Source organism: Mucilaginibacter flavidus, assembly GCF_024055575.1.
Taxonomy (GTDB): Bacteria; Bacteroidota; Bacteroidia; order Sphingobacteriales; family Sphingobacteriaceae; genus Mucilaginibacter; species Mucilaginibacter flavidus.
The window spans coordinates 461,372-692,057 of sequence record NZ_JAMXOE010000002.1 but is presented as its reverse complement, the minus strand read 5'-3'; the positions used below and the strand labels follow the sequence as shown (position 1 = coordinate 692,057).

Here is a 230,686-nt window from a genome sequence, read left to right as displayed (position 1 = left end):
TCGTGCATTATGGGCTTGTAGGTGCTACATTAACAGGGCTGGCTTTCATATTGCCATCGTTTATAATGGTGGTATTATTAGGTATGGCCTACCAGTTGTACGGCGGGCTGGCCTGGATGCAGGCGGTATTCTACGGTGTGGGTGCCGCTGTTATTGGTATTATCGGGATGAGCGCTTATAAGCTAACTATTAAATCTATCAGCAAGTTTGAGCCGTCAGCCATGAGGTCGAAGTGGTTGTTGTGGTTGTTCTACTCCGTTGGTATTGCCATTACTGTGATTACGCAAAAAGAAGAAATACTGTTATTTCTCACTTGCGGCATTCTGTATATGCTGATAAAAGCTCCGCCCCAGTGGTTGAAAAGACCGGCTGTGCTTCCAGTAAGCGTGCTTATCAGCACGGGGTTTTGGAAATATGATGGTAAAACTTTGCAGGAAATGGGGCTGTTCTTTTTAAAGGCAGGCGCATTTGTATTTGGCAGTGGATTGGCTATTGTGCCGTTCCTGCATGGCGGTGTGGTTAAGGAGTTTGGCTGGCTGAACGAACACCAGTTTGTCGATTCTGTAGCTGTAGCCATGATCACTCCGGGGCCGGTGGTGATTACCGTCGGTTTTATCGGCTATTTGGTTGCTGGTTTCCCTGGGGCTTGTGTAGCAGCGTTGGCTACTTTTCTGCCCTGCTATTTATTTACTGTTGCCCTGGCGCCGTCTTTTAAAAAGATTGCTAAGAATGTCAGCATTAAAGCTTTTGTGGAGGGCATTACTGCGTCGGTTATCGGGGCTTTGGTGGGTTCTGTTATTATTATCGGGCTGCGTTCCATTACCGATATACCAACTGCTTTAATCGCGATTGCAGCCGTATTGGGATTGGTTTATATCAAAAAACTACAGGAACCCTATATCATTGGCATTGCTGCAGTTATTGGTTTGCTTATAAAAGCCATTTAACCTAAGCGGCAAAAAACTATAAAAGAATAAAAGAGCAACAAGCGGCGGGTGCATTTCAGGATTCGAACCTGTATTCATGCATTGCTGCATGTTTTCAACCAGCGAAGTATCACCTGCCTACGGCATCTTTCATTAATAAAGGGCAAAAAACAACCGGTGAGAGATAATACTGAACTACTTGTAAAATTAATTACTGGCCGGATTTGAACCGACGTCCTTCCGCGTAACGGATGTTCTAACCGAAGTATCACCGGTTTACGGCACCTTTTAGTTTATGAATAAAAGAAGAGCAAAAGCGACCAGCGTTCGTTATTTGCTTAACAGGCGAAGTAACGCTAACCTACTGCATCTTCTTAGGCCCCCAAGCCCCCTAAAGGGGGAGCGGGAAGACTTTTAATTCCCCCTTTAGGGGGTTAGGGGGAAAAGAGGGTAAAAAGCAACAAGTGACTATAACCCTGTGCTCTACCGGGTTGAGCTACAAGCTGACGTTGGTCGGCAAGGCCGGACTCGAACCGGCAACCCCAGGATCCCGAAGTAACACTTATTTACGACACCTCTGGCCCCCCAGCCCCCTAAAGGGGGAGCGGAGAACTTTTTTTAATTTTATATTCCCCCTTTAGAGGGTTAGGGGGTAAATAGAAGGGCAACAAGCAACAAGTGACCTGCACCTTTCGGTGCCCCTGCTCTAACCAAACTGAGCTACTTTAGCTGTTGCTAAAGGCCGGACTCGAACCGGCGACCTGGGGGTTATCAATCGAAGTAACACTCGTTTACGACACCTTCAACTTATATCGTCCCCGCGTTCCGTTTTACCGAAGGCGCGGTTGGGATATCTTGATAATTTCTTTAAAAAAGGGTAACAGGTAATAAGTGCAATTTTCTCTGCGTTTTAACCATCTCAACTACCCTTTTACGGGGCCGGACTCGAACCGGCGACCTCAGTCTTGGAATCGAAGTAACACTTATTTACGACACCTTTTTATTTTTAAGGAGCAACTGGCGACGCAGGTTCGGGGGGTTGCCATAGGGACTCGAACCCTCAGCACAGCTTGCGCCGCACTGCCCTCCCCCTTAATGGTAGCGAAGTAACCCGTTTCTACGGCATCCTTAAATTTTTGCCCCCCGGCCCCCTGAAGGGGGAGTTTAAATTCCCGACTTCAGGTAGCTTCCATTCCCCCTTTAGGGGGTTAGGGGGCTATAACACTATTTTATTTATTTCGCTGAGCGCGGTTTCACCGTTTTCTAATGCAGCTAACATATCGAAAACTTTGTCGCTCCAGCCGGATACCAGGTACACGTCGTTTTGCAATAACTGCAATGGCGCTTTACCATAGCCTTTCAGGTCGAACAGGAGGCGTCGCGCAATTTTATGGCACCATCGCGGTTGTACTTGGCAAACTGGTACTCATCAAACCGGTTAAACGCGGTTGTTAAACCTTTTTGCAACTGCTTCGATAAGCGGTTCAGCGTTTTAGTGCCGGTACGCTTGTTCATCAGCTCGTAGCAGGCCAATAGCTCAGTTATTTCGTCGGCACGGTTTACCACCCCGGCTGTAACCCGGGCGACCAAATTGTCGCCCGAGTGCAGCTTAGCCAATTCAGCAACCAAAACCAATGGCACCGAACGCATATACATTTTGGTGCGGGCATAAACCGCCAGCTTACCAACAAATTCAGCATCGCATTTGGCAATTAGGCCACGCAGGCGGTTTAAGCGGTCCTCGTTTTTTTCGTAAAACGAATCGTTCAGGCTCCAGGTAACCACTGTTGAGTAGAGCTCCATTTCGGCGCTCATGGTAAATGCCTTCGCACCTTCGTAGTTGGTGACCTGTGTTTTTGCCTTGCTTAGTAAGTTAAATTTCATTGTGGGAACCTCCCTTCTTATTTTGTTTGTTGATACAAAGGTTGAGGGCAACTGCGCAGTGTATTTGCGCAGTGAAAAATAATTTCATTTTTTTTGAGATAATTATAAAAACGGATGAAAAAGCCTTAGGAAAGCAAATTACATTATTGCATGTTGTAGCTTATTCTATCCGACCGATGGAGTGTCCCGCTTGAGCCGGCGGAAAAACAATAGCAAATAAAAGCGCCTCCCGGAAATCCCGGGAGGCGCTTCATCAATAAATCGAAATATTTTATTTCCTTAATGCACGGGCCGCTTAAACGGGCGTGGGTGGCATAAAATTAAAACCCATACATGCCACCCGAAACCGAAATTTGCTTACCCCCCGCTGCCGCAAGCGTCCTCGCTTGTGGCCCGCGTTTAGGTAGCACGTAAGCTATTCGGGATAATGCAGGGTAAATCCAGATGTATATTTATGCAATTCAATCGCAAATACAAAGTTTGTTACCTGTCAGCGTACCACAAGCGAGGACGCTTGCGGTAGCGCAGCCTGAAATAGGAATAGCCATCAACAGCATTGTAATATGCACCACGATTTATCAAATCTTTCGGCCGCCAAATCTTGTTTTCTTATCCAAAAATATAAGCGCCCGGAATCGCCCCACATCATAGCCGTTTTTTCGTCTTCTGATCCAATTTGAAGTAACAGTAGCCAATCTTTTGCCCCTTCTTTTAGTTTACCGGCCCTCGGGTCTGTGTAACCCGTCGAATCGCCACAGTATAAACCATTCGTAACCAACTGACACTCCGGTTCCATCTCACCCTGTATCTGCCCGGCGTAACCGAAAACCTGGTTCTCACCGCCTGCGGCCAGGTCATAGTAGCTGTCGCTGTCTTTGTCCGCAAGGAGCTCCGCAACTGCCTCATTTCCCCCATCAGGAAAACTTAGCGCGTTACTAAAGGCTACCGAATTAGCGATGTATATGCCTTCTTCAGGAAGTTCCGCAGGGAAATTTTCCCGGCGGAAGCCGGAGACACTGTTGTTATACAGCACGCAAAATTTATCGCGGTCCTTAGGGTCGAAACCCCAGGCGTCCTGGTCTGCCGAGTAGAAAAAAGATAATTGCCCGCTTTTTGGCAGCAACCCTGAATCATCAAATTTTGATATTTCTTCGCAATTCAGTTGGGCAATAAATGACAAAGGAATTTCCTCATTAGTTTTTGGCCAGTTTATGCCTGGCGACAGATCAGGCCTGCCACCAACTTTGCTGCTGCCGATAGCAATGTCTTTCTCTTCTATTGGGGTTAATTCAATATCTATTTTTGGGCGGACAGATGGTTTGATGCTTTCAAAATACTGGAATAATCCGAATGCTTTAAAATACTTTTCTGCGTCATCAAAAGTTGCAATCCTGTCGGGCGTTGCAGGATTTATACGTTGCTCATTTATTGCTTTGGTGTCGGAGTTGAAAAAAGCGAACAGTTTTTGTAAGATCCCCATGGTTTAAAGATAGTTTTTTCCTAAATTATTTTGCGCCCGATTTATCCCCGCTGTGGTAGTTCCCAAACCACAGATTACCTATGCCGGTAGTTTATAAAGCCGTCCTTCCTCCATTTGGCTAACTTCGCCAACCTAGCCTTCATCCTCTATAAGTCCCAACACAACCTTATACGCCGTTTTTTTCTCCCAGCGTGCTATCAGCCAGGCAATAAAGCTCAAAGTGAAGATATCGTTATTTTCTACCCCGCCGGCCAGGTTTAAAACCGACTTTCGGTACGCCGGTTCAAAAGCCAGATCGGGATTTACCAGGTATTTTTCAACCAGCTTCAGAAACACCAGCACGCGTTCTTCTGAAGTTTTCAGCAGGTATTTTTTATACCGGCGCCTGAAGCTGGTTAGCCGCGACATGGCAAGTTCGATGTTGGAGAACTGCGCATAAACCAAAATTTCCGCGAGGTTTTTCCGAATGGTCCATAACATGCCCATTTTTTTTTCATACCAGGCATCCGTGCGCGTTAGTAAGGTCAGCTGTTTCAAACTTCCGCGGTCATCGCACAGCGCTAAAAACATGGCCAGGCAAATTCGCAGATCTTCAATATCTTCTGGTTTGGCCCTGTGCTTTGTATTGGCGAGCGATTCCTGTAACAGCGCAATGGCATCGTCGGCAAAGCCTGTAAAGAACAGGTTGAGCGCAGCAAGTAACTGGTGACGTAAATAAAACACTGTGTAATAGCGGCTATCCGTTAACATTAAACCCATCATTTCCTTAAGCCAGGAAGCGCTGCCTGCGAAATTCTTTCGCCTCAAATGAAAGTTCGCCAAAAAATACAGGATGGAAATATGGTAAAAAAGGTAGGACTGTTTTTTATGCGACTGGCCCTGCATAAATTGATTCGTCAGGTTGATATAACGTTCTATCAATCCGTAATTCTGCTGTATCGCTGCGTACTCATTCGCGATGAAAAGAATTTGGTAAACGGATTTATAGGTCATCAGGTCCGGCGCGGAAATTTTGTATTTCCGAATCGTTGCTATCACCAGGGCCGTCAGATTAACGATTTTACGTTCCAGGTGTATCTGCTGCAATTCCTGCCTCAAAAAGGCATAGGCCATATTAAGCTTAGCCTCCCGTTGCATATCAGCCTGGTTCTGCAGGAAGCGCAGGGTCAAAGCTTCGAGGTCTTCTGCTCCCGGCAGATGGGCATACTGCAGCTTCAGCAGCAAGAGCTCATTCAGCAAATTAAACTGTTCTAACTCTTCAGCCAGCCGTTCTGCCTTGTCCAAACATTTGAACGCTATTTTAACCACATCATTCTCTAACAAAAAACGCCCCACCACAACCAGGCGCAGCGCATCGTAGGTGTCGGAATGGCTGCTTTCAAAGGTTTTCTGCGATAAAAATAGCAGCAAATTATCCTGCAGCCTTTTCCGCAGCGCATGGTATGCATCATTATTTTTTTTAGGATTGTATAGCTTTTCTAAACCATTAATATCGTCAGTTTCTATTAAATCGAGCAAAGCTAAATTTTTTACATCGCTCCTTTTGTTCTTCCGCTGCAAAAACTGTTTAAAGAGGATTTTATCAGTACTACTGAGCAGGTTGGTCAACTCCAGGATTGGGTCCATATTAGCAATATTAACGCAATAAAGGTACGAGAATTACAAGTTTATATCGTCAGTAATATTCGTATTCTGCCTTTTGCAGGTGTGTTTTACAACCGACATTTGATTCCATATTAATCACAAAAACAAAATAAAAATGGAACCGCTACAACACACAACAGAAGTTACTTCACCCGTTACAAAATTTGGGGAGAAAGTTAGAAACCCGTTTAAACCCACTGCCGCCTTTATTGGAGCGTCGTGGTTTGCCCTTTTAATTGGATTTGCCGGATATTGCATTGGCCTATCGAATGCAACTATGGCATTGAACGAAAAAGGTTATTATTTCACCATTTTATTGTTCGGCCTATTCGCAGTAATCTCGGTACAAAAAAGCGTAAGGGACAGGGCCGAAGGACTTTCAGTTACCGACCTTTACTACGGACTGAGCTGGTTTGCCGCCATTGCGGCAATGATCCTGTTGACGATTGGCCTGTGGAATGCCGACCTGGCCCGAAGCGAAAAAGGGTTTTACGCCATGGCCTTTTGCCTGAGCATGTTTTCGGCAATTGCCGTACAAAAAAACACCCGCGACGCAAAGATGTTTGCCGATAAAGAGCTGTAACGTAGCGGTTGCCACCCCGCAGCGCCTTGCCCAGCAAGCCTGCGGGTTTTTTACTTTTATATTCGATCCTGTAAAATTAAACACACTGAATATCAGTTATTTACAATTCATCAAAAATGAATCATATTGATAATCAGCGTGTTTCACAGCGTTCCACGTGTTCCGCGTGTAAAAATGGAACGCTTTGTTGCCGTGCTAAATTTACCCGTTATAATTTGGGTCAAAGTCCACAATCCATTCAATACCATATTTGTCTCTAAACATGCCTGCGTATGAACCCCAGGGACTGTCGCCAATGGGCCCTTCAATATCTCCGCCTGCTGATAACCCGTTAAATAACCTTTCAGCCTCTTCACGGCTTTCTGCACTGATTGCTATTTTAGACCTGTTTTCGTTTTCGCTTACCCGTCCCATAAATTCAGGAACATCATTGGCAATTAACACATTGTTTTGGCCGATAGGTAGCGCGATGTGCATTAATTTATCTGCTTCATTTTCCGGTATCTGAAATTCATCACTTGCCAGTTCCTTGAAACGAACGATCTTTGCGAATTCTCCGCCAAAAACTGATTTGTAAAAGGTGAATGCTTCTTCGGCATTCCCATTGAAGTTAATCCAGGGATTGATTGCTCTCATAATTTCTATTTCTAAATTGTTATTTTTTTACTTGCTCTTTTCTGTTTTTAGCACCCACATTGTCAGGGCGATTGTGAATTTTCTTTTTATTGTTTTTGCGATAATGTTAACAGCAGTTCGTCCAGCTGTTGCAAGCCCAAAGTAAATCCCTCCCTAAAGCCATCAGCTATCCGCTCGAAGCGCTCGCGCGACTCATTTGTAATAGTAATATTAACTTTAGTGGTTCCGTTTTTTTCGCTGAAACTCAAATCCCAATCAGAACCCGGCAATTCAGGATTTTCATCTTTGTCGGCAAAAGTATTGTATGTTTTAAAATTGGTTTTGGGGCTAATGGAAGTAAATTTCTGGAGAAACCAGCGTTCTTGTCCGTCGGGGCTTATCATAGCAAAAAAACGTCGTCCGTCAACTTCAAAATTCATAACTTTTGTTTTCGCAACCATTGGTTTGGGCCCCCACCATAGGTCGAGTAATTCGGGTGTTGTCCAGGCGTCCCAAACCAGGTCAATACGGGCGTTAAATTCACGTAAAATCTGAACAGTTTTGTTTTCCCTGTTTACCGAAAAGTCAAATAAGAGGTCACTGTTCATTTTTCTGTTTTTTTAATTGTTGCTAATAAGTCGTCAAGTTGGCTGAGACGGGTTTCCCAAATTTTGCGGTACTGCTCAACCCATTTGTCTACTTCTTTAATTTTGTCTATTTCCAGCTGGTAATATATTTCTCTGCCCTTGTGATCCGGTTTCACCAACTCACACTCGGTTAAAATTTTCATGTGTTTTGATATTGCCTGCCGGGTCATATTAAAATGGTCGGCTATTGCATTTGGGGTCATCGCATGTAAAGCTATTAAAGCTATAATTGCCCGCCTGGTCGGATCGGCTATGGCCTGGAAAACATCTCTTCTCACTGGCTGTTAATTTGATTGTTAAATAATTTTGGTTATTCGCTGATCATCGGCAGGTACTTGCGCCAGTTTTCAACTATCACCCAAGCAATAATAGCAATTATTACGGCTGCAATTGGTAAGGCAAAAGTCGCCATACTGATATTAGCAAGCACAATGCCCGTTAATACAGGCAATATTACAATAGCCCCAAGTCCCCTTGTCTTTTTAAAGATCAGCAATAAACCGCCAATAATTTCAGCAAAACCTGTTAATGGCAGTATCCAGCCAATTGTCATAAATGCCATTCCTGCTTTAACTGCTTTTTTAGGCATTTCCTTTGGCACAGGCATGTAGTGAAAAAATTTGTCGAACCCCGAATTGATAAACAACAAGCCGGTTAACAAGCATAAAACAAATAGAATTTTACTTTTCATAATTGACAATTTTTTTAAACAGTAAACCGATTGGTTGCAAATATATAATAAACCAAACGTTTGCGCAATTTTTTTTTCAAAAAAATTATGTGGAGTTGATTTTAAGTAACTTTATCCGGGCAGGAGGGCTATGGAATCGACTCCGGAAATGTCCCGCTGTTTGTTTAGCGAACCCGCGTTGTTAACGAAGCAGCTTTTACAGCAATTTGAATTTTTTTTAAAGGTATTGGTTGATTGGATGGTTTGTTGCTTTAAAGGCGATTTTCCTGGGTTTAAACGCCCGTCGCTTAAACTTACATTGTCAGTTCTGTCCCTCTTATTTGAAAATTATTTATCGCCTCTAACTTTACCAAGGCGAAGCCCCTTAATTTCCTTTGCCCCGGTGGCAGTATCCACCGGGATCATCCCGAACCCGGAAGATGATACAGATAATCTTACGTAGTAAGTCTTTCCGGGTTCCACCTCCATCCGTAGCTTTTCGTACTGCGTTTTTTGTACATTTGTTAATGAATCGAAGCGGGTATTTACATATTGGTCAGTTCTGTGAATTATGTAAAAAACAACTTTGCCTTGTGCTGCTTCGTATGGCGCATAGCCCCCGCCCCGTAATATTGTAAGAAAGTTACTGTTGACGAAAACGCGGCCGTATTCGGCAGCGCCGATATTACTGTATTTCCTGTAAACATAAACCAGGGCACTACCGGGCTTTGGCGGAGGCGCGGCTATGTATTTCGGCCCGGTAGAACAACCGGAAAGTACCAATGAAGCGAGCATGTAAAAGTTGACAAGTATTTTCTGTGTTATGCTGTTGTTTGGTTTCATGGCGCTTATGTGTAACGATGAAATGTCGGACAAAAACCGCGAATAGTACTGCGTGAAATATTACACAAATAACGATAGCGGCAACTCTAAAACAATCGACTTACTGCTGCCAAAATTTGGATTAAGAAGTTTTTGATTATAGTGTTAACTAAAATAAATATAGGAAATATTTTCAAACAGGCAAATGAAAAAATATTTATTTGCCTATTTTACAATAAGTTAACGCTATCGCTGACTCAAGGCAACTCGCTTTACCATTCACCTGATAACCCAATGGTGGCGTTGACATTTAAGGCATCTGTATCTCCTGAGCTCGAGCCAGAATAAAAAGACCTTCATCAAAAAATTACGCGGTATTCGTTGAAATTCTGAACTGGGCGTACCGCAGCGACAAAGCGACATAGGGGGATTAAAAGAGTAAGACGCTTTTTTCATGTTGTTAGTTTAATTGTATCCGAGAGGGATGTTGCCGCAAATGTATCCTTATATTAATATTTAACTGTAATTAAAATATTAATATTTAACTGTAATTAAAATATTAAATAACTAATTATAAAATACGCAAAATATATCGTTCCGCGAAAATCAAATCAACACAACGAACTGGAGTGCTAGCGCCCAGCGTCTTAGGTAGCCGCATTTTTAACGAAGCAGGCTTTTTCTTTACGATAGAATTTATTATTTTATGGTACCCGAACCCCGTTCGAAGAGAAAACTGCGCAAGAATCGGGTTCAATGGCACTGCGCAAGCTGGTACTTTTGATTCGATTATTAAAGAAGATGAGAATTACCATACTGCTCCTATTATTTGCCCTGCAGACAAGTTCAACGGGGAATCAACCTGCCGGAATATTGTTTATGCCACCTGAAATAACCAAACTACATTTAAATTGCAATGGTGTTTTAGCTCGCATATATGTACACAAAGGCAGCAGGTTTAAAAAAGGCGCCCTGCTGGCCAGTTTAAAATATGAAGATGTTAATGCACCTACAATAAGCGCCGCGTTTTACAGGAATAAAGCCCGGGAGGCCTGGGTAACGCCCAACACCCATAATAAACAGAACTCACATCCCGGCAGTACAGAGCTAAATTATGAAAAGGCCATAGCGACCGACCAATGCTATTATCTCAGGGCAGATCGCAACGGAGTGGTTGTAAAGGAGGTCCTAAAGGAAGGCGATACAGTGAGCGCGGGGGAAACAATATTGATTGTAAGATAAGCACCCTATCGGCGCGAGTATCTACAAATTATAAGTAAATCTCACCTTCGCTAAATCGCCGGCACCATTTTTCTTATAAAAGCGGATAGCCGGCTCATTAAAGTCGGGTGTTTGCCATTGTATATTTATGCAGCCTTTTTCCCGGGCAATTTGTTGTAGTTTTGTTAATATCGTCCTCCCTAAACCCCGTCCCCTTGCTTCTTCGCGCAAAAAAAGGCAGTCCATGTGCATAAACTCACCAGCATCCCAGGTCGAAAAATCATAGGTATAGGAAACAAAACCTATTAACTCACCCTGCCGTTCGGCAACTTCGCAGTAAAGCCGTACGGGTGTTTCAAAAATGGCCTTAAGCAGCCGCTCCGCTTTCCCATCCGGGTGGAAGATTGCTTTTTCGTAGGCGGCGTGTTCTGCCATTAGTACCAGTAACGTGGGCATATCCGCAGACATCAGCGGTCTTATTATATATTCCATCCTATTTTAGTAACTCCTCCTTTAAATTCTCAATAAAATCTTTTAAGTGTTTTTTGGCGGAATCCTCGTGCCTTATCGCCACATAATGCGTCCGTATTAATCCTTTGGGCCCAATGGGCACCAGTTTCAGTAAAGACGATGAGGCGAACGGCTTTAGGGCCCATTTCGGCATAGTCATTATCCCCATGCCAGCTTTCACCATCTCCAGGGCAACTTCAGTCAACGGAATTGCAATTATCTCCTGTGGCTGGATTTTGCTTTCCTTCAAAAAATGCTTGTGAACGGTTACCGTCTCCAAAGGATACGAATGAATAATAAGCGGCTGGTTTGCAAAATCTTCGGCTGTAAGATATTTCCTGCCTGCTAACGGGTGCCCGGTGGGCACCACCGCCATTACCTCGTCTTTAAACAGTTCGATATACCTGATACTTTTGTCGGCCATTGGGTCCGAGGTAATACCAATGTCCAATTCACTGTTCAGTAGTTTCTGGAGCGGTTTATGTGTAGCTTCCATCACTATTTTAACTTCGATATTAGGATAAAGCACTTTCATTTTCACCATGAAAGCGGGCAGCCAGTGATAGTTTGTGTAGCATTCTGTACTGATGCGGATGATGCCCGCGTGCCCCAGGCGCAGTTCGTTTATCTGTTCATTTGCCTTGTTAATTTCGGTTAACACAGTATTGGCGGTTTGGTATAATATTTTGCCCTCTTTGGTAAGCGCCCATTGGCTTTTGGTCCTGTAAAATATTTTTACGCCAAGCCGCTCTTCAATGTCTTTCAATTGGTGGCTCACTGCCGACTGGGTCAGGAATAACTTATCAAGCGATTTAGTTATCCCCTTTTCATCGGCAATTGTTTTTATTAACCGTAGGTGTCTTATCTCCATTTAATTTGATAATAGCAGCCGTCGGGCGGTGGTTAAAGCACGCTTAAGACGGCGAATTTTATTTCGAAAATTAACAAATCCAAAGCAGATTATCCCGTATTATAATTAGTTGTACATACGCTGAAAGTCATTTTTTTAGCTGCAGGTTAACCTAACACGCGCATTGAAACTGCAATCCGGCCGTTTGGTGGGAACCTTTAGTTTGATAACCGTCAAACTTCCACCATTCTATTCCGCCCATCAGTTCCTTAACTTTGAACCCCAGCCTGGCCATGTTTAATGCGCCTTTTGTCGACGCATTGCAGCCAATGCCGTCGCAGTAAACCACATAAATTACCGACTTGTCGAAATTGGCTGTTGTGTCTTCGTTCATGTCCCGGTGGGGCAGGTTTATTGCTTCGGGAATATGTTCCTTTTGGAAAGCGAAATCTTTCCTGGCGTCTATCACAACAACGTTTTCCTTCGCCTCCAATGCGGAGAAAAGATCAGAAGGGTCCATTTCAAATAAAAGTTTGTGTTCGTAATGTTCAATTGCAGTTTTCATTTGTTTTTTATTTTTTCAAATTTAGCTGCCGAGCGCGGTGATTTTGCATGAAATTTAGCGCATGTGGTTATGAATGTTGGGCATGAGTGCCAATTTGATAATATAGTAGAACTTGTTATTTACGTTGAATTTCCCAGCTCCAGCCTTGCGGCCCGCCTTTAGGTAGCATGCAATCCACAACAATGCCGCATCTTCCTTTACCTCACATTAGTATAGTTTAATCTCATTCGAGATAAAAATCAGGGGTTAAATAAAAAATTGTATGTATAAAAAACTACACCATTATTTGAAAGCACGTTTTCGTCGTGAAGCTCCTCGAAAATTAAGCCGGGTGCTATCAGCCGTAAAACCAAGAGTTGCCATACCAACAGGGCAGATCTAAAGCAATGCTATGAATGGTCGATAAAGCAGAAACCATGAGGCAGCAAACAGCAAAACCCTTCCACGGCTGGTAATTCACCCGGAAAAACACCCTCGGTATTTTCATTCAAACAAAACCAAAAACTCAGCCTTTCCCGAAAATACAACTATCTTTGTACGCCCGTTACCCCACGGAGAAAGCTTTATCAATTGCATACAAAATGATCAATAAATATTTATTAATCCCGGTATTTTTATTCTTCGTCCATACTGCCTGCGCGCAAATTTTTGCGCCCAACAAATATGGGTATGTAACTGATCCTAAGTTTCGTCAGCTCATTAAAACACGGGGATACGAGTTGGTGGGTAGTTTCGATACCCTGCAGGTGAGCCCCCTGATTGTTATTGCGCCCTTTCAAAAAAACGGCAAATGGGGCAGTATTGATAATCATGGCAAAGTGTTTGTAAAGCCAGCGGATGCCGACCTTAACGCCCGCTTCATTAAAGGCGACGTGATGCGCGACGACGATGAAGTAAGGTTAACTCCCAACAAAACAGGCAATCGTCCTGTTGCCCCGCGGGTCAGCTTTACCAAATATTCCAAAACCGGCAAGTATGGCACGCGCGATGTTTCAGGCAGGGAGGGGGTCCCGGCAGTTTACGATATGGTGAACCCTTTTAACGACAGCATATCCTACGTGCGTTCCGGAAAACTGTACGGCGTGTTTTACTCTGATGGCCGCCCCATCATACCGGTTGACTATGACCAGGTGAGCTTCTCGTACAATAAGCAACAGCTTTTTACAGTAAAAAAGGACAAGTTCTATGGCGTTATCGCGCTTGATGGCAAGCTGGTAATCCCAATTAAGTATGATAAAATCCTTTTCGACTTTACTTTTAAGGACCTGGTGAAGGTAACCCTTAATAATAAGACCGCGCTTTTTAATGCCGTTGGCAAACAGCTTACAGACTTTACTTTTGATAATTTGGGCCAATTCGGCAAAGGCGGTATTGCGATGGTTAGCGTAGGGATAGGGCAAGACAAAAAAATGGGCGCTATTGATACGCTTGGCAAACAGTTGCTGCCGGCGGAGTTTCAGGAGGCATCGTACTACAGCCCCAAATTATTTTTGGTAAGTACCGGCAAGTACCCCGCCCGTCTTTCGGGATTGGTGGATGTGCACGGCAAACCGGTATCGGCACAGGATTATACCCAGATCGAGGCGCCGGGAAAAGACGGCCTGGCTAAAGTAAGCCGTGGCAGCTACCCGGATAGAAAATCGGGCTTTATCGATTCTACCGGAAACGAGGTAATAAAGGTGAAATATACTTCGTTGGAAAATTTTAGCCTGGCCGGCTTTGCCATAGTAAAAACGGACGACAAAATGGGGCTGATAAACCGCAAGGATGTGATGGTGGTGCCACCGGTGTATGATGTTATAATGTACAACTTCGCAAAAAAGGATTATTACATAAAATTAGGTGGCAAGCAGGGTTTGATGGATGCAACAGGTAAAGTGCTGTTGCCGCCAACTTACGACGTTCTGCGCAGCATGAGAGACTATGGCTACATTGCCGGCCTCGACCAAAAGCAAGGTGTGCTGAACGACGAACTCAAGGTAATTGTGCCCCTTAAGTATGATAAAATTGAAACGTCAACCTATAACAAAGCCGTGCAGCATGGCATTGTTTACGCCACGCTTAGCGGTAAAAAATGCGCGGTTGACTTGTACGGTAATGAATATTTTGAACCCGCCCCAGTTGAAAAAATCTATGATTTTAAACCAGACGCCAACGGATATGTAACAGGGCCTGCATTTCAGCAATTTATAAAGGAACGGGGCTTTCAACTGGTGTCAGCATTTGATACGCTACAGAAAAAGCCGCTGGTACTTGCCGTCAAAGTAATGTTGAACGGCGCGTGGAAAATAATGGATACCAAAGGCGTTTATTATGGCGATGCGGAGCCAACAACATCAATGTATCACAATGATGTTAAAGTAACCGAAGAGATGAGTTCTGGTGTTACCATTGACATGCCGTTAGACGAAAACAGTTCCGTTTTCGGGCCGGTAGTAATCAACGGTAAGTATGGCACGGCCAATAACAAAACCAACGCGGTAGGTCTGCCTGCTATTTACGACAATCTTACTTTTATGGGCCATGGCTGGGTAATAACCAGGCTTGCCGGCAAGTACGGCGTTGCCATGGATAACGGTAAGGAAATAATAACGCCGAAATACGAATCGATAACTCCTGATAACAGGAACGGCAAATTTGATTTTACTCAATTTTTTGTACGCGATGGCGGCAAATACGGCTTGATTTCGGCTGATGGCAAACAGGCTATTCCGCTTAACTATGACCAACTGCAAAACCTTTATGGGGTTGATAAATCCAATATTTTATTAAAGTTTTCTGTCGATGAAAAATGGGGCCTCATTACCAGGAGTGGCAAGGTGCTGTTACCGGCCAGCTACGATGAGCTGAATTATTTTAACCGGGGATTGTTAAAAACTGTTGTAAAGTCGGGCTACACCAAGCTATATGGGTTGGTGGATAGCACCGGCAAGGTACTATTAGCGCCGCAATACGGCGCCATCGAACTTGATTACAATAATAACAAAGTCCTCAATTTAACTACCGCCCCCGACAAGCCCGAAAAGCACGGCGAAATGAGCATAGATGGCAAGATGTTGCTCAAGCCTATTTACGATCAAATAGTCGATTTAAAAAACGGCCTCATCCGCGTTAAGCTGAATGGCAAATACGGCCTCATTACTAAAAGCGAAAAATTTGTTGTACAACCTCTTTACGATCAATTGTACATAGGACGCTCAGACCATATTGCAATTATTGAGCAGGGCCGCAAAAAGGGAGTGATTGACCTTAGCGGCAACAAGATAATTGCACCCGTTTACGATGAACTTTACCCCAACAAAGAGAATTATGTTTTTGAGCGCGATGGCAAATGGGGCATCATGAATTCAAAGGAAAAAGTCTTGACCGCTCTTGCCTATCAATCCATAACGCCCGGGTACAATTGCTTCATAGTGGAGCTCAATGGTAAATCGGGCTTAATGGATACTGATGGAAAATTGATAACAGCAATAAAATACGACCGTTTTCCAAGCGGCAGCTCCACCATGAAACAGGGCCTTGCAGAAGTACGGCTTGATAGCCGCCGCGGCACAATTGACTATTACGGTAACGAATATTTTGAGCGTTAGAACCGTCCGTTATCCCGGCATTTTTTTATACATACAGCCTAGCATAACCAGCACCAAACATATAACATTTGCAGCTGTACGTATGTTGTAATAAACCAACCAGGGCTTCTCAAAGGCGTTCCGTTGTTCAGCGACCTGTGCCGATGAAAGTGACGGTAAATCTATATGGGCCAGCGCGTCGTTTAGCGGTACGTTCCCAAAAATAGTGATGCTGTTAAAATTCAACAATGCGCTTAAGGGCAGCAACACCAATGTCCTCATAAAGGTTGCACTACTTGTTTTACATGCAATTTGTTGAAATTGTGCGGATGCAGCACTCCGATACCCAGCTGGTACAGCTGCAGTAAACCTAATTCCCCATCGTAAAACTAATAGGCACCTGGTACTCAACGGCAACCTGCTTACCGTTTAAAATAGCGGGAAGCCAATAACCACCGGCCCGTTTAATCGCTTTCAGGGCTTCCTGATCGCAGTCGGCCCCAATGGAGTGCTTGATGTGGTAATCGCTACTTTCGCCCCGCTCGTTTATTGTAAATGCGACAATTACCTTGCCTTGTACAGCGTTTGTCCTGGCGCTTATGGGATATCTCATGCCGGTAATCATCACAGCCCAAAAGCGTTCAACTCCATCCAAATAAATTGGCGGCCTGTCTACATACACCTTTGTGGTATCTGCGCCGTTTATCACCCTAAATTTGCCGGTGTCTCTCGTGGATGGTTGAAAATACATTAGGGTATTATTTGTAAAATCGTATTCAACATTTAACGTTCCATCGGCATTCACGCCTTTCCATATCCCGGTCTTTTCACCATCTTTATAAAGCCCGGTTTCTATCTGCTTTTCTCTGAGGGAGTAGAAAGTCCATAAGCTATCTTTTAGGTTGTTTTTATAGTAGCCCTCGCAAATCAGGTGGTCGCCAAAAAGACTGAATGCCTGATACTTGCCCTGCTTAATTTGCTTATCGGTTTTTAAAACATAATATTTTTCCCTGATGTTCAAGTCTTCGTTGTCAACTACTTTCCGGGTGGTTTGTGCCGAAACACAGAAGGCATTAAGTAAGCCCATGCAGAGTAAAATTGTCTTCATGGCTTAAATATAGTTTTTTACTATTAATTTTAAGATCGCCAAAAAACGCGTAAATGTTTTCGAAGAGCATCCTTGCCCCTCCCACTAAAAAATATTTTGTAAAACTAAATATACCAGCTACCTTAACATACGCTAAAACCCAATCGCATGCTTAAAAAACACACCATCCTGCTTGGGATAATTATTGCATTGTCATTGTTGTATGTTGCCACGTTGTATTACCCCGGCGGATCGCAGCATAGCCTAACCTCAGTTGGGTACGATTGGCGGAACAATTACCTGTGTAACCTCTTTAACGCAAAAGCAGTTAACGGCGCCGGCAATACATCGCGGCCCTGGGCTATTACCGGCATGCTGTTTCTAAGTGTAAGTTTTGGTTTATTCTTTTTCGGTTTTTCAAACAAGATACCGGCGGCTGGCGCGGCCAAAATAGTAAGGTATTGCGGGGTTGGTGCAATGGTATTTGCCTTCCTGGTGGCAACCCCTTATCACGATCCTATGGTTACTGCGGCGGGCACGCTGGCGCTAATCAGCATGTTTTATATTACCGTGTTTATATTCAAATCGCGGTTGCATTTGTTTAAGGTCTTTTCTGTTATTTGCCTGCTGGTTTTTTATTGCTGCAATTACATTTACTATACCCGCAGCTACCTGGATATTTTGCCCATTTTGCAGAAAGTGCTTTTTGCGCTGGCAATTACCTGGGTTTTATGCCTGCAATATTTTACTACCGCAGCGGATTTTAAGTCGATAAAGATTGCTGTAATAAAGGATTTACAATAGATAATCCAAAGCCATCAAGCGCGGCCTTAAGTTTTGAAATAAATTTAGCCGGCCATTGCAGGTAATTGGGACTTACTCTGTTCAAGGTCATCTACAAACGCATCAATTTGTTCCTTTTGCATGCCAGGCATGCAAATGATATGGGCCCAGCCTTTTCCGGAAGCTAATTGCCATTTTTTGACAACGGCAGCCGCTGGCTTAGGAATATTTACGGTAATTGTGGATGGATTTCTCCAAACCCCTGGTTCAATTTGCTTTAATACTGCCTCCGCATAAGCGGCTAAGTCGAGGCAGCGTTGCGCCCTTAGCTTTAGCCCCTCAATACCCAGTTTGGTGATAGTATACCACAAAAACAATGGCGTGTGTCCGTTCCTTGAACCCGAAATAGTAGTGTCGAGCGATCCGATGTAGTCAATTGAGCTGGCAATACGGTCGCGGTGACTCTTTTTCGCAATAACCATTCCGCATGGGATCGGCGATCCAAAAAATTTGTGCCCGCTGATAGCGATACTATCCGCGCCGTCCGCAAAATCAAAGGAGGGGCGTGGTTCAATAAAAGCGGCGTAACTGCCTGACAATGCTCCATCCACATGAATATAGTGATGTTGAATAGCCAGGTTTTTAAATATTCTTTTCATTTTCCCAACATCATCCCTCGCCTCAGTCATGGTGGTGCCTATATTTGCCAAAATAATTACCGGCATTTGCCTGTTAATACTGATGGTTTTTTCAAGATCCTCATAATCAATCTCGCCGGTTGCCTGCGCTCTTATGGCAATATTTGGCATATTCAGCAGGTGCAGGTTCTTCTGTACGCTATAGTGAGTTGCCTCAGAATAATAGACAATAGCTTTGGGATAAAGCTCGCGGGCCAGGTACAAGCCATACAAATTACCTTCCGAACCGCCATTGGTAACATATCCCCACCAGTTGTCTTCATCGGCCCTGAATAACCTCGAAAAAAAGGCTATCACTTCTTTTTCCAATTCCCTCGAGCCTACAGTATAGGTTGATGGTATAAAAGGATCGCCCACATTGTTCAATGGATATTAAAGGAAAGGTAATAACTCGCTGTAATCAAAGTCTTTTGATACCGGGTAACCCATGGTCATTGCCGAGCTGACGCTAATCTCCTGTAGCAGGTCCTTTAATATTCCGGTAGTGTTATCTGCAATTAATTTTTTTTCCATCCCGATGAATTTAACTTTTTACACCAGCCGGGTTGCGGCTTCAATGCTGAATTTATAACATCCATTCCCTAGTTATTACTCTTGAGATTAGCAGAAGCGCGGGGGAATTCATGTTATAATACAAGGGTAAAAGTAATTAGCCTCACAAGGCAAAACCCTGCGTGTCATCATTAATGTAAATGATTTTCATCACTTGTCGGCACGGGCATCGCAGGCTTGTTGGGCATCAGCAAGGTTTATGCTTGTTTTGCAATAGCGTCAGAAAAAGTTTATAAGGCGCATGATGCTGTCAGTTTTGACATACTGTATTTGGCGACTTATGGATGTGTATGAAGGCGGTGACGTAGTGGGTGCCAACTAATCGCATACTTATTTCCCCTGTGCCATTGCCGATTTATCTGTTATATTTTTGATAACATCATCCAGTTCATACGCCGAGGTCAGCAGGTAGTTGAGCACCTGGTCTTTTTCTGCGCCTTCCATTTTTAAATCTTTTATAAGCTGTATCAGGCCCATAATGCGGGTAAGCGGTGCACGGATAACATGCGATTGCATCCACGATATTTCTATCAGTTTTTCGTTTAGCGATTTCAGCATCTGTTCTTTCTGATGCTGTTTGGTGATGTCCTGCATAGCCCCAACCATGCGGGTAGCCTTGCCGGCCGCATCCCTTATAAGAATTCCTTTATCAATAACATAAGCATACGTCCCATCCTGCTTAATATACCGGTATTCGTCCTGCCAGTTGGTTTGTGTGCTGGTTATGGCTTTGTCCAGCCCGGCTAAAACCCGGTCGATATCATCCGGGTGAATATGGGCTGCTATAGTTTGTTTGTCTTCGGTAACCAGGCCCTCGTCATAACCAAAAATAGTTTTATAGCCCTGCCCCCATGAGATCTTTTCGGCAAGCAAGTCCCAATCCCAGATAGCATCTGAAGTGGCCTCGGTTGCGTAAAAATATTTTTCGTTGCTTTCTTTAAGGGATTGTTCGCGCTGGAAGCTTTCCAGGATAACCTGTAATATGCGGCCGGCTCTTTTTATGGTGTTTTCTTCGTGTTCGGTGGGTGTTCGTACCTCGTGAAAATAGTTGGCAAAGGTTGCCATAACATTACCTCCCCTGTCAAAAAGCGGCGCCGACCAGCAGGCCTTCAGGTTAAAACGAGCGGCCAGGTCTTTATAGTTTTCCCAGCGTGGGTCGTTGGCTATATCTGCCACTATTACTTTCTGGCGGGTAAAAGCAGCCGTACCGCACGAGCCTGCATTCGCCCCAATCATGGCGCCATCAATAGCATCCAAAAACTCTTTTGGCAAACTGGGCGAGGCCATGCTGAATAAGTATGAATTTTTTACCCGCTGCATCGAACATAACATCCCCGGGTGCATCTCTTCAATGCCTGTTAAATAATTCATCAGCACCTCGTGCAGGTTTGAGTCTTCTTTAACGTTTATTTGCAATATCCTGGTCTCCAACTTATCCAGTTGCTGGTAATACAGGCTGTCGGTTACGTCGTTTGCTACCACCATCAGGCTATTAGTATCCTGAAACGAAAGCCTGGCCGCCCATATCTCAACCTTCAACCTGGTTTTATCTTTACGCTGATGGATAAATGTCCCTGGGTATACGGTCCCAATACTCGAGGCTAATCCTTTTTGGGCGGCTAATAATTGGGGGATCTCTTCCTCCGGGCGCAGGTCCATCACTGTCAATTTCAGAAACTCGTTGCGGGTATAACCATAACGCTTTAGTGCAACCTCATTAACATCCAGTATCTTCAGCGTATCCAAATCATACACCCATTTAGGCAACGGGCTCGATGTAAAAAGTATCTGGTATATTTCTTCGGAGTTTTTTAGTTCCTCCTTTGCTTTTATTTTGGCCACCAGGTCGGTGGTTTCATTACATATTACCAGCACGCCCGCAGGCTCGCCCGATTCACCGTTTACAGGGCTATAGCTAAAAGTCCAGTACACATCCTCCATTTTTCCATTGCGAAAAATGGGGATCAACTGGTCGACACTCCAGGTTGCCTCGCCGCCATCCATTACCTGGTCTATCAAGGGCTTGATAACCGGCCACACCTCAGGCCAGCAGTCTTCCCCTCTTTGGCCCAAAGCTGCGGGGTGCCTGCCATCCTTACCCAAACTGGGCCTGAAGGCATCGTTATAAAACTGGATAAGCTCGGGCCCCCACCATAAAAACATCGGAAATTTAGAGTGAAGAATAATACCCAGGGTAGTGAGCAAACTTTGCGGCCAATCGTCGGGATTGCCCAAAACAGTATCCTCCCAATTGAAGGCGCGTGTTAGCTCCCCCATCTCGCCGCCGTCTTTTATATAACGATGAAGTGACTGATATCCGATGTCGTTTTTTTGCATTTAACAGGCGGTTTAAACTGTTGCAGAAATCAACATCTAATTTAAACATAAAATCCGGCTTTAATAATTTATGCTATTCGTATAAGTTTTAAAAAAACGTTCAGGGTTTTTCCTCTACGTACCTTTTAAACCCATCAAGCACCGCCTGGCAAAACTGTTGTTGCATGGCTGCAGGCTGGTTATCATCCGCCTCAAAAATTTCAACCAGCTTAACCGGGTTACCCGCAGTAAAATGGATAGTGCTCTTGCGGCCATCGTTAAGTGTGTAGGCAATAAGCCGGTTAGCTATTACTTCGTCATAGGTGCCTGTAAAATCAAAGTTCAGGCTGCCGTCCTTTAGTGCCATAGCAAACAGGAATTGCCCGCCGGGGCGCAGGTTATTTTCTGCATGGGGGGTGTGCCAGGTGGCATCGGGGGTATTCCATTGCATAATATCTTCGGGGGTGCTCCATAATGCCCAAACCTTTTCAATTGGGGCGTTTATTTCGATTTCGGCGCTCAGGGTAGTTTTTTCGATGTTGTTCATGATAATTTGTTAACAGCACAAACATAGGGTTTGGTGGTACTAATGGAAAAGTGCAGTAGTGACAATGTGAGGGGGTGTTTGTGCCATAGCAATATTGTAAGTGCTACTAAAATCACCTACTCCATTTATTTTCAATTACTTATAAATAATAAAAAAATACTTTTATAAATTTATACAGCCATAGCGATCATCTGTCTTCCATACGATCTTAAAATTAGTTTATAAACCTAAATTATATTATTATGATCTGTTTTCAAACATTAGCAGCCGTCACAGTTCCCCCCGTTTTAGGCCCGGTAAGCATTGTAGTGGGCGTTATTATTATTGGCGGTTATAGTGGGAATAATTTATTACAGCCACAAAGCCAATGAAACCGTAGACCTAACTGCGGCCGACCATTGCCATGTTAAAATGACCCCGGTGAGCGGCGTTGAGTACAATACCGTTGACTGCGAGGGCATCTGCAAAACTACTACCTGCATGTTGTAATCCCGCCCTAAGAACTCCGGGGCAAAGTGGCAAAGAACAACGCCGGGCCACCAGGAAGATACCACCCGCGAATACCGCTGCTTTTGCCACGACCCTAACCGGAAAGAAGGGGATTTTTAATTAGCTCAGCAGCTAGGTTTGGAAGCGGCTTTACCCCAATTGGAACTATCAAACCAACCTTCAACGCTACATTCCTCTTTTGCATCGCCGCCTTCGAAAGTATATTCGCCCGATTCCGGATCATGGATGTAGTCTTTTCCCCACTCCCGGAAACGGACTGCGGTTAACTCAATCGCGTCCATAATAAACCAAATTTCGGCATCGGTCATGGTTGGATGTACGGACAACCTGATCCAACCGGGTTTGGATAACATATCTCCTGAATGGAGAGAAGTCAATATTTGATACGACCAGGCCTCGTCAACACCCAGCAGATGGTGTCCATAAGTTCCTGTGCATGAGCAGCCGCCCCTGGTCTGGATGCCAAACCTGTCGTTCAGGATTTTGGCGATCAAATTATGATGGGCACCATTTACAATAAACGAAACTACACCCAATCTTTTTTTAATATGCCCTTCAAGAATTTCGACGTTTTTGATTTTTGAGAACCGCTCAAAAATGATGTGCAATAACTCGTCTTCCCGCTTTAGTATATTTGCAACACCCATTTCCTCCTTCAATCTAATACACATCGCCACTTTTATACCTTGCAGAAAAGGAGGGGTGCCGCCATCTTCGCGGTGTTCAATATTTGCGATATATTCATGTACCTTCCACGGGTTGCTGTACAATATGGTACCGCCGCCAGGCTGGTCAGGCACATCGTTTTTATAAATTTTTTTGTTGAAAATCAAAACACCACACGTACCCACACCGCCCAAAAACTTATGGGGCGAAAAATAAATTGCATCTAAATGGGCGCCTTTTTTACCCGGATGCATATCAATATCAACATAAGGGGCCGAACAGGCAAAGTCAACGAAGCACAACCCGCCATATTCATGAATTATTTTTGCAATTTCATGGCATGGGGTCTCAATGCCAGTCACATTGGAGCAAGCGGTAATGGCCGCTATCTTGTTTTTTCGATGCTTAAATTGTTCTAATAAGCTAACGAAATGTTCCAGGCTAACATTTCCGCTTTCATCAGCCTTAATTATTTCAACATCTGCTATGGTTTCGAGCCAGCTAACCTGGTTACTATGGTGCTCCATGTGGGTCACAAAAACAATGGGCCTCAACACCTCATCCAATTGCAGGCTTCCTTTTTGCGCGTAGTCCATAACCCGCTCCGGCATCCTCAACCCTAAAATCCTTTGCAGTTTATTTACGGCGCCCGTCATTCCACTGCCGCAAAAAATCAACGCATCATCGTTATTAGTATTAACATGCTGCTTCACAATAACTTTTGCCTGTTCGTATGCTTTTGACATCAATCCCCCGGTGATGGTGGTTGCCGTATGTGTGTTCCCAACGAAGGGCAATACCTGTCGCTGAATGCATTCTTCAATGGGGCGATAGGCCCTGCCGCTGGCGGTCCAGTCGGCATAAATTATTTCTTTTTCTCCGAATGGCGACTCAAAAGTTTGCCCATTGCCGACGACATTCTCGCGGAATTTGGAGAAATAGTTTTCCAGTGCATTTTTTGGGGGCATAAGCATGGTTCGGTCGTCGTATGTAGTGTACATCTTGGTTTAAAATATCTTTTATTTTGATTTCTCAGTGCCAAAAATCCCAAACAGGTCGTATGGTTTTTTACTTAGCTGGTCATTAAATAAAACAGCCGTAAGTGTAATGTATGCTATAAACCCAAGTATAATAAGCAACTGGGCCGGCGATGTTTTTTGAATATCCTGCCTCGCCTTTACGTCGCAAACTTCGCCGGGGCAGTACTGGGCTTTTTCCTGGTAAACTATTTTGTAAACCTTGCAGGCCAAACAAATACCAAACGCCGACTCAAAAAACAGGAAAATAAGGCACAGCAGGCAAATAATACCCGTTATCGGGCTGTACGAATTAACCAGCACCATAAAAATGAACATCGTGCCAGACAAGCCCACCCCAACCATCCATGTAAACTTTTTTTGTTTTGCGCCAACATATTCCGGCACCTGGTTCCTCACGATGAGGCGCCCGATGATTAAAGTGGGCGAAAACCTGGGGCTAACAAATACCCGCACAATAAAATCGGTAAGGAATATGGTAATGGAATATTTTGCAAGTAAAAAATCATTTTTAAACATGATGAGTATTAAAGCAAAAAATATAACCAGGAACAATATCCCGGCCGCCGCCCGTATTTCGCGTTCGTTTAGAACCGGGATGTTATATCCTTCGACAGTTTCTCCGAATTGTATATTTTTTTTCATTGCTTTAGATTTTACCGATTGGTTATAATTGGATGATTTACAGATGCTTTTGTTACGTTGTTTATGATGAAGGTATCTTTTCCATAAAATTACATGAGCCGTTCGGCCCAAGGAAATTTATATGATAGCGGTACAGGTATTCTACGCAATTGGCCGTTTTTGCGTGAAATTGGCGGATGAGATTTTGTAACGGTAAATGCGGAACTTTTTTGCACAGGATACCGGTTCAAAGGCGAAGAAGCACGTTAAGTACGTCCTGGTATAATGGTTGATTTTTTCGGGACTAAAAAAATCTTTATGACAGTATGCGCCGTTAACGTGATAACTACACAATTTTCCGTGATAAGCGGCAGGCTGCTCAAAGTAGTATTTCGGGTTTCCAGTTCAATAAGATATATTTATTCTGTTAAAGGCTAAAGCAGCGCCATGTATTTAAAACGATACACCTATTATTTGCTCTTTTTTGCTGCGTATATCGGGGCCCTCGTCATCGAAAAGCCGGTTTACTCGGTAAAAACTGTGCAGGCCTGTTTCTCCTACATGTTTACGGTCATCGTGCATTTCTCCATTTTTACATTACTGATAAGGGTAAATAATTTGTTTTTAATACCCAACCTGCTCGAAAAGAGATTATTCAGTGCATACATTGCCGGCCTGATTGGCTTAGTTTTGTTGTATACATTCCTCACCGGCCACTATAACATGTTTATACATGGCGTCCTTTTCCACGATAAGCCCATTGGCACAAGTTCGGGCTTCTGGGCTAATTTTGTGTACGGATTGTGTTGTACCGTTATCACGGCGATGTTATACATCACTCAAAAATGGTCGGAACGCGAGGAGCAGGTTAAAAACATCCAGATCAACCAGCTGCAAACAGAATTGAAGTACCTGCGCTCACAAATAAACCCGCACTTCCTGTTTAATGGCCTCAATACTATTTATGGTTCTATCAGCATGAGTAACACTGAGGCGAGGGACATGATGGTGCAATTTTCAGATTTGCTGCGATATAATTTGTATGAGGCGGATGTGGATATGATTGAACTGGAAAAGGAAATAAAATACATGAAAAACTACGTAGCCCTGCAAAAGGCCCGAAGTAACGAAAATATGGAGGTAACATTGAATGTAGACTACAAGGATGGGGGAGTTAAAATTGCCCCGTTAATTTTCATGGCTTTTGTAGAAAATGCGTTTAAATATGTCTCCAGGGGCGACAGTATTAACAGTATTATCATCACATTAAATGAAAAGAACGGCCAGATCGATTTCACCTGTGATAATTCATATGACGAATCGGAAGCTATCCCGGGGGGCATCGGACTTAACAATGCAGAAAGAAGACTGGAACTTTTATATAAAGAGCGTTACACACTCGATATAAAAAAAGAACAGAACATTTATCATGTACATTTAACGCTTGTGGCATGAAAAAACTCAGCTGTATTATTGTAGATGATGAGCCCGTCGCCCGTAAAATACTACATGAATTTGTAGAGCAGGTACCTTTTATGGATTTGCACGGCAAATTTGAAAATGCAATGAAGGCGGAAGCATTTTTGAAGAACAACGAAATCGATATTGTTTTCCTCGATATTGAAATGCCAAAGGTATCGGGCCTGCAGTTCTTGCAAAAAATGCACATCGACTCCATCGTGATACTAACAACGGCATTTCCTCAATATGCACTGGAGGGGTATGAGCTGGATATCATCGATTACCTGTTAAAACCCGTTGCTTTTAGCCGGTTTCTTAAAGCTGTGCAAAAGGCTAAGGATTACCATCAAATGAAGTATATGGCAGCTGCTATCCCCCAGCCGTCCTATATCTTTATTAAAAGTGATAAAAGAATCGAAAAAATTGAGTTGACAGATATGCTGTATGCCGAAAGTCTCGGCAATTATGTGAGTGTTTACACCGAGAGCAAAAAGATCATTGCTTATCTCACCATGAAAAGCCTGGAATCCCAGTTGCCCTCAAATGAGTTTATCAAAATACACCAATCGTACCTTGTAAACTGTTCAAAAATCGAAGCGATAGAAGGCAACGAGATCAGGATTGGAAACAAGTCGCTGCCAATAAGCCGTAATTACCGCGATGTGGTGATGAAGTTAATAGGGCAGAGGCTGTTAAAGAGATGAAACCAGGGCATAAATTTTATGATATAAGGTTAGCGGTTCGCTTATGGATAAACTATATTCTCCAGCGTAAATTTAAACGAGGTTGAAGTTCTACCACCGCCGCCTCTCATAATAATATTTGCCTTTTGCATGCCAGGCAGCGATATCAAACTCATAACTTGCTAATTACTTTTACAAGTCGCTCATCACTTGGCCGTGGCGCGTTCCAATCAACAACCTGACCTTTATTATTTATCAATAAATACCGCGGAACTGAAAGCTGTCCATTTTTATAAACCAATTTTACAATATCTGCTTTTAGCCTGCTGTTGGCCAAAATATGTGCCCCTTCCAGGTTATTCATCAACACCAGTTTTTTCCAGCTGGCTTTGGCTGCGGGGGCGTCAATCGAAATAAAAACCGGTTGTATATTTTTTTGCTTCATCATTGGCATTAACGATTTATAATACCCAAACTCCGCGCGGCAGGGTATGCACCAGGTTGCCCAAAGATCGATGTACACAGCTTTACCTTTAAAGTGCTTTTTTATATCATCAATACTATTGTAGGTGGTAACCGTATCTAACAAGATATTAATGCCGGCCGTCCCTGCCGGCTTGTTTAATTGGTTAATCAATGTGATATAAGCGCTTTTCGAAAATTCCTTTTTATACTGATTAAAAGCTTTTTTAAAATCGTATTCCTCAGTACCCGTAACCTGTTGAAACAGCAGGATATCGCCAATCAAAAATTGCCTCAGCGTGTTCGGGGCATACTGGTAACCTGTGTAGGGCCCCATGTGATACACTTCCTCTTTGTTGCTGTTAGATACTGTATAAAGCGAGTCTGAATAGTAATTTCCCAAAGACATTTTTCCGAAATAACTGCGTGTGTTTAGTAAATCTTCAGGGCCGGCCAGGCGGTTTAGCACCCTTACAATGTTTTTGTATTTGGTAATCAGTTTTTTGTCGCTTATTCTATCTTCCAGGTATGTTATTCGCCTTATCATGTTAAGTACATGCATCGAGCGGAGGTCGGTTTTAGCCAGCGTCCAAAAAACTTTGTCAACTTGTCGCGTCCTGTATAGCGAATCGAGCGGCAGGCCTTCCTTGTAAACGTAAAGGCCCAATGCGTGCAATGATTGGTTCAAACTACCTGTGGATATAGCATCCAGCAACTGCCCATTGCCTATAAAGTTGTTAAGTGGCTGGTAGGTGTAAACATTATACCAACGCTGGCCGGGGGCATTGCTTCCGTTAAATTTTATGATGTTATCTATACTGCCGCTGTCGAAGTACTTAAACCGTATGTCATCGCCCGGTTTAACCAGGAAATAAATTTTACGGGCACCAATCAATATCTTAACAAAAATTGGTTGCTTAATATCGAGGTCGATGCTGAACTTGTGGTTTACAACAGGATAGCGGGTTTCCATTTGGTCGTTTGTGTAAATATCAACCGGCAAAAAAATGGCTATTTCGGTTACAGTTGTCCGCTCGGTTAAATCGCCGGTAATTTTTGCATTGCCAAAAACGTTGATAAACAAAAACATCGAAACGGCAAGCAGGCCCAGCCTTAGGTGGGTGACTTTATTTTCTGTGAATTTATACCGCATAATTTCAAACTAAGGTTTTAGTAATGCAATATACTGTAAATGTTACGAGAAACTTACTGTTTAATTTTTGCCGCGAAAATAAATATATTTCATTTGCGACTGGCCCTCATCTTTTCGATCATCGCTATCAAATCAACCGGGGCGCAATCGGCAATCAATTCTTTAACAATCGATAAGGGCATCGCATCGGCAGTTTTAAAATTTATGCAGCCTTTTTGAAATTTGGCCTTATCCAGCAACTTGATGTACTTGCCATATATAACCGGCGAACCATACATCGGCATTAAATGTAAACTCATATAATCCTTTACGCTTGCCAACCCGTATTTAAACACCTTCCGGTCTTTATACAATATCATTTGTTTACTCATCATTGTGCCAACTTCAGCCACAATTGATTCGTCGGTATTTATGATAATATCATGGATACTTGCCAATATGGCCTGTCTCTCGTCGGGTTGCGCTGAAATGTATGCTTCGGGTGTCATAGCTATATGTTTATTGGTTTGGGATATCGTACCGCCACTTTCCTATTATTTTAAACATTTCAGGGTATTTAACCGAGTACCTGATTTCATACTTGTCGCCGGTCAAAAAATCGCCTTTATCTTCATAACGGGGATGATCTATCACCTTACCACCCACTTTATATTCAAAGATAGCATAATAGCTGGTGCTGCTTCGCCCATGGCGGACCTGTATCCCGGCAATAGTTGCCGTGGTGGTGTCGGTCGGTTGGGTTTTCAATATCATCTCACGCCGTTCGGTGGCCAGGTTCGAAACCAGGTAGAACCCCCCAAGCATAACAGCCAATAACAATCCAATAGAGAGCAGCCTTGTAAGTCGTACTTTTAGGGGCTCGGAATTTTGTGTTTTAAATTCCCCCGTCTGCTCATCTAGCGGCGTACCTTTGATTGCCCTGATAAAAAGCACTATCCAGCCTCCCAAAACCGTAATGTATGCAATGGTTGATACCAGGTAGTTATTTTTATAATCTTCAAAATAAATTGCAAGCGAGCCTGCAATAATCAATGAAGGGCCGGCAATCAAGGGGTTTATTTTGTTGGGGTCCATTTACCCTCTAAGATAATTATAAATATAAATCAAAGTAATCGTTCCTTTTGCGTGGCTAAATTCTCCGCCCGACGATGTCCAGTTGGAATAAATTATACCTTTCTCATAATCATGCACCTGGCTAACGGAGGTGCCGTTTTGCTCCTGCCAGGTAACCATATACAACTACGGCCTTAGTTCGGTTAGCTGTATGGCTACTGTCTCAACTAGATTTACTTTTTCACCGCCTTTTTCGGTGATGGTGAAGGTCAAACGAGTATCACTTTCAATATTGAGTATGGCTTTTGCCATTCCAAAATCAAGCTGGTATTCTTTTCCTGTTATGCTCATGGTGTCGATGGTTTATAATACAATACAAATTTGAGCACAAGGGTTTAAAAACATAGCACGTGTTAGTGCCTTTGCGGGGGGGCAATCAGGCCGCCGTCCGGACGATCAATGTCCCTTTCCGCCGGCATAATTCTTCTCTCCAGCCTCAATAGCAACGTCAAGCCGGTTTTCATCAGGTGGCTTTGGGCACGAATAACCTGCAGCAAAGGCACAATAGGGGTTGTAGGCTTTGTTGAAATCAACAACTGCGGTATTGCCATTTATGTCGCCGGTGCGCATGTCAATGTATCTGCCGCCGCCATAGGTCGTGGTTCCGTTGGTTTCATCAGCAAAAGGCAAAAACAAATAATCTTTATATTGTGGCAATTTTGCCAGCGACACGCTCCTGTATAACGACAATTGCGTGGGCTTACCTTTAAGTGTAAATTTCAGCACGGCATATTTTACATATTCGCTACCGGTGCCACTAAAAACCGGCATTATAAAGCCCGGCTGGTTCAGCAAAACCTCAACTGTTGCTGTTACGCGGTAACTACTGTCGGCATCGTAAAAGCGCAGCAGGGCCAGGTCGTCTTTTTTTAAGGGTGAATTATTATCAGTTAAAAAGTCGTCTTTGTATTGCTGGCGGAATTTGGCAATTTGGGCGCTGTAGTCCTGCGCGGAGCAGGAAAGGCCGGTAATTAAAAGCAGGAAAAATAAGTATTTCATATATTCAATATTGCCCTGGTTGGCGATGCAATATACAACACCTACCCTTTTTTACAAAGGTCGCCTGCCTCCCGAAAACTAATGTAACATTGCAGAGAAAAATAAATGCGCCATGGGGTAGCGCCTCTAATCGCACGTCACCTTTTCGGGGCGATTTAAATCGGCCCCTATTGCTTCGTTCTTAAACCACCATATTTATAATTAAATATACACCAATTTCAAACGGTATCTTTCAAACAAATCAGCCGCTAAATTCTTTCATGCATGTAAAACTTGAAGTATATGTCGATAAAAATTAAGGATCAGCCATTTTATATACAAAGTACTGCCGTGTTGTTTGGCATCATATTATTGGTTTATGTAATGTCGCAACTTGCCGATATATTGGTGCCACTGGCATTTGCCGCGTTTTTAGCCATATTGCTCAATCCGCTTTGCAACTGGCTGCAGCGGCATAAATTTGGCAGGGGCCTTTCAATAGCGACCGCAATGCTGGCGGCACTTATTGTTGTTACCGCAGTATTTTATTTCTTGTCGACCCAAATAATGCAATTTGGCGACGCCCTGCCCACCCTCGAAAAAAAGTTTTCGACGATTACCCTCCACCTTAAAGAATGGATATCGCAAAATTTTAATGTTCCCGTAGCTAAACAGGACGAATTGGTGAAAGAAACGTTAAACAACAGTCGGACTATGGTTGGCAAAACGCTAAATGGGCTTATAGGAACACTCGGCGTCATTGTGCTGTTGCCGGTTTATATATTTTTTATGCTGCTGTATAAAACACTAATTCTTAATTTCCTGTACGAGGTATTCTCCGAAGAAAACTCAAAAAAAGTGGGCGAAATTTTGAGCGAAACGAAAGGTGCAATTCAAAGCTATATTATAGGCCTGCTTATTGAAACAACTATTGTTGCCATTTTAAATTCGACTGCCTTGCTTTTGCTGGGCATAAAATATGGTATCCTAATCGGCTGCATTGGTGCAATACTTAATCTTATACCATACTTGGGCGGCATAGTGGCTATTGCGCTACCTGTACTGATGGCCACTGTTACCAAGGATGGTTATTCAACCCAGCTTGGTGTTATTATAGCCTATATTGTTATACAGTTTATTGACAATAATATATTGGTGCCTCGTATAGTATCCTCAAAAGTTCAAATCAATGCGTTAATGTCAATTATCGTGGTATTGCTGGGCAACCAATTATGGGGGCTATCGGGCATGTTTTTATCTATCCCCTTTGTGGCGGTGTTAAAAATTATCTTCGACCGGATTGACGAGCTTAAACCATGGGGCAAATTACTTGGCGACAACATCCCGACCAAAAACATTGGCGAACGATGGAAAAGCAGGCAGCGTAAAAAAGCAGTTTTACCCAGCTAAATTGCGCAAAAGACAGCTGACCCTGCTATTTATTTTATTATAAAATAATGCCATTAAATATATTTGCATTAATGGAGCAAATAGTATTAAAACGCACCAACAGCGCCGACCCTCACTTCCAATCGTTAATAAAACATTTAGACGCCGACCTGCGGCTGCGCAATGGCGATGAAATGGACGAATACGACCAGCACAACGTCATCGCCCCTATTGATACCGTTGTAATTGCTTACCTCGATAACGAGCCTGCCGCATGCGGCTGCTTTAAAAAATACAATGAAACTACGGTAGAGATTAAACGGATGTTTGTTGCACCAGAGGCCCGCGGCAAAGGTATCAGTCGTAAAATTTTGGGTGAACTGGAAACATGGGCGCATACTTTAGGGTTCGGGTATGTTATTTTGGAAACCGGCGGCAGGCAGGTGGAAGCGCTGGGGCTTTACCAGCGGGCTGGCTATACGCGTATTGCAAATTATCCACCATACGAGGAAATGGCCGACAGCTTTTGTTTCAGGAAAGAGCTGTAAAAAATGGTATAAAAATTAAAATGTTTTTATCCGGCAATCGTCTTAAATGGCATAGGCTTATCTCATGTACCAAATACTCCTTCCGCTGCATTCTGTAACCCGCTGGCTGGTCTTATTATCGTTGCTATTTGCTATTTATCGCGGCTACCGGGGTTGGCTGGGCAACAAGCCCTACACCACAGTTGATAATGCTGCAAGATTATTTGCCGTAAACATTGCCCATATCCAGCTGGTAATAGGCCTTTGGCTGTATTTTATCAGCCCAATAGTAAATTATTTTCTGCATAATTTTAAAGAGGCGGTACACGAACGGCAGATACGTTTTTTCGGGATGGAGCACATCACCATGATGGCTATTGCCATTGTTTTTATCACCATAGGCTCGGCAAAAGCAAAACGTAAGCCTACCGACAAGGATAAATTTAAAACCATGGCAATTTGGTTTAGCATTAGCCTGCTATTAATTTTTACGTCGATACCATGGTCGTTTTCGCCGCTGATAAGCCGGCCCTTATGGAGGTGGTTTTAGAATAGATGACCTAAAAATACGCAACCGGCAATCCCTAAAACAATTGCCCAATATTTAATTTCGATCCAAAATAAAGTATTTTTGCTTTTGGGGGCTTCTCTTATACCCTCCCTGATAACAGCCGGGCCGCCATCATAAAACCATATTATAAATGATGAAAGCAATAAAGATATCGGCAAGATAAAACGGTCATCCCAATTCAACCCATCAAATAAAATAAACAGGACGCAACCGCATATTAACGGAATAGCAGGAACAAAAAGCCCCTTGCCATTATGGGGAATAAAGTGTGCTAACATTTGTTAAATATAAAACAAAGACTTTGATGCGCAAAGTATTGCGTATCTGCGCGAAAACTACATAAAATCCGCCCTAATATAATTACCTTAGCTATCCATAATCCCCACCTCCATGCAACGACGATCATTTGTAAAATCATCTATCATAGGCGGCGCTGCTGCCACCATTGCACCAGCCATAAGCAGCGCTATGGCAAAAAGCAATCCACCCACCACACAGGAGTATTACGAACTGCGGGTTTATACTTTAAAAGATTTAACCCAGCAAAAGCTGGTTGAAGACTATTTAAAGAATGCCGCTATACCCGCCTTAAACCGACTGGGCGTAAAACACATTGGTGTGTTTACCGAACTGAAACCGACCGGGCAGACAAAATTATACGCCATTGCGCCATACCATGGGCTCGACCATTATGCAAGTGTAACCGATAGCCTGGGGAAAGATGAGGACCTTAAACGCAAAGGGACGGCCTACTTAAACGCCCCGGCTACAGCCCCGGCGTATGAGCGCATTGAAAGCTCGCTGTTAAAAGCGTTTAAGCATTTCCCAACTCTTACAGCCCCGCCAAAAAAATCGAGAATATTTGAGCTGCGTCAGTACCAAAGCGCAAGCGATGCCGCCGGCAAAAAGAAGATAGAAATGTTTAACGACAAAGGCGAAATTGACATTTTTAAACGCCTCGGCTTTAACCCCGTTTTCTGGGGTGAAACCATCATCGGTCCGCTGCGCCCAAACCTAACCTACATGGTTACGTTTGACGACCTTGCCGATAAAGATGCCCATTGGAAAGACTTTGTTGATGATACCCAATGGCACGAAATAAGCGCCGTGCCTGAATATGCCGATGCGCTGCTGGTAAATAAAATAACTTCGATATTATTGGTGCCGACGGAATTTTCGCAGATATAATACACGCGGAATATCACAATGAAACTTAACCTCTTTATAATCGCAATTGTCTTAATCAGCTGTAAACTAAAGCCATCGCCCGGGTACATCATTACACCAGGCGGCGAAAGTTTTACACCAACCGATACATCAGGTGTTCTGGTGGGTAATATCAAATTTGAGTTAAAGGCAACTAAAGAGGAAAAAGAAATTTTTGATGATGGCATTGTCCCTTGGGTTAATATCGCCAACCCGAAAAAACAACTGGATAGCCTGATAAGCGCCGACGAAATAGTTTTATCATCGCCCAAGGCGACGCTAATAATCGACTACCCTTTAACCAGCAAGGCCATATTCGTTATCGAAAGCCCGAATGGTTTTTCGCGAAAGCAACTCATCCTGTTAATCAGCGAGAAATATCATCAAATTTATAAAGAGGAAGAAGATGGAGCTACCACCAAGGCCATCCCAGTTGACCAACGGGGCAACGAACTGAACCGTAATCAAACCAACGGCAAATATGGCATTTGGGGCCACGATATTACCGACCTCGATTTGGGCTCAATTGATGTGCGTAAAAGCCCAGATGGCGAAATATTCCTGGAGCTGGACATTGAGTCGTAATACACGGCAAAAAATTTAACAACTTTTTAAAAGTTGTTAAATCTAAAACCGCAATTACCTGCTTCCCCACACTTTGCTGCAAATGTGCGGGGTACCATGCCCCCTTTTATCTTTATTTTGACGAAACTTAAGCCGCTTTTGCCTAATGTTTTTAAATATTGTTTACCCGTTATATTCCTCGTCGGTTACCCTTTCCAGCCAATTCACCATTCCGTTTTGCGTGTTGGGATTAATAGCCAGGTGAGTCATTTCACTATTAGCCGAGGCACCGTGCCAATGTAATAAGTCAGGCGCAATAGTGATAACATCTCCTTTACGAATTACCTGTATCGGCTTTCCTTTTTCCTGGTAATAACCTGTACCATCGGTCACAAGCAGTATTTGCCCGCCCGGGTGGGTATGCCAGTTATTTCTTGAGCCTGGTTGAAATATAACGCTGGCCACTACGGTGTTAAGCGTGGTATCTTTAGGCACCAGCGTGTTTACCCATGTTGTACCGGTAAAGTAATCAACGGGAGCCGCGTCGCCCTTGGGGAATATAGCGGCGTGATTTTCTGTGTTTTCCATAACTAAATGCATTTGTTTTTCTAAGCATTACAAAGATAGCTCCACAAAATAGCCAGCCGGTTACAACAATCAAACAAAAGGTTATGGAATTCAAATAAATAGAAGCGTATAGCACGGGAGTTTAATACGGCAAAAGGCAAATCAGCCATCAACTGATTCAGGTTGATAAAAAAGATAACGCTGCATGTAAATTGTTTGAAATTTGTAATTTTTTGTTTGATTGTTGTTAGCCATTATTAAAAATTACCCCGATATTTATACTGGTTATTATTGAAACTTACTTAACCACACCATCGCTTATGATTACCCTTAATGTAAACGGGCAGCGGCACAACGTTGATGCCGACCCTAACATGCCCTTGTTGTGGGCCATCCGTGATATACTTGGCCTAACCGGCACCAAATATGGTTGTGGCGCTGCACAGTGCGGGGCCTGCACCGTGCACCTCAATGGCGAAGCGGTACGGTCTTGCGTTACCAAGGTTAGCCGCGCGGCAGGTCAGCAGATAGTCACCATCGAAGGCCTTTCTGTAGCTAATGACCATCCGCTGCAACTGGCCTGGAATGAGCTGAATGTTCCGCAATGCGGTTATTGCCAGTCGGGCCAATTGATGTCGGCGGCGGTACTGTTGCGCGAAAATCCCAACCCAACGGACCAGGACATTGACGATGCTATGTCGGGCAATATTTGCCGTTGCGGTACTTACCAGCGCGTTAGGGCGGCGATACACAAAGCAGCAGCAATGCAGCGGGAAGGGGCCAAAATATGAAAAAACTGGCAGCAATAACTGTTATACTCCTGATAGGCAGCGCTATCATTTTATCGTTCAAAACCGAAACGGCAAAAGTTAATACCACTGCCACGTTGCCCAAAGACAGCGTTGGCTCTGTAAAAGCTTTCATATCGGTATACAAAGTGTTGATGAGCGCACGCTGCATGAATTGCCACCCATCCGGCGATGTACCCTTGCAGGGCGATGATAGCCATTTACATACAATGAATGTAAAGCGTGGTGCAGACGGACACGGTATGTATTCCGTACGTTGCAGCAACTGCCACCAGGCCGAAAATACGCGTGGGTTACACATGCCACCGGGCAACCCAAAATGGGGGTTGCCACCTGCCAATATGCGGATGGTATTCCAGGGGCGCACACCACGCGAACTGGCTTTGCAACTGCTCGATCCCAAACAAAACGGCGGCCGGACTAAAGCACAGCTGATTGATCACATGGCTAACGACGCTCTGGTAGGCTGGGCCTGGCACCCCGGCGATGGCCGCACCTTGCCACCTTTGACCAGGCCTGCTTTTGCGGCACAGGTTCGTGCATGGATAGCAAAAGGTGCTTATGCACCCGGCGCAGATGCAAAATAGAATAACAGAAATCAATAACCGGAAGCCTTAAAAACAGGCTAAGATATTTAATACATTAAAACGTATTTGAACATGGAAACCAAAGAGGTATCACGCAGAAATTTTCTAAGGGTAACAGGCATAGCCGGCACAGCGCTTTGCCTAGGCTTCTATTTCCCGGCAAACGCCAAACAGGAAGAGTTAGTTACAGCATCCGGCGCCGCCGATTCGGAGATTGAGATGAATGCCTGGATACGTATTGATGCCAATGGCAAGGTTACACTTACCGACCATCGCGCCGAAATGGGCCAGGGCTCGTACCAATCGGTACCGCAAATTATTGCAGAGGAACTGGAAGTTGACCTGAAAGACATCAACGTGGTTTTTGCGCAGGGCGACCAGGCGAAATACGGCAGCCAGATAACCGGCGGCAGCTCGACTATCAGGGGGATCTATAAAAAACTGCTGAAACTGAGCGCCACCGCACGCGAAATGCTTATAACCGCCGCAGCAACTAAATGGAATGTTCCGGGCGGCGAATGTTATGCCGAATCGGGCCACGTTATTCATAAACCTTCCGGCAAGAAATTTAATTATGGCGAGTTGGTTGCTGTTGCGTCAAAGCTTCCCGCGCCTAAGGAGGTTAAGCTCAAAAAAATATCGGAATATAAACTCATCCGCAAGCCCCTTCAAAAACTTGATACGCCACTAAAAACCAATGGCGGTGCTATTTTCGGGCTGGATAAAAAGCTGCCGGGCATGTTGTATGCCGTAGTAGAACGCAATCCACGCCAGCGCGGTAAAGTGAAAAGCTTTAGTGACGCGGCTGCCCTAAAGGTGCCGGGAGTTAAGCATGTGTTTAAGGTGCAGATGAAAGTATTCAATACCATTCGTGAGGGCGTTGCTGTAGTGGCCGACTCAACCTGGGCGGCTATGCAGGGCAGGAAAGTTTTACATGTTGAATGGGACGACAGCGGGTTTGAGCATGTGAACAGTGCGGACTTATTTAAACGGCAGGAAGAATTGCTCCGGAAAGAGGAAGGCCTCTTCGCCAAAAAACAGGGCGACCCGGATAAAGCAATTGAGCAGGCGGCTAAAAAGATAGATGTTATTTATCAAACACCTTACCAGGCACACAGCGCTATGGAACCGCTGAATTGCGTTGCATATTATCAAAGCGATAAGGTAGAGGTTTGGGGCCCTATACAAGCGCCCGACTGGGTACAGGGCGGTATCAGTACCGAATTTAAAATCCCTAAAGAGAAAATAATAGTTAATATGACTTTTTTGGGTGGCGGGTTCGGCAGAAAAGCCTTCCTGGATTACCCGCTCGAAGCTGTTACCATATCTAAAGAAATAGGCAAACCGGTGCAGGTTGTTTGGACAAGGGAAGATGACATGACCCAGGGGCCGTTCCGCGCCGGAATATCATACCGCGGGCAAGGGGCTATAGAGAATGGTGAAATTAGTGCGCTGAAATTCAAAATGGCCGGGCAGAATATCGACCACTGGAACAGCCCGAAACGCGACCATGCAAATGGCAGCACAACCGAAGGCTTTTTAAACCCTTATTTCGAGAGTATTAAAAACATAAGCTTTGCAGATGTACCGTTCGAAATGCCGCTGCCCAATATGTGGTGGCGCTCGGTTTATGCCTCCACCAACGGGTTTGCCTATGAGAGCTTTATGAACGAAATGGCCGTTTTAGCCGGGCAGGACCAGCTTGATTTTCGCAGGCGCTATTTAAAGGATGAGCGTTGCCAGCGGCTGATAGATAAAATGGAAGAAGTATCGGGTTGGAAATCAAGAAAAAAAGGTGATGGGTTCGGCGTAGCAATCACAGAATGTTTTACCAGCACTGTTGGGCAGGTTGTCAAAGTTTCAAGACGCGCCGATGGAAAAGTCAAAATCGACCATGTTTGGGCAGTGATGGATTGCGGTTGGTATGTAAACCCGGATATCATCAGCGCCCAGGTAGAGGGCTCAATAGTGATGGCGCTTGGCGCAGCAACAACCCACGAAATAACCTTTAAAGATGGCCTAACCGAGCAGCAAAATTTTTATAATTACCAAATGCCGCGAATGAGCGACATGCCACTGGTTGAGGTACACGTTATGGACAATGACGCAGATGCCGGCGGCGTAGGAGAACCTGGTCTGCCGCCGTTTTCGCCTGCTTTAACCGATGCCATTTTTGATTTAACCGGCAAGCGGATAAGGAAGCTGCCTTTTGACATGAATGCGGTTTAGTTTTTTCAGGCGTTCAGCTTTGATTGGATAACCCGGATCAAACCCCGGTGCTGCCGTTGCACCACGGGAAATTTTTGAGGCCGGTACAAGATTCGAACTTGTGCAATTTCCTTTTGCAGAGGAACCCCTTACCATTCGGGCAACCGGCCGTTTTTAAAGTGGAGAACCCGGGTAACGATCCCGGATGTCCGGATTTTCGGTCCGGCGCATACATCCTATTTGCTAATTCTCCATTAGTGGAAATAAAAGGACTTGAACCTTTAACCGACACCGTATAAGGGTGCTGCTCTAACCAATTGAGCTATATTTCCTTCAGTAGGGTAACCCGGACTCGAACCGGGAACCTCTCCGTTCCAAACGGAGTAATCTGAACCAATTGATATACTACCCTGAAATGTGCCTAAAACAAAAAATCCCCTTAGGTTTATCTAAGAGGATTCGCGTATTTATAATATTTTAAGTCAATACATAGCTATCCCCTCCGATAAATCGGCTGCGGTATAAAGCATTGTATTGATGTTGTATTCATGGCGCAATGATACGAAGAATTTTTAATTTCCAAATAATATTTTTTTATTTAGCAGTCATACTATTCATTTAACCTGAATTTTTGCCTGAATTCCATCATTGATTTGTTGCTCGCCTTTAGGTACAAACCTGTAAATAATCGCGAAAACTGCAAAATCAACCGGGCAATGCGCGGGAATAAAATCACTTCCTTATTAGCGGCCACCCCTTTTAAAATATAATCTACTGCCTTAGCTACCGGCAATCCCGGCTCAAATTTTTTAATAGCCTCGCGGTTCCAGCCGGGCTTTGAATTAACGGCCGGCAGGGCATCAATAATTGGCGTATCAATATAACCCGGGCACACCGTATTTGCTTTTATATTAAATGCCCGCGCCTCGTTTCGCAACACCCTGGTATAATTTAAAACCGCATGTTTGGATGCGCTATATGGCCCAATCAGCGGAATCATAGCAAGTAACCCGGCCAGCGATGAGGTATTCACAATTTGCCCCGAGCCTTGTTTCAGCATTTGCTGATAAGCCGTATGCGAGCCATGCAGCACCCCATAAAAATTTACATCCATCACTTTTTTCCATTGGCTGATGGATATATCACGCAACTCGCCGCTAATGCCCATGCCGGCGTTATTGAAAATCAAGTCTATCCGGCCATGCGCAGCCACCATTTCACCTATCACCTCTTCAAAATCATGGATTTGGGTAACGTCCAGCTTGTGGGCAACGGCGGTACTGTCGCCAATTAGCTTAACGGTTTCTTCGGCGTTTGCAACATTTACATCGGTACAATAAACAATGGCGCCACATTCGGCAAGCTTTTGGCAAAGGCCGCGGCCCATGCCCGAGCCGCCGCCGGTAACTAAAGCCGTTTTATTGAGGTAGTAGTTATTGTACATAGTTGGTTGCCAGGTTGATAAATAGTGATTCCGTTGGTTTTGTTGTGATAAAATTAAGCGAATATTATAACGAGCCGTCCTCGTTTAAAAAAAATATCTCGAAAAATATTACGTGGGCTTATTCCGTATCCTCCAACCCCATTCCATTAAATTTTTTAACCTGTACATTATTTCCCCGATATTTGGCGGGTGTGTTAAACCTGTGCCCGTGGTTTGTGTCTGAGCTATTATATGAAAAAACTTAAACTTATCTATGCCCTTTTGCCTTTGCTGGCATTCACATCCTGTAAAAAAGATAGCCCGGTAAAACTGGTAACACCAACCAAGCCTGTAATAGCTGCCGTGAGCGATTCGGTTGCTTACACGATAGATGGCGTAACGTATACAGCCAGTGATATGTCCCTGAGTAGTATATCCTCGGGCACCGAAGATGCGAACCGGAAACTGGTTTACCCGGACAGCACTAACAAATACATGTATGCGCTTGTCGGCAAGCCGGACTCTGTGCTATTTTTTGAAAAACATACCATTTATTCTAAAAGTGCAAACATCAACATCTTCTTCGTAAAGAAATTTTTCAGGCAGCAAACGCCGCTTAACTTTCCCGGCCTAAAAAGCGTGCTTACCCTGTTTACTGTTGGCAAACATCCGCTTGCTGAGGATTTTGAATGGCAAAATTCGCAAAATGGCATTGCTATAGATGCAGCGGTTAGTGATAATAAAGGCTATTCATCGTACAATTCGTATGATGGCCCCTCTACTGTGGTGATCCCGCCGGGATTTCAAAAGAATTCGAGCTTCGAGATCACCAGCTTTGTTCACGCAACAGACGGCAATGGCGGCTACAACCTGGAAGCAAAGTTTACCGCGCTGTTATTTAATCGCAACGGCGAACAAAAGAAACTGGAAAACGGTTACTTACGCCTCCATATCGATCCGATGTATGCTGCTAATGGTATATAAGCATTAATGATTCCCTTGCGAATCACCAGGCCGCTTTACGTAAGTAAGTCGGCTTTTTTTTATATGCGCGAAGCTTTCGCTGCCGCTTGCGGTTTGTCGGGCTGATATGCTGACAGGTAACAAACCTGGTATTTGCGATTGATTGTATAAATAGACATCATTGGGGTCTGACATTCAATATACCGACCTACCTAAACGCGGGCCACAAGCGAGGATGCTCATACCTTTTTATGACAGTACCTTACGGAAGCGGAGAAAAGCCTGACCTGGCAGGACAATACTAACAATGAAAATAAATTTGCTTTGTACGGTAATGTTCCGTACATTTGTAGTGCTGGTACGAAATAGACAATGGGCTTTTTAGATGAAGCCGCTATCGGAATCTTTTATGAATAGTAAAAGAGCTTAAATTAAAAATTACAAAAAATCATCAACTGCAAGCAAATCAAACAAAGGCATTACAACGAAAGCAATTAAAATCAAGCGTCAAAAAAATTAAGATCAATTAGCACAGAAAATCATTTAGATTAAAGCATAACAAGATCACTACGACAACTCACACGCATCAAATCAAGCAAGCAAAAACAAGCCAAATTCAAATCAAATTCAAATCAAAGCAAATTTAAAAATAATCGATAAACCACAGATAAAAGTAACAAATCAACTATAAACACCAAGAAAAGAAGTAAGTTAAAGCATAATAGAAAAGAAGATAGAAAAGAGATAAATCACATTATGGCAACTACAGTTAACGATAGAATCGATGTTCGTATTAGCAAAGAACAGAAAGAGTTGTTTAAGTATGCGTCAGAACTGCGTGGTTTTAAAAGTTTAACAGAGTTTGTTGTTTTTTGTATCAAATCCGAGACAAATAAAATTATTAATGACAACAACACGATGTTGAAAAGTATGGAAGATAAAAAGATCTTTGTTAATGCACTATTAAATCCTCCTGTTCCTAACGACAAACTTAAAAAGGCTCAGTTAACCTATAATAAGTTTGCTAAAAATGGAATTAACATTAGAAATACTTGATAAAACGCATATCAGAAGTGATTTCGATTGCGGACATCCTGCATTGGATAATTATATAAAAGCGCAGGCCAGTCAGGACGTAAAAAGGGATATTTCGGTTTGTTACGTATTGAGTGATAACCCGAAAAAAGTAGTAGCAGGTTTCTACACACTCTCCAGCCATTCGATACCATTGGCTGATTTGCCGGAGGAACTGGGTAAAAAACTGCCTAAGTCTTACAAAGATATACCAACTGCCTTATTAGGTAGGCTGGCGGTAAGTAATGAGTATAAGGGTAATCGATTGGGTGAAATGTTGTTGTTGGACGCGCTTAACCGGTGTGCTGATTTATCGGACAGCATAGGTACGCTGGCAGTTATAGTTGACCCAATTGATGAAAAGGCGGTTAGTTTTTACGAAGCCTACGGTTTCATAAACCTACCTGATAGTGAACGAATGTTCATTACGATAAAAACCATAAAAGCCTCAAAGGCTACATAATTAAAAAATAATACAAAAAAGGAAGCCAAAAGCTTCCTTTTTTATTTAAGAGCCTAAGTAAAGTACACTACAATCAGTGCTTCGCTCAGTCATGTTTTTGTTCCGAATTGACCCGTAGTTGGAAACTCAGGCATAGCGGTTCGTAGAAATCAGACAGCGGACTATTATTGTTCAAGGACGGTAGTTAGAAACTACCAGCATAGCTAATCCGTAGACGCAGGTTACGGACAGCGGCTTTTTTTATACGTGCAAAGCTTTCGCTACCGCAGTATGACGCTTGCGCTAGCGAAAGAAAATGAAAAACGCGGCAGCAAGGGCAGGCGGGCAGGTGCCATTGTCGCTTAAATAATAATATATTATCTTTGGTAATCGGTAAAATGCGGGATATAAAACATGAATTACAAAATATCATTCTCGGAAATGGACCGGTTGGCCAACCAGGCAAACTCAAAAAAGTCCAGGCTTTCCTTAGAGCAAATGCGGGAACAGGTATCCCAGTTGAAAAACAGCAGTACTTCAAAAGTGAAGAAGCAGCAGCGTTAGTAATATTCGCCGGGCTGGAAAAGCTATTTTACGAACCGGCGATTAACGAAAATGACTTTATTAGCGAAGGTGCCGAACAAAGAGTTTACCGCCTTGATGATTTACACGTTATTAAAACTAACGGCGGCATTTTTTATGAAAGCTGGCTCGACTATTTTAACAGCTTGCTCATCCACAATCATTTTTTTCCTGCCACAGCCTACCAATTTCTTGGATTCAAAATTATTGATAACGAACTGCATGCAGTTGTGAAGCAGCAATTCATAGTAACTTCGGAACCGACAGACCTTTCCGCTGTGAAGCAATTCCTCACTTACAACGGGTTTTGGAACAACCGAAATAACGATTATGTTCATAAAGGGCTTGGCTTGATTTTCGAGGACCTTCACGACGAAAACGTGCTTTCAAACAATGGCGTGCTTTTCTTTATCGATACAATTTTTTATTTAAAACCTGATTTTTATCTCGAATAGGCATTATTTCATATTGATGCCATGCAAATAACCCCCTAATGTCACAAGCGGGGCTGTTATTGTTTAAGGACGGTTTTATAAACTACCTGCATAGCTAATCCGTAGATGTAATCTACGGACAGCGGCGGCTACAACCTGGAAGCAAAGTTTACCGCAATGTTATTTAATCGCAACGGCGAACAAAAGAAACTGGAAAACGGTTACTTACGCCTGCATATTGACCCGATGTACGCTGCTAATGGTATATAAGTATTGATGATCCGCAAGCGGATCATCAGGCCGCTTTACGTAAGTAAGGCGGCTTTTTTTATGCATGCAAAGCTTTTGCTGCCGCAAGTTGGGGTGGTGGGGCTATTATTGTTCAAGGACGGTAGTTACAAACTACCAGCATAGCTAACCGCAGATGTACCTACGGACAGCAGCAATTATCAATCAACGCTAACTATTTTCTACGACGAAAGTATTCTTTGCCAAAGTAAGACCTCCTTATCCCGTTTTACTTCAACCGTGCTGGTGCCTTGACGTTCGTAATAGTGTTCGCCAAATTTAACAGGTTCTTTGTCCATTTGAATTTTTAAAATCAAAATAGTCTTGTCATAATAATTAAAATAGTCAATGTTACGGAGTAATTGATCTATATATTTGGATGGGGTGATTTTGCTCATCCGTATCTTATTTTCGATCTTTGACCGATAATCTTCGTCAGATTTATAATTTTTGACCTCATTTTGGACACCTGTTACAAAAAATTTTTTGTATGGTATTGATTTAGTCTTATAAAATTTTTCATGCCAATCGCTGTCATTTTTATTATCGGCAACTCCAATGACAACGTATCCAATACTCTCTTTTCCGCCGTTAGCAATTGCAGTCAATGTCTTTAAAACTTTTTCAAAGGCATTTTCATCGAACTCATTTTTTCCTTGTAACCTATGAAAGCCTATTTTAAAATCATAACTGGTATTTTCAGTATTAGAACCGCCTAATAGATTTTCTAATTTAATAACGCCATTATTTAGGGCAGGATCATTTTGCGTACGTTTTGAGAAGTGCTTCCTAATAAAACCCTTGACAACTTCTATACCTTGTTCTCTTTGTTTTGATAAGTTGTAGTCGTCGGCATTCGGAGTTAGGTATTTATCGCCAAATCCAACTAATTCAGTAGCTAGTTTTTGATGATTTATGATTTTCAATTGTTCTTTGACCAAAAGATCATAAAAAGCTAAGAAAAAAACAGGGAACGATCTATTTACGTAATGTGTTTCTTTTTGAAATAAAATTTTAAAGAAAGAACTGCTAGTTGATTCAAATGTATTTCTTAGCTCTTCAAATACAGCTTCGAACATTGTTACAAGATAAGTGTCACCCAATTTTTTGATTTTTTGTTCAATTGGATTGTTGGGTTTATAGAATTCGTCTAGATTTTTAGATATCCCTGCTGGACGTGGTTCAATTAAAATTGCGCTAAGTAGATTTGCAACTATTTCTTCATCCCTTGACTCTCGTATATTTTCTGCGGTAATTATATTGTGTTTTCGCCAAAATATTCCGCCTAAATTAATTCCATAATCAAGTTTCCTACTATTTATAGAAATTTTCTTCATTTTGTTTAAGCTTAATCTATCGGTATGAGAAACGTCTCCTCTTATGCTTTCTGACAATATTCTAACAAGTTTGCCGAACGAATTTGTCGAACCGGCTTGCCTTATTTCTTGACTTGAAAGATGCTTACCGCTAGAATTTATTCTTTTAAAGATATCGTCGATAGCTGATTCTTGCTTAAAAATAGATACTGACAAGGGTAATTGGTAGCTTGCAATCGCTTTACAGATATCTCGATTTAGTTTAGGAACACTTTGCTTAAGTAACTTTTTGTCTAAAAGAAGCTTGGTTCCTGATATTGCCTCCAAATCGAAAAATTGTCCATTGTAAGAAAACTCGCCTTCTATAAATGTTATTATGGCATTCAGACGCTGCATTCCGTCAATGATTTCGAGTACTGTGTCACCCTTATATTGAATTTCGGCAACCAAAAATAAAGGCACAGGGTAGTTTAAAGATATTGAGTCTATAAAACTTTCTTTTTCCTCAATTGTCCAAACTAATTTTCGTTGATATCTTCTGTTTACCAAAAGCATATCTTTTGAATAATAATCAAAGATTGTTTCTACAGTTTCGGGTCGAATAATGAGTTTTTTTGTTACGTCCATGACAAGATAGGTTTAAGTCGACAATATGCATGATAAATCCATTAATACAAAATTATTTGGAAGAATAATCCTTTCGCTACCGCATACGTCCTCGGTTGTGACACGCTTACAAGAAACAAACCGTGCATTTGCGATTGGTTGCATAAATATACTTCATTGGAGTTTACCCTGCATTATCTCGAATAGCTTACGGGCTACCTAAACGCGGGCCGCAAGTGGGGACGCTACAGCAGCGAGGGGATTTTGCCTGCGCCGATACTGGCGCCAGAAGAGGAAAGAAATTAAAAGAGTTATTATATACCTTTGATAGTAATGGATTTAGAAGAAGATACAAAAACGGCAGAGCATCTTGAAAATCTCATGGTTGAGGTAGGCGAATTGGTTAAAAAGAAAATTTCCTCTGGTAATGTTATGCACGGCGTGGATGAATCATATGGTTGGAAAATAAACAACTTTTTTTATACCCAAAATGGAGTAGAGATTGACCACGCATCACGCATTATTCATAAAAAGAAGAATTGGACGAAAGCAAGCTTTGATCTAAGTTCCGATATTTATCGACTTTCGACATTTCTTGCAGCAGAAAAATACTTGCGTGAAAGAAATGCGGATCAGTATGCCATTATCCCAATCCAAAGTTTTATCTATAAAATTCTTCCTGTATATTTTGAAGGGAATGGGAGCCCGGATAAGAGTACCTTACAAGCAATAAAAAACAAAGTAATTTCAGAATTAAATGGTGATCCTGTCCATGGAACTGCAACTGTACATTTGTCAGGTGTAATTTTAGATTTTCCAGAATTTAGGATAGATGAACATGCTATTTTAAGACAAACAAAACAATCTGATTTTGAACAATCGGAATACCAGGATTTACCTATTCAACATATTTTCCCATTTAATACTGCTATTCTTGAAATTACCTATATTTCAAAAGATCGAAATGGCGCTTTGCTTCAACAAAAAGTTGAAGAATATATGGCCCTTCTAAAACTGTATTTTCCGGGTAGTATTCAATACAGGTCATATGAAATTAAATTCGATATAATAACTCCGCTTTCTAATGGCGGTAACATGGGCATACCCGCAAAGCAAATTCTTCCTTGGCAAAAAAGTGTTTTCAAAAAGGAAATGGAATCGTCATTTATAAACTTCATTAAAACGTTAGTTATTCCAAAAAACTTTTATGCTTTTGAAAAAAAGGTAGACTACATATCTACAGCCTTTGATAGATATAATGAGGCTTTAACTGAAAACGTTCCTACTGAAAGAAGGATCGCTAATGCCATGATGGGAATTGAAGCGCTTCTATCAAATGATACCCAAGAGTTATCATTTAAGATGCAAACCAGAACAAGCAAAATACTGGGTGTTTTAGGATTTAAGCCATTAGAAGTTAGGAGCCATCTTAGTAAGGCATACGGCATTAGAAGCAAGTTTGCACATGGTGGCTATTTAACTGATGGTGATAAATCAAAATTTATAACCGAATTTATTAACATCGATAATTTTGCATTGATAATTATCAATTACGTAAGAATAGTATTGGTTACCACTATAGCTATTGATCTGAGCAAGAATACATTGATTTCTCTTCTCGATGATTCCTTTATAGATGATAATAAGGTTGCCGAACTTAAAAATAAACTTGAAAATATAAAGGAACTTGTAATCTGATACGAGTAAGAAATTCTTCCCCACCGCTCTTCCCCCGTTCTCGCAAGCGTTTTTGTTCTTTCGCTACCGCAAGCGTCCTCGCTTTTGGTACGCTGACAGGTAACAAACTGTGTATTTGCGATTGATTGCATAAATGGACACATCGGGGCCTGCCATCCAATATACCGACCTACATGTCGGCTACCTAAACTCGGGCCACAAGCGAGTACCTTGCGGCAGCAGGGGAGCTTTAACTAAACGCAATTATATAGTTTACAATTGCTATTTTTACATGATAAACCTTGAAGATGAAAAAGTTTTCCCCGGCTGCAATCACCGCTTTAAAAGAAGCGCTAATTAATATTTATTGGAAGAAGCAAGACTTAAAAAACTTTATCAACCTTACAATAAAAAACACAACTATTTTAATCACAATAGATTGGGAATCTAATAGAAAGTATGAGAGTGTAAATAATCTTATAGATCGAATGATCGAGAGAAAAGATATTTATGAGAACGATCTTTTGGAACTAATACTAGAAACTGCGAACATGGATGACTTTTCCCACCTAAGACAGTGGGATGATCCGGATTTAAAGATAAAAAAGGCCACCGAGGCAGTGGCAAACCTTAGGCAATACGCAAATGGTTTTTTCAAAATTGAACAGGAAAAAAAAGAATCGGAAATAAGGAAAAGGAAATTGGAAGAAAAAGCCTCGGTAATCCAAGGCAAAGTACTGCAAATTGAAGCACTAAAAAGCAAGTTTATGCTTTTGGCTACCGAACCGAACGTGCAGAAAAGAGGACGAGAATTGGAAGGGTTTTTAAATGAATTATTTACATTGTTTGATTTGGAACCAAAACGATCCTTTGCTCTTAATGACGAACAAATTGATGGTGCTTTTACGTTTGAAAATTCTGACTATTTGTTAGAAGCGAAATGGCAAAAGAGGCCAATTGAAACGGGTGATCTTAAGAAGTTTGCAGGAACATTAGCAAGTAAATTGAAAAACACATTAGGGTTATATGTGTCAATCGACGGGTTTACTCAGGGTGCAAGAGAACTATCCGGCCAGAATGCTGCCGGAATGATTCTTATGGATGGAATGGACCTAAATGCGGTATTAGAAGACAGGATCGATTTACATCAACTTCTATTTCGGAAAAGAAGGCACGCTGCGGAAACTGGGGAGATATATTTCTCTGTTACTAAAATTTTAGAAGGCAAATAATATACCAAAGATATTTTCTTGTATTATGAGCTTAATTTCAGTTCTGGCACTCCATTGAAATCCACAAGGATTCACGCCAAACTGTTACATAGTCTTGGATTTTAAATAGATCCCAATCCTTATCCAAAATATCCAAACCCTGAAATATTGCCGCTTCATCTAAATAAATTACGTCTTTATAATTCAATTTAAAACCATCTAAAATAGTCGTAGTTCCTTGAAGTAACTTTTCGTCTTTATGCTTAGCATAATTAGCAAGAGTTGTAATTAGTTCAATTGTTGTGAACGCATAGCCATCAATGGCTCGGTCTTTTTTAAAGAAAGCATGTTTGTTTTGGGATGTGCCATCGATGTCCGCAATACTTCCAATAATGTAATTCTGAAACGCGATAAAAGCTAAACCATAAATAGGCTCGGTTTCTTGCATCAACCAATCTGCATCATACCAATGAATCTCTGTTAAATTTTTTTCAAGTTCTTTTATTGACTTTTGTAGTCCATCTACAATCATGAACAGACTTTTTAATCTGAAATCATTTCTTCGCCAATGTGTCTTTTTATTTTCTTCCATTTGAAGTTTAATTATAATGCACCGTTACATAAATGCTATATTTCTATACAAACTCGCCCCGTTTAATAATTACAATTTACCAATCTTGATTTAATTCTTGGTAGAATAGGTAATCTGAAATGCTTTCTAAGTTCTTTCTGATTTCTTCAAATCTTAGAACGAAGTTTTCCAAGTCAACTTCCACATTTCCTACCGCATCAACGTAGAAATGATTGTCATATTTTTTATCGAATGGATAACGGGAAAAATCCATATTGTCATTCTGCGGGGTCGAATTTAATTTATCAAACAGTTCTGTGATATACGCATCTAGGCCCCTTGTTGCATCATTGAAATTCTTTAATTTAATGTTGCCCTTGTATAACTTTATTTTTGATTTTACAGTTTCAAAGATTTGCTTAATGTTATGACTTCCTTCGATCCGTTGATTCGACCCTAATAATATATTTAGCGTCCAGGTAATTGATTTTAAATACAATTCAATTCCATGATTAACATTAGTTAAAATCGGAAAAATTAAGACATCGGCTCTTTTATGACGATTGTCGATTAAGCATAGTTTAGATAGTTCTATCGCTGACATCATAAAGTCATCGGCTAAATTTTTCATATTTCTTATGTCATCCTCTTTCGAGATACGCCAATTAAGAAAAGCAATTTTATCAATGTCGTGATTCCTTGAAAATATCGGCTGCATAGTTGCTCTATTTAAATCATCAAGTTAATGTTATTTTTCATTTGGTATTCTACATAATATTACCGCATCCCCGCGTTAGCGATGGCAGCGGATACCGGCCTCGCGCCTAACGCCTGTGCCGTATGATCCGCTAGTTAGCGGAGCGGCCCGCTTCTATCAGCGGGAAACGCCCGTTTAATCTGTTGGCAGTTAAAAGTTGGCAGTTTGCAGTTTTTATTACGGGTCCAACTTGATTAACTTATTGAGCGTATACCTAACTCTCGCAATACCTTTCGCTTGTATAAGATCCCTCGCTGTCGCTCGGGATGACAAATGGGGTGGGAGGGAACAATAATAACTGCCACTCCCCACCCCTACTGTCACTTTTTTAAACCACTCTCCACTCACAACTCACCACTCACCAATCAATCCTCCGGCTTCTCCTTCGGGTCTGCCATTTTTACAATCCGCGGTTCAAACTTGGCCAGTACTTCTACCAGGTTGCTTTGGGCGGCCATTACGGCGTGGATGTCTTTGTAAGCCATGGGGGCTTCGTCAACGTCGCTGCCCATAAGGGTGATGCGTTTGTCGGCGAGGTTGGCGGCAATGGCGACTTTGTCGAGCGTTTTGAAGGCTGCGCTGCGGCTCATCAGTCGGCCTGCACCGTGACTGGCGGAGTTGATGCTGGCCGCGTCGCCTTTACCGCGCACCACGAAACCGGGGGTGCTCATGCTGCCGGGGATAATACCCAGCACACCGGGACCAGCCGGCGTGGCCCCTTTGCGGTGCACCATTACGGGGGTACCGTCGGCCAGCTGCTCCTGCCAGGCAAAATTGTGGTGGTTCTCAATCCGCATCAGCGGGTTAAGGTTTAGCGCACGGGCAATTTTGTTGTGTATTTCGTGGTGGTTGGCGCTGGCGTATTCGCCGGCCAGGTTCATGGCAATCCAGTATTCCTGCCCTTCGTCGTTATCTAAATTTAGCCAGGCCAAATGCTTGGCTTCAGGCGGCAGTTTGGTTTTGCTCATGGCTATTTTTGAGTAATGGTCGGCCACGCAGCCGCCAAACCCGCGCGAGCCGGAGTGCGAAAGCAGGGCCAAATAATTACCTGCGGGGATGCCATCCAATGCGCCTTCGGCGAGGGTAAGCTCGCCCCATTCCACAAAGTGGTTGCCGGTGCCGCTGGTACCCAGCTGGGCGTAGGCTTTGTCCTTCAGGTTACGTATCACCTTGGTTTCGCCCCACGTTTTGCTATCGAACAGCGAGCTGTCGTGGTACGATTTGGTGGTGCAGCCAATGCCAAAATAGGTATGGTCCATCAGCATGCCTTTCAGCATATCGGCTTCGGTGTCAACCGTGGCGGCGGGCAAATCGAAAATGCTGAGGCACATGCGGCAGGCAATATCAACCCCAACGGCAAAGGGGATAATGGTGTTTGCCGTGGTGGCCAGCACGCCGCCAATGGGCAGGCCGTAGCCCTGGTGCGCATCGGGCATCAGCGCGCCGGCGACAGCTATCGGCAATTTAACAGCTGTTTTCATCTGTGCCAGCGCGCCCACCTCAATGTGTTCCAAACCCCAAACGGGGAAGTCGGCAATTTCCTCTTTAAGCGCAAACGTGCTGCGCTGCTGCTTTAAAAACTTGCCCTCTTTGCGCAGGTTGATGACGCTTTCGGCCAGGTTTTTAAACTTGCCGCCTTTTTTAAGCGCGTAGGGCATAGGGTCGTCAATTAAAGCTTCGAGGTTGGCGAGGATTTCGGGCTTGTCCATTACGGCATGTTTTAACAGTCCGTTGGCCACGCGGCTAAAGTTTTCGAGTATTTTAACGTCGTTAATGCCGAGGGCTTTGAGTTCGTTGTTTGACACCTTGAGGCCCCCCGGCCCCCGCTGGTTAGCGGGGGAGGTGTTTTCGGGTGCGGGTGTATTTTCTTTTTTCATTGTGTTAGTGTTTTAGCCCCCTCTAAATCTCCCCCGGTAGGGGAGACTTTGAACTTCGCGCTTTGTTATTTTTTTTCCTTCTTTTTAAGCCCTCCCTACCGGGGAGGGTTTGGGTGGGGCTTTTTGCTGGTACAAAATAACACCCTTACTGCGCAATGTATTTGCGCAGTAAAAAATAAATCAATAAATTTCAAAAATTATTTTAGTTAACTGTAGAAGGTTAAACACAAGCCTCATCTTCGCCTCACCTAAATCCTCTCCAAAGGAGAGGACTTAAGCTTCGACCGGGGAGACTTGTTAAACCAATTCCGCAATCGAACTTCCGCAATCCGCAATTAAATAAATCCGAAATCGAACATCCGAAATCCGAAATCAAAACATGCCCGTAAACCGCAATGCCCTCATCCGCTACCGCACCCTCGACCATTGCCTGCAAAACCGCTATAAAAAGTGGACCCTGGAGGATTTAATTGATGCCTGTTCCGACGCCTTATACGAATACCAGGGTATTGATACCGGCGTTAGCCGCCGCACCATACAGGCGGATATGGAGATGATGCGCAGCAATAAGCTGGGTTATGAAGCCCCGATAGTGGTGGTGGACAGGAAGTATTATACCTATTCGGATAAAAACTACAGCATTACCAATATACCGCTTAATAACCACGATATGCAGGTGCTGGGCGAGGTGGCGGGTCTGCTGCAGCAGTTTAAGGGCTTCAGCCATTTTGCTGATGTGAACGAGATGGTGAGTAAACTGGAGGATAAAATCTACACCCAAAAAACGCACAGCGCCCCGGTTATTGATTTTGAGAAGAACGATAATTTGAAGGGTTTGGAGTGGATTGAGGTTATCCGCCGGGCCATTGTGGCTAAAAGAACCATGTGTGTTACCTACCAGAGCTTTAAGGCCAGGGTGCCCAATACGTTTTGCTTCAGCGGTTATTTGCTGAAGGAGTACCGCAACCGGTGGTTTGTGCTGGGGCAGTCGCACGCCCGGAACGGGCCGCTGCTTACCCTGGCGCTCGACAGGATAAAGACCATTGAAGAACACGAAGAGGAATACCGCGAAAACAAAAGCATTAACCTGGCGACTTATTATGACGATGTGCTGGGCGTTACCAAAAGCCCCAACCAGCGCGATGTGGAGGTGGTGTTTTGGATAGATGATGCCAATGCACCATACATTATTACCAAACCCATCCACCACACCCAAAAGCTACTGAGCGAAGATGCCGATGGCAAGATCTTCAGCATCCGCGTGATCATGAACTTTGAGCTGGAACGCGAACTGCTCGGCTTTGGCCCGAAGATACGCGTGCTGGGTCCGCGGCTTTTGGTGAAACAGATACGGGAGCAACTACAGAAGACGCTGGGGAGGTATGAGAGTCAAGAACCAAGAACAAAGAGTCAAGAGTCAAGAACCAGGAGTCAGGAACCGGAAGTCAAGAACCAGGAAGAAAAATAGCACGATTTTACTGACACTAATTTGTCAGTACTTTTTGCGTTTTTTTGGGGCGAAGGCAGGGTAAAAAGCGCATTTATGATGCAGAAATAAGGTTTTTTGTGCTTTGGTCTAACCTGTTCCTGTTCCACCCTGTTCCTTATGTTCCACTGTGAACAGGAACAGTTTTAGCGCACCCGTCCAATGCTAAATTGGTCGCCGGCGGTGACAACTTTACCGTTTTTTTAAGTCACCCAATCGGAAGCCAGGCTATCGAAATCAAGAACGGGATTTATTGATTTTTAGCCCTCCGCCGCTTCACCAGTTTTACTGCTTCAAACCATATTGCCGATATAAAGCCTGCTGATACGCTTATGAGCAAAGGCCGAATTGCTAAAGTGCTAAACCCGAAAAACGTTGCCAATGGGCGTACGTAAATCAGCATGGCCAACATAATAATAGTAATACCAATAATAAGCCAAACCAAATTGTTCTTGTATCGCATGGTGGTAAAAACGCTGTAGAAAAACGAGCGGTTCACCATGGTTAAGGTAATGTTAGCGACTATTAAGGCGGTAAATACCATTGCCCTGGTTGTGGGTTCGTTATACGCACTGTGAACTGCATACTGATAAACAAATAAGGCACCCGCTGTAATGGCCAATCCTTGTAAAATGCTGGTGATCAATTCCCGGGCGCTAAAGAAGGTATGGCTAAAGGGGCGGGGGTTTTGCAGCATTATATTTTTCTCCGCAGGCTCGTTTTCGTAAATTATAGAACAGGTGGGCCCCATAATCAACTCCAGGAATATGATATGCACCGGCGAAAAAATGTTAGGAAATTTCCAGCCTAATGCCAGCGGCACAAATACTGTGAGTACTATGGGTATGTGAATTGATATGATGTATTGTATCGCCTTTTTTAAGTTCGAATAAATTCTGCGGCCCATGGCTACAGCCAGCGCCATTTTCGACAGGTCATCATGGACCAAAACCATCGAAGCTGCCTGTTTTGCAATTTCAGAACCTTTATTGCCCATGGCAATGCCAATGTGGGCAGCCTTTAATGCTGGGCCGTCATTAACACCGTCGCCAATCATTGCAACTATTTCACCCTGCTTTTTTAACGCGTTAATGAGCCTTAATTTGGCGTCCGGGAACATCCTGCTAAAAATATTCGTGTTTTTAACCTTTTGTTCAGCTTCTCGCTCAGTTAGTTTCAGCAGTTCGTCGCCGGTTACGGAGTGTTCACAATCCATTAATCCTACCTGGTTTGCAATTGCCATAGTGGTAGCAGTGTAATCGCCGGTAACTATTTTTACTTTAATGCCTGCATTATAAAACGTTTGTAATACCGACGTGATATTCTTCTTCGGAGGGTCGTAAAAGGCAACGAGGCCTTTAAATGTGAATTTAAATTCCTGCTGGTTTTCGGGGAAGTTGTTTCCTGCAAAGTGCGCTTCACCAACGCCCAGCACCCGATAACCCTTAGCCGCAAAGTTGTTAATAGCGTCGTTAACGAGCTTTTTTTCGTGTAAATTTAAGTCCGACACGGCCACCAACGCTTCCGGGGCGCCTTTGGCGGCTATAATACGTGTGCCTTTCTTGTCCTCAAAAATATGGGTCATCATGGGCGGGTGCCCGGCCAAAGGGTACTCGTGGGCCATTTTATAGCCGGGGCGTTCATCAACCGAAAAAGCTTGCGCGTATGAATTGTGCAGCGCTTTCTCCATTGGATCAAAAGGAATGGGCTCACTGGCCCACATGGCTGTATTTATCAATTCCTTCTCTTCGGCGCCTAACTCGTCATCGGCATTTACAATTTTTTTGCTCAACGGCAGGTAAAGCATTGCCAGCGACATCCTGTTTTCGGTGATGGTGCCGGTTTTATCGGTGCAAATTACCGTGGCGCTTCCCAAGGTTTCGACCGTTTTTGTATGTTTTACCAGTACGCCCATTTGCATAAGGCGCCAGGCGCCAAGCGCCATAAATGTGGCAAATGCAACAGGTATCTCTTCGGGCAGTATGCTCATGGCAAGCGTAAGTGCCTTAAGTAAGCTATCCAATAAGTTTAATGTGTGAAAAAAATTGATAGCCCAAACTGTCAAAAAAACTGCTGCACCCAGCACTACCATTTTTTTAACAAAATTGTTTATCTGTTTTTCAAGCGGTGTTTTTTCTTCGGCTATGTTTTCGAGGGCGGCACCTATATGGCCAAGCCTGGTTTGGTTGCCAATAGCGGTTACTTTGGCAACCACTAACCCTGTTGCTACTGTACACCCCTGGTAAACCTGGTTATCTTCCTTCGTATTTTTGCCTACAGGTAGCGATTCCCCGGTTAAAACCGACTCATTTACCGTAAAGTCGTTCGCCCTTAACACCAATCCGTCGGCCGCTATTGAATTCCCTTCTTCTGCAACCAAAACATCACCAATAACCAAATCCGCCGAATTAATTTCCTGGTACCGGCCATCGCGAATAACTTTGCATAGCGGGCTGGTCAATACCTTTAATTTTTCAAGTGCCGAATTGCTCCTGGCATCCTGGTACAGTGAAATTCCGGCAACCAGCACTATCGCAACTGACAAGAAAATAGCATCAGGTGTGTTCCCGCTTATGTAATAAATAACAGATGCCACCAAAAGCAATACCACCATCGGCTCCTTTGCCAGGCTTATAATTGCTGCTACAACCGCATTTTGGGTTTTATTGATAACTATATTAGCACCAAATTTTATTCTCGATTCGGCAACTTCTGCTGCCGTTAAACCTTTTATACCGAATGTTTCATCTGCCATTACCAGCTTTTTAGTTTTTGATGTTTGATGGAATTACCAGCAATGGCACATGTTGATTAGTAAGGATTTTTTTCGATGTGCTGTTCCGAATGAGACGCATTAAAAACGAATCCTGGTGATGCGTAAGTGCAAGCACATCGGCTTTGGTTTCATTGCAATAGGTATTAAGCCTGTTTACCACATCCTTTCCCCTTATTTCGCTATAACTTATACCCGGGTATTTTTGCTTGTGGATTTCGGTTAAAAAAGTTTTTAACTGGTTATTTGAAGCAATGTCCCCATCGCCGGCGGTTTGCACGTGAACAACTTCCATCTTACAATTCAGTTGTTTTGCCAGCTTAATAAGATATGGCAGGGCGGTAATATCGTCATCTTCAAAATCTGTAGCAAAAACCATCTTTTTAAACCGCTTAGGCTCGTTGCCCGGCGGTACAATTAGTACAGGGCGCGTTGATTTGTCAATAATAGCATACGTATCGCTCCCGCCAACTAAGTGGTCAATAGTGCTGCCGTTACGCGAGCCTGTTATAATCATTTCTATTTTTCTCTGATGCGTAATTTCGTCAACATTACCGGTTAAACTGCCTGCACCTGCCCTTATATGAATTATCGGCTGCGCCGGCTCGGTACCTTTTACCGATAAATAACCCTCAAGTAAATTACGTTGTTTCTCAAGTTTTTCAATACACATGTGCTCCCGTTCTGCTATTTCGTCCATAATCCATGGGCCGCCCGCATACTGGGGTATTATAGGTGCTGTTACGTAAGCATTAAATAACAGCAGGTCGGCTTGAAGCTGCGCTGCCAGCAAAGCGCCGGTACGGGTAGCATTGGCGGCGTTCTCCGAAAGGTCTGTTAAAACTAATATTGTTTTCATGTCCAGTTATTTAAAACAAATCTTGGGTTTATTTTCTTTGTAAAGAATGACAACGGTCACCTTGATAAATGACTTAAATAGTGTCATTTAGCCGGCCATAGCTTGAAATTATGCGTGCTTTTCTTATAAACGCCCTTTGTATCATGAAAAGTGACCTGCATCACTAACCATATGCTACCCCGTCATTTTTGGGGCAATCAATACTGCCGACCTTAGCATCAGAACATAATAACATCATTTTATAAAGAAGGATGGATAAACAACCGAAGTTTATATTGACGATAAATGTTGGCTCATCGAGCCTGAAGTTTGGCCTTTATAATTATGAAACGCTCGAAGCACGATATATTGGTACCGTTGAAATTGGCGGCACCGGCAACGATGCCTTCACCGTAAAAAATGCTGCAGGCGCTGTCGTTTTTCAAAAAAGAGGCCTGTATAATAATACCGTCGTTGCTTTTGATGAATTATTACAATGGCTGGAAAAAAATAACCTTGTAGAATTTATTGTGGCTGCGGGGCACCGGGTAGTGCAGGGTGGCCCTGAGGGTAAACATCCGGCGCTGCTGACAGACTACATGTTGCACAACCTTGGCAAACTGGTTTACCTGGCCCCTAATCACCTGCCTGCCGAACTTGAAGTAATAAATATTTTCAGAGATACTTTCCCGGAAATTCCACAAATAGCCTGCTTTGATAACTCCTTTCACCTGCATATGCCTGATTGTGCTAAGTATTACGCCTTGCCGGAAAAATATAAAAACATGGGACTCCAGCGATACGGGTTTCACGGCCTGTCGTACGAGTATATTATTCAAAAACTTGCCGGCAAAACAGCTGCACTTGGGCGTAAGCGCATTATAATAGCACACTTGGGCAATGGTGCAAGTATGGCTGCCATAAAAAACAACATCGGTGTCGACACCACGATGGGTATGAGCCCGATGGGCGGTTTGGTGATGGGCACCCGGCCAGGCGACCTTGACCCCGGCGTTTCATTGTTCCTGCTAAAACATGAACAGTTAACCGCCGACGAGTTAGACACCTTATTCAGTAAGGAATCGGGATTAAAGGCCATTGGCGGGTTTAGCGATGTACGCAAACTATTGAATATTGAGATGCATAACCCGGACGCCAGGGCTGCTGTTGAATTATTTTGCTACCAGGCGAAAAAAATGATAGGCTCGCTTGCTGCAGCTATCGGCGGGGTCGATATATTGGTTTTTACCGGGGGCATTGGCGCTAATTCAGCTGTTATTCGCGAGCGAATTTGCAAGGATATGGATTTTATGGGCATCGAAATAAACCCAAAATCAAACAGGAACGGGCTGGAATTTATATCATCGGCAGATAGCCGGGTGGAAGTTAAGGTGATGCAAACTGATGAGGAATGGATGATAGCATCACACACACAAAATTTGGTAAACAATTAAAATAATAAGGTTATGAGTACGCTAACAGAAGCTGAATTAGTAAAAATAAATGATTACTGGAACGCCGCGAACTACCTTGCAGCCGGTCAGATCTATTTGCAGGAAAATGCGTTGCTGAAAGAGCCTTTAAAGCCTGAACATATTAAGCCAAGGTTGCTGGGCCACTGGGGGACGTCGCCAGGTCTAAACCTTGTTTATGTACACCTCAATAAGCTGATTAACGACACCGATGCCGATGTATTGTACATTTGCGGGCCTGGGCATGGCGCACCGGCTATTATAGCCCATACCTACCTGGAGGGTACATATTCAGAAATTTACCCGGCTGTGCCCGAAAATGAGGAGGGTATGAGGCAGCTTTTCAGGCAGTTTTCAACACCGGGCGGTATACCAAGCCATGTTAGTGCACACACGCCAGGTTCAATACACGAAGGCGGGGAGCTGGGTTATGCCCTTTCGCACGCATTTGGCGCCGCGTTTGATAACCCGGATTTGCTGGTGGCCTGCGTAGTAGGCGATGGCGAGGCCGAAACCTGCCCGCTTGAAGGCAGCTGGAAATCAATTGAATTTTTGAACCCGGCAAGAGATGGCGCGGTGTTGCCAATATTACATCTTAATGGTTATAAGATATCGGGCCCGACTGTGCTTGCCCGAATGAGCGATGAAACCTTGCGGCAATTGTTTACAGGTTATGGCTACGATGTGTTTTTTGTTGAGGGTGATAACCCCAGATCGGTGCATTGCCAAATGGCAGGAGTTATGGCCGCGGCGTACCGCAGGATAAAAAATATTCAAACTGACGCCAGGCACGGTAACCCGGCTAAACCTGCCCAATGGCCGGTAATTATCATGCGGACGCCAAAAGGATGGACTGGCCCTAAAGAATGGGACGGCGTACCAATTGAAGGCACTTTCCGCTCGCACCAGGTTCCGTTAACCGGGGTAAGGGAAAATTTAGACAAGCTTAAATACGTCGAGAAATGGATGCGGAGCTACCACCCCGAACTGCTGTTTGATGAAAATGGCAAACTTGTTCCTGAACTTGCTACGCTGGCGCCGAAAAAGGAAAAAAGGATGAGCGCATTGGCCTATGGCAACGGCGGGCTTTTGTTGAAAGAGCTGCAATTGCCCGATTTTAAAAAATATGAGCTGGATGTACCCGAGCCGGGAGTTATTGAGGCCGAAAGCACCCGTAACCTTGGTAAATACCTGCGCGACGTATTCTCACTAAACAAGCAAAATAAAAACTTCAGGCTGTTTTGCCCCGATGAAACTACGTCGAACAGGCTGGAGGCTGTTTTTGAAGTAACGAACCGTTGTTTTATGGAAAGAACATTTGCAAACGACGATAAACTTGCAAAAGACGGGCGTGTAATGGAGGTTTTAAGCGAGCACCTTTGCGAGGGCTGGCTCGAAGGCTATTTGCTAACGGGCAGGCATGGCGTTTTCCCGTGCTACGAGGCGTTCATCACCATTATCGATTCCATGTTTAGCCAGTATGCCAAGTGGGTAAAAACTGCAAATGAACTGCCATGGCGCAAGCCCATTGCATCGCTTAATTATTTGCTGACTTCGCACGTGTGGCGACAGGACAATAATGGCTACAGCCACCAGGGCCCGGGTTTTATTGATACTGTTGTAAATAAAAAAAGTTCGGTAGTGCGTATTTATTTACCGCCCGATGCAAATACATTAACATCAGTGATGCATCATTGTCTGCTAAGCAAAGATTATGTAAATGTAATTGTTGCCGGCAAACAGCCCGAGCTGCAATGGCTTAATATGGATGACGCCGTTGCCCACTGCGCGGCCGGGGCGTCAGTATGGGAATGGGCTGGCAATAGTAAAGGTTTTGAGCCAGAGATCATTATGGCATGTGCCGGCGATGTACCTACACTCGAAACAGTTGCCGCCGCAGAGTTGCTGCAGCAACACTTTACGGGATTAAAAGTTCGCGTGGTTAATGTGGTCGACTTGATGTCGCTGTCCCCAAAGGCATACCATCCGCATGGAATGAGCGATGAACTATTCAAGACATTGTTTACCGACCGTACCGATGTGATTTTTGCTTTTCACGGTTATGTGCGCATTGTACATGACCTGGTACACGGTCGCCCCGACCCTGCACGTTTCCACGTAAGGGGATATATGGAAGAAGGCACTACCACCACACCTTTTGATATGGTAGTGCTCAACAAAATGAGCAGGTACCACCTGGCGATGGAAGCAGTAAGAAGGGTTCCGCGATTGCGCAAGCAAGCTGATGCTTTTATAGCTTTTTGTGAAGGAAAATTACAAGAGCACCACGATTACATTTGTGCTAATCTTGACGATATGCCCGAAATAAAAAACTGGAAATGGACAGCAGCACATGAACTTGCTGAGTAATAGCAATATTTTTGGAGCCTTGTAACTCATATCCATGTCAAAATAAATAGTTTGTTTTAAAAAGAGAAACCTTAAAGTGCAAATCGGGTTAACTATTCGATGATCGACAAAAATGAAATATTCGGCTACGAGCCCGATAAAAAATATAGCAAGGCAGTAGCCTATTTTTCGATGGAGTTTGCCATTGACCAGGCGCTGAAAATATACAGCGGTGGCCTGGGTTTCCTTGCGGGTTCACACCTGCGTAGCGCTTATCAGTTAAAGCAAAACTTGCTGGGTATCGGCATGCTTTGGAAATATGGATACTATGACCAGGGCAGGGATAGGGAAGCGCTGATGAAGCCCGAATTTATTGAAAAGCAATATTCTTTTTTGCAGGATACAGGGATAGTTTTTACTGTCCAGGTACACGATGCTCCTGTGCATGTTAAGGCCTGGCTTTTAAAACCAGAAACGTTTGGCTCGGCACCGTTGTTTTTGTTAAGCACCGATGTGCCCGAAAACGACGAGGAGTCGCGGTCGATAACACGCTACTTATACGATGCCAATGAAGCTACCCGTATAGCCCAAAGCATAGTTTTGGGTATAGGCGGCGCTATGCTGCTGGATATATTGAAAATGGAGCCTGAAGTTTACCACATGAACGAGGGACACTCGATACCGCTTGCATTTTACCTGTATGCCAAATTCAATAACCTCGATGAAGTGAAAAAAAGGGTGGTGTTTACAACCCATACACCCGAGATGGCCGGTAACGAAGAACACAGCTTCGGTATGTTAAAAGATATGTCGCTGTTTTACCACATGCAGGAGCACGAGGTGAAATCAATCCTCGGGCTGGAGGGTGAAAGGTTTAATTATACCCTGGGCGCATTAAAATTTGCCCGCAAGGCAAATGGTGTATCAAAAATCCATGGCGAAGTAGCGCGGCATATGTGGGGCAATAATACCGGTATTTGCGAGATTATATCCATTACCAATGCCCAGAATAAAACCTACTGGGCCGATGCAATACTGGATGAAGCAATAACAGCCAACAAGGATGAGGTCATTATCAGCAGGAAGAAGGAGCTCAAGCAATTGTTATTCAAAATCGTTGCCAACCAGTGTGGTAAATTATTTAATGAAGATGTTTTAACTATTGTTTGGGCAAGGCGCTTCGCCGGTTATAAACGGGCCGATTTGCTGATGTATGATTGGGACAGGTTTTTAAAACTGTTGGAAAATACAAACTACCCGGTGCAAATTATTTGGGCCGGCAAACCTTATCCCGGCGACCAGCCTTCAATTGATCTCTTTAATTCAATTATTACGCGCGCCAGACCTTTTGCCAATTGTGCCGTGCTTACCGGCTACGAACTGGAACTGTCTGCCTTGCTGAAAAAAGGGTCGGATGTTTGGCTAAACAATCCACGGATGTACCGCGAAGCATCAGGCACCAGTGGTATGGCGGCGGCAATGAACGGCTCAATTAATCTTTCGTTACCCGACGGGTGGGTTCCTGAATTTGCCAACGATCAAAAGAACAGCTTTATTATAAAACCTGCTCCCGACGAATTATCGCAGGAAGAACGTGACAGGCAGGAAGCGTTAACCCTGTTAGAAACCCTCGAAAATATTGTTTTGCCGACGTACTATAGTGATCCCCAAAAATGGCTGTCAATACTAAAAAAAGCCGCGGCCGATGTCGTTCCGCAATTTGAGGCCGGGCGTTTGGCTAACGAGTACTATGAGAAAATGTACAACGCATAAGGAAGTAAACTTTCGGTTAAAGGGTTGATTTATAGTTTTTTTGTTGGTCGGTATTTGGTAGATTTGGGTAGGCGCACTCCGGCCAGTTTAAAATACCCCTAAATAAATACAAATTGAAAAATCAACCGGGCAACTCACAATCATTTTGGCAGTTAACAACTACCGATGCTCTTAAACAATTATCTGCCACAGAAAGCGGTCTGGCACCAAATGAAGCGGCCGCAAGGCTGAAGCAATATGGCCCCAACTCAATAAAAGCCAAAGCCAATACTTCGGGTTTAATGCTGCTTTTGGCCCAGTTTAAAAGCCCGGTTACCTTACTGCTTATAGTAGCAGCGTTGCTATCAGCAGGTTTGCGCGACGTTGCAGATACCGTAATTATACTCGCAATAGTTTTAATAAGCAGTATTTTAGGCTTTTGGCAGGAAAAAGGCGCTGCACGTGCCGTTAGCGAACTTTTAAAAATGGTGCAGCTGCACTGCACAGTTTTGCGTTCGGGCAAAAAAACGGAGGTGCCGCTTGAAGTTGTTGTAGCCGGCGATATCATAAGTTTAACAGCCGGCGATATTATCCCTGCCGACGCGCTGATACTTGAAGCGCAGGCTTTGTTTATTGACGAAGCTGCTTTTACCGGCGAGACCTACCCGGTTGAAAAAAGCGTTTGCGTGTTGCCCGAAAACACGCCGCTGGCAAAACGTAAGAATACCTTGTTTATGGGGTCGCACGTTATTAGCGGCAAAGCAACGGCACTTGTCGTTAAAACCGGGATTAATACCGAGTTTGGTAAAATATCGGCACAGCTGCAGCAAAAAACACCCGAAACAGATTTTGAAAGGGGCATACGCAGGTTTGGTTACCTGTTGATGGAAATAACGCTTTTGCTGGTGATAATAATTTTTGCGGCAAACGTTTACCTGCACAAGCCGGTGCTGGATTCGTTTTTGTTTTCGCTTGCGCTGGCGGTTGGGTTAACGCCGCAATTATTACCGGCTATTATCAGCGTTAACCTTTCAACGGGGGCCAGGCGCATGGCTAAGCAGCAGGTAATTGTCAAGAAGCTGTCCTCAATAGAAAACTTTGGCAGCATGAATATCCTTTGTTCCGACAAAACCGGCACCATTACCGATGGCAAGGTTAATTTAAAAGATACCCTGGATATTGACGGCACACACAGTGAAAAAGTGCTGCAGTACGCATGGCTTAATGCATCGATGCAGCAGGGCTTTCATAATCCTATTGATGAGGCCATTTGCCTGGGATATAAAGACACCGCCGTTGATTTCACAGCGCAGGCCGAGGTGCCTTATGATTTTATAAGGAAAAGGCTCACCGTACAGGTAAAAAATAAAACGCAAAACATTGCCATTACCAAGGGTGCACTAAATGCTATTTTATCAATATGCACCAGGGCCGAAAATGCCGATGGAAAGTTGATAGCTATTGCTGATTGCCATAAAAAGATTGATGAGCAATACGTACAATTTAGCAACGCCGGCTATCGCACATTAGGGGTGGCCTATAAACCCACGGATGCCGGCCACGATTTTACAAAGGATGATGAAAAGGAAATGATATTTTTAGGGTTCGTCACCTTGTTTGATCCGCCAAAAGCCGATGTAATTAAAACGATAAACAACCTTAACCAACTGGGCGTTCAGCTAAAAATAATTACTGGCGATAATGCACTGGTTGCCCGCAGCCTTGCTTTGCAAATTGGTTTCAGCGATCCTAAAATTCTTACCGGCGCCCAATTGATGAAGATGAGCAACGCCGCCCTTATTCACCAGGCCCCCCTTACACATATTTTTGCCGAAGTTGAACCAAATCAAAAGGAGCGGATAATAACCATACTTAAAAAAGCAGGCAACGTAGTGGGCTTTATGGGCGATGGCATTAACGATGCGCCTGCCCTGCACACTGCTGATGTGGGTATATCAGTAAACACTGCGGTTGATGTGGCCAGGGAAGCTGCCGATATTGTGCTTTTAAGCCGCAACCTTGATGTGTTAATAAATGGCATTATTGAAGGCCGGAAAACCTTTACCAATACCATGAAATATGTTTTTATGGCTACCAGCGCCAATTTTGGCAATATGTTCAGCATGGCGGGTGCCTCGCTGTTCCTGCCGTTTTTGCCCCTGTTGCCCAAACAAATATTATTAACCAATTTACTCACCGATTTCCCGGAGATGACCATTGCTGCCGACCGGGTGGATGATATCAACATCCAATCGCCGCAACGATGGGACCTCGGGTTTATCAAACGTTTCATGATAACCTTTGGCTTGCTGAGCTCTGTATTTGATTACCTCACCTTTGGCGTTTTAATCCTGGTATTTCACGTTAACGAAAAAACGTTTCAAACCGGGTGGTTTACCGAGTCGGTTATTTCGGCTACACTGATTGTGCTTGTTGTACGTACTCGGCTACCGTTTTTTAAAAGCCTGCCCGGCAAGCTGCTTTCAATAGCCACAGTAGCCATTTTAATATTTACCCTGGCCATCCCTTTTACACCATTTGCCGGGTGGTTCGGGTTTGCGAGGCTGCCGGCTGTTTTGTATGTGTGGATGCTGGTAATAGTGCTTTTTTATATAGCCTCCGCCGAACTGTTAAAGCGGATTTTCTACAAAAAAATGAACGCAAAATTGTTAAAATCAAGCAATTGAACCACCGCAATTGTGCGTCAAGTCAATGCTAAATATGACCATCGTCATTATTTAGGCAAGCGTTTATAGCCAACTTTAAATTATTAATTAAAGTGGTCATGAAAGCATTATATGTCTCATTTTTTAAGGTAAAAAGGCACCTTGCCGGGGTAGCGACAGCGTTGCTGGTTGTCCTGTTTTTTACCAGTATGAAAACGGTGAGTTATAAAGCCCACGTAATATTACCGGCCGTTCAGGATACTTCTGTTTCAGTATCAATAAAGGAATTATTGGCAAATGGGGCAGGCTACTATTACCCGGCTTCACTCAAACGCTTTTATAGCCAAAATGGCTACACCCTGGCTTGGGTAAAACCCGAAACAATAATGGCGCACTCATGGGAGGCCATGCTGCTGCTCGATTGCGTGATGCAGTTTGGTTTAAACCACGCCGACTATCACCCGCAGGAATTACAATACGACAAACTGCACTTTTTAACCGAACATTTTGATAAGGCTAACAATATGGAAAAGGCAGCATATGATATTATGTTAACCGATGCTATGCTGGCTTTTATAAATAACCTGCACTACGGAAAGCTTAATCCAAACTATGTTGCCGGTAAGGTTGATGAGGGGATTAAAGGTAACATGCTTGCCGATAGTGTATTGGCCGCAGCCTTTATTGATAAAGACTTTATGAGCGCTGCTATTAACGTGCAGCCCAAATCTGCCGCTTACATAAGCCTTCAATATCATATGCATTTGTTGACCGGTTTATACACAGGCGACTGTTATGAAACACCGGAGGGCGACCTCAGGAAAATGGCCGTTAATATGGAACGCCTGCGCTGGATAAGTAATGATGAGCCTTATAATATCACCATTAATATCCCATCATACACACTAACTGTGCAAAAGCCGGATACTACTTACCGCTTTAAGGTGATAGTAGGAAAGCCCGAGACCCCGACCCCTACATTGGAGAGCGCAATTAGCCATTTTACTACAGCCCCCGAATGGAAGGTGCCGCAAAAAATATTTGCTAAGGAAACATTACCCAAGGCGCTTAAGAATATCGATTACCTCGAAAACAGTCACTATGCTATTTATAGCAACAGCGGAAAGTATATTGAACCAACTCGGAGCAATATTTTGGCGGCGTTGCGTAACCCGTCGGGCTATTACGCCAGGCAGTCATCCGGTTGCGACAACAGCCTGGGTGCTATAGTCTTCAGGTTTCCGAATGTTTATGACGTTTACCTGCACGACACACCCGAGCAAAAGCTGTTTGCAAAAACCGACCGCGCATTTAGCCACGGTTGCATAAGGGTTGAAAATGCCGGAAAGCTGGCCGGGCTGATTTTACAGGAAGATGGCGGCGGCAATAAGGTGCCGGAGGTATATCGTGCGATGAAGAATTATCAAACCAAAACATTTACCCTTAAAAAGGCGGTGCCAATAAAAGTAACCTATTTAACCAGCGAAGTTGTTGATGGCTACGTGGTGATGTATAACGATATCTACAACCTTGACAAACGTTTGGAAATGGCGCTTTACAATGTTGAGCAGCCCCTTACAATGCAATAAAACTTAAAAAAACTTCAATATCATGAAAACGATAGTTGTAGCAACAGATTTCTCGCCGGCATCAGAAAATGCGGCCCGGTATGCTTTGCACTTTGCAAAAAATATAAAAGTGGGTATAAAGTTATGCCATGCTTTTAAAGTGCCGGCCGAAGCGCCAATGGCAGCACAGGTGGCCTGGCCCCTGGAAGATTATGAAACAGTAAAAGAAGACGTAACTACAGATTTAAGCTCACTTGCCGACAAGCTGGCAAACGAGGAAAAAGCTGTATCGGAGCCATCATCATTTCATCCCGAAATTACCTACGGCAGCGAAGTTGGCGCCGTTACAGATGTTGCACGCAATTTTGTTGCCGGGGAAAAATCGGGGCTGCTGGTGATGGGAACCTGGGGGAACGGCGAACTAAGCCGGGCTTTTTTGGGCAGTAACAGCAATGCGATGATTGATAAGGCGGGATTCCCCGTTTTGCTGGTACCGACTGATGCCACCTACAATGGGGTGAATAAAATAGCCTTTGCTACTGATCTCTCAAAATCTGATGTGGAAATAATCCATTCGCTCGGCATTCTTGCGTATCCGTTTAACGCGGAAATTTTGATAGCACACGTTACCGATGAGAAATACGACGACCCGAAACATCAGCAAAAAGTTGATGCGTTTTTAAACGAGATTACCTGCAAGGCCGATTATCCAAAGGTTTATTATCGTCATATAAAAAGCCGCAACGTAAACAACGGGCTGGAATGGCTTGCCGAACACGGGCAGGTTGATATATTGGCCATGGTGCACCGGCCACATAGCTTTTTTCAGAAGATTTTTATAGGCAGCCATACACATCAGATAGCCAGGCAGGTTGAAGTGCCATTGTTGGTGTTTCCTGAAGGGTACAAAGCGCTTATTTAAATCATGGTTTTACATCCTGTCGTTTTTTAATTTAAATGGATATACCAACCTTAATGAATGCCATGGTGTTTGAACGCGCCGGCGAACCGTTAGTTTACAATAAACTGCCTGTTCCGCGCCCTGCTGCAAACCAGGTATTAATTAAGATTATAGCATGCGGCATTTGCCGAACCGACCTGCATGTTGTCGACGGAGAACTGACCCGGCCTAAACTACCGTTGGTTCCCGGCCACGAGATTATTGGGAAGGTAGTAGGCCGCGGCAGCGATGTTAACAGTATTATTATTAATGATATTGTTGGCGTGCCCTGGTTAGGGTATACCTGTGGAAAATGTAAATTCTGCCTTGCAGGGAAGGAGAACTTATGCGATAACCCAGGATTTACCGGCTACACTATTGACGGTGGATACGCGGAGTACACAGTTGCTGATGCCCGGTTTTGTTTTTTGCTGGATGAACAGCATAGTTCGGCAAACTCGGCCCCGTTATTATGCGCAGGGTTAATTGGCTTTCGTTCGTACAAAATGATAAACCCCACGGCCAAAAATATCGGGCTTTACGGGTTTGGGGCTGCAGCCCATATATTAATCCAACTGGCAATAGCCCAGGGCAAAACCATATTTTCATTTACAAAGGATGGGGACATTGCAGGACAAAGTTTTGCTGAGAAACTCGGTTCAGCTTGGGTTGGCGGCAGTTCTGACAGCCCGCCGGTAAAGTTGGACGCAGCTATAATTTTTGCCCCGGCCGGCGAACTGATCCCCGCTGCTTTGAGAAATTTGGATAAAGGCGGGCAAGTAATTTGCGGCGGTATATATATGAGCCAAATTCCGGCGTTTTCATACGATTTGCTGTGGGGGGAGCGGTCGGTGCAATCTGTGGCAAACCTTACACGCGCAGATGGTGTAGACTTTTTTGATATTTTGAAAACTGCGCACGTTGAAACGCAAACCGAATTTTTTAAACTGCACCAGGCTAATGACGCACTAAACCTGTTACGAAGCGGCAAGATAAAAGGTGCAGCGGTACTTGTAATGGAGTAAAAGATGCGCGCTCGCCGCTACACTTCAAACACCTCTTCGTAGAAAAAAGTCCTTCCATCATGCTCCCATTCAATGCAGGCTTTCCACCTGCCTACAGGCAGCCCGTCCACAGATATATTGGCCGAATCGTCCGCAATGGTAGTTAACGGCATTGCGCGGCTTTGACCTGGATTTACTAAATTCAGTAGCTTTACAATGCCGTTAACCGGGTGGCTGAAATTGAATTTTAGTGATTTCATAATAATAAACTCTTCCTATTCTTTTTCCATCTTCGGCGGGAATATCAGCAAAGGCAACTCGTTATTTACCAGCGCTTGCTTGCTGGCGCTTTGGTTAAAAATTCGCGCAAAAAAAGAGTTGTGATAATGTACCATTGCAAGCAAGTCGGCGCCTGTTTCTTTGCAATAGGCATTCAGTCTCTTCACCGCATCCTTTCCGCCAATTTCTTTGTAGCTAATCCTGTCGTATTTTATTTGCTGCAGGCTCAAAAATACTTTCTCTTTATAAGCAGCGGGTGTTTTATCTTCTCCGGGTAACGAAACATGTACAACTTCCAAATGAAAATTAAATAACCTCCCCATTTTTACCAGGTAATGCAGCGCCTTTATGTCGGCATCGTTATAGTCGGTTGCAAACACAACCCGTTTAATGCGCTTAAGTTCATAACCTGCGGGCACAACCAGCACCGGCCGGGTAACATTATTAATAACAGCCGCAGTATCACTTCCAGTTAAAAAATGATCAAATCTGCTGCTATGCGGGGCGCCCATAGCTATCAGCTCAACGTTTTTAGTTTCAATAAGTGTAACGGCACTGTCGGCCAATGTTCCATCTGCGTATTCGCAGTGTACCGAAGGCTTTCTTTTAGATGGATCTAACTTTGCTATATAAGGCTCCAGCGACGAAGCGTGTTCCAGCAAGTCGGCGTTTCGCTCCTTGTCCCACTCCATAAAGTCATCAACCAGCCATGGGCCGCCGGGCATGTCAGAATAGCCGGCCTGCAAGGGTATGTCGGCACAAGTATTAAGTAACACCAGGTTTGTGTTCATCACTCCGCTAAGCATGCAGGCTGCTTTTGCCGCAGGTAAGGCATTGGCGCTTAAATCGGTTAAAACCAGTATTGTTTTCATAATCCAAATTTTTAAGCATTGTTAAAAACCGGCAGGATCACCATCCCCCGCCGGCCAACTGCGTGATTGTTTTATTTATCAGGCAATAACTAATTGGTCATCAATTGCAACCACGCCCGGGGCCGACCAAACCGCAGTTTCAACCGCGCGTCTTTCTTTCCACGAGTGGGCGGTTCCTTTTAAAATAACCTTATTTCCCATGGTTTCAACTTTAATATTGGCCGCCTCCAGGTCGGCGTTGCGTTCAAGCGCTTTGCGTATATTATCTTTAACTAAAGTTGTGTCAACCTTTGGTTTTACAACAATGTAGTTGCTTACTCCCTTTACGCCGCTAAGCGTGCGGATTGCGTTAAATACCGACTCTTTTTGAAAGTTCCAGTGTACTTCACCTTCCAGTGTTACCCATCCGTCGGTAACTTTTATTTTTATATTTTCATCGGGTATAACTGTGTGCCATTTAACGGTGTGCGCAACTTTTTCCGCCACTTCTACATCAGTAAGGCGGGCGTCGAACGGCAGCCGTACTTCCAGTTCTTCTGCTACGGCTGTTACGCCCTTTACGCGCCATGCAGCGTTTTCGGCAGCTGATTTTTTATGAAAAGTATCTACATAACCGCTTAAAGTAACTACGCCGTTGCTAACTGCTACGCCAATTTCGGTTGCGTTAAGTATGGGCTCCCACTTGAGCTCATCCATTACGTCTTTTTGAATTTCAGCATCGGTTTTCATATAGGCATTTAATTAAATTGTATAGACAAATTTTCGAATTATTTAATAAGTAAAAAATGATAGCTGTCACTTAAAAAAACATTAAAAAATGATTTTAGTACGCTTTTAAAAGTGAGTTTGGTCATTTATTGACATGGTATTAATCCTAATATTTGTAATTATAAACACCTAATTAAATAGCCTTTATGATGTCGGCAAAAGGGCAGTCTTTGGGAATTTTTGAGGATAAAAATCTCACGCACATTAACAACGCTGTTATGTACGACGAAGCACTATTGAAAGCCATTATTGAAAACGCTATTGATGGTATAATAGTTATAGACAGCGAAGGTGAAATATTGTCTGCAAATCCATCCTGCTGCGCCTTGTTTGGATACACTGCGGATGAAATGTGTTGCCAGAATGTTAAAATAATCATTCCATCATCTGATGGTGCAAATCATAATAATTATATTAACAGGTACGAAATAACCGGTGAGAGCAATATTATAGGGATTGGTCGCGAAGTAACCGCATTAAAAAAAAGCGGCAAAACGTTTCCGGCCGGGCTGGCGGTTAGCGAAGTGCCGGACGGTGGCAAACGTATTTATGTTGGTATTATTCATGATCTGACTGCCGAGAAACTGGCTGTAGAACAGCTGAAAGATCATAACATCAAACTTGAAAAAGAAGTAGCCGAAAGAACCGAATCGCTGGAAAATATTGTACAGGAACTTGAACAGGCAAAAGACGAGGTCAGCCAATCGCTTTTAAAGGAGCAGGAAATAAACCAAATGAAAACCCGCTTTGTCTCCATGGCATCCCATGAGTTTCGTACCCCGCTCAGCAGTATTCAGCTTTCTGCATCGCTTATCGAACATTATTACGACAAGATTGATAAATTAAAGATATTTGGGCACCTGGCCAAGATAAAATCGGCAGTGGGCAGCCTCACTGATATCCTGAACGATTTTCTATCCGTCGAGCGGATTGAATCCGGAAAAGTTGTCCCTTCGGCTGGCGAGTTCGATATAAAGGCGCTTTGCGATGATATTATTGAAGGAATAAAACTGCAGGCAAAACCCAATCAGCGGATAAAATACATACACAAGGGCAGCGTAAATGTTATATCAGACAATGCCATGCTACAGCATTGTATAATCAATTTATTGTCGAATGCCGTAAAATATTCTGGTGAAGGCGCTTTAATTACATTGACGACCGTCAGAACTGCTCAAAAACTTAACATTAGGGTAACTGATAATGGCATTGGAATTCCGGAGGATGAACAACAGTATTTATTCGAAGCATTTTTCCGGGCCAGCAATGTTAGCGATGTTTCGGGCACGGGTCTTGGTTTAAATATAGTAAAACGCTATACAGAGCTGATGAACGGAGCCATAACAGTGAAAAGTATCCCAAAAAAGGGAACTGCATTTGTTCTCGAATTTCCTGTACACGAGTAATCATTGCCTGGCATCTAAGACTCAGGTAAAATAAGAAAAGATGCCTTGTTATGCTGCGATAAAACTTTCGACTGAACCTGGTTAAACAAGCGCCAGTACAGGTAATGTTTTTTATGGACTATGGCAATTACGCTGGTTTTTACCGGTTGTTTAACAGTTATTAGCTCCTGCGAAAAATTATCGCCCTGCAAATTTGCTAAACATACAGCATCACCGTTCAACTTTGATACGTTGCCGGTAAAGCAGGCCGGTTCATCAGCCTCCAGTAAATCCATTACCATTACCTGGTCTGTTACCGGGCTTATCAATATGTCGAATTTTAAAATTTTTGCAAGCTTTGCCAGGTATTCCGCAGCGTTTAAATCGGTTGTTGGCATGTCGGTTAAAAACACCAGGTTGTGGATAACAAATTGATGCTGGCTATCCGGTATCACCAGCACAGGGCAGGTTGCTTTATTAATAACCGCATAAATATCGCTGCCATAAAACGAGTTGCTGTTAATTTTGCTGCGGCTTCCCATAATGACCATTAAAACTGCATTACCGCGCAGCACCATTTCAACATTTGCCGATAACATTCCCTGTTCCTGCATTATTTTTAAACCGGGCTTAAAACTGCCGGCGCCATGCCGGTTAATAAGGTGCGTTAACCTCCCAGCTTCGTTATGCAACGCATCAGACCTGTTTACTGCACACTTTAAAACGCCGCCGGGTTCCGGAGTAGTTAAATAGGTATTCAGTAAAATGATGTTTGCCTCCAGTTTTATGGCAAGGCCCACCGCCGCGTTTGCGGCCATGGCTGCACTGTGCGAAAAATCGGTCAATACTAAAATGTTTTCCATGTCAATCAGCGTAAATTGCTATTTTGTCAATTATGGTATTCACCCGGTGCCTGTTCACGATGCCTGTGTAGGGCATCAGGATGTTGTTGTATTGTAATATGGTTAATTATATCTTTTATCCCCCGCAGGTGGCTAATGGCGTTGATCGCCGTTTCCAGTTGGTATGGCTCATCCGCTTCGCCTGTCAATGTAACAATGCCATGTTTCACGGTTGCTGTTATTTTATCCGAAGGCACTATTCCATGCCAGTGTAATGCATTAGTTATTTCTATGTTTATTATTCTGTCGTCAAGGCAATCATAAACAGGCAGGCAAACTTCTATTTTATCAACGATGATTTTTACGCCTTTTACCCGCCCGGCGGCCTGTGTAGCTGCCCGTCTCGCCCGGTAACCGCTGGTTTTGCCCGACAGCGTTACGATCCCGTTTTTAACCGCTACAGCAATACAGAGATCGTGCAGCAATGGCTCCCATTTTAACTCCTCCCTGATGTACTTCAGAATTTTATCATCAGCTCTCATAACTACTCCATTTATTTAAATGTGAATTTGGAGAAATCCCGGCGCCATTAAAATGACAGTCATCACCCGGTTAGATGAGGGGCATCATTTTAGCCGGTTACTACGGGCGTTAAATTTGTGTTATTCAGTGCTTAAATAAAAAAACCAATTTATCAAGTCATGTTAGGAGAATTGCGTGAATACCAGGTAGAGGAACTATTAAAGTCGGCAGCTGTAGGGCGTATTGGCTGCCATTCTGAAGGGATTACTTATATAGTGCCGGTAAATTTCGTGTACGAAAATTCAGCCGTTTACGCCCACTCGGCCGCAGGCATGAAAATAGATATGATGCGCCAGGATCCGGAGGTGTGTTTCCAGGTTGATAATATCAGGAACATGGGCAACTGGCAAAGCGTTATAGCCTGGGGCAGGTTCGAGGAAATAACCGATTTGGATGAAAAACAATGCATTATGCAAAAGCTGATCGATAGGATAATGAACCTGATGAATATTGAAACCAATCATCCGTCGCATGGCATTACCGAGCTTGAAAGCGATATCGGTACCCGGGTTGAACTTATTGTTTACAAAATAGTTTTAACCAAAAAAACCGGTCGGTACGAAAAGCGCGAACCCAAAAGGAACTCGTTGCTATGAAAAAACTACAGGGAACGGTAAAAAAATTATTGCCGCTATTGTTTTTAATTGCAGGGTGCACCCCACCCAGGTTGATCACACAATGGAAGGCAAACGATTTTAATTCCCTTGGGGGTAAAAAAATATTGGTACTCGCGTTATTACCCCGGGAACAGTTCCAGGCGGAAGCGAAGCTTGAAAAACAATTAGTTACTCAATTAAATGCTATTGGTTGTAATGCAACCGCATCGAAAAAGGTGTACGCAAGTGATGTAGCGGATGTGGATGAGCAAACTGCGATTGAGAAACTACAAGGCAGCGGGTTTGATGCTGTATTAACAGTTACATTAACCGGTAAGTCCAGCGAACGTAAGTACCTTCCCGACAATATTTACTATCCGCCCTATGGCGATTATTACAACCGTTTTGACATCTACCGTAACGATTTATTTAACCAGGTATACAAACCCGGTTACTATATTATCGATACGGATTTTGCCTGGAAAACGGATCTGTTTGATTTAAAATCCAAAAAACTGTTATGCTCTATCCAAATACAATCGGCTACTGATTTGAACACCGAAAAGCTGGCCGCCGGTTATGCTGTCATAGTAGTTAGTAGTTTACAACCAAACCCCAGGTAAAAAAACAGCGGGACATGCTTTATGCATACGCCGCTGTGTTATTAAACCTCCAACAAAACTAACCACTGCTACATCCATTTAGCCGCAAAGCGGTTAAACTCATGACGCAGGTCATTAAAAAGCTTTTCTTCTGTTAAATAATCTTTATATATCTCCTGATGCTCGTTGGCTGTATCTTCGGTAACAAAAACACCGGTACCTAAAAGTTGCCTTTCCATAGTTTTATCATTTACATGAAGAAGATGTTTTAACTCAGTGATATAGTTACGGTGGATGATGAAATTGTTCTGGAAATGCTCAATCTCCTCAGCAACCTCTTTGCCGGTATTGTCTGTGGCAATTTCTTCCAGGCGCTTTTCCATGAAACCAAGCTCGTGCTGGTAAAACTCAAGACCTCTCAAACACTCGTTATTGAGGTTGGCAAAATGTTTTATGTTTATCTGACTCATGACACAAATTTGCATCGTTTACTAAACCCCGTGAATGACCGGCAGCAGAAAGAATAATGATTTGTATCACGTATTGAAGATACTAAAACCCGGTGCTTTTCCGGCTAAATGCCCGGCAAAAACATCCAGCATAGCCCAATAGGTTAAATACAGGGATGATAGATGTCCTTAAAAATGTTAATAAGTGTTAAAATTACACGGTTTGTTGTAGCCAGCCTTGAATTTCATCCTAACTTCAGATTCATGTTGTAACATTGATAGAAGAAAATAATTGGGGTAATCATTAATCAACCCGTTCTGTTTATTATATGGCTGTTAAGCAGGTTTTTAAAAAAGGGTGCAAGCTGATGGGGAACCAATTTGAGTTCAGCGTTGTGGCTGATGATGAAAATTGGGCAAACGAACGGATTGAAATGGCCATTGAGGAGGTAAAGCGCATTGAAAAATTGCTTACTACCTATAACAACGACAGCGAAACCAACCTGGTAAACAATAACGCCGGTATACAACCGGTCGCGGTTAGCAGGGAAACGTTTGAACTGGTAAAACGCTCGATTGTGATATCAAAAGTTACTCAGGGGGCATTTGATATTACTTATGGCTCCATTGATAAAAAACTTTGGAACTTTGATCAAAACATGACGGCCCTGCCTGATAAAGACACCGCAAAAAAAATGGTAAGGCTTATTAACTACCGTAATATTACCCTCGACGATAAAAACTGCACTATTTTTTTGCGAGAAAGGGGCATGCGGATAGGTTTTGGCGGGATAGGCAAAGGTTACGCTGCCGAGCGCGCAAAGCTGATTATGCAGCAAACAGGTGTTGAAAGCGGGGTTGTAAACGCAGCGGGGGATCTTAATGTATGGGGAACGCAGCCCGACGGAAGGAAATGGACAATTGGCATTGCCAACCCGGATTCCTCCCGCCAGGTTTTTTCGGAGTTAAGCCTTACAGATGCCGCAGTTGCTACATCGGGCAATTACGAAAAGTTTGTGATGATAGATGGTAAAAAATACTCGCATACCATAAACCCACGTACAGGCTTGCCGGTGACAGGTATAAAAAGCGTGACTATCATTAGCACCAATGCCGAAATTGCCGATGCCATGGCCACCCCGGTAACTATTATGGGCGTTTATGCCGGGCTTGATATGATTAACCAGATGAAAGATATAGAAGCAATAATTATTGATGACGATGATAAGCTGTATACTTCAAAAAATATTAACATTACTTGATACCCCTAAAAATGATAAATCAAACTATTAAACTAATGGCGGCTGTTGTGCTGATGGCCGCTACCACATCATGTGTGCACTTAAAAGAATACCAAAAAAGCAGGATCAACGATTCTGAAATGGCCTTAAGTAACCGTAAGGTGGAGAAAAATGAAATGAACTTCCAGTCGTACCGCGAAAGCGCATCAGGCGCCAACGCCGGCAAAACAGGCGGCGGCTGCGGCTGCAATTAATTTCAATCATTTTTATCCCCTAATTAATCATGAAAAAAGTATTTCTGACTGCATTCGGCTTTTCTATGATTTGCCGGTTTAGCACCTTTGCACAAACCAAAACCGACACCGTCCACACTAATAAGCCATTTAGTTTATACCAACCCTTGCCGGCCAACGCCCAGCCCGATGACTACAATCCAAGGGCGCTGCATGTTGATGAAATTAACATAGTTTCCAGCTATTATAAGCAGAATGGCTTCCATTCGGCAATTACAGGCGGCATCGGTACCGAAAAAGTTTCGGATATTTCAAATGGGTTGGATTTGAAGCTGGTATGGACGGGCGACAACGAAAAGAAAAATACCATTTCGCTTGGCCTCGGGTATGACCATCATACTTCGGCATCATCAGCTTATGTAACCACCACCGGCCAGGGTAAACAGGGCGGCACTAGAATTTATCCTTCGGTTGACTGGACTGTTGAAAACCCAACTACCGGTAATACTTTCGGCATAGGCGCTTATTATTCGGGCGAGTACAATTATAAGTCGCGCGGCGCTGATGTGCATTTTTCGAAAAAGACGAACGATAAAAACGGCGAGTTCAGCGCCAAATTCCAGGTTTACCAGGACAAGGTCACGATGATTTATCCTTCGGAGTTTATACCTGTAATTACACCGGTTTCAACCGGGGCTACTTACATTACTACTGCAAGCGGTAACTTGGTTTTAAGCAATGGCGGCTCATCCTATTCAAAACCAAGCCTGCCAACAAAGCCAAGGGGAACTTACACTGCATCGTTTGGCTACTCACAAATCATCAATTCAAGGCTACAGGTAATGTTCCTTGCCGATTTGGTTGCCCAAAGCGGCTATTTGAGCCTGCCGTTTCACCGGGTATATTTTACCAATCAAAAAGACACCATCGAAAAATTGCCTTCATCGCGCTTTAAACTGCCGATTGGTTTCAGGGCCAATTACTTTTTAGGCGATAATATAATATTACGATCTTATTATCGCTACTACCTCGATAATTGGGGCAGCCGTTCCAATACCGCTAATCTCGAGGTGGCATTTAAAATAACGCCTTTCTTTTCACTCTCGCCGTTTTACCGGTATTACACACAAACAGCGGCCAAATATTTTGCGCCTTTTGAAGGTCATAGCGCAAGTGAAGAGTTTTATACCAGCAACTATGAATATGCGAAGTTTAACAGCCAGTTTTATGGCGCAGGTATAAGGCTGGCACCACCAAAAGGTGTTTTCGGCTGGGACAAGCTGCACGACCTGGAACTAAGATATGGGCACTATCAACAATCCACCCAGTTAACATCAAACGTTATTTCGCTCAACCTGGGCTTTAAATAGCCTGGCTAATGCATCGGGCGAAGGATAAAACGATGCAAATTTTGTGGAATGTTTGATAATTTGGGAAATGCTGCCCACTTTTATATCGTGTTATTTAAAAGCTAAATAACACGATATAAATTAAATATTCTGTGAAAGCCACCGTACTCATATCCCGCATCGTCCTCGGATTCCTATACATGGTATTCGGGCTTGATTATTTCCTGCGTTTTATTCCGTATCAGCCTTTGCATACCGGTGTAACCGGGGCGTTTGTTGCCGGCCTTAAAGGGGTAGGGTACTTTTATCCCATGATAAAAACTATCCAGATATTGGGTGGGATTTCGTTGCTTATTAACCGGTATGCGCCGTTTTCTGCGGTGGCGCTTTTTCCTATTAGTTTAAATGTGCTGCTTTTTCATACCATCCCGGTACCATCCGGCTGGTGGATGGGAGTGTTGCTGATTGGCCCCAACCTGCTTTTAGGCTGGGGGTACAGGAAATATTATAGCGGGATGTTTGTGATGAAGCCGGTGGTGTAATCATCCTCACTTTTAGCGCAGGCCTGCGACCTGCGCTGGGGAAATGAGCCCCGTTGGGGCTTCGGAGATTTCTCTCCGTTTAAAAAATACCGACCCCCAAAAATTCAAATGAACCTCAAATCTTTTTGATGGAATCTGAAACACTTAGCCCCAAAGGGGCGACCTCCGTCAGCGCAGGTCGCAGGCCTGCGCTAACAGGTAGTTTTATTCGTGCTTAATATACCTCTCAAAAAACTCATAAATTCTTAACATCTGGTCTATGCGTTGCCTTACATTTCCCGAGCGTACCAATTCGTGTGTGGCGCCGGGATGCTGTACATATTCAACCGGGCGGTTCAAAACCTTTAGTGCTTTATACATCATTTCGCCCTGTACAATGCCGGTACGCAAATCGGTTTCGCCATGCAATATCAGGTAAGGTGTTGTTATCTGATCTACATAAGTAAATGGCGATTCCCTTGCCAATATTGGTTTTGTTTTTTCTTCCCAGGGGTAACCGCCAAAATAGATAGGTGTTAGCTGCCAGGCATTGCCCTCGCCAAAAAACGTGGTTAAGTCATACACCCCGCGTTGCGACGAAATTGCGGCAAAGCGCTTGGTGTGACCGGCCAGCCAACCGGTTAAATAGCCTGCGTACGAGCCGCCGGTGGCCACCGTTTTATCCTTATCGCCCCACCCTTCGGCTAATGCGCCATCGAGGGCTGCCAGCACATCCTCGGTTGGGCCGGTGCCCCAGTCCTGGTAGTTTGCTTTTATAAAATCGATACCGTAACCGCCTGAACCGCGCGGGTTGGAGTAAACAACCCCATAGCCCTGCGCGCAAAAATATTGAAACTCGTGCCACATGGTGTTTTCGCCAGGGCCCCACATGGCGGTTGGGCCGCCGTGTATTTGCAGCATCACCGGGTACTTTTTAGCCGGGTCGAAATTGGTGGGTTTCATCACCCAGTATTCAACCTTGAGGCCTTTGCTGTTGGTATAATATTTTTTTTCGGGGATGCTCAGCTTTTTGTCTTTCAGCCACTCGGAATTAAACGTGGTAAGCGGCCTGGCAGTTTTATTGTTTAGATCGGCAACGTATAGCTCGTAAGGATCTGTAACAGCCGTTTTAACATAAATCATTTGTTTTTTGCCGACATCAAGGCTGCCCAAACCTTCGTCGTAGCCGCTCAGCTGTTCGGGTTTAAGCGTGGCCATATCAACCTTATAAACAGGTGCGCCACCGTTTGATTGTGCGGTAAAGTACAAAGATTTACTATCGGTCGACCATACCGTCCGCCCAACATTGCGGTCGATGGGCACAACCATTTTTTTACCTGCTGCCTGTAAATCATAGATAACCAGGTGCCCAAAATCCATCGTCATTGGCACAGATGAAAAGCCCACCAGGTACCTTCCGTCCGGCGAAACCTGGCCGTTGTTTAACGACACCCCGTCTTCGGCAATCAGCCGCTTTAACGGGCCGCCGGTTGATGGCATCGTGTATATGGCTGATATTAGCGCCCTGTCGGGGTTGAGCAAAGTGTCTGCATTTGTGGTCAGTATGAGTTGTTTGCCATCGGGCGTAAAAACTGCGCCGTTATAATTATGAAAGCCGAATGTCAGCGGTTTTGCCACAGCGCCCGGTTTGGCATCGATAATAAAATAATGGTTAAAGCTAAAGTTGGGTTCGGTAGTGGCCTCGCCCTCAAAATTAAGCTTGTTAAATACCTTTACCTTGTTGTCGGCTTCGTCCTGCGTTAAATATGCGCGGATGGCATCCATGTTGCCATCGGGGTTTGCTTTGGTTTTTGATTGAGGAAGGTTGGTTTTAAAACCGGGCCGCTCCATTGTCCAGTTCGGAACAGCCGCGTGTGGATTTAATACCGAATCCTTCAGCATTTCGGGATAGGATAAGCCCACCGAATACAATATCCTTGCGCCATCAGGCGACCATTGCGGACTACTTGCTCCCCGCGACTCATTGGTAAGCTGCGCAGGCTCACCGCCGTTAAGCGATAGTAAAAATATCTGCGATTTGCTTTTCACTGACCGTACAAATGCAATCTGCTCATCATTTGCCGACCATGCCGGCTGCGAACTGCTGGTACTTGAAGATGTTAAAGCCCGTGCCGGCGCACTGCCATCCGCAGGCACAATCCATATTTGCGTACGGTAAACATATTCCCCTTTAGTCGCTTCGTCGGATTCGACAGACAATACCGTAAAAACAACCTGTTTGCCATTATGCGACAGGCTGGCCGTGCCGGCCTGCTTAATGCGGGTCATATCAGTTACTGTAACAGGCTGGGTGCCATTTTGGGCCCTCGCCGTATATAAACCACAAATAATAAACAGTAAGAGTAGCGTTTTTTTCATGATGTCGTTTGGATTTTTAAATATAAGGGATTATAGGTTAGGGTTGATGAGGTGGATGTGTTATTTTACCGTACCACACGTTATTTCCCAATTTAGATATGTGCCCGGCGTATCCAATACCCCTGACTCCGACGAGGCCATGTATATAAAAGGCGATATGCATTTCGTGGGAGATAAGAAAGTCTTCTATAATGGCAGTACATTTTTTGCACTAAACCTGATAGATCACCTAAAGCAGCGGTGGTTATCAAGTTTCCAAAAATAGAGCGGGTTATAAAAGACTCTTACTTGTCAACGGGCCACAAGTGCTGGAGACTTGCGATAGCGGAGATTCACATGGAATCGGCGGGGCTTTATTAACTAAGTCCGCGCTGCACTATAAATGCCCCTTAGATATTCGGGCCCTTACTCGTTGCTCCTAATTTTTCTCAATTGTTCGATGTCTTCTATATCTTTCTTTCGGGCGGTTGTGTTTTTATCTTCAATTAAGTCTTTATAGCTCATGAAGTAAATTTTAGTTGCTTCTAATTCCACCGTTTCTTTTCTTTGGTTTGATTCGGCGAATTTGATATCAGCCTTAATTTCGGGAAGGGCATCTAAAGTAAACCCGTCAAAGTCTAATTTAAAAAATGACTTACGCGGATTTGGATCATGTTCGTTTTTAAATTCACTAATGTCATGTCCCAACTCTTCTATAACTTTCAAAAAGTTAAAGTGGTTTTCGTAAGTTGGGTTATACCAAACGTCAATGTCAGGTTTATCGGTTAGTTCTCCGGCCGCATTAATCGAATGTCTATAATAGCCATTAAGAGCCACGGCTGTTCCACCAATCAGCATATATTGAACATTATACTTTTCAAGTAACCTGCACACAGTCAGTAAACTATTCTTTAGTTTATCTTCTAATGACATTATTTGAATTGCTTACTATCATTTGAACGAACTTTAGATGAATAAATTTCCTTTATAACTTTTTCGAAGTCGTTGTGTTTTTTAAGACTCAATTTATCATCCGAAGTTTGGCTTTCGCTGGATTTCAGATCTTCAAATGATGTAAATTTCTTAACCGTTTTCATGATTGGTGAGCCTGTATTTGCTTTATTACTGTCACTTATATAAATATAAACATTGGTATTAAACCGACTAATATAAAATAAAGATACATATAGTTCTGCTTAAAGTAATCAAAGTTGGGCTGGTAGCGCATAACATGGATTCAAGCCCCGGCGGGATTAAGATTGCTGTTTGGACGGGCGGGATACTTTTTAGCCTAAAATTCAATTCAGCACCGCCTTGTTCAAATGTTCGTGGTACTCCACAAGTTTCAGCATCACATTGATGGCGTTTTCGTAGTTTTTGGCGCCAACTGCTTTCTTGTACTCATGTTCAAGTTCTGTCATTTGCTTTTTAATATGCTCATAAAAGCGTACACCGCTATCTGTTAAATATAACATCATCGAACGCCCGTCAGTAGTGCATTTTTCACTCATTACCAGGTTCAGTTCTTCCAGCTCTTTGATCACCTTGCTAGCAGCCTGTTTGGTTATACTTAAATTTGCCGCAAGTTTACTATTGGAAATACCTGTGGTGCCTATACTCATAAACAACGGGATATGCGAGTTATTAAAGCCTTCAAGGTTAGCATGGCACAGCTTTGTGCAATACCATTCATCCGAAAGTCGTTTCAAAAGGTATAATAACCTGCTCGTCATCCTGGTTGCTTCCTCGTTTAACATGATCTTTAATATTAATGTTTAAGTAGGTATTAACAATAGGCCTTTACAGTAATTTTAGTTTATCAATTAAAGTAAACCGGCTGACCAATAAAGTCAACCAAGTTTACAAGTTTAACGATTTTTATACAATTAAATTGCTTATAATTTAGGCTGATTAGAATTGGAACCTAACAAAAGCCCTTACGCCCCATTTTGGTGCGTCAGGGTGATCCAGGTAAGTAAGTCTTCTAACCAGGTCCAGCCGCAATAGCTTAAAAATATTCTCGATACCGGCACTGGCTTCCATATAAGGGCCGTTGTTTAGCGTATAAGTTATTGGCTTGCCACTGCCGCCAATAGGGTATTGCAATAAGGCGGGATCGTTGGCAGGGTTGTTTTCCTGCCTTACGCCACCCCATACTGATTTGAATGACACTACTTCCCTTAACTTCAACGATTGCAACAGCGGCACCTTGTTAAAGAAGAACCCGTTAAAATGCTGATCAATATTTATACTGGCATAGTGGTCGCTAACAAATTCCAGGTAGTTCATCAGGTTGTACGATTGCAGCTGCAAAGCATAGCTCTGGTTGGCATGCTGGATATCGAGTAACGGATAAGGCAGCTTATTAAAGATATATCCCCCCTCTGCCGAAACATCTGCAAAACCCAGTTGCGAAAGGTAAAAGCGTTTGGTGATGTTACCTGTAACATTCTGGTAATTGTAATCACCTTTAAAAAGTCCTTTAATACCTTCCTGGTACCGCAGGGTAAAAATAGGGTACTTGTCAGGTATCGGGGTGCGGTATAATTTACCCTGGTAAAATTTTTCGTGAGGTGCGTACCGCAGTTCCATTGATAGTTCAGTGGTTTGCAGGCTATTTACAGAATTTGGCTGCCCCCCGATAATATTCTGAAAATATAATGATCCTGTTGGCGCCTGGTTCCATGCCTTTAGCTCAAACTTGTACGAGAAATGGTTCAGGTATTCATGCACATAATCAAGCCTGAAGATATCGTTGTAAGTATAGATGCCGTGGTCGCCGCGTTTAAATGACAGCAAGAAGTTATCCTCCTGTACAAACTGAAGTTCCTGGCCCGGTATCTTGGTATCGCGCTGTACGCTGGCTCTTATATAGTCCTGCGGAAAAGAATAGATCGATTTATTATTCAGCGAATAAGTGCCGCTGAAAAAATATTTAAATTTTTCGTCCTTAAAACCATATGCGCCATAGGTCTCGAAATAATACCGTTTGCTCAGCTCGGTGGTTGTACGTCCGCCCAATCGCAGCCTGAAACCTTCTACCGGGTTAAAATTGTAAAAGGTATTTACCGGTCCTATTTCAAAAGGGCCTAAATTATCGTACCCTGCAACAAAAAGGGTGATCAATTTCATTGTCCGTTTAAACGAAGGGAGGGTTTGCAGGCTGTCGATATTCTTATAAATATCTGCTTGCCCCTTTTTCAGGGTATCAGGGCGATTAGCTTTCCAGAATTCATCCCCCTTTTCCGTTGCATTGAAGGCTATCATTTGCGCCGGACCGGCATAAGTCTCGTTAGGGCGTGGTTTGTTGACTGCAAAGTTGTTGATGATCACCACACGCTCGCCATACACACCGCCGCCTTTGTTTTTGTTAAGCCCAAAGTCCATCTTCAAATCGCTCTGGCTCAACCGGTAGCGCCCGCCTTCTGTTTTTTCAAAAGAAAGGGTGGTTTGCATTTGACGCACAAAGTTGAGGTTGATGTGTTTATTTACCGACAATACAGCTTTTTGAACTGCGTAGTTGCCATCCATAGTGATGTATATTTTACCGGTGAAAAGCATGTCGGTAGTGTTACGCGGGGTAAAGCTCAACTCAATCAATTGCGGGCTCACATCTTTAATGGTATCGGTAATAAAGAATTTGTAGAACGATGGAGCACCATTAGCGATCGGGCTCAGCAACTGGTTACCCAATAGCGGGATATTATTATCGTAGATCTCAATATCCATGTACATACGGTTAAAGTATGCTTTAAGCCCTTCGTTATCTATAAAGTTCTCATCGTACTTAACCTGCTTATTGGCCTCAATCACTTGCTTTTTAACATAGGGCGATTTGCGGAAGTAGTTATCAGAAAGTTTTTCTTCCATGTACATCGGCAGCAGATTTTTTCCGCCGATTGCATTGGAGTCCTGCTCCATAAACAAGAATTGGTAATTCTTAAATATCCGTTTCTGTTTAAACTTTTCAGAAAGATCACTCAGTGAGAATATCATTCTTTCGTATTGCTGATATTCGGCATAATCGAAATTTTCCAGCCGGTTTTCATCCTTGTGGGCAATCACCTTGCGGATCAGTTCCACAGCGGGATTGTTCTTATTGGTATACCTGTTTTTTTTGCCGCTTTTTATAACTACCTCACTCAATGTTCGTCTGTCTTCAGTTAAAGCGATGTTTATAGTTTGCGTAGTGCCAGGGGTAATGTCCTTATAAAAGGTTTTATAACCTATAAAGGAAACCTTGATGCGGTTATAATTTCCGTCGGTACTAATTTTGTAATTACCCTTAATGTCTGTACTGCCGCCTATAGTGGTGCCATCAAATGAAACGCTTACAGCCGGCATAGTTTCCTGGGTGCGGATATCTGTAACTACTCCCTTAATGATTGTTTGTTGCGCCATCAAGCTGGTTGATAACGTTAAGAATAAAAGCATCACTGTGCTTTTAATTATGTTGTAAAAATGGTCCGTTTTCATGATATTAAAATATAATTGAGGTCTCAGGCAGCCTGTGGATGATTGTAAATTATTTCAGACGCTGATACCGCAATGTTTTTTTGGCTGCTTTTAGATTTTTTGAACAGGTTACTGAAAGCATTATTCCTGATGGTATTATTGGCAGATAAAAAATAGTCTTTAAGGAAAATCAGCAGTATCCCTATCTCCATATCTGCACCCATGAAATTGTCTTTGATAATTTGTTTAACCAGCGGAAGCAGGTAGTACCCCAACTTGCCGGTTGAAAAATTAGACGCTAAAAAAAGCTTATTCAATTTAAAGCTCCTTGCACTGGTGATTACCGCACTGGTGATGCCTGATATTTGGTCGAAGTGGATGAACTGCGTTTTCATGACTACTGATTTGATGACACAAAGGTAAACTAAGTTGACTAAATTAGTCAACTTAGTTTACCAAAAAAAGTACTTTTTACCGTTTTGTGACGCTACATTGATGCAGTGACTTTAAGATGAGATTAGGACGGGGGAAGCCCTAATATACGAGCGATCCTGCCGTTGGTCAGCAGGATCGTTAAGTTATGTAATGTTAAAAACTGAAACGTTTCTGATTAGTTTTTTACAAATGCAAAGACGGTGTTTTTGTAATCGCGCTTTGTGAGTTGTACTTTCAGGCTCTTAAAAATTTTCATTGGCGCATCTGTGGCAAAAATATTAACCAGCCATGCAGGCAGAGCACCTCCCGGGTCTACGTGAATCGAATATTCAACATGTATCTGGTTTTGTCCCAGGGGGGTAATGACCCATTTGCCGATAGAATTGTCGATCCTTACGATGCCTTTTTTTACCGGAACAACGCCGGGTACTGCCGGGCCATCAATCGTTACTACTTTTGTGCCCGGATCCTGAGTGACTGTTAAATGGGCCACAAAATCCCGGTTTGCCACGGGCCAGGGTAAACTAACTTCCGAATAATAGTAAAGCTCTGTAGGCGACACCTGCTTAACCAGTTTGGCCGACTTTACATGGTATACCCAATCCGGGGCAGTGTTAACGTCCATAACAAGAGCTACAAGTTGTGATGGTGTTGCATCGAAGTTACCTTCCACTTTAATAGCTTTGACCTTCGAATCGGGCAATATGCTGGTGTATATTTTTATACCGTCCTTTTCGGTACTCAGTTTCCAATCAGTTTGTGCTGATGCAGATTTCAGTCCCAGCACAAGTAGCAGTAACATAAAAAATAGTTTATGTACTAAATTGATAGTTTGATTTGTTTTTTTCATTTTTACAGATTTAACGCCGTAAAGGTAAACCAAGTTGACTAAAATAGTCAACTGAATTTACTAAAAAAATAATTTATGACGGTGGCGTGATGCTTCCGCCCGGCAAAGCAGGAATGTGTTTTGCAAAATGTAATTACATTTGGTTAAGTGTTACCTTGATGGTTAGGTGAACGGCTTTTTTACAATTAAGTTAAATGGAAAAAATCCCGGTAAGGCATATCAGCACATTCCAAAAAGAGCCGGATTTTTCTGAAAGCTTCAGCATTCGCGATCTTCATGATCTGCTTGCCGGCAAAGACATGGTACAGGAACTTCACCGGCATGATTTCTTTTATGTTCTTGCTTTAAAAAAAGGGGCCGGCAGTCATGATATAGATTTTATCTCCTACACAGTTGGCGACAATTCTGTTTTCTTCATGCGCCCGGGCCAAGTACATCAGCTTGTGTTAAAAGCGGGAAGTACCGGTTATTTGCTGCAGTTTAGAGAGGAGTTTTATTTCCCGCGCGAGAAAGTATCGAACCAGTTATTGCGCCAGGCCGGTAATATCAATCATTACGAGCTTAATGCTGACGCGTTTCAAAAGCTGCTTAACACGCTTACTTCCATCTTCAATGAATATACAGGCAAACAGGAAAGATACGAAGACGTTATCAGAGCAAATATGGGTATTTTGTTTATCGAACTTGTACGGCAGCATAGCCGTGCCACGCCGGATAACGTAAACCTTTATACACAGGAACGGCTTGAAGCATTTTTATCACTGTTGGAGACACATGTTAACCAAAAGCAAGTTGCTGAATATGCTGCCATGCTGAACCTGTCCACTTACCAGCTTAATGCTATTACGAAGTCCACGCTGGGCAAAACCTGTTCAGAATTGATTAATGAACATATTGTACTGGAGGCTAAAAGGTATCTCCTGGCAACATCAAACCAAATAAACCAAATAGCATATTACCTGGGGTACGAAGATGTTTCCTATTTTATCAGGTTCTTTAAAAAGCATATGGGCCACTCGCCGGAGGCTTTCCGACATAATTTTAAATAAGTCCTGTACAACCATATTTTTGTCCTATCCATCAGTTTACCTCCGAAATTACCTTTGTACCAGGCAAAATGATTTGCTGAAAAGATAATTTTCCGGGCATGAAGACAAAGGGCAAGTTAATAGCATCTTTAAAAATATGGGTAGTAATCTACCCGTCTATCACATTATTTCTTTACCTGTTTGGTAAGCAATTATCTGTACTACCTTTATATCAACGGACGCTGTTATTGACCATCCCATTAGTCCCCTGGATAGTATTTGCCGGTGTGCCTTTGGTGAATTTTTTTATCAATATGATTTCATCTAAAAATGATAATAAGTAGGATTTCTCATTGCTATAAACACAATTTTAAAAACATACTAAAATGACAGACCGAAAAAATTTTGACGTTATAATTATTGGCGGGAGTTACTCGGGCCTTGCCGCTGCTATGGCCTTAGGCAGGGCGCTAAGACAAGTTTTAATTATTGATAGTGGCGAACCCTGTAATAAGCAAACGCCACATTCGCATAATTTCCTCACCCAGGACGGGAAAACTCCAAAAGAGATTGCAGCCCTTGCAAGACAGCAAGTGGAAAAATATAATACCGTAAAGTTCTTTAGCGGTTTGGCGACAAACGGAGTGAAAACCGAAAGCGGCTTTGAAATCCGGGTTGCATCAGGTGAAATATTTAGTGCAAAGAAGTTGATTTTTGCGACAGGGATCAGGGACATTATGCCTGGCATTGACGGGTTTGCAGCATGTTGGGGAATTTCGGTTCTACACTGCCCGTATTGCCACGGATATGAAGTTAGAAGTGAAAAAACCGGCATTTTAGGCAATGGCGAATACGGCTTCGAATTCTCAAAGCTTATTTCGAACTGGACAAATGATTTAACGTTGTTTACCAACGGAAAATCAACTTTAACGGATGAACAAACAGCAATACTTGAAAAGCACCATATCAAAATAACTGAAAAAGAAATTGAAAGACTAGAGCATACCGATGGACATCTTCAAAATATCATTTTCAAAGACGGTACAACATCTTCCATTAAAGCGGTATATGCACATAGTCCGTTTGAACAGCATTGCCAAATTCCGTCCGCTTTGGGATGCGAATTTACTGATGAAGGATACATTAAAACAGACTCCTTTCAAGCGACGACTATAGCCGGAATTTTTGCTTGTGGTGATAATACAACAAAAATACGTACTGTGGCCAACGCGGTGGCAATGGGAACAACAGCCGGGATAATGACCAACAAAGAAATTGTTTCGGAAAAATTTGAACAGGCAGATCTGAACCAGTCATGGGATGAACAGTACAGGAACATGTGGGATGATCGCTATAAAGGTGAGGCGTATGCTTACGGAACAAGTCCCAACGTGTTTTTTAAGGAATGGATTCAAAAATTTGAACCCGGATCAATATTAATGCCGGCTGATGGTGAGGGGCGTAATGGGGTATTTGCGGCACAATTAGGGTGGGAAGTAACCTCATTTGATTTGAGCGTTGAAGGAAAGTTAAAGGCGCTGGAACTTGCAAAAGAAGCCGATGTTACCATAGATTATATTGTAGGAGACCTGGAGCAACTCGAGTTTGAAAAAGAGTCGTTTGATGCAATTGCACTTATCTATGCACACTTTGCAGCCGCCAAGAAATCTTCATTCCATCAAAAATTGAACACCTATCTAAAACCCGGAGGGGTAGTTATTTTGGAGGCATTCAGCAAAGAACACATACACCTAAACAACGGCGGACCAACAGACATCGATATGTTGTTTTCCGTAGATGAAATAAGAGCTGACTTTGCAAATCATGACCTGTTAATACTGGAGGAGAAAGAAATTCTTTTTGATGAAGGCATGTATCACGTTGGGAAAGGTTCTGTTGTGAGGTTTGTAGGGAAAAAAAACCTGGTAAATGCGTATTAGCAATGTAAGCGAGTCTCTCTTATCACATCAAATTATTTATAAAAACTAAAATTCAAAGAAATGAAAATCATCATAGTAGGTGCAACGGGCACCATGGGAAAACACTTAGCAAGCGTATTAGAAAAAGACCATGAAGTTATAAGAGTTGGCTCCAAAAGCGGAGACATACAGGCAGATATTACCTCGCCTGAATCAATAGAAAATATGTTCAGGCAGGCAGGGCCGTTTGATGCGCTGATATGCACGGCAGGGCCATCGTATGTTGGTCCATGGAAAAGCATGACAGATAAGGAGTTCAGGAAAGGGCTGGATGGCAAACTGATGGGGCAGGTTAATTTAGTGCTCATTGGCCAACACTACATCAACCCAAAAGGTTCATTTACATTAATTACCGGCGCTTTGACAAATGAACCGGTTTTGAATTTCGCCAACGCATCTGCCGCCAATGGAGCCGTTGAGGCATTTGTGCGCGCAGCAGCAATTGAATTGGAAAATGGTGTCCGCATTAATGCGGTGAGTCCTACTGTTCTGGAAGATTCGCCGCAATATTTTCGTTTTTTTCACGGGGATATCCCGGTAACTATGAAACAACTGGAATTTGGTTTTCGAAAAAGTGTGTTTGGCGCTAACACCGGGCAGGTAATAAAACCATACTGATTAATATCCGGAAGTGCGATCGGGCCTTCATCCATGAACAAAAACATCCGGTTACTGCTGAAAAATCTCAGGGTATTTCCTGATAAAATACACCGGCGTGCAGCTCCAGGCGTGGCAGTAACTGTTCACCGGGAAAAAGTTGTATGGCGATTTTAGTTCATCGTTAGGGTCATATACTTCCCAAAAGGTGTCGGCGCCTTTTTTTACCATGCCGCCCCAATAGGATGTCAGTGCCTCCTTGGCTTCGGCTTTCAGGCCGCTTTCAATCAAAGCGGCAATTTAGTAATGGTACATGTATGGTGCGCCGGGATGCACAGCGTCGGAAACGCCTGGCAATGCTCTTAAAGCCCTCTGTGATTCGGCTTTTGATGCCACGCTGCTTAATATCATCCACGCCTGTCCGCCGTAGGACACCTGTTTGTTTGGCCCGCTTATAAATAGCCCGGTTGTCTTGTCGTAAAGGTTTTTATGAGCCGCTTCTTTTAGTTTTTTTGCCATGGCGGGAAGTTCGGCCACTTCGTTTTCCTTGCCAAGCAGTTCGGCCAATGCGTAGGTTTGATTAAGGGTGTAAATGGTGATGCCCTGCAACGGTGCCTGTTTATCCAGCCCGTCTTGCCAGTCGAAAAATACCCACCATTCTTTGCCGGCTTTTACGTAGTCCATCATGCCATCTTTGCCGGCATACATTTTGGCTATATCAAGTTGTTTTTTGGCGACGGGCCAAAGGTCGAGCCCGGTTTGCTTGTCGCCGGTTGCCGCAACATATTCTTTGAGGGCCACATTGTACAGGAAACAATAATCCAGCAGGCGGCTTTTTTGCGGATGTGGTTCGGGCAGTTCAAATACGTTCGCGTTCAGAATGCCGTCTTTGTTCGACAGGCCGGCCAGCAAGTAAAGACACCGCTTCGTCAGCGCGTCGTTTTTAAAGGAATAGAGGTTAGCCAGCGATTCCAGGTAGGTATCGCCGATCCATAGGCGGCGATCGCGTTTGGGGCCGTCCTCGTAAACGGTTTGCATACACTCTTTAAGTGTAGCAAGGCCGACGCGGTCGATAGCTTTTATGATGGGCGATGTTGTTGCTGCCAGCTCCGGCGGTGTTACGGTAACCGAGGTGGATGACTTAAATTGGATATCCGAAAACCCAAACTCAAAACCTGAAGACGAACCCAGCCATTCAACCTTAACATACCTGAACGCCACCCTGCGCGGGATAGTAACAGCTGCAGGTAATACCGAAACGGTAACGGTTTCGTCCTGCAGCCAGGCGCGGCTCAAGCCACCGGGATAAGGATCAAACGGCGTGGCCAGTTCGGCGGGCACCTCGCCGAAGGTAAGTTTTAAGCGCAATGGTGCATCCATATCACCCCGGAGGGTCTTTAATGTGAATGTGCAATAGCCCGTCATATGTTCGCCGAAATCAACTACAAGGCCGCTGCTTCTTTGGTTAAAGGGTTTGTTGTAAAGTTGCTCAATTCCCCCGGCGTTTACTGCATTCCAGCCCTGGAACGCTGCGGCATCTTTTTCAAGCTTAACAACACCGACCGGGTGTTTGATAGTTTCTGTTAGTGTGGGTTTGTATTCTTCCGCTTTTTTTAGCCAGGCTTGGCGGAAGGGAAGGTAGAGGTCCTGGGCAGTTATTTGAGTGTTTGTAAAGGTTATAATGCTAAATAATAAAAGGGATGTGTAAATACGGGCGAGTATTGATGTCATGGTTTATATACGCTTGGTTAGGCAATATACGCATATTTGAGCTTGAAGGGTAAGCTGAGATAATAGCATTTGTTAATTGGGGCGGAGTGATTAAGTTGTTGTTTATTAGGTTTTTACGTTGCTTTTGAAATGCTGCCGTTTTCTTTATATTTGATCATGAAGAAAATTTTACGCGCAGCGCTTGTTGTACTGCTTATGCTCGTTATTAAAACTGGTGTAACGGCACAAGTTAAAATCGACGAAACCAATTTGATCACCCGCCTTTCCGGCCTGAGTACCCTGGCGGTTGCCGATGCCGAAAAGTACTTTACCGACCACGACTATTCCCTGTTCAGCAAGCAAACTATTCAGCAGCCTACCTATTCCATGGATTTGTATAAGTATAAGATAAAAGACCAAACCGGCAGCTATTTACTAACTGCAATTGGCGGCCAGGTTGCAAGTTCGGGCTGTATTACCTACAAGGAAGAGGAATACCAGCAGGCGGTGAAAATTATAACGGATATGGGCTATGTGCCTGGCGAATCCGCCGGAAAAACCATATATTCAAAAGGTAACATGAGTTTTCTGACACAAAAGAAAACCGCCGCAAATGGTAGCATATTTTATGTAATGACCCTAAGCGATTTGGTAAGGGTGGCGCAGTTGGCAGGAATTAAAAAATAGGGGCGATATTGCAACCGTTCGTCCCGTCGATATCTTTTGGATTGTTATCTGCCCTAAAGAAACATAGTCCCTGGTATACTTTGAATGTTAATGAGGGTGTACGAGGGACGCTATTGATGGTACTGATGCTTTTGAGTATTCTTTGTTTTCATCAATATTAAAATATTCAGTAACCTTAAACGTTATTTGCACTTTTAGGGTATGAAATACTGGTGTTTGCGAATGGGGGTAGCTGCACTGTTACTGACAGTAGCGGCTGGCTGTGGTACGGTAAAGTCATTGGGGAAAAACCCGGAGGGCGAAGAGCTTGCAAAGTTGGAGGCTTTACCTAATTACAAAAATGGCGCTTTCCAAAATTTGACTAAACGCCCTGATTCGACAGTAAAGCACCGCAACCGGTTGCTTTTTATGCTCCGCCGACGCCCTGAAACCATCAGGCCTTCGCGCGCGCTGCCGTGGGTTAAAACTGATTTGATGACACTCGCTGCTCCTGCACCTACCGTCGTTTGGTTCGGACATTCGTCCTTGCTGATCAAGACAGGACAGGGTAATATACTCATCGATCCTATTTTTAGTAACCATGCCGGGCCGGTACCCGGATTGGTTAAGGCATTTAAAGGTACCAGGCATTACCACGCCAGGGATATGCCGCCAATTGATGTGCTGATCATTTCGCACGACAACTACGATCATCTGGACTATCGTACCCTTAAGAAACTGAAAGACCATATTAAAATGGCGGTAGTACCGATGGGGGTAGGTTCACATTTGATTTACTGGGGATTTGATCCTAAAAAGATCACCGAACTCAATTGGAACCAATCGGTCACGCTGCCGGGTGGTCTCCGCGTCACCGCTACACCGGCACAGCACCGCAGCGGCCGCACCTATAGTAAAGTAAATAAAACACTTTGGGCATCTTACGTAATACAGGCCGGGCAATACCGATTGTTTTACAGCGGCGATGGCGGTTATGGACCACACTTTAAACAAATAGGTCAACAATATGGCCCATTTGACCTGGCACTGCTGGAATGCGGACAGTATAGCCCGAATTGGCCATGGACACACCTGCTCTTTGGGCAAACCGCACAGGCTGCCATCGACTTACACGCTCGTTTGCTGCAGCCTATCCATTGGGGCAAGTTTGCGGAAGCCGATCATCCCTGGAACGAACCTATTGAAAAGCTCCTGCCCGCTGCCGAAAAGCTGGGTATCCAGGTAAACGCCCCGCGTATCGGGGAGCCTTATACTTTGGGTGATCCGCCTAAGAAAGCAGTATGGTGGAATTTTGAATAATTACCCTGTTTCCAGTTTTAGGGTTACTAATCTGTGCTGTTCCACCGGACCAGTGTGTACAGTTTGGTGAAAATGTGGAACAGTATCTATATTGCTTCTGGAAAAAGAGCCTGTGCAAAACTCCAACCATTATCACATACCTGCTTGTATTCCGGCATATTCCCTTAACTTTACCCGCATGTCAGTATCTCCTGTGAAAGTACTTTTCTTTTCGGCAAAGCCTTATGATATCGCCTCGTTTAACCAGCATAATGCCAATTACGCCTTTGAGCTGGAGTACCTCGAAACACACCTCGGCCCGCACATTGTTAATGCAGTCGACCAGGGTACATTTGCAGTTTGCGTATTTGTAAACGACAAGCTGACAGCCGAAGTAATAGCCATATTGGCTGCCAAAGGCGTAAAGGTAATTGCATTGCGCTGCGCTGGGTTTAATAATGTACAGTTGGAAGCGGCAAAAAAACACGGCATAACGGTATGCCGCGTGCCGGCGTATTCGCCCGAAGCGGTGGCAGAACACGCGGTAGCTATGCTGTTAACGCTCGTCCGCAAAACACACAAAGCTTATAACCGGGTAAGGGAACAGAATTTTTCGTTAAACGGGTTGTTAGGTTTTAACCTGCATGGAAAAACGGTGGGGGTGATAGGTACTGGCCGAATTGGAAAATCCTTCTGTAAAATAATGCTGGGCTTTGGGTGCAGGGTACTGGCTTTCGACCTGTTTAAAGATGAGGATATGGTTGCCGCCGGTGTACAATATTGCCCATTCGATGACGTGCTGCAGCAGGCTGATATCATATCACTGCATTGCCCGCTTACGCCCGATAACCGTTATCTGATTAACCAGGATAGCCTCAGCAAAATGAAACAAGGGGCCACGCTTATTAACACCAGCCGCGGCGCGCTCATTGACACGCACGCGGTTATAGGGGCGCTAAAAACGGGGCGGTTGGCCAACCTTGGTATCGACGTTTATGAGCAGGAAGAACGCTTGTTTTTTAAAGACCTTTCGGGCACTATCATTGAAGACGATACCATACAGCGGCTGCTGAGTTTCCCAAATGTGCTGGTTACTGGCCACCAGGCTTTTTTTACTGAAGATGCGTTGTCGCAAATTGCCGAAACAACGTTGGCCAGCATCCATACGTTAAGCAGGGGAGTAGCACCCGACCACGCACTGGTTGTTCAAATATAAAAGGGTTTTTGTAGAACGAATGATCGTTTTTTATGGAGTCCGGCGACGGAAGCTCCTGGAGTTGGAAATATTTGTAGCGTCAATGAAAACATAAACCCATTTAAAAGCTTATTATATCAAGGCGTAAATAACCTTCAAGATACGTTATGGAAGCTGAAAAGTATAAACTGTGCCTGTATGTCGCCGGGAAAACCCAAAAATCCAACAACGCGATTGAAAATTTAAAAAAATATTGCGAAAACGAACTAAAAGACCAATATACGATAGAGATCATCGATCTGCTGGAGCATCCCCATCTGGCAGAAGGCGAACAAATTGTCGCCGTGCCTACGCTGATCAAGAAACTGCCGGCCCCTATGCGTGTATTGGTGGGCGATCTGTCTGATAAAACTAAAGTACTTGTAGGCCTTAACCTCATAACTGATAAATAGCCGGCAACTAACCAGCTTGTAATTCCAGGAAACCGTTTAATTGTTCTTCAAGAAGATCGGTGTTGTAATCAGCGCCGGAAGCATGGTTGGTAACAACCAGTTCATCATCAGTTACAGTTATCGTCAGGGCCGGGCCTTCTATCACTTCGGGGAACAAAACATTGATCACATCATATACATGTGCATAATCAATCGCCAGGTTCGACCCTAATTTTTCATTAACATATTCCGCAAACCCGGTCTTTAACAGGTCAAACAGCTTTTCTGCGCTGAGTGGTTTAACATTTTTTATTGTAGCCATAGGCATACATAAGCGTTGGCAACCAATTAAGTTTCATATTGTGGCAATTATATCTTTCTGCTGTTGTTCGATGAAAATGGTAGAACGGAGCCCAAGGGGTAAAATATAAGAAAGGGCCCAAATAAATTCGCTTTACACCGGCCCGAAAAAGAATTAAAAGTTGACATAACATAAAAGGACTATCTTTGCAAAAAACGGGACTGTGAAGAAGAAAGTGTTGATTATTGAAAATGACCAGGATATCCGCCATATTATAGAATTTATTTTACAGGAACACGGCCTTGATACGCTGAGCGTCCCCGAACCAGAAAACCTTTCGGAAATCATCCCCTTCGCGCCTGATGTGATCCTGCTAGACGAATTTATCAATAACCGGCCCGGGCATCGCTTATGCAAGCAGATAAAACAGGTTGCCGGGTTGAAAGATGTGCCCGTTATCATTCTTTCCACCGCCAATGATATTGAGCTCATCGCCGCCGAATGCGAAGCCAACGACCATATCAGCAAACCTTTTGATATAAATGACATCGTGGGTAAAGTTGTCAGGATGATCAACCACTCACTTATTGCTTATTAGTCTGTTTTGTAAGGAAATAACGGCGGCACATAGTAATAGGCAGCTTTCCCTCTTTTAGCCGGTGATATTGTAGCGGGCTTTTGTCCTGCATTCGCCCGGCTAAACATACCCGGGCGCTTTCAAAGCCATATTTATTTTACCGTGAGTTCGGTGTACGTATATTAACTTTAATTATAACGGCCTATTTGTAAACAACTGATTGTCAAAGCTGAATTTTAAGCTTAGTAGTTTTTATGGGTTTCCCGTCAGCAGATAAGCTTCGGGCGAAAGCCGAAACAACTGCTGGCCTGCGCGCTGGGCAGGGCATAGGAACTTTTTGCGTTGCAGGGTAGTAAAGCGATAGGGTCATAAAGCAAAAAAATTCCAGCCCGCAGTTGTTGCGGCTTTGTGCGTGAAAGGCCCTGTGCGCGAAGAAGCATTTCTGCTGACTTGATTTTTTTGGTTACTTTTTGTATCAAGACAAAAAGTAACAGCCTCCGCGGCAATTGAGCGGGGTGAATTCTAAGTTCTAAATAGGAATAAAACTTCGGTCCCCCCACTTCAATTCACATCTTTCCAGGATAAACCCTCACTGGAATTCAAAAAATCCATTCCGCCTCCCTGCCTTACTATTTCTGCTTAGCTATCTTATACAATTTCCCACCATCAGTTGCAGCGTAAATAGCACCGTCTTTTCCGGTAGCCATGCAGCGCCAGCGCTCGTTTTTATCAGCAAGCAAACGTTCTTCGCCTACAACTTTGTTGTTTTTAATCACCAGGCGGGCTATGTGTTGCCCGCTCAAGCCGCCAACAAACAGGTTGTTTTTCCATTCGGCAATATTGCCGGTATAAAACATCATGCAGCCGGGCGAAATAACCGGGTCCCAATAGTAAACCGGTTGTATCGTACCTGCTTTTTGTTGTATCCCATCATAAACTTTTTCGCCGCTGTATTCAATACCATAAGTAACATAAGGCCAACCATAGTTGCCGCCCGGTTTTATCAGGTTGATCTCATCCCCGCCGCGCGGACCAAACTCTGCTTCCCACAGACCGCCGGTAACCGGGTTAAACGAAAACCCGTCCGGGTTACGAAAACCGTAGGCATAAATCTCGGGTTTGGCGTTGGCTTTGCCAATAAACGGGTTGCCGGCAACCGGCTTTCCCTCTTTGGTGATGTGTATAATCTTGCCAGTGGTTGCGTTCAGGTCCTGTGCCTTTACGCGGATATCATTCGCCTGGCGGTCGCCCGATGTAACGAACAGGTTGCCCTGTTTGTCGAACAATAAACGCGAACCGAACTGGCCGTCGCCTTTATAACGCGGGAAGGCTTCCCATATCACCTTAACATTTTCCAGCTTTGTTTCATCGGCCGAAAGCTTGCCTTTAGCCACCGCAAGCGTAGCGCCCTCGCCCGGTTGGGCAAATGTCCAGTAGATCATCCGGTTGGTGGTAAAATTCGGGTCGATGTTTATATCGAGCAAACCACCCTGACCGCCATACTGCACGGCCGGAAATCCGGTAATGGTTTTCACGATCTTACCGTCGGTTGTCAGTATTTGCATAGTCCCCGGCTTACTGCTGATGAGCAAACGGCCGTCGGGCAGCGTATGCATCCCCCATGCGCCTTTCAGATCGCTGCTGATAACCGTAACCGTGTACGGGGTTTTGGTTTTAACACTGCCGATACGCGTTTGCCCCGCAAAGGCAGGTTTATAATTGCTGTTGGCTTTATTTTTTTCAACAGGCTCGCCGGTTTGCGCCATAACGGTTGCAGTAACCGATAAAAGCGCGGCACCCAACATTAGGGGCTTATAAATTTTTGAAAACATACTATCTGTTTTGGTTTGATTCGGTTAAGATACAACTTTAATGATTTTATGTTTAATTGTAGTATATTTTTTACGGGTGGAGGGTTGAAATGTGCGAGGTTTGAAGAGACGATATTGGCTTGCAGGTCACGAGTAGCCATTGCGCTATTGGCCCTTTCGTCATATCGCACCAGAAGAAAGGAAAAACAGCTTGCCAATATCCCGCCAGAAGGCGAGATATTGAAGTTATTGTTTAATGATTAGACAAAAACTATTTACGTCACATTGTTTATTCAATCTCAATACTAATCCTTTAACCATTTACTTACAGGGACATCAATTGTATAATTACGTTTTTGGGTTACAATTCCTCTTTCCAAACCGTAGACGTTGTTCAAATGAACCCCTCTATAATCATAAACTTCTAATAGGCCATTTTCAGTATCAACTGAAAAAAAAATAGTGTTATTTGCCTTGCTTATTCCTGCTTGAAAAACATCGTTTACTTGTTCTTTTTTCTTATTGAAGGTTGTCAACCCTTTATTAAACTTAGCTCCATTTAATACAGCCATGATGTGGCCCCACTTTAATAAGTAAGTATCCTCTTTGTTTGTTGTATGATATTTTTTCAAGCATTGTATAACTTTGTGGGCTGGTGCGGGATCTAACGACGGAACCCAGGTGCTCCAATCAAATTTTTTGTAAAATTTCAAGTATTCGGTATGGAAATTAGAATATTCTTGAGTGTCTGTAATCTCATTTTTGAGATAATGCTCAAAAAAAACCTCTAAAAATAGAAAGTCTACCAGAACAGCGGCAATGGACGATAAAATAGGGTTTTTATTAACGTATTTGTGGATTTTGATAATTGATTGTGAATGTTCCGTTCGAGATATTAACCTAATGCTGCCGCTTTCTAAGACTTGTTTTTCGAAAGCTTCAATAGTCGCAAGACATGAAATTTTTTTGAAAGGTTCAGAATCTACTTGGGTTACTTTATAATAGTCGTCTTTTGAAGGGATTGTATCTACTTGGAGGCAATATGATGCCCCATCCGTGAAATTACTTATGACAGATTTTAGGCCATATAAATCAAGCTCCTGATACTGTAAAAGTTCGGAAATGTCCATAAATATTTCCGCTTGCAATCCGTTTTTGTGTTGAAGTAATGTGAAATGAAATTCTTCAAACTTCATAAAAAAGGCATCAAGTTTATTACTGACAAATAGCTCTTCAAGTAATTGCGACCCTAGGAAAATTTTAATTTTTGACATTTTGATTAACAAATAACTGCTTGTAATCCTCATCAATTTGGTCAAAGAAACCAGTTATACCTTTTACCTTTAACAGTTTTAAAGGCATTTTTCCATTGGGTTCGATTAGTATCTCTTCAATAGTAGTAGAAAGCGATTCTAATTCCTTAAAAAAATAAAAAACCTTAATCTCGTTATGTGAAATTAAAGGCGGTTTATATGATGTGGCGAGTCGGATGCCGTTTAAGACATGATCACTATGTGTTTCGACAATAATTTGTATTCCCGCATTTGCGCACCTAGCTATAAGTTCACCAATTTTAGACTGCGCCCTGGGATGCAGATCACTTTCTGGATTTTCAATGATTACTATATCTCCAGGCTGAGCAATCAATAATGATGTAATTATTGGAAGAGCCGTGGTTTACCCTTTTTATCCATCAAAAGAGCACTTTTGCAAACCGGCCCAAAACAAAAATGATTTTATCGACTGCGTGAACCTTGATGGCTGGACCGTTGATTTCCTTGCAGGGAGAAGACAGGGTTTTGCAGAAGGATTTAACAGCCGGATGGGCGTTGGCCCGATAGAAACCCTTGGCCGCTATGGTAACGAGGTGGGTTTAAAGGAAATGATGCATGCTACCGCGATCCATTTTGATAATGGTTACGAACTTAACGGCTTCGGCTGGGTAACCAATTGCTGGGAACTTTCCCTGCCTTTTGATCCGGCTTTGCTGAAGGACTGGTTAGCCGCGATCAGGAAACGCTGGCCCGGTGTTAAGCTGATTACCCAGGGCGAATTTGGCCTGCTTTGGCGGGCGCACTATAAAAGCAACAGTTTCAACTACCGATTTGTAGAACGTGGCTCAGGCATAGGCGGCTCGGATGCCAATAACGAAATCAGTTGGTTTATGAACAAGGATTTCCGCCTGGCTTTGCTGAAGGATTGGAAAAAGAACACCCCCGAAAAAGTTATAGATTTTACCCGCTACAATGTCCCGGCGAAGGAGCCAGCAGAGATGACCCGCAAATGGAGCCTGTTGGGGGAGATCAATCAAAAACAATCGCGCCCGCAGGATAAACCGGTGCCGCTTGACTCGCTTTCGGCAAAAGGACGTTCGCTGATAGGAAGGCATTACAAGTATTTAATTAAAAGCAAGTAACCGCCGGGAATATGAAAACCGAAATTATTAATAAGGAACTAAAACTGGCTGTGTCCGGCTTTTCGGGCATTGCTGCAAATAAAAATTATGCAGGAACCGCTTTTGCACAAATGGATAAAATGTGGACGGTGATTAAAGCAAAAGCGTTGAAACATAAAGGGCTAAACATTTGGATATATGAAGCCAATGAAAAAGTTTTTGCCGGAGTTGAGTTGGAGGATACTTCTTTAAAGGATACAGGACTGGAACAAAAAATAATTTTGTTTCCCAGGTATGCGTACTACAAACATATTGGGCCCTATAGCCAGCTAAAGCAAGCCGGCATTAATATGCGAAACGAAATACAAAAAATGGGGTTAAAGCCCTGCCTTCCGTACATTGAAATTTACGGGCATTGGACAAACGATGAAAGCAAGCTGGAAACGGAACTGTTTATGGCGGTTGACTAAGCTTGTTCTATTGCAGCGCATCCCGGGAGTGATCACCATTTTTCAATAACAATGTCTTCGATCTCATGAAATGTTTATCGCGGGTAACTAGTATTAGGCCATGTTGTTTGACGGTCGCTGCAATCCATATATCGTTTGATGGTTTTGGTTTGCATTTCTTAAAAAGCGCGGCGGTGATTTATCCGTAGTTCTTCCACGTTATCTGGTCTATTTCGATAACTGTGCATAAATTAAGAAAATTTTCAAGTTTCTTTGAGTGCTTAGGTTTGTTTGAAACTCTTATTGGGTCAACACACTGCCAGGTATTCGGGGTGTTATAGTAACGCGCTATAGATACCAGGGCTGTCGCTTGTCTAACAGCTCGCTTTGAAAAAAATAAGCGCAACCATGACAGTAGATGACGGTTGAAAGAAAAAACGTATTTAACTTGCCGTCGCTTAAACTGGTGCAGCCAATTTTAACTTTTATAAAACATAAATCGATTAATACAATGTCTATAGTTTCCACACAATTCAAACACGTAAGCTATTTATGGGACGATGCCGCCGCTGCAAAACTTGCTGGCGATGAAGTGGCCCTGCTGATATACCGCTCCAATTTACTTGGCGCCGACCTGAGGTTAACCAACTACGGCGGTGGTAACACCTCATGCAAAGTGATGGATAAAGACCCGTTGACCGGCAAAGAAGTTGAAGTGATGTGGATTAAAGGCTCGGGCGGAGACATTGGGACTTTGAAAAAGAGTGGCCTGGCTGCTTTGTATGTCGACAGGCTGCGCAGTCTGAAGAATGTTTACCGTGGCATTGAGCACGAAGATGAAATGGTTGAACTTTTTAACCACAGCATTTTCGACCTTAACTCAAAAGCGCCTTCTATCGATACGCCGCTGCATGGCTTTTTACCCTTCAAACATATCGACCATTTGCACCCCGATGCAGCTATAGCCATAGCAGCAGCAGCAGATGGCGAAAAAATAACCCGTGAGCTTTTTAACGGTACCATAGGTTGGGTTAACTGGCAGCGCCCCGGTTTTGATTTGGGCCTGCAACTAAAGGAATGCCTTGACAGCAACCCCGGCATCCGTGGGATAATGCTGGGCTCGCATGGTTTGTTTACCTGGGGCGATACTGCCTACGAAAGCTATATCAACACGCTTGAGGTAATAGAAAAGTGCGCCGAATACCTGGAAGCAAACTACGGTAAAAAAGACCCCGTTTTTGGCGGGCAAAAACTGCAAAGTCTTGATGCTGATAATCGAAAAAAACAAGCAGTTGCGATAGCGCCCGTGCTGCGTGGTTTCTGTTCATCGCAAACCAAAATGATAGGCCATTTTACCGACGATGCGCGCGTATTGGAATATATCAACTCAAACGATTTGGAGCGCCTGGCCCCGATGGGCACCAGTTGCCCCGACCATTTTTTAAGAACTAAAATTAGCCCGCTGGTGCTGGATTTGGGTGCGGCAGATGATTTGGCGGATGTAAAAGCATTAAAGGAAAAGCTGGCCCCGGCATTTGAAGCATACCGTAAAATGTATGCGGATTACTATAACACCTGCAAGCACCCAAACAGTCCTGCCATTCGCGATGCCAACCCGGTAGTTATTTTATTCCCAGGTGTAGGCATGTTCACTTTTGCAAAGGATAAACAAACCGCGCGCGTTGCTGCGGAGTTTTATATTAACGCCATCAATGTGATGAAAGGCGCTGAGGCCATATCAACCTATACCTCGCTGCCACGGCAGGAAGCTTTTGATATTGAGTACTGGCTGCTCGAAGAGGCTAAGCTGCAGCGTATGCCAAAACCAAAGGCGCTTTCAGGGCGTATTGCCTTAATAACCGGCAGTGCCGGCGGTATTGGTAAAGCCATCGCCAAAAAACTGGTGCAGGAGGGCGCCGTTGTGGTCTTGAATGATATGAATGCAGAACGCCTGCAGGGTGCCGGTGAAGAATTTGGAAAACTCTTTGGCAAAGACAGTTTTACAACGATTACGCTTGATGTTACCAAAGCCGATGAAATTGCAAACGCTATGGCTGCCGCCATTTTAGCCTTTGGCGGAGTAGACCTGGTGGTGAATAACGCAGGCTTGTCAATTTCAAAAACTATAGCCGACCATACTGAAAAAGACTGGGACCTGCTATATGACGTTTTGGTAAAAGGGCAGTTTATGGTTACACAGGCGGCAGTTGCAGTAATGAAAAAACAAAACATAGGTGGCGACATTATCAATATTGTAAGTAAAAATGCTTTGGTGAGCGGCCCTAATAATGCAGGGTACGGCAGCGCAAAAGCAGCCCAGCTTCATTTGAGCAGACTTAATGCTGCCGAATTGGGTGTGGACAAAATACGCGTAAATGTAATTAACCCCGATGCCGTGATAAGCGACAGCAACATTTGGGCCGGCGGATGGGCCGAAGGCCGTGCGAAAGCTTATGGCATAACGGTTGAAGAATTGCCTGCTTATTACGCCGGAAGAACGTTGCTGAATGAAATTATCCTGCCGGAGGATATTGCCAACGCCTGCTTTGCTTTAACAGGCGGCTTGCTCAGCAAATCTACCGGGAATGTTATAAATGTTGATGGCGGGGTGGCTGCCGGTTTTGTGCGATAAATATTATAGAGAAGACAACCAATTATAGACAGATTATGCAAGTTGAAAAATATAAAATAGAAGAGCTTAATCACCAGGAACTGGCCGAACACAAGCGTAAGCTTGATTTTGTGAGCCATAACTTACCTTGGCTGGATGATGTGATGAGCAAACTGCAGGCATTTAATGTGGCCATCCCGAGCTGGGCATTGGGCACTGGTGGCACGCGTTTTGGCAGGTTTTCGGGCGGCGGAGAGCCGCGCAGCCTGGAGGAAAAGATAGAAGATGTGGGCGTAATCAATGCGCTGAATAAATCGAGCAATTCAATATCCTTGCATATACCCTGGGATATTCCTGATAATGCACCAGCCATAAAAGCACTTGCTGCGCAACTCGGACTACATTTTGATGCGGTAAACTCAAATACATTCCAGGATCAGCCCAATCAAAAACACAGCTACAAATTTGGCTCACTGCACCTCGTTGATAATGCGGTGCGCAAGCAGGCCATTGAACATAACATCGAAGTAATAAAATACGGCGTTCAGCTCGATTCAAAGGCGTTGTCGGTTTGGCTTTCGGACGGTTCTAACTTTCCCGGTCAGTTGAATTTTCGGCAGGCCTTTCAGAACACGCTCGAAAGTTTGCAGGAAATTTATACCACGCTGCCCGATGACTGGAAAATGTGGATTGAGTACAAGCCCTTTGAACCCAATTTTTATTCAACAACCATCGGCGATTGGGGGCAATCATTACTACTGGCCAATAAACTCGGCGCCAAGGCATCAACATTGGTAGACCTGGGTCATCACCTGCCGAATACCAATATTGAGCAGATTGTATCGTTACTGCTGATGGAAGGCAAATTAGCCGGCTTTCACTTTAACGATTCGAAATACGGCGATGATGATTTAACAGTAGGTAGTATAAACCCATACCAACTGTTCCTGATATTTAATGAATTGGTTGAGGGGATGGATGCACGCGGGATGACCCATGCAACCGATATCGGCTGGATGATAGATGCATCGCACAACGTAAAAGATCCTATTGAAGACCTTTTACAATCTGTACAGGCAATTAAAATAGCCTACGCACAGGCGTTAATTGTTGATAAATCAGCCCTTAAATCAGCCCAGCAAAATAATGACGTGACCCTTGCGCAGGAAATATTGCAGCAAGCTTACCGCACGGATGTTAGGCCACTGGTTGCCCAGGCAAGCCTGTTATCGGGCGGCGCTTTGAGCCCTGTAAACGCTTATAGAAATTTACAGGTGAGAGAGAATTTGATAAAGGAACGCGGTTTAAAAACCGTTGCGACAGGGCTTTAATAAATATCAAACTAACAGATGAGCGCAATACCTGTAATTGCCGTTTTCGACGTTGGCAAAACCAACAAGAAACTGTTTTTATTCGACGAGAATTATAAGATAGTTTTTGAAAAATCGGCACGGTTTATTGAGACGGTTGATGAAGATGGATTTCCCTGCGAAAACGTGGAGAGCCTGCGGCTTTCGGTATTTGATTCTTTGAGCGAAGTGTTTAGGTTGAAAGAGTTCCAGGTAAAAGCGGTAAATTTTTCAACGTACGGGGCAAGCTTTGTTTATGTTGACGAAACCGGTAAAACCGTTTGCCCGCTATACAATTATTTGAAAACCTATCCCGAAGAATTAAGCAAGGAGTTTTACTGTAAATATGGGGGCGAGGAGCGGTTTAGTTTAGCTACCGCTTCGCCGGTTTTAGGCTCATTAAACTCAGGGTTACAGGTGTATCGTGTAAAAAAGGAAAATCCTGAAATTTTCAACAAGATTAAATATGCCTTGCACCTGCCGCAGTACATGAGCTTTTTACTCACCGGCGAAGCGTATTCAGATCTTACCAGCATTGGCTGCCATACCGGGATGTGGGATTTTGAAAATAACCGTTATCATGAATGGATACAGCGCGAAGGTATCACCATGAAATTGCCGCCCGTTGTTGCCGCAAATAAGGTGTTGCCAGCATTGTTCCCCGGTAATAAATACAAAGTAGGGGTGGGCCTGCATGATAGTTCGGCGGCGCTTATTCCATACCTGATGAATTTTCACGAGCCTTTTGTGCTCATATCCACGGGTACCTGGTGCATTAGTTTAAATCCGTTTAACCACCTGCCATTGACGGTGGAAGAACTTAAAGAAGATTGCTTAAGCTATTTGCAATACCAGGGCAAGCCCGTAAAGGCCTCGAGGTTGTTTGCCGGGATGGAACACGAGCAACAAGTAAAACGGATTGCAGACCACTTTAATAAAAATATTATCAGTTTCAGGACCGTGTCTTTCGAGCCGGAATTAATTGCCAGGCTTAAAAATAAAACGGACGATAAAGGGGATGCCGCTAACCTCAATAAAAAATCCCATTTTGCGGATCGGGAAATTTCGGAATTTAAAGACGAAATTGAAGCCTATCATCAATTAATGATGGATATAATGCAGTTACAGATTGAATCGGTGCAGCTTGTGCTTAAGGGCACAAAGGTTACCCGGATATTTGTCGATGGCGGGTTCAGTAAAAACAGCGTTTACATGCACCTGCTCTCGCTTGCTTTTCCTCATATCGAAGTTTATGCTGCTTCAATGGCGCAGGCTTCGGCTGTCGGCGCTGCCCTGGTTATTCATAAAGAATGGAACCGCAAGGCGATCCCGAACGACATTATTAATTTAACTTATTACTCTGCCAATCAAACGTTAGCTTTATGAAAGTTGGCTTGTTTATCCCCTGTTACGTCGATCAATTTTATCCGGGCGCTGCAATAGCAACCCTGCAATTATTAGAAAAGCTGGGTGTCGATGTAACCTATCCGCCCAATCAAACCTGTTGCGGCCAGCCAATGGCCAACTCGGGCTTTGAGCATTTAACCGGCAGCTGCAACGACCTTTTTATTAAGAATTTTGCCGGATTTGACTACATCGTTGCGCCATCCGGCAGCTGTGTTTTGCACATAAAAGAACATTTGCACGGCGATGCTGATCCGCAGGCAACAATTAATCATAAAGTGTACGAGCTGACTGAATTTTTAACCGATGTGTTGAAAGTAAAAAGTCTTCAGGCAAAGTTTCCGCATAAGGTGGGTATGCACCAAAGTTGTCACGGACAGCGCGGTCTGCACCTTTCGCAAATGACCGAGCTGGTAGCCCCCGAATACTCAAAACCCGGTAGCCTGCTCAATATGGTGGAAGGTATTGAACTTATCCCCTTAAACCGAAAAGACGAGTGCTGCGGTTTTGGCGGTACGTTTTGTGTGGCGGAAGAAGCGGTGTCGGTTAAAATGGGGAAGGACAGGGTAGCAGATCATTTAGAACACGGTGCAGAATATATTACCGGGGTTGACATGTCGTGCCTGATGCACATGGAAGGAATTTTAAACCGGCAGGGTAGCAAAGTAAAAGTGCTGCATATAGCCGAAATATTAAACGCGGGATAAGATGGAGAGCGGAGTAAAAGATCATGCTGAATTAGCAGCCATTTTTAACAAAGATGAAAACCGGGTCGACTGGCACGATGAAACGCTTTGGTGGGTACGGCAAAAGCGCGATAAAATGGCTCATGGCCTGCCCGGATGGGAAGCTTTGCGCGAGGCTGCATCACAGATAAAAGACAACGTACTATCCAACCTTAGCGAATACCTGCAGCAGTTTGAGACAAACGCACAAGCCAACGGAATTATAGTTCACTGGGCAGCCGATGCAAAGGAGCATAACGAAATAGTCCTGGAGCTACTGCTGAAAAACGGTATCCGGAAAATGGTAAAAAGCAAATCGATGCTTACTGAAGAGTGCCATTTGAACGAATACCTGGAGCAGCAGGGCATTGATGTAATAGACTCCGACCTCGGCGAACGAATTGTGCAACTGGCCAAAGAGCCACCAAGCCATATTGTGTTGCCCTGCATCCACAAAAAGAAAGAAGAAATAGGCGACCTTTTTCATATCCATTTGGGCACACCAGCCGGTAATGCTGATCCGCAGCTTTTAACCGAAGCAGCCCGGCACCACCTGCGCGAGGTGTTTTTAACCCGCAAAGCTGCCCTTACAGGTGTAAACTTTGCTGTTGCCGAAACAGGCGAATTTGTGGTATGCACCAACGAAGGAAATGCCGATATGGGCGCTCACCTGGCCGATATACATATTGCCAGTATGGGCATTGAAAAGATCATACCGGAACGGAAACATCTTGGCGTTTTTTTACGCCTGCTGGCCCGCAGCGCAACAGGGCAGCCTATTACCACTTACTCGAGCCATTTTGTTAAGCCACGTGAGGGGCAGCAACTACACATTATTATTGTAGACAATGGCCGGAGCATCCAGCTTGGTCGGGAGGACTTCAGGAACTCGCTGAAATGTATCCGCTGCGGGGCCTGTATGAACACCTGCCCGGTTTACCGCCGAAGCGGCGGACATAGTTATCATACAGCCATAGCCGGCCCTATCGGGGCTATTTTAGCGCCTAACCTGGATATGGAGAAATACGCCGACCTGCCATTTGCTTCAACCCTTTGTGGATCCTGCTCTAATGTTTGCCCGGTTAAAATAGATATTCATCAGCAATTGTATAAATGGAGGCAGGTTATCGTGCAAAAAGGCTATACCACAACGGCCAAAAAGGCATCGATGAAATTGATGGCTTTCACGCTGTCGTCGCCAGCAGCCTACCATACGGGAGGCAAGGTTGGACGCTGGGTTTTAAAACACGCCCCCTTTGCGGTTAACAACAAGTTTAACCCCTGGTTTAAGCAACGCGACATGCCGGAGCCACCGGAACAGTCATTTGGCGAATGGTATAATGAAAATCGTAAGAAATGAGCAGCAGGGACAAAATACTTTCGGCGGTTGCAGCTAATCAACCGCGCTTATCGCTCTTGCCCGATCTTGATATTTTAAAAGGCGGCGACATAAATGTGGTCGAAAAATTTACAGAGGTACTTACGGCAATAGGCGGAAAGGTGATAAACATAGCCAGGCTCGACGAAGTAACTGCATATATTGAAATGAACACCGCCGCTGGCCAAAGGGTAGTAAACTTGCTATCCGAACCACTTGGCATGCGGGCAGCACTGACAGATATTAAAGATTTACCGCACACACTGAACAATATTGAACTGGCAGTTTTGCATGCTGATATGGGCATTGCCGAAAATGGGGCAATTTGGCTGAACGAAAATCGACTAGGTCAAAGGGTAACCCCATTTATTTGCCAACACCTGGTTGTAATCCTGGACAAAAGTAACATCGTACCAACCATGCACCATGCCTATGAAAAAATAGGGGATGAAAAATACGGATTTGCAACATTTATTGCCGGCCCGTCTAAAACTGCAGACATTGAGCAGTCACTGGTGCTGGGTGCGCATGGATCACGTAGTATGACGGTTTTTTTGAGGGATATTTAAGCAGTCCGAATTTGTTAAATTATTGCGAAAATGTTTGCCTAAAACAAAAGTCGCTATTAAACTTACCTTAGTTTACATGCCCGTTTTCTGCTAAAACCTCCTTTTGATAATTTAAAGGGCTTTTTCCGTTAATTAGCTTGAAAAACTTATGAAAGCTCGCGAAATTGTTAAAGCCGCTTTCATAACAAATTTGCTTAACGTTAATTTTATTTTCGATAAGCAGTTTACAGGCGTTGCCTATCCGGATCTCATTTATAAACTGTGTATAGGTTTTTCGTGTTTTTGCTTTAAAGAACCGGCAAAATGAACTTGGGCTGATATTTGCCACTTCAGCAATCTCTTCGAGTGTTATGGCATTTTTAAAGTGAGCTAATGAATAGTCGTAAATGGCGCTGATCCGGTCTTTATCCAAATCGTCGACATTGTGATGAAATGCGATGGATGATAACTGGTCATCTTTGCATCGGCTCGCTGCCATTAAAGCTTCCATTAAGAAGATGATTTTGCCGGGCCCTTCCGTATTTAAATGGGTGTTGAACAAATCAGCTATGTGTTGTTTCGCCTTCCCTTTAATCTGAATTCCTCTTTTTGCACATTCCAGGGTTGTTTTTATTACCCTGTTTTCGGGTAAATTTAGAAAACTATCCCCCCAAAAAAGTTCGTTGAAGTGTACGACTTTTACGTCTGCGCAGGTTTTAACGCCATTATTAAAATAGGCATCGTCAAATCTCCAGTAATGTGGTAAATACGAGCCAACCAGCACCACGTCGCCCGACTGAAAACGCTTAATACTATCACCGATGAATTGAGTCCCATTGCCCTTTTTAAAATAAATTAACTCGACCTCCGGGTGGTAGTGCCAGTGATTATTAATGCAAGGAACTGTATCGCGCCTCACGCTAAACGAATGGACAATATCATTAGTGACTCTAAGCAGTTGGGGCTTCATGGCAAATTAATCGGTAAAACGAATATAATCGCATTCAGCATAATTTACAACAGAATCGACTCTGAAAAGCCAATAATGCCAATTACGCTTAATGATTTGATAATTAAAGAAATTACTGTAGATGATCACTAGCAGAAAAACCTTCAAGAGTTTAATGGGGCGCTTTACGATGGTGCGTTATGATAAGCGTAAAGGCGCGGTTTAAACGGCCAATTGACCTACCCAAAACAGATAAAATTAGTTAATACTGTGCTTATTAAACACAATTACCTTTTAAGAATAATGGCTTTTTTAGTGATCCAATTAAAAAACGATAGCGCTGAATGATTATTAAAGGAAAATGATATGAAAGTTGGTTTGTTTGTGCCTTGTTATGTTGATCAGTTTTATCCGGGTGCAGCTATTGCAACCTTAGAGTTGCTGGAGAAATTAGGTGTCGACGTACAATATCCATCAAGGCAAACCTGCTGCGGTCAGCCCATGGCCAATTCCGGCTTTGAACACCTCACCGGCGGTTGCAATGAGTTGTTTATAGAGAATTTTTCTGCTTTTGATTACATAGTTTGTCCTTCCGGGAGTTGTGTTCTGCATATAAAACATCATTTGCAATCCGATAAAAATGAAGCAAAAGCTGCCGCAATTAGAAACAAGGTTTATGAATTAGTGGAGTTTTTGACAGATGTGCTAAAAATAACAAACCTGAAAGGGAGCTTTCCGCATAAAGTTGGTATACACCAAAGTTGCCATGGACAGCGGGGGCTGCAACTTTCACAAATGACAGAATTAGTTGCCCCTTCATTTTCGAAGCCCCGCTATTTGCTCGATATGATTGCCGGCCTTGAAATAATGCCGCTTGACAGGGCTGATGAATGCTGTGGCTTCGGCGGGACTTTTTGTGTAGCCGAGGAAGCTGTTTCAGTAAAAATGGGTAAGGATAGGGTTGCAGACCATATTAGGAATGGGGTTGAGTACATCACCGCAGCCGATCTTTCCTGTTTAATGCATATGGAGGGGATTTTGCGCAGACAAGGCAGTCCGCTTAAAGTGATTCATATTGCCGAGATTTTGAATGGAGAATGCACCGTTTAAGCAATTGTTAGAAAAAATTAATGAAAACTACTGATAAGGATCACGCGGCTTTAGCTAATGAATTTAACAAAGATGCTCCGAGGGTTGACTGGCATGATGAAACATTGTGGTGGGTAAGGCAAAAAAGAGATAATGCTGTTAAAAAAATACCCGGATGGGAGGAATTAAGAGAGGCTGGGTCGCAAATAAAAAATAATGTGCTGGCCAATCTTTCCGGTTATTTGAAGCAATTTGAGGCTAATGCTCAGGCAAATGGGGTTCACGTTCACTGGGCAATTGATGCCAAGGAGCACAATGAAATAGTCCTTGAATTATTGCAGTCAAATGGCGTAAAAAAGATCGTGAAAAGTAAATCGATGCTCACGGAAGAGTGTAATTTAAACGAGTATCTTAATCTTAACGGGGTTGACGTGATTGACACAGACCTGGGCGAGTTTATCGTTCAACTGGCCAATGAACATCCCAGCCATATTGTATTGCCCTGTATCCACAAAAAAAAGGAAGAAATTGGTGAATTGTTTCATCAGCACCTGGGTACACCGGCAGGTAATGCTGATCCTGTTTTTTTAACCGAAACCGCGAGGCGACACTTGCGGGAAACCTTTTTAACAAGAAAAGCTGCTCTTACAGGTGTCAATTTTGCAGTAGCGGAGACCGGCGAATTTGTGGTTTGCACAAATGAAGGGAATGCTGATATGGGTGCACATCTGGCCGATATACATATTGCAAGTATGGGTATTGAAAAAATTATACCCAAAAGAAAGCACCTGGGGGTGTTTTTAAGGGTACTCGCCCGGAGTGCTACCGGCCAGCCGGTTACAACCTATTCCAGTCATTTTAAGACACCGCGCCCCGGCGCCAGTACACATATTGTTATTGTTGATAATGGACGCAGCAAACAACTTGGCCGGGAAGATTTTCGCAATTCATTAAAATGCATACGTTGTGGTGCATGTATGAATACATGCCCGGTTTACAGGCGCAGCGGCGGGCATAGCTATAACAATGCCATAGCCGGACCTATCGGGTCCATACTGGCCCCAAACCTTGATATGAAGAAACACGCAGATCTTCCGTTTGCTTCAACGTTATGTGGATCCTGCACAAATGTGTGCCCGGTTAAAATTGATATACACGACCAATTATACAAATGGCGCCAGGTAATTGTGAAAAGCGGGCATGCCCCCGTACCCAAAAAAGCAGCAATGGGTGCGATGACAAGAGTGCTTTCTTCGCCTGTATCATATAAAGTTGCCGGCAAGCTCGGCAGGCTAATGATGAAGCGGGCTCCCTTTGCTGTTAACAATCAATTTAACCCGTGGTACAAACAGCGTGAGTTGCCCGTAGTCCCGGAAAACTCATTCGGAGAATGGTATAAAAAGAACAGAAATAATAAACCTAAAGATATATGAGCAGCAGGAATAAAATATTAACCGTAGTTGCTGAAAATCAACCACGAACCGCTCCATTTCCGGAGTTTGAATTTCTAGATGCAGAGTGCATTTATTCATCGGAAACATTTATTAATGTTTTAACCGGTATCGGCGGTACTGTTATCCCGGTTGAAACCATGATAGAAATACAAAATTATATCTTTCAAAACTTTAATCAGGGGCCACGCACCGTAACTAACATTCCTGCCCTTAGCAATGTGGCCGAATTGATGCACCAATCTTCAACTTCGCCACACGCCCTTAGCGATGTCGATTACGCAGTAATTGATACCCGGTTAGCGGTAGCCGAAAACGGTGCTGTTTGGGTTACTGAGAAGGGATTAAGCGATCGGGTCTTGCCATTTATCTGCCAGCATTTGGCTGTTGTGCTCAACGCCGGTGATATAGTTTCTAATATGCATGCCGCCTATGAGGTGATAAACGCTGATGATTATGGCTACGGGACATTTATTGCGGGCCCTTCTAAAACGGCTGATATTGAACAGTCACTTGTTTTAGGGGCTCATGGCCCAAAAAGCATGACAGTTTTTTTAATGATGTAATGAGGCGAATAATGAGGATTTATATCATTAAATTATTAAGACAAAATTAATCATAGTGAGATCATGATTAAGTTGATTAGTTGATTGACTGAAGCACCCTTAACCGGGTGCTTTTTTGGCTGCGATTCGCGTGATATCGGTTCAAACAATAAATTAACACGCAGTTTTAGCAATTCCGTGGTGATTTAATTGTGGAGTTATGCCAATTTTACTGAATAGTTAGATAATAAAACAAAACTAAGAGCGCTAAAAATAAACTTTTTTTGTCCTACCCAATATTTGAACAGCTCATTATTTACCAAATAACACTTTTTTAATTTACCAGGCATTAGATGAAAATTTAAATGTCGGGGCGACCAACATAAACCCAGATATATGCCCAAAAACAAATATTTATTCCCTTTAATCCTGGTTATTTCCCTTTTTTTCCTGTGGGCGTTTTTACATAATATTAATCCAATTCTTATTCCCCATTTGAAAAAGGCATGCCAGTTAAGCGATACCCAATCCTCCTTTATTGACGCGTCGGTATACCTTGCGTACTTTGTAATCGCAATTCCTGCCGGGTTGTTCATGCATAAATATGGTTATAAGCGCGGAATCATACTTGGGTTGATACTTTATGCAATTGGCGCCATTTTATTTGTCCCGGCGGCAAGCGAACGCAACTACACCTTTTTTCTGGTAGCACTTTTTGTAATAGCAAGCGGGGCCACATTTTTAGAGGCCATCGCCAATCCATATATTGCCGGTCTGGGCGATAAAGATACATCAGCAAGGAGGCTAAATTTTGCGCAGTCGTTCAACGGGGTTGGGTCCTTCATAGCACCGATCATTGGTGGTCAGGTTATCCTTTCGGGTATTGAGCATACGCCCGGAGAACTAAAAAAAATGTCGGCCACCGGGCTGGCTTCCTACCTCCAGTCAGAAGCAAATACTGTTAAAATTCCTTACTTAATAATTGCAGGTGGCGTAATTGTTTTAATAATATTATTTCTGTTTACCCATATTCCCGAAGTGAAAGAGGATGATAGTGCAGTAGATACACATACGCCCGGCACAGACTTTTCTATTAAGGTATTAAAACACCGGCATTTATCTATGGCCGTTTTAGCCCAGTTTTTTTACGTTGGCGCGCAGGTGGGTGTAGGTAGCTTTTTCATTCGCTACGCCAAATACGTTGCCGGCACAAGTGAGAAAAATGCGGCGTTTATGTGGGGTTCAATAGCAATGGTTGGATTTATGGTTGGGCGATTTGTCGGCACTTTTTTGATGAAATACATTAACCCTGCCCGTTTACTAAGTTTTTATGCGGCGATGAATATTTTACTGATTCTTGGGGCACTAAATACCAAAGGGGATGTTGCATTATACTCAATTCTGACAGTTCCATTTTTTATGTCCATAATGTATCCCACAATTTTTGCATTAGGAATAAAAGGCCTTGGAAAAGAAACAAAAATTGCATCTTCATTTTTGGTTATGTCAATTATTGGCGGTGGTGTTGCCCCGCTGTTGATGGGTTTAATATCTGATTGGACAGGCAGTATTCAAAATGCTTATGTGATACCCTGTATTTGTTTTGTTGTCGTGTTGTATTTTGGGTTAAAGGGGCACAAAATAATACATTTATAATACTACAGGTTAGGCCCGGGATCAATCCGGCGACATTAATACCAAAGACTATAAATACTAAAATATTCCCAATGGCTGATTCTATAAATAAATTTTTACAAATTCATCACCGCGACAACGTATTGGTAGCGTTACAGGATATGCCCCGGGGAACCCCTATTCAATTTCGCGGTCATTCATTTAGCTTAAAAACAGATGTAACTTCAAAACACAAGTTTACTCTGGCGACTGTTAATGCCGGGCATGAGATATTTATGTACGGAGTATTAGTAGGTAAAGCAACAGAAAACATAGAGATGGGGAGTGCAATTACCGTTACTAACGTACATCATGCAACGGAAGACTTCAAATTAGGGGAACGCAAAACCGAATGGCGCAAACCCGATGTATCAAACTTTTCTGATAAAATATTTATGGGGTATCACCGCAACGACGGTTCTGTTGGTACTGCCAATTACTGGATTGTTGTGCCCCTGGTTTTTTGTGAGAACCGCAATATAGAGGTACTGAAGGAGGCCTTAACAGGAAAGCTTGGGTTTAAAAAAGCTAAAAGTTATGAGACCGAAGTTGAGAACCTTATTAATTTATACCATGCCGGAAAATCGGTGGAGGAAATCCTCCAGGTAGATCTTCAATCGGGAATCGAAGAGGCAGCGTCAAAAAAGGTATTTAAGAATATTGACGGAATTAAGTTCTTGAGTCATGATATGGGTTGCGGCGGTACCCGGACAGACTCGGATGCATTATGCGGGTTAATTGCAGGCTATGTTACCCATCCAAACGTAGCCGGTGCAACCATATTAAGTTTAGGTTGCCAGCACGCTCAGGCCGACATTCTTGTTAGCGAGATCAGGAAAAGAGATCCGGCTTTTAATAAGCCGCTGACCGTTCTCGAACAACAAAAAATAGGTACAGAAAGTAAATTGTTGCAGGCTGCATTAAAAGAAACATTTGCTGGCCTAATGGAAGCCAACAAACTGGAGCGCCAACCCGCGCCTTTATCAAAACTTTGTATCGGGATGGAATGTGGCGGTTCAGACGGCTTTTCAGGTATTTCTGCAAATCCGGCTTTAGGATATGTTTCAGATATATTGGTTTCGTTGGGTGGAAGTGTAATACTGGCTGAATTTCCTGAATTATGCGGTGTTGAACAGGAGTTGAGCGACAGGTGTGTTGATGATGATACTGCATTAAAGTTTATTGGGTTGATGCGGACGTATAATGCCCGTGCAGTAGAAGATGGTTCGGGATTTCATGCCAATCCATCGCCGGGAAATATTAAAGACGGTTTAATTACAGACGGAATAAAATCGGCCGGGGCTGCTAAAAAGGGTGGTACTTCGCCGGTAACTGACGTTCTTGATTACCCGCAAAAGGTTACAAAAAGCGGACTGAATCTTTTATGCACGCCCGGGAGCGATGTGGAAAGTACAACGGCAGAAGTTGGTTCGGGAGCAAACGTGGTGTTGTTTACTACTGGTTTGGGTACACCCACGGGTAATCCCGTGGCTCCGGTTATTAAAATTTCCACTAACACGAACGTTTACAAACGAATGCCGGATATTATTGACATTAATTGTGGTACCGTAGTAGAAGGCGTGGAAACAATACCACAGGCCGGCGAACGCATTTTGGATTTTGTGATAGAAGTGGCCAGTGGAAACATTCAACCAAAGGCAGTTTTGCTGGGGCAGGACGATTTTATACCATGGAAAAGAGGGGTTTCATTATAATTTATAAACGATGTTCAGTTTAAATGGGAAAATAGCGATAATTACCGGCGGGGGTAGTGGAATAGGGAAGGCCATGTCATTGCTTTTTGCACAACAGGGAGCACAGGTGCATATTATTGAATTAGATAAAAAAAGCGCGATCGATACAGTTGACGAGATCGAAGCTAATGGAGGAAAAGCCTTTCAACACGCATGTGATGTTAGTAAACAGGAACAAGTTATAGCTGTTTTCAAAAAAATCGGCGCAGTGAATATCCTCATTAATAACGCGGGTATTGCGCATATTGGCCAGGCGGATACAACTAACGAAGAGGATTTTGACAGAGTTTACAACGTAAACGTAAAAGGCGTTTACAATTGCTTATATGCTGCAATTCCGTTAATGAAATCAAACGGCGGCGGTGTCATCCTGAATACCGCGTCAATTGCTGCACACGTAGGTATTGTTGATCGTTTTGCCTATTCAACCAGCAAGGGGGCTATTTATGCTATGACCTTGTCGGTAGCGAGGGACTATTTGCATGATAACATCAGGTGCAACAGTATATCACCAGCAAGGGTCCATACCCCATTTGTGGACGGGTTTATTGCCAAAAATTACCAGGGCCGCGAAGAAGAGATGTTCGATAAGCTATCTAAATCGCAGCCTATTGGGCGTATGGGTAAACCTGGAGAAGTTGCTACCCTTGCCTTGTATCTAAGTTCGGACGAGGCGGGATTTATAACTGGTACGGACTATCCTATCGACGGTGGTTTTATAACTTTAAACAACTAAAATTATGATAAAAAGACTCACCCTTTTTGCATTGCTGCTATACTGCTTTAGCGCAAACGCCCAGACAAAGTACAGCCCCACCGCCGACAACCTGGCGGCCCGCGAAAATTTTCAGGATATGAAATTCGGTATGTTCATCCATTGGGGTATATACAGCCAGTTAGGCGCCGGAGAATGGGTAATGCACGACAAAAATATTCCTTACAATAACTACAAACGCCTGGCCGACTTTTTTAACCCGCAAGCCTTTAATGCCAAAGAGTGGGTTGCATTTGCAAAACGGGCAGGTATGAAATACATTACTATTACTTCGCGCCACCACGATGGTTTTAGCATGTTTGCAACAAAGTTTTCTCCTTATAACATTGTTGACGCGACGCCTTACCATAAAGATCCATTGATGGAACTTGCACAGGAATGCCAGAAAGAAGGCATCGAACTGCACTTTTACTATTCACTGCTAGATTGGGGACGGCCGGATTATAATTTCGGAAGCCCAATTGTAAACGGAAAGCCCGTAAACGGCGATTGGGATAGCTATATCAAGTTTATGAAAGACCAGCTTACCGAACTGATCACTAAATACCCCGCGGTAAAAGGAATTTGGTTCGACGGGGAATGGGAACGGCATTCGGTAAACTGGCACTTTGACGAGATTTACGGCTTGATTCATAAGCTCAATCCCGCAATAATGATTGGCAACAATCACCACCTTGCACCAATTGACGGCGAAGATTTCCAGATGTTTGAAAAAGATTTACCCGGTAATAATACAACCGGCTTTAATAATGAACAATCAATTGGAGCGCTGCCATTAGAAACCTGCGAAACCATTAATGGAAGCTGGGGCTTTAATATAAACGACCGGAATTATAAATCTGTAAAACAGATCATCCATTACCTCGTAAATGCCGCAAGCAGAAACGCTAATTTTTTATTAAATATCGGCCCGATGCCAAACGGGAAAATTCAACCGGAATTTACGGATACGCTCACTGCAGTTGGCGCGTGGATGCAAAAGAATGGCCAAAGCATTTATGGAACAAGGGGTAATATCATACCTGCGCAGCAGTGGGGAGTTGTTACCGGCAAAAGTAAAACGCTGTATGTGCATATATTGGATATGCCGGAGCAACCCTATATTTTTCTGCCCTTGTTTAAAGGAAAGATTGAAAAAGTACGCGCATTTGCTGACGGTAGCAGCATAAAATACAAACAGGTGCCTGAAGGTGTTTTTGTGTACACCAATAACCTGAAGACCGACCCCAATGATACTATTATACAGATAACAACAGATTAATATAACAAATGAAGCTGATTAGATTTGGAGAACCTGGCAAAGAAAAAACAGGTGTGATCATCGACGGAAAAAAATACGATACCTCAACATTTGGTGAAGACTATAACGAACGTTTTCTTGAAACAAACGGGATAGCACGCCTGGCCGATTTTATTGATAATAATATGCTAACCGAGATAGCAGATGATGAGCGTTTGGGCTGTCCGCTGGCACGGCCATCTAAAATCGTGTGTATCGGCTTAAATTATGTGGATCATGCCAGGGAAACCAATGCCACGCCACCTACTGAACCGGTAATTTTCATGAAAGCCACAACTGCGATTGTTGGTCCGTTTGATAATATCATCATTCCCAAAAATTCGAAAAAGACCGATTGGGAAGTTGAACTTGCAGTTGTTATCGGCAAAAAAGCGAGTTACGTAGCCGAAGCTGATTCAATGGATTATGTAGCAGGCTATGTATTACATAACGATGTATCAGAACGTGAGTTCCAGATAGAACGCGGTGGAACCTGGGACAAGGGAAAAGGATGTGACACATTTGCACCTATTGGTCCTTTCTTCGCCACCAAAGATGAGATACCTGATCCGCAAAACCTTCGGTTATGGCTCAAGGTTAATGGTGAAATAATGCAGGATGGCAATACGAATAACTTCATCTTTAATATTCCTTTTCTAATTGCTTACACAAGCCAATTTATGACGTTGTTACCGGGCGATATTATATCAACAGGAACGCCCGCGGGCGTAGGCCTCGGAATGAAACCACCTTTTTATCTTAAACCGGGTGATATAGTTGAGTTAGGGATTGACGGATTAGGAACTTCAAGACAGGCTGTAAGATCTTATGCCTAAACTAGGCACACCTGTGAACTGTACAAAATGGCGCTTTTTTGAAATGATAGCGCGGCCCGGTTTATAAATTAAAACAAGAACGATTAAATGGATCTCCAGTTTAAAGATAAAATTATAATAGTAACCGGCGGCGCTAAAGGGATAGGAGCTGCAATTGTTAAATTGCTCGCCGAGGAGGGAGCTGTTCCCGTTATAGTAGGCCGGGATGAGAGCGACAATATGAAATTGGTAAACGAAATCCAAAATATTGGCGGCAACTGTTTCCAGGTTACAGCTGAATTAACGGTGCCTGAAAACTGCGCAATTGTTATCGAGAAGGTGGTTAACAAATACGGGCGAATTGACGGCCTGGTAAACAATGCCGGCGTAAATGATGGTGTGGGCCTCGAAACCGGTGACTACGCACACTTTATGCTGAGCCTTCATAAAAACGTTGTTCACTATTACTTAGTGGCACATTTTGCTTTGCCGTATTTAAAATTATCGCAGGGCGTAATCTTGAACATAGGTTCAAAAACTGCCGAAACAGGGCAGGGTGGGACATCAGCCTATGCGGCCTCAAATGGTGCCCGGAATGCATTGACAAGGGAGTGGGCTGTGGAGCTTTTACCTTATAAAATTCGTGTCAATTCAATAATTGTTGCTGAATGTTGGACCCCGCTGTACGAAAGCTGGATAAACACGGTACCTGATCCAACACAAAAACTATTTGAGATAAAAGCTAAGATCCCATTAGAGAACCGGATGACAACCACTGAAGAGATCGCCAACACGGCTGTATTCCTGCTTTCGGCACGGTCAAGCCACACTACCGGGCAATTGATCCATGTGGATGGTGGCTACGTGCACCTTGACAGGGCCCTGGGCAAATAAATATACCTTGACAATATACACCCCCTGGGTTATTGCCCCGAAGGTGATGTGATTGCCGATGTTTGTGTTTTCCTTATTTCAGACAAGGCGCGGTTCATTACCGGTACAATTTTACCAGTCAGCGGTGGGGCAGAACTGGGGTATAGATCAATAAGATAATTGTTGTCAGCTATTTTGTCTGTTAATCTAATAAATGGTAAAGTTTATGGCCGTATAGTATTAACGCGAGCTTTCTACTGTATAAACAAAACTATCTCCTTTGTAATAACCCAGGTTGTATTCAATTTGTCGGTCCGCCTGGTCAAATACCAATCGTTTTCTGAACAGAACAGGGTTGCCAAATTCCATTTTAAGTTTATCCGCGATAAATTCATCAGCAGGTATAGCGGATATTTCTTCCTTTGATAGCGTTGCAATTATAGAGCAGTCGTGTTCCAATATTTCGTATAAAGGTCTTTTAAAATCCTCATCACCGGTTAAACCCACGCGTGGATGGAAGTAAGAAACGAAATATACGAATGGCTCGTGCGGTTTTCCTCTTACCCGTTCCATCTTTAATATTTTGCGATCAGACTTTATTTCAAAGAAATTTGCCAGCATTTCGTCAGGATAAACCCATGTTACATGAAGTTCGAAATTTTTAATAGGAATGCCCCTTAATTTCATTTCCTGTGAAAAGCTTAGCCAGTTATTTGATCGGGAACTAACCGACCCGTTGGCAACTTTAGTCCCGAACCTTTTTTTACGGATCAAAAGCCCTTCAAAAACCAATTTGTTAATGGCCTGCCTTAAGGTGGTGCGTGATATGGCTAATTGCTTTGCCAGGTCTACCTCATTAGGAATAGTCTTTCCATTTTGATATTCCTCAGCTTCAATTAATTCCCGTAATAGCGTTTCAGCCTGTATGTGTAGCGGAATCGGACTTTTGTGGTCGATTGAGTATTTCATTTCTATAATTATATGCAATTATAGAAAAAACAAAATCAATTATTTGTACATACATAATTATAAGTTAATTAGCTATTTATATAGTATAAAAATAATTTTGTAAAACTATTTTTATACTATATAAATGTTTATATGTTTGTACATAAATAGAAAATTCAAGATTAATACTATGAAGCTGAGGCATTTTCCCTGAGGGGCTTCGGATATAAAAACCATGTGAACCAAAAATATTTCAAGGATGAGATCTTGAGATTTAGTTGATAGGTACTCCCGGCATTGCCGGGATACTTTTTTTAAAAATTGCCAAACCGATTAATTGTAAACCAGGAAGTAAATACATATGAGAAAAAAAGTCAAAATTTTGTTTTTTCTTGTGTTGATATTGTCGACAGGAACGTATGCACAACAACGGAAAGCAAATAGCGCCGTAGTACTAAAAGTAACCGATATATGGGTAGTATTTAAAACACACTTTGACCTGGGTTTTACCGATTTACCGGAAAATGTATTTGCCCGGTATAGGGGAGAAATGATGGATAATGCGTTAAATGTTATTGAGAAAAATTCAGCATTACCGAAGGATGAGCATTTTGTATGGACTGTACCCGGCTGGCCGCTGTATGCTCAAATATTAGGGCCTTTGCAAGCGCCGGAACGCAAAGCTAGAATAGAAAAAGCAATCAGAGATGGTTCAATAGTGGCCCACGGGCTGCCATTTACAATGCATACGGAGTCGTTGGACTATGAAGATTTGGTTCGTGGACTTGATTACTCGTCAAATATTTCCCGTACTTATGGGCAACCATTAACAATAAGCGCTAAAATGACCGATGTGCCGAGTCATTCATGGGTTCTTCCAACTTTATTAGGAAATGCTGGTATAAAATTTTTGCAATTAGGTTGTAATCCGGCAAGTCAATATCCGCGCGTCCCTCCGCTTTTTTGGTGGGAAGGTGCCGATGGCTCTAAAATCTTATGTCAATATACCCCATTGTATGGTTCGGAAATGAAACCGCCAGCAAATTGGCCGAGTAAAAACTACCTGGCTATGATTATGACAGGCGATAATCACGGCCCCCCAAATCAAAAAGAAATTGCAAACCTGCTGGCAAAAATAAAGAAAGATATGCCTGGTGTAAAAGTGCATTTTGGCATCCTTGACGATTTTGCAAAAGCGGTATTTGCGGAGAAACCTGTTTTGCCAACTATTACGGGAGATACACCGGACACCTGGATTCACGGCTTGCTTTCAAACCCGCAGGAAACAAAACTTGCGCGAAACATTCGCCCGTTAGAATCGGTACTTGATGAGCTGAATACACAAATGGGAATTTGGAATATGCCGGCCGGATCTGTTTCGGCAAAACTGGCAAAAGCTTATGAGCAAAGCCTTTTGTATGCCGAACATACATGGGGTATGAATGCCGAATACGGTCCGCGTTTCAGCTATGGTGAGGATTGGAAGAAATGGATGGCAGAAGCTGAAGCCGAACCGATCCCTGAAAATGGCGATTATTCAAAACTTAAAAACAGTGATGCAATCAACACAAAATCAGGTAGTAAAAGAAAATGGCTGCATTCATATGATGTAAAACGCCAATACATTCGTAACACCGACAGCATAGTTACCGATGGGCTAAAAACACATCTTCATCTTTTAGCGAAATCTGTAAATGTAGCCGGAAAACGTTTGGTAGTATATAATCCGTTACCATGGAAAAGGTCAGGAATAGTTGAAAATTCCCTGAAAAAGGGCGAATCCTTTTATGCTAAAGAAATCCCCGCATCGGGCTATGTTGCTTATTCTCAAAATGATATCATAGAGTCAGTTATTACTACTGATGAACAACCGGTTTTCAGTACGTCTAATTTTAAAGTTGTTTTTGATTTAAGCAGGGGAGGAATAGCTTCATTAACAGAAAAAACAACAGGTCGCGAATTGGTTGATAAATCCTCTAAATACGTTATCGGTCAGTTTTTGCACGAGCGGTTCAGCACCAATGAGGTTGATAAATGGTGGAATGCCTATAGCCGAATAAAGGAAGGTTGGGGGCTAAATGATTTGGGAAAACCCGGGATGCTTAATGCTGAAAAAGCACCGTATTTGGCGTTTACTCCAAATGAATGGAAAATTTCCGTTTCTCATTCACCAATTGCCGATATAGCTACTTTGACCTCGGTTGCAACACAGGGTTTTGCAAAGAAATATACGCTGACTTTTACATTCCCGCGGAACGATGCTTATGTTGATGTTGCATGGTTTGTAGACGATAAAACAGCAGACAAACAGCCTGAAGGAGGGTGGCTTTGTTTCCCCTTCGCAGTTAGGGATCCTCATTTTACTGTTGGTCGTTTGGGTGGTCCGATAAACCCGGTAACAGATATTATTTCGGGTAGCAACAGGTATTTGATGGCTGTAAATTCTGGCGTTTCAATTACGCAGGCAGATAAATCAGGAATGGGGCTAACACCAATGGATTCGCCATTGATCAGTTTAGGTGAACCTGGATTATGGAAGTTTTCCCTGGAGCACACACCGACAATTCCGTCGGTATTCGTCAATATCTATAATAACATGTGGAATACTAATTTCCCGTTATGGCAGGATGGATCATGGAGCGAAAGGGTTCGGATATGGCCTATCGATAAACAAGCACCAACCGCTCTCAACCTGATCGAAAACTCGTGGGAAGCGCGGGTGCCTTTGTTAACTGGAATTGCAGAAGGTGCCGCGGGAAATGCGCCGGCAAAAAATACCGGTATCTCTCTTTCAAGAAAAGGAGTTCTGATAACTGCTTTTGGTGAAAACCCCGATGGTAAGGGAACCGTTTTACGTTTGTGGGAGCAAGGTGGTGTTTCGAGTAATATTACGGTTACCCTGCCTAAGGGCTCAGCTTATACCAAAGTGATCCCGGTAAATCTTCGGGGTGAAAAAATCGGGAAACAGGTAAGCGCCGCAGGAGGCAGGTTTTTCTTTAGGCTTAAAGCGTATGCTCCGGCCAGCTTTGTTTTGGATACAGGGGCGCTTTCAGGGACTAAAATACACAAGTCGAAAAGCGGTGCTAAAGCTAATAGCTAGTGCAGTACGGGAAGTTATTTCATCGTCGCTGCCGAGTTGTTTGAAAAAGTCCTTTGGCAGTCGGCGGGCGTTCCAGAAGTACGGACGATAAATAAGGGATAGATAATAAGATTTTGCCACAAAAAAAGCGTTCCGGATCTCACCCCGGAACGCGATCAACTAAATCGGGATCATCTCATGTTTAAAAATCCCTTGCTTATCATCTTTCTCAAGGATGTAAGGTTTTCTAAATTAATATATAATAATGTGCTTTTATACTTTTAAATAATCTGATATAAAAATAATCAAGTATGGCGATTTGATATTAAATACACATCGCACAAACGTTTGATATACAGTGGTATTCTTTTTAATTGTCGGTTCTGCAGCTGTTTTTAATAATGTATGGTTTAGGATATAAACACCTTATATTCTATTGATATTAATATAATATTAATAATGTGTGATTGATGTAAACATTTAGCTATCCTATGGTTTGAGACTGTAATGTGAGACATCTTAAAATCGTGACGTAGATCCCCGCAGGGATACTGATACAGTTCGCTGTTTTGTTAAACACGCTTTATATTCGTTAAATTTCCTTTAGGCGGGGCAGTTATGACGATCACCGGTTTTTTACGACGGCTGCACATGAAATTAAGTAACATGGAAGTTCTATAACGTAAATTGCAGGGTTAAGTCAAACGATTGCGTGATATTTTGAACATCATAATATTATATATGGTACTACGATAATTAAATTGCGGCTATAATAAAAAAACAATGATTTCTAATTTAATAAAAAAAATATTACAGGCTTTATTCATTTTGTCGGTCCTAAATGCTGATGCCCAGGTACAATTTAGTACCGGTAGTTTGAGACTTGGACTTGATAAAAAAGGATTTCTTACAGAGTTAAGTAATCCGCAATCTGGCAAGAACTATTTATACACCGATACGCTTTCTGCATTGCTTACCGTAGTGAGTAACAATAAAAAATATCTTCCTGCAAGGATGGCCTATAATAGTTCAGCCAAAACAATTAGTTTAAAATACCAACCCATAGATGTTACTGTTGAAATAAAAGTAACCCCAAAAAACACACACCTTACACTGGAAATTGTAAAAGCAACACCAGGAAAAAACATCGATGCTGTTATTTGGGGGCCCTTCAAAACTACCATTCATAAAACAGTGGGCGAAGTAATCGGCGTGGTACGCGATGGGGAGGTAGCAGTGGGTGTGCAGGTGCTCAATGTAAAAACATTGGGTGGAGACTTTCCCAACAGCGAGGGAAGCAACTGGGGACGGGGTAATGCGGCCACGGCCTACGTATGGGGTAGTACTTTACAGGCATACACCATCAATCGGGATAGAGAGCGACTGGTTGATGCCTGGGGCGGGCAATTTAAAAACATGCCTGTTCAGGCAATAAAAGGAGAAACTGTGGTGGGGAGTAAAATCGCTTTGTTCACATGCGCCGAGTCTAAAACTCTTGATGTTATAGAAACAATTACTGTTGATGAAAAATTGCCATATCCAACCGTTAATAAAACCTGGTTTAAAAAATCAACTGAGTATGGCCGATCTTACCTTATTTCTTCTTTTAGCGAGCAGGATGTGGATGAAATGATAGCTTACACTAAAAAAGCAGGCCTGATATCTCTTTACCATGAAGGACCATTTAAAAGTTGGGGACATTATACACTTAACCCCGAATTTTTTCCAAATGGAAAAGATGGTTTAAAAAAAAGCGTGGAAAAGGCACACGCTGCAGGTTTGCATTTTGGCGTACACACACTGACCAATTTTATCAATACCAATGATTCATACGTTACGCCTGTACCAGATGACAGGCTTAGTTTAACAGGTACTGCGCTGCTACTGCACGAAATAGATCAACAGCAAAAAGAAATTGAGGTATCATCTCCCGAATATTTTAACCAGGAAACAAATAATAACCTGCATACTGTAAAAATCGGGAAGGAGCTCATCCGCTATAAATCTGTAACCAATACTTCTCCTTACAAATTACTTGATTGTCAGCGCGGGGCTTTTGGTACTGTTACTTCGGCTCATAAAAAGGGCGAAACCGTGGGCAAGTTGTTTGATCATCCTTACCAGGTATTTTTCCCAAACCTGGATTTACAGCGTGAAATTGCCCGAAACATGGCTAACCTGTTTAATGAAACCGGGGTTGACCATTTTGATTTTGATGGACATGAAGGTTGCATTGCATCAGGAGAAGGTGATTATGCCATTGAGCTTTTCGCAAAAGATGTTTATGATAACATGAAACATGAATTTATTTGCGGAACCAGCAATAGTAAAACCTTTTTCTGGAACATTGGCTCATATTATAATTGGGGCGAACCCTGGTATGGTGGCTTCAATGAAAGTATGCAACAGTCGCGCATTGATAACCAGGGATTGTTCGACAGAAACTTAATGCCGCACATGCTGGGCTGGTATTTGTTGACCGAAAATACTACAATGGTTGAAATGGAATCGATGCTGGCCCGGGCAGCGGGTTATAATGCTGGGTTCGCTATGGTTGCCCGCCCTAAGGCATTGAGGACAAACCCCATTACGTCGCAATTGCTTGATGCCATCCGGGAATGGGAGACCGCCCGTACCGGCAATGCATTTAATGCTAAACAGCGGGAGGACCTGAAAAATCTCCGGAATGATTTTCATTTAGAGAAAGTAAAAGATGGAAAATGGAACTTGTATCAATATACGTTATCGCAGGTATTTGTTAGGGAAAAATTTGAGCGTCAGCCGGGCGAACCTACAACTACTACGTGGACATATATCCAGGAGTACAAAGAGCAACCCCTGCAATTTCGTATAAAGGCTGCGGGGAAATCAGGAATCGTGAGCAATATTAAACTGCAACTCGACAATTATGCTGAAATAAATGTGGCTGTTGAGCTAAAGGCGAATGAAAGCATTGTTTGCGATGGCACGGAGTATCTTCAGCTGTACAACGAACGCGGTAAGCTTAAGGGAACTTATAAAATGTCCTCGCTTCCGCCGTTTGTTTCATCCGGCGCCCACACGATTATTATCGACAACTCTTTTGGAGGGGAAGAGCCGCCGAAAATAGAAATGCAGTTTAAGGGTTTGAATAAAAAAGAAGCCGTAGAAATAATAAAATAAGCCGGAACGAAAAAAGTGTTCACGCTTTTCTGGGGCCCTGGCAGTCAAAAAAAATGTCGGCCAGGGGGTTCCTGATATTTTCAGGCGGCAGCTTTTTCCCATGTACAGTTTTAAGTTGGGTGAGGTAGTTTACAGTAAACCTATCCCTGAATTTTCCGCCATCAAATAGTTGCAGTGAATGTGACAATGAAGTCACCCGCCGTCTGGAAAGTAAAAACAAACGTTTGCATCAAGCTTTCTGGTAGAACTCCTTGTATTTATTTAATTATCAATTATTTAAGGGTTGATTTTAACATGCTAAACGTTGGTTTTAGCTGGTGGGCCTGTTTTTTATGAACCACTGCGCAAACGTTTGTGTAAAAAAAATATTACGAATATGTTTTTTTTCAATAATTTCAGCTTTTAAAACTTATCCCAAATTTAATATTGTTTTTGTGCGATATTGCAAAATGGCCAAACAGGTAATTAAAAAGTGCCTCGGGACAAATAACTACTGTGATCATTTTAATTATCTCACACCTTATACACTTTGCGGATAGCTGAATTGATAGAAACTTTTTAAAAAAATATAAGAAGTATCGGGAGATATGTTAAGTTTATATAAATTTATACACAATTTTTAAAGCTATTGAAAAAGTTTCAGTTAATGAATGATGATGAATTGATCTGTCTTTTAAAGAAGGGGGATGAATTATCTTTTACTGAAATTTACGATCGCTATTGGGACAAATTATACTTTATTGCTTATAAATTGCTTAAGGAGACCTGCGTTGCAGAAGAAATTGTGCAGGAAGTATTTCTTACTTTATGGAAAAAAAGGGAGTCATTATCTATCAAATCGATAGTCCCTTACCTTGCCGCTATGACCCGTTATGCAGTTTACCGCCACGCTGCTCAAATAAAAAAATCTAAACGACAGGAAAATTTATTGGGCATTCTAAATGTCGAAGCAATTTTAGAAATAGATATTAATCAAAAAATTTTATTGGAAATCATCACGAACATGTCCAATAAACTACCTGAAAAATGCCGCATGGTTTTTCAGTATAACAAATTACAGGACATGCCATTAGCTGAAGTAGCTGAAAACTTGAATATTTCCCCAAAAACTGCTGAAGGACACCTGACCAAGGCCCTGCGTGTAATCAGGGCAAATTTTGATGGCCCCATGAGCGACCTTTTATTTTTTATACTGGTGATGCGGTTATTTATTAAATAAATCCGGCTATCCCTTTTCCCTGTTAAACAAGTTATTTTATTGTAGGAAAAAAAACGCAGAAATTTTCAATTCCGGGCAAGGGTATTTATCTCTTTTTTGACTCTATAGTTGTAAAAGCGGCATACTTAGCCAGATGAATAAGAAAGAACTACAACAATTAGCAGCAAAATACCTGGGCGGTGAGGCATCGGCGGAGGAGAAGAACTTGCTTGAGCAATGGTATAATACAGTCCATGATGATGATCAGGTTATAAATGTTTCCATTGAACACCCGGAATCAGAAGCGGATATTAAACAACGGATATTCAAGAATCTCCAGCTAAAAATAAACGAGGCTCCCCCCATAAATAAGCATCCCGCCTTTGTAAGACGGATGGTTGTTTATATTGTTTCTGTTGCCGCTACCGTCATTTTTATCGCCTCGAGCCTTGCCTGGTATTTCAACTGGTCGAATCAGGCAGGTGATAAAATGAGTACACATATTGCTAAGATAATTGCACCCCGGATTATGGAGGTGATATTGCCTGATGGCTCAAAAGTTTGGCTTAGTGCCCACTCAATATTTAAATACCCCAAAGTTTTTTTAGGGAAAATCCGCCAGGTTGAATTAGTAGAGGGCCGTGCTTTTTTTGATGTAAAGCACCAAAGTGAGCATCCATTTATTGTAAAAACCGAAAGCCTGAATATAACGGTACTCGGAACATCGTTCGATGTAAACGCTAATCAAAAAGAAGGAACAACTAAAGTTAGTGTAGTTAGCGGTAAGGTAGGTGTTACTTTGAACGGCAAACGCAGTCAACATGCTATTATGTTGTTACCAAAACAACAAGTTATTTTATCTAATTCTAACAATCAAATAAAAAAAGAGTCAGTCCACGAATCGGTTGTGAATTTATGGTGCAAAAGCCCGCTTGTTTTTGAGCAGGAGAATTTGAACAACATATTCAAGGCATTAGAAAAGCAATACAATACACACATTACGGTAGATAATAAACAATTGCTGGATGAGCGTATATCTATAACACTAAGCAATCAACGCTTAGATACCATTATGGAAATTTTAAGTTTCACCAAACACTTTAAATACCAGATAGCCAATGATAGCACCGTAGTTATTAAATAAAATGATCCGGACTTAGCAGCTAAGAAAAGGAAGAAACCGGGAACACTTCGAATGTCCCCGGAAAGAAGAGCAGCCACTGCATATATGCTTGAGACCCATATACAGACGGCTTTAGTTTAACAGAATATTAAACCAAACAAATATGATGAATTTTTACGGCAAAGTACTGCCCTTACTCCGAAAATGCATGCGCATTTCTACAATTATCATCAGCATACAAATATGCTGTTCGACCCTCCTGATGGCTAGCGGTACACGGGCCCAGGAGATGAATTTCAACGTTGAGAAGGTAAGTGTTAAAAAAGTTTTTAAACTTATAGAACGCCAGGCGAAAGTGACGTTTGTTTATGACGAACAGATATTCAGCCAGTTGCCGCCGCTTACCCTTCACATAAAAAATCTGCAATTGACGGATGTATTGGGGCTGTTGCACGATAAAACACAATTGCAATTTAAAGCAATTGGTAATTACATCGGTGTAGTACAAAATACAGGTGATATTTCGCAGCTTAATGAAGCTTCCATTCGTGACAATAACGCTTCTAAAATACAGGGCGTGGTAAAGGATTCTAAAGGCGAACCTATTATTGGCGTGAGTATTTTGGTTAAAGGCACCTCGCGCGGCACACAAACCGACGTAAATGGTAACTTTTCAATTGACGCTAATGTTGGCGAAGTACTGGTTTTTGGTTATTTAGGTTATATTAAACAAGAGGTGACCATTTCATCACAGACCCAATTAAACATTGTTCTTGTTGAAAATCCCAATCAATTAACAGAAGTTGTAGTAACAGCTTTGGGTGTTAAAAGAGAAAAGAAATCCTTAACCTATGCTTCTCAGCAGATAGGAGGTGATGAATTGAGAACAGCAGCTAACACCAATTTTGTGGATGCCCTTAGCGGCAAGGCGGCAGGCCTTGATATCAAGATCAGCAACTCGGGTGCGGGTGGCTCTACTAAGGCGGTTCTAAGAGGGAATAAATCTTTGCTGGGGTACAGCGAGGCCCTTTATGTAATAGATGGTATTCCAATGGTAAACAACAAAACGCCGCAGCCCGGTTCTTATGGTGGAACAGATGGCGGGGATGGACTTTCAACAATCAATCCTGCCGATATTGAAAGTATCAGCATTTTAAGAGGGGCCAGCGCTTCCATTCTTTATGGCAGCCAGGGCGCCAATGGCGTAATATTAATTACCACTAAAAAAGGAAAAGCCGGTAAAGTATCCATCGACTTTAACTCCAGTTCTATTTTCGATAAGGTATCGGGGCTTCCTGATTTTCAATATCGTTATGGCACAACAGGTGGCGATTACAGCTGGACACCTACCGGACAAACTGTTGTTAAATCTGATAGTTATCAAAAAAATTATATTAAAGACTTCTTCCAAACAGGTTCTACTATTACCAATTCAGTAGCAATACATGGAGGTACAGACAAAACAACCGTCTATTTTTCTTACGCAAATACGTCAGCAAAAGGTATCGTTCCAACAAATACTTATGATAAAAACAATTTTTCGTTCAACCAGAGTACTAAATTGTTAAATGACAAGCTTACTATAAGTTCCAATGTCATGATCTCTGCCGAAAAGTCTAAAAATCGCCCTGGGGCCGGTTACTATAACAACCCGCTCACCGGTTTGTATTTGTTTGCAAGGGACCGGAACTTTGACACCTATAAACAAAACTACCAGGTATTTGACACCAACAGGAATTTGTATAAAATGAACTGGTATTCCACTGAAGAAAAACAAAATAACCCTTTCTGGGAAATTAATAACGATTCTAAACTGGAAACATCCAAACGGGCGATTGCCAATGTGAAACTCGCCTATGAAATTGCGAAGAATCTTAAGTTTGAAGTAAGAGGCAATGTTGATTACAATAATGTTCTGAGAGATTTTCGCTATGCTGCAGCCGGCAACTCAGTAAGTGTTAGCCCGAATGGAACCTGGAATTATACAAAATACACAGATCAGGCGCTGTATACAGACGGTATCCTTACGTATAACAAAACATTTGGAAAATTTAGTTTAAATGCATTGGCTGGTGTTAGCTACCAGAAAAATACATTTAACGATGGTATGAATGTAAACAATGGTACGGTATCATTACAATACCCTAACTTTTTCACTTTTGCCAATATTCCTTATAACATAATGTTCAACAGTACCATCAATCAAACGTTGAAACAGGGTGCTTTTGCAAACGCAACAATAGGGTATAAAAACTTTTTATTCGCTGATATTGCTGTACGTAATGACTGGGCCTCCACCCTCGCTCTTACCGGAAACGAGTCTTATCTATATCCTTCCTTTGGCCTTACTGCTATTATTAGCCAAATGGTGCAATTGCCACAAGCCATTTCATTCTTTAAAGTGAGAGCAGCGTTGTCTCAAACTGCAAATGAAGTGCCGTTTAACGTGGTAAATCCATTGAATAGTATTGGTGGTACAGGCGACCCAAGTGGTATTGGAGGTATAAACAGGAATACCCAGGTACCTTTTACTAGCCTAAAACCAGAGAAGATTGTAAGTCATGAATATGGTACCGAAATCAAATTTTTCAATGATAGACTCGGACTGGATTTCACTTATTACAAAGATATTAGTACCAATCAGTTCCTTACCCTGGCGGCGCCTTCTGGTTCGGGTTATACAACTTACTTTGTTAATGCCGGAAAGATTGACAACCATGGATTTGAATTTACGCTGACTGCGGATCCTATTCGCTCAGGCACTTTTAGCTGGAAAACTGCAATCAACGGTTCGCAGAACAAAAATAAAATTGTTGAATTAATTGCGTCCAATCCAAACTACCAGGTAGGTGGCGATGATGAAGGTTTTGCCTCAATTATTAAAGCAGGTGGTTCTTTCAACGATGTGTATATCTACAAATTTGCAAGAAACGATGCTGGTCAAATTATATTGGATGCCAGCGGGGTTCCAACCAAAGCAGCAACACAGACAAAAGTAGGAAATGTTAACCCTGACTACTTGCTTGGATGGAACAACAGTTTTACCTACAATAATTTCTTTGCCAGCTTTCTTATCAATGGGAAATTTGGGGGCGTTGCATTCTCTAAAACAGAGGCATTCCTTGACTCTTATGGTGTAAGTGAAAGAACAGCAGTAGCAAGAGATAAAGGTAGTGTGCCCATCAATGCCGTTAGTTCTACAGGAACAGCTGTTACATCAATTGATCCATATACTTATTACTCAGCGGTTGGTGACAGGAATAAAATCATGGAGCCTTATATATTTTCCAGAACAAATGTAAGATTGGCTCAATTGGTATTGGGCTATACTTTCAAGTCGAAAGGCGAAAACCCCATTTTCAAAGATGCTTCAGTGTCTTTAGTAGGAAGGAATTTATTCTTCTTATATAAAAAGGCCCCTTACGATCCTGAACAATCCATGAGCACAAGCAATTCCATGCAGTCCAATGATGTATTTGGCTTGCCTTCTACAAGATCGTTTGGATTTAACGTGAAGTTTACATTTTAAAAAAAATTGATATGAAACAGATAACTATTGCGATATTATGTTTGATTATACTCGGGTCGTGCACAAAGGATTTTGTTAAAACAAACCAGGACCCCAATCAAATTTCCGATGAGTTGCTTAAACAGGATTTTAACCTCGTAGGGTCTCCGTTTTCGGGTATGATATTTAACTTGAACGGTCACCAGATTGAAGAGGATTTATGTTATGATTCATGGATGGGATATATGGCTACGCCCACCGATTTTGTGGGTAATGTAAACAACACTACCTATTACATGCGTTGGAACGTATATTGGGGCCGCGTATATGGTAGTGTAATGTCCCCGGCAAAACAAGTCATCACATTGGCCAAAGACAATAAATTGCCCCTTTTTGCCACTTGGGCTAAGCTTGTAAGTGTTTTGGCCACTTCTAAACTAACGGCTATCCACGGGCCTATTATTTATTCCAATTATGGCAGCACGGCTAACTCTATTTTGTATGATAAAGAATCTGATTTGTACACCCTTTACTTTAAACAACTCGATTCCATTCAAACAGATTTTGCTGCAAATAAAACATACGCAGGTTTTGCAAAATTTGATCCAACCGCCTATAAAGGGAGTATCCCTCAATGGATGAAAGTGGTAAATTCATTGAGATTGAGACTGGCGATGCGTTTGTCAAAAGTTGACCCGGCAACCGCCAAAACCCAGGGTGAAAAAGCATTGTCTGATCCGGCTGGATTAATAACCACCAATGCGGACAATTTTACCAATTCCTTAGTAGGAAATATTATGCCCGTTGCCCAGATTTGTTACCAGTGGGATGATACCCGTATGGGTGCACCAATGGAATCATTTATGGTTGGCTTAAAAGATGGCAGGATTTCGAAATATTTTGCTCCCTTAGATAACCCAGCTTTGGCCGCTGATCATCCAGCTACTCCCTATAAAGGCATCCGTAACGGAGCTTACATTAAAGCAAAAGCCGATCATGTTCCTTTCTCCAAGGTATCTAACGATTTTAACAGTGTAACAACCAGAAGGGATTTTACTGCAGCGGAAGTGTCATTTCTTAAGGCTGAGGCGGGACTTAGAGGCTGGGCCGGAGCAGGTGATCCGAAGACTAATTATGAAGATGGCGTAAGATTATCTTTTGCAGACTGGGGAGCTCCTGGTGTAGACGCGTATCTGGCTGACAATACAAGTAAGCCTGTTAGCTATACAGATCCTGTTGACGCACGGAATAATTTTACTGCACTTTCTACGATTACCGTAGCATGGAATGATGCTGATAATAATGAATTGAAACTGGAGAAGATTCTTACCCAGAAATACCTCGCTGCGTTTACGCAAACGCTGGAAGCCTGGGTAGACTTCAGAAGAACTGGCTATCCTAAAATTCCGCATGTAGCCAAGAATGACAGCAGCCCTGATTGGGGTGTTATCCCAGCTGATCAGTGGATCAAAAGAATGCCTTTTGTGAATGGTGAAAGAACGGGTAATACAGCGGCTGTTGCAGATGCCGTATCAAAAATGGGCGCCGGTGCAAAAGATGATATTGCAACCCGCCTGTGGTGGGACACTGGTAATCCTTCAAATTTCTAGTGCACCATATTCAAATAATTTTTTATTGATTGTTCGGGGTGGTTAAACAGCCACTCCGAATTTTTTTCCCCATATTAAGGCAAACAGATCGGTAGAAATGCTATCACCAAAATTGAAAAAGCAGGCGTCTTGCCTCATACAAATTGATTTGTATTTGCTATTCCGACACCCGGTTTGGGCATTGGATTGTTTGTCAACAAAAAAGTATTTTTAACGATAGCAGGAGCTCATAGGCTAAGGCTAAATTCTGATTTTTACAAAGCATAACCTTTAACCTTTTCAATGGAGGCTGTTTCATATTATTGGAACAGCCTCTTTTTTCTTTAGTTTATTTAGAACTATAGGATTGTCGTCCGTTGAATGCCACTTCAGTCGGCGCGAAATAATTTGTCGCTAAAGCCAGTACTTGATGATTGGTATAAAACCAAAAATCACACTAGTCGAAAATCATGGACGTCCGGGCGGCATTGACGGGGTTATGATTGCTCCCAAGCACATTGATTGGAATAATCGGGTATCGTAGAATGCCCGGGTTCAAGGCAGGATATAAAAACAAAAGGGCTGTCCTTGTGAGACAGCCCCCTTTGTAATCATTTTTAATAAAGCCTATTTTACGTCCCAAAACACCTTGGTAGTAAAACTATCTTTAGCCTTTACTGCCTGGTAGTTTGCAGTATTGTATGTTTGCTCGCTGGTAGGATAAATCCACCTCGTTGGGGGCTGAGGAAGCACACTGCTTGACGGATCATTTACAAATGAAAATGCCGGCAGTTTTGTTCTTCTGTATTCAGCCCAACTTTCAAGCGGTTGTAAAATGCTATAGTTTGTCCATTTTTGAATGGCAATCAACTTTAATTTATCAGCTGTGGTTGCAGCATTTAACCAGTTTATACCGTTACTTGTAATATAGGTATTCTTCTCAGACGTAGAAGTTGGTGCTAAAGGGCCTGCCGAGCTGTCATTACTTAACGTACGCAACCAGTAGTAGAAATCAACTGATTGGGAAATGCCATTTTCATAAGCCGTCCGTGCCGCTGCGTCATTCCCGGCATTCAAATAATATTCGGCCAGCAAAAAGCTCACTTCAGCAGAAGTTATCAATATGCCAGGTAAAAATCTGTTTTTACTGAGTGTAGAAAAATTATACCTCGACAAAGTGCCTCCGGCTATCAAAGGCTGTTGGTCTGAACCAATTAAAGACTGATCTAATCCGGCATACGTATTTCCCGCTTTAGCACCAGGTTGAAACATTGCCCTTAATCTTGGGTCGCCATTGGTGTTCATTATGTCGATCATTTTTTTGCTTGCAACGTCATTATCGCCCCAACCAATTATGCCACTATAAAAGTCGCTCGAAATAGGCGTATTCAAATCGTACACCTTAACTAAAATGTTATCATCATTTGAAGATACAATAGGATAGGTGGCGGGAGTTGATGCTATCTGAGCAATTTCTGTACTTACCCTTGACTGAAAACTTGATACGCCGGATACCCTTGTCAATAATTTTATACGCAGCGAATTGCAATACTTTTTCCACTTTGTCAAGTCGCCATTATTGATAAAATCCTGTGTTGCTATTACCGATGACACAGCAGGAGATATGCTGATGGTATTTAACTCATCTGCATAGCCTTTCAAATCATCCAGCATTTTAGTATATATGGAAGCTGCATCATCATATTTAGCATATGATTTTGAGTAATTTCCTCCATTTGTACTTAACAAGCCGGCCTCAGACCATGGAATATCGCCGTGTAAATCCACTACTTTTTGGGTTTGGTCATAAAAATGAATCGTGGCGGTAATCAAATAGACCCTTTTGTTTTTTTGTTCTGTAGCAGTTAACTGTGAATACACGTGCAGAAACTCCTTGTATTGAGCAAGAAAAGTATAGAAATTGTTCCACCTGTCAGTGATGGAAGCAGCACCTGGAATATACTGGCCTGGAGCATTTTGCCAGCCAACTGCTTGTGTGTAATGCAGCGCAGTGCTTTGTAATATAACAAAATAGTTCCAGTAACGATACATTACATAATCCAGGTCGGATGATAAAAATCCTGCATACTGTTTCTCTAATGTTGTGCTATGAGCAGTTGCCGGATTCACATATGCGTCGGCAAGTTGACTTTTTTTACAGGATGTTATACCCGTAGCTATTAGCAGTGCCGCAATTAAAAATATTTTTTTCATGATTATTATTTTTCTCTTGTTAATAATTAAAAACTAGCCCTTAGCATCATACCATATGTCCTGGTAGATGGATTGGTGCCTAAATTAGTGGTCTGTTGATTCCACATTGCACCGGCAGTAAGTTGTTCTGCATCCATGCCTTTGATTGTTCTGTACAGATAAAATAGGTTACGTCCAAATACCGAAAGTTTTATGTTTTTGGCCATTAGTTTTCCGGCAATATTTGTTGGTAATGAATAACCAAAAGAAATTTCCCTCATCTTTATATAAGAATTCTTTTGCACGTATAAAGAATACTCCGATTCGCTGTACTGAGGTCCGCCCCAGTTGTATACGTTCCAATAATAATAAGCTTGAGAAATTACGTTGGTGTTAGCCGATCCGTTCGCTGTTACCCCTGGCATCAGCATACCATCGTTATACACTGTTTGTCCAGCAGGGCCCTGGGCTGCACTTGTTTGAATTCCTTTGCCACTTGCGTCCATATAATAGCTAAGTCCACCGTGAGCTTTATCCATATGGTTTAGGCTCTCTTTGGTAAGGCCTCGGCTTGTCAGCCAGGCAAGACCTGATGGCATTACAGATCCTCCAAAACGGAAGTCAGCATATAATTCTAAAGTAAAAGATTTGTAATTGAACGTGTTGTAATAACCACCAACTGCTTTTGGCATGGCATTGCCATATTTTTGCATTTTATTGGCATCTAATACATATACGCCGTCATCACCTACTATCTTTTGTCCTTTGCTGTCAGTAGCAATCGGGTGCGCGTAAAAATCACCCATAGGTTGGCCTACAACAGACTTCAGCACAGCAGCGTTACCATCAAAATCCTGGTGAATTAATTCAGAAGCGCCGGTAGATAATTTCACAACCTTATTCTGGTTTGACGCAAAGTTTAAGCCTGTTTCCCAGCTGAATTTTGGGGTTAGTATCGGGGTGCCGCTAATAGCCAATTCAAATCCCTTATTACTCAACTCACCAATATTGGTTAGTACCGCAGATGCACCGGCAGATTGAGGAAGAGCAAGATTTAAAAGTTGATCTACAATTCTTGCATTATAGTAGGTCACATCCAGGTTTATTCGATTTTGGAAAAACTTGGTTTCTATCCCAAATTCATACTCATGCTTTTTCTCAGGCCTGATAGCATCGTTACCAAAGGGATCCCTGGTGGTAGTGGTAAGCAGGGCTCCTGTGCCAGGGCGTTGAACACCCAAAGTGCCTTGATTATAGGCAATGTTGGCCTGGTAAGAGATTGGGTAGCTACCCACAATACCCCATGACGCACGAAGTTTGCCATAGCTGATAAAAGAAGGCAGATGAAATGCATCTGAAAAAACAAAACCTGAATTTACGGAAGGATAGACAAACGTATTTTGACTAGGATTCATCGTTGAAGTCCTGTCTTGTCTTAGCGTTCCCTGAACATATAAATATTTTTTAAAGTTTGCGTTAACGGTACCAAATAAGGCATCTTTCGACAGGAAAGTTTGAGAACCCGAGCCGGTAGGTGTTAAATAAGATGCAGCTATATCGAAATTATTGTCTGCGGTAAGCCCGCCATTTGTACTAATACTTGTATTGTAGGCAAAATCTCTTTCTGCATTATAGCCGCCCATCAGGCTCATACCTATATCTGACGTGATTTTCCTATCATAAGTCAACAACACTTCACCGTATAAAATATTAAATGTGTTTGATAAAAGCCCAAATGAGCCGGATTGATTAGCATCATAACCAAATATTGTAGGTACAGCAGTTGAATTTTTGTTAATGGTGTTGCCGCCTGTCAGATCTGCAGAAAGCCTGGCGCGCAAGTTTAAATCCTTAACAATTTGCCAGTTATTAGTAACGCTGCCGATAAGCCGGTTGCTGATTTCCTGGGTTTTATTTTCCTTAACATTCCATACAAAATCCAATATGTCAGTTCTTACATTCGGATATATTAAATTTTCATTCGGCGTTAAACTCTGGTTGGTATTGGTCACATATTTATAGCCAAGGCTTGTTTTATATTTATTCAAATACCATTGCCCGTTATCAAAGCGGGGCATCATGCCGGTAAACCCTTGCGTTAAATTGTTTACTGAGTATGGACGATTATTAATGTCCTGGTGTATGAAATTTATTAAAACATCTACCGAATAATTCTTACTCAATTTAAAGTTGCTGTTTAAATTAGCAGTGACTTTTTGATTGTGCGAACCAAGACTAACGCCCTCGGTATTTATATTTGAAAGTGAAAACCTTGTGCTCGAATTTTCGGTAGCATGTGAAAATGCAACGTTCACATTTGAATTGTGTGCAGTTTGAAATAAGCCGTCGTAGTTATTCTTTTGGGCAGAATAAGGTCGTACCACGCCGTCCCAGCTAAGTATGGGCTTACCGTCAAATAGCGGCCCAAAGTTTAATGAGCCTTGTACAGTAGCTCTCATAGGCACCCCGTTAATGGGATAAGTTTTGGAGTTAAAGCCATTAGCATCTTCTCCGTATACTCCAAGTTGTACCGGCATTCCAGCACCCCTTACATTTTGATAATCTGGCAAATAGGCAACCTTATCTTGTGTGTAATTGGCGTTAAAATCAACTCTCACGCCTTTTGAGCCCTTTCCATTTTTGGTAGTAATTAATATTACTCCATTGTTCGCCTCTGAGCCATAAAGGGCAGCGGCTGAAGCGCCTTTCAGTATCGAAACACTTTCTATATCCTCTGCATTCAGATCAACCAACCCGTTGCTTCCTATACGATTTCCATTAAGAAAGCTGGGATTATTCCTGTCCACATCATGAATCGGCACACCATCCATAATAATTAATGGTGTACTAGTATTTAAAATGGAGTTTACCCCGCGTAGCTGAATAGATACCCCGCTGGTTGCTCCACCAGGTGCAGAAGCAATCCTCATTCCGGGAACCTTACCATATAACGCGGTTGCGAAATTTGTAGCAGCTGTTTTAGTAAGTTCTTCCGCTTTAACGGTAGTAGAAGCATAGCCCAATGACCGCTTTTCTTTATTGATACCTAAAGCAGTTACTACCACTTCATTAAGTCGGGCATTATTTGGTGCAAGTTTAACATTAATAACACTCTGGTCTCCCACTTTTACTTCTTTGGTGAAATAACCAATAAATGAGAATTTTAAAATGGATCCCTTTGACGCTGTTACGGAATATTTACCATTGGAAAGTGTTTGCGTTCCTGTGCCGTTAACAGAAATAGTTACCCCTGGAAGGGGGCCCGAATCATCAGTTACTGTACCGGTAATTGTAGTTTGGGCGAAGGCGCTGTTTGCCACTACAATTAGCATTAGCAATAACGACCCCTTCAAATAGTTGTAGAGTTTTTGCATAATAATTTAAGTTGTTTTGAAATTTGATTTGTGTATATAATTAATTGTTAATTACCAGTTAATCGGCTTTCGTTTCATGCTTAAAAAATGAAAGATTGCTGATGTTTTCTGACTCTGCACAATCAGCATAAATGCGTATGAAGAATTATTAATAAATGCAGGTGTTTGCTATTTATTAATAATGTCATTCATCGTTATTGTCATTTTTATAAAGCTGGTGCGATGCCTCGATGTCCTCTGAAATAAAGTAATAATCTTGCTTTATCCCTTCATGTTCCTGTCTGCCATTATTATCATCATAATTACTTTTTTTGTGTTTTTTGGCCTTTTTAAATAAATACAGGCACATTACATAAGTAATTGCCTGTATTTGAGGCTTAAAGTAATGCTGTTTTTGGGCATAAGCTTTGGTCTTCAGCCAAGCTTATCCCCGATATAATTGGTCCACAAATAAAGGAGTAGCGAAAGGTTTAAAGTTTTATGTTTTTACCCAATTATTAAGCGATATTGGAATTTTCGACGAGAGAATATGTAAATAATATGGTCATACAGTATATTTAATATTTCTGTTAATCCTGTCTTTAGGCGCGGAATCTCTCAACTATTAATTAATTTCTTATTGCGCACACGCAAGCGGTTTGAATTTTAAACGGGATTGATATAAATGGCTTATTAGTGATTAACACGCTAGTAAATAATGCTTTGGGAGGGTATTAGTTGAGCACGATTTAAAAGGTCATAGAGAAAAAAATGCAAATGCAGCCGGAGTAATTTTCTCCGCATCAATAGTAAATTATTTGTTTGCAGAAACCCTTTCCCTGGTTAGGCTCCCGGCCCGAGATCAGTTAATTGAACCGGGTATTGAGATACAGAATAAATGAAAATTCAATTCAATAAACACATTTATGAACATTTTGCCTGATAAATCCCAATAGCGCTTAATAACAAGATAAAAACACAAAACTTTCGCCTTTTACCAAAGCCTTTATTTGTATACCGATTATATTTTGGAAAGCTGGATTGAAACATCCAGGGTTTAAACCCGAAGTGTACCCACATAGAGCGTTATGAATTTATCTTGAACTTTTATTATGATTAAAAAACACCTTTCACTGCACATTTTAATGGTTGCCAGCCTCTTCTTTTATTCTGCAACCGTGTATGCCCAGCAAAAAACCAACCCTGATTCTATCAGGAAAAAAATGCAGTGGTTTGCCGATGCAAAACTGGGCATCTTTATTCATTGGGGCATTTACTCGGTAAATGGAATTGATGAAAGCTGGAGTTTTCACAATAAAAAAATCAGCTATGAAAATTACATGAAGCAAATAAAAGGATTCACGGCCTCCAGGTATAATCCGGAAGAATGGGCTGACTTAATTAAAGAAACCGGGGCACGATATGCAGTTATTACTACCAAACATCATGATGGGGTAGCATTGTGGCCCACAAAACAGCATCATTTTAATGTAGTTGACAATTCGCCTGCAAAAAGAGATGTGTTAAAACCCTTTTATGAGGCTTTAGATAAAAGAGGGATCAAACGCGGGGCCTACTTTTCATTGATAGATTGGAGCCATCCCGATTACCCGGGGTTTTTAAAAGACAGCAGCAGGTACAAGGTTGCTGATAATCCGAAAAAGTGGCAGCGTTTTCAACAATTTTTTCAGGCACAAATTGATGAGGTAAATAAAGCATATAAACCTGACCTTTGGTGGTTTGATGGCGACTGGGAACACAGCGCCGACGAATGGCAGGCAGAAAAAGTGCGGAAACAAATTTTAAATATCAAGCCAGAAGCTATTATTAATGGCAGGTTGCAAGGGTATGGTGATTACGATACACCCGAACAAAACTTCCCGATTAGCCGCCCCAAATTTAATTGGTGGGAATTGTGTATGACAACCAATAACAACTGGGGCTATCATCCTGATGATGACAATTATAAAACACCGTTTGAAGTAATTAGCCTTTTTGTCGACGCGGTTAGCAATGGCGGGAACCTTTTATTGGATATTGGCCCCAAAGAAGACGGAACTATCCCTGCAGAACAAGTAAATATTTTAAAGGAACTGGGAAAGTGGAACAAGAAAAATGGAGAAGGAATTTTCGGGACGCTGCCTGGCTTGCCCCAGGGCCATTTTTATGGGCCTACCACCCTATCAAAAGATTCAACCGTTATTTATCTTTTTTTACCGGGGCAAACCGCTGGAAATATTATGCTGAAAGGCTTGGTAAACACCATTAAAGATGTTCAGGTGGTTGGGACAGATGTTCACCTAAAACCAAAAGTTGTGGGGAAAATATCATGGAGCTCAGTACCCGGCATTGTTTTTATAAACGTGCCGGAAAAAGATAAAGACCCTTATATTACAGTTGTTAAATTGCAATTGGATAAACCGGTACAATTGTATCATGGGCAGGGAGGTTTAAATTAGAAAGAATGAATTCCATCAATCGTTTGTATTTCATCAAAGCAGTTAACCTGATTGTAATGGGGCTGTTGCTAGTTACCAATTCATTTTCACAAAGTAAACCCATTATCAGGATGGGGGCTGCTGATACCCGCTCATTTGATGATGGCTGGTTGTTTGGCCGGTATGGGTTACAAGCTGATGCTTCGAGGATTGAAGAACCCAAGAATTTGGAAAGCGTCAAGTTCAATGATAACGATTGGAAAAAACTTAGCCTGCCTCATGACTGGGCCATTACGGGCCCGTTCAGGATTGAATTGGAAGGAGCAACGGGCAAATTACCCTGGAAAGGAATAGGCTGGTACAGGAAACATTTTACGCTTCCGGCTACGGATGCAGGCAAACAGGTATTTGTAGATTTTGACGGAGCCATGGCCAATGCGAAAATTTGGCTCAACGGCAAATATGTGGGCACGTGGCCTTATGGGTATAATTCTTTCCGGATGGATTTAACGCCTTACATTAAAGCCGGACAAGAGAATATATTAGCTGTCCGGCTCGATACCGAAAACTGGGATTCGCGCTGGTATCCGGGCGCAGGCATTTACCGTCATGTTTGGCTGGTTAAAACAAAGCAGGTGCATGTTGCTAATTGGGGTACTTACATTACTACTCCTGACGTTTCAAAAACTTCGGCAAAGGTTAAAATGGACGTAACTATCGATAATCAAGGTAAATCGGTAGTTAATGCAAGTATTCAAACAGATGTATTTGAATTAGACAGGAATAATAAACAAGGTGCAAAGGTTACTTCTTTCAATAAATCCGTTGTTGAAATTGAACCCGGAAAAAGTACTGTAATAGCAACGCGGGCTTTAATTAAGAATCCAAAACGCTGGGATCTTCTTTCGCCTAATCGTTATATTGCCCAAACTACTGTAACTGTAAATGGTGAATTAATGGATACTTACGATACGCCGTTCGGTATCCGCACCATTGAATTTACCGCCCGAAATGGCTTTTTGCTGAATGGCCGAAGGGTTGAAATCCAGGGAACTTGCAACCATCATGATTTAGGGGCTCTGGGCGCTGCTATCAATACAACTGCGTTGCGGAGGCAATTAACAATTTTGAAAACTATGGGCTGTAATGCATTGCGTACTTCACACAACCCTCCCGCGCCTGAATTGCTCGAACTGGCTGACCAGATGGGGTTCCTGGTTTGGGACGAAGCGTTCGACTGCTGGAAAAATGGCAAACGTAAATTGGATTATAACAAGCTTTATGAAGAATGGCATGAAAGGGATTTGAAAGCCATGGTCCATCATGATCGTAACCATCCCTCAGTATTTATCTGGTCAATTGGAAATGAAGTGATGGATCAGCGTAATGTTGTAATGACAAAGCATTTGGCCGACATTGTCCGGGCTGAGGACCCCACGCGTCCTGTTTCCAACGGATATAATGATCCCGATGGTGGCCGTGAAGTTGGAGCAGTAGAAGGTTTAGATATTATGGGTGTGAATTATTTTTTCAGCCAGCAGCCTAAATGGGATGCTGACCCGCGTTATAAGAACAAACCAACCATTGGTAGCGAAACCTCCTCATGTGTATCATCGCGTGGTGAATACTTTTTTGGAAACGAATATCAAAACTGGCAAATATCTTCTTATGACAACGCCTATCCGGGTTGGGGCTGCTCTCCGGACGAGCAGTTTCGTACCAATGCCAGGTATCCGCATCTGCTAGGTGAATTTGTTTGGACCGGCTTTGATTATATCGGCGAACCAACACCATATAATTCAGATGAAACTAATTTGCAGAATTTTCGCAACGATCCTGAAAAGAAGAAAGAACTGGAGGCGAAGCTCGATGAGGTCCGCAAAAAGAACCCACCTTCGCGAAGTAGCTATTTCGGCATCGTAGATTTAGCAGGGTTTCCAAAAGATCGTTTTTATCTTTATCAGTCACATTGGAGACCTGACTATCCCATGGCGCATATTTTACCACATTGGAACTGGGCAGAAAGGATTGGACAGGTAACACCTGTTAACGTTTACACTTCCGGTGATGAAGCGGAGCTGTTTTTGAATGGAAAGAGCCTGGGACGGAAAACAAAAACACCGGGAAAAGATTTTCGGTTGATTTGGGACTCTGTAAAATATACTACAGGCGAACTGAAAGTAGTTTGTTATAAAAATGGAAAGCAATGGGCTACCGACGTGGTTAAAACCACCGGTGAAGCGGCTAATCTTACCCTTTCTGCCGACCGTTCGGTGATCAAATCCGGGGGCGATGACTTATCTTACATTACGGTTAAAGTAACTGATACAGATGGCTTGTTAGTGCCCCGTTCGCATCCGCTGATTAAATTCTCTGTGGAAGGACCAGGGGAAATTGTAGCTACTGACAACGGTGATGCCACCAGTTTTGTTCCTTTTCAAGGTCATGAGCGGCCAGCTTTTAATGGAATGGCGCTGGTGATTGTAAAGGCAAAGAAAGGGCATAAAGGCAAATTTTATGTAAAGGCCCAAAGTGCTGGATTGGGTAGTAAGGATTTGGTGATGGAGAGCAAATAAGAAAACCTGATAGGGCGATACTTCATAAATACAAATAAATATTAAATGAAAAAGAGTTTTGTTTTTGTTTGCATGCTGTTGGTATGCCAAACTGTTTTTTCTCAATCATTACTTCCGTACAAGAACGCTAAACTGCCTGTTGAGGATAGGGTGAAAGACCTAATTGCAAGAATGAACCCAGAGGAGAAATTCTGGCAACTCTTTATGATACCGGGTGATCTGAAGGATGGGAAAGAGAAATATAAGAACGGAATTTTTGGTTTCCAGGTAAGCGCCGAAGGAAGCACTGATGCCGCTGGGCAATTGCTGAGCTACAAAGCGGCGGCTAATGCAAAAGAAACCGCAAAACTTATCAATTCAATGCAGAAATATTTTGTTGAGGAAACCAGGTTGGGCATTCCCATTATCGCTTTTGATGAAGCCTTGCATGGTTTGGTGAGAGATGGTGCTACGGCGTTTCCGCAAGCTATTGGCTTGTCATCAACATGGGATATTCCATTAATGAACAGGGTAGCAACTGCCATTGCGAGAGAAACAAAGAGCCGGGGAATACGGCAGATACTATCGCCGGTAGTAAATGTTGCCAGCGACGTGCGCTGGGGACGGGTGGAGGAAACTTATGGTGAAGATCCTTTTCTATCATCAGAAATGGGGGTGGCATTTGTTTCGCCATTTGAAAAGATGGGCGTGGTTACAACACCCAAGCATTTTTTAGCCAATAGTGGAGACGGCGGCAGGGATAGTTACCCAATAGATATTGATGAGCGGTTGCTGGAAGAGGTTTATCTAGCTCCTTTCGAAGCCTGTTTTAAAAGAGGCGGCAGTCGTAGCGTAATGACGTCGTATAATTCATTAAACGGAAGCTCAAGTACAGCCAATAACTGGCTGCTTAACGAAAAGCTGAAGAAGCAGATGAATTTTTCGGGCTTCATAATTTCAGATGCATCGGCAGTGGGTGGTGCTACCGTACTTCACTATACCGCCAATGACTACCCCGATGCTTCTGCCAAAGCCATAAATAATGGGCTGGATGTGATATTTCAAACAGCATATGAACATCATAAATTGTTTATGCCGCCTTTTTTAGACGGCCGGATAAACTCAAAAACAATTGATGAAGCACTGGCAAGGGTACTTAGAATAAAATTTGAACTGGGGCTTTTTGAAAATCCCTATACCAATGAAGCAGAAGTAAGCAAGTGGAATGGCAATCCTGCCCATAAAGTGATCGCAAAAGAAGCCGCGCTGAAATCAATGGTGTTGCTTAAAAATGAGAGTAACACATTGCCTTTGCACAAAACAATTAAGTCTGTAGCGGTTATCGGTTCAGATGCTGTTGAAGCAAGGCTGGGTGGGTACAGTGGGCCGGGTAATGGCAAAGTGAGCATACTTGACGGCATTAAAAATAAAATTGGTGAATCAGTTAATATACAATATGCAGCCGGTTGTGGCCGTAACAACCCGGAGTGGGTGAGTGTTCCCTCTGCTAATTTATTTACTACGGTAAATGGTAAAACGCAAAACGGTTTATTAGGCGAATATTTTAATAATATACAGCTAAACGGCAAACCAGTTGTTACCAGAGTTGATAATGAAATGCATTTCGGCTGGACGTTATATTCGCCGCACCCTGATATTAATTATGACTTTTATTCAGTGAAGTGGACCGGGAAAATAAAATCGCCAGTCGACGGGGTATTTAAAATCGGGATCGATGGTAATGACGGGTACAGGCTTTATCTGAATGGCAAATTAATTATTGATAATTGGAAAAGCCAGACCTATACCACAAAACTAGCCAGTTATCATTTCGAAAAAGATAAAGAATATGATATTCGGGTAGAGTTTTTTGAGTCGCAGGGCTATGCGAGGTTCAACTTGGTTTGGAATGTAGGTGTACCCAATAACTGGCAAACAAAGATAAGTGACGCAGTAGCGGCAGTAAAAAAAGCTGATGTAGCTGTTGTTGTTGTTGGAATAGATGAAGGTGAATCGCAAGACAGAGCATACTTAAATTTGCCGGGTCATCAGGAGGAAATGATAAACCAAATTGCGGCAACAGGGAAACCTGTAGTGGTAGTTTTAATTGGCGGCAGCGCTATTACCATGTCAAATTGGATTCAAAATGTTCCTTCAATACTGGATGCGTGGTATCCTGGTGAAGAAGGCGGTAATGCGGTAGCCGATGTTTTATTTGGCGACTATAATCCTGCCGGTCGTTTACCAATTACATTCCCTGTATTTGAAGGGCAATTGCCTTTGGTGTATAACCATAAACCCACTGGCCGCACCGATGATTATGTTAACCTCAACGGACAACCGTTATTCCCATTTGGCTTTGGGTTAAGTTACTCGAATTTTGAATATAGCAACCTGCGGTTTGAGAAGAAAAGCTTTGCAAAAACAGGTTCCACAACGGTTTATTGTACCATTAAAAATACAGGCAGCCGTGATGGCGACGAAGTAGCGCAATTGTATATCCGTGATTTGCTTTCATCAGTGGCTCAACCGGTGAAAGCTTTAAAAGGTTTTCAACGCCTGTTTTTAAAAGTAGGGGAGGCAAAGGAAATAGCGTTCCGGATTACACCGGATATGCTTAAAATGCTTAACAATAACATGCAATGGGTAGTAGAGCCCGGCGAGTTCAGAATAATGATTGGCGCCTCATCTAAAGACATCAGGTTGAGAGATTTGATTTCTGTGGTTGAATAGTTACCCTAACTTAATAAAAAACAAGCATTATAAACTCAAGTTTAAAACAGATCCTATAATGATAAACAATAAAAAATATTTTGTCTTTTTTGCTTTGATGCTCACCGCTTTGGTTGGCAAGGGACAAACAGGTAATGAAAAGCAAACAAGTGATTGGCTTATCAACAGTAAGCCATACGTAGCGTCTGTTAAAAAATCAGAAAACGGGAAAGACATTATCCTGTCAAACGGGTTGTTGAAAAGAGTTTTTCGCTTACAACCCAATGTAGCATGTATCAGTTATCAAAACTTGAGCAGCAACCAGCAATTACTAAGGGATGTAAAACCCGAAGCAACATTAGTTATCGATGGCAAAAATTTTAACATAGGAGGTTTATACGGGCAAAAAGAACATGCCTATTTACTGCCTGAATGGATTGACTCTTTTACTGCAAATGAAAATGACTTTCAGTTTAAATCTTATTCGGTATCCGAAATTCAGCCATTTATAAACTGGAAGCAAGCATTTTGGGCGGGTAATATTAAGAAATCCAATGGAAAGGTTCTTACGCTTAATTTTCAGTCGAACACACTAAAAGGTATCGACGTGGCTGTTCATTACGAATTGTACGATGGCATCCCTTTAATTGTAAAGTGGTTATCAATAAGCAACAGCAGTAATCATTCAATAGTTATAAATAAGACCATTAATGAAATACTAGGTTTGGTTGAAGAGGAAAGCGCTGTTCTTGGAACGCCCGAACAAATGCAAAAACAACACGGCATTTACATAGAAACAAACTATGCTTTTAACAATTCCATGCGTTATGATCTGAGCGATCAGACCACTCATTGGAAAACGGATCCGGCTTATACATCGCAGGTAAATTACAGTTACCAAACCCCCTCTATATTGGAGGTATACCCCGAAAAAGTTACTGAAGTTGAGTTACAACCAAACGGAGTTTTTAATTCTGTTCGTACCCATGAGCTATTGCTTGATAGTTATGATAGGGAAAGACGTGGGCTTGCCATCAGGAAAATGTACGCAACCGTTGCTCCGTGGACTACTGAGAACCCAATATTTATGCACCTGCTAAGCAGGAATGATGAGCAGGTAAAAAATGCGGTTGAACAGTGCGTTTCAACTGGTTACGAAGCACTGATACTCAGCTTTGGCAGCCACTGTAATATGGAGGATACAACGGCCGCAAATATTAGGAAATGGAAGCAACTGGCGCAATTGGCACATCAAAAAGGAATAAAAATTGGCAGTTATTCATTGTTTAGTTCGCGCCAAATTAGCGATGAAGATGATGTGATAGACCCTGTTAGCGGTAAGCCGGATGCTGCGGCCATGTTTGGGCATGCGCCATGCATGGGAAGCAAGTGGGGGCTTGCTTATATCAGCAAGCTGAAATATTTTATGGAGAATACGGGTTTCGATATTTTCGAAAACGATGGTCCATACCCGGGCGATGTTTGTGCCTCAACCTCACACCCGGGTCATTCAGGTTTAGGTGACTCGCAGTGGAAACAAATTGAATTACAAAAAGGATTATATCATTGGTGCAGCGAGCATGGCATTTATGTAAATGCCCCTGATTGGTATTTACTTGACGGAACGAACAAAATTGCATTGGGATACCGCGAGGTGAATTTTTCGTTACCGCGTGAACAGCAAAAGATATTGAACCGTCAGAATATTTTTGATGCAACCTGGGAAGAAATGCCCTCAATGGTTTGGGGATTTGTTCCGCTCACTCGCTACCAGGGTGGTGGTGAAGAAGCTGTATTAGAGCCCCTCGGAAATCATTCGAAAGATTACGAACAATTAATGATGCAATACTATGGCGCCGGGGTGCAAGCCTGTTACAGGGGCCCGCGTTTGTATGATACCGATAAAACAAAACAACTGGTAGTAAAAACCATAGGATGGTACAAGAAATACAGGGATATCCTTAATTCCGACATTATCCACCTTAGGCGCGCGGACGGGCGGGATTGGGACGGGTTCATTCATGTAAACCCTCATTTAAAACAAAAAGGACTGGTAATGTTGTTCAACCCAACCAAACAAAAAATCACAAGGAAGATAAAGTTGCCATTGTATTATACTGGGTTATCCACTACCGCTGCTGTGAAAGAAAAGGATAATATAATAAGGAAATATAACCTTAACAGGGATTATGAAATTGAATTAGCAGTAACAATTGAACCCGAAAATTATACTTGGTTAGTAGTAGAGTAATGAAAAAAATAAATAAGTATGAAACTATTCAGATTTTCACTTTTCATTTTTTTGCTTTTTGTGGTAGCAATATTGCATGCGCAAAAAACCGCTCCCAAACCATATGGCGCATTACCCAGCGAGCGCCAATTGAAATGGCATGAAATGGAACGTTATTGTTTCCTCCATTTTACTGTGAACACCTTTACAGACCGGGAATGGGGCCTGGGTGGCGAAAAGGAGAGTGTGTTCAACCCGACGGATTTTAATGCTGATCAAATAGTGTCGACCATTGCCAAACATGGCTTTAAAGGAGCTATTTTAACCTGTAAGCACCACGATGGTTTTTGCCTGTGGCCGTCAAAATATACGGAACACTCGGTGAAAAATAGTCCCTGGAAAAATGGGAAAGGGGATGTGGTTAGGGAGATTTCTGAGGCCTGCAAAAAGTACGGAATAAAGTTTGGCGTTTATCTTTCGCCATGGGACAGGAACAGCGCTTTGTATGGCAAACCCGAATACATTACCTACTACCGCAATCAACTTAAAGAATTGCTGACCAATTATGGAAACATTTCAGAAGTATGGTTGGATGGAGCTAATGGGGGCGACGGTTATTACGGAGGTGCAAACGAAAAAAGAGAAATTGATAGAAAGACCTATTATGATTGGGATAATACTTTTTCAATCATTAGGAAATTACAACCCAATGCATGCATTTTTAGTGATATCGGCCCGGATGCCCGGTGGTGTGGAAACGAAAGTGGTTTTGTAAAAGATTCATGCTGGGCGGCATATACAGCACATGGCCCCAATGGCGACAAACCGGGCATTGGATACACACAATCTGATGAAGGTGAAACAGGTACATTAAATGGGCAGTCATGGATTCCTGCTGAAGTAGATGTTTCTATTCGTCCGGGCTGGTTTTATCACCAAAGTGAAGATACGAAGGTGAGAAGCCTGGAAAGCTTGAAAGAGATCTACTTTAAATCGGTCGGTAATGGCGCTTGTTGGAACCTGAACCTTCCACCTGATCGCACAGGTCAGATTAATGCCAATGATATCAAGGTTTTGGATGCATTCCAGGACTATTTGACAAAATCATTCTCAAAAAATTTATTACAGGGAGCAAAAGTATCAGCGTCCGAGACGCGCGGAAATACTAAGCAATTTGCAGCTTTCAATGTATTGGACAGTAACAAAAAAACGTTTTGGGCGGTGAATGATGCTACCAGAACAGCTTCACTCACTTTTATCCTTCCAAAAGAAAATACTTTCAACTGTTTCGAGATTAAGGAGTACATAAGATTGGGGCAACGCATTAAGTCGTTCACTGTCGAAGTGGAAAAAGGTGGAAAATGGGAACAGGTATTCAAAGGCAGTACCATAGGTAGTAAAAAACTCGCAAAGTTTGATACTGTTTCGGCTTCGAAGGTGAGAATAACATTTTTAGATGCATTGGCTTGTCCTGTGATTGAATCTGTAAAGCTTTTCAAGGTTTTATAAGTTATGCCAAAACCTATTATGATAAAAATCAGGGTAAGTTTTTTCTTGCTTCTGAGTTGCGCAAGCGTTTCGGCTCAACCCGGGGCATTTAAAAATAACTGGACAAAGCCACCGCAGCATATTCCAAATAATGTTTCGATCGATGCCCCTTTAATGGGCAATGGCGATGTAACAATGAGTGTAGAGTATAAGGATGATTGTTTGCGCTATTACTTATCCAAAAATGATTTTTGGCGCCTGAGGTCGCAGGCCGATGGCTTATCAGGCCCAAGAGCGGCGGGTTTTGTAGATGTAAAAATTGAAGGTTTTAACAACGTTGGTTTTACGGCAGAACAACGGATCTGCAACGGTATAACTACTTGCTTATTAAATAAAAATAGCCAAAGAATAGAAGCAAAGTCTTGGGTGTCAGCAACCGATAACCTGGTCTTTATTGAATTGAAGGCAATAGACCATGCAACAAAAGTTTCCATAAACTTAACTGCACCTGAAAATAAACAGGCAAAATCAGAAACCGGCATCATTCGTAATATTCATTGGCTCACCCGTGCCTTTGCTGATAGCGTTGATATTAAAACAGAGGTCGCCATAGCTTTAAAAACTATTAATTATCCAAGCAATACCATTGTAATACAACCCGGCAAAAAATTGATTATTGCCCTTGCTGTTGAAAGCAATTTTAAAAAAGCAAAACCGCTGCAATACGTGCTCGGCCGGATAGAAAAACTTAATAAGAACGGATTGGCAATCCGTAATCAGCAGCACAATAAATGGTGGGGTGCTTATTGGGATAAATCATCAATAAATGTCGAGGACTCTGTTTTGATGAAAGCCTACTATCAGGGGCTTTATACGATGGCAGCTTGCAGCCGGGATAAAAAGTTTCCTCCGGGGATATTTGGTTGGACAACTAACGATACCCCGGCATGGAATGGCGATTACCATTTGAATTATAATTTTCAGGCTCCTTTTTATGGACTGTATGCAGCCAACCGTTTGGAACAGGGAAAGCCGCACGATGCGCCACTGCTTGATTTTATGCCAAGGGGCGAATGGTACGCAAAAAATGTAACCCATACGCGGGGGATTTTATATCCTGTAGGCATTGGTCCGATGGGAATTGAAGTGACCAGGAACTTTGCCGTAGGCGGTTATCAAAAGCCTGGAGATATTGAACAGGGAGGCTTGTTTTATGGGCAACGTTCAAATGCAGCTTATGGGCTGATAAACATGGCCCAATGCTGGCGTTGTACGTATGATGAGGGGTATGGAAAAAAGATTTATCCTTATGCACTGGCAATAGCGAATTTTTGGGAAGATTATTTAAAGTTTGAAAATGGCCGGTATGTTATTTATGGAGATGCAATTCATGAAGGTTCAGGAAATGATAAGAACCCGGTTTTATCGTTAGGCCTTATTCGTAACGCATTTGAACTGATTATTGATTTAAGCTCGACCTTAAAAATAGATGAAAACAGGCAGGCAAAGTGGCGGGACATTTTAAGCAAACTCAGTGATTTCCCGGTTCAAATTCGAAACGGCAAAAATGTATTTCGTTACACCGAAGAAGGCGTTGCCTGGTGGGATGGAAATGGCCTGGGCATTCAACAAATTTATCCGGCTAATGCCATTACGCTCGACAGCAAGGAAGAATTGCTAACAGTTGCCCGCAATACCATTGACGAAATGCAACGTTGGCAGGATATGAACACCAGCAATAGTTTTTTTGCTGCGGCCATCAGGGTTGGGTATGATCCGTTAGTTATCCTTAACGAGTTGCATAAATATGCTGTGCATACCAACCCTAACGGCTTTCAATTAAATAATCCGCATGGTATTGAGAATAGCTGCACCGTCGCTAATGCACTAAACGAAATGCTTTGCACGAGTGCCGGTAATGTTATTCGCTTATTCAGTGTTTTTCCAAAAAATCAAAGTGCAAGTTTTAACGACATCAGAGCTTGGGGAGCTTTCCTAATTTCAGCAAGATCAACAAATGGACTTATCTCTGATGTTAAAATTGTAAGTGAAAAAGGGATGCCCTGTACAATTGTCAACCCTTGGCCCGGCAAGACTGTCCACGTGATTCGTAACGGTAAAAATGCTGAATTTGTAAGCGGTTCGCGTTTTACGCTCAAAACCGTGATAAATGAAACGATCGGATTCAAATTGTGATTCCTAACCAATAGAATAATACCCAAAGCAAATGAGAAAACTGTTTTTTATTGTCGTTGTTTTAATAGCCCTTCCTTATGCAGTTGTTAATGCGAAACTATTATCAACAAACTATACTGCTGATAACAAGGCCGGGTTTTCAGAAAGCCGGTACAGTATTAGTAATTCTTTTATAACGGTTGTTTTCAACCCCAATACTAAGACCCTGGAGGTAAGAAGCACATCGGCAAAGAAAATATTTCTGAAAAATGTGGTGCCAAATGGCGCAACGGGAACGATCAGAAAGGGTGAAGTAACCAGCGCTGTTTTTGGAAAAGGGAGAGTTTTAACTATCACAACTGCCAATGGCGGTTCAATATCATTCACGCTTTACCCCCTGCAACCCTTTTTGTTTGTAACCCAAACAATTAAAAATGAAAGTAATAACGACGTTGATTTAGAGAAACTTAATCCGGTTTCTTTTTTGGTCGATCTTGGAAAACCGGCTACAATATTAAAAACATTAGGTACAGGTGGTTTACTTGATCCGGACAAAAATTCAGGTAGCTATGTGTTTCTTACAACAGTTGACCCCACTACCAGGAATGGGGTTGTAACAGGTTGGTTAACTAATGAAAAAGGGAGTGGTGTAGTATTTTCTGGTGTCGATAATAATTTGGTTGAAATAAAAGCCCAAATTGATTATGGACATTTTCGTTTGCCGGCCGGAAAAAGTGAAGCTACTGAAACCCTGGTTATTGGCTATTTTGATGATGCACGCTTAGGTGAAGAGCAATTTGCTGATGCTATAGCAAAGCAACAAAACATTAAATTAAAAGCCCGCTCTGCCGTTTACTGTACATGGTATTCAGAAAAAAACGGCGGCGCCGGTAGCGAACCATCTACTATTGAGCTGGCTAAATTTATAAAAAACACCTTGCAGCCCTTTGGCCTTGGCGTTGTCCAGATAGATGATCAATGGCAGGATGGCGGGCAGTACAATGGTCCTCATCGCCGGTTCGATCGTGTTGACCCCAAAGGAGGTTACCCAAACGGAATGACACCTACTGCAATTGCCGTAAAAAAAGAAGGACTGACAGCCGGGATATGGTGGATGCCATTCGCCCGTAACCACCAGGACCCCGAATACAAAGACCGGCAGAATTGGTTTGCCTACCGTAAGAACGGGAAGCCTTTCGAAACCCAATGGGGTGGCACATCACTTGATCTTACTAACCCTGAGGTTCAAAGTCATATTGCTTACGTTGCCAAAAAAATGCATAACTGGGGCTATAATTATTTCAAGATGGATGGCCTATATACCGGAACGGTTACAGAGCAGGTTTACATTAATGACGGATACAAGAACGATAGCATTGGTAATAATAGGCCTTTATTTAACCCGCTTAAGACACAGATTGAAGCATTTAGGGATGGGTTAAAGATATTGCGAAATGCAGTTGGCGGTGATGTTTTCTTTTCGGGTTGTTGTGTAAGCCAGAATATGCGATCATTCGGTGCTTCCATAGGCTTGGTTAATTCAATGCGGATTGGCCCTGATTTTAATCACGATGGGCAGACTATTCGTACGGGCGCTATCCGTGCATCACGTTTATACTTTTTGAACGGGAGAGTTTGGTGGAACGATCCAGATCCGTCCATGATAAGGGAAAACGGCACGTCAAGTGCAGATGGGGGCAGTGCGGGGATAGGCAGTTTGACCAGGGCCCGGATGCTGCCTTCGTTCGTTGCAGTTTCCGGCCAGTTTTTTCTCAGCAGCGACTGGCTGCCCAGCCTCCCAGCCGACCGTATAGAAATTATGAAGCGCTGCATGGCTTCACACAGAGGCATTGCCCGACCGGTGGATGCTTTTGATAAAACACTTCCATCTATTTGGATTGCTAATGATCAGAGGTCTGGCACGCAGCGTATTGTAATTGGTTTATTCAATTGGGACACGGTAACTCAAAATATAGGAAGCACCTTACGCCGGGCAGGCTTGAATGACAAAACCAGCTATCATGCTTTTGATTTTTGGGAAAACAAACCACTACCAGATATTTCAGGTTCATATGCAGGTGATCTGCCTGCTGAGTCGTGCAAGATAATTGCTGTTCGTGCTAAGTTAAATCACCCGGTTGTTGTTTCAACGTCACAGCATGTAACACAAGGAATGATTGATTTACTTAAAGAAGAATGGAAGAACCAGGCGCTTTCGGGAATAAGTAAACTGATTGCCGGTGATAATTATGAATTGCGTATAGCAGGACTGAATGATGGCGGCTCATGGAAAATTAACGAAGCGACAATTATTGGAAACAAGGACGGAGTTTCCATTGAAGTTTTACCCCAAACAGAAAATGGATGGTTGAGAATAGCTATTAAAAGCCAAAAGAGCCAGCCAATAAAATGGCAACTAAGGTTTAACAAAGGTAACACCCAGAACCAGTAATACCGCTTCCTGGGCTAAACCTTTTACCTGCTATTTATCGCTTCCCAAAAAGCTTTTTTGATAGCTTAAAGGAGTTTTACCCTTTATCTGTTTAAAATGCTTATGAAAACTCGAAAAATTGTTAAAACCACTCTCATCACATATCTCTTTTATGTTTAATTTGTTATCAATAAGAAGCTTACACGCCTGACCTACACGTATTTCGTTTATAAACTGGGAGTAAGTTTTTCGGCTCCTTGATTTAAAGAACTTGCAAAATGAATTAGGGCTAATATTAGCTATCTCGGCTATCTCTTCCAATGTTATTTGCTTTTTAAAATTGGCTATGGAGTAATTATAAATGGCGTTAATACGGTCTTTTTCTGATTCCTGGAAATTGTTTTGAAATCCAATGGAGGCCAGCAAGCTGCTTTTCCCGCATTCGCAGATAGCAATTAATACTTCCATTAGCAAAATAATCTTACGGGTGCCCTCTGCAGTGATGATTTTTTCTATCAGGCATCCTATGTCTTTACCAAATGGACTGCGGATATGAAGACCTCTTTTTGATCTTTCGAGCGTTGTCCTGATGGAGATGTTTTCAGGCAGGTTTAGAAATAGATTTCCCCAAAAGTTTTCATTGAAATGTACAACGCTTACATCAGTAGCTATGTCGGCATGCTTTTGAAAAAAAATGTTGTCAAACTGCCAGTAATGAGGCAGGTTGGATCCTACCAGTACAATATCACCCATTTGGAACGGGCTGATACTATCTCCAATAAATTGTGTGCCTTTACCTTTTTTAAAATAAACCAGCTCAACTTCCGGATGATAGTGCCAGCGATTGTTAACATCAGGTAAGGTATCCTGCCTTGCGCTGAATGAATCTACCACATCTTTGGATACTTTTAATAATTGAGGTTTCATAATGAAATAATGGCAGGTTGAAAATAGCGAAAGTTCAACTTAATAATCCGGAACTGTATTTTTTTTACTGATAAATTCCAATATCGCTTAATAATAGGGTAAAAACGTAAAATTTTAAGTTTTTATCAATGCCTTTATTTGTATACCAATTGTATCATGACTAACCTGGGTTTAAAAACTAAAGGTTAAATAAATTGAGCCTGCCGGGCAGGTGTTTCGAAATTGTTGATTTAGAAGATAAATAAAAAATATATCTACGCGTTCGGTGAGCATTTCTCGAATTTATTTGGCAAGTAATGGAAATTTATTAATTGCAGGCGCCTTTTTTCTGCCATCAATTAACTGATTTAGCGAGCTTTTACTTGTTCTGTATTTTTTAATTTTTAGTCAGATACTCTTGTTTGTTTGAAAAATGAAAGATTTTAGCTCATATACGGATCGGGACCTGCTATCTCTGCTTAAGGAGAGTAACCATACCGCCTATACTGAAATCTACAAAAGATACAGCGGTATTCTTTATCTCCATGCCTATAATAAATTGAGAAACCGCGAAGAAGCTAAAGATATTTTACAGGAATTATTCACGAACATCTGGAATAAAAGGGAAGAACTGAGAATTGAGACAAGCCTGTCGGGGTATCTTTATACAGCAATCAGGAACCGGATCCTTAAACAAATGGCCGGTAAAGATGTGGAAGCACAATATATCACCTCTATTACGAAATATGCAAATCAATGGGAGTGCATAACTGATCATTTGACCCGGCAGAACCAACTAGCGACCATCATTGAAAATGAAATTGAATCTCTGCCTGCGAAAATGAAAGAGGTCTTCCTTTTAAGCCGTAAAACACATTTATCGCACAGGCAAATTGCTTTGCGGCTTGGCATCTCAGAAGCTACCGCCAAGAAACAGGTTAATAATGCGTTAAAAATACTCCGGGCCAGGCTGGGATTATTTGCATGGCTATTGCTTTTTATTAAATTTTAATTGCTTGATTTTTTTTTAAAATCATCTACGCCCTTCAATGTTCTTAACGGTCTTTACTGTATATATGGACAAAGAAGAAATAAAGCGATTATTTGATAAGTATAACAGCGGGCAGGCAACCGAAGAAGAAAAAGCCTCGCTCGAAAGCTGGTATGTAAAAAATATTAATGAAAAGCCACTTGATTTATCAGCTGAAGAAATTGAGGACGATATACAGGAGGTATTCGGCTTCTTGCCTAAGCCCCGGCACATTATGGCTATGTGGTTTCGTATTGCCGCTGCCGCATCTATTATCTTATGTGTTTCTATCGGGGGCTATTTCCTTATACACAAAAACAAGTCAACACAGCAAACAGCTCAAATCCATGATATAGCCCCCGGCGGTAATAGAGCCATATTAACCTTATCAAACGGGCGTACTATTGATTTAAGCGCAGCAAAGAACGGCAAGCTTGCAAATCAGGGCAGTACGGTAATTAGCAAAAATGCCAACGGCCAAATTGTTTATGCCGATTCCGAAGATAATTCACCTTCACAAAATAATGGGTTCAATATAGCCGCCACTCCACGTGGCGGGCAATATCAGCTGGTTTTAGCGGACGGAACAAAAGTTTGGTTAAATGCCGCTTCATCAATCAAATATCCGGTTGTGTTTAATGGGAGTGAGCGCAGGGTGGAGCTTACTGGCGAGGCTTATTTTGAAGTAGCGCACAATAGAGAAAAACCATTCAAGATAATTTCAAACGGGCAGGAAGTTGAAGTTTTAGGAACACACTTTAATATTAACGCCTACGGCGATGAAAACGCTGTTAAAACCACCCTACTGGAAGGAAGTGTAAAAGTTTCGTCAGCGGTTAAAGATAAAATACTTAAGCCAGGTGAACAGGCACAATTGGAGGGAGGAAATATCCGGATAGCCGAGGTAGATGTAGATGAAGTAGTGGCATGGAAAAATGGTTTTATCACTTTTAATAATGCTGATATAAAAAGTATCATGCGCCAGCTTGGCCGTTGGTACAATGTTGATGTAAGGTTTACCGGGGATATTTCGGAGTTGAGATCCTTTAGCGGAGATATGCCCAGGAGTGCGCCTCTTTCTGAAGTTCTGAAAGCGCTTGAGTTAAGCAAGATTAATTTTAAAATAGATGGCAATAAAGTTATTGTATCGCCTTAAAAGATATTAACCAATTAAATAATTAACCATTAAATAATAAAATATGGAGAAATAATACACCTTAACCCTAAAACCAAAATCGCAATTCAAAAAAAATGCCGGAAGTGCTACAACACGGCCGGCATAGTCTGCTCACGCAGAAGGTTTTGAATTGAGATTTTTAGAAATGTGACTCAATTCATCGAATTTATCAACCCAAAACAGTTTAAATGTATGAAATTTTATTTACATGATAAAAAATGTCATGACCCTGTGTTTTTGTATCGCAAATATCTCCGCATTATGAAGATTATTTTATTGTTAATTATAGCCACCTCACTGCAGGTAAATGCTACAGTTTATGCTCAAAAAATAACCTTGTCCGAAAAAAATGCCCCGCTTGAGAAAGTCCTGAAAAAAATAAGGAAGCAAAGCGGCTACACTTTCTTTTATGAAAGTGCGCTTTTAAAACATACACACGCAATCACTATTGATGTAAAGGATGGAGAACTAAAACCGCTTCTTGACCAGATTTTAAATAATCAATCATTAACCTACAGTTTTGCCGGAAAAATAATTGTTATAAAAAGTGCAGTTCAACCTCAATTGGTCATTCCTCCTCCCGAACAGCCGAAACCGCCAATTAACATAAAAGGTACAGTTGTTGATGACAAGGGGAAATTTTTGCCTGGTGCTTCTGTAAAAGTTAAAGGTACCAACCTGGGGGTTATAACAAATGCCCAAGGTGAATTTGAAATTAAGAATGTGCCGGATGATGCCATTTTAATGGTTTCATTCGTAGGCTATGTTACCCGTGAGATTTCTGTAAAAGAGGATATTGGTGTCATAAAGTTGGTAGCCGCGCCTTCGGTTCTCACCGAAATTGTAGTGGTAGGATATGGTACCCAAAAGAAAGAAAACCTTACCGGTGCCGTAGGAGTAATTAAATCCGAATCGTTAAGCGACCGGCCTACAACATCACCGGCAAACTTACTACAGGGCCTGGCGGCAGGCATGACTGTAACTACACAGGGTAACTATCCCGGTGCTAGCGCTAACATTAAAATCAGAGAAACTTCAACCTGGCAGGGAGGATCGGACCCATTGTATGTAATTGATGGCTTTGTAAGAAATGCTGCTACGTTTTCCCAAATTAATCCGGCTGATATTGATAATATCAGCATATTAAAAGATGCTGCGTCAACGGCAATCTACGGGGTAAGAGGCGGTAATGGCGTTATCCTGGTAACAACTAAACATGGTGTAGCTAACCAAACTTATATTTCTTACAATGGTTCGTACACCCGAAACACGCGTGAAATAACGCCGCGAAGGATGAATGCATTTGATGCATATACTTTTGCAAACCAGGTGTTTGAACAAAAAGGCTTGCCGGCAACAGATCCGAGTTATTACACCCCGGATGAATTAACATATTTTAAAACACATTCATACGACTGGTTAAAAGATACCTGGAGAAATCCATGGAACACTTCGCATAATTTAGCGGTAAGCGGGGGGACAAATACAACTAAATACTATGTATCAGCCGGCTATATCAAACAGGAAGGAGCTACATCTAATTCTTTTAATAAATACAATTTATCAGCAAAATTAGATGGCCAGATTTCAAACCGTATAAGCTTTAACTTGAACATCCTGACGGAATGGGATAACGGGGATCGTCCTTTTTGGGCTTATGATTATGGAGACTTTAATTTGTCAAATATCTATAACAGGCTTCTAATGGTAACTCCCGGGAGGCCATCGTTTATTAATGGCCTTCCTGTTGGTAATTTTGATAACACAAATACCGCCAATCTTGCAAAAGGAAATGGAGGCTATACAAGGCCAACCAATAATAACATTAGCCCATCTTTTCAATTAAAATATCAGATCCCGGGGATAGAAGGACTATCTGCCAAAGGTACGTTTGCCTATAATACAACAAACAGTTATACAAAGGCATGGCGTAATGCTCCTTCTATTTATTATTTTCAAACAGCCGGAACTAATAACCATATTGTTACCGATAAATTGGATTTTAACAGGTCGGGCGGATATAAAATATTGGACCAGGCCCAGATTTCGGGAATTGGAGCACCCACAGAATTACAGGAATCCTACGGTCAATCCTCCAATTATCAACTTGATTTAATGCTTAACTATGAGCGTTCATTTGGGCTGCACAATATTTCTGCCTTTGCCGGATATGAGCAATCAGCGTTCCGGGGGCATTATTCAACTATCTGGGATGATAATTACAGTAATCCCGATTATCAGCAAATTAACGGTGGATCGTCACAAAGCACTGACTGGTACATCAGGGGAGACGAAAATCAACCAACAGGATTTGCCTCTTATCTTGGAAGGGTAGATTATAATTATGCTTCAAAATATATGATAGGTTTTACTTTTAGAGCTGATGGTTCATATGTTTTTCCGTCCAATAAAAGATGGGGGTATTTCCCGGCTGTTTCAGCGGCATGGAATATCTCCAAAGAATCTTTCTTTGCTAATTACGCACGCTATGTTGATTTCCTGAAACTGCGCTTCTCATTTGGTATAACAGGTACAGACAACACGGCCCCATGGCAATGGCAACAAACTTATAATTTTAATTCAAGTTCAGGGGTGTACCTTGGGTCATCCTTACCTATATCTACAACATTGGGTTCTACAATTAACCCCAATATTACCTGGGAAAAGAATAAGAACTATAACCTAGGGTTGGATTTTGGAATACTCAAGAAATTACTTAGTGGCTCGGTAGATGTATGGTATAAAAAAACGAGTGATATACTCGGGCAACGTAATGCCTCAGTTCCAAGTACGGTTGGAGCCAGCCTGCCCGCTGTTAATTATGGTATTGCATCGGCAAAAGGTGTGGAATTATCATTAAGCCATGAAAACCATGTCGGAGACTTTTTTTACCGTGTAGCTGCAAATTGGGCGGTATCATCTAACCAGTATTTAAAATATGACCAGGCCGCTTCGGTTCGTGATTACCAGAATGTAATTGGCAAACCTATAAATGGTGTAATATATGGCTATGTGTCTGAAGGGATTATAAGAACACAGGCCGACGTCAATAATATTTTACAAACGCATGGGGCTAATTTTACCATTTTTGGTAATAAGCCGCAACCCGGGATGTTAATGTACCAGGACATACGGGGCGCATTGGGTGCTGACGGCCCTGATGGGAAAATTGACGGAAACGATCAGCAGCGTATTTCATTAAATGGAACACCGAGGATCAACTACGGGTTTAACTTAACTTTTGGCTGGCACGGAGTTAATGTTACAGGCATATTCTCAGGCCTTGCAAAATATCAAATTATGCCTACTGATGTTTATTACAGGCGGCCATTGCCCGGCAACGATAATTTAACAATTTGGAAAAACGCATGGACGCCTCAAACAGCAGCCACGGCCACAATGCCAAGTGCAATTATGAATGATTGGCAAGGTACAGACAACAGCCAGGAAAGCTCGACTTTTTGGTTGAAAAATGGTGCCTTCCTGAGGTTGAAATCCCTTATTGTCGATTATAATTTACCATCTAAATGGTTAAAGAACTCAACCGTTAAGGCTGTTAAATTCTATTTCAGCGGCGAGAATCTGTATGAATGGAACCATACTAAAGACTGGGATCCTGAGCTGGGTGGCGATTTTAGAACGTATCCCATATTAAAGGGATTCACTTTTGGATTAAATGCGACATTTTAAAAAAAATAAAATATTACAGTATGAAAATTAAATTCAATAAATCATTGGTTTTATTGGGATTGATTGTGCTTTCAATGTCTTGTAAAAAAGTATTTGATGTTAATCATCCCGGAGGCCCGATTACCCCCGAACAGGAGTGGGGAAATCCTGATTTTATAAAAGGATACGTAACGAATTTTTATAACACCCTCCCTTCATGGAACCGGAATGAGGAGATCTCCGCCGAGGCTTTCTCTGGCGGGTCGGGAGGAAATGCACTTAATTTCTTTCTTACAGGCAAATATACAACTCAAACCGGTTACCCTGACAGGGTTTGGGATTGGAGTTCAGTACGTTCTATTAATAACTTTTTTGCCAATATCGATAAAAGCAAATCGGTTTTATCCGCTACTGACTACCAAAGTCTGAAAGGACAAGCATACTTTTTTCGGGCTTATCTGTATTATAGAATGGTGAAAGTATTAGGCGGCGTTCCTATTATTACAACCGTTCAGGATCCAACGGCTGATATTAACACTTTACTGGTGAAGAGAAATAGCTCTCTTGAATGCTTTGAGTTTATCAACAAACAACTAGACAGCGCCATTAATTTACTGCCGGTTTCTTATGATGCAGATAACACCGGTCGGGTTACCAAAGGTGCTGCAATGGCAGTTAAGGGCGAAGCGCTGTTACTAAAAGCGAGCCCATTATTTTGCAAAACACCAAACGCCGGCTATTGGAACGATGCATACAGCGCGCTGGCTTCCGCTAAAACCGAATTGGATGCCGATGGATTCGGTTTATACACCGATAATACATTAAAAACCAATGAAAATATGTGGTATGATAAAGCCGGTGCTGCTAAGGAAATGATTTTAAGCTTACGCTATCATTATCCCGAAAAAACCAACGGTTTTCAACAAGGGCAGCGACCTCTGACAGAAACCTCAGGTGCGGCCGGTTCGTGCGACCCTACCTGGGAAATGGTGAAAGAATATCCTATGAAAAACGGAATGGATATCTCAGATCCAAATTCAGGGTACGATCCCACAGAATTTTGGAAGAATAGGGATCCGCGTTTTTATACCGCAATTGTTTACAACGGAGCCAGGTACGATTTTGCAGACATTACACCCCGGGTTCAATGGATATTTAACGGAATTGCAGGTGACGATGCGTACAAGGCTACCGCTAATTATAATATTACCGGATTTTATTGCAGAAAAGGTATAGATACTACGTTGGGGGCAGTAGGGTGGAACCATCAGGCTTTCGATTGGCCTATTATCAGGTACGCTGAAGTGCTGCTGAACCTGGCTGAGGCTGCAAACGAGACAGGTCATTCAGGGGAGGCCAAAAACTACATCATTCAAATTCGCAAAAGGGCGCATATAGATATTGGTTCGGGTAATTACGGATTGGCAGCATCTGTCGGTACAGATTACCAAAGCACGTTGAATGCCGTTATGAAAGAAAGAGAAATAGAATTCGCCTTTGAAGGGAAACGATTCTGGGATTTGCGGAGAAGGCGAATGTTTAGTGTCCTGAATAGTCTTGGTACGCTGCATGCTTACGGCCCTTACTTAAACAAGGCAGTTGCATCCACCCAATATGGCGTTGATATTACTCAAAGCAATAGCGCAATAGCATTCCAGCTTTCTAATATTATCGTAACCTCACCCGCTTCTTTTGATCGCGATGGCTTTCTAAAAGCAATAACTAAATATGTATATGAACCTATAGACTTGAGTTCAACCAATCAGATTCAAATTCCTGATTCTTATTACTTTGGTCCTATTGATCCTCAATACATATTACAAAATAAAAATCTACAACAAAATCAAGGTTGGGACAATGGATCTTTTAACCCTGTAATTCAATAGATTTATAATAAATTTAATATATCCCAAAATGCTAATAAACAATTAAAAAGAATACCCGGAGCAGCTTATAATTAGGTAAGATCTGTTCCGGGTTATTTCATCTTTTATTGTGTTAAAGAGTATTTTAAATACTGGTTATTTGATATCTAAAAAGACATATTGATTCAGTAGCGATTCATCAGCCTTGCTTAATTTATATAAAAGAAAAGTTACACGTTTTATTTCACTTATTCTTTCGCCTTTTAAGAGTTTTAAAAATTCTAACACCAATTATTTTAAACGCCAAATTTTGATATGCAATCCAAAATCATTACTCAATTAAAAATAGTTGTTACCCAGTTTTTCTGCATTATAGGTTTAGCACCAGGGCTATGCTATGGTCAATTAGATTTATCAACAAACTATTTCAAAATTCATATTGATAAAAAGGGATTTATCACCAGTATGAAAAAAGGTGGAATAACGCCAGGCAGGGAATTTAGTCCAACCGATAAACCCTCGCCACTGCTTTGTTTATATAGTTCTAAAAAAGATAAATATTATTTGCCTCAATCGGCCCGATATAATTTTGCTAAAAGAGAATTGTTGCTTACATACAGTAATGGCTCTAAAGCAAGTGTTTTGATTAAAGCTGTAAATAAAAAATACATTACATTAACTTTAAAATCACTTTCTCCGCGCAACGATATTGACGATATTCAATGGGGGCCATTTCATACTAATATCACCAATCTTTTTGGCGATATAATCGGAGTAGCCCGTGATACAAGCGAAGCCGTAAACTTTTCAATAGGCGCTTTGGCACTAAATGATGCCACTACAGGCGGTAAAGCAAATGTAGCCGGCGATTTTTCGCCATGTCAATATATCATTCATTCACCTGACGTTTCCAGGTTCCCGTTACCTGCTGGTTTGCACGAAGGGGAGATGTTCACTTTAGGTGGTAATGGTATCAATGATGTTGCTTTTTTTTCGCACCCCGAAGAATACTATAGAATCTTAAACGGTAATACTGCCTTTATTGATAGTAAAGGGCAAATTAGTTTAGCGTATCATGCCGTGGACAGGCGGGTAGAAAAAATGATTTATTTTTCTTTAATGCCGTTGATGCCGGCAAACTATCCCGTTCATCAAAAAGTGCAGGCCATTCCTGATTTAGATTTGATAGGCTCTTCCATTGCTTTGTGGGGAGCCCCTGATGATTTGGCATTGAATGTTTTAGAAAATATTGTTGTGAATGAAAAATTGCCTTACCCTAAAGTGAATGGAAAATGGATAAAAAAACCTGCAAGATACATTCCTGATGTAGCATGGTATGGTAATTACGACAGTTGCTTAGTTTATACAAAGCGCCTCGGTTTTAAAGCCATACAGGCAGAAGGCCTGGGCGAGTTCTACCCTAATCGTGCCAATCATGGAAACATTGATTGGAAGATTCCATTTTCTACTGGAAAAACTACTATAAAAGAGTTTACAGATCAAACTAACAAACGTGGAATTTTATTTGGCTTGCATACCCTCAATAATTTTTTGCAAAGCAATGTTAGCAGCGATGTAAGCCCCGTGCCTAATGATAGCTTATGTGTTTTGTTGAAAACAAAGCTTAGCAATAACATTACTGCTAATGATACTAACATTATTGTTGATAATGAGCAATACCTGAATGAATACGGTGGCTGGGAAGGGCACCCCACCAATATAATAAAAATAGGAAACGAATTAATTTACTATAAAGGAATTACTGCTACAAAACCCTACACACTTCAAAATGTAAAGAGAGGTTTTTGGAAAACAAATGCAATAGCGCACAACAGCGGCGATGCGTTGTATAAATTGCAAACCAATTGCTATGGCGGTTTAGTGCCTGATATTTTTTTGCAGGATAAATTGGCTGATTATTATGCACAGCTTTCTAAGGTGAACGGCATGGATTATATTGATTTGGATGGCGAAGAAGGGTTTCTTTATCAAGGGCATGGCAACTATGCTTTCAAGAGATTTTTCAAAAGATTTTTTGAGCAATCTGCAAAACTTGGCGTTTCCTATCAACGGGTAATGGGAGCAACAATAGCAGAAGGCGGATGGCACTACCAAAGCGTATTGAATGTAGGGGGCGGAGAAAATATGTATTTGATAAAAGACAGAAAATGGGCTATTGAAGGAAAGGATATTAGAAATATTTGTTTTTCAAATTTTTTACCCGCCACTTTTGGAATTACCGCGCCGCTTCGCCCAAACTCTACAGTACAGGAATGGGAAAATTTGCAGGCAATTTCAGTAGGAGTGGGAGTAACATACATGATGAATCTATCTGAAAAATCAGTAGAAAGTTGTTTGCAAAAAAATCTAATTTTTCGGGCGATTAAAATCTGGGAAAATGCAAGAGCAGCCAATAGCTTTACTTATACTGTTAAAAAAATATTAGCAGATAGCGCCCGTCAGTTTCACTTAGAAGAAATAGATACCAATACCTGGAAATTGTTCGAATTAAAAAACGGGAAAAATATTTATTTGAAAACCTTGCATCGTGACATCCAAAATGGATATTGAGTGAAAACGTTAAACGGAAACAGGTTAGTTAATTTCCGGTATAAGGTTAGTGTGTGACTAAAAACTTTGACGGAATCCACCACTGACTTTATCAAATAATAAATCTCAAATCCAGGTTAGTGCATTACATAGTGGTAATGACACGATAAAGTTTGAATTGGTTGTTTCTGTGATTGGAAAAGGAGAAAAAATTTAAAATGATCGGGATTAAAATAAAATGTGCTTTGGCATTTGTTATTTGCGCCTCTGCCCTGCAACAGGTAAATGCACAGGTAAGTGAAACTGCATTAGCGCAAACGCTGTTAAAACAGTTGCATGGTTGTATGCATATAAGTGCAATACAGTACAAGGGTACCAGGCAAATCAAAAAATATGAATTTAAACAAAACCATTTGCAAACGGACGGCGCACAATGGCAAATACTATTAAATGAGCGCCCGGTGGTAAATCATGAAGTAGTAGATATTACTGCAGAATTTAAACTGAAAGAAGGGAGATCTTATTCTACTGCGCCGGCAGTTTCGTTTGATTTCAGTGAATGGAGCAGAAAGAACTATGTTATGGTGCCTGCAAGTATGTATAATGGTAACAGGTACCGTTCCATCGGAGACGGCTATAATCCAGCATATACCAGGGACATGTACTACAACCCTCGTGTACCTCTAACCATTTCTAACAATCCACGGCTGTCAGTTGAAACGGATAAGGCATCATTGGTTGAGTTACAGACGGGGAATGCTGCTACACCTGCGATGTGTTTTTTTTCACCTGCCGAAAACAAGGGCTTTATAGTGCTTGCCACACAACAAACAAAGTTTGGCAACAGCGGATTCACTATTGCTGAAAACCCGAAACAGGATAGCTGCAGCTTTAAAATTTCAGCGCCCGCTGTCCGGAAGTTAGCGGCGGGATTTGGAGACTTCCACGATAGTGGTGACCAGGCGCCAAACTGGAAGGCTGGAGATAAAATGACCTTGCACTTGAGATTGTATGTGTTTGATGCTAAAAGTATTCCTGACCTGCTAAAAAAATTTATGCGGATACGTAAGGATTTATCAGGGTCCAATCATCCCCGCAATCAGCTACCCATGAGTCAATTGCTAGCCGCAGGAACTTCTATTTGCAGTAATAATTTTATAAAAGTTCCGGCAGGTAGCTATTACAAACCTGAAAACAATGACGATTTTCAGTTAGGGTGGGTTAGCGGTATGATGAATAGCTACCCCATGCTTGCCCTTAACAACGAAACCGAACGTAACCGGGTGGCCGCAGAACTCGATTTTGTAGTGAGTAAGCTACAGGGGAAAAGCGGGTATTTTTACGGTGGTATAAAGGCTGACGGCGAACTGCGCCCGGAAAAAATGCATTCTGATTTTCCCGTAGTGCAGGCTATGGTTCGCAAAAATTGTGATGCGTTGCTTTTGATGATGAAGCACTTAATGCTTTTTAAGGCACAGGGATATGGCAATATGATAAAACCCGAATGGGAAACTGCGGCAAAACGGTTGGCGGAAGCTTTTGCGCATACATGGAAAGCACATGGAGAGTTTGGCCAATACATAGCACCTGAAACCGGCGAGATCGCTGTATTTAATTCTACGGCAGGCGCTATCGCACCAGCCGGATTAGCCATTGCTTCCGATTATTTCAAACAGCCGGAATGGTTGCAGGTTGCCAAAGATGCTGCCAATTTCTACTATAGCCGGGACGTGGTCGGGCAGGGGCTTACGGGTGGCGATTGTGGCGATATATCGATGGATGCTAATTCAGAATCGGCTTTTGGTTTTCTGGAATCATTGATGGCATTGTATTATTATACGGCTGATAAGGCATGGTTGCAAAAGGCGGAAGTACAGGCTGCTCTTTGTGCCACCTGGACCCTTTCGTACGATCCTGTATTTCCCCCAAACAGCCAGATTGGAAAACTGGGGTGTAATATGGCGGGAGCTGTGTGGGCGAGTATTCAGAATAAACATGCCGCTCCCGGTATTTGCACTTCGTCAGGAGATTACCTCTTTAAGCTCTATCGGGCTACCGGAAATACGCCTTATGCCGCTTTGATACGGGATATTCAGCACGCGCAGGCCGAAGCAGTCAATATGCCTCCGGATCATATTACCACAAACAATTTAGTAGGGTCCTCTATGGAAAGGATTCAGCCCAGTGATGCAGAGGGTAAGGGTAGCGTTGGCAATTTTATTAATACCCGGAATTCCTGGACGGAAACCAATGGCATATTAATGGCGATGGAGATCCCTGGCGTATATCTGCAAACAGACAGGGATGAAATTTATGTCTTCGACGCTGTTGAATCCAGGATAGTAAAGCGAACCAGAGAGGGGCTTGTTATCTCCATCACAAACCCGACGAGGTATGATGCGAATATTTCAATTTTTGCAGAAACTACAGCAGATTCTAAAAAGCAACTGGGTTACACAGCATTCCTGAAATGGCCAAAAGTGGAAGTAAAAGCGAGTGCAACCCGCCTATTTCTGGTTAGCAATAATGGGAAGGCTGTAACTCAGTATTGACATTTGTCGCAGCGGCGACAAAAAACAATTGCATGCTCGTGCATTATTATATACATGTTAAATATGTTAAGATTTGATATTCGCAGTAAAATAAATTAGCAACCAGGGGGCGTCTTAATTGGATCAAAAAAAGGTCCAACAATCCGGATATTGAGCTCAAAACAAACGTTTGCGCGGAGTTTGATAAAATTAAATTATGGAATGGTGGTAAATTACCTAACCAATTATTTGAAAATGAAACCTCAACTGCTAAAATTAAATAACGATAGTGCGAATTCATTTAGCGTGCGGCGTGATGTTGTTCCTTCTGTAAACAATCGTTGGCATTATCATTCAGAAATCGAATTAATTTATTTTAAGAACGGGAATGGAACCCAATTTGTTGGCGACAGCATAAAGCGGTTTCAATCGGGCGATGTTGTATTAATTGGTCCATTTTTACCTCATTATTGGAGGTTTGATGATGCGTATTTTAAAGATGAAACAAAGGCCGTTGCCGATGTGCAGGTTGTTCATTTCAACGAAAACTTTTGGGGTAAGGATTTCATCAATTTACCTGAAAATAAATTGATCAAATCGATTATTGATAGTTCAAAAAGGGGAGTGTCGGTAAAAGTAAACAAAACCCAGGATTTAGGAACCGTTTTTGATGCGCTGGTAAGTGAGGACAGATACAATAAAATTATTTTATTGATAGAAGCCTTAATGCTTGTTGGGCAGAGTCAGTATGAACAACTATCGTCAATTGTATTTAATCATAATTTTGAAGATTCGGATAAAGACCGTATAAATGCAATTTATGATTATTCGCTAAGGAATTTTAAAAATCAAATAAAGCTGGAAGAAATTGCAGAAATTGCTAATATCAGCCCCAATTCTTTTTGCCGGTATTTTAAATCCAGGACAAGAAAAACCTACACCCAGTTTATAAACGAAATAAGAATTGGCAATGCCTGTAAACTACTTATCGAAGACAATATAAACGTTAAGCAAATTTGTTACGAATGCGGCTACAATAACTTTGCAAGTTTTCATAAATTCTTCAAATCAATTACAAAAAAGAGCCCTTTAAATTATCAAAAAGAATTTTTAGCCAAGAACAAGCAAACTTAATTGACGTACCAATAGCAGAATATCATTTCTTTTTATCGGCTAATATCATTTTTACATTACTAATATCAGTTGAAAGCTCTTTTTTACCCATGTTTTCGATTTGTGCCGATAGATCATCAAAGCCTTCAACCGTATTATCTTTTATTTCCACTTTCCGGCAGTCAGTCAGACTAAACTGGGGACGTTTGTCGCCCTGCTTCATAAATTCTGTACGGATAATTTTATTGTTTTTGAAGATGAGAAATTCGGTGTTATGTGCGGTCAAAACTGGGAAATCATATATCTTAAAAAGATTGTCTTCGATACGAATATTCCGGTGAACTATGTTTTCAGATCCGTGGGACTCCGGAGCAATGGCGATAACATAATTGCCTGGCGTAGAGTTGTAGCCACAGTTTTCAAAAATATTATTTCGGATAGTTACATCTTTTACTTCTCCCGATTCATACCAACTTGATGCGTCATTAGCGATAAGAATTGCATGCATACCAATTCCAATGAATTCATTATTTTCTATCAAAACTTTTTTCCTGGTTGTAATAAGAAGACCACGGGTATTAACCCTTTCAAACCTGCAATTGCGTATAGTGACAGAAGGTATCCACGTAATATTTTCCAGGCAGTCGTTAACAACCATGTCACGGGGAACGGGGGCAGCAAATTCCACCTCCATCTCTCTTTCTGAGATGAGTTTTGCCGAGGTTAATACACCGGTACTAAAAACCTGGAGTTTTGATGAGTGTACAAATGCAACAGTGTCTCCCGCAAAGAAAGCCTCAAAACCATAGGTCTGTGGGTGCATAAACCGGATCTTAAGCCGGGTGGGTGAAATAATCCCGGTGACTTCAAGATGTGTGCCATGTACATTAATCGGGTCGTCGTGCGTGCCTTTGAACCGGCAATTTTCGATTGTTATCTGACCTTTGCAGCCCGAAAAGTGTATACAATCAGCAAAGGATGCAATCATCCGCCCGGTTTCCGGTCGAGGCATAACAAACACACTGTCGTAATTCAGGTTTTCCGAAAACTGATTAACAATACCAAGCCCGTGCATGTAATGCATCGAAACATTTTTAACAGTAATATTTTTCGAACGATTAATAAAACCGCCAACCTGATCACGAATAGGATCGCGTATGGTAAGTACTTCTCTGGGTTGAAAATTGTATTTTTTGAAATCACCGGTAAAGCGGACCTGACTTGCAGCTATTATAGCTACTGTTGCTTTTTGAAATGGCGCCCACGAACTATAAACCTCTGTTCCTTTGGCAGGATTTACCAATATTGCATGGAAGTTCGTCATACCCCAACCTTCGCCATACCATTGCAAATGTCCATTTACAATGGTGTACCGCGAATCGGGATGAATGTCGGCTACTATAACACTGTCTGAAACCGTTCGGAAAGTCATTTCCGACATAGTTGGCCGCTCAAAATCAATTTTAATGTTTTGTAGATGTATATTTTCGCAGTGGGTCAATGCAAACGTGGTCATCTTGCCATGAAACACAAATAACGACCCATTACCTTCGAGGGTTAGATTTTTCATTTTTTCGAAGAGAAGCCCTACTGTTTTCAATTTCGAAGGACATTCTGTCTCCGACGATGTATTCGAAATGAAGTAATTTCGCTTTTCGGCATGTTCCGGCCAAAAATCATAGCGGCCTTCTGCAAATACCAACTTTATTGCCTCATTCTTTTTACAGGCTTCGATAGCCTTTTTTAATGCAGGCACCGCATCTTCAAAACTTCCCGGTTTTGCGCCGTAGTCAGTTACATTAATTAAATTATTGTGAGGTAGCGTTTCTTCCCCTGTCGCAGTAAAAGATATTCGCTGCCCGCCTTGTTTGGGATTTCCTTTGCTTGCATGTGCAAAACCAGAAAAGGTTAGAGCCGATATAAAAACAAAAATGGTTAACCTTTTCATATTTATAATATTACTACTTGGTTTTTAGATTTTGATGTAAAATATTGAAGCTGTTTTCTGAGAAAAATTCTCCTCCTATCACCGAAGTGATTTTCCACATCAATTGCAAATCATTTTTTATTTGTGCAGCACTTAACTGCAATTTAATTATGCTTTGCCCACTCCTTCAATTCATCTATTGCTATTGCCAAAACACCCGCTGAACCTTTAAAAGCTGCAGAACCGTTCGGCTTACCATCAACGCCGTACCATTCGTAAAAGCCTTTGTCTTTTATTGTTCTGTCGAGCATGGGCTGCAATTCTTTATACGCTTCTTTAATAAAACCATGTTTTGTAAGTTGCTGAATCATTCTTGCGCCAAACCAGGTCCAGTCTCCGCCGTTTTGATATATGTATGGTTTTGACGCTGAGGAATTTTTATAAATACCTTCGGGGTAGACTGGGTAAAGTGTTAAACCAATAGAAGGAGCGCCGGAAAGTTTAACATTACGAACCATGTCCTGATAAGCAAGTTTAATTTCATTTTTTGATAAAATGCCTGCTTCAATAGCAATGGCTGTTCCGCCATGAAAGTAGATTTTGTTCTCATCAAAACTTGCGGGGAACGGTGATTTACCAAGATACAAATGAGGAATAAATTTATGCTTTTTTGCATCCCAAAGATGTTTTCTGATCGAGTTGATAGTGGTGGTTTTTAGCTGGCGCCATTTTTTTTGGTCTGTGTCTGTTTTATAAAAACCGGCCATATTATTGAGCGCTATAACAAACATGGCATTGTCGTATATGTCAATAGCCCAGTGGGTATTTTCATCAATATCAACTACGGCACCACCTTCAATCTGTACGTCTCCCCAATCTTGCGTTGTAGCCCCTGTCAAAAGGTGATATTTATTTGAATAACGGTTCTTTAATAAATAGGTAATGGATGTCTCCATGCGTTGTAAGGCGGTTTTCCCGGCTATCATTTCCTGCAAAATTGATTTGTCGCCGGTTATACGAATGTATTTGGCTATGGCCTGTATCAGCGAAGTTTCCTGGTCTGTTTCAACCGTATTCTTGAAACCTACATGGGATGCGTCATTTGGAGAGGTGTAAATATTAGGGTCGTTCCACGTTACATGGCCTTTTAATACATAGCCGTCCACAATTTCGCCGTTTGTTTGCTGAAGCTTGAGAAAAGTAAGCAAATTTACCCTAATGCTGTCCCGGCTGTAAACTTTACATGAAGTTTCGATGAAAGTATTAAAATCGCGTATCCAAACCTGGGGGTAACCATCGCCTGCATTAAAGCCTTTGCTTAAAAGAGTTGTGGCTTTTGAGTACACAGTATCCAGTTGTTTGTCTGTCTTAATTTGCGTAGCCAATTCATGCCCCGGCTGAGCTAGTCCTTTTATGAAAACGCTGATTATTAAAACCGTAGTTAAAAAGATATTTTTCATGTTTGTTCTTAATATCGAGGAGGCGATATTTTTAAAATCAAAAAAATTTATAACGGTCCGTAAAAATGATAAACGTTTAGTGATTATAATTTCTCGAATTTGTCATAAGACTAAGCAAAATTGGCAATATGGTTGTGGCCTATGTCAATCTTATTCAGTAAAGAAATTAGGGAAAGGTATAATGTAGGACCTTTGGAGTCCCTGGGTTAAATATTTATAAAGAAATGTATTGTAAGCATGCTTTTTTGCTTTCGATTGGTCCTATTTACTTATCTTGAACTTTCAACAGTATACACAAAACTGTCTGCTTTATAATAACCCAGGTTAAACTCTATTGGCCTCTCTCCCTGGTCGAACACAAACCGTTTACGAAACAGTACCGGGCTGCCGACCGCTACTTTCAGTTTAGCTGCAATAAATGTATCAGCCGATTTTGCACTGATCTCTTCTTTTGATAAGGTGGCAATAACAGAGTGTTCGTGTTCCAACATTTCGTACAATGGTTTTTTAAAATCTTCGTCACCGGTTAATCCAACGCGGGGATGAAAGTACGAAGCAAAATACACGAACGGTTCGTTTGGTTTACCTCTCACTCTTTCCATCTTCAATATTTTACGATCGGTCTTTATTTCAAAGAAATTAGCAAGAACCTCATCCGGAAACACCCAAGTCACGTGCAACTCAAAATTCTTGATCAGTATGCCCCTTAGTTTCATTTCCTGCGAAAAGCTTAACCAGTTATTTGATTTGGAGCTTACTGCGGCTTGTGAAACTTTGGTCCCGGTTCTTTTTTTACGTATTAAAAGCCCTTCAAAAACTAATTTATTAATGGCCTGCCTCAACGTGGTACGTGATATCGCCAGTTGCTTTGCCAGCTCAACTTCATTTGGTAAAGTTTTGCCATTTTTATATTCTTCTTCTGCAATAATGTCCCTTAATAGCATTTCAGTTTGTATATGCAGGGGAATAGGACTCTTGTGGTCGATAGAATATTTCATTTATCTAAAAATATTTGCAATAATAAGCATTTTGAAAATTAGTTAATTTGTTTGTACATAAAACATGTGTACAATATTATTATGTATCCCCCCAAAAAAATTCGGATAATCGTTTTTAATTTATATGTTTGTACATTATAACATATATCTTATTGTTTGAAATGATACAAATTTGAATAATGCAAAGCTTTTGCTTATTAAACACCTTGATACGTTACAATAAATTATGAATTCTAACTACCCCAACAAGCAAACATTTTACACTGAATATATGGAATTGCAACTGCGCAAATCTTCACAGTTTTTAATGCCCGTTAAACTAAATCGGAGCGCAACAATTGAAGGTAATTATAATATTTACCCGGCGCAACCAATTGGTGAAAATAAGATTTTTAACGGATACGAGTCGCTTACAAGATGGATCATTGAACAAAAAACTGTCATCATAGACGGGTACACAGGGGTATTTTGGGATCGGGTTAAATTGATACTTCAAAAACAAATAGAAGCTGAAGGCTTAAAGGTAAATTGGATTGAGACTGCAGCTTTTTTGAAACCCGTTTCAGAAATTGAAACCCTGGTGCAGCCCTATCTCGGTGCTGAGGATTCTGTATGGGGAACCAAATGTTTACTTGAAATTAAAGATCTGTATGTATTTGAGGACCTGGCCGCTCAACTACCGGACGATGGATGCGATATTAATATCGTAATTGGCACGGCCGCGTCACTAGTAAATTGGGATTCCCCCATAATTTATATAGATATTCCAAAAAACGAACTGCAATACCGGATGCGGGGCAATTCGGTTACCAATTTGGGTAACGACCAGATACAGGAGCCATTTCTCATGTATAAACGATTTTATTTTGTTGATTGGGTTTTATTAAATCAGCATAAGAAAGCAATACTTGATAAAATAACTGTATTAGCAGACGGACAGTGGCCAACAGATATTAACTGGATGCTGGCTACAGATTTTAAGGATGGGTTAAACAAGATCAGTCAATCCACAATCCGTGTACGGCCCTGGTTTGAGCCGGGAGCCTGGGGTGGCCAATGGATAAAACAACATATTCTGAATGTAAATGAGGACGTGGTTAATTACGCATGGTCGTTCGAATTGATTGTGCCTGAGAATGGGCTGGTTTTTGAAAGTGACGGATACTTACTGGAAGCATCGTTTGATTTTTTGATGTTTTACAATCAAAAAAAGGTGCTTGGCAAGCATGCTGAAAAATTTGGTGATGAGTTCCCGATAAGGTTTGATTTTTTAGATACCTATGATGGCGGCAATTTATCAATCCAATGCCATCCAAAACTAAAGTACATACAGGAAATATTTGGAGAAACCATTACCCAGGATGAAACCTATTATATATTGGATTGCGAAAAGGATGCCCATGTATATTTAGGCTTCCAGGAAAATATCGATCCTGAAATTTTCAGGAATGAATTGGAAAAAAGCCAGGATGAAGGAATAGAAGTAAACATTACAGATTATATACAATCGCATTCCGCAAAAAAACACGACCTGTTTTTAATCCCTAATGGTACCGTTCATAGCGCTGGCGCCGGCAACCTTGTACTTGAGATAAGCGCCACCCCATACATCTTTACCTTTAAAATGTACGATTGGCTCAGGCTTGACCTTGATGGCAATCCAAGGCCAATTAACATTGATCATGCCTTTAATAATTTAAATTTTGAACGCAAAGGAAACCGTGTACAGGAAGAGTTGATTTCGACTCCCAAAGTTTTAGAAACAGGTAAAGACTGGGAACTTATCCATTTACCAACACATGCCGACCATTTTTATGATGTTCATCGCATTGATTTTGATAGTGAAGTAAGGATAGAAACTGATAGCTGCTGCCATGTGATGATGCTGGTTGAAGGTGAATCAATACGGATAGAAACAGCGGATGGGTCAAACCAAATATTCGCTTATGCCGAAACATTTGTAGTTCCGGCAGCGGCAAACAGCTATAAGATTACCAATCTTGGTAAAAGCAAGGCAAAGGTTGTTAAAGCATTTTTAAAATAACCCGATGAATACAGTAACAATAAATACTCCAACAAAAAAGAGCAATACTTACCTGTACCTGGTTTGCCTGGTAGCCGCCCTTGGCGGGTTTTTATTCGGGTTTGACACGGCCGTAATTTCCGGCACGGTTAGCCTGGTAAAACACGATTTTAACCTTAATGCAAATTATGAAGGCTGGTTTGTAAGCTGCGCATTACTTGGCTGTATTATAAGTGTAAGCATTTCTGGTAAATTAAGCGATAAATACGGCCGCAAGATTGTCCTTATCATATCCGCAGTTTTGTTTCTTGCTTCGGCATTGGGCTGTATGTTTTCCGGTTCATTCTCCGTATTGGTAATATTCAGGCTGATAGGCGGTTTGGGGATAGGCGTGGCTTCAATGGTATCACCTTTATACATCTCCGAATTTTCACCTTCGCGTTTTCGCGGAATGATGGTTTCGTTATACCAATTAGCTTTAACTATAGGAATTGTACTTGCTTATTTCTCAAATGCCTACCTGCTTAATCACTCGGGTGGTTCGTTTGGTAGTGATAGTATGATCAGGGTTTTTTCTACCGAAGTATGGCGGGCTATGCTTGGTATTGGTGCTTTGCCTGCTGTGGTATTCCTTGTTTCACTAATGATGGTGCCTGAGTCGCCAAGATGGTTGCTGTTAAAGGGCGAAGAACAAAAAGCAAAGGATATTTTAACCAAGATTGACGGCGTCGATGCTGCAAAAAATGAAATAGAGGCCTTTAAAGCCACGGGAGATGGGGATTCGCAAACGTCACTGAAGGAGTTATTCAAGCCGGTTTACCGCAAAGCCCTTTTGATTGGTTTGCTGCTGCCATTTATGTCGCAGGTATGTGGTATCAATGCGGTTATTTATTACGGGCCAAAAATATTGGAACAGGCGGGTTTTACACTTAATAATGCGTTGGGCGGCCAGGTAACTATAGGGCTGGTTAATGTTGTATTCACTTTTGTAGCCATTTTTACGATCGATAAATGGGGGCGCCGACCATTGTTGTTTACCGGCATTGGCGGAGCCATAATTGCATTGTTCGTTATCGGAGCGCTGTTTGCGTTGGGCATAACTTCCGGTCCGTGGATATTGATCTTTATAATAACATTTATTTCCTGTTTCGCATTCTCATTCGGGCCGGTTTGCTGGGTGGTAGTGGGCGAAATTTTTCCAAATGCCATCAGGGGAAAGGCTATGGCTCTTGCCACACTTTCGTTATGGGTAGGTAATTTCCTGGTTGGTCAATTAACCCCGCTAATGCTGGAGGGACTTGGATCCTCGTGGACATTTTGGCTGTTTGGGCTGTGTTGTTCACCAGCGTTGTGGGTAACCTGGAAATTGATACCCGAAACCAAAGGTAAATCGTTGGAAATGATCGAAACTTTCTGGAAGACAGCGTATATCGATAAGGAAATAAATAAGCTCTAGCTTCAGCTGGCGCGCATGTTATTACAGATTCATCTCCGCCCATTTTTGGGCGAACTGCGTAGTATTCATTTTAGCGGTAAGGGATTTACGCTCGATGTGGGGCGCTAATGTGTTAAGGTAATTTCAGAACATTGAACAATTAGAAATGAAAAAGTTAACTATTGCCATACCAATCAGTTTAGTCCTTTTGCTTATTAGCTTTGGTTGTTTAGCACAAAATGCAACATTCAAAATAATTAAGAATATTCGGGCAGGCGAAATAACTTCGTTGGCGTCGGATACTTTCGGTCCCGACCAAAGCGTCAACCATTTAACCGACGGTTCAGGTATTCACAACAACCTGCATGATAGTAACGATGGTGCATTCACAATGTGGCATACAGCGGAGAATCCTGTTGCCAGCATCCCCGCAAAAGGATTGCCTTCGTATAAGGCCTGGGTGAGATTTGATTTTTCAACCCCGAAATCTTTTAACAAAATATTGGTATGGAACCATAATCAGCAGAATTTGACTAATCGGGGGTTTCGCTCAATAAAAGTCTATGGATCAACTAACGAAATTGATTGGATCGAGTTAACTGCGTTGGAATTACCGGATGCTAAAGACATGAAAGGAAAAGCATCGGAAATAGTTATTAATGAAAAAAATGCATTGAAATCCGTAATTATTGCTGCGGCATCTAACTGGGGTGGCAATGTTTATGGCCTGAGCGAAGTGAAATTTATATCAGAGCTTGAAGTTGCTGAGTCGGCATTGCCATTTCCTAATGATATTGATTGCACATCAACAAGCGTGTACCGCTATTGTAAAGATGGCAAGCCGGGAAGGGAAGTCATGCTCGTTTTTAAGGGGGATAATTTATATCAACCTTCGGAAATTGAGGTTACGGCAGATGACCGCACGGTAACCACCTCTGTCCCATTTAGAAAAGAGGGGTTAGAAACGGCAGCGATCACGCTTCCGTCCGGTGTAGGTATCGAGAAGGAAATACAAATATTTGTTTCGTTAAAAGCGGGGAGCAAAATCATAAGAAAATCATTTGTATTGCCGAAGCAAAGACAATGGACAGTGTATATTTATCCGCATGCACATGTGGATATAGGGTATACAAACACCCAGGCAAATGTCGAAATTATTCATAAGCGCAACCTGGTTAATGGGATGAAGTTGGCAAAGGAAACGGCAAATTATCCGGAGGGGGCACGTTATGTTTGGAATCCTGAAGTGATGTGGCCTGTTGAGCGTTATTTGAAAAATGCTACACCAACTGAGCGGGAACAATTATTGGAGGCAATTAGAAAAGGATATATACATCTTGATGCAGGGTATATAAATGATAATACAAGTGTGACGGCCGATGAAGAATTTCCCAGGTTTTTTGGAGATGCAAAGCGCTTGGAAAAATTAACAGGTGTCCCTGTTAGTACAATTGATCAGACAGATGTTCCCGGTATGTCATGGGGAATTGTTCCCATGGCTGCTCAATTTGGAATAAAATACGTTTTCGCCCCTTTCAACGGATCGGACCGAACAGGCCTTGCTGACAAATTCAGCTTCAAACCATTCTGGTGGATTGGACAGGATGGCGTTTCAAAGGTATTATTTCTTCAACCCGGGGATTATACTCCCGGCGCAAGAGAAAAAGGATTTAAATACTGGCCTTTAATGGCGGGACAAAAAGATCCGAATAAACTACTGCAAATCGTAAAAACAGATCATCCCCGTGAAAATTTCATCGATGGTTATTTATGGGAAAAACTTAAGGAGTTGGAGGTCAATAGCAGTTATCCTTACGATTTATTTCCAATGACATGGGCAATGGCAGATAATACACCAATAGATGCCGACTTACCCGAGGCTGTTAAAAGCTGGAACGAAGAATATGCATTTCCACACCTCGTTATTGCAAGTTCAACAGATATTATGTCGGCATTTGAGAAGAAATATGGAGATATAATTCCCTCATTCAGGGGTGATTTTACAGAGTATTGGACAGATGGACTGGGCTCGGCTGCTAAAGAGACATCTATGAACCGGAAGTCGAAAGAGCGCTTAATTCAAACAGACGTTCTTTGGTCAATGTTGCGTCCACGGGAAAAAGCGCCGCGTTCAGAAATGAATGAAGCATGGCGCAACGTGCTCATGGGGTCAGAACATACCTGGTGCTATATGAATCCTTACCAGGCCGATATGCAGAATGAAATATGGGGAGTGAAGCAAAATTTCTTTAAAACCGCCGAAAAGAGCAGTATTCAGCTTCTTGCCAATGCGCTTAGCACCGTATCAACGGATAAGTCAAATATTATTTGTGTTTTTAATACTTTGTCGTGGGTACGCAATGGTTTGATAACACTATCACGCGACCAAAGTGAAGCAGTTTCGTCGGTACGGGATGAAAATAATGAACTGGTTAAGTCACAAAGGTTGAGCACTGGTGAATTGGTATTTTTGGCAGCTGATGTTCCTGCGCTAGGAACGAAAAACTACACCCTGAGCACTGAAAGCGGGGAAAAATCCAATATGAAAATGGCTAAAGGGAATATCCTGGATAATGGCCTGGTCAAAGTTTTGATTGATCCTGTTACCGGTGATATTACCAGTTTAAAGGATAAAGCGGGCTTTGAATTTGTGAATCCCGGTGATGCCTCTAACATCAACAGTTTCAGGTACGTGCTTGGGAGCGGGAAGCCGGCTTCGGGTGGGCCACAATATGCGGCAAATGCAACTACATCAATCAGTACGCTGTCACAAAAGCCGGTAAAGGCAACGTGGCCGACAGAAGTACAAACTATAATTAAAGAGAATGGGCCACTTCTTGCCTCCATTGAGGTGAATTCAAAAGCTGATGGTTGCAATAAGCTAACACGGGAAGTTCGCATTATAGCCGGGATGCCGGAAGTTGAAATTAATAATCTGGTAGACAAAATAGCAATAAAGGAAAAGGAAGGGGTTCATTTTGGTTTTTCATTTAACATCCCAAACGGACGTACGCGCATTGATGTTCCCTGGAGCGTGGTAGAAATAGATGCCGATCAACTTCCTGCTGCAAACCGGAACTGGATTTGTTTCCAACGCTGGCTTGACATTTCAAATGAAGGCAAGGGGATAACCTGGTGCTCATTGGATGCGCCTACTTTCGAAAGTGGTAATATGACTGCTAATATTATTGGAGGAGCTCTTCATTCACCTGAATGGATCCAGCATTTGCCATTAAGTTCAACCATATATTCATGGGCGCTTAACAATCATTGGCACACCAATTTTCCGCTGTCGCAGGAAGGTAAATTGAATTTTCGTTACAGGATATTACCTCACCAATATGCCTACGATGCAGTTAAGGCTAATCGTTTTGGGCTTGAGGAGTCACAACCGCTGATTGCTACTCCGGTTAAGAAAAAAATAATCCTAAACACCTGGATGAAAATCGATAATGTGAACGTTTTTATTTCGATCATTAAAACATCTGAAGATGGAAAGTCGATGATTATTCGCCTGCGATCATTATCGGATAAACCGGAAATGGTAAATCTGTCATTCCCTTCTTTTAAGCCAAAATCTATAAGAACATGCATTGCGGACGAAACGCCGGGTGAAGAAGCGGGGACTTCGATTAACATGTTGCCACATGGAATTACGTCGCTAATAATAGAGTAGAAGCAGATTTAAGATATTATCCCTTTTTAACTTTTTTGGGTGGGTTAGGATTGAAAAAGCCCTATTGTAGCCAATATAATGGATACTGCCAGCATCTGGTTTAGTTTTAATAGATTTTTCATTTTGTCGCTTGTTTTATTTTTGGATGATTTAACCACGCAAAACGGTCGGTTTTTTTGGAAATAATGCTTAAGTCCGGAATAGGATATTGATTATATGTTATTTATGAGGATTGTTTTTTCCTCCCGCGAGGGTCTATGAGGAGAGTGAACGATTTGGACTGTGCGGAGTGTAAGGGATTCGTGCCGGATCTGATTTTTTCGTATATTATCGAAAACAGGGGTTGACATATTTTGCCGCCTAATTCTTGTTAAATTATTGATAGTCAATTATATAATGTGAAAATGTGCAAAAATTGTGTCAACCCTGTAAACCCCCTGTTGGTTCAGGTTTTTGTTATGACCGGACTGATTTTTAGATGCTGTATCGACACTGGGACTGCCTTTTCTGTCCTCGCAGGGTCTCCGAAGAGATCCTGCGATTTAGATTTGCGGAGAGGGAGGGATTCGAACCCTCGATACCCTTTTGAAGTATACACACTTTCCAGGCGTGCTCTTTCGACCACTCAGACACCTCTCCGGATTTGGATTGCAAAGGTAAAATAATATTGCTTTTATTATTAAATAAAAAAGCGTCCGGGGCAAAACCCCCGGACGCGTCATGAAAACTTAACCTATACAAAAACTATAATCACTATTTTTAAAGTCTTGAGTCCTGAGCCGGAAGTCTAAAGTCAAATAAATGACTCAAGACTACCTAATACAGACTTAGGATTAATTACCTTACTCGGTCGTTATGTTTGTGCGATATGCACTACTGTAATCTTTCTTAACTAATGTTGTTATATTGATAGAGTGGTTTTATGGTAAAAGGTTTAGTCAGGGTGTGGATTTCATGGTTGATGGTTAATAGCCGAAAGCAGGCAACGGAGGTGTCGGTTAATGGCTGTTTGAAAATCTTAATTTTTTGTTTGATTGTTGTTAACGTGCGCTTAATTGTAGCAGTAACTTTGGATAAATGGATTTTTCGCATATTTAGAATTTAAATAACCCATGGACAAAAAAACAATTAGCGTAATAGTAGTTATTGGCGCGGGCTCAATCGGCCAGGCAATTGCACGGCGTGTAAGTGCTGGAAAACACATCCTGCTTGCCGACCTCCGCCAGGAAAACAGCGATGCAGCCGCAAAAACCCTTAGCGAAGCCGGGTTCGAGGTAAGCACTGCTATTGTTGATGTATCGTCCCGACAGTCAGTGCTGGCATTGATTAAAAACGCAACCGAAATTGGCGGCATTACCGGTCTTATCCACGCTGCGGGCGTTTCGCCTTCACAGGCATCGCCGTCAACAATACTTAAGGTTGATTTATATGGCACAGCGCTTATACTTGAAGAATTCGGTAAAGTGATAAAAAGCGGTGGTTCGGGTGTGGTAATTGCTTCGCAGTCGGGACACCGCTTGCCAGCGCTAACGCCGGAGCAGGATAAGGCCCTTGCAACCACGCCTGTAGAACAGCTACTGTCTCTTCATTTCGTTCAGCCCGATCAGATTAAAGACTCGCTGCACGCCTATCAGTTATCAAAAAGGGGGAACTCCCTGCGGGTGATGGCCGAAGCTGTAAAATGGGGTAAACGGGACGCTCGCATCAACACCATTAGTCCTGGGATAATTATTACCCCACTCGCAAAGGACGAACTGTCCGGTCCAAGGGGTGATGGATACCGACGTATGATAGATATTTCTGCCGTAGGCCGCGCTGGCACCCCCGACGAGGTAGGGACAGTTGGGGCTTTATTAATGGGCCAGGATGGAGCATTTATTACGGGCAGCGATTTTTTGATGGACGGTGGTGTTACCGCTGCCTATTGGTACGGCGAACTGGCGCCGAAAGCTGAGTAGTTCATGGTTGATAGTTCATAGTTCATAGCCAGAAATGCAGTTGCAGTAGCAGGGGTTAGTAGCAGCAGGGCCAAATTGCTAATTGCAGCTACCAAGAACCATGAACTATCAACCATGAACTACGAACTTTTTCCTTATGTTTGTGCCGGAAAAAAGCGTGTAACTGAATGTTGAGCATCAACGAAATTAAAAAACCTATTGCGGCTGAAATTGATGTTTTTGAAGGCAAGTTTAAGGCCTCGATGCAAAGCTCGGTACCGCTGCTCGACCGCATTACACATTACATTGTAAAACGCAAAGGCAAGCAGATAAGGCCGATGTTCGTTTTTTTTTCCGCCAGTATTTGTGGGGGTATTAATGAGTCGACCCACCGGGGCGCCGCGCTTGTTGAACTGCTGCACACAGCTACATTGATTCATGATGATGTGGTTGATAACTCTTATCAGCGCCGCAGTTTTTTCTCTATCAATGCTTTGTGGAAAAATAAAATTGCCGTTTTGGTGGGCGATTTCCTGCTTTCCAAAGGCTTGTTGTTGTCCATGAAGCACGATGACTACCGCTTTTTAAAAATAGTATCGACTGCCATGGAGCAGATGATTGAGGGCGAACTGTTACAGGTTGAGAAAGTGCGCCGGATGGATATTGAAGAAAAGGTTTATTACGAGGTGATACGCCAGAAAACGGCCAGCCTGATAGCCAGCTGCTGCGAATGTGGTGCGGCATCTGCAGGGGCTAACGACGAGACTATAGAGAAGATGCGCCTGTTTGGCGAGAAAATCGGCATCGCCTTCCAGATAAAGGATGATATGTTCGATTTCGGCACCGACGATGTTGGCAAGCCGCTCGGCATCGATATAAAAGAAAAAAAAGTTACCCTGCCGCTTATATACTCGCTCAACAACAGCAAGAGCGATGTTAAAAAGCAAATGATAAATCTGGTTAAAAACCATAACGACGACCCGGAAAAAATTGCCCGTATCATCAGTTTTGTAAAAGAAACCGGCGGCCTGCAGTACGCAGAAACGCAAATGAAAAAATACCAGGACGAGGCGTTTGCTATATTGAATACATTCCCTGACGGTGAATCGCGCCGGAGCCTTGAGCAACTGGTACGTTTTACTACCGAACGCAATAAATAATGAGCAGCGAACTGATTTTTATATCGGCGTTTATTGTATTCATTTTAATAATGCTATCGCTCGACCTTGGCCTTTTTGCCAAAACCGACAAGGCGGTAAGCTTGAAACAGGCAGGTATCATGAGTGCTGTTTGGGTAACGTTGGCGCTGATATTCTATGGGTTGATTTTGCAATTCGGCCACCTGTTGCACCATGTTGACAGCTTTACCGCGTTGCAGCAGATAAATGAGAAAAACTTTCATCACCTTAAATTAATTCCCGGCGACCTGGCCGGTGGCCTTGAATTGTACCGCAAAAATCTGGGTTTGGAGTTTATTACCGGTTATGTGGTTGAGTATGCGCTATCGGTTGATAATATTTTTGTGATGGTGCTGGTGTTTACCGCTTTTGGCGTTAGCCCGAGGCATTATCACAAGGTGCTTTTTTGGGGGATATTGGGTGCAGTAATGATGCGATTTGCATTTATTTTCCTCGGTTCCACATTGATAAGTCATTTCCATTGGGTGTTGTATCTATTTGGTGCATTTTTGGTTTACACCGGTGTAACCATGTTTATTAACCGCAACCAGGAAGATGAAATTGATCCCGAGAACCACAAAGTGGTGAAATTTGCATCCAAATACTTTGCCGTTCACCCGCAGTTTGAAGGGAGTAAGTTCTTCGTGAAAATCGACCGTAAAAACCTAATAACACCGTTGTTTTTGGTGCTTATTATCATTGAGATTACCGATTTGGTTTTTGCGGTGGATTCCATCCCTGCGATATTTTCTATAACCAAGGATCCTTATATTGTTTTCTTTTCTAACATATTTGCCATCCTGGGCCTGCGCTCAATGTTCTTCCTGCTGGTTAACATTATCGATAAGTTCCATTACCTTAAGGTTGGCTTATCCATATTGCTCGCTTTTATCGGCCTTAAAATGCTTGCTGCGGAATATGTAGACGCGATAGGCTTAACCACCGGCCGCTCATTGCTGATTATCCTGGCTATTTTGGTGATTAGTGTGGCTGCTTCACTTATATTTCCAAAGAAAGAGGGATTAAAGGCTTAGCCAGAAGCTAAAAGATATGAGATTTGGGTTACAAAACTTTCTTTTAGACTTTACTGACTTTTCTACCTTTCGGACTAAATTTACCACAAATCTTTCTTCCGATGGCAGACAACAATGCAACCCCAATTCCTACACTTTATGAATGGGCCGGTGGTATGCCGGTATTCGAAACCCTTTTTGATAAATTTTACGATAAGGTTTTAGCCGACGATATACTCGAACCAGTTTTCAAGCACATGTCGCCACAGCACCGGCTGCATGTGGCCCATTTTGTGGCCGAAGTATTAGGCGGGCCCAAAGTTTACAGCGAAAGCGAAGGCGACCATTTCCGCATGATACAAAAGCACCTGCAAAAATACCTTACCGAGACTCACCGCAAACGCTGGATGGAACTGTTGCTGCAAACAGCCGACGAACTATCTCTGCCTTCCGACCCGGAATTTCGCTCGGCATTCCTCGCGTACCTGGAATGGGGCACCCGCATAGCGGTAATCAACTCAAACACAGCCGAAGTAACGGAAGACCCAAATGTACCTATGCCGCAATGGGGCTGGGGTGTACCCGGCGGACCGTTTATGGGATGATGTGCTGCTGAAAAAAGACCGTAAATTATCTTTACTGACTTTACTGACTTTCCTGACTTTCGGACTAAATACCTAACTTCGCTTTTATGCAAGCGTTTGATTTTAAGCTTTTCAAGATAACACCCTTCTCCATTTTAGATATTGTATTGCTGGCTATTATAATATACCAGCTGTACAACCTGATTAGGGGAACAATCGCTGCCAATATTTTTATAGGGCTTGCGTTGATATACGTGCTGTATTTTATAGTGCCCGAAAGCAAAATGCCCCTGCTTGCCGGTATACTGAAAAAGGTGGCTGACGTTGGTATTATTGCGGTAATCGTCCTGTTTCAGCAGGAAATTCGGCGTTTTCTACTGCTGGTGGGTAAAAATGCTTCGCTGCAGCGCAACAAAGCCTGGTGGCAGTATTTTTTCGGTAAGGCACAAATTGAAAAGGATAACTATGCCCGTATTAAGCCTATTATCGATGCCTGCAAAAGTTTGAAACAAACGCGCACTGGTGCCTTGATAGTTTTCGCCAAGTATTACGATGAGCAGTTTTACCAGAACAGCTGCGAAATGATTGAGGCCAAAATTTCAAAACGTTTGCTTGAAAGTATTTTTCAAAAAAGCAGTCCGTTGCATGATGGGGCGGTGGTGATTTCTGAAAATAAAATAAAATCGGCCAGCTGTATTTTACCGCTTACCGAGAAAACCGATCTGCCAACACAGTTTGGTTTGCGTCATCGTGCCGGTATTGGGGTAACCGAATCGAACGATGCCACGGCTATCATCGTATCCGAAGAAACCGGCGAAATATCATATGCCAAGCAGGGCCGTGTTAAAATGAACATCAGCTTTGCCGAGCTGGAAAAGTTGCTGAATAAGGATTTTTGATTTTTAACGTTTAGTAGATATGCAAACGCTTCTGTCATTCGATGCTTTAAAACTGCTGCTGAACATAGCTGTACGCTACCTGCTATTCACGGGTTCTTTTTACCTGGTTTTTTATGTATGGAAAAATAAGCGGTACTGGGCTTCAAAAATTCAACAGCGTTACCCCGAAAAACAACACATCTTCCGCGAAATAAAATATTCTTTTTTCACCGTACTGATATTTGGGGTAATAATAATGCTGACGGTAATAGCCGGTATGAAAGGGCTGACGCTGGTATACACGCCATTTGATAAGTACGGCTACTTCTACTATTTTTTCAGTATTTTGCTGATGATACTAATGCATGATACTTATTTCTATTGGACGCATCGCCTGATGCACTGGAAGCCCATTTTTAAATACGTGCATAAAGTACACCACTTATCTATCAACCCAACACCGTTTGCAGCCTATGCTTTTCACCCGATTGAGGCTGTGGTTGAAGTAGGCATCATCCCGTTGATAGCTTTCACCATTCCTCATCATGCCACTACTATAGTTATTTTTGGATTATACTCGCTGCTGCTGAATGTTGCCGGGCATTTGGGTTACGAACTTTTCCCAAAGGGCTTTGCCAGTCACATGCTGTTTAAATGGCACAACACATCTACTCATCATAATATGCACCATCGGTTGGTAAAATGCAATTACGGCCTTTATTTTAACTTTTGGGACAGGGTGATGCACACCAACCATCCAACCTACGAGGCGAGTTATGATGAAATAGTTGAACAACGGGAGCAGGGTAAGCTTATCCGCGAGGCGCAAAAAAAATCAGGCGCACAAGTTGTTACTTCACAGGAGCAGGGGAAAGTTCTGCCGGAAGTCTAAAGGTAGGCAAACTCTTGAAGAATTGCTGATTGACGACACCGTTGTCGGAATTTGCCGATTTAACAGGCATTTTATCATATCCATCTAATCGTGCAACCGGCATTTTTGAGTTCCCCGGTAAAACTACAACTGGCATATTGTTGGAGAAATACAGATTGTTTAACGAAGCCTGGGCGTCTGTTTTATCAACATATAAAGCCAGCACCTGGTCTGCTTTCAGACCTGATGTCAACTGTTTCCAGGAGTTGTTTTGAGCTTTAATTGAATTGTTTATGGATGCCAAAATACTATCGGCAGGATTAACCTTTACCTGCTGTGCCTTTAGCTGGTAGGCACTCCCGAATAATATAAAAGCAATTATTATTTTTTTCATAACGATTTAATTTAGGTGCAACTTAGAGGCGCGATACTTCGCGTCTTAACCACGCATGGAAAACAAATTTAGAGAAACGAAATGTTAAATCACGTTAATTCTCATGCGAAAAATGTTAAAAAAAACAGCCGGCCTCTTTCGAAACCGGCTGCTTTAATAAAGACGCCCCGATGTATCGGGGCGTCTTTACAAAATACTACTTTGCGTCATTCACCGCTTTTACGGCTTCATCAGCAGCTTTTGCTGAGGCGGCATCATTCAGTTTTTCGCGCTGGCCTTTAATAGTGGTTAGTAAGCCGGTAACAAACGGGCCAACACCAAACTGTTTGTATTTAATACCCAGGTCTTTAAGAGCACTAATACCTTGCTGCGCATATTCAGGCTTATCAACGCGGCCTGTCATTGCTGCAAAGCTGCGGGTTAAACCGAATTTATTTTGCGGGCCTGCATCCATATATTTTTTGTAGATATATGGCCATTGCTCGCTGGTGCCGTTCAGAGCATAAGTATTCACAATAGCCTGGCTAAGTGCGCCTTTGTTGTCGGCCTCAAAACCTTTGGCTATAGTTAATGATTGTGCCGGGTCAATCAAAGCAATTGCATTTAAGGCAGCAGCCTGCACAGCGTACGACTGGCTCGTTAACGCCTGCTGAAACAGCGCCATATTGCCCGAGGCCTTTAATGCGCCAAGTTTGGCGATGGCTGCCGCGCGGACTAATGTGTTTTCGTCACTTTGTGCTAACGAAACCAATACTGGCAAGGCTGCATTATGTATGTCATCATTGCTCATGTTTAACGCCCTGATGGCACGAATGCGCAAACCATAATATTTATCCTTTAAAGCAGCAATCATTACTTTTTGCCCGGCTTTATCGCTTTGGTGGTTGCCTGCAAAAGTTATGGCTTCCAGGCGGTCCATAAACAGTGGCGCGTTAAAATACTGGAATGCAAATTCGTCAAGCGTTTTGTCGTCGGTTTTTTTGGTAAGTAAAGTTTTATCAGCATCAAAATTCACCAAATCGGGCTTGGTTGCCGATTGAAAATTCAGCGTATCAGCCTTATCGTTCATCCAAACTTTGTACCTATTCTTCTTGCCACCTGCATAAATATCAATATTCATCGGCAGTTTAAATGTTTGGCCTTCCTGGGCTTGCGCTAAGTAAACAGTTTCTGTTTTGGTAGCATCGTCATATTTGTAGCTTATCTTGAGCTCGGGGTGACCTGCGCCGTAATACCATTGGTTAAAAAACCAGGTAAGGTCGCGCCCGCTTACTTGCTCAAGGGCCAAACGTAGCTGGTGTGGCTCACCTTCCTTATAAGCATTGGTTTTCAGGTATAACCCTAAACCCTTGTAAAAGGCCTCTTGACCCAAATAGTTGCGCAACATATTTAAAATGCGACCACCTTTTTGGTAGGTTACCACATCAAAAACGTCCTCTTTATCAACATAGTGAAAGCGAACCAGGTTTTTGCCTTTAGCATCAGGCGAGCCCAGGTAGTTTTGCATCGCATCGTTACTGTGCGAATCGGCTTCATCCTGGCCATATTTGTGCTCGGCCCAAAGCATTTCGCTAAAATCGGCAAATGATTCATTTACAGTAAGGTTGCTCCAGCTTTCGGCAGTAACCAAATCGCCAAACCACTGATGGAATAACTCGTGTGCGATGGTGCTGCGGCCGGCATCATAATTGGCATCAATCAGTTCGCGCGGGGTTTCCTGCACGTACTCGCCATGTAAGGTCGCCGAAGTATTTTCCATCGCACCGCTCACGTAGTCACGTACCACAATCTGCGAGTACTTGGCCCATGGATAATCAACACCAAGGGTTTTTGAGTAAAACTCAATCAGCTCGGGCGTCATGCCGAAAATCTGCTTGGCATAAGGGGCGTATTTTGGCTCCAGGTAATAGCTAACTTCTTTATCGCGCCATTTGTCTTTATAAATTTTAAAATCGCCAACGGCCATCATAAACAAGTATGGCGAGTGCGGTAAATCCTGTTTCCAGGTATCGGTACGTGTGCCATCACCATTAACTTTTTGTGATACCAGTTTACCGTTTGATAGTGTTACATATTTGTTCAGCACGGTCATGTTGATTTCGTCAGTAGTTTTTTGTTCCGACAAATCAATGGTAGGGAACCAGCACGATGAACCGGTAGTTTCGCCTTGTGTCCAAATCTGGATCGGCTTATCTTTTTCGGTACCATCGGGATTAATAAAGTATAGCCCTTTTGCATCGTTTATGGCTGCGCTGCTCTTAATATGCAATTGATTTGGCTTTGCAGTATAATCAATGTAGATGGTATAGCTTTCAGTACTATGATAAACTTTGTCCAGTTGGATAGCCACGGTAAGACTATCGTCATACCTGAACTTCAGCGGCACATTTTTACCATTTTTTACAATGGCTATGGTTTTAAGGTCCATACCTTTAGCGTCGAGCCTTAAGGTATCAGTTGGGTAAAAATGCGGCTTTAAAGTAACCCATTCTTTGCCATACAGGAAGCGTTTTTTATAATCGAAACGCACGTCAAGTTTGGTGTGCACCAAATCGTTAATTTTTGGCGGTGTTTCGCGGTAAATTTTCATTGCCGGGTCTTCCGGTTTGGTAGCCTGTGCATTTACCCCCGTTGCAGCAAGCCCAACAAACAGGCCTGTAAGGATAAATGGTGATAGTTTTTTAAAATTCATGGTTATTTATTTGTAGAGGTTTTTGTTCTTTTTATAAGATACACAATGCATTGCGTACCTACTTTGTTTCACTTAATTGTTTAATAGCATCGTCGATTACTTTAACCGATTCGCCGTCGTTCATTTTAGCGCGCTGGGCCTTTACACCATTCAATGCGGCAATAACAGGCTGGGCCAATCCAAACCCTTTAAACTTCAATCCGAACTCTTTCATTGCGATTATGCCCTGCTGTGCATACGCCGGATTTTTTACACGGCCAACCATTACGGCAAAGGGGCCGTTTATCATGCCAAATTGGCCTTGCGATGTAGCCTTTTGGAACGAAGTGTATACGTAAGGCCACTGTTCGTCGCTGCCGTTATTGGCATAAACAGCTAGTATTGCCAGGCTAAGGGCGCCTTTGTTATCATTTTCGTAATTTTTAGCAAGCGGTAATGCCTGCGCGGGGTCTAGTTCTGCTAAAGCACTTAAGGCCGCGCCTTGCACAGCGTACGATTGGCTGCCTAAAGCATTTTTAAACAGCTGCAAATTGGCAGGCGTTTTTAATTTATCCAAAGCGGTAATTGCGGCAGCTTTAACCAAAGTATTTTCGCTTGTTTGGGCCAGCAGGGTCAATGCCGGCAATGCACCGTTTCGGATATCCTTGTTGCTTAAATCGAGGGCTTTGATGGCCTTAACCTGCAAGCCGTAATATTTATCTTTTAGGGCCGCTGTCAATATTTTCTGAGCCCTTTCATCGGTTTTGTTTGCCGCTGCAAAAGTTATAGCTTCCAAACGGTCGACATATAAAGGGGCGTTAAAATATTGGAATGCGTATTCATCCGGAGTTTTGCTATCAGTTTTGGCGCTCAACAATACTTTATCGCCATCAACATTTACCAAATCTGGTTTTGATGTCACATGGAAGATGAGTGTATCAGTTTTGTCGCTCATCCAAACATTGTGGCGTTCTTTTTTGCCGCCGGCGTAAATATCAATAGCCATTGGTAGTCTGAAAGTTTGCCCGGTTTGTGTTTGCTGTAAATAAACGGTTTGAGTTTTAGTGGCCTCGTCCCATTTGTAGCTTATATTCAATATGGGATGACCGGCGCCATAATACCATTGGTTAAAAAACCAGGTCAGGTCCCGTCCGCTGGCTTGCTCTTCGGCCAGGCGAAGCTGCTGGGCTTCGCCATTGCTATAAGCGTTTGTTTTCAGGTAGATGTTCAATCCCTTAAAAAAAGCTGCATCACCTAAGTAATTCCGCAGCATATTTAAAATCCTGCCGCCTTTTTGGTAAGTTACGGCATCAGCAACGTCAAATACTTGCACATAATGAAAACGCACCAGGTTTTTGGTATCTGAGCCGGGCGAATTCAGGTAGCGTTGTAAGTCGGCGTAGCCATGTGCATCACCTTCATCTTTACCGTATTTATGTTCGGCCCAAATGGTTTCGCTAAAGTCGGCAAACGATTCGTTCACTGTAATATTGCTCCAGCTTTCAGTAGTTACAAAATCGCCGAACCATTGGTGGAACAGTTCGTGGGCTATAGTGCTGCGGGCATAATTATAATAGGCATCCAGCAGCTCGCGGTGTGTTTGCTGTATGTTTTCTGAATGGGTTGTAGCCGTTGTATTCTCCATTGCGCCGCCGGTGAAATCGCGCACTACTACTTGTGAGTACTTGTTCCACGGGAAGTCGACGCCAAGTGTTTTCGAATAAAATTCTACTATTTCGGGCGTCATCCCGAATATCTCTTTAGCGTAAGGGGCATACTTAGGTTCCAGGTAATAGCTAATTTCTTTATCGCGCCATTTATCTTTATAAATTTTAAAATCGCCCACTACCATGGTAAACAAATAGGGTGCGTTTGGCAGCTCCATTTTCCAGGTGTCGGTACGCGAGCCGTCACCGTTAACTTTTTGTGTAGCCAGCCGGCCATTTGATAAGGTTACGTACTTTGCCGGCACGGTCATGCTTACTTCCGAAGTTGTTTTCTGTTCGGGCTTATCGATGGTAGGGAACCAGCAGGATGAGCTTTCCGCCTCGCCTTGTGTCCATATTTGCGTTGGCTTATCTTTTTCAGTGCCGTCCGGATTAATAAAATACAGGCCCGTACCTTCGTCGGCAACTTTGGGGTTTAATTGCTCGGGCTTGGCAGTGTAGTCAATGTAAATAGTATAGCTTTCCGTATTGTGATAAACTTTATCCAATTGTATGGCCACCGATAGGCTATCCTCATACCTGAATTTCAACGGGATGTTTTTTCCGTTTTTTACCAGGGCGATGGTTTTCAAATCCATACCTTTTGCATCAAGCCTGAGTGTATCTGTAGGATAAAAATGAGGTTTTAAGGTTACCCATTCTTTGCCGTACAGGTAGCGTTTTTTGTAGTCGAAACGCACGTCGAGCCTGGTATGCACCAGGTCGTTAATTTTCGGCGGCGTTTCCCGGTATATTTTCATCAGCGGATTTTCGAGCGGGGCCGATGTTTGGGCGTTTACCGAATTAGCAGCCAAACCGGCGAGCAGGCCACACACTAAAATGGATAAGGATTCAAGTTTCATCACGACGTTGGTTATTGCAGGTATATTTTCCCGTCCTTCATTATAAAGGCCATATGTTGCATTGTTTTAATGTCTTGAAGTGGGTCGCCGTCCACGGCTACAATGTCGGCAAGTTTACCTTTTTCAACGCTGCCCAGTTTATCGCTTACGCCCAGCAAATCGGCGGCGCTGGTGGTTGCAGCTTTTATGGCCTCCATTGGCGGCATTCCGGCCTCAACCATGTACTCAAATTCCTTGGCGTTTTTTCCATGGGCGTACACACCGGCATCGGTGCCGAACGCTATTTTTACACCCGCCTTGTAGGCCTTTCCAAATGTTTGCTGTATCACTGTGCCAACTTCCATCGCCTTACGCGCAATAACGGGCGGAAAATAGCCGCTTATTTTTGCAGAATCAGCAACCGATTTCCCGGCAATGATGGTAGGCACCAAATAAGTGCCGTATTTTTTTGCCAGCTCCATATCTTCCTCGTTCATGAAGGTGCCATGCTCAATTGAGGTAACCCCGCCAAGTATGGCCCTTTTGATCCCTTCGGCACCATGGGCATGGCAGGCCACGCGCAGTCCGTAATCTTTGGCAGTTTCAACCACAGCTTTTATTTCATCTACCGAAAACTCGGCGCCCGAGCTGTTTTCGCTCAAATCAAGTACGCCGCCGGTTGAGGCTATCTTGATAACATCCGATCCACGCTTAAACTGGAAACGCACCGCTTTTATCAATTCGTCGCGGCCGTCGGCGACACCGTCTTCAGGTCCCATTTTGTGGTTAAAGGCATCATCCCTGAATCCTACCGAATTATCCATGTGGCCGCCTGTGCCGGATATGGCCCTGCCTGCAGTAAATATTCGCGGACCGTCAACTTCGCCTTTTTGCACAGCCTTACGCAAGCTGATGTTTACGCCGCTGCCGCCCAAATCGCGCACCGTAGTAAAACCCGCCATCAGTGTGCGTTTAGCGTATACCGCTGCTTTGTAAGCTATATAGGCATCGGTTAATGTAAAGCCTTCTATCAATGAATTCTTACTACCCTGGCTTTCCAGGTGAACATGGCAATCAATAAGGCCGGGCATTACTGTTTTGTTTTTCAGGTCGATAACCTTGTCGCTGGCATTGCCACTAACATAGCCTTTTTGGACACCGGTTATCATATTGCCATCAACAACTATGGTTACTTCGGTTTGCGCCTTGCCGGCAATGCCGTCAATCAGTTTGCCACACTGGATATACGTGCGTTGCGCAAACGTAGCAGGGGCAATAAATAGCAGGAGAATAAAGTAAAAGTTCTTTATCATACGCGTTTAGGATAAATACGGGTCAGTTAATTTAAAGCTAAATTATAAAGTTTTTAACAATAAAGCTATGATAGCCTTGCATTCAAATATGTTACAACTCCCAAACCTTTTATTTTTCGTGTGATATTGGCTCAACAGGTCAAAACCGCACGCAAACTGTTCGGATGCGAACATCTGTAGAAGTAAACATCTGTTTTAAATTGCTTATAATTAGTTAATTAAATAAGTGGCATGTGTTTTATATTAATAGGTTCGGCTATGAACTATCCCGCACGTGCGAGATTAACGATAAACTATTATGATACGAAACTATTTTAAAATTGCATGGAGAAACATTACCAGGCATAAAGCCTATTCGTTTATTAATTTATCGCATTAATTATTTCGTGGGTAACCGTTAGTTATGAATCTATAAAAGTAGCCATCGTTAACCCGATAAAGAGTTTGCGGAGTGAGTGATTAGAGACCAGAGATTAGTTGAAAAAAAGAGACTCCGGCTATGATCTATGAACCATTAACTATGAACTAATAACATGATACGAAACTATTTAAAAGTGGCCTGGCGTAACCTGGTGAGGAACAAGGCCCATACCTTTATAAACATGGCAGGCCTTTCGGTTGGGCTTGTTTGCAGTTTGCTTATTTTGCTTTGGGTGCAAAACGAGTTGGACGTTGATACGTTTCATAAAAACAATAAACGGTTGTTCAGCATCTACGAGCGCTTTTATTCGGAGCATAAAGCTATTGCAAGCTATGGTACGTCAGGCATATTGGATACGCTTTTGAAAACAAATATTCCCGAAATTGAATACGCTTCGGCAATTGGTTTTAACGGGCAGCACATATTTAAGGTAGGCGATAAAATATTAAAACAGGCGGGCAACTCGGCCAACGAAGATTTTTTTAAAATGTTCAGTTATAAACTGTTGCAGGGCAACCCTAAAACCGCCCTCACTGCGCCCCTTGGAATAGCAATCTCCAGGAAAATGGCCGAAGATTTTTTCGGCAGCGCGCAAAACGCAATGGGGAAAACCATCCGGTATGATGATAAAAAAGACTTAAGCGTTACTGCGGTATTTGAAAACATCCCGGCAAACTCATCACGAAAGTTTGAATACCTAACCAATTGGGAATGGTTTCTGCAGGAAAATGAATGGGCCAGGCAAATTACTACCATTGGCCCCGGTGTGTTTATCCAGCTAAGAGAAAACGCGAACCCTGCACTGGTAGAAAAAAAGATTCTGCATTTAATGGACAAGTATAATGGCGACCAGCAAAAAGGGGCGCATTCAAACGAACTGGGTATGCAGCCATACAGCGAATTCTACCTGCACGGTAATTTTGTTGACGGGCAGTTGGAAGGCGGCCGCATAGGCTATGTTAACCTGTTCAGCATTGTCGCAGTTTTTATCTTACTGATAGCCTGTATCAATTTCATGAACCTGACCACCGCCCGTTCGGTAAAACGTGCACGCGAAATTGGCGTGCGTAAGGTAGTCGGCGCGGTGCGGGGCGTATTGATAAAACAATTTATAGGGGAGTCGGTACTGTTAACTTCGATTGCCGTATTATTTGCGCTGTTTTTACTGGCATTGCTGCTGCCGTATTTTAATATTGTTACCCAAAAAAAAATTGACCTGCCGTTTAGCCAACCGCTGTTTTGGGTGAAACTGGTGTCAATTATTTTAATAACCGGTATAGTTTCTGGCAGTTACCCTGCGATATTTCTGTCGTCATTTAACCCGGTTAAAGTGTTAAAGGGCACTATGAAAATTGAATCGGGCAGTACCATATTCCGTAAAGGGTTGGTGGTGTTCCAGTTTGTATTGTCTGTTATAGTAATTATCGGCACGCTCATCATTTCCCGGCAGGTAAACTATATTCAATGCATCAACCTCGGTTACGACAAGGAAAACCTGGTTTATATGCCATTGGAAGGTACCCTGCCTGCCAAATTTGAAGTTTTTAAGGATGAGGCGTTACGGATGCCCGGTATTCAATCCGTCACCCGTATAACAACCACGCCCACCAATATTGAAACCAGCGACGGCGATACTGACTGGGATGGAAAAGACCCCAATTTAAACCTGCAGTTTACGCAGGCGGCAGTAGGATATAACTTTACCCAAACCATGAAATTGAAGTTGCTTAGCGGCAGGGATTATTCGAAGGTATTCCCCAGTGATACCACAGGGTTTTTGATTAACGAAGCTGCGGCAAAAAAAATAGGCTATGCTGACCCTGTGGGCAGGCGGTTAACATTCCGTCAAAGGCCGGGCAGGATTATCGGCGTTTTAAAGGATTTCCATTACAACTCTTTACATGAAGAAATCAGGCCAATGATTTTACGTTTTGGTGAAAATCAGTCTTTCGGCAGTGCGCTAATCAGGACGCAACCGGGGAAAGCAAAACAGGCAATAGCCAGTTTGCAAAACCTTTACCGGCAGTTAAACCCCAATTTCCAGTTTTCTTATACCTTCTCCGACGAAGAATATAAAAAATTATATAACGATGAGCAGGTGGTGAGCGACCTTTCGAACGCATTTGCCGTACTGGCCATTTTAATATCGTGCCTTGGCTTATTAGGCCTGGCAATGTTTACCGCCGAGCGGCGTATTAAGGAAATAGGTATCCGCAAAGTTTTGGGTGCCAGTGTGGGCTCCTTGTTTGCATTACTCTCAACAGAGTTTTTATCGCTGGTTGTTATTGCCATGTTAATCGCTATCCCGGTTGCTTGGTATGCCACCGATAAATGGCTGCAGACTTTCGCCTATCATACGCCCGTACAATGGTGGATGTTCGCCCTTTCGGGTGGATTGATAATACTGGTGGCCGTGGCAACGGTAAGCTTCCATGCAATAAAAGCTGCACTGATAAATCCTATAAAAAGTTTGCGTTCAGAGTAATCACGGTGTCTATCGGAAGACATTAAATCCTATTCGCAGCCTGTTGCAACACAGGCTGCTTTTTATATTTATTAAATTTTCGGCTGTAACTATATGTGTCAATTCACAGTCTTATCTTTAATCAAATGCTTATCCTCATGAAAAATAGACCCTGCCTTTTTTTTGCCGCTGCTGTTGCATTAATATTTAATCTTATTGGTTGCGCCCGTGCGCAAGATATGCCCGGTAAGCGCGATTCCATTAATTCGGTTGTGTTAAATGAGAAACGTGTCATCCAGGTAATATTACCGGAGAAATATAAAGCAGGCCAGGCAGGTAAATTTGACGTACTTTACGTATTAGACGATGGGAACATAAAGCTGGCAAGCGATATACAGCGTTTTATCGAAAGCGAAGGCGGTATGCCGCCAACAATAATCGTCGGCCTGATAAATACCGACCGCGACAGGGACTTTTTGCCGACCCATTCCAACGGTAACAAAACATCGGGTTCTGCATATAAATTTCTTAAATTTTTTAAGGACGAGTTAATACCGTATATCGACAAAACTTACCCCACTGATGGCGATAATACACTCTTCGGCCATTCATTCGGTGGCGTATTTGTTACTTATGCCTTATTGAATGAGCCGCAGCTTTTTACCAATTACATTGCGGGCGACCCAAGCTATTGGTGGGATAATGGCGTTATGCTTAAGCAGGTTAAGGACAAATTACCTTCGCTGGCTAATAAAGGAAAAGCGCTTTATATAGGTGGACGAGAAGGGCAGGGCATGAAAGAGATGAACATTAACCCCATGGACAGCCTGTTGAAAAAAGACGCGCCCGCTGGTTTTAGATGGGTAGTAAAAGCTTATCCCGGCGAATCGCACGGTACAGTAAGGTTGAAAAACATGTACGACGGTTTAAGGTTTGCGTACAGCGATTATGGCGGGAGGCCCATTGTGTTCCACCCAACCAACGGCATTGTTTTAAAGGACAAACCGATAAAAATTTGGTACTTTGATGATACTACGAAGGTACATTATACGCTTGATGGTTCGCAGCCTTCGATAACATCGCCGCTTGTAAAGCCCGAAATAGATTTGCCGGGCCCAGCAACAGTTACCTTTCGCCGGATTGCCAGCAACCCTAAATTCGACAAAGCCATTACCGGCGAGTTTAGGGCCGGCAACTACCTGGCCACAACACCGCTTAAAAAAAATTACAAACCCGGCGGGTTTAATTATGCCTATTACGAAGGTGAATGGGATAAACTGCCGGATTTTAAAAATTTAACGCCCGTTAAAGAAGGTGTTGCCGACAGTACTTTCGATATAAATAAACTGCCCCGTCAAAATAATTTTGGGGTGGTTGTTGAAGGGGAATTTGAAATTAAGCAGGAGGGTTATTATATTTTTGGAATGTCATCAGACGATGGCTCAAAGGTATATCTCGGCGACAAGCTGATAATTGATCTTGACGGCCTGCATGGTGATGACCTGGCGCGATCATACATCGTTCCGTTAAAAAAAGGCTTTTACCCTTTGCGGATAGAATATTTTCAGAAGGATGGTGGCCGTAAGCTTGAATTGGTATACGTTACTCCCGATAACATCGTGAAAAAAATGCCGATACCTATTCCGTATGCATTGCAGTACGGGCGCAGGTAAGGTACATGGCATAAAATTACGAATGACTTAGTTTAATTGCATTTGTTTACCTTTATATATTAACCACTTAAATCCCGATTCATGAAGAAATTACTCTTACTAACTATCGCGCTGATTGGCGCAACGAGCATTTATGCACAAACAATAACTTATGGCGTAAAGGCAGGGGTTAATTTCTCTACATTTTCAGCTACGGTTAGCAACCTTACCGGAACTTCAGCCAGCTTAACAGGCTTTCACGTTGGCGGAGTGGTTGATTTTAAATTTGATAAATCATTCTCTATACAACCAGGGATATTGTACAGCACAAAAGGCGGCAGTTCGACCACAAACGGTGATGGCAGCGGGACGGTGGGCCTAACAGCTTCGAAAGTGACGTTCAACTACCTCGAAATCCCTGTTAACTTTTTATACCATGCGCCTGTACGCAAAGGCAGCGTATTTATAGGCGGCGGCCCTTATGTGGGTTTCGGCCTGTCGGGCAGTGCACCTTTACTTACTGATGCTAACGGGCAGCCAACCAGTCAAACCCAGTCCGTACATTTCGGCAGCGGCGTTGATGAAATACACAACCCGGATTTTGGCTTTAATTTTATTGGCGGTTACCAGTTTAACAGCAACGTAACCCTAAGCGTTCAGTATGGCCTTGGCATACAGAACCTGTCGAACGATGCCGCCGTTCGTATTCATAACCAGGCGCTTGGGTTTTCGTTGGGGTATTTCTTTAAATAATCAAAGTGATTAAAAAACAAAAACCCGGTTAGCAAACGCCAGCCGGGTTTTATTTTATAGGTATAAAAATCTTTAGCAATATTGTTCAAAGGCACCAATAAGATTATCGGCAATCATTTGTGCAGGACGTCCTTCAATTTGATGACGCTCGATGATGTGTACCAGTTTTCCATCCTTAAACAGCGCCATTGAAGGCGATGACGGAGGGTAAGGCAGCATGTAATTACGCGCCTTATTCACTGCATCGGTTTCCATTCCTGCAAAAACTGTTACCAGCTTATCGGGATGTTTTTCACTTTGTGCTGCCATACGTGCAGCAGGGCGTGCGTTGGCTGCAGCACACCCGCAAACCGAATTTACCATCACAAACACTGTTCCTTCGCTTTCAATAGCTTTGGTAACCGCATCTGCATCTTTTAACTCTTCAAAGCCAACCCTGGTCAGTTCTTCCCGCATTGGGGCTACTAAATATTCCGGATACATTTTTTCTGTTTTCTAAATTTTAAATACAAAAATAAGAAATGATAAGCAGTAAACGTTTAAAAATGCGAATAATAACAATTTGCTGACGGACGGGGAGAAGTCGGAAGTCCGAAGTCGGAAAGTCCGGGAGTTGAGAAATCGCAAAGAACAAGCGTGAAAAATCAGAAAGTTTTGAGTTCTTACACAATAAATGAAACCTTCTGATTTTCAAATATTAACGAAAACATCATTTTGATTTTCTAAAGGCATTAACTATATTGCTACCCCTAATTAAAGTTACGATGAAATTGAAACCGTCTGACGTAAGTACAGTTATTATTGTAAACAAAAACAAAGAAGGCTCGCAAACGCTGCAGGTTAAAACAAAACACATCGAAAGGCTGAGACATTACGTGCTCGGTATTTTAGCAGTAATTACAGTATTAACCCTTTCGGTAATATACCTTACCCACAAAAGCCAGCAGCAGGAAGAAGAAAAACAACGCCTTGTAGCCCAACTTACTAAGCTTAAAGGTGAGGTTCCCCCAGCCGATATCGAACAAAAAAAGGCAACCACTGCCCAGGATTACATTCAATCTATCGAAGTTAAGCTTAAAACAATAAACGACTATCTAAAAAAACGCGGCTTAAAAGGCTTTGCAACTAAAGCTGTTGGCGGCAATGGCAACGCCGAAGCAGCCAAGCTTACCGATTCAGAAACCTACTCGCTGTATGACGAATATTTAAATCGCCTGGTGCATACCGTGGCTTTTACGCCAATGGGTTATCCGCGGGTAAGCTCATTGACATCGTATTTTGGCTATCGCAGCGACCCTTTTAATACATCCAACGCCGAGTTTCATCCCGGCATTGATTTTAAAGGTGAACGCGGGGACGAAGCAAAATGTACCGCAACTGGTAAAGTTGTTTTTGCAGGGCGTTACGGCGGCTACGGCAATTGTGTTAGAATTGCCCACGCCAATAATTTTGAAACTTTATACGGGCATCTTTCGCGCATCACAGTAAAAGTGGGGCAGGAAGTTACCGTAGGCCAAAAAATTGGCGAAATAGGTTCAACCGGGCACTCAACCGGTAACCATTTACATTATGAAGTGCGCAAAGACGGCAAGGCTATTAACCCCATTAAGTTTTTAACGCTTAATAATTAATAACAAAACCAATCATGGCATTATTTTCGAAAAAAGAGAAAGTTGCATTGGATTTGCAATCAATATCCACATTGATTAGTGAGGGATGTATTTTTGATGGCAACCTAAAAGCACCTGCCTATGCACGTATCGACGGGCAAGTCACCGGCGATGTAATGGTTGATGAAGGCTTGATAATTGGCGAAAAAGGAACCATCCAGGGCAACGTCATTACCAAGGAAATGGTTATATACGGCGAAGTGCACGGTAATATCCAAACAAACTCCCTCGAAATAAAAGCCTCGGGCAAAGTTACCGGCGAAATACGTACCCAAACCCTGCAGGTTGAAAATGGCGCTGTTTACAACGGCAGCCTGTCAATGACCCAGAATAACAAACTCGCCCAGGCAAATAAATTGCCTAGAGTTGAGCAGAAGGTTATTGAGGTAGGTTAGTTCATTGGTTCATTAGTTCAGTAGTTGGTGAAAAGTTCGATAGCTTTTCTGTGCGATATCTATGCTGTATAAACCGCCTGCTTCTTAAAACGATACCTATGAACTAATGAACAAGTGAACCAATGAACATTTAAGTTGCCCTATGGCAACTTAAACTTCCTTATTTCATTTTCATAAACTGATGCCTTACCTTTGAAAAAAAACTAAGAAAAGGTATGTCATCAGTAGAGACCGAATTTGTAAAATTCAAAGTAAAAGATATCTCTTTAGCCCAATGGGGCCGCAAAGAAATTGAATTAGCCGAAGCAGAAATGCCGGGCTTAATGGCTTTACGTAAGGAGTACGGCCCGTCGAAAGCATTGAAAGGCGCACGCATTGCCGGCTGCCTGCACATGACTATCCAGACCGCTGTTTTAATTGAAACTTTGATTGAACTGGGAGCAGAAGTTACCTGGTCGTCATGTAATATATTCTCGACCCAGGATCACGCTGCCGCTGCTATTGCTGCCGCCGGTACTTCGGTTTATGCCTGGAAAGGTATGAACGCTGAAGAGTTTGACTGGTGCATTGAGCAAACATTATTCTTTGGTGAAGACCGCAAGCCATTAAATATGATTTTGGATGACGGCGGTGATTTAACCAATATGGTATTAGACAGGTTCCCTGAACTGATTGAAGGCATAAAAGGTTTATCAGAAGAAACCACCACTGGTGTACACCGCTTATATGAGCGCATGAAAGCCGGAACACTTCCAATGCCTGCAATCAACGTTAACGACTCGGTTACCAAGTCGAAATTTGACAATAAATACGGTTGCCGCGAATCGTTGGTTGACGCCATCCGTCGTGCAACTGACGTTATGATGGCCGGTAAAGTGGCCGTTGTTTGCGGTTATGGCGACGTAGGTAAAGGTTCTGCCGATTCACTGCGCAATGCAGGTGTACGTGTCATAGTTACCGAAATTGATCCTATCTGTGCTTTACAGGCAGCAATGGAAGGTTTCGAAGTTAAAAAGCTGGGTACTGCTATTGCCGAGGCTGATATTGTTGTTACTGCAACCGGTAATATGAACATTGTTCGCGAGCAGCATTTCCGCGCGTTGAAGGATAAAGCCATCGTTTGTAACATTGGTCACTTTGATAACGAGATTGACATGGCCTGGTTAAACGGCGCTTATGGCAATACTAAAATTGAAATTAAACCACAGGTTGATAAATACACCATTGATGGTAAAGACCTTATCATATTAGCCGAAGGCCGTTTGGTAAACTTAGGCTGTGCAACAGGTCACCCAAGCTTTGTAATGAGTAACTCGTTCACCAACCAAACCTTAGCCCAACTTGAGCTTTGGAACAATGGCGCTGCATACGAAAACAAAGTTTACACCCTGCCAAAACACCTTGACGAAAAAGTTGCCCGCCTACACCTTGCCAAAATTGGCGTTGAGCTGGAAGTTTTAGACCAGGAACAGGCTGACTATATCGGCGTAACTGTTGAAGGACCGTTTAAACCGGAGTATTACAGGTACTAATTGACTTGATACCTGAAAGGTAAAATATATGAGGGAGCGGCGTAAGTTGCTCCCTTTTTCGTGCGGTTAGGCTGCTGATGTAATCATCACGGGAGGGTAGCAACGCGGTTGTAATAATTGGCAAAAAACGTTCCTGTTCACAGTGAAACATATAGAACAGGGTGGAACAGTGAAACCGCCAATCATTCCGGTAAAAAGTGCATTTCCAGTGCATCAAGGTGTTTTTTTCTTTAAAGTCACTACAAAAAATGTAAAAAGTACTGACAAAACAGTGTCAGCATTTACTCGTTTTTAATGTCGAAATTTGCAGTTTTGCGGATATTAGCCTGGCACTTATGCGCACGCCAAAAACGCTGGGCACTTACGACAACTGCCGCGCGTTTAAGCCGGTATATTAGATAGTTTTAGAACTGTGCCCTTTTTGTTGTCCCCTGTTTTAAACATTAATCGTAATATTCAATTTTCCTCATCAGTTTTTTAACGGCTTTACCCTTGAAGAGGGCTTCTTCTTTAAGCCAGTTATCATGCTTGTCAAATTCCGAGTATTTAAGGCGGTAATAAATAATATCTTTATTTGTCGGATCACTTTCACCTACCCGCCAGCCGCCGATATACATGTCATTTACGGCTCTTTCAAATGTCTCATTTCCAAACTTATCATACTCAAAAAAATGCAAATGTTTTTCGCCGTTATTATCAATCCTGATTTCCGTCAATTTGTTGTGATGGTCGTCATAGGTATAATTTTCTGTTTCTGTCACGTGTCCTGCCTCGTCAAATTGCCTTTCTTCTACAATATCACCATTTTTATTTTTACGGCGAACATAGTTCAATGTCGAAGTGCCATCCCTACGATATATAAATGAGGTATCTATCATTGCGCTTTTATCGGACACCCATTTAGAATCGGGAAGGTCTGAATCAGAGCTATTTATTTGGACTTCATTACCATTTTTATTATTTGAGTATGCAGTCTTATTGGAAAAGCTTCTCAATAAGTTTGTGGTAGATATTTCTCTTCCTTTACTATCATATTTCATTATAATCGTCGCTTCACTATCCACTTTGTTTTGCGCATTATAATAGTAAATTGATTCTACCTGCTCCTTTTTGTTATAATTATGAACCCTTTTGTAATTCCAATTGCTATCAGGAGCGTCTCCGGTTTTATTGGATTCATAATAAAAATAGGTTTCCGTTTTGACGTGGCCCCTAAGGCTGTCATTTATACCACGGAATTTCTGTTGAGAGGAAAAATTAAATGAATTAAGTACGCAAAATAAAATAACAGCGAGGGCCGGTATCATTAAAGATTGGTATAACCGCTGAAGAGGCATATTTTAGAACTTTACCATATTAGCACTAATATAGGTATTGTCTGACATTATAATTACGCTATTCCGGCAGCTTTTTTTAGATTACAACAACTCATACGATTCCCTTATCCACCCAAAAAGCTGCGGCCTTAATTCATTGGTGCTGCTTAGCCTGATGCTGTTTTGATACCTGCCCGGTCGCAATAGTTTTTACCTGTGGTATCTCAATCGGTTTAACGGAATAAAATTTCAGGTCAAGCTGTTTTTGCATGGGGCGGATGACGAAGAATGTTTGCCGGTGCACAAACGTGATGCAATTGGGTGTGGTGCCTACCAAAACATCGGGCCAGTCGGCAACTTCAGCCAAAAGCTTATCAAATAGTAAAAGCAGTTCATCACTTTTGCCCTTAAATAAATCATCGAGACTTACTTTAGCACAATAGTGGCTTTGATGCTCACTAATTAATTCCCGCTCGCATTTTGGGCAGATGTAAGGCATAGATTAAAACACGATTGTAAATGTGGTCCCAATTCCCGGCTCACTTTCAACACTAATATTACCGCCAAATGTTTCTATCTGCGTTTTAGTCATAAACAAGCCTACGCCTTTGCTGTCATATCCACTGTGAAAAGTGTGGTTGAGCTTGAATATTTTGGCGCCGTGGCGTTTCAAATCAATTCCCAGGCCATTATCGGTGAATTTAAGCGTTACGCGACCATCAGTGACAGCCGAGGTGATATTAATTTCGGGTGCAACATCGGCCTTGTTGTATTTTAACGAGTTGCTTATCATGTTATAAAATATGCTCTCGAGATACATTTTTGGGAACTTCATCACCGGCACGCTGAAATCTGTATTTATCACAGCGCGTTTTGAAGCGATTTGCCCTGCCAGCATTTTTTTTACGTTGCCGGTCAGTTCATCGAGGTTACAGTCGTCGTATGGCAGGTTTTGATTGTTTCGTACCTCCAGTACTTTCATCAAGTCGTTAAGCGTAGTAATAAGCGTGGTGCTTGATTGTTTTAACATTTTCAGGTAATCGGCTTTTTCATCTTCCGATTCGGAATCGCCAATCATATCTAATATCATATCAATGCTACCCGCAGGTCCGCGCAGGTTATGGGCAACTATGCGGTTAAAGTCTTCAAACTGGCTTACACGGTTTTCAAGGTCCAGCGCGCGTTTGTATTCGTCAATGTCGGTGCAGGAGCCAAACCATTTGATAACTTTGCCCCGGTCATCTTTCATCGGCAATGCGCGACATAGATGCCACTTATAAATTCCGTCGGTTGCCCTTTTAAATTGTATTTCAACCTGGTAGGGATTGCCGGTGCGAAGCGATTCGTTCCAGGCCTTTATATGCTTTTTGAAGCCCTCAGGATGAAGCACGGGTTCCCAACCTTTTTCAATGGTATCGTCAAAAGTTAAGCCGGTAAAATCAAACCAATGCTTGTTATAGTAATTAAAAATGCCATCAGTATTGGCCGTCCATATAATTTGAGGGATAGAATCCGCAAGGAATTTAAACTCCTGTATTTTTTCAATCGTTTTATCCTGCTGCTCAATCAGTTCAATGTGCTCAAACATTATATCGTTAAGCTTCTCCTGCGTTTCAAGGGATTGTTTCAGGGCCAGTTCGCTCAATTTATAGGCGTTTATATCCTGGAATGTGCCATAAAGTCTTTTGCATTCTCCATTCTCAAATTCAGCGTTGCCAATTGAGCGCACCCAGATTTTTTCGCCGCGGGCGGTGGTCATTTGTCGTTCCTCGTTCCAGGGGGTGCCGGTCGAAATGGCGAGGTTAAAAACATTGTGGATCCTGTGACGAGTTTCGTCATCGGCATAGAAATTAATTCCTGAGTCAACGTCCGGATCATAATCTTTATTTAAGCCATGGATCTCTTTAGTAACATTCGACCAATATAATTTTTTCTTAGTCACATCATATTCCCATCCGCCAACGCGGGCAACCTGGTTGGTTTGTTCCAGCATTTGGGTGGTGCGCTTAAGGTCCTTTTCCAAATTATATCTCTTGGTGATGTCCATCCCGTTAACAATAACGTAAGGTTCCCCGTCTGTACTATTTTCAAGAAAGTTGTTGTACATCCATATATGCAAGGAGCCGTCCTTATGCTGCGTTGATGTTTGCCCTTGCGATGTGCCGTCCTTTTGAATTTTTTCGAGATACTCATCCACTGCTGTATGGAACCCGGGCAGGCTAACATCGTATAGCGACATTTGCATCAGTTCAGCCGGAGTATAACCCAAAACTGCTGCGCCCGCATTGTTTATCGAAAGAAATTTGCCCTTTAAATCGTGCGTAAACATCAAGCCAAGGGAGTTTTGGAAAAATATCCTTAGTTTTTCCTCGCTGGTGGCAAGTTGTTTTTCCTTCAAAATTAAGTCAGACACATCGCGCCCTATACCGAATATATGGCCACTGACAGTTTCGGGTGTCGATGTCCATTCGATGGTCTTGTACTCGCCGGTGCTGGTTTTAAAGCGCTGTAAAAAGTTAATGGTACTGCGGCCATCTGCTAATCTTTGCAGCTCCTTTGCAGTACTTTCAATATCGTCCGGATGGTAAAACTCAAAACTCGAAGTATTTAATATATGTTCTTCACTCCAGCCAAATAATTTTGTAAATGCGGGGTTTATTTTTTTGAAAAACCCATCGATCCCTCCAACAAAAACCAAATCATTTGATAGGGTGAAAAGCTTTTCAAAGTTCCGCAGTTCCTCTTTTTGCCTCCGTTCAACTATAAGCGAAATAGCTTCCGCAGCTAACAATTCGAGCGCCTTTTTCTGTTTTGCTGTTAATGTTTTAGGTTTTTGGTCAATTACGCATAATGAACCCAGGGCATGGCCCTGCGGGTCGACCAAAGGGTAGCCGGCATAAAAACGGATGGCGGGCTCATTAACAACAAATTCATTTTCTTTAAACCTATCGTCCTTGGTGGCGTCTTCAACCTCTAAAATTGCAGTATCCATTATGGTATACCTGCAAAATGCTACATCCCTGGGCGTTTCCGTTCCTGCAATGCCCTTCGCCGATTTAAACCATTGCCTTTTTTCGTCGATAAGTGTTATCAGCGAAATGGGCACATCGCATATAATCGATGCTAATTCCGTAATCCGGTCAAACTCAGCTTCGCTTAATGTATCTAAAATTTCATAGTTGCGAAGCGCTCTTAAGCGTGCCTTTTCATTTTGGGGTATCGGCTGTTTGCTCATAATTTTAGAGGAGCCCGGGTCGGCATATTGTTATTTACACCGTTTGGAGCTCAGTTTTTCCTAGTTCAATAAAATTATACATTTTATTCAATACAACAGTTTGCTACTTTATCATCGCCAGTACAAAAAAATATGAAACCCACTCAATTTTGCTGTTAAAGGGTTTAACTTTACAGCGGTTAGGTATCTTTTAATACAGCCCAGGGTAAAATCAAAAACAAACGCTGATATCATATCTTTCAAAATCGCACTAGTTAAGCATGGCACAAGAATATTATATTTTAGAAGACGGAGAGCAACAAGGCCCGTACACGTTTAATGAATTAAAAGCCATGGACCTGGATATCCACACAAGGATATTATCGCCCCTGGCTGATACCTGGCAGGATGCCTGTGATCTGCCCGAGTTTTATCCTTATTTCGAATCACAGGGGATATACCTGCCCACCGGCGATAACCTTGCCTCATTTGGCTGGCGGTTTTTAGCATGGATTATTGATTATTTTTTAATATCGGTTTCGGCAAGTTTCATTGTAAACGCCTTAATAGCACAAGGCATTGTTCATGCCATGCCGTCGTATGCAGCGTTGTTAAAAGCGTCGCCCCGTGAGTTATTTATTGTTCAGCTTAGCTTTATTATCCCATTGATTATTTATAATACCGTTTGCGAGGCATCACCGATGAAAGGCAGCATCGGCAAGAAAATTTGCAGGCTGGTAGTTGTTGATATCGATGGAATGGGTCTTACTTTTGTGAATGCGCTATTACGCAGTTTCGGCAAAGCCGTTTCGGTTTTCCTTCTCTACATCGGCTTCGTGACCATCTTTTTTACTGAACATAAGCAAGCCCTGCATGATCAGCTTGCCCGCACGTATGTAGTTAAACTGTAGTTTACCGAAAATGGGCTGCGCATATTATACTTATGTGTTCAGAAGGATGAAATAGTTGGCAGTTTTTAGTTGGCAGTTTGCAGTCGCCCTCTTTTATTGAAGGCCTGTAAAGACAGCAGACAAAGCCGCAGTTAACCGACGATAGGAATACTGCCCACTACTTACTGCCAACTTAAACCAGCCTGTCCTTCATCACCAGCGTACCTGCAATCATATCGTGAAGCGCTTGCTGCTGTTTGGTAAAAAAGCTTATCACGTAACCTACAAAGAACGTTGCCACCGAAAAAATTCTTGCCAGGTTGCGTACAACCGACATGCCGGCGCTGATGCGTTCACCCTGCATATCGCACACTTTAATCTTTAAGATTTGTTTGCCGAAAGTGGCCTGTTTTGCCGAGCACTCCATAACAATGTGGTAAATTATGCTAACCACAGGCGCTAAAACAAGCGTACTTAGGGCTATTACTGATCGGGTGGCAGCATTATTAACAAATAGTACCAGTAAAAAGGCGATAATAATACAGGCACCCCAAACAAAAAACCAGTCAATTGCCACAGCCATCAGACGCTGGTCGAAACTGCCGAAGTATTGGGGGATAACGGACTGCTTTCTAAAACCAAGCAATTCGCGCAATTCCGCAATTTCATGGGCCTCTTTGTAGTCGTCCATAGCGGCGGTTTTTAGAAAATCGCCAGGCCGTATCTTGTGTTCCTTTAACTGCGCAACACTAAACGGCCCCTGGGGTTTGCCATTGATAACGAGGAAGTAGGCATTGCCGTTGGAAGGTTGTAATGTTGTAACGTTGGAAGGTTCCATAACTCAAAATTAAACTAAAACCGGTACAAAAGCCGAAAGGTTGTAACGTTTCAGCAACATTACAACCTTTCAACGTTAAAACCTTTCAACAAATATTAATACCTGCTTACATTAAAGCCTGATAAGCCGCCATTAATGTGTATGTACAATTTGTTTTTTGCAGTTGCGAAATTGGCAGTTTCGTAAAAATTATCATGCGTTTTGGTGAAGCCTTCAAAATCATTGCCTGATAAACCTGAGTTCGACTCGATGCTGCAAGCAGCATTTTCAGGGATTTTGATATCAACTGCTGATACACCGGTGTTTACTTCCACGTTTGTAGTGGTTAATGGCTGGCCCAGTTTAATATCAAAAGCTGCAGCCCCGCCACGCACGTCAAGCGATTTTATTTTGAATTTTGAGAAATCAAAATCAACTTTTGCTGCGCCCGCATCAATGTTGATCATCCATACCGGGTTAGGGTTCAGCGCCATGTTAACCCTGTTGTCATCGTCCGAGTTGAAATTAAAGCCGTTATGGTTTTTCATTTTAAAATCAACTACTGTAACCGAATCACTAACGCTGCTCGAGAAAATGTACCTGTCCCTGTTATCGTTGGTATTGGCGGCAAACAACTGGTTAGTGGTGTCGGATAGGTAATAGCTTGTTGCACCGCCATTTATATTTAACCTGGCAACCCTTACATTATTTGCAAATGGCTGGCTAAATACATTTTTGCCAGGGGTACGGTCGCCATTATCGTCGTTATCATCATTGTTATTATCGTTGTCATTGTTATCATTGTTGTTGTCATTCCGGTGCCATGAATGCCAATTGTGGCGCGACCAAAAACCATAATTATCGCCGGTGTTGCCAAAAAACAAAAACCCAATACCTATTACTATTACGGCAATTTTTAACGCGCCGGCCCATACGGTTTTATTATTGGCAAGTACCAGGTTTACACCTGCAATAACCAAAAATATTGGCCATAAGCGAAAGATGTTGTACCAATAGAAGTGCAGGTACCCAAAATTGGCAAGCAGTATAGCTGCTCCAATTGCAACCAGGATTATACCCGGGATTATTTTATCGTTTCTCATTTTAATTCTATTTTAGTTGGTCCGGTTAATACCGGCCGTTAGGTTTAAACTGTAGGGTCGTTATCTGTTGGTGTCGATGGATCTTCGGTTGCAGGCGCTGCTTTCTCAGCCTCGCTCCAATCCTTTTTGTGCCACATTTCGGTTTTTTGGCCTGATATGATAAGCCCGCCGCCTATTATAACCAATATTACAGGCCAGTAAGTTTCAAAATCGATATCAGGGAACAGGTCGTAATTATCAACCAATATTGCTGCACCAATTATTATCAGCACTGCACCGATGATAATGCCCGCATGCGATTTTTGCTTGGGTGGCACAACGACTGTTGGGTTGCCGCCGTACGGGTTGTCGTTCCAGGGGTTACCACCAAATGGATTGCCGCCCGGCGCACCGCTTGCAAAGGGGGTACCACCGTAAGGAGGGGTAGGCGGCGGGGTATTAAAATCGCCGGTTGGTTGTTGCGGGGGCACCCGGTAATCAACCACGGGGTTGTTAATGTTATTGTAGGTAAATCCTTTGCGGGGAAGCACTATCCACAAGATAATATAAGTGCCGAGGCCAACGCCCATTACAAAAAATGTAAAGGCAAACAGCAGGCGCACAATGGTAACATCCATGTCAAAATATTCTGCCAGGCCTGAACAAACACCACCTAACACTCGTTGGTATTCGTTTCGATATAGTTTTTTGTTCATTGTATATTGTTTTTAGAGTTGATTTTTATATTTGACCGTAAGCCGGTTTTATTATTATTTCGTCCACATTTGCGCCCGCGCTCATGTTGTAAATATTTACAATTGCCGATGCCACATCTTCGGGCAGCACCATTTTATCTTTGTCGACCTCCAGGCCCTTCCATGAGTCGGTTAAAGTTGAGCCGGGTATTACGGCTGTTACCTTTACACCGTAAGGCTGCATTTCAGTACGCATTATTTTGTTAAGACCTAACAGCGCATATTTTGTTACACTATACGTACCAGCCTCAGCAATAGGGTTTAACGACGCTACCGAGCAGATAGTAAATATGTGCCCTTCTTTGGCAGCTATCATTTTCTTTCCAAAATAGCGGTAAAGCTCATAAGCCGGGGCAAGGTTAGTATCAATATGTTTTTGCAGCGTGCCATCGGCATCATCCAATATGCTTGAATGCTCGTACATGCCTGCGTTATTCACCAGTATGCTGATAGAGCCCAGTTCTTTTTCGGCGCCGGCAGCAAAGTCAAGCAATTGTTGTTTAATACTAACATCAACAACTGCGGTGAATATTTTAATAGCTGGATTTATAGCCGCCAGTTCATCTTTAAAAGCATAAAGGTCGGCACTTGTACGTGCGCAAAGGGCAAGGCTGATGCCCTGTTTTGCCAAAGCTATTGCTGTAGCCCGGCCCATTCCCTTTGTTGATGCTGTGATGAGTGCGTTTTTCATGATTTTTTGTTTTTGTTTGAAGATGGTTAATACTATCAAACAATAATATCTAAAAATCTTAATGTTTTAATTGATACACCAAATGTAAAATATACAGCACGCAGCTGCTTACAGCATTTGGTAAAGTATGATAGATTTTCGGTAAAACGCGGAAAAAAGGCGGTGAAAAAAATTAAAGCTGATGTATCAACATGCCGCTATAGCGCACGAGATAAAGCCGCCTCCTGGATGGTGGACAGTCTTGTAATCTTTTAATCCAACAAATCTTAGTTTACCTTGGTTCTTTTGTTTTGAAGAAAAAGTACGTCTGGCTGCTGTAGCTGAATATAATAACCAGCAAGGTGGCTAAAATCTTCGATGGAGTAGGATACCAGCCAAAATACCCAACAAAAAGCTTTAATAGCAAATAGTTAAATAGAATACAGAAAAAAACGACGATAAGATACCGGGTTAATTGCTCTCGTTTTTTAAGTCCCGAATCCTGGAAAACTACATAGCGGTTTAAATAAAAGCCCGTTGGCTGGCTAAAACAGAAAGCAAATATAAGCGAGGCAATATAAGGTGTTAGCGTAAAATGGCCAAAATGAAAGTTTTCCTTTTTGAAAATTAAGTTGTAGCCCAGCGAAAACATAACGATATCAAAAACGGTATTGGCCCCACCAGCAGCAGCATACCTGAAAGTTTGTAAGGGAAGAATTTTTTTAAACGGCTTGTAAAAAAAATCAATTATCGATAGGATTAGATGCCTGATGGTATTGTGGATTCGTTTCATTAATTATTAAAGACTTTCCCAGTAAGCGTTTTCTTCTTCATTATTTACATCCCATCCTTCGGCGAAAGCCTTTTCCGCACTCAACAACATGGTAGCGTTCAATTCGCCTTCGCCCAAGTTCTGCCAGGCTATATCTTCCTCAGGGGTAATCCAATACTTCTCCAGGGATTTTTCGCTCGCAAAATGAGTAATAACTTTGTCTTCGACCTTAGCTTTCATACAAGGTTTAATCGCTGGTGTTGTAAGTGGGCAAAGATAACAAATCGGAAAGCTTTATCCCATCTAAAAATCAATGGTTCGTCAGCCAACTTTTTTCACCGCTTTCCGAGTTGTACTGATATACGCCATCGCTCATACCCGCAAATACCAAACTATCTTTAACTACAATTGATGTTGGATGAAGCCTGGTCCACCACAAGCCGCGGTTAATCAATGTATGGATGGTCGCTGATGAATCAACCATGAATAAGCTTTTTGAGGTAATTATTAAGAAATTATTTTTCTTATCGAGCGTGATAGCGTAAGGGGCAGTAGGTAACTCCAAATATTGCTGTGCAACCCATTTATCATTAATTTTTTCAATGTTAATGATACTTCCCTTGCTCATTCCTGCGTGGGCAAGTCCCTGTAACGCATAATTTTTTCCGCTGCGTTTAATAAACTGAACTACCTCGTCTTCAGATATTTTATAACGTTTTTTGCCATCTGATGAAAACCAATTTAAACTTCCGCCCCATTCGCCGCGATAAAAGCCTACTAAAAAGCCATTATCAACTTTCAGAAACGATATTTGGATTTTATCATCTTTATCTTCGTCTACTCTAAAAGGCAATCTTGGCGAAATACCCTTATCCGAAACACGGACCATATCGTTTTTAAGGTAAACCCACCAATTGGTTACTGAAGAACTGTTTTTAGCGATGGAATCGCTGCTAACTGGCGCCGGCAAGCTCTTCCAGTTACTAAGCAAAGTCATATCAACCGGCGAATGACACGCAGCGGCACACAAAATAACCATGATAACGCAGGTGGTTTTTCTCATTATTTTAATTACTTAAATATACCCTAAAACAATCCGTATCAAAATTGCATTTATCAATCTGAAACAACAGGATTTATCACAGCAGGCACATAATATTATTTAGGGTTTAATGTTTAATACATTTTACCGCTTAAAAACGTATTTTTAGCCGGATTTTTAATTATTAAATGTTTACCAGCTTAGGACGATATATACTTTTACTGCAGTTAAGTTTCCGCAAACCCGAAAAATTTAAAGTTTATTGGGCCGAAGTGATGCGCGAAATGGTTTCAGTCGGCATTGGGTCGCTGGGTATTATCAGCATTATATCATTGTTTATTGGTGCCGCTACCACTATCCAGGTAGCTTTTCAGCTATCAAGCCCTTTAGTGCCGCGCAGTATTGCCGGCAGTATTGCCCGCGACTCAACCATCCTTGAATTTAGCCCAACTATCTCATCATTGGTATTGGCGGGCCGCGTAGGGTCAAGCATTGCATCGCAAATTGGCACCATGCGTGTTACCGAACAAATTGATGCGCTTGAAATTATGGGTGTTAACGCCCCCGGTTACCTTATTGCCCCCAAAATTATTGCGGGGATAACCATGGTGCCGCTGTTAGTTATTGCATCTATAACTTTAGGTATTACCGGCGGCTGGCTTGCCTGTGTATTATCGGGCGATGTTAGTCCTTCAGATTATATTGCTGGTGTACAGGGCGATTTTAATGGTCTTACCGTTAGGGTGGCACTTGTTAAAGCAGCGGTTTTTGGTTTTATCATCGCGTCTATCTGTGCTTACCAGGGGTTTTATACCTCGGGCGGAGCGCTTGAAGTTGGCCAATCGGCTACAAAGGGCGTAGTATACAGCTGTGTTATGATTTTATTTGCCGACCTGGTTATAACACGTTTAATGCTATGATCGAGGTAAAGGACATTCATAAAACTTTCGGCGATAATGAAGTATTAAAAGGCATAAGCGCTAAATTTTCGCCTGGTAAAAATAACCTTATTATTGGCGGCTCGGGTTCGGGTAAAACCACATTGCTAAAATGTATAGTGGGCCTGCACGCCCCCACTAAAGGCGAGGTGTTTTTTGACGATCAGAATTTTACCGAGATGGACTTTACGCAACGTGTGCCTATTCGTACAGAAATAGGGATGCTGTTCCAAAACTCGGCGCTGTTTGACAGTATGACGGTTGAAGAAAACATCATGTTCCCTTTAAACTTGTTTACGCAGCAATCAAAGGCCGAAAAACTCGACCGCGCCAATTTTTGCCTGCAAAGGGTAAACCTCGAAGGAAAGAATAAATTATATCCATCTGAACTATCTGGTGGCATGAAAAAGCGGGTGGGAATAGCCCGTGCTATCTCCATGCAGCCTAAATATCTTTTTGTCGATGAACCCAACTCGGGCCTCGATCCTAAAACGTCCATCCTTATTGATGAACTGATTAACGAGCTTACCCAGGAATATAAGATAACGACAGTTATTGTAACCCATGACATGAACTCCGTAATGGGTATCGGCGACCATATTGTGTTCTTGCACAATGGTCAGAAATGGTGGGAAGGCACTAACCACGAAATTGCCAAAACCGACAATAAAGAACTGAACGAATTTGTTTTCGCCAGCAAGTTTATGCAGGCGGCGAAAGATAAGCTTTGATACGTCAAAAGTCCGGAGTCGTTAGTCCAAAGTCAAAATCTTAAGATATAGTTTATATTTGCATCCGTTTTAATGCAAATACAAGGCTTTTGACTTAAGACTTCGGACTCAAGACTAAAATAAATGATACAGCTACTCACCCCAACCCACTGGAAAGATTACGAACTGATTGACTGCGGTGATTTTGAAAAACTGGAGCGTTTTGGCAATGTAATATTGATCAGGCCTGAGCCGCAGGCAGTTTGGAGCAAGGTTTTGAGCAATGCCGAATGGCAGCGCCTGCATCATATCAAATTTAAAGGGCGTTCGGCTACATCGGGCGAATGGGTAAAAAAGAACCCCGCCACGCCCGACCGCTGGCACGTTGAATATAAAAATCCCGAAGCTTCCATCAAATTCAGGCTGGCATTAACTTCATTTAAACACCTGGGTATCTTCCCGGAACAAGCTGTTAACTGGGACTACATCACCCAAAATATAAAAAAGTTTAAAACACCGGAGCCCAAAGTTCTTAACCTGTTTGCCTATACTGGCGGCGCATCACTTATTGCCCAGGCTGCGGGCGCAGATACAACACACGTCGACTCCATTAAACAGGTGGTGACCTGGGCCAACGAAAACCAGGAGCTATCCGGGTTAACCAATATTCGTTGGGTAGTTGAAGATGCTTTAAAGTTTGTAAAACGCGAACTGAAACGGGGCAAAAAATACAATGGCATTATCCTCGATCCGCCCGCCTACGGCCACGGCCCCAATGGTGAAAAATGGAAGCTGGAAGATAACATCAATGAAATGATGGCCGATGTAATCCAACTGCTCGATCCCGAAGAGCATTTCCTGATATTGAATACTTATTCGCTTGGCTTTTCATCCGTAATTATCGAAAACCTGGTAAAAGGCGCCTATCCGCAGGTGCAAAATTTGGAAACCGGTGAGCTTTATTTGCAGGCGACCTCGGGAGTAAAGTTGCCGCTTGGCGTGTTTGGTAAATTTTTTAAGGCGAAATAGAGAATGGTGATTAGAGAATGGTGAGTAGTTCGAAGCTCTGCTACTACAGGCTCATAACTATTCACAACTCACTACTCCCCATTCACTTTCTCCGTTAATATGTTAATAAAAATAACCATATTCGCGGCAAAAAAGGTGTTACTTTGCAGCTCCCCTGCTACAATCAAAAAAACTTGTTAAAATGAAGTTGAAGAATGTTATTCTGTCTGTTGGATTTGTGCTGTTTTCGTCAATGTTGCTTACCAACTGCAACCAGCCGGCCGGTAAAGATAAGCCCGCCGCTAAGGACACTACCAAAAAAGCTGCCGCTGCTGTTGCAAAGGAAGACACAGTTGCCGCCCCGGTAGTTTATCCCCCGATAGACAAAAAACTTTACGACTCGTTGATGAAAAAACTGGCGAACGGCGATACTACCGGGAAATGGCCCGTAAAAAACGCGCCTTATCCTTTGCCTGGTGCTATTTTACCCTTTAAGCGCGTTATAGCCTATTATGGTAACCTGTCCGCCAAAAAAATGGGTATCCTCGGCGAACTGCCGCCGGACGAAATGCTGGCCAAACTGCATGGAGAGGTAAAGCATTGGGAGAAAGCCGATCCGCAAACACCTGTGCAACCAGCGCTGCATTACATAGCTGTGGTGGCCGCCGGTTTTCCCGGTAAGGACAACATGTATATCAACCGAATGCCTGAAAAGAAAATAGATAGTGCAGTGCGACTGGCTAAAAGAGCCCATGCCATACTTTTCCTGGATATACAGGTAGCGTTGAGCAAGATCCAGGCGGAACTGCCCAAGTTGGAAAAATACTGGCGAATGCCTAACGTACATTGCGGTATCGACCCCGAATTTTCCATGCATGATGGCATCCATCCCGGCAAAAAAATAGGCTCTTACGATGCAGCCGATGTCAACTATGTTTCGGGTTACTTAGCCAACGAGGTAAAAAAATATAACCTGCCACCCAAAATTTTTATTGTGCACCGTTTTACCCGTAAAATGCTGACCAATTATCAAAACATTAAGCTTCACCCCGAAATCCAGTTCGTTATGGATATGGACGGTTTCGGCCCGCCCGATTTAAAGACAGGCACTTACCGCGATTATATTTATCACGACCCTGTACAGTTTACCGGCTTCAAATTGTTTTATAAAAACGACTCGTGGCAGCCGCCCCATCACATGCTGACGCCTGAGGAGATACTAAAGATATACAAGCCGCACCCGGTTTATATACAATATCAGTAGTAATTGTAGAGACACAATACTTGTGTCTCTCAGTATAAATTACAGGAAATAAATTTAGAGACGCAAAGTATTGCGTCTCTACGTATTTTAGGCCATGATTAAATGGGGAATTATAGGATGCGGGCGGATTGCACAACGTTTTGTGCAAGGGCTTAAAGCTGTTTCAGGTACAGAACTGGTTTCGTTATGGTCGCGCCGTGCAGAATCGGTAAGTGAGTTTGCTGCATTGCATGGCGGGCATCCTTGCCAAACGGTTGAAGAATTGCTTGCCAGCGATATTGACGCTGTTTACATTGCCACTCTGCCTGATAGCCACGAACATTACAGCATACTGGCCTTTAACGCAGGTAAAGCCGTGCTTTGCGAAAAGCCTGCTGCTATCAATCTGCAATCGTTAGACAGGATTTTAGCTGCATCCAAATCAACCGGTATGTTATTTATGGAGGGGATGAAGCCTCCCTTCTTTCCTTTGTACCGGCACTTAAAAGAGTACCTTATTACTGACCCGATAGGTCCGGTTGGCTACGTGCGTGCGGGTTCTGCAGTTGCCGACTGCCCGCCCGACCACCCAAATTATCGTCATGACCTTGTTGGCGGTGCTATTATGGGTATAGGCCCTTATGAAGCTTTTTTAGCGGTCGACTTTCTTGGCAATACGCAGGAAGTGCAAACCATGGGGCGTTTTGGCGCAACAGGTATTGATATGTTTACCATGTTTCAAACCCGGCACGAAAACGGCTATGCGCAATTATATACCGGCTTCGATCTTCATGGCAAAGGTGATGCCCTGATCTGCGGAGCCATCGGCCATGTTACCATCCACAAAAACTGGTGGAATCCGTCCCGGGCCACTATCAGTTATCTTGATGGCCGGACAGTTGAACTTGATGAACCCTTCACCGCCGGCGGCCTTAATTACGAAATTGAACACTTTTGTGGATTGATAGAGCAAGGAAAAACCGAAAGCGATATCATTACTCATGAAATATCGCGGCAGATGATTGGCATGCTGGATACTGCGAGGGGACAGATCGGACTGAAGTTTGAGGGGGAATAAATCTCTTCGCTATCGTCATTGCGAGGAACGAAGCAACCTCTACGTAGGACATTCACGAAACTAACGTTTGCGGAAACCTTTCAGCCGGCTCATTGGTCACCACGTACTTACAGGTCCATGATTTGCACAGTTCAGAGGTTGCTTCGTTCCTCGCAATGACGCGTGGTGATAAATGTGAACTAACAAATCACTCGCTTTTCAAACTTTTTACAGGATTAACCAAAGCTGCCTTTAACGATTGAAAGCTAATAGTAAGCAAAGCAATCACCAATGCCGCCGACCCTGCAGCAGCAAACACCCACCACGATATTTGAATGCGGCAGGCAAAATCCTGCAGCCAGGTGTGCATGCCCCAGTAAGCCAGGGGAGACGCAAACACGATGGCAATAACCACCAATCGCACAAAATCTTTCGACAGCAACGCGGTAATACTAAGGGCCGATGCGCCGAGCACCTTCCGTATGCCGATTTCCTTTTTGCGCTGCGCGGTGCTAAAGGCTGATAGCCCGAGCAATCCGAGGCATGATATCAATATGGCCAAAGCCGAAAAGCAAACAAACAGGTTGCCGAATCGCTGCTGCGCAATATATTGCTTGTTGTAGGCCTCATCCTGGAAAAAATAAATCAAAGGCAGGTCCGGCGCCAGTTGCTTCCATTCCTTTTCAACCTGCGTTATCGTTTGCTGCATATTGGCCGAAGTAATGTCGAGCGTAAGGCAGGTGAAAAAGCCATCAGTTGGGCGGATAGCCAAAGGCGGCACCAATTCCTGCGACGAATGGAAATGAAAATCTTTTACCACACCTACAATGGTGCCGGTAGCGGCAAACTGCTTAAACGGTTTCCCAATTGCCTCCTCCGGGGTTTTATAGCCCATCTTTTTAACCATGGTTTCGTTTATCAGCATCGCTTTTTCATCAAGCGCAATTTGCCTGTTGAAACCCCGGCCGGCAATCACATCTATACCGTACTGTTTTAAAAAGTCGCCATCAAAATTGTATACATCACTCAAAAATTCCTGGTACGAACCACCGGCATCCATAATTGAGGTTTGAAATTTGTTGTTGGGCGTACCCGGCACCCCCGAAGAGTACGATACACTCTTAACGCCGGGCACAGCTCCCAGCAACTGCTTTACAAGGTCGGGGTGCTCATTAATTTGGTGGTTAAATTGGTAGTCGATCACCAGCTTGTGGCCTTTATTAAACCCTAATTGCTGGTTTTGCATAAAGTCCAGCTGGTTGTAAACTATTATGGTAGATATGATGAGTACAATAGAGATGGTAAACTGTGCAATAACCAGCGTTTTGCGCAGCATCAGTCCACCATTGCCCGATGCAAGTTGTCCTTTTAAACTGCTGATAGGTTTAAAGCCCGATAAAAACAAGGCCGGGTAAACACCTGAAAGTAATCCAACCAAAACTGCAATAAGCAATAAGCCGCCAATGTAATACAGGTTTGCAAATATGCCTGTCGCTATAACGGTGCCTGTTAGTTGGTTAAACAATGGCAGCAACAAAGCTGCCAACCCCAACGCTAATACAAATGCAATGAGGCAGAGTAAAACTGCATCCATAAAAAATTGCACCATCAACTGTTTTTTTGATGCGCCCAGCACTTTGCGCACACCAATTTCGCGGGCGCGTTTTAGTGAAAAGGCGGTTGTAAGGTTGATGAAATTAAAACAGGCTATAAACAGCACAAACAAAGCTATTATGGAGAAGATATAAATATTGCTGATGCTACCGCTTTCAGAGCTGCCAGTGCGGTGTCCGCGTGGCTTTCCATAAAGATAAACCTTCTTTAACGGCTCTATCGCCAGGCTATATTTCGATTGACTTTGGTCGATATTGGCATTGACAAAGGCAGGAAACTTCGCCTGTAGCTTTGCTGCATCGGTACCTGGTTTTAACAGCAGGTAAGTATAAAAACCAAAACGTTTCCAGTTGGTGTTCCAGCAGCAGGGCCCAATAAGGGTACTCATAGAAAAAAGCATATTCACCCTGAGATGCGAATTGTAAGGCATGTCCTTCATTATCCCGGTTACCGCCGCCCTGGTTTGGCCGTTAATCAGCATGGTTTTGCCAACTGGATCAGCATTGCCGAAGTAATGTTTGGCGGCAGTTTCGGTAAGCACCACATTGCACGGGGCATCAAATAAATGTTTGGCATCGCCACGCAGTAACGTCCAACTAAAAACTTTGAATACCGACTCATCCACATAAGCCACCTCTTCCTTAGCGGCGTTGTTGGGGTTGCTCTGCAGTATCATATCATCCATAAAAACACGCGTAGCAATTTTTACCTCGGGGAAGGTGGCCTGCACTGCAGCCGCCATAGGGCCCGGTGTGCTTTCGTAATTGATACCCACGGGCGTTTTTACATCGGTAACCAGGCGGTAAATGTTATCGGCTTGTGTATTATACGTATCCCGGCTTAACTCAAACTGCACATACAGCAAAGCAAAAAAGCAAACGCAAATGCCGGTGCCGAGGCCAATGATATTAATAGCGGAAAATGCTTTATGGCTGATAAAATACCTAAACGAGGTTTTGATTTGGTTTTTTAACATAGCGATGTGATGAGGTGGTAAGATAAGAAAAAAATCGCTGCAGCGAGTTTAGCGAAGCGTAACTCGTGGTGCGGCATGTAGTAAGCTCCAGCTTACGGAGCAGAAATTTATTATATCGATATCGAAATGGAGAAACATTTTACTGTGAAGCTGAAGGCTTCAGCCATGCACTACCACGAGTTACGCTAATCGCTAAAGTCGCGGGAGCAGAAGGAAGAAATGTCTAAACTTGGGCGGCAACTGTCCCGTTCAATGGTGGTTGAAGTAAATAATTTCGCCACGCTACTGCTAAATCATAGATATACTGTAGCGGAACCGTTTCTATTATCTCTTGACCTTTATCATCATAAAAATCAACTCCGGAAGAACTGATCGAAGCAATATCATTGTCAGCAGTTATGTCACGATCATGAATGGCGTCCATATCACCATTAATGGCTAGCTGCAAATTATTTATGATTTGTGATAATATATCAGGATCATCAAATTGCAAAACAAAATTGAGATTTGTATCGGTTTTCGGTGAACCCAATTTTTCGACATGGCCATTAGAAATTCGTGTATGAAATTTAATGCCGTGTGTTTCTATGTATCCCATGACGTCGCTTGTTTATGGAACGGAATCAAACTCTAATAATAAATCTGTGTCCTACGTCAAATACTTTCCAACAATCGGCATCCTCCTGCCCATACCAAACGCTTTAGGCGATACCCTTAAAATAGGTGGCGTTTGGTAGCGTTTATGCTCGGCGAGGTTAACCAGTCGTATTACCCGGCGAACGGTGTGTTCGTCATATCCCATCCTGATAATTTCGGCTGATGAACGCCTGTCCTCTACGTAAACCTGCAGTATTTTATCCAGTATGTCATATTCAGGCAGCGAGTCGGTGTCTTTTTGGTCGGGCCTTAATTCAGCTGAAGGTGGTTTGATAATAGAGTTTATAGGGATAATTTCCTTGTCATTATTGATATGCCTTGCAAGCTCAAAAACCTGCGTTTTGTATACATCGCCAATTACCGAAATACCGCCACACATATCGCCATATAAAGTCCCGTAGCCAACAGCCGCCTCGCTTTTATTTGATGTATTAAGCAGGATATAGCCAAACTTATTACACATAGCCATCAACAACACCGCACGACTGCGCGATTGGATATTTTCCTCGGCAATATTAAACGGCAGGCCCTTAAACTGTGGACTTAACACCGCTTCAAAGGCATCGGTTACATTTTTAATAGCAATAGTTTCGCTCAGGCAACCCAGGTTGTTTACCAAATCTTCGGCATCTTTAATAGAGTGGTCGCTCGAGAAATGGGAGGGGAGCAACACCGCCATTACATTCTTAGGCCCTAGTGCTTCAGCAGCCAATGCGCAAACCACGGCAGAGTCAATTCCACCTGATAAACCTAAAATGGCCTGTTTAAATCCCGATTTATAAAAATAATCGCGGATACCCAAAATCAGGCCCCGGTGTATCTGCTCAATGTCGCTTTCGCGTTCAGCTTTCCGCGTGGTTGGGTGGTCGTAGGTTATGGCGCCATTATCGCCCAGTGTATAATAAGCAAGAGTTTCTTCAAAATAGGGTAGCTCATCAATTAATTTGCCAGTATTATCAAACACTAACGAGCCGCCGTCAAAAATCAATTCGGTTTGAGCGCCAACGTGGTTCACGTACAGCAGGGGCAGTTTGTAGCGCTCGGCATTGTCGGTTAAAATTGCAATCCGCTCTTCATCGTGGTTATAGGCGAAGGGTGATGCGGCAATATTTATCATTACATCCGGGTTTTGCTGCATCAGAATATCCATCGGCCGGGTTACGTACAGCGGATTTTCAATGGTATTCCACAAATCCTCGCAAATAGTAAGTGCGATACGATGTCCTTTAAAGTCAATGCAGCTAAATTCGGTAGCCGGTTCAAAATAGCGGTATTCGTCAAAAATATCATAGTTAGGCAACAGCGCTTTGTTAGCAATGGCCTTTACTTTGCCTTCCTCGATAAAATAAGCCGAGTTGTTTAAATCCTTTCCCTCGGTGCGATGATTAGGAGTAGGCATGCCAATAATACAGGCAATGCCAAGGCACTCTTTAGCAATTTCTTGTGCCGATGTTTCGCACAGGCCGATAAACTCATCAAACTCCAAAAAATCGCGCGAAGGGTAGCCGCACACGCATAGCTCTGCAAATACTACCAGGTCGGCCCCGTTATTGCGTGCCTTTTTAATATGTTCAATTATTTTGGCGGTGTTCGATTCAAAGTTCCCTACGTGGTAATTAAGCTGAGCTAAAGCAATCTTCATTATAAATTATTCTTTGGTTAGATAGGTAACAAACGCTTTAAATATGCGGTTTGTATACATGGTTGATTTTATTGTCGCATATACACGAAACGTTCCTACGGAACGTAATTATACTATTTGTGATTTTTCTACCGACCATGCGTACCTATGGCACGCCTCACATATATTTTTCGTTCCATCGGAACGTCTTGTCGGTAGAAAAATACCAAGCATCATTTTGCGTTCCATCGGAACGCCTGGTGAATATGCAACAATTAGAATCGTTCTCCTTGCGTATTTAATGCAAATAAAAATTATTTTTGCTCAAAGCCCAAACAATGATTGTTTTAAACCTTAAAAAGCCTTTTTATTTGCTTGTTTTGCTTGTGGTAACTATTAGCGCCTGTAACCGTCATAAAAAAGTTGACGTGAGCAATATACCACTTGATGTTAAAATTGAGCGCTTCGACCAGGAATTTGACGCCATGCGTACAAAACCTATGGGCGCCCAGGCAGCCTACCTGCAACGCAAATACGGCGTGTTTTACCACGATTTTATTTGCCTGATACTACAGGAACCCCGGCTAAATACACGGGATACCGCCTATTTTGAACTGTTGCGAAAAGTATTTGCCAACCAGGCCTACAATGATTTAAAGCACGATATTGACTCCGTATTTAAAGGCGGACTTGATAAACAGGAGGAGGAGCTGACCGATGCGTTCAGGCGTATAATATATTACTTCCCTAAAAAACATCTGCCCAAAGTCTATTCCTACTATTCGGGTTTTGAAGCGCAGGTTGTTATCGGCAATAACTATTTTGGTGTTGGGCTTGATTTGTTTCTGGGCGGCAACTCGCGGTTTTACCCTTCACTCACCAATGCTTACCCGCACTACCTTTCACAGTTTTTTAATAAAGAAAATATTGTGCCGCGTGTGGTTGAAAGCATAGCCCGCGAAGACATGTTCCCCGAAAGCGACAGCAGCAAAACCCTGCTATCGAAAATGATTTATAATGGTAAGATCATGTACTTTATGGACCAGGTGCTGCCCGATGCGGGCGACAGTACCAAAATTGGCTACACCACCGCGCAAATAAAATGGTGCGAACAGTTTAAAGGTAAAATATGGGCCTACATACTTGATGAAAATTTGTTGTATGAAGCCGATTATCCTAAAATTCAGAAATATTTAACGCAGGCACCTTTTACCCCTGGTTTGGGCGAAAAAAATGAATCGGCGCCAAAGCTTGGTATCTGGACAGGCTGGCAAATTGTAAGGCAATACATGGAGAAACACCCCGAGGTTACATTAGCGGCACTAATGGCCAATACTGATGCACAGATGATTTTGAATGAATCGAAATATAAAGGAAAGTAAGGGGGAGGCAGTTTTGAGTTGGCAGTGGGCAGTTAAGGCGATGTTTACCGGCGTCATTGCGAGGAACGAAGCAACCTCTACGTAGGACATTCAACGTCCATCATGTTTGTGAGGACCTAAATGCGGCCGATAGGTCACCACAAAATTTTCGGTCCGTTGATTAGCAAGTGCAGTCTGCCAGCTGGCGGATCGTTCCTCGCAATGACGTGACCGACAGGATATTGTAACTTATTTCAATATCGCAAATACCGATCTCAGTGCAATTAGCACACCGATAATCAGGATGATATTTGCAACGATATTAACATAATGAAAATCAGCAAAACGCAGGAAAACCCCTGTTAAACCTATCACTATTGCCAGTACCATTAATTTATAGTGACCTTCTGCGTTGGCGTTTTCTATTGAACTCATTTTGCGTTGTATTTAATTTGGCGCAAATATAATTGCTTTGGTGAAAAAGTTGAGCTGATTTTGTAATTTAATTTAATACTACTCTTACTTCACCCTTTTATATCTGTATTTGTCCTTTATCCGGTAATTTAAAAACGTGCCTTTTGAATCGGCTTCTTTCATTTCTTCAAATACCTCGGGTGGCACGTCTTTATAGTCATACACATTACCCGATGTATAAGTGATCCGCAGCGTGGATGCCGGCTCGTTATACTCCATTTCTGCAACTACGGATGATGGCATGATTTGTTTTTTAACTACTCTCCACTCACACCTTCACCTCAAACGCTCCCTGCGCTTTTTTAATCACCTTCTCCAAATCAATTCCTTTACCCAGTACGCCTTTAAACAAGTCCCCGGTTTCTTTCAACCGGTCGATGGAATTAAAAATGGTGAAATCCTTCATGGTTAGGCCGGGTTTTACTTCGTCCCAGGCCAGCGGCATGGATACCGTTGCACCTGGCTTTGGTCGCAGTGAATATGGCCCGGCAATGGTAGCGCCCGGGCGGTTCTGTAAAAAGTCGAGGTACATTTTGCCTTTACGGTTGGCTACCATCCGTTCAAGGCTGGTGTAGTCAGGAATTTGCCTGTGTACAATATCTACAATGATGCGGGCAAACAGTTGCGACTGGTCATAATCATATTTTGCACCCAGCGGTATATATATATGCATACCCGTTGAACCGGATGTTTTACAGAATGAGGGGACGTCTATGGCATCCAGAACCTTCTTCACTTCCAGTGCCGCTTCTATCACCTGGTCGAAGGTGTTTTTATCAGGGTCGAGGTCTATCACACAATAGTCCGGGTTATCCGGCGACTTTACGCGACTGAACCAAGGGTTCATTTCAATGCAACCCAACGATGCCATCCATAATAAAACTGCTTCATCACTGCCTACCAGGTATTCCTTATGCTCGCCCTCGCCATTGGTATAAGGGAATGTTTTAGTTATCCAGTCGGGGGCTTTGCCTTTAACGTCTTTTTGATAAAAGCTTGGCCCGTGTATCCCGTCCGGGAAACGATTGAGCGACATCGGTCGGTCTTTTAAATAAGGCAATATGTATTCCGCAACCTGGTAATAGTAATTAAACATGTCGCGTTTCGTTACCTTATCTTCGGGCCAGTAAACCTTGCTCAGGTGGGTAAACTTTATATCGTGCCCGCAAATTTTACGTACCTGGGTTTCATCTGTCGGGTTCAACAGGGTTTTGCGTCCTTTTTCCTTTGGCGGTTCAATAGCTTCGCTATGGCCGCGTGTATCTTTGTTATCCACTTCGTCTACTGTTTCGGTTGTTTGCTTCGGTGTTTCCAAAATTACGTCTTTGGCTTTCTTATCGGTTCGCATCCCTTTAAATGATGCCTGCCGGAAAACGCCATCGCTGGTTACCTCGGCAAAAGCGACTTCTCCAACCAGTTCCGGCTTCAGCCAGGTGGGTTTGGCTCCTAAGCGTTGCGGCCTGAACCGCGATGGCTTATCTACGTCGGGCTCTACGTCAAACGGGCTTTTGTCGGTTATTAATGGTTTAAACTGTGCCATCATTTCCTTTTGCATTTTATCGTTAAAGCCCGTACCAACCTTGCCAACGTAACGTAGTGTGCCGTTATCATAAACACCAAGCGCCAGCGCACTAAATGGTTTGCTGGTACCTTCGTTTTTTGTAAACCCGGCTATTACCACTTCCTGTCGGCGGTGTACTTTTATTTTTAACCATTCGCGTGAACGCAAATCAGAAGTGTAAACGCTGCTTGCTTTTTTGGCGATGATACCTTCAAGCCCAATCCGCTCTGCGGCATTAAAAAACTCAACACCGTTTGCTTCAAAAACCTTGCTTTGGCGGATACTGTCGTTATCGGTCGGTAAAATATCTTTTAAAATTGCAACGCGGTCGCGCAGAGGCAGGCCCATCAGGTTTTTACCTTCGTACCAAAGTATATCGAACACGTAATAAACGAGCTGCCCGTCGGCCTCGCTGCGCCAGTTTTGTAGGGCGCCAAAGTTTGAGATGCCTTTATCATTCAGCACCAGCACCTCGCCGTCAATCACGGCGTTTATCTTCCACTTTTTTAAAGCCGCAACAATAGGATAAAATTTGTCGAAAGGCAGGTTGTTGCGCGATACAAGCTGTACGTCGCCCTTATTTATAATGGCTACTGCCCGGTAGCCATCCCATTTTACTTCGTAAAGCCAGTCGGGGTCGTCAAAAGGTTCATCCACCAGTGTGGCCTTCATGGGCTTCACATTTTTAGGGATGGCCGCTTTTGGCGCTGATTTTACAAGCGCCGCAACATCGGTTCCAGCCGTATCCACCACCGGAACATCGGCGTTGTCACCCACCACTTCCTCAGCTGGTTTCGGCGGTCTTTTTTTTTTACTTTTTGATTTTTCTTTCTCTACATTCTCTTCGTGCCCGTGTTGCCAAACCTTTTCGCTGGTTTTCTCAACCTGGGCAATAGTTTTGCCGGATAAAACAGATTCATCCAATTTGGTAATGTCTTTTTTCGAGGCATAGTCGTCGTTATGCTTTATCAGCAGCCAGCCGTTTTCGCCCATGCCGTGAGTTTTTACCAGCGCATATTCGCCACGTAGCTTGGTGCCGTGCAGCTTTATTTTCAGGGAGCCCGCTTTCAGTTCCTTTAATAGTTTTTTCTCTTGTGCTTTTTTACCTTTTATTTCTTCGATGGGCTCATAAGTACCCTCGTCCCATACGATAACGGTACCGCCGCCATATTGGCCCTCGGGAATGATGCCTTCAAATTTGCGGTAATCATATGGGTGATCCTCCACCATCATTGCAAGGCGTTTGGTTTTCGGGTCGGTTGAGGGGCCTTTGGGTACGGCCCAGCTTTTCAGCACACCATCCATCTCCAGCCTGAAATCATAATGCAGGTGCGAGGCGTCATGTTTTTGTATCACAAAAGTAAGCGCGTCCTTTGCGTGGCTTTTACCCGCCTTTGGCTCGGCCGTTTTGGTGAAGTCGCGCTTCTCAACATATTTTTCCAGGCTCATAACGATATATTATTGA

Annotated in this window: 187 protein-coding genes, 4 tRNA genes and 1 pseudogene (1 of these 192 only partly in view); 106 read left to right on the top strand and 86 right to left on the bottom strand. The window is 42.7% G+C overall.

The features are described from left to right. Positions 1-947: the 3' portion of a chromate transporter gene (locus tag NAF19_RS07225; protein WP_252789149.1), read on the top strand. 235 nt of this gene lie to the left of the window's left edge; the window shows 947 of its 1,182 coding nt (coding positions 236-1,182); its start codon lies beyond the left edge, outside the window; it ends in the stop codon at positions 945-947. 1,338 nt (positions 948-2,285) lie between these two features. Here NAF19_RS07225 and NAF19_RS07220 read toward each other — a convergent pair. From NAF19_RS07220 to NAF19_RS07210, 3 genes are all read right to left on the bottom strand, one after another. Then, positions 2,286-2,810 carry a TROVE domain-containing protein gene (locus NAF19_RS07220; protein WP_252789148.1) on the bottom strand — a complete coding sequence of 175 codons (525 nt, stop codon included), beginning with the start codon at positions 2,808-2,810 and terminating at the stop codon, positions 2,286-2,288. A gap of 547 nt (positions 2,811-3,357) precedes the next feature. Beyond that, positions 3,358-4,290, bottom strand: coding sequence for a YwqG family protein (locus NAF19_RS07215; protein WP_252789147.1), 933 nt, complete (start codon positions 4,288-4,290; stop codon positions 3,358-3,360). Positions 4,291-4,422: 132 nt separating this feature from the next. After that, entirely contained in the window at positions 4,423-5,916 is a 1,494-nt protein-coding gene (locus tag NAF19_RS07210; RefSeq protein WP_252789146.1) for a hypothetical protein, read from the bottom strand. A gap of 133 nt (positions 5,917-6,049) precedes the next feature. On the opposite strand from NAF19_RS07210, the gene yiaA reads away from it, so the two are divergent. Next, positions 6,050-6,517 (top strand): inner membrane protein YiaA, encoded by a 468-nt coding sequence (yiaA, locus tag NAF19_RS07205; protein WP_252789145.1) that lies wholly within the window; start codon positions 6,050-6,052, stop codon positions 6,515-6,517. A gap of 201 nt (positions 6,518-6,718) precedes the next feature. Here the strand turns inward: yiaA and NAF19_RS07200 are convergent, their stop codons facing one another. The 5 genes from NAF19_RS07200 to NAF19_RS07180 form a co-directional block, all read right to left on the bottom strand. Then, positions 6,719-7,153 carry a VOC family protein gene (locus tag NAF19_RS07200; RefSeq protein WP_252789144.1) on the bottom strand — a complete coding sequence of 145 codons (435 nt, stop codon included), beginning with the start codon at positions 7,151-7,153 and terminating at the stop codon, positions 6,719-6,721. A gap of 86 nt (positions 7,154-7,239) precedes the next feature. Then, positions 7,240-7,740: an SRPBCC family protein gene (locus tag NAF19_RS07195; protein WP_252789143.1), complete on the bottom strand. Its 501-nt coding sequence runs from the start codon at positions 7,738-7,740 to the stop codon at positions 7,240-7,242. Next, on the bottom strand, positions 7,737-8,057 hold the full coding sequence (locus NAF19_RS07190) for an ArsR/SmtB family transcription factor (RefSeq protein ID WP_252789142.1): 321 nt from the start codon (positions 8,055-8,057) through the stop codon (positions 7,737-7,739). Before NAF19_RS07190 ends, NAF19_RS07195 begins: the two co-directional genes overlap by 4 nt. A 32-nt stretch (positions 8,058-8,089) precedes the next feature. Further along, a complete protein-coding gene (locus NAF19_RS07185) occupies positions 8,090-8,470 on the bottom strand; it encodes a DoxX family membrane protein (protein WP_252789141.1) in 381 nt (126 codons plus the stop codon). A 327-nt stretch (positions 8,471-8,797) separates the two neighbouring features. Beyond that, positions 8,798-9,292 carry a DUF2846 domain-containing protein gene (locus tag NAF19_RS07180; RefSeq protein WP_252789140.1) on the bottom strand — a complete coding sequence of 165 codons (495 nt, stop codon included), beginning with the start codon at positions 9,290-9,292 and terminating at the stop codon, positions 8,798-8,800. 780 nt (positions 9,293-10,072) lie between these two features. Here NAF19_RS07180 and NAF19_RS07175 point away from each other — a divergent pair. After that, positions 10,073-10,513, top strand: a complete 441-nt coding sequence (locus NAF19_RS07175; protein ID WP_252789139.1) for a biotin/lipoyl attachment domain-containing protein — start codon at positions 10,073-10,075, stop codon at positions 10,511-10,513. A 21-nt stretch (positions 10,514-10,534) separates the two neighbouring features. Here the strand turns inward: NAF19_RS07175 and NAF19_RS07170 are convergent, their stop codons facing one another. The 3 genes from NAF19_RS07170 to NAF19_RS07160 form a co-directional block, all read right to left on the bottom strand. After that, the gene (locus NAF19_RS07170) at positions 10,535-10,984 is read right to left on the bottom strand and encodes a GNAT family N-acetyltransferase (RefSeq protein WP_252789138.1); all 450 of its coding nucleotides are present in this window, start codon (positions 10,982-10,984) and stop codon (positions 10,535-10,537) included. Between the two features lies 1 nt (position 10,985). Then, complete coding sequence (locus tag NAF19_RS07165; RefSeq protein WP_252789137.1) at positions 10,986-11,873, bottom strand: LysR family transcriptional regulator; 888 nt, start codon at positions 11,871-11,873, stop codon at positions 10,986-10,988. Positions 11,874-12,024: 151 nt separating this feature from the next. After that, positions 12,025-12,417 carry a rhodanese-like domain-containing protein gene (locus NAF19_RS07160; protein WP_252789136.1) on the bottom strand — a complete coding sequence of 131 codons (393 nt, stop codon included), beginning with the start codon at positions 12,415-12,417 and terminating at the stop codon, positions 12,025-12,027. A gap of 581 nt (positions 12,418-12,998) precedes the next feature. Between NAF19_RS07160 and NAF19_RS07155 the strand changes: the two genes are divergently transcribed. Next, complete coding sequence (locus NAF19_RS07155; protein WP_252789135.1) at positions 12,999-16,007, top strand: WG repeat-containing protein; 3,009 nt, start codon at positions 12,999-13,001, stop codon at positions 16,005-16,007. Between the two features lie 9 nt (positions 16,008-16,016). Here NAF19_RS07155 and NAF19_RS07150 read toward each other — a convergent pair whose 3' ends face one another. Together NAF19_RS07150 and NAF19_RS07145 are read right to left on the bottom strand one after the other, a co-directional pair. Beyond that, a complete protein-coding gene (locus tag NAF19_RS07150) occupies positions 16,017-16,268 on the bottom strand; it encodes an anthrone oxygenase family protein (RefSeq protein ID WP_252789134.1) in 252 nt (83 codons plus the stop codon). 88 nt (positions 16,269-16,356) lie between these two features. Further along, positions 16,357-17,094 (bottom strand): energy transducer TonB, encoded by a 738-nt coding sequence (locus NAF19_RS07145; protein WP_252789133.1) that lies wholly within the window; start codon positions 17,092-17,094, stop codon positions 16,357-16,359. A 147-nt stretch (positions 17,095-17,241) separates the two neighbouring features. Here NAF19_RS07145 and NAF19_RS07140 point away from each other — a divergent pair, with 147 nt between their 5' ends. Further along, positions 17,242-17,877: a hypothetical protein gene (locus NAF19_RS07140; protein WP_252789132.1), complete on the top strand. Its 636-nt coding sequence runs from the start codon at positions 17,242-17,244 to the stop codon at positions 17,875-17,877. A 44-nt stretch (positions 17,878-17,921) separates the two neighbouring features. Here the strand turns inward: NAF19_RS07140 and NAF19_RS07135 are convergent, their stop codons facing one another. The 4 genes from NAF19_RS07135 to NAF19_RS07120 all read right to left on the bottom strand — a co-directional run bounded on the left by NAF19_RS07135 (position 17,922) and on the right by NAF19_RS07120 (position 21,969). Then, positions 17,922-18,911 (bottom strand): histidine decarboxylase, encoded by a 990-nt coding sequence (locus tag NAF19_RS07135; protein ID WP_252789131.1) that lies wholly within the window; start codon positions 18,909-18,911, stop codon positions 17,922-17,924. 15 nt (positions 18,912-18,926) lie between these two features. Continuing rightward, entirely contained in the window at positions 18,927-19,067 is a 141-nt protein-coding gene (locus tag NAF19_RS07130; RefSeq protein WP_252789130.1) for a hypothetical protein, read from the bottom strand. 369 nt (positions 19,068-19,436) lie between these two features. Further along, the gene (locus NAF19_RS07125) at positions 19,437-21,443 is read right to left on the bottom strand and encodes a PAS domain S-box protein (protein WP_252789129.1); all 2,007 of its coding nucleotides are present in this window, start codon (positions 21,441-21,443) and stop codon (positions 19,437-19,439) included. Positions 21,444-21,543: 100 nt separating this feature from the next. Further along, positions 21,544-21,969, bottom strand: coding sequence for an SRPBCC domain-containing protein (locus NAF19_RS07120; protein ID WP_252789128.1), 426 nt, complete (start codon positions 21,967-21,969; stop codon positions 21,544-21,546). Positions 21,970-22,305: 336 nt separating this feature from the next. Between NAF19_RS07120 and NAF19_RS07115 the strand changes: the two genes are divergently transcribed. After that, the gene (locus NAF19_RS07115; protein ID WP_252789127.1) at positions 22,306-22,458 is read left to right on the top strand and encodes a hypothetical protein; all 153 of its coding nucleotides are present in this window, start codon (positions 22,306-22,308) and stop codon (positions 22,456-22,458) included. 125 nt (positions 22,459-22,583) lie between these two features. Here NAF19_RS07115 and NAF19_RS07110 read toward each other — a convergent pair whose 3' ends face one another. Together NAF19_RS07110 and NAF19_RS07105 are read right to left on the bottom strand one after the other, a co-directional pair. Then, positions 22,584-24,146, bottom strand: a complete 1,563-nt coding sequence (locus NAF19_RS07110) for an aminotransferase class V-fold PLP-dependent enzyme (RefSeq protein WP_252789126.1) — start codon at positions 24,144-24,146, stop codon at positions 22,584-22,586. A gap of 18 nt (positions 24,147-24,164) precedes the next feature. Next, positions 24,165-24,827 carry a DUF4395 domain-containing protein gene (locus NAF19_RS07105; RefSeq protein ID WP_252789125.1) on the bottom strand — a complete coding sequence of 221 codons (663 nt, stop codon included), beginning with the start codon at positions 24,825-24,827 and terminating at the stop codon, positions 24,165-24,167. A 426-nt stretch (positions 24,828-25,253) separates the two neighbouring features. Between NAF19_RS07105 and NAF19_RS07100 the strand changes: the two genes are divergently transcribed. Both NAF19_RS07100 and NAF19_RS07095 read left to right on the top strand, forming a co-directional pair. Further along, a complete protein-coding gene (locus NAF19_RS07100) occupies positions 25,254-26,261 on the top strand; it encodes a sensor histidine kinase (protein ID WP_252789124.1) in 1,008 nt (335 codons plus the stop codon). Next, complete coding sequence (locus NAF19_RS07095; RefSeq protein WP_252789123.1) at positions 26,258-26,971, top strand: LytR/AlgR family response regulator transcription factor; 714 nt, start codon at positions 26,258-26,260, stop codon at positions 26,969-26,971. Before NAF19_RS07100 ends, NAF19_RS07095 begins: the two co-directional genes overlap by 4 nt. 151 nt (positions 26,972-27,122) lie before the next feature. Here NAF19_RS07095 and NAF19_RS07090 read toward each other — a convergent pair whose 3' ends face one another. The 5 genes and pseudogenes from NAF19_RS07090 to NAF19_RS07065 form a co-directional block, all read right to left on the bottom strand. Next, complete coding sequence (locus NAF19_RS07090) at positions 27,123-28,565, bottom strand: TlpA family protein disulfide reductase (RefSeq protein ID WP_252789122.1); 1,443 nt, start codon at positions 28,563-28,565, stop codon at positions 27,123-27,125. A gap of 89 nt (positions 28,566-28,654) precedes the next feature. Continuing rightward, complete coding sequence (locus NAF19_RS07085; protein WP_252789121.1) at positions 28,655-29,053, bottom strand: DUF1801 domain-containing protein; 399 nt, start codon at positions 29,051-29,053, stop codon at positions 28,655-28,657. 10 nt (positions 29,054-29,063) lie between these two features. Then, positions 29,064-29,639 (bottom strand): hypothetical protein, encoded by a 576-nt coding sequence (locus NAF19_RS07080; protein ID WP_252789120.1) that lies wholly within the window; start codon positions 29,637-29,639, stop codon positions 29,064-29,066. Continuing rightward, positions 29,640-29,969, bottom strand: a pseudogene (locus tag NAF19_RS30915) (MoaF-related domain-containing protein). A 105-nt stretch (positions 29,970-30,074) separates the two neighbouring features. Next, positions 30,075-30,677, bottom strand: a complete 603-nt coding sequence (locus NAF19_RS07065; protein ID WP_252789117.1) for a DUF1684 domain-containing protein — start codon at positions 30,675-30,677, stop codon at positions 30,075-30,077. 282 nt (positions 30,678-30,959) lie between these two features. On the opposite strand from NAF19_RS07065, the gene NAF19_RS07060 reads away from it, so the two are divergent. From NAF19_RS07060 to NAF19_RS07050, 3 genes are all read left to right on the top strand, one after another. Next, entirely contained in the window at positions 30,960-32,066 is a 1,107-nt protein-coding gene (locus tag NAF19_RS07060) for an AI-2E family transporter (protein WP_252789116.1), read from the top strand. A gap of 47 nt (positions 32,067-32,113) precedes the next feature. Continuing rightward, positions 32,114-32,593 carry a GNAT family N-acetyltransferase gene (locus NAF19_RS07055; protein WP_252789115.1) on the top strand — a complete coding sequence of 160 codons (480 nt, stop codon included), beginning with the start codon at positions 32,114-32,116 and terminating at the stop codon, positions 32,591-32,593. A 64-nt stretch (positions 32,594-32,657) separates the two neighbouring features. Then, positions 32,658-33,122 carry a hypothetical protein gene (locus tag NAF19_RS07050; RefSeq protein WP_252789114.1) on the top strand — a complete coding sequence of 155 codons (465 nt, stop codon included), beginning with the start codon at positions 32,658-32,660 and terminating at the stop codon, positions 33,120-33,122. On the opposite strand, the gene NAF19_RS07045 is transcribed toward NAF19_RS07050, so the two are convergent. Continuing rightward, the gene (locus NAF19_RS07045) at positions 33,119-33,421 is read right to left on the bottom strand and encodes a hypothetical protein (RefSeq protein WP_252789113.1); all 303 of its coding nucleotides are present in this window, start codon (positions 33,419-33,421) and stop codon (positions 33,119-33,121) included. The two genes, NAF19_RS07050 and NAF19_RS07045, sit on opposite strands and share 4 nt — an antisense overlap. Positions 33,422-33,533: 112 nt before the next feature. On the opposite strand from NAF19_RS07045, the gene NAF19_RS07040 reads away from it, so the two are divergent. Both NAF19_RS07040 and NAF19_RS07035 read left to right on the top strand, forming a co-directional pair. Next, the gene (locus NAF19_RS07040; RefSeq protein ID WP_252789112.1) at positions 33,534-34,331 is read left to right on the top strand and encodes an NIPSNAP family protein; all 798 of its coding nucleotides are present in this window, start codon (positions 33,534-33,536) and stop codon (positions 34,329-34,331) included. Between the two features lie 18 nt (positions 34,332-34,349). Continuing rightward, a complete protein-coding gene (locus NAF19_RS07035; RefSeq protein WP_252789111.1) occupies positions 34,350-34,934 on the top strand; it encodes a hypothetical protein in 585 nt (194 codons plus the stop codon). Positions 34,935-35,096: 162 nt separating this feature from the next. Here NAF19_RS07035 and NAF19_RS07030 read toward each other — a convergent pair whose 3' ends face one another. Continuing rightward, a complete protein-coding gene (locus NAF19_RS07030; RefSeq protein ID WP_252789110.1) occupies positions 35,097-35,501 on the bottom strand; it encodes a (R)-mandelonitrile lyase in 405 nt (134 codons plus the stop codon). Positions 35,502-35,800: 299 nt separating this feature from the next. Here NAF19_RS07030 and NAF19_RS07025 point away from each other — a divergent pair, with 299 nt between their 5' ends. The 3 genes from NAF19_RS07025 to NAF19_RS07015 all read left to right on the top strand — a co-directional run bounded on the left by NAF19_RS07025 (position 35,801) and on the right by NAF19_RS07015 (position 39,105). Further along, entirely contained in the window at positions 35,801-36,271 is a 471-nt protein-coding gene (locus tag NAF19_RS07025; RefSeq protein ID WP_252789109.1) for a (2Fe-2S)-binding protein, read from the top strand. Next, a complete protein-coding gene (locus NAF19_RS07020) occupies positions 36,268-36,876 on the top strand; it encodes a hypothetical protein (protein ID WP_252789108.1) in 609 nt (202 codons plus the stop codon). The genes NAF19_RS07025 and NAF19_RS07020 overlap by 4 nt, the downstream gene beginning before the upstream one ends. Before the next feature lie 72 nt (positions 36,877-36,948). Next, entirely contained in the window at positions 36,949-39,105 is a 2,157-nt protein-coding gene (locus NAF19_RS07015) for a xanthine dehydrogenase family protein molybdopterin-binding subunit (RefSeq protein WP_252789107.1), read from the top strand. Positions 39,106-39,182: 77 nt separating this feature from the next. Here NAF19_RS07015 and NAF19_RS07010 read toward each other — a convergent pair. The 4 genes from NAF19_RS07010 to NAF19_RS06995 all read right to left on the bottom strand — a co-directional run bounded on the left by NAF19_RS07010 (position 39,183) and on the right by NAF19_RS06995 (position 40,528). After that, positions 39,183-39,254: transfer RNA gene (locus NAF19_RS07010), tRNA-Cys, on the bottom strand. 88 nt (positions 39,255-39,342) lie between these two features. Continuing rightward, positions 39,343-39,416, bottom strand: a tRNA-Ile gene (locus NAF19_RS07005). Positions 39,417-39,421: 5 nt separating this feature from the next. Further along, positions 39,422-39,496 (bottom strand) — tRNA-Pro (locus NAF19_RS07000). Between the two features lie 198 nt (positions 39,497-39,694). Next, entirely contained in the window at positions 39,695-40,528 is an 834-nt protein-coding gene (locus NAF19_RS06995) for an SDR family NAD(P)-dependent oxidoreductase (RefSeq protein WP_252789106.1), read from the bottom strand. A 231-nt stretch (positions 40,529-40,759) separates the two neighbouring features. On the opposite strand from NAF19_RS06995, the gene NAF19_RS06990 reads away from it, so the two are divergent. The 4 genes from NAF19_RS06990 to NAF19_RS06975 all read left to right on the top strand — a co-directional run bounded on the left by NAF19_RS06990 (position 40,760) and on the right by NAF19_RS06975 (position 44,023). Continuing rightward, positions 40,760-41,491 (top strand): hypothetical protein, encoded by a 732-nt coding sequence (locus tag NAF19_RS06990; protein WP_252789105.1) that lies wholly within the window; start codon positions 40,760-40,762, stop codon positions 41,489-41,491. Between the two features lie 735 nt (positions 41,492-42,226). Next, on the top strand, positions 42,227-42,526 hold the full coding sequence (locus tag NAF19_RS06985; protein WP_252789104.1) for a type II toxin-antitoxin system TacA family antitoxin: 300 nt from the start codon (positions 42,227-42,229) through the stop codon (positions 42,524-42,526). Next, on the top strand, positions 42,501-43,007 hold the full coding sequence (locus NAF19_RS06980) for a GNAT family N-acetyltransferase (protein ID WP_252789103.1): 507 nt from the start codon (positions 42,501-42,503) through the stop codon (positions 43,005-43,007). Before NAF19_RS06985 ends, NAF19_RS06980 begins: the two co-directional genes overlap by 26 nt. 377 nt (positions 43,008-43,384) lie before the next feature. Next, positions 43,385-44,023 (top strand): putative polyvalent protein kinase domain-containing protein, encoded by a 639-nt coding sequence (locus tag NAF19_RS06975; RefSeq protein ID WP_252789102.1) that lies wholly within the window; start codon positions 43,385-43,387, stop codon positions 44,021-44,023. A gap of 449 nt (positions 44,024-44,472) precedes the next feature. Here the strand turns inward: NAF19_RS06975 and NAF19_RS06970 are convergent, their stop codons facing one another. Continuing rightward, entirely contained in the window at positions 44,473-46,233 is a 1,761-nt protein-coding gene (locus tag NAF19_RS06970) for a GmrSD restriction endonuclease domain-containing protein (RefSeq protein WP_252789101.1), read from the bottom strand. 312 nt (positions 46,234-46,545) lie between these two features. Between NAF19_RS06970 and NAF19_RS06965 the strand changes: the two genes are divergently transcribed. Next, positions 46,546-47,910: a HEPN domain-containing protein gene (locus NAF19_RS06965; RefSeq protein WP_252789100.1), complete on the top strand. Its 1,365-nt coding sequence runs from the start codon at positions 46,546-46,548 to the stop codon at positions 47,908-47,910. Positions 47,911-48,197: 287 nt separating this feature from the next. Next, entirely contained in the window at positions 48,198-49,121 is a 924-nt protein-coding gene (locus NAF19_RS06960) for a restriction endonuclease (protein ID WP_252789099.1), read from the top strand. A gap of 37 nt (positions 49,122-49,158) precedes the next feature. On the opposite strand, the gene NAF19_RS06955 is transcribed toward NAF19_RS06960, so the two are convergent. From NAF19_RS06955 to NAF19_RS06945, 3 genes are all read right to left on the bottom strand, one after another. Continuing rightward, positions 49,159-49,692 carry a hypothetical protein gene (locus NAF19_RS06955; RefSeq protein WP_252789098.1) on the bottom strand — a complete coding sequence of 178 codons (534 nt, stop codon included), beginning with the start codon at positions 49,690-49,692 and terminating at the stop codon, positions 49,159-49,161. A gap of 76 nt (positions 49,693-49,768) precedes the next feature. Further along, positions 49,769-50,389: a hypothetical protein gene (locus NAF19_RS06950; RefSeq protein ID WP_252789097.1), complete on the bottom strand. Its 621-nt coding sequence runs from the start codon at positions 50,387-50,389 to the stop codon at positions 49,769-49,771. A 404-nt stretch (positions 50,390-50,793) separates the two neighbouring features. Then, positions 50,794-52,305 (bottom strand): RtcB family protein, encoded by a 1,512-nt coding sequence (locus tag NAF19_RS06945; protein ID WP_252789096.1) that lies wholly within the window; start codon positions 52,303-52,305, stop codon positions 50,794-50,796. A 379-nt stretch (positions 52,306-52,684) separates the two neighbouring features. Here NAF19_RS06945 and NAF19_RS06940 point away from each other — a divergent pair, with 379 nt between their 5' ends. After that, a complete protein-coding gene (locus NAF19_RS06940) occupies positions 52,685-53,773 on the top strand; it encodes a helix-turn-helix transcriptional regulator (RefSeq protein WP_252789095.1) in 1,089 nt (362 codons plus the stop codon). A 268-nt stretch (positions 53,774-54,041) separates the two neighbouring features. On the opposite strand, the gene NAF19_RS06935 is transcribed toward NAF19_RS06940, so the two are convergent. Both NAF19_RS06935 and NAF19_RS06930 read right to left on the bottom strand, forming a co-directional pair. After that, positions 54,042-56,546, bottom strand: coding sequence for a cation-translocating P-type ATPase (locus NAF19_RS06935; RefSeq protein ID WP_252789094.1), 2,505 nt, complete (start codon positions 56,544-56,546; stop codon positions 54,042-54,044). A 10-nt stretch (positions 56,547-56,556) separates the two neighbouring features. Next, complete coding sequence (locus NAF19_RS06930; protein WP_252789093.1) at positions 56,557-57,423, bottom strand: universal stress protein; 867 nt, start codon at positions 57,421-57,423, stop codon at positions 56,557-56,559. Positions 57,424-57,674: 251 nt separating this feature from the next. Here NAF19_RS06930 and NAF19_RS06925 point away from each other — a divergent pair, with 251 nt between their 5' ends. The 7 genes from NAF19_RS06925 to NAF19_RS06895 all read left to right on the top strand — a co-directional run bounded on the left by NAF19_RS06925 (position 57,675) and on the right by NAF19_RS06895 (position 69,174). Beyond that, positions 57,675-58,856, top strand: a complete 1,182-nt coding sequence (locus NAF19_RS06925; RefSeq protein ID WP_252789092.1) for an acetate/propionate family kinase — start codon at positions 57,675-57,677, stop codon at positions 58,854-58,856. Between the two features lie 12 nt (positions 58,857-58,868). Next, the gene (locus NAF19_RS06920) at positions 58,869-61,244 is read left to right on the top strand and encodes a phosphoketolase family protein (protein WP_252789091.1); all 2,376 of its coding nucleotides are present in this window, start codon (positions 58,869-58,871) and stop codon (positions 61,242-61,244) included. A gap of 99 nt (positions 61,245-61,343) precedes the next feature. Continuing rightward, positions 61,344-62,996: an alpha-glucan family phosphorylase gene (gene glgP, locus NAF19_RS06915; protein ID WP_252789090.1), complete on the top strand. Its 1,653-nt coding sequence runs from the start codon at positions 61,344-61,346 to the stop codon at positions 62,994-62,996. A 113-nt stretch (positions 62,997-63,109) separates the two neighbouring features. Then, a complete protein-coding gene (gene mgtA, locus NAF19_RS06910) occupies positions 63,110-65,662 on the top strand; it encodes a magnesium-translocating P-type ATPase (protein ID WP_252789089.1) in 2,553 nt (850 codons plus the stop codon). A 98-nt stretch (positions 65,663-65,760) separates the two neighbouring features. Continuing rightward, positions 65,761-67,230, top strand: coding sequence for a L,D-transpeptidase scaffold domain-containing protein (locus NAF19_RS06905; RefSeq protein WP_252789088.1), 1,470 nt, complete (start codon positions 65,761-65,763; stop codon positions 67,228-67,230). A 22-nt stretch (positions 67,231-67,252) separates the two neighbouring features. Beyond that, on the top strand, positions 67,253-68,131 hold the full coding sequence (locus NAF19_RS06900) for a universal stress protein (RefSeq protein WP_252789087.1): 879 nt from the start codon (positions 67,253-67,255) through the stop codon (positions 68,129-68,131). Positions 68,132-68,166: 35 nt separating this feature from the next. Next, positions 68,167-69,174 carry a zinc-dependent alcohol dehydrogenase family protein gene (locus NAF19_RS06895; protein WP_252789086.1) on the top strand — a complete coding sequence of 336 codons (1,008 nt, stop codon included), beginning with the start codon at positions 68,167-68,169 and terminating at the stop codon, positions 69,172-69,174. 17 nt (positions 69,175-69,191) lie between these two features. On the opposite strand, the gene NAF19_RS06890 is transcribed toward NAF19_RS06895, so the two are convergent. The 3 genes from NAF19_RS06890 to NAF19_RS06880 form a co-directional block, all read right to left on the bottom strand. Beyond that, positions 69,192-69,413, bottom strand: a complete 222-nt coding sequence (locus tag NAF19_RS06890; protein WP_252789085.1) for a hypothetical protein — start codon at positions 69,411-69,413, stop codon at positions 69,192-69,194. 15 nt (positions 69,414-69,428) lie between these two features. Continuing rightward, positions 69,429-70,304 carry a universal stress protein gene (locus tag NAF19_RS06885; protein WP_252789084.1) on the bottom strand — a complete coding sequence of 292 codons (876 nt, stop codon included), beginning with the start codon at positions 70,302-70,304 and terminating at the stop codon, positions 69,429-69,431. A gap of 78 nt (positions 70,305-70,382) precedes the next feature. Then, entirely contained in the window at positions 70,383-71,033 is a 651-nt protein-coding gene (locus tag NAF19_RS06880) for a BON domain-containing protein (protein ID WP_252789083.1), read from the bottom strand. Positions 71,034-71,218: 185 nt separating this feature from the next. On the opposite strand from NAF19_RS06880, the gene NAF19_RS06875 reads away from it, so the two are divergent. Continuing rightward, positions 71,219-72,478: a PAS domain-containing sensor histidine kinase gene (locus NAF19_RS06875; RefSeq protein WP_370362849.1), complete on the top strand. Its 1,260-nt coding sequence runs from the start codon at positions 71,219-71,221 to the stop codon at positions 72,476-72,478. A 14-nt stretch (positions 72,479-72,492) separates the two neighbouring features. On the opposite strand, the gene NAF19_RS06870 is transcribed toward NAF19_RS06875, so the two are convergent. Together NAF19_RS06870 and NAF19_RS06865 are read right to left on the bottom strand one after the other, a co-directional pair. Further along, positions 72,493-73,320, bottom strand: a complete 828-nt coding sequence (locus NAF19_RS06870) for a universal stress protein (protein WP_252789082.1) — start codon at positions 73,318-73,320, stop codon at positions 72,493-72,495. Between the two features lie 26 nt (positions 73,321-73,346). After that, positions 73,347-73,841, bottom strand: a complete 495-nt coding sequence (locus tag NAF19_RS06865; protein ID WP_252789081.1) for a BON domain-containing protein — start codon at positions 73,839-73,841, stop codon at positions 73,347-73,349. Between the two features lie 159 nt (positions 73,842-74,000). Between NAF19_RS06865 and NAF19_RS06860 the strand changes: the two genes are divergently transcribed. Continuing rightward, positions 74,001-74,477, top strand: a complete 477-nt coding sequence (locus NAF19_RS06860; RefSeq protein ID WP_252789080.1) for a pyridoxamine 5'-phosphate oxidase family protein — start codon at positions 74,001-74,003, stop codon at positions 74,475-74,477. After that, on the top strand, positions 74,474-75,100 hold the full coding sequence (locus NAF19_RS06855; protein ID WP_252789079.1) for a hypothetical protein: 627 nt from the start codon (positions 74,474-74,476) through the stop codon (positions 75,098-75,100). The genes NAF19_RS06860 and NAF19_RS06855 overlap by 4 nt, the downstream gene beginning before the upstream one ends. 68 nt (positions 75,101-75,168) lie before the next feature. Here the strand turns inward: NAF19_RS06855 and NAF19_RS06850 are convergent, their stop codons facing one another. Further along, the gene (locus tag NAF19_RS06850; RefSeq protein WP_252789078.1) at positions 75,169-75,549 is read right to left on the bottom strand and encodes a hypothetical protein; all 381 of its coding nucleotides are present in this window, start codon (positions 75,547-75,549) and stop codon (positions 75,169-75,171) included. Positions 75,550-75,857: 308 nt separating this feature from the next. Between NAF19_RS06850 and NAF19_RS06845 the strand changes: the two genes are divergently transcribed. The 4 genes from NAF19_RS06845 (at position 75,858) to NAF19_RS06830 (ending at position 78,893) form a co-directional block, all read left to right on the top strand. Beyond that, positions 75,858-76,790: an FAD:protein FMN transferase gene (locus NAF19_RS06845; protein ID WP_252789077.1), complete on the top strand. Its 933-nt coding sequence runs from the start codon at positions 75,858-75,860 to the stop codon at positions 76,788-76,790. A gap of 11 nt (positions 76,791-76,801) precedes the next feature. Then, a complete protein-coding gene (locus NAF19_RS06840; RefSeq protein WP_252789076.1) occupies positions 76,802-77,023 on the top strand; it encodes a DUF4266 domain-containing protein in 222 nt (73 codons plus the stop codon). A 29-nt stretch (positions 77,024-77,052) separates the two neighbouring features. Continuing rightward, positions 77,053-78,372 carry a DUF3570 domain-containing protein gene (locus NAF19_RS06835; protein ID WP_252789075.1) on the top strand — a complete coding sequence of 440 codons (1,320 nt, stop codon included), beginning with the start codon at positions 77,053-77,055 and terminating at the stop codon, positions 78,370-78,372. A gap of 131 nt (positions 78,373-78,503) precedes the next feature. After that, positions 78,504-78,893: a DoxX family membrane protein gene (locus NAF19_RS06830; protein ID WP_252789074.1), complete on the top strand. Its 390-nt coding sequence runs from the start codon at positions 78,504-78,506 to the stop codon at positions 78,891-78,893. A 204-nt stretch (positions 78,894-79,097) separates the two neighbouring features. On the opposite strand, the gene NAF19_RS06825 is transcribed toward NAF19_RS06830, so the two are convergent. The 6 genes from NAF19_RS06825 to NAF19_RS06800 form a co-directional block, all read right to left on the bottom strand. Next, positions 79,098-81,251 carry a S9 family peptidase gene (locus NAF19_RS06825; protein ID WP_252789073.1) on the bottom strand — a complete coding sequence of 718 codons (2,154 nt, stop codon included), beginning with the start codon at positions 81,249-81,251 and terminating at the stop codon, positions 79,098-79,100. A 405-nt stretch (positions 81,252-81,656) separates the two neighbouring features. Continuing rightward, positions 81,657-82,163, bottom strand: coding sequence for a hypothetical protein (locus NAF19_RS06820; RefSeq protein WP_252789072.1), 507 nt, complete (start codon positions 82,161-82,163; stop codon positions 81,657-81,659). Between the two features lie 365 nt (positions 82,164-82,528). After that, positions 82,529-82,987 (bottom strand): MarR family winged helix-turn-helix transcriptional regulator, encoded by a 459-nt coding sequence (locus tag NAF19_RS06815; RefSeq protein ID WP_252789071.1) that lies wholly within the window; start codon positions 82,985-82,987, stop codon positions 82,529-82,531. Between the two features lie 154 nt (positions 82,988-83,141). After that, positions 83,142-85,706 carry a DUF5686 and carboxypeptidase-like regulatory domain-containing protein gene (locus tag NAF19_RS06810; RefSeq protein ID WP_252789070.1) on the bottom strand — a complete coding sequence of 855 codons (2,565 nt, stop codon included), beginning with the start codon at positions 85,704-85,706 and terminating at the stop codon, positions 83,142-83,144. A gap of 23 nt (positions 85,707-85,729) precedes the next feature. Further along, positions 85,730-86,080 (bottom strand): hypothetical protein, encoded by a 351-nt coding sequence (locus NAF19_RS06805; protein ID WP_252789069.1) that lies wholly within the window; start codon positions 86,078-86,080, stop codon positions 85,730-85,732. A 215-nt stretch (positions 86,081-86,295) separates the two neighbouring features. Further along, positions 86,296-86,922 carry an START domain-containing protein gene (locus NAF19_RS06800; protein WP_252789068.1) on the bottom strand — a complete coding sequence of 209 codons (627 nt, stop codon included), beginning with the start codon at positions 86,920-86,922 and terminating at the stop codon, positions 86,296-86,298. Between the two features lie 242 nt (positions 86,923-87,164). On the opposite strand from NAF19_RS06800, the gene NAF19_RS06795 reads away from it, so the two are divergent. The 4 genes from NAF19_RS06795 (at position 87,165) to NAF19_RS06780 (ending at position 90,595) form a co-directional block, all read left to right on the top strand. Further along, on the top strand, positions 87,165-88,019 hold the full coding sequence (locus NAF19_RS06795; RefSeq protein ID WP_252789067.1) for an AraC family transcriptional regulator: 855 nt from the start codon (positions 87,165-87,167) through the stop codon (positions 88,017-88,019). Positions 88,020-88,117: 98 nt separating this feature from the next. After that, positions 88,118-88,342 (top strand): putative antibiotic biosynthesis monooxygenase, encoded by a 225-nt coding sequence (locus NAF19_RS06790; protein ID WP_252789066.1) that lies wholly within the window; start codon positions 88,118-88,120, stop codon positions 88,340-88,342. 42 nt (positions 88,343-88,384) lie between these two features. Beyond that, positions 88,385-89,938 carry a bifunctional NAD(P)/FAD-dependent oxidoreductase/class I SAM-dependent methyltransferase gene (locus tag NAF19_RS06785; RefSeq protein WP_252789065.1) on the top strand — a complete coding sequence of 518 codons (1,554 nt, stop codon included), beginning with the start codon at positions 88,385-88,387 and terminating at the stop codon, positions 89,936-89,938. Between the two features lie 60 nt (positions 89,939-89,998). Further along, entirely contained in the window at positions 89,999-90,595 is a 597-nt protein-coding gene (locus NAF19_RS06780; RefSeq protein ID WP_252789064.1) for a short chain dehydrogenase, read from the top strand. A gap of 51 nt (positions 90,596-90,646) precedes the next feature. Here NAF19_RS06780 and NAF19_RS06775 read toward each other — a convergent pair whose 3' ends face one another. Then, entirely contained in the window at positions 90,647-90,865 is a 219-nt protein-coding gene (locus NAF19_RS06775) for a hypothetical protein (protein ID WP_252789063.1), read from the bottom strand. Between the two features lie 9 nt (positions 90,866-90,874). Beyond that, entirely contained in the window at positions 90,875-92,305 is a 1,431-nt protein-coding gene (locus tag NAF19_RS06770) for an alpha-L-rhamnosidase-related protein (protein WP_252789062.1), read from the bottom strand. Between the two features lie 156 nt (positions 92,306-92,461). Here NAF19_RS06770 and NAF19_RS06765 point away from each other — a divergent pair, with 156 nt between their 5' ends. The 4 genes from NAF19_RS06765 (at position 92,462) to NAF19_RS06750 (ending at position 95,896) form a co-directional block, all read left to right on the top strand. After that, the gene (locus NAF19_RS06765; RefSeq protein WP_252789061.1) at positions 92,462-92,971 is read left to right on the top strand and encodes a hypothetical protein; all 510 of its coding nucleotides are present in this window, start codon (positions 92,462-92,464) and stop codon (positions 92,969-92,971) included. A 201-nt stretch (positions 92,972-93,172) separates the two neighbouring features. Continuing rightward, positions 93,173-94,270 carry an MBL fold metallo-hydrolase gene (locus NAF19_RS06760; protein ID WP_252789060.1) on the top strand — a complete coding sequence of 366 codons (1,098 nt, stop codon included), beginning with the start codon at positions 93,173-93,175 and terminating at the stop codon, positions 94,268-94,270. A gap of 178 nt (positions 94,271-94,448) precedes the next feature. After that, positions 94,449-95,465 (top strand): 2-hydroxyacid dehydrogenase, encoded by a 1,017-nt coding sequence (locus NAF19_RS06755; protein WP_256484229.1) that lies wholly within the window; start codon positions 94,449-94,451, stop codon positions 95,463-95,465. 146 nt (positions 95,466-95,611) lie between these two features. Next, positions 95,612-95,896: a circadian clock KaiB family protein gene (locus tag NAF19_RS06750; RefSeq protein ID WP_252789059.1), complete on the top strand. Its 285-nt coding sequence runs from the start codon at positions 95,612-95,614 to the stop codon at positions 95,894-95,896. Positions 95,897-95,903: 7 nt separating this feature from the next. On the opposite strand, the gene NAF19_RS06745 is transcribed toward NAF19_RS06750, so the two are convergent. Continuing rightward, on the bottom strand, positions 95,904-96,197 hold the full coding sequence (locus NAF19_RS06745; RefSeq protein ID WP_252789058.1) for a hypothetical protein: 294 nt from the start codon (positions 96,195-96,197) through the stop codon (positions 95,904-95,906). A 202-nt stretch (positions 96,198-96,399) separates the two neighbouring features. Here NAF19_RS06745 and NAF19_RS06740 point away from each other — a divergent pair, with 202 nt between their 5' ends. Next, positions 96,400-96,774 carry a response regulator gene (locus NAF19_RS06740; protein ID WP_252789057.1) on the top strand — a complete coding sequence of 125 codons (375 nt, stop codon included), beginning with the start codon at positions 96,400-96,402 and terminating at the stop codon, positions 96,772-96,774. Positions 96,775-97,382: 608 nt separating this feature from the next. Here the strand turns inward: NAF19_RS06740 and NAF19_RS06735 are convergent. The 3 genes from NAF19_RS06735 to NAF19_RS06725 all read right to left on the bottom strand — a co-directional run bounded on the left by NAF19_RS06735 (position 97,383) and on the right by NAF19_RS06725 (position 100,223). After that, positions 97,383-98,585 carry a PQQ-dependent sugar dehydrogenase gene (locus NAF19_RS06735; RefSeq protein WP_252789056.1) on the bottom strand — a complete coding sequence of 401 codons (1,203 nt, stop codon included), beginning with the start codon at positions 98,583-98,585 and terminating at the stop codon, positions 97,383-97,385. A gap of 284 nt (positions 98,586-98,869) precedes the next feature. Next, positions 98,870-99,838, bottom strand: coding sequence for a hypothetical protein (locus NAF19_RS06730; RefSeq protein WP_252789055.1), 969 nt, complete (start codon positions 99,836-99,838; stop codon positions 98,870-98,872). After that, entirely contained in the window at positions 99,825-100,223 is a 399-nt protein-coding gene (locus NAF19_RS06725) for an AAA family ATPase (RefSeq protein WP_370362856.1), read from the bottom strand. The genes NAF19_RS06730 and NAF19_RS06725 overlap by 14 nt, the downstream gene beginning before the upstream one ends. A gap of 13 nt (positions 100,224-100,236) precedes the next feature. Here NAF19_RS06725 and NAF19_RS30705 point away from each other — a divergent pair, with 13 nt between their 5' ends. Together NAF19_RS30705 and NAF19_RS06715 are read left to right on the top strand one after the other, a co-directional pair. Beyond that, positions 100,237-100,980 (top strand): DUF3863 domain-containing protein, encoded by a 744-nt coding sequence (locus NAF19_RS30705; protein WP_252789053.1) that lies wholly within the window; start codon positions 100,237-100,239, stop codon positions 100,978-100,980. Between the two features lie 11 nt (positions 100,981-100,991). Then, complete coding sequence (locus NAF19_RS06715; RefSeq protein ID WP_252789052.1) at positions 100,992-101,429, top strand: GyrI-like domain-containing protein; 438 nt, start codon at positions 100,992-100,994, stop codon at positions 101,427-101,429. A 7-nt stretch (positions 101,430-101,436) separates the two neighbouring features. Here NAF19_RS06715 and NAF19_RS30700 read toward each other — a convergent pair whose 3' ends face one another. Then, entirely contained in the window at positions 101,437-101,607 is a 171-nt protein-coding gene (locus tag NAF19_RS30700) for a PIN domain-containing protein (RefSeq protein WP_370362855.1), read from the bottom strand. Between the two features lie 312 nt (positions 101,608-101,919). Here NAF19_RS30700 and NAF19_RS06710 point away from each other — a divergent pair, with 312 nt between their 5' ends. From NAF19_RS06710 to NAF19_RS06685, 6 genes are read left to right on the top strand one after another with little or no spacing between them, the layout of a single operon-like run. Beyond that, positions 101,920-104,040, top strand: coding sequence for a bifunctional aldolase/short-chain dehydrogenase (locus NAF19_RS06710; protein ID WP_252789051.1), 2,121 nt, complete (start codon positions 101,920-101,922; stop codon positions 104,038-104,040). Positions 104,041-104,075: 35 nt separating this feature from the next. Next, on the top strand, positions 104,076-105,350 hold the full coding sequence (locus NAF19_RS06705) for a sugar isomerase (RefSeq protein WP_252789050.1): 1,275 nt from the start codon (positions 104,076-104,078) through the stop codon (positions 105,348-105,350). Between the two features lie 18 nt (positions 105,351-105,368). Further along, complete coding sequence (locus NAF19_RS06700) at positions 105,369-106,754, top strand: FGGY-family carbohydrate kinase (RefSeq protein ID WP_252789049.1); 1,386 nt, start codon at positions 105,369-105,371, stop codon at positions 106,752-106,754. Further along, positions 106,751-107,479 (top strand): (Fe-S)-binding protein, encoded by a 729-nt coding sequence (locus NAF19_RS06695; protein ID WP_252789048.1) that lies wholly within the window; start codon positions 106,751-106,753, stop codon positions 107,477-107,479. The genes NAF19_RS06700 and NAF19_RS06695 overlap by 4 nt, the downstream gene beginning before the upstream one ends. Position 107,480: 1 nt before the next feature. Beyond that, positions 107,481-108,857, top strand: a complete 1,377-nt coding sequence (locus NAF19_RS06690; RefSeq protein WP_252789047.1) for a lactate utilization protein B — start codon at positions 107,481-107,483, stop codon at positions 108,855-108,857. Beyond that, on the top strand, positions 108,854-109,444 hold the full coding sequence (locus NAF19_RS06685) for a LutC/YkgG family protein (protein ID WP_252789046.1): 591 nt from the start codon (positions 108,854-108,856) through the stop codon (positions 109,442-109,444). The genes NAF19_RS06690 and NAF19_RS06685 overlap by 4 nt, the downstream gene beginning before the upstream one ends. Before the next feature lie 67 nt (positions 109,445-109,511). On the opposite strand, the gene NAF19_RS06680 is transcribed toward NAF19_RS06685, so the two are convergent. Beyond that, a complete protein-coding gene (locus NAF19_RS06680; RefSeq protein WP_252789045.1) occupies positions 109,512-110,393 on the bottom strand; it encodes an AraC family transcriptional regulator in 882 nt (293 codons plus the stop codon). Between the two features lie 345 nt (positions 110,394-110,738). Between NAF19_RS06680 and NAF19_RS06675 the strand changes: the two genes are divergently transcribed. From NAF19_RS06675 to NAF19_RS30530, 10 genes are all read left to right on the top strand, one after another. Beyond that, positions 110,739-111,482: a (Fe-S)-binding protein gene (locus NAF19_RS06675; RefSeq protein ID WP_252789044.1), complete on the top strand. Its 744-nt coding sequence runs from the start codon at positions 110,739-110,741 to the stop codon at positions 111,480-111,482. A 20-nt stretch (positions 111,483-111,502) separates the two neighbouring features. Further along, entirely contained in the window at positions 111,503-112,894 is a 1,392-nt protein-coding gene (locus NAF19_RS06670) for a lactate utilization protein B (RefSeq protein WP_252789043.1), read from the top strand. Further along, positions 112,891-113,478: a LutC/YkgG family protein gene (locus NAF19_RS06665; protein WP_252789042.1), complete on the top strand. Its 588-nt coding sequence runs from the start codon at positions 112,891-112,893 to the stop codon at positions 113,476-113,478. Before NAF19_RS06670 ends, NAF19_RS06665 begins: the two co-directional genes overlap by 4 nt. A gap of 375 nt (positions 113,479-113,853) precedes the next feature. Then, entirely contained in the window at positions 113,854-115,113 is a 1,260-nt protein-coding gene (fucP, locus tag NAF19_RS06660; protein WP_252789041.1) for an L-fucose:H+ symporter permease, read from the top strand. Positions 115,114-115,184: 71 nt separating this feature from the next. Then, a complete protein-coding gene (locus NAF19_RS06655; protein WP_252789040.1) occupies positions 115,185-116,846 on the top strand; it encodes a UxaA family hydrolase in 1,662 nt (553 codons plus the stop codon). A gap of 10 nt (positions 116,847-116,856) precedes the next feature. Beyond that, positions 116,857-117,621 carry an SDR family NAD(P)-dependent oxidoreductase gene (locus tag NAF19_RS06650; RefSeq protein ID WP_252789039.1) on the top strand — a complete coding sequence of 255 codons (765 nt, stop codon included), beginning with the start codon at positions 116,857-116,859 and terminating at the stop codon, positions 117,619-117,621. A gap of 4 nt (positions 117,622-117,625) precedes the next feature. Continuing rightward, complete coding sequence (locus NAF19_RS06645) at positions 117,626-118,921, top strand: alpha-L-fucosidase (protein WP_252789038.1); 1,296 nt, start codon at positions 117,626-117,628, stop codon at positions 118,919-118,921. 8 nt (positions 118,922-118,929) lie between these two features. Continuing rightward, the gene (locus tag NAF19_RS06640; protein WP_252789037.1) at positions 118,930-119,775 is read left to right on the top strand and encodes a fumarylacetoacetate hydrolase family protein; all 846 of its coding nucleotides are present in this window, start codon (positions 118,930-118,932) and stop codon (positions 119,773-119,775) included. Between the two features lie 87 nt (positions 119,776-119,862). Further along, positions 119,863-120,648 carry an L-fucose dehydrogenase gene (locus NAF19_RS06635; protein WP_252789036.1) on the top strand — a complete coding sequence of 262 codons (786 nt, stop codon included), beginning with the start codon at positions 119,863-119,865 and terminating at the stop codon, positions 120,646-120,648. Then, positions 120,649-120,807 (top strand): SDR family oxidoreductase, encoded by a 159-nt coding sequence (locus tag NAF19_RS30530; RefSeq protein WP_370362854.1) that lies wholly within the window; start codon positions 120,649-120,651, stop codon positions 120,805-120,807. Between the two features lie 60 nt (positions 120,808-120,867). On the opposite strand, the gene NAF19_RS06630 is transcribed toward NAF19_RS30530, so the two are convergent. Further along, on the bottom strand, positions 120,868-121,596 hold the full coding sequence (locus tag NAF19_RS06630) for a GntR family transcriptional regulator (RefSeq protein ID WP_252789035.1): 729 nt from the start codon (positions 121,594-121,596) through the stop codon (positions 120,868-120,870). 340 nt (positions 121,597-121,936) lie between these two features. On the opposite strand from NAF19_RS06630, the gene NAF19_RS06625 reads away from it, so the two are divergent. The 6 genes from NAF19_RS06625 to NAF19_RS06600 all read left to right on the top strand — a co-directional run bounded on the left by NAF19_RS06625 (position 121,937) and on the right by NAF19_RS06600 (position 135,255). Further along, entirely contained in the window at positions 121,937-124,675 is a 2,739-nt protein-coding gene (locus NAF19_RS06625; RefSeq protein ID WP_252789034.1) for a glycoside hydrolase family 38 N-terminal domain-containing protein, read from the top strand. A gap of 762 nt (positions 124,676-125,437) precedes the next feature. Next, complete coding sequence (locus NAF19_RS06620; RefSeq protein WP_252789033.1) at positions 125,438-127,816, top strand: hypothetical protein; 2,379 nt, start codon at positions 125,438-125,440, stop codon at positions 127,814-127,816. Positions 127,817-128,462: 646 nt separating this feature from the next. After that, a complete protein-coding gene (locus NAF19_RS06615; protein WP_252789032.1) occupies positions 128,463-129,035 on the top strand; it encodes an RNA polymerase sigma factor in 573 nt (190 codons plus the stop codon). A gap of 133 nt (positions 129,036-129,168) precedes the next feature. Beyond that, positions 129,169-130,158: a FecR family protein gene (locus tag NAF19_RS06610; protein ID WP_252789031.1), complete on the top strand. Its 990-nt coding sequence runs from the start codon at positions 129,169-129,171 to the stop codon at positions 130,156-130,158. 142 nt (positions 130,159-130,300) lie between these two features. Continuing rightward, positions 130,301-133,666 (top strand): SusC/RagA family TonB-linked outer membrane protein, encoded by a 3,366-nt coding sequence (locus tag NAF19_RS06605; protein WP_252789030.1) that lies wholly within the window; start codon positions 130,301-130,303, stop codon positions 133,664-133,666. A gap of 11 nt (positions 133,667-133,677) precedes the next feature. Next, a complete protein-coding gene (locus NAF19_RS06600) occupies positions 133,678-135,255 on the top strand; it encodes a SusD/RagB family nutrient-binding outer membrane lipoprotein (protein ID WP_252789029.1) in 1,578 nt (525 codons plus the stop codon). A gap of 606 nt (positions 135,256-135,861) precedes the next feature. Here the strand turns inward: NAF19_RS06600 and NAF19_RS06595 are convergent. The 3 genes from NAF19_RS06595 to NAF19_RS06585 all read right to left on the bottom strand — a co-directional run bounded on the left by NAF19_RS06595 (position 135,862) and on the right by NAF19_RS06585 (position 141,150). Beyond that, the gene (locus NAF19_RS06595) at positions 135,862-137,448 is read right to left on the bottom strand and encodes a SusD/RagB family nutrient-binding outer membrane lipoprotein (protein WP_252789028.1); all 1,587 of its coding nucleotides are present in this window, start codon (positions 137,446-137,448) and stop codon (positions 135,862-135,864) included. A gap of 26 nt (positions 137,449-137,474) precedes the next feature. Then, on the bottom strand, positions 137,475-140,801 hold the full coding sequence (locus NAF19_RS06590) for a SusC/RagA family TonB-linked outer membrane protein (protein ID WP_252789027.1): 3,327 nt from the start codon (positions 140,799-140,801) through the stop codon (positions 137,475-137,477). Positions 140,802-140,985: 184 nt separating this feature from the next. Next, positions 140,986-141,150: a hypothetical protein gene (locus NAF19_RS06585; protein WP_252789026.1), complete on the bottom strand. Its 165-nt coding sequence runs from the start codon at positions 141,148-141,150 to the stop codon at positions 140,986-140,988. A gap of 742 nt (positions 141,151-141,892) precedes the next feature. On the opposite strand from NAF19_RS06585, the gene NAF19_RS06580 reads away from it, so the two are divergent. From NAF19_RS06580 to NAF19_RS06550, 7 genes are read left to right on the top strand one after another with little or no spacing between them, the layout of a single operon-like run. Beyond that, positions 141,893-143,239 carry an alpha-L-fucosidase gene (locus NAF19_RS06580; protein WP_252789025.1) on the top strand — a complete coding sequence of 449 codons (1,347 nt, stop codon included), beginning with the start codon at positions 141,893-141,895 and terminating at the stop codon, positions 143,237-143,239. A gap of 5 nt (positions 143,240-143,244) precedes the next feature. Beyond that, positions 143,245-145,794, top strand: coding sequence for a beta-galactosidase GalB (galB, locus tag NAF19_RS06575; protein ID WP_252789024.1), 2,550 nt, complete (start codon positions 143,245-143,247; stop codon positions 145,792-145,794). A 45-nt stretch (positions 145,795-145,839) separates the two neighbouring features. Continuing rightward, positions 145,840-148,506, top strand: coding sequence for a glycoside hydrolase family 3 C-terminal domain-containing protein (locus tag NAF19_RS06570; protein ID WP_252789023.1), 2,667 nt, complete (start codon positions 145,840-145,842; stop codon positions 148,504-148,506). Positions 148,507-148,564: 58 nt separating this feature from the next. Next, a complete protein-coding gene (locus NAF19_RS06565; protein WP_252789022.1) occupies positions 148,565-150,736 on the top strand; it encodes an alpha-galactosidase in 2,172 nt (723 codons plus the stop codon). A gap of 18 nt (positions 150,737-150,754) precedes the next feature. Then, positions 150,755-152,224, top strand: a complete 1,470-nt coding sequence (locus NAF19_RS06560) for an alpha-L-fucosidase (RefSeq protein WP_252789021.1) — start codon at positions 150,755-150,757, stop codon at positions 152,222-152,224. 3 nt (positions 152,225-152,227) lie between these two features. Next, entirely contained in the window at positions 152,228-154,399 is a 2,172-nt protein-coding gene (locus tag NAF19_RS06555) for a glycosyl hydrolase family 95 catalytic domain-containing protein (RefSeq protein ID WP_252789020.1), read from the top strand. 31 nt (positions 154,400-154,430) lie between these two features. Beyond that, the gene (locus NAF19_RS06550; RefSeq protein ID WP_252789019.1) at positions 154,431-156,830 is read left to right on the top strand and encodes a glycoside hydrolase family 36 protein; all 2,400 of its coding nucleotides are present in this window, start codon (positions 154,431-154,433) and stop codon (positions 156,828-156,830) included. A gap of 30 nt (positions 156,831-156,860) precedes the next feature. On the opposite strand, the gene NAF19_RS06545 is transcribed toward NAF19_RS06550, so the two are convergent. Next, a complete protein-coding gene (locus NAF19_RS06545) occupies positions 156,861-157,736 on the bottom strand; it encodes an AraC family transcriptional regulator (RefSeq protein ID WP_252789018.1) in 876 nt (291 codons plus the stop codon). A gap of 412 nt (positions 157,737-158,148) precedes the next feature. Here NAF19_RS06545 and NAF19_RS06540 point away from each other — a divergent pair, with 412 nt between their 5' ends. From NAF19_RS06540 to NAF19_RS06510, 7 genes are all read left to right on the top strand, one after another. Beyond that, entirely contained in the window at positions 158,149-158,727 is a 579-nt protein-coding gene (locus NAF19_RS06540; protein ID WP_252789017.1) for an RNA polymerase sigma factor, read from the top strand. Positions 158,728-158,791: 64 nt separating this feature from the next. Further along, complete coding sequence (locus NAF19_RS06535; RefSeq protein WP_252789016.1) at positions 158,792-159,901, top strand: FecR family protein; 1,110 nt, start codon at positions 158,792-158,794, stop codon at positions 159,899-159,901. Between the two features lie 282 nt (positions 159,902-160,183). Further along, entirely contained in the window at positions 160,184-163,612 is a 3,429-nt protein-coding gene (locus NAF19_RS06530) for a TonB-dependent receptor (protein WP_252789015.1), read from the top strand. 20 nt (positions 163,613-163,632) lie between these two features. Then, on the top strand, positions 163,633-165,477 hold the full coding sequence (locus NAF19_RS06525; protein ID WP_252789014.1) for a RagB/SusD family nutrient uptake outer membrane protein: 1,845 nt from the start codon (positions 163,633-163,635) through the stop codon (positions 165,475-165,477). Between the two features lie 294 nt (positions 165,478-165,771). Further along, complete coding sequence (locus tag NAF19_RS06520; protein ID WP_252789013.1) at positions 165,772-168,027, top strand: hypothetical protein; 2,256 nt, start codon at positions 165,772-165,774, stop codon at positions 168,025-168,027. Positions 168,028-168,224: 197 nt separating this feature from the next. Then, positions 168,225-170,558, top strand: a complete 2,334-nt coding sequence (locus NAF19_RS06515; RefSeq protein ID WP_252789012.1) for a hypothetical protein — start codon at positions 168,225-168,227, stop codon at positions 170,556-170,558. A gap of 234 nt (positions 170,559-170,792) precedes the next feature. Next, the gene (locus NAF19_RS06510; RefSeq protein WP_252789011.1) at positions 170,793-171,671 is read left to right on the top strand and encodes an AraC family transcriptional regulator; all 879 of its coding nucleotides are present in this window, start codon (positions 170,793-170,795) and stop codon (positions 171,669-171,671) included. 22 nt (positions 171,672-171,693) lie between these two features. On the opposite strand, the gene NAF19_RS06505 is transcribed toward NAF19_RS06510, so the two are convergent. The 3 genes from NAF19_RS06505 to NAF19_RS06495 all read right to left on the bottom strand — a co-directional run bounded on the left by NAF19_RS06505 (position 171,694) and on the right by NAF19_RS06495 (position 176,035). Beyond that, positions 171,694-173,598, bottom strand: coding sequence for a right-handed parallel beta-helix repeat-containing protein (locus NAF19_RS06505; protein ID WP_252789010.1), 1,905 nt, complete (start codon positions 173,596-173,598; stop codon positions 171,694-171,696). Positions 173,599-173,741: 143 nt separating this feature from the next. Beyond that, positions 173,742-175,037, bottom strand: a complete 1,296-nt coding sequence (locus NAF19_RS06500) for an amylo-alpha-1,6-glucosidase (RefSeq protein WP_252789009.1) — start codon at positions 175,035-175,037, stop codon at positions 173,742-173,744. A gap of 269 nt (positions 175,038-175,306) precedes the next feature. After that, the gene (locus tag NAF19_RS06495; protein WP_252789008.1) at positions 175,307-176,035 is read right to left on the bottom strand and encodes a GntR family transcriptional regulator; all 729 of its coding nucleotides are present in this window, start codon (positions 176,033-176,035) and stop codon (positions 175,307-175,309) included. 226 nt (positions 176,036-176,261) lie between these two features. On the opposite strand from NAF19_RS06495, the gene NAF19_RS06490 reads away from it, so the two are divergent. The 3 genes from NAF19_RS06490 to NAF19_RS06480 all read left to right on the top strand — a co-directional run bounded on the left by NAF19_RS06490 (position 176,262) and on the right by NAF19_RS06480 (position 183,169). Further along, the gene (locus NAF19_RS06490) at positions 176,262-178,079 is read left to right on the top strand and encodes a class I mannose-6-phosphate isomerase (protein WP_252789007.1); all 1,818 of its coding nucleotides are present in this window, start codon (positions 176,262-176,264) and stop codon (positions 178,077-178,079) included. A gap of 4 nt (positions 178,080-178,083) precedes the next feature. Next, positions 178,084-179,514, top strand: coding sequence for a sugar porter family MFS transporter (locus NAF19_RS06485; protein ID WP_252789006.1), 1,431 nt, complete (start codon positions 178,084-178,086; stop codon positions 179,512-179,514). A 145-nt stretch (positions 179,515-179,659) separates the two neighbouring features. Then, the gene (locus tag NAF19_RS06480) at positions 179,660-183,169 is read left to right on the top strand and encodes a glycoside hydrolase family 38 N-terminal domain-containing protein (protein ID WP_252789005.1); all 3,510 of its coding nucleotides are present in this window, start codon (positions 179,660-179,662) and stop codon (positions 183,167-183,169) included. Between the two features lie 551 nt (positions 183,170-183,720). Here the strand turns inward: NAF19_RS06480 and NAF19_RS06475 are convergent. Next, positions 183,721-183,808, bottom strand: a tRNA-Ser gene (locus NAF19_RS06475). Positions 183,809-184,281: 473 nt separating this feature from the next. On the opposite strand from NAF19_RS06475, the gene NAF19_RS06470 reads away from it, so the two are divergent. The 6 genes from NAF19_RS06470 (at position 184,282) to NAF19_RS06445 (ending at position 189,651) form a co-directional block, all read left to right on the top strand. Beyond that, on the top strand, positions 184,282-185,127 hold the full coding sequence (locus NAF19_RS06470) for an SDR family oxidoreductase (protein WP_252789004.1): 846 nt from the start codon (positions 184,282-184,284) through the stop codon (positions 185,125-185,127). A gap of 167 nt (positions 185,128-185,294) precedes the next feature. Beyond that, positions 185,295-186,266 carry a polyprenyl synthetase family protein gene (locus NAF19_RS06465; RefSeq protein ID WP_252789003.1) on the top strand — a complete coding sequence of 324 codons (972 nt, stop codon included), beginning with the start codon at positions 185,295-185,297 and terminating at the stop codon, positions 186,264-186,266. Further along, positions 186,266-187,318 (top strand): TerC/Alx family metal homeostasis membrane protein, encoded by a 1,053-nt coding sequence (locus NAF19_RS06460; protein ID WP_252789002.1) that lies wholly within the window; start codon positions 186,266-186,268, stop codon positions 187,316-187,318. The genes NAF19_RS06465 and NAF19_RS06460 overlap by 1 nt, the downstream gene beginning before the upstream one ends. Before the next feature lie 101 nt (positions 187,319-187,419). Beyond that, complete coding sequence (locus NAF19_RS06455; protein ID WP_252789001.1) at positions 187,420-187,902, top strand: group II truncated hemoglobin; 483 nt, start codon at positions 187,420-187,422, stop codon at positions 187,900-187,902. Between the two features lie 86 nt (positions 187,903-187,988). Continuing rightward, on the top strand, positions 187,989-188,780 hold the full coding sequence (gene cdaA / locus NAF19_RS06450; RefSeq protein ID WP_252789000.1) for a diadenylate cyclase CdaA: 792 nt from the start codon (positions 187,989-187,991) through the stop codon (positions 188,778-188,780). A gap of 19 nt (positions 188,781-188,799) precedes the next feature. Next, on the top strand, positions 188,800-189,651 hold the full coding sequence (locus NAF19_RS06445; protein ID WP_252788999.1) for a sterol desaturase family protein: 852 nt from the start codon (positions 188,800-188,802) through the stop codon (positions 189,649-189,651). On the opposite strand, the gene NAF19_RS06440 is transcribed toward NAF19_RS06445, so the two are convergent. From NAF19_RS06440 to NAF19_RS06425, 4 genes are all read right to left on the bottom strand, one after another. Beyond that, positions 189,611-190,024 carry a hypothetical protein gene (locus NAF19_RS06440; RefSeq protein ID WP_252788998.1) on the bottom strand — a complete coding sequence of 138 codons (414 nt, stop codon included), beginning with the start codon at positions 190,022-190,024 and terminating at the stop codon, positions 189,611-189,613. The genes NAF19_RS06445 and NAF19_RS06440 overlap by 41 nt on opposite strands. 196 nt (positions 190,025-190,220) lie before the next feature. Next, complete coding sequence (locus NAF19_RS06435; protein WP_252788997.1) at positions 190,221-192,716, bottom strand: M1 family metallopeptidase; 2,496 nt, start codon at positions 192,714-192,716, stop codon at positions 190,221-190,223. Between the two features lie 58 nt (positions 192,717-192,774). Further along, positions 192,775-195,264 (bottom strand): M1 family aminopeptidase, encoded by a 2,490-nt coding sequence (locus tag NAF19_RS06430; RefSeq protein ID WP_252788996.1) that lies wholly within the window; start codon positions 195,262-195,264, stop codon positions 192,775-192,777. 11 nt (positions 195,265-195,275) lie between these two features. After that, positions 195,276-196,556: a metal-dependent hydrolase family protein gene (locus tag NAF19_RS06425; RefSeq protein ID WP_252788995.1), complete on the bottom strand. Its 1,281-nt coding sequence runs from the start codon at positions 196,554-196,556 to the stop codon at positions 195,276-195,278. Between the two features lie 533 nt (positions 196,557-197,089). On the opposite strand from NAF19_RS06425, the gene NAF19_RS06420 reads away from it, so the two are divergent. From NAF19_RS06420 to NAF19_RS06410, 3 genes are all read left to right on the top strand, one after another. After that, entirely contained in the window at positions 197,090-199,462 is a 2,373-nt protein-coding gene (locus NAF19_RS06420; RefSeq protein ID WP_252788994.1) for an ABC transporter permease, read from the top strand. A gap of 137 nt (positions 199,463-199,599) precedes the next feature. Next, positions 199,600-201,114, top strand: coding sequence for an alpha/beta hydrolase-fold protein (locus NAF19_RS06415; RefSeq protein ID WP_252788993.1), 1,515 nt, complete (start codon positions 199,600-199,602; stop codon positions 201,112-201,114). Positions 201,115-201,195: 81 nt separating this feature from the next. Next, positions 201,196-201,846 carry a porin family protein gene (locus tag NAF19_RS06410; protein ID WP_252788992.1) on the top strand — a complete coding sequence of 217 codons (651 nt, stop codon included), beginning with the start codon at positions 201,196-201,198 and terminating at the stop codon, positions 201,844-201,846. 72 nt (positions 201,847-201,918) lie between these two features. On the opposite strand, the gene NAF19_RS06405 is transcribed toward NAF19_RS06410, so the two are convergent. Next, complete coding sequence (locus NAF19_RS06405) at positions 201,919-202,329, bottom strand: BrxA/BrxB family bacilliredoxin (protein WP_252788991.1); 411 nt, start codon at positions 202,327-202,329, stop codon at positions 201,919-201,921. Positions 202,330-202,610: 281 nt separating this feature from the next. On the opposite strand from NAF19_RS06405, the gene NAF19_RS06400 reads away from it, so the two are divergent. The 3 genes from NAF19_RS06400 to ahcY all read left to right on the top strand — a co-directional run bounded on the left by NAF19_RS06400 (position 202,611) and on the right by ahcY (position 205,443). Next, positions 202,611-203,477 (top strand): M23 family metallopeptidase, encoded by an 867-nt coding sequence (locus tag NAF19_RS06400; protein WP_252788990.1) that lies wholly within the window; start codon positions 202,611-202,613, stop codon positions 203,475-203,477. Positions 203,478-203,491: 14 nt separating this feature from the next. Then, positions 203,492-203,911 carry a bactofilin family protein gene (locus NAF19_RS06395; RefSeq protein WP_252788989.1) on the top strand — a complete coding sequence of 140 codons (420 nt, stop codon included), beginning with the start codon at positions 203,492-203,494 and terminating at the stop codon, positions 203,909-203,911. 215 nt (positions 203,912-204,126) lie between these two features. Further along, entirely contained in the window at positions 204,127-205,443 is a 1,317-nt protein-coding gene (ahcY, locus tag NAF19_RS06390; RefSeq protein WP_252788988.1) for an adenosylhomocysteinase, read from the top strand. A 443-nt stretch (positions 205,444-205,886) separates the two neighbouring features. Here the strand turns inward: ahcY and NAF19_RS06385 are convergent, their stop codons facing one another. The 3 genes from NAF19_RS06385 to NAF19_RS06375 all read right to left on the bottom strand — a co-directional run bounded on the left by NAF19_RS06385 (position 205,887) and on the right by NAF19_RS06375 (position 209,994). Further along, positions 205,887-206,750 carry a hypothetical protein gene (locus NAF19_RS06385; RefSeq protein ID WP_252788987.1) on the bottom strand — a complete coding sequence of 288 codons (864 nt, stop codon included), beginning with the start codon at positions 206,748-206,750 and terminating at the stop codon, positions 205,887-205,889. Between the two features lie 163 nt (positions 206,751-206,913). After that, positions 206,914-207,258 (bottom strand): DUF5655 domain-containing protein, encoded by a 345-nt coding sequence (locus NAF19_RS06380; protein WP_252788986.1) that lies wholly within the window; start codon positions 207,256-207,258, stop codon positions 206,914-206,916. 3 nt (positions 207,259-207,261) lie between these two features. Further along, complete coding sequence (locus tag NAF19_RS06375; protein WP_252788985.1) at positions 207,262-209,994, bottom strand: sensor histidine kinase; 2,733 nt, start codon at positions 209,992-209,994, stop codon at positions 207,262-207,264. 260 nt (positions 209,995-210,254) lie between these two features. On the opposite strand from NAF19_RS06375, the gene NAF19_RS06370 reads away from it, so the two are divergent. Further along, on the top strand, positions 210,255-210,884 hold the full coding sequence (locus NAF19_RS06370; protein WP_252788984.1) for an RDD family protein: 630 nt from the start codon (positions 210,255-210,257) through the stop codon (positions 210,882-210,884). A gap of 172 nt (positions 210,885-211,056) precedes the next feature. On the opposite strand, the gene NAF19_RS06365 is transcribed toward NAF19_RS06370, so the two are convergent. The 7 genes from NAF19_RS06365 to NAF19_RS06335 all read right to left on the bottom strand — a co-directional run bounded on the left by NAF19_RS06365 (position 211,057) and on the right by NAF19_RS06335 (position 216,022). After that, a complete protein-coding gene (locus tag NAF19_RS06365; RefSeq protein WP_252788983.1) occupies positions 211,057-211,701 on the bottom strand; it encodes an RDD family protein in 645 nt (214 codons plus the stop codon). 95 nt (positions 211,702-211,796) lie between these two features. Next, on the bottom strand, positions 211,797-212,783 hold the full coding sequence (locus NAF19_RS06360) for a toast rack family protein (RefSeq protein ID WP_252788982.1): 987 nt from the start codon (positions 212,781-212,783) through the stop codon (positions 211,797-211,799). A gap of 44 nt (positions 212,784-212,827) precedes the next feature. Next, complete coding sequence (locus tag NAF19_RS06355) at positions 212,828-213,478, bottom strand: PspC domain-containing protein (RefSeq protein ID WP_252788981.1); 651 nt, start codon at positions 213,476-213,478, stop codon at positions 212,828-212,830. 25 nt (positions 213,479-213,503) lie between these two features. Beyond that, complete coding sequence (locus NAF19_RS06350) at positions 213,504-214,208, bottom strand: SDR family oxidoreductase (RefSeq protein WP_252788980.1); 705 nt, start codon at positions 214,206-214,208, stop codon at positions 213,504-213,506. 271 nt (positions 214,209-214,479) lie between these two features. Then, positions 214,480-214,980 (bottom strand): GtrA family protein, encoded by a 501-nt coding sequence (locus NAF19_RS06345; protein WP_252788979.1) that lies wholly within the window; start codon positions 214,978-214,980, stop codon positions 214,480-214,482. 6 nt (positions 214,981-214,986) lie between these two features. Further along, complete coding sequence (locus tag NAF19_RS06340) at positions 214,987-215,199, bottom strand: hypothetical protein (protein ID WP_252788978.1); 213 nt, start codon at positions 215,197-215,199, stop codon at positions 214,987-214,989. A 70-nt stretch (positions 215,200-215,269) separates the two neighbouring features. Continuing rightward, entirely contained in the window at positions 215,270-216,022 is a 753-nt protein-coding gene (locus tag NAF19_RS06335) for a hypothetical protein (protein WP_252788977.1), read from the bottom strand. 167 nt (positions 216,023-216,189) lie between these two features. On the opposite strand from NAF19_RS06335, the gene NAF19_RS06330 reads away from it, so the two are divergent. The 5 genes from NAF19_RS06330 (at position 216,190) to NAF19_RS06310 (ending at position 220,978) form a co-directional block, all read left to right on the top strand. Then, positions 216,190-216,921, top strand: coding sequence for an MlaE family ABC transporter permease (locus tag NAF19_RS06330; RefSeq protein ID WP_252788976.1), 732 nt, complete (start codon positions 216,190-216,192; stop codon positions 216,919-216,921). Next, positions 216,918-217,670 (top strand): ABC transporter ATP-binding protein, encoded by a 753-nt coding sequence (locus NAF19_RS06325; protein WP_252788975.1) that lies wholly within the window; start codon positions 216,918-216,920, stop codon positions 217,668-217,670. Before NAF19_RS06330 ends, NAF19_RS06325 begins: the two co-directional genes overlap by 4 nt. 123 nt (positions 217,671-217,793) lie before the next feature. Then, positions 217,794-218,678, top strand: coding sequence for a class I SAM-dependent methyltransferase (locus NAF19_RS06320; RefSeq protein ID WP_252788974.1), 885 nt, complete (start codon positions 217,794-217,796; stop codon positions 218,676-218,678). A 181-nt stretch (positions 218,679-218,859) separates the two neighbouring features. Beyond that, positions 218,860-219,921 carry a hypothetical protein gene (locus NAF19_RS06315; protein WP_252788973.1) on the top strand — a complete coding sequence of 354 codons (1,062 nt, stop codon included), beginning with the start codon at positions 218,860-218,862 and terminating at the stop codon, positions 219,919-219,921. Between the two features lie 94 nt (positions 219,922-220,015). After that, complete coding sequence (locus NAF19_RS06310) at positions 220,016-220,978, top strand: Gfo/Idh/MocA family protein (protein WP_252788972.1); 963 nt, start codon at positions 220,016-220,018, stop codon at positions 220,976-220,978. Between the two features lie 187 nt (positions 220,979-221,165). Here NAF19_RS06310 and NAF19_RS06305 read toward each other — a convergent pair whose 3' ends face one another. The 3 genes from NAF19_RS06305 to NAF19_RS06295 form a co-directional block, all read right to left on the bottom strand. Then, positions 221,166-223,547, bottom strand: a complete 2,382-nt coding sequence (locus tag NAF19_RS06305; protein ID WP_252788971.1) for an ABC transporter permease — start codon at positions 223,545-223,547, stop codon at positions 221,166-221,168. A gap of 223 nt (positions 223,548-223,770) precedes the next feature. Then, positions 223,771-224,145: a hypothetical protein gene (locus NAF19_RS06300; protein WP_252788970.1), complete on the bottom strand. Its 375-nt coding sequence runs from the start codon at positions 224,143-224,145 to the stop codon at positions 223,771-223,773. A 51-nt stretch (positions 224,146-224,196) separates the two neighbouring features. Continuing rightward, positions 224,197-225,846 (bottom strand): NAD+ synthase, encoded by a 1,650-nt coding sequence (locus NAF19_RS06295; protein WP_252788969.1) that lies wholly within the window; start codon positions 225,844-225,846, stop codon positions 224,197-224,199. 317 nt (positions 225,847-226,163) lie between these two features. Here NAF19_RS06295 and gldB point away from each other — a divergent pair, with 317 nt between their 5' ends. After that, positions 226,164-227,207 (top strand): gliding motility lipoprotein GldB, encoded by a 1,044-nt coding sequence (gldB, locus tag NAF19_RS06290; protein ID WP_252788968.1) that lies wholly within the window; start codon positions 226,164-226,166, stop codon positions 227,205-227,207. 228 nt (positions 227,208-227,435) lie between these two features. Here gldB and NAF19_RS06285 read toward each other — a convergent pair whose 3' ends face one another. From NAF19_RS06285 to ligD, 3 genes are all read right to left on the bottom strand, one after another. After that, the gene (locus NAF19_RS06285; protein ID WP_252788967.1) at positions 227,436-227,621 is read right to left on the bottom strand and encodes a hypothetical protein; all 186 of its coding nucleotides are present in this window, start codon (positions 227,619-227,621) and stop codon (positions 227,436-227,438) included. 84 nt (positions 227,622-227,705) lie between these two features. Beyond that, a complete protein-coding gene (locus NAF19_RS06280; RefSeq protein WP_252788966.1) occupies positions 227,706-227,903 on the bottom strand; it encodes a KTSC domain-containing protein in 198 nt (65 codons plus the stop codon). A gap of 25 nt (positions 227,904-227,928) precedes the next feature. Then, entirely contained in the window at positions 227,929-230,670 is a 2,742-nt protein-coding gene (ligD, locus tag NAF19_RS06275; protein ID WP_252788965.1) for a DNA ligase D, read from the bottom strand. Positions 230,671-230,686: the final 16 nt, after the last annotated feature.

Excerpts from the sequence above, each read along its gene's own strand:
- NAF19_RS07220 (WP_252789148.1), bottom strand. The coding sequence starts at position 2,810 with ATGAAATTTAACTTACTAAGCAAGGCAAAAACACAGGTCACCAACTAC.
- NAF19_RS07215 (WP_252789147.1), bottom strand. The coding sequence starts at position 4,290 with ATGGGGATCTTACAAAAACTGTTCGCTTTTTTCAACTCCGACACCAAA.
- NAF19_RS07210 (WP_252789146.1), bottom strand. The coding sequence starts at position 5,916 with ATGGACCCAATCCTGGAGTTGACCAACCTGCTCAGTAGTACTGATAAA.
- yiaA (WP_252789145.1), top strand. The coding sequence starts at position 6,050 with ATGGAACCGCTACAACACACAACAGAAGTTACTTCACCCGTTACAAAA.
- NAF19_RS07200 (WP_252789144.1), bottom strand. The coding sequence starts at position 7,153 with ATGAGAGCAATCAATCCCTGGATTAACTTCAATGGGAATGCCGAAGAA.
- NAF19_RS07195 (WP_252789143.1), bottom strand. The coding sequence starts at position 7,740 with ATGAACAGTGACCTCTTATTTGACTTTTCGGTAAACAGGGAAAACAAA.
- NAF19_RS07185 (WP_252789141.1), bottom strand. The coding sequence starts at position 8,470 with ATGAAAAGTAAAATTCTATTTGTTTTATGCTTGTTAACCGGCTTGTTG.
- NAF19_RS07180 (WP_252789140.1), bottom strand. The coding sequence starts at position 9,292 with ATGAAACCAAACAACAGCATAACACAGAAAATACTTGTCAACTTTTAC.
- NAF19_RS07175 (WP_252789139.1), top strand. The coding sequence starts at position 10,073 with ATGAGAATTACCATACTGCTCCTATTATTTGCCCTGCAGACAAGTTCA.
- NAF19_RS07170 (WP_252789138.1), bottom strand. The coding sequence starts at position 10,984 with ATGGAATATATAATAAGACCGCTGATGTCTGCGGATATGCCCACGTTA.
- NAF19_RS07165 (WP_252789137.1), bottom strand. The coding sequence starts at position 11,873 with ATGGAGATAAGACACCTACGGTTAATAAAAACAATTGCCGATGAAAAG.
- NAF19_RS07160 (WP_252789136.1), bottom strand. The coding sequence starts at position 12,417 with ATGAAAACTGCAATTGAACATTACGAACACAAACTTTTATTTGAAATG.
- NAF19_RS07155 (WP_252789135.1), top strand. The coding sequence starts at position 12,999 with ATGATCAATAAATATTTATTAATCCCGGTATTTTTATTCTTCGTCCAT.
- NAF19_RS07150 (WP_252789134.1), bottom strand. The coding sequence starts at position 16,268 with ATGAGGACATTGGTGTTGCTGCCCTTAAGCGCATTGTTGAATTTTAAC.
- NAF19_RS07145 (WP_252789133.1), bottom strand. The coding sequence starts at position 17,094 with ATGAAGACAATTTTACTCTGCATGGGCTTACTTAATGCCTTCTGTGTT.
- NAF19_RS07140 (WP_252789132.1), top strand. The coding sequence starts at position 17,242 with ATGCTTAAAAAACACACCATCCTGCTTGGGATAATTATTGCATTGTCA.
- NAF19_RS07130 (WP_252789130.1), bottom strand. The coding sequence starts at position 19,067 with ATGGAAAAAAAATTAATTGCAGATAACACTACCGGAATATTAAAGGAC.
- NAF19_RS07125 (WP_252789129.1), bottom strand. The coding sequence starts at position 21,443 with ATGCAAAAAAACGACATCGGATATCAGTCACTTCATCGTTATATAAAA.
- NAF19_RS07120 (WP_252789128.1), bottom strand. The coding sequence starts at position 21,969 with ATGAACAACATCGAAAAAACTACCCTGAGCGCCGAAATCGAAATAAAC.
- NAF19_RS07110 (WP_252789126.1), bottom strand. The coding sequence starts at position 24,146 with ATGTACACTACATACGACGACCGAACCATGCTTATGCCCCCAAAAAAT.
- NAF19_RS07105 (WP_252789125.1), bottom strand. The coding sequence starts at position 24,827 with ATGAAAAAAAATATACAATTCGGAGAAACTGTCGAAGGATATAACATC.
- NAF19_RS07100 (WP_252789124.1), top strand. The coding sequence starts at position 25,254 with ATGTATTTAAAACGATACACCTATTATTTGCTCTTTTTTGCTGCGTAT.
- NAF19_RS07095 (WP_252789123.1), top strand. The coding sequence starts at position 26,258 with ATGAAAAAACTCAGCTGTATTATTGTAGATGATGAGCCCGTCGCCCGT.
- NAF19_RS07090 (WP_252789122.1), bottom strand. The coding sequence starts at position 28,565 with ATGCGGTATAAATTCACAGAAAATAAAGTCACCCACCTAAGGCTGGGC.
- NAF19_RS07085 (WP_252789121.1), bottom strand. The coding sequence starts at position 29,053 with ATGACACCCGAAGCATACATTTCAGCGCAACCCGACGAGAGACAGGCC.
- NAF19_RS07080 (WP_252789120.1), bottom strand. The coding sequence starts at position 29,639 with ATGGACCCCAACAAAATAAACCCCTTGATTGCCGGCCCTTCATTGATT.
- NAF19_RS07065 (WP_252789117.1), bottom strand. The coding sequence starts at position 30,677 with ATGAAATACTTATTTTTCCTGCTTTTAATTACCGGCCTTTCCTGCTCC.
- NAF19_RS07060 (WP_252789116.1), top strand. The coding sequence starts at position 30,960 with ATGTCGATAAAAATTAAGGATCAGCCATTTTATATACAAAGTACTGCC.
- NAF19_RS07055 (WP_252789115.1), top strand. The coding sequence starts at position 32,114 with ATGCCATTAAATATATTTGCATTAATGGAGCAAATAGTATTAAAACGC.
- NAF19_RS07050 (WP_252789114.1), top strand. The coding sequence starts at position 32,658 with ATGTACCAAATACTCCTTCCGCTGCATTCTGTAACCCGCTGGCTGGTC.
- NAF19_RS07045 (WP_252789113.1), bottom strand. The coding sequence starts at position 33,421 with ATGTTAGCACACTTTATTCCCCATAATGGCAAGGGGCTTTTTGTTCCT.
- NAF19_RS07040 (WP_252789112.1), top strand. The coding sequence starts at position 33,534 with ATGCAACGACGATCATTTGTAAAATCATCTATCATAGGCGGCGCTGCT.
- NAF19_RS07035 (WP_252789111.1), top strand. The coding sequence starts at position 34,350 with ATGAAACTTAACCTCTTTATAATCGCAATTGTCTTAATCAGCTGTAAA.
- NAF19_RS07030 (WP_252789110.1), bottom strand. The coding sequence starts at position 35,501 with ATGGAAAACACAGAAAATCACGCCGCTATATTCCCCAAGGGCGACGCG.
- NAF19_RS07025 (WP_252789109.1), top strand. The coding sequence starts at position 35,801 with ATGATTACCCTTAATGTAAACGGGCAGCGGCACAACGTTGATGCCGAC.
- NAF19_RS07020 (WP_252789108.1), top strand. The coding sequence starts at position 36,268 with ATGAAAAAACTGGCAGCAATAACTGTTATACTCCTGATAGGCAGCGCT.
- NAF19_RS07015 (WP_252789107.1), top strand. The coding sequence starts at position 36,949 with ATGGAAACCAAAGAGGTATCACGCAGAAATTTTCTAAGGGTAACAGGC.
- NAF19_RS06995 (WP_252789106.1), bottom strand. The coding sequence starts at position 40,528 with ATGTACAATAACTACTACCTCAATAAAACGGCTTTAGTTACCGGCGGC.
- NAF19_RS06990 (WP_252789105.1), top strand. The coding sequence starts at position 40,760 with ATGAAAAAACTTAAACTTATCTATGCCCTTTTGCCTTTGCTGGCATTC.
- NAF19_RS06985 (WP_252789104.1), top strand. The coding sequence starts at position 42,227 with ATGGCAACTACAGTTAACGATAGAATCGATGTTCGTATTAGCAAAGAA.
- NAF19_RS06980 (WP_252789103.1), top strand. The coding sequence starts at position 42,501 with ATGGAATTAACATTAGAAATACTTGATAAAACGCATATCAGAAGTGAT.
- NAF19_RS06975 (WP_252789102.1), top strand. The coding sequence starts at position 43,385 with ATGCGGGATATAAAACATGAATTACAAAATATCATTCTCGGAAATGGA.
- NAF19_RS06970 (WP_252789101.1), bottom strand. The coding sequence starts at position 46,233 with ATGGACGTAACAAAAAAACTCATTATTCGACCCGAAACTGTAGAAACA.
- NAF19_RS06965 (WP_252789100.1), top strand. The coding sequence starts at position 46,546 with ATGGATTTAGAAGAAGATACAAAAACGGCAGAGCATCTTGAAAATCTC.
- NAF19_RS06960 (WP_252789099.1), top strand. The coding sequence starts at position 48,198 with ATGAAAAAGTTTTCCCCGGCTGCAATCACCGCTTTAAAAGAAGCGCTA.
- NAF19_RS06955 (WP_252789098.1), bottom strand. The coding sequence starts at position 49,692 with ATGGAAGAAAATAAAAAGACACATTGGCGAAGAAATGATTTCAGATTA.
- NAF19_RS06950 (WP_252789097.1), bottom strand. The coding sequence starts at position 50,389 with ATGCAGCCGATATTTTCAAGGAATCACGACATTGATAAAATTGCTTTT.
- NAF19_RS06945 (WP_252789096.1), bottom strand. The coding sequence starts at position 52,305 with ATGAAAAAAGAAAATACACCCGCACCCGAAAACACCTCCCCCGCTAAC.
- NAF19_RS06940 (WP_252789095.1), top strand. The coding sequence starts at position 52,685 with ATGCCCGTAAACCGCAATGCCCTCATCCGCTACCGCACCCTCGACCAT.
- NAF19_RS06935 (WP_252789094.1), bottom strand. The coding sequence starts at position 56,546 with ATGGCAGATGAAACATTCGGTATAAAAGGTTTAACGGCAGCAGAAGTT.
- NAF19_RS06930 (WP_252789093.1), bottom strand. The coding sequence starts at position 57,423 with ATGAAAACAATATTAGTTTTAACAGACCTTTCGGAGAACGCCGCCAAT.
- NAF19_RS06925 (WP_252789092.1), top strand. The coding sequence starts at position 57,675 with ATGGATAAACAACCGAAGTTTATATTGACGATAAATGTTGGCTCATCG.
- NAF19_RS06920 (WP_252789091.1), top strand. The coding sequence starts at position 58,869 with ATGAGTACGCTAACAGAAGCTGAATTAGTAAAAATAAATGATTACTGG.
- glgP (WP_252789090.1), top strand. The coding sequence starts at position 61,344 with ATGATCGACAAAAATGAAATATTCGGCTACGAGCCCGATAAAAAATAT.
- NAF19_RS06905 (WP_252789088.1), top strand. The coding sequence starts at position 65,761 with ATGAAAGCATTATATGTCTCATTTTTTAAGGTAAAAAGGCACCTTGCC.
- NAF19_RS06900 (WP_252789087.1), top strand. The coding sequence starts at position 67,253 with ATGAAAACGATAGTTGTAGCAACAGATTTCTCGCCGGCATCAGAAAAT.
- NAF19_RS06895 (WP_252789086.1), top strand. The coding sequence starts at position 68,167 with ATGGATATACCAACCTTAATGAATGCCATGGTGTTTGAACGCGCCGGC.
- NAF19_RS06890 (WP_252789085.1), bottom strand. The coding sequence starts at position 69,413 with ATGAAATCACTAAAATTCAATTTCAGCCACCCGGTTAACGGCATTGTA.
- NAF19_RS06885 (WP_252789084.1), bottom strand. The coding sequence starts at position 70,304 with ATGAAAACAATACTGGTTTTAACCGATTTAAGCGCCAATGCCTTACCT.
- NAF19_RS06880 (WP_252789083.1), bottom strand. The coding sequence starts at position 71,033 with ATGAAAACCGATGCTGAAATTCAAAAAGACGTAATGGATGAGCTCAAG.
- NAF19_RS06875 (WP_370362849.1), top strand. The coding sequence starts at position 71,219 with ATGATGTCGGCAAAAGGGCAGTCTTTGGGAATTTTTGAGGATAAAAAT.
- NAF19_RS06870 (WP_252789082.1), bottom strand. The coding sequence starts at position 73,320 with ATGGAAAACATTTTAGTATTGACCGATTTTTCGCACAGTGCAGCCATG.
- NAF19_RS06865 (WP_252789081.1), bottom strand. The coding sequence starts at position 73,841 with ATGAGAGCTGATGATAAAATTCTGAAGTACATCAGGGAGGAGTTAAAA.
- NAF19_RS06860 (WP_252789080.1), top strand. The coding sequence starts at position 74,001 with ATGTTAGGAGAATTGCGTGAATACCAGGTAGAGGAACTATTAAAGTCG.
- NAF19_RS06855 (WP_252789079.1), top strand. The coding sequence starts at position 74,474 with ATGAAAAAACTACAGGGAACGGTAAAAAAATTATTGCCGCTATTGTTT.
- NAF19_RS06850 (WP_252789078.1), bottom strand. The coding sequence starts at position 75,549 with ATGAGTCAGATAAACATAAAACATTTTGCCAACCTCAATAACGAGTGT.
- NAF19_RS06845 (WP_252789077.1), top strand. The coding sequence starts at position 75,858 with ATGGCTGTTAAGCAGGTTTTTAAAAAAGGGTGCAAGCTGATGGGGAAC.
- NAF19_RS06840 (WP_252789076.1), top strand. The coding sequence starts at position 76,802 with ATGATAAATCAAACTATTAAACTAATGGCGGCTGTTGTGCTGATGGCC.
- NAF19_RS06835 (WP_252789075.1), top strand. The coding sequence starts at position 77,053 with ATGAAAAAAGTATTTCTGACTGCATTCGGCTTTTCTATGATTTGCCGG.
- NAF19_RS06825 (WP_252789073.1), bottom strand. The coding sequence starts at position 81,251 with ATGAAAAAAACGCTACTCTTACTGTTTATTATTTGTGGTTTATATACG.
- NAF19_RS06820 (WP_252789072.1), bottom strand. The coding sequence starts at position 82,163 with ATGTCATTAGAAGATAAACTAAAGAATAGTTTACTGACTGTGTGCAGG.
- NAF19_RS06815 (WP_252789071.1), bottom strand. The coding sequence starts at position 82,987 with ATGTTAAACGAGGAAGCAACCAGGATGACGAGCAGGTTATTATACCTT.
- NAF19_RS06810 (WP_252789070.1), bottom strand. The coding sequence starts at position 85,706 with ATGAAAACGGACCATTTTTACAACATAATTAAAAGCACAGTGATGCTT.
- NAF19_RS06805 (WP_252789069.1), bottom strand. The coding sequence starts at position 86,080 with ATGAAAACGCAGTTCATCCACTTCGACCAAATATCAGGCATCACCAGT.
- NAF19_RS06800 (WP_252789068.1), bottom strand. The coding sequence starts at position 86,922 with ATGTTACTGCTACTTGTGCTGGGACTGAAATCTGCATCAGCACAAACT.
- NAF19_RS06795 (WP_252789067.1), top strand. The coding sequence starts at position 87,165 with ATGGAAAAAATCCCGGTAAGGCATATCAGCACATTCCAAAAAGAGCCG.
- NAF19_RS06790 (WP_252789066.1), top strand. The coding sequence starts at position 88,118 with ATGAAGACAAAGGGCAAGTTAATAGCATCTTTAAAAATATGGGTAGTA.
- NAF19_RS06785 (WP_252789065.1), top strand. The coding sequence starts at position 88,385 with ATGACAGACCGAAAAAATTTTGACGTTATAATTATTGGCGGGAGTTAC.
- NAF19_RS06780 (WP_252789064.1), top strand. The coding sequence starts at position 89,999 with ATGAAAATCATCATAGTAGGTGCAACGGGCACCATGGGAAAACACTTA.
- NAF19_RS06770 (WP_252789062.1), bottom strand. The coding sequence starts at position 92,305 with ATGACATCAATACTCGCCCGTATTTACACATCCCTTTTATTATTTAGC.
- NAF19_RS06765 (WP_252789061.1), top strand. The coding sequence starts at position 92,462 with ATGAAGAAAATTTTACGCGCAGCGCTTGTTGTACTGCTTATGCTCGTT.
- NAF19_RS06760 (WP_252789060.1), top strand. The coding sequence starts at position 93,173 with ATGAAATACTGGTGTTTGCGAATGGGGGTAGCTGCACTGTTACTGACA.
- NAF19_RS06755 (WP_256484229.1), top strand. The coding sequence starts at position 94,449 with ATGTCAGTATCTCCTGTGAAAGTACTTTTCTTTTCGGCAAAGCCTTAT.
- NAF19_RS06750 (WP_252789059.1), top strand. The coding sequence starts at position 95,612 with ATGGAAGCTGAAAAGTATAAACTGTGCCTGTATGTCGCCGGGAAAACC.
- NAF19_RS06745 (WP_252789058.1), bottom strand. The coding sequence starts at position 96,197 with ATGGCTACAATAAAAAATGTTAAACCACTCAGCGCAGAAAAGCTGTTT.
- NAF19_RS06735 (WP_252789056.1), bottom strand. The coding sequence starts at position 98,585 with ATGTTTTCAAAAATTTATAAGCCCCTAATGTTGGGTGCCGCGCTTTTA.
- NAF19_RS06730 (WP_252789055.1), bottom strand. The coding sequence starts at position 99,838 with ATGTCAAAAATTAAAATTTTCCTAGGGTCGCAATTACTTGAAGAGCTA.
- NAF19_RS06715 (WP_252789052.1), top strand. The coding sequence starts at position 100,992 with ATGAAAACCGAAATTATTAATAAGGAACTAAAACTGGCTGTGTCCGGC.
- NAF19_RS06710 (WP_252789051.1), top strand. The coding sequence starts at position 101,920 with ATGTCTATAGTTTCCACACAATTCAAACACGTAAGCTATTTATGGGAC.
- NAF19_RS06705 (WP_252789050.1), top strand. The coding sequence starts at position 104,076 with ATGCAAGTTGAAAAATATAAAATAGAAGAGCTTAATCACCAGGAACTG.
- NAF19_RS06700 (WP_252789049.1), top strand. The coding sequence starts at position 105,369 with ATGAGCGCAATACCTGTAATTGCCGTTTTCGACGTTGGCAAAACCAAC.
- NAF19_RS06695 (WP_252789048.1), top strand. The coding sequence starts at position 106,751 with ATGAAAGTTGGCTTGTTTATCCCCTGTTACGTCGATCAATTTTATCCG.
- NAF19_RS06690 (WP_252789047.1), top strand. The coding sequence starts at position 107,481 with ATGGAGAGCGGAGTAAAAGATCATGCTGAATTAGCAGCCATTTTTAAC.
- NAF19_RS06685 (WP_252789046.1), top strand. The coding sequence starts at position 108,854 with ATGAGCAGCAGGGACAAAATACTTTCGGCGGTTGCAGCTAATCAACCG.
- NAF19_RS06680 (WP_252789045.1), bottom strand. The coding sequence starts at position 110,393 with ATGAAGCCCCAACTGCTTAGAGTCACTAATGATATTGTCCATTCGTTT.
- NAF19_RS06675 (WP_252789044.1), top strand. The coding sequence starts at position 110,739 with ATGAAAGTTGGTTTGTTTGTGCCTTGTTATGTTGATCAGTTTTATCCG.
- NAF19_RS06670 (WP_252789043.1), top strand. The coding sequence starts at position 111,503 with ATGAAAACTACTGATAAGGATCACGCGGCTTTAGCTAATGAATTTAAC.
- NAF19_RS06665 (WP_252789042.1), top strand. The coding sequence starts at position 112,891 with ATGAGCAGCAGGAATAAAATATTAACCGTAGTTGCTGAAAATCAACCA.
- fucP (WP_252789041.1), top strand. The coding sequence starts at position 113,854 with ATGCCCAAAAACAAATATTTATTCCCTTTAATCCTGGTTATTTCCCTT.
- NAF19_RS06655 (WP_252789040.1), top strand. The coding sequence starts at position 115,185 with ATGGCTGATTCTATAAATAAATTTTTACAAATTCATCACCGCGACAAC.
- NAF19_RS06650 (WP_252789039.1), top strand. The coding sequence starts at position 116,857 with ATGTTCAGTTTAAATGGGAAAATAGCGATAATTACCGGCGGGGGTAGT.
- NAF19_RS06645 (WP_252789038.1), top strand. The coding sequence starts at position 117,626 with ATGATAAAAAGACTCACCCTTTTTGCATTGCTGCTATACTGCTTTAGC.
- NAF19_RS06640 (WP_252789037.1), top strand. The coding sequence starts at position 118,930 with ATGAAGCTGATTAGATTTGGAGAACCTGGCAAAGAAAAAACAGGTGTG.
- NAF19_RS06635 (WP_252789036.1), top strand. The coding sequence starts at position 119,863 with ATGGATCTCCAGTTTAAAGATAAAATTATAATAGTAACCGGCGGCGCT.
- NAF19_RS06630 (WP_252789035.1), bottom strand. The coding sequence starts at position 121,596 with ATGAAATACTCAATCGACCACAAAAGTCCGATTCCGCTACACATACAG.
- NAF19_RS06625 (WP_252789034.1), top strand. The coding sequence starts at position 121,937 with ATGAGAAAAAAAGTCAAAATTTTGTTTTTTCTTGTGTTGATATTGTCG.
- NAF19_RS06620 (WP_252789033.1), top strand. The coding sequence starts at position 125,438 with ATGATTTCTAATTTAATAAAAAAAATATTACAGGCTTTATTCATTTTG.
- NAF19_RS06615 (WP_252789032.1), top strand. The coding sequence starts at position 128,463 with ATGAATGATGATGAATTGATCTGTCTTTTAAAGAAGGGGGATGAATTA.
- NAF19_RS06610 (WP_252789031.1), top strand. The coding sequence starts at position 129,169 with ATGAATAAGAAAGAACTACAACAATTAGCAGCAAAATACCTGGGCGGT.
- NAF19_RS06605 (WP_252789030.1), top strand. The coding sequence starts at position 130,301 with ATGATGAATTTTTACGGCAAAGTACTGCCCTTACTCCGAAAATGCATG.
- NAF19_RS06600 (WP_252789029.1), top strand. The coding sequence starts at position 133,678 with ATGAAACAGATAACTATTGCGATATTATGTTTGATTATACTCGGGTCG.
- NAF19_RS06595 (WP_252789028.1), bottom strand. The coding sequence starts at position 137,448 with ATGAAAAAAATATTTTTAATTGCGGCACTGCTAATAGCTACGGGTATA.
- NAF19_RS06590 (WP_252789027.1), bottom strand. The coding sequence starts at position 140,801 with ATGCAAAAACTCTACAACTATTTGAAGGGGTCGTTATTGCTAATGCTA.
- NAF19_RS06585 (WP_252789026.1), bottom strand. The coding sequence starts at position 141,150 with ATGTGCCTGTATTTATTTAAAAAGGCCAAAAAACACAAAAAAAGTAAT.
- NAF19_RS06580 (WP_252789025.1), top strand. The coding sequence starts at position 141,893 with ATGATTAAAAAACACCTTTCACTGCACATTTTAATGGTTGCCAGCCTC.
- galB (WP_252789024.1), top strand. The coding sequence starts at position 143,245 with ATGAATTCCATCAATCGTTTGTATTTCATCAAAGCAGTTAACCTGATT.
- NAF19_RS06570 (WP_252789023.1), top strand. The coding sequence starts at position 145,840 with ATGAAAAAGAGTTTTGTTTTTGTTTGCATGCTGTTGGTATGCCAAACT.
- NAF19_RS06565 (WP_252789022.1), top strand. The coding sequence starts at position 148,565 with ATGATAAACAATAAAAAATATTTTGTCTTTTTTGCTTTGATGCTCACC.
- NAF19_RS06560 (WP_252789021.1), top strand. The coding sequence starts at position 150,755 with ATGAAACTATTCAGATTTTCACTTTTCATTTTTTTGCTTTTTGTGGTA.
- NAF19_RS06555 (WP_252789020.1), top strand. The coding sequence starts at position 152,228 with ATGCCAAAACCTATTATGATAAAAATCAGGGTAAGTTTTTTCTTGCTT.
- NAF19_RS06550 (WP_252789019.1), top strand. The coding sequence starts at position 154,431 with ATGAGAAAACTGTTTTTTATTGTCGTTGTTTTAATAGCCCTTCCTTAT.
- NAF19_RS06545 (WP_252789018.1), bottom strand. The coding sequence starts at position 157,736 with ATGAAACCTCAATTATTAAAAGTATCCAAAGATGTGGTAGATTCATTC.
- NAF19_RS06540 (WP_252789017.1), top strand. The coding sequence starts at position 158,149 with ATGAAAGATTTTAGCTCATATACGGATCGGGACCTGCTATCTCTGCTT.
- NAF19_RS06535 (WP_252789016.1), top strand. The coding sequence starts at position 158,792 with ATGGACAAAGAAGAAATAAAGCGATTATTTGATAAGTATAACAGCGGG.
- NAF19_RS06530 (WP_252789015.1), top strand. The coding sequence starts at position 160,184 with ATGAAGATTATTTTATTGTTAATTATAGCCACCTCACTGCAGGTAAAT.
- NAF19_RS06525 (WP_252789014.1), top strand. The coding sequence starts at position 163,633 with ATGAAAATTAAATTCAATAAATCATTGGTTTTATTGGGATTGATTGTG.
- NAF19_RS06520 (WP_252789013.1), top strand. The coding sequence starts at position 165,772 with ATGCAATCCAAAATCATTACTCAATTAAAAATAGTTGTTACCCAGTTT.
- NAF19_RS06515 (WP_252789012.1), top strand. The coding sequence starts at position 168,225 with ATGATCGGGATTAAAATAAAATGTGCTTTGGCATTTGTTATTTGCGCC.
- NAF19_RS06510 (WP_252789011.1), top strand. The coding sequence starts at position 170,793 with ATGAAACCTCAACTGCTAAAATTAAATAACGATAGTGCGAATTCATTT.
- NAF19_RS06505 (WP_252789010.1), bottom strand. The coding sequence starts at position 173,598 with ATGAAAAGGTTAACCATTTTTGTTTTTATATCGGCTCTAACCTTTTCT.
- NAF19_RS06500 (WP_252789009.1), bottom strand. The coding sequence starts at position 175,037 with ATGAAAAATATCTTTTTAACTACGGTTTTAATAATCAGCGTTTTCATA.
- NAF19_RS06495 (WP_252789008.1), bottom strand. The coding sequence starts at position 176,035 with ATGAAATATTCTATCGACCACAAGAGTCCTATTCCCCTGCATATACAA.
- NAF19_RS06490 (WP_252789007.1), top strand. The coding sequence starts at position 176,262 with ATGAATTCTAACTACCCCAACAAGCAAACATTTTACACTGAATATATG.
- NAF19_RS06485 (WP_252789006.1), top strand. The coding sequence starts at position 178,084 with ATGAATACAGTAACAATAAATACTCCAACAAAAAAGAGCAATACTTAC.
- NAF19_RS06480 (WP_252789005.1), top strand. The coding sequence starts at position 179,660 with ATGAAAAAGTTAACTATTGCCATACCAATCAGTTTAGTCCTTTTGCTT.
- NAF19_RS06470 (WP_252789004.1), top strand. The coding sequence starts at position 184,282 with ATGGACAAAAAAACAATTAGCGTAATAGTAGTTATTGGCGCGGGCTCA.
- NAF19_RS06465 (WP_252789003.1), top strand. The coding sequence starts at position 185,295 with ATGTTGAGCATCAACGAAATTAAAAAACCTATTGCGGCTGAAATTGAT.
- NAF19_RS06460 (WP_252789002.1), top strand. The coding sequence starts at position 186,266 with ATGAGCAGCGAACTGATTTTTATATCGGCGTTTATTGTATTCATTTTA.
- NAF19_RS06455 (WP_252789001.1), top strand. The coding sequence starts at position 187,420 with ATGGCAGACAACAATGCAACCCCAATTCCTACACTTTATGAATGGGCC.
- cdaA (WP_252789000.1), top strand. The coding sequence starts at position 187,989 with ATGCAAGCGTTTGATTTTAAGCTTTTCAAGATAACACCCTTCTCCATT.
- NAF19_RS06445 (WP_252788999.1), top strand. The coding sequence starts at position 188,800 with ATGCAAACGCTTCTGTCATTCGATGCTTTAAAACTGCTGCTGAACATA.
- NAF19_RS06440 (WP_252788998.1), bottom strand. The coding sequence starts at position 190,024 with ATGAAAAAAATAATAATTGCTTTTATATTATTCGGGAGTGCCTACCAG.
- NAF19_RS06435 (WP_252788997.1), bottom strand. The coding sequence starts at position 192,716 with ATGAATTTTAAAAAACTATCACCATTTATCCTTACAGGCCTGTTTGTT.
- NAF19_RS06430 (WP_252788996.1), bottom strand. The coding sequence starts at position 195,264 with ATGAAACTTGAATCCTTATCCATTTTAGTGTGTGGCCTGCTCGCCGGT.
- NAF19_RS06425 (WP_252788995.1), bottom strand. The coding sequence starts at position 196,556 with ATGATAAAGAACTTTTACTTTATTCTCCTGCTATTTATTGCCCCTGCT.
- NAF19_RS06420 (WP_252788994.1), top strand. The coding sequence starts at position 197,090 with ATGATACGAAACTATTTAAAAGTGGCCTGGCGTAACCTGGTGAGGAAC.
- NAF19_RS06415 (WP_252788993.1), top strand. The coding sequence starts at position 199,600 with ATGAAAAATAGACCCTGCCTTTTTTTTGCCGCTGCTGTTGCATTAATA.
- NAF19_RS06410 (WP_252788992.1), top strand. The coding sequence starts at position 201,196 with ATGAAGAAATTACTCTTACTAACTATCGCGCTGATTGGCGCAACGAGC.
- NAF19_RS06405 (WP_252788991.1), bottom strand. The coding sequence starts at position 202,329 with ATGTATCCGGAATATTTAGTAGCCCCAATGCGGGAAGAACTGACCAGG.
- NAF19_RS06400 (WP_252788990.1), top strand. The coding sequence starts at position 202,611 with ATGAAATTGAAACCGTCTGACGTAAGTACAGTTATTATTGTAAACAAA.
- NAF19_RS06395 (WP_252788989.1), top strand. The coding sequence starts at position 203,492 with ATGGCATTATTTTCGAAAAAAGAGAAAGTTGCATTGGATTTGCAATCA.
- ahcY (WP_252788988.1), top strand. The coding sequence starts at position 204,127 with ATGTCATCAGTAGAGACCGAATTTGTAAAATTCAAAGTAAAAGATATC.
- NAF19_RS06385 (WP_252788987.1), bottom strand. The coding sequence starts at position 206,750 with ATGATACCGGCCCTCGCTGTTATTTTATTTTGCGTACTTAATTCATTT.
- NAF19_RS06380 (WP_252788986.1), bottom strand. The coding sequence starts at position 207,258 with ATGCCTTACATCTGCCCAAAATGCGAGCGGGAATTAATTAGTGAGCAT.
- NAF19_RS06375 (WP_252788985.1), bottom strand. The coding sequence starts at position 209,994 with ATGAGCAAACAGCCGATACCCCAAAATGAAAAGGCACGCTTAAGAGCG.
- NAF19_RS06370 (WP_252788984.1), top strand. The coding sequence starts at position 210,255 with ATGGCACAAGAATATTATATTTTAGAAGACGGAGAGCAACAAGGCCCG.
- NAF19_RS06365 (WP_252788983.1), bottom strand. The coding sequence starts at position 211,701 with ATGGAACCTTCCAACGTTACAACATTACAACCTTCCAACGGCAATGCC.
- NAF19_RS06360 (WP_252788982.1), bottom strand. The coding sequence starts at position 212,783 with ATGAGAAACGATAAAATAATCCCGGGTATAATCCTGGTTGCAATTGGA.
- NAF19_RS06355 (WP_252788981.1), bottom strand. The coding sequence starts at position 213,478 with ATGAACAAAAAACTATATCGAAACGAATACCAACGAGTGTTAGGTGGT.
- NAF19_RS06350 (WP_252788980.1), bottom strand. The coding sequence starts at position 214,208 with ATGAAAAACGCACTCATCACAGCATCAACAAAGGGAATGGGCCGGGCT.
- NAF19_RS06345 (WP_252788979.1), bottom strand. The coding sequence starts at position 214,980 with ATGAAACGAATCCACAATACCATCAGGCATCTAATCCTATCGATAATT.
- NAF19_RS06340 (WP_252788978.1), bottom strand. The coding sequence starts at position 215,199 with ATGAAAGCTAAGGTCGAAGACAAAGTTATTACTCATTTTGCGAGCGAA.
- NAF19_RS06335 (WP_252788977.1), bottom strand. The coding sequence starts at position 216,022 with ATGAGAAAAACCACCTGCGTTATCATGGTTATTTTGTGTGCCGCTGCG.
- NAF19_RS06330 (WP_252788976.1), top strand. The coding sequence starts at position 216,190 with ATGTTTACCAGCTTAGGACGATATATACTTTTACTGCAGTTAAGTTTC.
- NAF19_RS06325 (WP_252788975.1), top strand. The coding sequence starts at position 216,918 with ATGATCGAGGTAAAGGACATTCATAAAACTTTCGGCGATAATGAAGTA.
- NAF19_RS06320 (WP_252788974.1), top strand. The coding sequence starts at position 217,794 with ATGATACAGCTACTCACCCCAACCCACTGGAAAGATTACGAACTGATT.
- NAF19_RS06315 (WP_252788973.1), top strand. The coding sequence starts at position 218,860 with ATGAAGTTGAAGAATGTTATTCTGTCTGTTGGATTTGTGCTGTTTTCG.
- NAF19_RS06310 (WP_252788972.1), top strand. The coding sequence starts at position 220,016 with ATGATTAAATGGGGAATTATAGGATGCGGGCGGATTGCACAACGTTTT.
- NAF19_RS06305 (WP_252788971.1), bottom strand. The coding sequence starts at position 223,547 with ATGTTAAAAAACCAAATCAAAACCTCGTTTAGGTATTTTATCAGCCAT.
- NAF19_RS06300 (WP_252788970.1), bottom strand. The coding sequence starts at position 224,145 with ATGGGATACATAGAAACACACGGCATTAAATTTCATACACGAATTTCT.
- NAF19_RS06295 (WP_252788969.1), bottom strand. The coding sequence starts at position 225,846 with ATGAAGATTGCTTTAGCTCAGCTTAATTACCACGTAGGGAACTTTGAA.
- gldB (WP_252788968.1), top strand. The coding sequence starts at position 226,164 with ATGATTGTTTTAAACCTTAAAAAGCCTTTTTATTTGCTTGTTTTGCTT.
- NAF19_RS06285 (WP_252788967.1), bottom strand. The coding sequence starts at position 227,621 with ATGAGTTCAATAGAAAACGCCAACGCAGAAGGTCACTATAAATTAATG.
- NAF19_RS06280 (WP_252788966.1), bottom strand. The coding sequence starts at position 227,903 with ATGCCATCATCCGTAGTTGCAGAAATGGAGTATAACGAGCCGGCATCC.
- ligD (WP_252788965.1), bottom strand. The coding sequence starts at position 230,670 with ATGAGCCTGGAAAAATATGTTGAGAAGCGCGACTTCACCAAAACGGCC.